This is a genomic window from Planotetraspora sp. GP83, assembly GCF_041262585.1.
Taxonomy (GTDB): Bacteria; Actinomycetota; Actinomycetes; order Streptosporangiales; family Streptosporangiaceae; genus JAOEGB01.
Genome location: NZ_JBGCBZ010000003.1, coordinates 114,531 through 345,216, shown reverse-complemented (window position 1 = coordinate 345,216; position 230,686 = coordinate 114,531). Strand labels below are relative to the sequence as shown.

213 protein-coding genes, 1 tRNA gene, 2 pseudogenes and 2 riboswitches (2 of these 218 only partly in view) are annotated in these 230,686 nt (G+C 71.0%); of the genes and pseudogenes, 153 read left to right on the top strand and 63 right to left on the bottom strand.

What is annotated here, in order from left to right; all coding sequences use genetic code 11:
• Positions 1-1,125: the 3' portion of an alkaline phosphatase PhoX gene (locus tag ABH927_RS06420; protein WP_370018937.1), read on the top strand. Its footprint begins 117 nt before the window's first position; 1,125 of the gene's 1,242 nt are visible here — the last part of the coding sequence; the start codon falls outside the window, past its left edge; its stop codon occupies positions 1,123-1,125.
• A gap of 99 nt (positions 1,126-1,224) precedes the next feature.
• On the opposite strand, the gene ABH927_RS06415 is transcribed toward ABH927_RS06420, so the two are convergent.
• Positions 1,225-2,307, bottom strand: a complete 1,083-nt coding sequence (locus ABH927_RS06415) for an LLM class flavin-dependent oxidoreductase (protein WP_370018935.1) — start codon at positions 2,305-2,307, stop codon at positions 1,225-1,227.
• Between the two features lie 555 nt (positions 2,308-2,862).
• The gene (locus ABH927_RS06410) at positions 2,863-3,771 is read right to left on the bottom strand and encodes a GNAT family N-acetyltransferase (RefSeq protein ID WP_370018933.1); all 909 of its coding nucleotides are present in this window, start codon (positions 3,769-3,771) and stop codon (positions 2,863-2,865) included.
• A gap of 113 nt (positions 3,772-3,884) precedes the next feature.
• Here ABH927_RS06410 and ABH927_RS06405 point away from each other — a divergent pair, with 113 nt between their 5' ends.
• From ABH927_RS06405 to thiI, 5 genes are all read left to right on the top strand, one after another.
• A complete protein-coding gene (locus ABH927_RS06405; protein ID WP_370018932.1) occupies positions 3,885-6,377 on the top strand; it encodes a DUF6185 family protein in 2,493 nt (830 codons plus the stop codon).
• A gap of 256 nt (positions 6,378-6,633) precedes the next feature.
• Positions 6,634-7,659 carry a 6-phosphofructokinase gene (locus ABH927_RS06400; RefSeq protein WP_370018930.1) on the top strand — a complete coding sequence of 342 codons (1,026 nt, stop codon included), beginning with the start codon at positions 6,634-6,636 and terminating at the stop codon, positions 7,657-7,659.
• A 129-nt stretch (positions 7,660-7,788) separates the two neighbouring features.
• Complete coding sequence (gene macS / locus ABH927_RS06395; protein ID WP_370018929.1) at positions 7,789-8,943, top strand: MacS family sensor histidine kinase; 1,155 nt, start codon at positions 7,789-7,791, stop codon at positions 8,941-8,943.
• A 56-nt stretch (positions 8,944-8,999) separates the two neighbouring features.
• Positions 9,000-9,638: a response regulator gene (locus ABH927_RS06390; RefSeq protein ID WP_370019055.1), complete on the top strand. Its 639-nt coding sequence runs from the start codon at positions 9,000-9,002 to the stop codon at positions 9,636-9,638.
• A 143-nt stretch (positions 9,639-9,781) separates the two neighbouring features.
• Positions 9,782-10,978, top strand: a complete 1,197-nt coding sequence (gene thiI / locus ABH927_RS06385) for a tRNA uracil 4-sulfurtransferase ThiI (RefSeq protein ID WP_370018927.1) — start codon at positions 9,782-9,784, stop codon at positions 10,976-10,978.
• A gap of 208 nt (positions 10,979-11,186) precedes the next feature.
• On the opposite strand, the gene aroF is transcribed toward thiI, so the two are convergent.
• A complete protein-coding gene (gene aroF / locus ABH927_RS06380) occupies positions 11,187-12,227 on the bottom strand; it encodes a 3-deoxy-7-phosphoheptulonate synthase (protein WP_370018925.1) in 1,041 nt (346 codons plus the stop codon).
• 227 nt (positions 12,228-12,454) lie between these two features.
• Between aroF and ABH927_RS06375 the strand changes: the two genes are divergently transcribed.
• The 3 genes from ABH927_RS06375 to ABH927_RS06365 all read left to right on the top strand — a co-directional run bounded on the left by ABH927_RS06375 (position 12,455) and on the right by ABH927_RS06365 (position 15,088).
• Positions 12,455-13,075, top strand: coding sequence for a sulfite oxidase-like oxidoreductase (locus tag ABH927_RS06375; RefSeq protein WP_370018924.1), 621 nt, complete (start codon positions 12,455-12,457; stop codon positions 13,073-13,075).
• A gap of 27 nt (positions 13,076-13,102) precedes the next feature.
• The gene (locus ABH927_RS06370) at positions 13,103-14,245 is read left to right on the top strand and encodes a sensor histidine kinase (RefSeq protein ID WP_370018922.1); all 1,143 of its coding nucleotides are present in this window, start codon (positions 13,103-13,105) and stop codon (positions 14,243-14,245) included.
• 90 nt (positions 14,246-14,335) lie between these two features.
• Positions 14,336-15,088 carry a LytR/AlgR family response regulator transcription factor gene (locus tag ABH927_RS06365; RefSeq protein ID WP_370018920.1) on the top strand — a complete coding sequence of 251 codons (753 nt, stop codon included), beginning with the start codon at positions 14,336-14,338 and terminating at the stop codon, positions 15,086-15,088.
• A gap of 445 nt (positions 15,089-15,533) precedes the next feature.
• On the opposite strand, the gene ABH927_RS06360 is transcribed toward ABH927_RS06365, so the two are convergent.
• Positions 15,534-16,373: a deoxyribonuclease IV gene (locus ABH927_RS06360; protein ID WP_370018918.1), complete on the bottom strand. Its 840-nt coding sequence runs from the start codon at positions 16,371-16,373 to the stop codon at positions 15,534-15,536.
• 158 nt (positions 16,374-16,531) lie between these two features.
• On the opposite strand from ABH927_RS06360, the gene uraD reads away from it, so the two are divergent.
• The 9 genes from uraD to alc all read left to right on the top strand — a co-directional run bounded on the left by uraD (position 16,532) and on the right by alc (position 24,574).
• Positions 16,532-17,005, top strand: coding sequence for a 2-oxo-4-hydroxy-4-carboxy-5-ureidoimidazoline decarboxylase (gene uraD, locus ABH927_RS06355; RefSeq protein ID WP_370018916.1), 474 nt, complete (start codon positions 16,532-16,534; stop codon positions 17,003-17,005).
• On the top strand, positions 17,002-17,349 hold the full coding sequence (gene uraH, locus ABH927_RS06350) for a hydroxyisourate hydrolase (protein WP_370018915.1): 348 nt from the start codon (positions 17,002-17,004) through the stop codon (positions 17,347-17,349). The genes uraD and uraH overlap by 4 nt, the downstream gene beginning before the upstream one ends.
• 1 nt (position 17,350) lies before the next feature.
• Positions 17,351-18,214, top strand: a complete 864-nt coding sequence (gene pucL / locus ABH927_RS06345) for a factor-independent urate hydroxylase (RefSeq protein ID WP_370018913.1) — start codon at positions 17,351-17,353, stop codon at positions 18,212-18,214.
• Positions 18,215-18,218: 4 nt separating this feature from the next.
• Complete coding sequence (locus ABH927_RS06340; protein WP_370018911.1) at positions 18,219-19,082, top strand: xanthine dehydrogenase family protein subunit M; 864 nt, start codon at positions 18,219-18,221, stop codon at positions 19,080-19,082.
• On the top strand, positions 19,079-19,555 hold the full coding sequence (locus ABH927_RS06335; protein ID WP_370018909.1) for a (2Fe-2S)-binding protein: 477 nt from the start codon (positions 19,079-19,081) through the stop codon (positions 19,553-19,555). The genes ABH927_RS06340 and ABH927_RS06335 overlap by 4 nt, the downstream gene beginning before the upstream one ends.
• Positions 19,556-19,669: 114 nt before the next feature.
• On the top strand, positions 19,670-21,058 hold the full coding sequence (locus ABH927_RS06330) for an 8-oxoguanine deaminase (protein WP_370018907.1): 1,389 nt from the start codon (positions 19,670-19,672) through the stop codon (positions 21,056-21,058).
• A gap of 4 nt (positions 21,059-21,062) precedes the next feature.
• A complete protein-coding gene (locus tag ABH927_RS06325; RefSeq protein WP_370018905.1) occupies positions 21,063-22,235 on the top strand; it encodes a glycerate kinase in 1,173 nt (390 codons plus the stop codon).
• A 45-nt stretch (positions 22,236-22,280) separates the two neighbouring features.
• Positions 22,281-23,612 carry an allantoinase AllB gene (gene allB, locus ABH927_RS06320; protein ID WP_370018903.1) on the top strand — a complete coding sequence of 444 codons (1,332 nt, stop codon included), beginning with the start codon at positions 22,281-22,283 and terminating at the stop codon, positions 23,610-23,612.
• On the top strand, positions 23,609-24,574 hold the full coding sequence (alc, locus tag ABH927_RS06315; protein ID WP_370018901.1) for an allantoicase: 966 nt from the start codon (positions 23,609-23,611) through the stop codon (positions 24,572-24,574). The genes allB and alc overlap by 4 nt, the downstream gene beginning before the upstream one ends.
• 192 nt (positions 24,575-24,766) lie before the next feature.
• Here alc and pknB read toward each other — a convergent pair whose 3' ends face one another.
• The 4 genes from pknB to thiO all read right to left on the bottom strand — a co-directional run bounded on the left by pknB (position 24,767) and on the right by thiO (position 29,086).
• Positions 24,767-26,770, bottom strand: coding sequence for a Stk1 family PASTA domain-containing Ser/Thr kinase (gene pknB / locus ABH927_RS06310; RefSeq protein ID WP_370018899.1), 2,004 nt, complete (start codon positions 26,768-26,770; stop codon positions 24,767-24,769).
• Positions 26,771-26,881: 111 nt separating this feature from the next.
• Positions 26,882-27,667: a thiazole synthase gene (locus ABH927_RS06305; protein ID WP_370018897.1), complete on the bottom strand. Its 786-nt coding sequence runs from the start codon at positions 27,665-27,667 to the stop codon at positions 26,882-26,884.
• A 2-nt stretch (positions 27,668-27,669) separates the two neighbouring features.
• On the bottom strand, positions 27,670-27,870 hold the full coding sequence (thiS, locus tag ABH927_RS06300) for a sulfur carrier protein ThiS (protein WP_370018895.1): 201 nt from the start codon (positions 27,868-27,870) through the stop codon (positions 27,670-27,672).
• A gap of 25 nt (positions 27,871-27,895) precedes the next feature.
• The gene (thiO, locus tag ABH927_RS06295; RefSeq protein WP_370018893.1) at positions 27,896-29,086 is read right to left on the bottom strand and encodes a glycine oxidase ThiO; all 1,191 of its coding nucleotides are present in this window, start codon (positions 29,084-29,086) and stop codon (positions 27,896-27,898) included.
• Positions 29,075-29,186, bottom strand: a riboswitch (TPP riboswitch). (Overlaps the previous gene by 12 nt.)
• A 129-nt stretch (positions 29,187-29,315) precedes the next feature.
• On the opposite strand from thiO, the gene ABH927_RS06290 reads away from it, so the two are divergent.
• From ABH927_RS06290 to thiE, 3 genes are read left to right on the top strand one after another with little or no spacing between them, the layout of a single operon-like run.
• Positions 29,316-30,494: an NAD(P)/FAD-dependent oxidoreductase gene (locus tag ABH927_RS06290; RefSeq protein WP_370018891.1), complete on the top strand. Its 1,179-nt coding sequence runs from the start codon at positions 29,316-29,318 to the stop codon at positions 30,492-30,494.
• Between the two features lie 43 nt (positions 30,495-30,537).
• Positions 30,538-30,912, top strand: a complete 375-nt coding sequence (locus ABH927_RS06285) for an Rv2175c family DNA-binding protein (protein ID WP_370018889.1) — start codon at positions 30,538-30,540, stop codon at positions 30,910-30,912.
• Positions 30,913-30,939: 27 nt separating this feature from the next.
• A complete protein-coding gene (thiE, locus tag ABH927_RS06280; RefSeq protein ID WP_370018887.1) occupies positions 30,940-31,593 on the top strand; it encodes a thiamine phosphate synthase in 654 nt (217 codons plus the stop codon).
• Positions 31,594-31,684: 91 nt separating this feature from the next.
• On the opposite strand, the gene ABH927_RS06275 is transcribed toward thiE, so the two are convergent.
• Positions 31,685-32,752: a polyprenyl synthetase family protein gene (locus ABH927_RS06275; protein WP_370018886.1), complete on the bottom strand. Its 1,068-nt coding sequence runs from the start codon at positions 32,750-32,752 to the stop codon at positions 31,685-31,687.
• A gap of 135 nt (positions 32,753-32,887) precedes the next feature.
• Between ABH927_RS06275 and metF the strand changes: the two genes are divergently transcribed.
• On the top strand, positions 32,888-33,811 hold the full coding sequence (gene metF, locus ABH927_RS06270; RefSeq protein ID WP_370018884.1) for a methylenetetrahydrofolate reductase [NAD(P)H]: 924 nt from the start codon (positions 32,888-32,890) through the stop codon (positions 33,809-33,811).
• A gap of 258 nt (positions 33,812-34,069) precedes the next feature.
• Here metF and ABH927_RS06265 read toward each other — a convergent pair whose 3' ends face one another.
• Together ABH927_RS06265 and ABH927_RS06260 are read right to left on the bottom strand one after the other, a co-directional pair.
• Positions 34,070-34,621 (bottom strand): GNAT family N-acetyltransferase, encoded by a 552-nt coding sequence (locus tag ABH927_RS06265; RefSeq protein WP_370018882.1) that lies wholly within the window; start codon positions 34,619-34,621, stop codon positions 34,070-34,072.
• Positions 34,622-34,706: 85 nt separating this feature from the next.
• Positions 34,707-35,183 carry a YbaK/EbsC family protein gene (locus ABH927_RS06260; RefSeq protein ID WP_370018880.1) on the bottom strand — a complete coding sequence of 159 codons (477 nt, stop codon included), beginning with the start codon at positions 35,181-35,183 and terminating at the stop codon, positions 34,707-34,709.
• Between the two features lie 128 nt (positions 35,184-35,311).
• On the opposite strand from ABH927_RS06260, the gene ABH927_RS06255 reads away from it, so the two are divergent.
• Positions 35,312-36,139 carry a L,D-transpeptidase family protein gene (locus tag ABH927_RS06255; protein ID WP_370018878.1) on the top strand — a complete coding sequence of 276 codons (828 nt, stop codon included), beginning with the start codon at positions 35,312-35,314 and terminating at the stop codon, positions 36,137-36,139.
• A 397-nt stretch (positions 36,140-36,536) separates the two neighbouring features.
• The gene (locus tag ABH927_RS06250) at positions 36,537-36,983 is read left to right on the top strand and encodes an SAV_6107 family HEPN domain-containing protein (protein WP_370018877.1); all 447 of its coding nucleotides are present in this window, start codon (positions 36,537-36,539) and stop codon (positions 36,981-36,983) included.
• 114 nt (positions 36,984-37,097) lie between these two features.
• Here ABH927_RS06250 and ABH927_RS06245 read toward each other — a convergent pair whose 3' ends face one another.
• On the bottom strand, positions 37,098-37,592 hold the full coding sequence (locus ABH927_RS06245; protein WP_203880615.1) for a transcriptional regulator: 495 nt from the start codon (positions 37,590-37,592) through the stop codon (positions 37,098-37,100).
• Between the two features lie 403 nt (positions 37,593-37,995).
• Here ABH927_RS06245 and pyrR point away from each other — a divergent pair, with 403 nt between their 5' ends.
• The 14 genes from pyrR to metK all read left to right on the top strand — a co-directional run bounded on the left by pyrR (position 37,996) and on the right by metK (position 52,401).
• Positions 37,996-38,553, top strand: coding sequence for a bifunctional pyr operon transcriptional regulator/uracil phosphoribosyltransferase PyrR (pyrR, locus tag ABH927_RS06240; protein ID WP_370018875.1), 558 nt, complete (start codon positions 37,996-37,998; stop codon positions 38,551-38,553).
• Complete coding sequence (locus tag ABH927_RS06235) at positions 38,550-39,485, top strand: aspartate carbamoyltransferase catalytic subunit (RefSeq protein ID WP_370018873.1); 936 nt, start codon at positions 38,550-38,552, stop codon at positions 39,483-39,485. Before pyrR ends, ABH927_RS06235 begins: the two co-directional genes overlap by 4 nt.
• Before the next feature lie 70 nt (positions 39,486-39,555).
• Positions 39,556-40,854, top strand: coding sequence for a dihydroorotase (locus tag ABH927_RS06230; protein ID WP_370018871.1), 1,299 nt, complete (start codon positions 39,556-39,558; stop codon positions 40,852-40,854).
• Positions 40,851-41,975, top strand: a complete 1,125-nt coding sequence (carA, locus tag ABH927_RS06225) for a glutamine-hydrolyzing carbamoyl-phosphate synthase small subunit (RefSeq protein ID WP_370018869.1) — start codon at positions 40,851-40,853, stop codon at positions 41,973-41,975. Before ABH927_RS06230 ends, carA begins: the two co-directional genes overlap by 4 nt.
• Complete coding sequence (gene carB, locus ABH927_RS06220; protein WP_370018867.1) at positions 41,968-45,252, top strand: carbamoyl-phosphate synthase large subunit; 3,285 nt, start codon at positions 41,968-41,970, stop codon at positions 45,250-45,252. The genes carA and carB overlap by 8 nt, the downstream gene beginning before the upstream one ends.
• 60 nt (positions 45,253-45,312) lie before the next feature.
• Positions 45,313-46,170, top strand: a complete 858-nt coding sequence (locus ABH927_RS06215; protein ID WP_370018865.1) for a dihydroorotate dehydrogenase electron transfer subunit — start codon at positions 45,313-45,315, stop codon at positions 46,168-46,170.
• A gap of 40 nt (positions 46,171-46,210) precedes the next feature.
• Positions 46,211-47,185, top strand: a complete 975-nt coding sequence (locus ABH927_RS06210; RefSeq protein WP_370019054.1) for a dihydroorotate dehydrogenase — start codon at positions 46,211-46,213, stop codon at positions 47,183-47,185.
• Positions 47,182-47,883 (top strand): orotidine-5'-phosphate decarboxylase, encoded by a 702-nt coding sequence (gene pyrF, locus ABH927_RS06205; RefSeq protein WP_370018863.1) that lies wholly within the window; start codon positions 47,182-47,184, stop codon positions 47,881-47,883. Before ABH927_RS06210 ends, pyrF begins: the two co-directional genes overlap by 4 nt.
• 216 nt (positions 47,884-48,099) lie before the next feature.
• Positions 48,100-48,423 (top strand): integration host factor, actinobacterial type, encoded by a 324-nt coding sequence (mihF, locus tag ABH927_RS06200; RefSeq protein WP_030450375.1) that lies wholly within the window; start codon positions 48,100-48,102, stop codon positions 48,421-48,423.
• A 122-nt stretch (positions 48,424-48,545) separates the two neighbouring features.
• Positions 48,546-49,109 carry a guanylate kinase gene (gmk, locus tag ABH927_RS06195; RefSeq protein WP_370018860.1) on the top strand — a complete coding sequence of 188 codons (564 nt, stop codon included), beginning with the start codon at positions 48,546-48,548 and terminating at the stop codon, positions 49,107-49,109.
• 12 nt (positions 49,110-49,121) lie between these two features.
• Complete coding sequence (gene rpoZ, locus ABH927_RS06190) at positions 49,122-49,385, top strand: DNA-directed RNA polymerase subunit omega (protein ID WP_315967813.1); 264 nt, start codon at positions 49,122-49,124, stop codon at positions 49,383-49,385.
• Between the two features lie 38 nt (positions 49,386-49,423).
• Entirely contained in the window at positions 49,424-50,623 is a 1,200-nt protein-coding gene (gene coaBC, locus ABH927_RS06185) for a bifunctional phosphopantothenoylcysteine decarboxylase/phosphopantothenate--cysteine ligase CoaBC (RefSeq protein ID WP_370018858.1), read from the top strand.
• A 36-nt stretch (positions 50,624-50,659) separates the two neighbouring features.
• Complete coding sequence (locus ABH927_RS06180; protein WP_370018856.1) at positions 50,660-51,028, top strand: hypothetical protein; 369 nt, start codon at positions 50,660-50,662, stop codon at positions 51,026-51,028.
• A gap of 185 nt (positions 51,029-51,213) precedes the next feature.
• A complete protein-coding gene (gene metK / locus ABH927_RS06175; protein WP_370018854.1) occupies positions 51,214-52,401 on the top strand; it encodes a methionine adenosyltransferase in 1,188 nt (395 codons plus the stop codon).
• Positions 52,402-52,449: 48 nt separating this feature from the next.
• On the opposite strand, the gene ABH927_RS06170 is transcribed toward metK, so the two are convergent.
• A complete protein-coding gene (locus ABH927_RS06170) occupies positions 52,450-53,121 on the bottom strand; it encodes a hypothetical protein (RefSeq protein ID WP_370018853.1) in 672 nt (223 codons plus the stop codon).
• A 60-nt stretch (positions 53,122-53,181) separates the two neighbouring features.
• Between ABH927_RS06170 and ABH927_RS06165 the strand changes: the two genes are divergently transcribed.
• Genes ABH927_RS06165 through rpe form a run of 7 tightly spaced genes read left to right on the top strand, consistent with a single transcriptional unit; the run spans position 53,182 to position 61,789 of the window.
• Positions 53,182-55,260: a primosomal protein N' gene (locus ABH927_RS06165; protein WP_370018852.1), complete on the top strand. Its 2,079-nt coding sequence runs from the start codon at positions 53,182-53,184 to the stop codon at positions 55,258-55,260.
• 40 nt (positions 55,261-55,300) lie between these two features.
• Positions 55,301-56,977, top strand: coding sequence for a hypothetical protein (locus tag ABH927_RS06160; RefSeq protein WP_370018851.1), 1,677 nt, complete (start codon positions 55,301-55,303; stop codon positions 56,975-56,977).
• Positions 56,978-57,000: 23 nt separating this feature from the next.
• Positions 57,001-58,215, top strand: a complete 1,215-nt coding sequence (locus ABH927_RS06155) for a hypothetical protein (protein WP_370018849.1) — start codon at positions 57,001-57,003, stop codon at positions 58,213-58,215.
• Positions 58,216-58,250: 35 nt separating this feature from the next.
• Complete coding sequence (def, locus tag ABH927_RS06150) at positions 58,251-58,799, top strand: peptide deformylase (protein ID WP_370018848.1); 549 nt, start codon at positions 58,251-58,253, stop codon at positions 58,797-58,799.
• Positions 58,799-59,728: a methionyl-tRNA formyltransferase gene (fmt, locus tag ABH927_RS06145; RefSeq protein ID WP_370018846.1), complete on the top strand. Its 930-nt coding sequence runs from the start codon at positions 58,799-58,801 to the stop codon at positions 59,726-59,728. The genes def and fmt overlap by 1 nt, the downstream gene beginning before the upstream one ends.
• The gene (locus ABH927_RS06140) at positions 59,729-61,117 is read left to right on the top strand and encodes an RsmB/NOP family class I SAM-dependent RNA methyltransferase (RefSeq protein ID WP_370018845.1); all 1,389 of its coding nucleotides are present in this window, start codon (positions 59,729-59,731) and stop codon (positions 61,115-61,117) included.
• Positions 61,118-61,129: 12 nt separating this feature from the next.
• On the top strand, positions 61,130-61,789 hold the full coding sequence (gene rpe, locus ABH927_RS06135) for a ribulose-phosphate 3-epimerase (RefSeq protein ID WP_370018843.1): 660 nt from the start codon (positions 61,130-61,132) through the stop codon (positions 61,787-61,789).
• Here rpe and ABH927_RS06130 read toward each other — a convergent pair.
• From ABH927_RS06130 to ABH927_RS06110, 5 genes are read right to left on the bottom strand one after another with little or no spacing between them, the layout of a single operon-like run.
• Complete coding sequence (locus ABH927_RS06130) at positions 61,786-62,817, bottom strand: ABC transporter ATP-binding protein (protein ID WP_370018841.1); 1,032 nt, start codon at positions 62,815-62,817, stop codon at positions 61,786-61,788. The genes rpe and ABH927_RS06130 overlap by 4 nt on opposite strands.
• Positions 62,814-63,872, bottom strand: a complete 1,059-nt coding sequence (locus ABH927_RS06125) for an ABC transporter ATP-binding protein (protein WP_370018839.1) — start codon at positions 63,870-63,872, stop codon at positions 62,814-62,816. Before ABH927_RS06125 ends, ABH927_RS06130 begins: the two co-directional genes overlap by 4 nt.
• Before the next feature lie 10 nt (positions 63,873-63,882).
• Entirely contained in the window at positions 63,883-64,863 is a 981-nt protein-coding gene (locus tag ABH927_RS06120; RefSeq protein ID WP_370018837.1) for an ABC transporter permease, read from the bottom strand.
• Positions 64,864-64,921: 58 nt separating this feature from the next.
• A complete protein-coding gene (locus ABH927_RS06115; protein ID WP_370018836.1) occupies positions 64,922-66,709 on the bottom strand; it encodes an ABC transporter substrate-binding protein in 1,788 nt (595 codons plus the stop codon).
• A 49-nt stretch (positions 66,710-66,758) separates the two neighbouring features.
• The gene (locus ABH927_RS06110) at positions 66,759-67,781 is read right to left on the bottom strand and encodes an ABC transporter permease (RefSeq protein WP_370018834.1); all 1,023 of its coding nucleotides are present in this window, start codon (positions 67,779-67,781) and stop codon (positions 66,759-66,761) included.
• Between the two features lie 545 nt (positions 67,782-68,326).
• A riboswitch (FMN riboswitch) is annotated at positions 68,327-68,473 on the top strand.
• Between the two features lie 118 nt (positions 68,474-68,591).
• On the opposite strand from ABH927_RS06110, the gene ribD reads away from it, so the two are divergent.
• The 6 genes from ribD (at position 68,592) to ABH927_RS06080 (ending at position 73,272) form a co-directional block, all read left to right on the top strand.
• A complete protein-coding gene (gene ribD / locus ABH927_RS06105; protein ID WP_370018833.1) occupies positions 68,592-69,701 on the top strand; it encodes a bifunctional diaminohydroxyphosphoribosylaminopyrimidine deaminase/5-amino-6-(5-phosphoribosylamino)uracil reductase RibD in 1,110 nt (369 codons plus the stop codon).
• A complete protein-coding gene (locus ABH927_RS06100) occupies positions 69,702-70,298 on the top strand; it encodes a riboflavin synthase (RefSeq protein WP_370018831.1) in 597 nt (198 codons plus the stop codon).
• A complete protein-coding gene (locus tag ABH927_RS06095; protein WP_370018829.1) occupies positions 70,295-70,927 on the top strand; it encodes a nicotinamide riboside transporter PnuC in 633 nt (210 codons plus the stop codon). The genes ABH927_RS06100 and ABH927_RS06095 overlap by 4 nt, the downstream gene beginning before the upstream one ends.
• Positions 70,928-70,932: 5 nt before the next feature.
• On the top strand, positions 70,933-72,207 hold the full coding sequence (locus tag ABH927_RS06090) for a bifunctional 3,4-dihydroxy-2-butanone-4-phosphate synthase/GTP cyclohydrolase II (RefSeq protein WP_370018828.1): 1,275 nt from the start codon (positions 70,933-70,935) through the stop codon (positions 72,205-72,207).
• Complete coding sequence (gene ribH, locus ABH927_RS06085) at positions 72,204-72,677, top strand: 6,7-dimethyl-8-ribityllumazine synthase (protein ID WP_370018826.1); 474 nt, start codon at positions 72,204-72,206, stop codon at positions 72,675-72,677. Before ABH927_RS06090 ends, ribH begins: the two co-directional genes overlap by 4 nt.
• 142 nt (positions 72,678-72,819) lie before the next feature.
• Entirely contained in the window at positions 72,820-73,272 is a 453-nt protein-coding gene (locus ABH927_RS06080; RefSeq protein WP_370018824.1) for a PH domain-containing protein, read from the top strand.
• Between the two features lie 24 nt (positions 73,273-73,296).
• Here the strand turns inward: ABH927_RS06080 and ABH927_RS06075 are convergent, their stop codons facing one another.
• The 5 genes from ABH927_RS06075 to ABH927_RS06055 form a co-directional block, all read right to left on the bottom strand.
• Positions 73,297-74,610, bottom strand: coding sequence for a S28 family serine protease (locus ABH927_RS06075; RefSeq protein ID WP_370018822.1), 1,314 nt, complete (start codon positions 74,608-74,610; stop codon positions 73,297-73,299).
• 69 nt (positions 74,611-74,679) lie between these two features.
• Entirely contained in the window at positions 74,680-75,792 is a 1,113-nt protein-coding gene (locus tag ABH927_RS06070; RefSeq protein WP_370018820.1) for an LLM class flavin-dependent oxidoreductase, read from the bottom strand.
• Positions 75,789-76,793, bottom strand: coding sequence for an ABC transporter substrate-binding protein (locus ABH927_RS06065; RefSeq protein ID WP_370018818.1), 1,005 nt, complete (start codon positions 76,791-76,793; stop codon positions 75,789-75,791). The genes ABH927_RS06070 and ABH927_RS06065 overlap by 4 nt, the downstream gene beginning before the upstream one ends.
• Positions 76,794-76,837: 44 nt before the next feature.
• On the bottom strand, positions 76,838-77,563 hold the full coding sequence (locus ABH927_RS06060) for an ABC transporter ATP-binding protein (RefSeq protein WP_370018816.1): 726 nt from the start codon (positions 77,561-77,563) through the stop codon (positions 76,838-76,840).
• Positions 77,536-78,381, bottom strand: a complete 846-nt coding sequence (locus ABH927_RS06055; RefSeq protein WP_370018815.1) for an ABC transporter permease — start codon at positions 78,379-78,381, stop codon at positions 77,536-77,538. The genes ABH927_RS06060 and ABH927_RS06055 overlap by 28 nt, the downstream gene beginning before the upstream one ends.
• Before the next feature lie 87 nt (positions 78,382-78,468).
• On the opposite strand from ABH927_RS06055, the gene ABH927_RS06050 reads away from it, so the two are divergent.
• On the top strand, positions 78,469-78,765 hold the full coding sequence (locus tag ABH927_RS06050; protein WP_370018814.1) for a DUF4031 domain-containing protein: 297 nt from the start codon (positions 78,469-78,471) through the stop codon (positions 78,763-78,765).
• Here ABH927_RS06050 and ABH927_RS06045 read toward each other — a convergent pair.
• Positions 78,755-79,366, bottom strand: a complete 612-nt coding sequence (locus tag ABH927_RS06045; protein WP_370018812.1) for a metal-dependent phosphohydrolase — start codon at positions 79,364-79,366, stop codon at positions 78,755-78,757. The two genes, ABH927_RS06050 and ABH927_RS06045, sit on opposite strands and share 11 nt — an antisense overlap.
• Before the next feature lie 139 nt (positions 79,367-79,505).
• Here ABH927_RS06045 and ABH927_RS06040 point away from each other — a divergent pair, with 139 nt between their 5' ends.
• From ABH927_RS06040 to ABH927_RS06020, 5 genes are read left to right on the top strand one after another with little or no spacing between them, the layout of a single operon-like run.
• Entirely contained in the window at positions 79,506-80,390 is an 885-nt protein-coding gene (locus ABH927_RS06040) for an AAA family ATPase (protein ID WP_370018810.1), read from the top strand.
• Entirely contained in the window at positions 80,387-81,520 is a 1,134-nt protein-coding gene (locus ABH927_RS06035) for a VWA domain-containing protein (protein ID WP_370018808.1), read from the top strand. The genes ABH927_RS06040 and ABH927_RS06035 overlap by 4 nt, the downstream gene beginning before the upstream one ends.
• Complete coding sequence (locus tag ABH927_RS06030) at positions 81,513-82,628, top strand: XdhC family protein (RefSeq protein ID WP_370018806.1); 1,116 nt, start codon at positions 81,513-81,515, stop codon at positions 82,626-82,628. The genes ABH927_RS06035 and ABH927_RS06030 overlap by 8 nt, the downstream gene beginning before the upstream one ends.
• A gap of 36 nt (positions 82,629-82,664) precedes the next feature.
• On the top strand, positions 82,665-83,261 hold the full coding sequence (locus tag ABH927_RS06025; RefSeq protein WP_370018804.1) for an NTP transferase domain-containing protein: 597 nt from the start codon (positions 82,665-82,667) through the stop codon (positions 83,259-83,261).
• Between the two features lie 45 nt (positions 83,262-83,306).
• Positions 83,307-84,341 carry an LLM class F420-dependent oxidoreductase gene (locus ABH927_RS06020; protein WP_370018803.1) on the top strand — a complete coding sequence of 345 codons (1,035 nt, stop codon included), beginning with the start codon at positions 83,307-83,309 and terminating at the stop codon, positions 84,339-84,341.
• A gap of 118 nt (positions 84,342-84,459) precedes the next feature.
• Here the strand turns inward: ABH927_RS06020 and ABH927_RS06015 are convergent, their stop codons facing one another.
• The gene (locus ABH927_RS06015) at positions 84,460-85,020 is read right to left on the bottom strand and encodes a TetR/AcrR family transcriptional regulator (RefSeq protein ID WP_370018801.1); all 561 of its coding nucleotides are present in this window, start codon (positions 85,018-85,020) and stop codon (positions 84,460-84,462) included.
• 77 nt (positions 85,021-85,097) lie between these two features.
• Between ABH927_RS06015 and ABH927_RS06010 the strand changes: the two genes are divergently transcribed.
• Positions 85,098-86,669, top strand: a complete 1,572-nt coding sequence (locus ABH927_RS06010; RefSeq protein ID WP_370018799.1) for an MDR family MFS transporter — start codon at positions 85,098-85,100, stop codon at positions 86,667-86,669.
• Here the strand turns inward: ABH927_RS06010 and ABH927_RS06005 are convergent.
• Positions 86,618-88,630 (bottom strand): NPCBM/NEW2 domain-containing protein, encoded by a 2,013-nt coding sequence (locus ABH927_RS06005; RefSeq protein ID WP_370018798.1) that lies wholly within the window; start codon positions 88,628-88,630, stop codon positions 86,618-86,620. The genes ABH927_RS06010 and ABH927_RS06005 overlap by 52 nt on opposite strands.
• A 121-nt stretch (positions 88,631-88,751) precedes the next feature.
• Entirely contained in the window at positions 88,752-90,596 is a 1,845-nt protein-coding gene (locus tag ABH927_RS06000) for a glycoside hydrolase family 9 protein (protein ID WP_370018796.1), read from the bottom strand.
• A gap of 62 nt (positions 90,597-90,658) precedes the next feature.
• Between ABH927_RS06000 and ABH927_RS05995 the strand changes: the two genes are divergently transcribed.
• The 6 genes from ABH927_RS05995 to ABH927_RS05970 all read left to right on the top strand — a co-directional run bounded on the left by ABH927_RS05995 (position 90,659) and on the right by ABH927_RS05970 (position 95,268).
• Entirely contained in the window at positions 90,659-91,708 is a 1,050-nt protein-coding gene (locus ABH927_RS05995; RefSeq protein ID WP_370018794.1) for an aminopeptidase P family protein, read from the top strand.
• 26 nt (positions 91,709-91,734) lie between these two features.
• Positions 91,735-92,295, top strand: coding sequence for an elongation factor P (efp, locus tag ABH927_RS05990; RefSeq protein ID WP_370018793.1), 561 nt, complete (start codon positions 91,735-91,737; stop codon positions 92,293-92,295).
• Position 92,296: 1 nt separating this feature from the next.
• Positions 92,297-92,707 (top strand): transcription antitermination factor NusB, encoded by a 411-nt coding sequence (nusB, locus tag ABH927_RS05985; RefSeq protein ID WP_370018791.1) that lies wholly within the window; start codon positions 92,297-92,299, stop codon positions 92,705-92,707.
• A 15-nt stretch (positions 92,708-92,722) separates the two neighbouring features.
• Positions 92,723-93,442: a methyltransferase domain-containing protein gene (locus ABH927_RS05980; protein WP_370018789.1), complete on the top strand. Its 720-nt coding sequence runs from the start codon at positions 92,723-92,725 to the stop codon at positions 93,440-93,442.
• A 53-nt stretch (positions 93,443-93,495) separates the two neighbouring features.
• Positions 93,496-94,737: a DNA polymerase IV gene (locus ABH927_RS05975; RefSeq protein WP_370018787.1), complete on the top strand. Its 1,242-nt coding sequence runs from the start codon at positions 93,496-93,498 to the stop codon at positions 94,735-94,737.
• Between the two features lie 147 nt (positions 94,738-94,884).
• The gene (locus ABH927_RS05970; RefSeq protein WP_370018785.1) at positions 94,885-95,268 is read left to right on the top strand and encodes a DUF3040 domain-containing protein; all 384 of its coding nucleotides are present in this window, start codon (positions 94,885-94,887) and stop codon (positions 95,266-95,268) included.
• Positions 95,269-95,278: 10 nt separating this feature from the next.
• Here the strand turns inward: ABH927_RS05970 and ABH927_RS05965 are convergent, their stop codons facing one another.
• From ABH927_RS05965 to ABH927_RS05955, 3 genes are read right to left on the bottom strand one after another with little or no spacing between them, the layout of a single operon-like run.
• A complete protein-coding gene (locus ABH927_RS05965) occupies positions 95,279-97,768 on the bottom strand; it encodes a DUF3488 and DUF4129 domain-containing transglutaminase family protein (protein ID WP_370018783.1) in 2,490 nt (829 codons plus the stop codon).
• Positions 97,765-99,027: a DUF58 domain-containing protein gene (locus ABH927_RS05960; RefSeq protein ID WP_370018782.1), complete on the bottom strand. Its 1,263-nt coding sequence runs from the start codon at positions 99,025-99,027 to the stop codon at positions 97,765-97,767. The genes ABH927_RS05965 and ABH927_RS05960 overlap by 4 nt, the downstream gene beginning before the upstream one ends.
• Positions 99,028-99,061: 34 nt before the next feature.
• Positions 99,062-100,042, bottom strand: coding sequence for an AAA family ATPase (locus ABH927_RS05955; RefSeq protein WP_370018780.1), 981 nt, complete (start codon positions 100,040-100,042; stop codon positions 99,062-99,064).
• 406 nt (positions 100,043-100,448) lie between these two features.
• On the opposite strand from ABH927_RS05955, the gene mraZ reads away from it, so the two are divergent.
• From mraZ to ABH927_RS05865, 18 genes are all read left to right on the top strand, one after another.
• Positions 100,449-100,880 (top strand): division/cell wall cluster transcriptional repressor MraZ, encoded by a 432-nt coding sequence (gene mraZ / locus ABH927_RS05950; RefSeq protein WP_203880566.1) that lies wholly within the window; start codon positions 100,449-100,451, stop codon positions 100,878-100,880.
• 267 nt (positions 100,881-101,147) lie between these two features.
• Entirely contained in the window at positions 101,148-102,071 is a 924-nt protein-coding gene (gene rsmH / locus ABH927_RS05945; RefSeq protein ID WP_370018777.1) for a 16S rRNA (cytosine(1402)-N(4))-methyltransferase RsmH, read from the top strand.
• On the top strand, positions 102,068-102,586 hold the full coding sequence (locus ABH927_RS05940) for a hypothetical protein (protein ID WP_370018775.1): 519 nt from the start codon (positions 102,068-102,070) through the stop codon (positions 102,584-102,586). The genes rsmH and ABH927_RS05940 overlap by 4 nt, the downstream gene beginning before the upstream one ends.
• A 284-nt stretch (positions 102,587-102,870) precedes the next feature.
• On the top strand, positions 102,871-104,643 hold the full coding sequence (locus ABH927_RS05935; RefSeq protein ID WP_370018773.1) for a peptidoglycan D,D-transpeptidase FtsI family protein: 1,773 nt from the start codon (positions 102,871-102,873) through the stop codon (positions 104,641-104,643).
• Positions 104,644-104,665: 22 nt separating this feature from the next.
• Positions 104,666-106,231: a UDP-N-acetylmuramoyl-L-alanyl-D-glutamate--2,6-diaminopimelate ligase gene (locus ABH927_RS05930; protein ID WP_370018771.1), complete on the top strand. Its 1,566-nt coding sequence runs from the start codon at positions 104,666-104,668 to the stop codon at positions 106,229-106,231.
• Entirely contained in the window at positions 106,228-107,595 is a 1,368-nt protein-coding gene (gene murF, locus ABH927_RS05925) for a UDP-N-acetylmuramoyl-tripeptide--D-alanyl-D-alanine ligase (RefSeq protein ID WP_370018769.1), read from the top strand. The genes ABH927_RS05930 and murF overlap by 4 nt, the downstream gene beginning before the upstream one ends.
• The gene (mraY, locus tag ABH927_RS05920) at positions 107,592-108,665 is read left to right on the top strand and encodes a phospho-N-acetylmuramoyl-pentapeptide-transferase (RefSeq protein ID WP_370018767.1); all 1,074 of its coding nucleotides are present in this window, start codon (positions 107,592-107,594) and stop codon (positions 108,663-108,665) included. Before murF ends, mraY begins: the two co-directional genes overlap by 4 nt.
• The gene (gene murD, locus ABH927_RS05915) at positions 108,647-110,038 is read left to right on the top strand and encodes a UDP-N-acetylmuramoyl-L-alanine--D-glutamate ligase (protein ID WP_370018766.1); all 1,392 of its coding nucleotides are present in this window, start codon (positions 108,647-108,649) and stop codon (positions 110,036-110,038) included. The genes mraY and murD overlap by 19 nt, the downstream gene beginning before the upstream one ends.
• On the top strand, positions 110,035-111,273 hold the full coding sequence (gene ftsW / locus ABH927_RS05910; RefSeq protein ID WP_370018764.1) for a putative lipid II flippase FtsW: 1,239 nt from the start codon (positions 110,035-110,037) through the stop codon (positions 111,271-111,273). The genes murD and ftsW overlap by 4 nt, the downstream gene beginning before the upstream one ends.
• Positions 111,274-111,291: 18 nt before the next feature.
• Positions 111,292-112,371, top strand: a complete 1,080-nt coding sequence (gene murG / locus ABH927_RS05905; RefSeq protein ID WP_370018762.1) for an undecaprenyldiphospho-muramoylpentapeptide beta-N-acetylglucosaminyltransferase — start codon at positions 111,292-111,294, stop codon at positions 112,369-112,371.
• Positions 112,368-113,765 (top strand): UDP-N-acetylmuramate--L-alanine ligase, encoded by a 1,398-nt coding sequence (murC, locus tag ABH927_RS05900; RefSeq protein ID WP_370018760.1) that lies wholly within the window; start codon positions 112,368-112,370, stop codon positions 113,763-113,765. Before murG ends, murC begins: the two co-directional genes overlap by 4 nt.
• Positions 113,762-114,436 (top strand): cell division protein FtsQ/DivIB, encoded by a 675-nt coding sequence (locus ABH927_RS05895; RefSeq protein WP_370018759.1) that lies wholly within the window; start codon positions 113,762-113,764, stop codon positions 114,434-114,436. Before murC ends, ABH927_RS05895 begins: the two co-directional genes overlap by 4 nt.
• A gap of 226 nt (positions 114,437-114,662) precedes the next feature.
• Positions 114,663-116,033 carry a cell division protein FtsZ gene (ftsZ, locus tag ABH927_RS05890; RefSeq protein WP_370018757.1) on the top strand — a complete coding sequence of 457 codons (1,371 nt, stop codon included), beginning with the start codon at positions 114,663-114,665 and terminating at the stop codon, positions 116,031-116,033.
• Complete coding sequence (locus tag ABH927_RS05885) at positions 116,030-116,734, top strand: YggS family pyridoxal phosphate-dependent enzyme (protein ID WP_370018755.1); 705 nt, start codon at positions 116,030-116,032, stop codon at positions 116,732-116,734. The genes ftsZ and ABH927_RS05885 overlap by 4 nt, the downstream gene beginning before the upstream one ends.
• A gap of 111 nt (positions 116,735-116,845) precedes the next feature.
• A complete protein-coding gene (locus tag ABH927_RS05880; RefSeq protein ID WP_370018753.1) occupies positions 116,846-117,394 on the top strand; it encodes a cell division protein SepF in 549 nt (182 codons plus the stop codon).
• An 83-nt stretch (positions 117,395-117,477) separates the two neighbouring features.
• The gene (locus ABH927_RS05875; protein ID WP_261583416.1) at positions 117,478-117,765 is read left to right on the top strand and encodes a YggT family protein; all 288 of its coding nucleotides are present in this window, start codon (positions 117,478-117,480) and stop codon (positions 117,763-117,765) included.
• Between the two features lie 49 nt (positions 117,766-117,814).
• Complete coding sequence (locus ABH927_RS05870) at positions 117,815-118,678, top strand: DivIVA domain-containing protein (protein ID WP_370018751.1); 864 nt, start codon at positions 117,815-117,817, stop codon at positions 118,676-118,678.
• Positions 118,679-118,718: 40 nt separating this feature from the next.
• A complete protein-coding gene (locus ABH927_RS05865) occupies positions 118,719-120,170 on the top strand; it encodes a hypothetical protein (RefSeq protein ID WP_370018749.1) in 1,452 nt (483 codons plus the stop codon).
• 64 nt (positions 120,171-120,234) lie between these two features.
• Here the strand turns inward: ABH927_RS05865 and ileS are convergent, their stop codons facing one another.
• The gene (gene ileS / locus ABH927_RS05860; RefSeq protein ID WP_370018747.1) at positions 120,235-123,399 is read right to left on the bottom strand and encodes an isoleucine--tRNA ligase; all 3,165 of its coding nucleotides are present in this window, start codon (positions 123,397-123,399) and stop codon (positions 120,235-120,237) included.
• 516 nt (positions 123,400-123,915) lie between these two features.
• Between ileS and ABH927_RS05855 the strand changes: the two genes are divergently transcribed.
• From ABH927_RS05855 to ABH927_RS05845, 3 genes are read left to right on the top strand one after another with little or no spacing between them, the layout of a single operon-like run.
• Positions 123,916-124,311 (top strand): TraR/DksA family transcriptional regulator, encoded by a 396-nt coding sequence (locus ABH927_RS05855; protein ID WP_370018745.1) that lies wholly within the window; start codon positions 123,916-123,918, stop codon positions 124,309-124,311.
• Positions 124,275-124,862, top strand: a complete 588-nt coding sequence (gene lspA / locus ABH927_RS05850; protein WP_370018743.1) for a signal peptidase II — start codon at positions 124,275-124,277, stop codon at positions 124,860-124,862. The genes ABH927_RS05855 and lspA overlap by 37 nt, the downstream gene beginning before the upstream one ends.
• Positions 124,855-125,784 (top strand): RluA family pseudouridine synthase, encoded by a 930-nt coding sequence (locus tag ABH927_RS05845; RefSeq protein ID WP_370018742.1) that lies wholly within the window; start codon positions 124,855-124,857, stop codon positions 125,782-125,784. The genes lspA and ABH927_RS05845 overlap by 8 nt, the downstream gene beginning before the upstream one ends.
• Here ABH927_RS05845 and ABH927_RS05840 read toward each other — a convergent pair.
• Together ABH927_RS05840 and ABH927_RS05835 are read right to left on the bottom strand one after the other, a co-directional pair.
• Positions 125,781-127,280: a protein kinase domain-containing protein gene (locus tag ABH927_RS05840; protein ID WP_370018740.1), complete on the bottom strand. Its 1,500-nt coding sequence runs from the start codon at positions 127,278-127,280 to the stop codon at positions 125,781-125,783. The two genes, ABH927_RS05845 and ABH927_RS05840, sit on opposite strands and share 4 nt — an antisense overlap.
• A gap of 93 nt (positions 127,281-127,373) precedes the next feature.
• A complete protein-coding gene (locus ABH927_RS05835; RefSeq protein WP_370018738.1) occupies positions 127,374-129,035 on the bottom strand; it encodes a serine/threonine-protein kinase in 1,662 nt (553 codons plus the stop codon).
• Positions 129,036-129,223: 188 nt separating this feature from the next.
• On the opposite strand from ABH927_RS05835, the gene ABH927_RS05830 reads away from it, so the two are divergent.
• Positions 129,224-129,688, top strand: a complete 465-nt coding sequence (locus ABH927_RS05830; protein ID WP_370018736.1) for a hypothetical protein — start codon at positions 129,224-129,226, stop codon at positions 129,686-129,688.
• Between the two features lie 139 nt (positions 129,689-129,827).
• Here the strand turns inward: ABH927_RS05830 and ABH927_RS05825 are convergent, their stop codons facing one another.
• Complete coding sequence (locus ABH927_RS05825) at positions 129,828-132,362, bottom strand: protein kinase domain-containing protein (RefSeq protein WP_370018734.1); 2,535 nt, start codon at positions 132,360-132,362, stop codon at positions 129,828-129,830.
• Positions 132,363-132,669: 307 nt separating this feature from the next.
• On the opposite strand from ABH927_RS05825, the gene ABH927_RS05820 reads away from it, so the two are divergent.
• Together ABH927_RS05820 and dnaE are read left to right on the top strand one after the other, a co-directional pair.
• Entirely contained in the window at positions 132,670-133,617 is a 948-nt protein-coding gene (locus tag ABH927_RS05820; protein WP_370018733.1) for a chorismate mutase, read from the top strand.
• A gap of 86 nt (positions 133,618-133,703) precedes the next feature.
• Positions 133,704-137,222 carry a DNA polymerase III subunit alpha gene (dnaE, locus tag ABH927_RS05815; protein ID WP_370018731.1) on the top strand — a complete coding sequence of 1,173 codons (3,519 nt, stop codon included), beginning with the start codon at positions 133,704-133,706 and terminating at the stop codon, positions 137,220-137,222.
• A 20-nt stretch (positions 137,223-137,242) separates the two neighbouring features.
• On the opposite strand, the gene ABH927_RS05810 is transcribed toward dnaE, so the two are convergent.
• Together ABH927_RS05810 and murA are read right to left on the bottom strand one after the other, a co-directional pair.
• On the bottom strand, positions 137,243-139,606 hold the full coding sequence (locus ABH927_RS05810; RefSeq protein ID WP_370018730.1) for a transglycosylase domain-containing protein: 2,364 nt from the start codon (positions 139,604-139,606) through the stop codon (positions 137,243-137,245).
• 52 nt (positions 139,607-139,658) lie between these two features.
• Positions 139,659-140,963, bottom strand: a complete 1,305-nt coding sequence (gene murA / locus ABH927_RS05805; RefSeq protein ID WP_261583402.1) for a UDP-N-acetylglucosamine 1-carboxyvinyltransferase — start codon at positions 140,961-140,963, stop codon at positions 139,659-139,661.
• Between the two features lie 54 nt (positions 140,964-141,017).
• Here murA and ABH927_RS05800 point away from each other — a divergent pair, with 54 nt between their 5' ends.
• On the top strand, positions 141,018-141,491 hold the full coding sequence (locus ABH927_RS05800; protein WP_370018728.1) for a hypothetical protein: 474 nt from the start codon (positions 141,018-141,020) through the stop codon (positions 141,489-141,491).
• On the opposite strand, the gene ABH927_RS05795 is transcribed toward ABH927_RS05800, so the two are convergent.
• On the bottom strand, positions 141,488-142,879 hold the full coding sequence (locus ABH927_RS05795) for an amidase (protein WP_370018726.1): 1,392 nt from the start codon (positions 142,877-142,879) through the stop codon (positions 141,488-141,490). The genes ABH927_RS05800 and ABH927_RS05795 overlap by 4 nt on opposite strands.
• A gap of 4 nt (positions 142,880-142,883) precedes the next feature.
• The gene (gene ybaK, locus ABH927_RS05790) at positions 142,884-143,381 is read right to left on the bottom strand and encodes a Cys-tRNA(Pro) deacylase (RefSeq protein WP_370018724.1); all 498 of its coding nucleotides are present in this window, start codon (positions 143,379-143,381) and stop codon (positions 142,884-142,886) included.
• Between the two features lie 85 nt (positions 143,382-143,466).
• Here ybaK and ABH927_RS05785 point away from each other — a divergent pair, with 85 nt between their 5' ends.
• From ABH927_RS05785 to hisF, 10 genes are all read left to right on the top strand, one after another.
• Complete coding sequence (locus tag ABH927_RS05785) at positions 143,467-144,774, top strand: RICIN domain-containing protein (protein WP_370018722.1); 1,308 nt, start codon at positions 143,467-143,469, stop codon at positions 144,772-144,774.
• Between the two features lie 68 nt (positions 144,775-144,842).
• Positions 144,843-146,150 carry a histidinol dehydrogenase gene (hisD, locus tag ABH927_RS05780; RefSeq protein ID WP_370018720.1) on the top strand — a complete coding sequence of 436 codons (1,308 nt, stop codon included), beginning with the start codon at positions 144,843-144,845 and terminating at the stop codon, positions 146,148-146,150.
• On the top strand, positions 146,147-147,220 hold the full coding sequence (locus tag ABH927_RS05775; protein ID WP_370018718.1) for a histidinol-phosphate transaminase: 1,074 nt from the start codon (positions 146,147-146,149) through the stop codon (positions 147,218-147,220). The genes hisD and ABH927_RS05775 overlap by 4 nt, the downstream gene beginning before the upstream one ends.
• A complete protein-coding gene (gene hisB, locus ABH927_RS05770; RefSeq protein ID WP_370018716.1) occupies positions 147,217-147,837 on the top strand; it encodes an imidazoleglycerol-phosphate dehydratase HisB in 621 nt (206 codons plus the stop codon). The genes ABH927_RS05775 and hisB overlap by 4 nt, the downstream gene beginning before the upstream one ends.
• Entirely contained in the window at positions 147,837-147,989 is a 153-nt protein-coding gene (locus ABH927_RS05765) for a hypothetical protein (protein WP_370018714.1), read from the top strand. The genes hisB and ABH927_RS05765 overlap by 1 nt, the downstream gene beginning before the upstream one ends.
• Entirely contained in the window at positions 147,980-148,618 is a 639-nt protein-coding gene (gene hisH / locus ABH927_RS05760) for an imidazole glycerol phosphate synthase subunit HisH (protein WP_370018713.1), read from the top strand. Before ABH927_RS05765 ends, hisH begins: the two co-directional genes overlap by 10 nt.
• 9 nt (positions 148,619-148,627) lie before the next feature.
• Positions 148,628-148,966 (top strand): hypothetical protein, encoded by a 339-nt coding sequence (locus ABH927_RS05755; RefSeq protein WP_370018711.1) that lies wholly within the window; start codon positions 148,628-148,630, stop codon positions 148,964-148,966.
• Positions 148,967-148,968: 2 nt separating this feature from the next.
• Positions 148,969-149,688: a bifunctional 1-(5-phosphoribosyl)-5-((5-phosphoribosylamino)methylideneamino)imidazole-4-carboxamide isomerase/phosphoribosylanthranilate isomerase PriA gene (gene priA, locus ABH927_RS05750; protein ID WP_370018710.1), complete on the top strand. Its 720-nt coding sequence runs from the start codon at positions 148,969-148,971 to the stop codon at positions 149,686-149,688.
• Complete coding sequence (locus ABH927_RS05745; RefSeq protein WP_370018709.1) at positions 149,685-150,092, top strand: RidA family protein; 408 nt, start codon at positions 149,685-149,687, stop codon at positions 150,090-150,092. The genes priA and ABH927_RS05745 overlap by 4 nt, the downstream gene beginning before the upstream one ends.
• Positions 150,089-150,859, top strand: coding sequence for an imidazole glycerol phosphate synthase subunit HisF (gene hisF / locus ABH927_RS05740; protein ID WP_370018707.1), 771 nt, complete (start codon positions 150,089-150,091; stop codon positions 150,857-150,859). The genes ABH927_RS05745 and hisF overlap by 4 nt, the downstream gene beginning before the upstream one ends.
• A gap of 115 nt (positions 150,860-150,974) precedes the next feature.
• Here the strand turns inward: hisF and ABH927_RS05735 are convergent, their stop codons facing one another.
• The 3 genes from ABH927_RS05735 to ABH927_RS05725 form a co-directional block, all read right to left on the bottom strand.
• The gene (locus ABH927_RS05735; RefSeq protein ID WP_370018705.1) at positions 150,975-151,130 is read right to left on the bottom strand and encodes a hypothetical protein; all 156 of its coding nucleotides are present in this window, start codon (positions 151,128-151,130) and stop codon (positions 150,975-150,977) included.
• A 278-nt stretch (positions 151,131-151,408) separates the two neighbouring features.
• Positions 151,409-151,753 (bottom strand): hypothetical protein, encoded by a 345-nt coding sequence (locus ABH927_RS05730; RefSeq protein WP_370018703.1) that lies wholly within the window; start codon positions 151,751-151,753, stop codon positions 151,409-151,411.
• Positions 151,754-152,192: 439 nt separating this feature from the next.
• Entirely contained in the window at positions 152,193-153,197 is a 1,005-nt protein-coding gene (locus tag ABH927_RS05725; RefSeq protein WP_370018702.1) for a LacI family DNA-binding transcriptional regulator, read from the bottom strand.
• Between the two features lie 109 nt (positions 153,198-153,306).
• Here ABH927_RS05725 and ABH927_RS05720 point away from each other — a divergent pair, with 109 nt between their 5' ends.
• Together ABH927_RS05720 and ABH927_RS05715 are read left to right on the top strand one after the other, a co-directional pair.
• Entirely contained in the window at positions 153,307-153,684 is a 378-nt protein-coding gene (locus ABH927_RS05720; RefSeq protein WP_370018700.1) for a DoxX family protein, read from the top strand.
• A gap of 1 nt (position 153,685) precedes the next feature.
• Positions 153,686-154,162: a MarR family winged helix-turn-helix transcriptional regulator gene (locus tag ABH927_RS05715; RefSeq protein WP_370018698.1), complete on the top strand. Its 477-nt coding sequence runs from the start codon at positions 153,686-153,688 to the stop codon at positions 154,160-154,162.
• Here the strand turns inward: ABH927_RS05715 and ABH927_RS05710 are convergent.
• The 4 genes from ABH927_RS05710 to ABH927_RS05695 form a co-directional block, all read right to left on the bottom strand.
• On the bottom strand, positions 154,159-155,556 hold the full coding sequence (locus ABH927_RS05710; protein WP_370018696.1) for a glutamine synthetase family protein: 1,398 nt from the start codon (positions 155,554-155,556) through the stop codon (positions 154,159-154,161). The two genes, ABH927_RS05715 and ABH927_RS05710, sit on opposite strands and share 4 nt — an antisense overlap.
• 122 nt (positions 155,557-155,678) lie before the next feature.
• Positions 155,679-155,840 carry a hypothetical protein gene (locus tag ABH927_RS05705; protein WP_370018695.1) on the bottom strand — a complete coding sequence of 54 codons (162 nt, stop codon included), beginning with the start codon at positions 155,838-155,840 and terminating at the stop codon, positions 155,679-155,681.
• A 93-nt stretch (positions 155,841-155,933) separates the two neighbouring features.
• Positions 155,934-156,098 carry a hypothetical protein gene (locus tag ABH927_RS05700; protein WP_370018694.1) on the bottom strand — a complete coding sequence of 55 codons (165 nt, stop codon included), beginning with the start codon at positions 156,096-156,098 and terminating at the stop codon, positions 155,934-155,936.
• Between the two features lie 88 nt (positions 156,099-156,186).
• Complete coding sequence (locus ABH927_RS05695) at positions 156,187-156,822, bottom strand: TIGR03085 family metal-binding protein (RefSeq protein WP_370018693.1); 636 nt, start codon at positions 156,820-156,822, stop codon at positions 156,187-156,189.
• Positions 156,823-157,047: 225 nt separating this feature from the next.
• On the opposite strand from ABH927_RS05695, the gene ABH927_RS05690 reads away from it, so the two are divergent.
• The 14 genes from ABH927_RS05690 to ABH927_RS05625 all read left to right on the top strand — a co-directional run bounded on the left by ABH927_RS05690 (position 157,048) and on the right by ABH927_RS05625 (position 169,875).
• A complete protein-coding gene (locus ABH927_RS05690) occupies positions 157,048-158,838 on the top strand; it encodes an ABC transporter ATP-binding protein (protein ID WP_370018692.1) in 1,791 nt (596 codons plus the stop codon).
• Positions 158,838-160,619, top strand: a complete 1,782-nt coding sequence (locus tag ABH927_RS05685; RefSeq protein ID WP_370019052.1) for an ABC transporter ATP-binding protein — start codon at positions 158,838-158,840, stop codon at positions 160,617-160,619. The genes ABH927_RS05690 and ABH927_RS05685 overlap by 1 nt, the downstream gene beginning before the upstream one ends.
• Positions 160,620-160,805: 186 nt before the next feature.
• Positions 160,806-161,156, top strand: a complete 351-nt coding sequence (gene hisI / locus ABH927_RS05680) for a phosphoribosyl-AMP cyclohydrolase (RefSeq protein ID WP_370018690.1) — start codon at positions 160,806-160,808, stop codon at positions 161,154-161,156.
• Positions 161,153-161,794, top strand: a complete 642-nt coding sequence (locus tag ABH927_RS05675) for a Trp biosynthesis-associated membrane protein (protein ID WP_370018689.1) — start codon at positions 161,153-161,155, stop codon at positions 161,792-161,794. Before hisI ends, ABH927_RS05675 begins: the two co-directional genes overlap by 4 nt.
• 109 nt (positions 161,795-161,903) lie before the next feature.
• On the top strand, positions 161,904-162,308 hold the full coding sequence (locus ABH927_RS05670) for a CD225/dispanin family protein (protein WP_370018687.1): 405 nt from the start codon (positions 161,904-161,906) through the stop codon (positions 162,306-162,308).
• A 4-nt stretch (positions 162,309-162,312) separates the two neighbouring features.
• On the top strand, positions 162,313-162,744 hold the full coding sequence (locus ABH927_RS05665; RefSeq protein ID WP_370018686.1) for a DUF2752 domain-containing protein: 432 nt from the start codon (positions 162,313-162,315) through the stop codon (positions 162,742-162,744).
• Between the two features lie 144 nt (positions 162,745-162,888).
• Complete coding sequence (gene trpC / locus ABH927_RS05660; RefSeq protein WP_370018684.1) at positions 162,889-163,713, top strand: indole-3-glycerol phosphate synthase TrpC; 825 nt, start codon at positions 162,889-162,891, stop codon at positions 163,711-163,713.
• 56 nt (positions 163,714-163,769) lie between these two features.
• A complete protein-coding gene (gene trpB, locus ABH927_RS05655) occupies positions 163,770-164,975 on the top strand; it encodes a tryptophan synthase subunit beta (RefSeq protein WP_370019050.1) in 1,206 nt (401 codons plus the stop codon).
• A 16-nt stretch (positions 164,976-164,991) separates the two neighbouring features.
• A complete protein-coding gene (gene trpA, locus ABH927_RS05650; protein ID WP_370018683.1) occupies positions 164,992-165,786 on the top strand; it encodes a tryptophan synthase subunit alpha in 795 nt (264 codons plus the stop codon).
• Positions 165,787-165,958: 172 nt separating this feature from the next.
• The gene (locus tag ABH927_RS05645; protein ID WP_370018681.1) at positions 165,959-166,450 is read left to right on the top strand and encodes a MauE/DoxX family redox-associated membrane protein; all 492 of its coding nucleotides are present in this window, start codon (positions 165,959-165,961) and stop codon (positions 166,448-166,450) included.
• Positions 166,451-166,472: 22 nt separating this feature from the next.
• Complete coding sequence (locus ABH927_RS05640) at positions 166,473-167,219, top strand: DsbA family protein (RefSeq protein WP_370018679.1); 747 nt, start codon at positions 166,473-166,475, stop codon at positions 167,217-167,219.
• 78 nt (positions 167,220-167,297) lie between these two features.
• Complete coding sequence (lgt, locus tag ABH927_RS05635) at positions 167,298-168,302, top strand: prolipoprotein diacylglyceryl transferase (RefSeq protein WP_370018678.1); 1,005 nt, start codon at positions 167,298-167,300, stop codon at positions 168,300-168,302.
• Positions 168,299-169,018: a VIT1/CCC1 transporter family protein gene (locus ABH927_RS05630; protein WP_370018676.1), complete on the top strand. Its 720-nt coding sequence runs from the start codon at positions 168,299-168,301 to the stop codon at positions 169,016-169,018. The genes lgt and ABH927_RS05630 overlap by 4 nt, the downstream gene beginning before the upstream one ends.
• The gene (locus ABH927_RS05625; RefSeq protein ID WP_370018675.1) at positions 169,015-169,875 is read left to right on the top strand and encodes a hypothetical protein; all 861 of its coding nucleotides are present in this window, start codon (positions 169,015-169,017) and stop codon (positions 169,873-169,875) included. Before ABH927_RS05630 ends, ABH927_RS05625 begins: the two co-directional genes overlap by 4 nt.
• A gap of 101 nt (positions 169,876-169,976) precedes the next feature.
• Here ABH927_RS05625 and ABH927_RS05620 read toward each other — a convergent pair whose 3' ends face one another.
• Together ABH927_RS05620 and ABH927_RS05615 are read right to left on the bottom strand one after the other, a co-directional pair.
• On the bottom strand, positions 169,977-170,825 hold the full coding sequence (locus tag ABH927_RS05620; protein ID WP_370018673.1) for an LLM class flavin-dependent oxidoreductase: 849 nt from the start codon (positions 170,823-170,825) through the stop codon (positions 169,977-169,979).
• A 129-nt stretch (positions 170,826-170,954) separates the two neighbouring features.
• Positions 170,955-172,484 carry a bis-aminopropyl spermidine synthase family protein gene (locus tag ABH927_RS05615; protein WP_370018671.1) on the bottom strand — a complete coding sequence of 510 codons (1,530 nt, stop codon included), beginning with the start codon at positions 172,482-172,484 and terminating at the stop codon, positions 170,955-170,957.
• Positions 172,485-172,642: 158 nt separating this feature from the next.
• Between ABH927_RS05615 and gltB the strand changes: the two genes are divergently transcribed.
• The 7 genes from gltB (at position 172,643) to ABH927_RS05580 (ending at position 186,466) form a co-directional block, all read left to right on the top strand.
• Positions 172,643-177,169, top strand: coding sequence for a glutamate synthase large subunit (gene gltB, locus ABH927_RS05610; protein WP_370018669.1), 4,527 nt, complete (start codon positions 172,643-172,645; stop codon positions 177,167-177,169).
• 87 nt (positions 177,170-177,256) lie between these two features.
• Positions 177,257-178,741, top strand: coding sequence for a glutamate synthase subunit beta (locus ABH927_RS05605; RefSeq protein WP_370018667.1), 1,485 nt, complete (start codon positions 177,257-177,259; stop codon positions 178,739-178,741).
• A gap of 115 nt (positions 178,742-178,856) precedes the next feature.
• Positions 178,857-180,509 (top strand): S8 family serine peptidase, encoded by a 1,653-nt coding sequence (locus ABH927_RS05600; RefSeq protein ID WP_370018665.1) that lies wholly within the window; start codon positions 178,857-178,859, stop codon positions 180,507-180,509.
• Positions 180,510-180,586: 77 nt separating this feature from the next.
• On the top strand, positions 180,587-180,994 hold the full coding sequence (locus ABH927_RS05595; protein WP_370018663.1) for a DUF2784 domain-containing protein: 408 nt from the start codon (positions 180,587-180,589) through the stop codon (positions 180,992-180,994).
• Between the two features lie 240 nt (positions 180,995-181,234).
• Entirely contained in the window at positions 181,235-182,665 is a 1,431-nt protein-coding gene (gene pyk, locus ABH927_RS05590) for a pyruvate kinase (protein ID WP_370018661.1), read from the top strand.
• A 124-nt stretch (positions 182,666-182,789) separates the two neighbouring features.
• Positions 182,790-184,595, top strand: a complete 1,806-nt coding sequence (locus tag ABH927_RS05585; RefSeq protein WP_370018659.1) for an ABC transporter ATP-binding protein — start codon at positions 182,790-182,792, stop codon at positions 184,593-184,595.
• A 5-nt stretch (positions 184,596-184,600) separates the two neighbouring features.
• Positions 184,601-186,466: an ABC transporter ATP-binding protein gene (locus ABH927_RS05580; protein ID WP_370018657.1), complete on the top strand. Its 1,866-nt coding sequence runs from the start codon at positions 184,601-184,603 to the stop codon at positions 186,464-186,466.
• A gap of 17 nt (positions 186,467-186,483) precedes the next feature.
• Here the strand turns inward: ABH927_RS05580 and ABH927_RS05575 are convergent, their stop codons facing one another.
• Positions 186,484-187,476 carry a hypothetical protein gene (locus ABH927_RS05575; RefSeq protein ID WP_370018655.1) on the bottom strand — a complete coding sequence of 331 codons (993 nt, stop codon included), beginning with the start codon at positions 187,474-187,476 and terminating at the stop codon, positions 186,484-186,486.
• 301 nt (positions 187,477-187,777) lie between these two features.
• Here ABH927_RS05575 and ABH927_RS05570 point away from each other — a divergent pair, with 301 nt between their 5' ends.
• The 3 genes from ABH927_RS05570 (at position 187,778) to ABH927_RS05560 (ending at position 189,090) form a co-directional block, all read left to right on the top strand.
• Positions 187,778-188,101, top strand: coding sequence for a hypothetical protein (locus tag ABH927_RS05570; RefSeq protein ID WP_370018653.1), 324 nt, complete (start codon positions 187,778-187,780; stop codon positions 188,099-188,101).
• A gap of 5 nt (positions 188,102-188,106) precedes the next feature.
• Positions 188,107-188,289, top strand: a complete 183-nt coding sequence (locus ABH927_RS05565; protein WP_370018652.1) for a hypothetical protein — start codon at positions 188,107-188,109, stop codon at positions 188,287-188,289.
• 120 nt (positions 188,290-188,409) lie between these two features.
• Positions 188,410-189,090: a class I SAM-dependent methyltransferase gene (locus tag ABH927_RS05560; protein ID WP_370019048.1), complete on the top strand. Its 681-nt coding sequence runs from the start codon at positions 188,410-188,412 to the stop codon at positions 189,088-189,090.
• A gap of 43 nt (positions 189,091-189,133) precedes the next feature.
• Here the strand turns inward: ABH927_RS05560 and ABH927_RS05555 are convergent, their stop codons facing one another.
• Complete coding sequence (locus tag ABH927_RS05555) at positions 189,134-189,904, bottom strand: helix-turn-helix domain-containing protein (RefSeq protein WP_370018650.1); 771 nt, start codon at positions 189,902-189,904, stop codon at positions 189,134-189,136.
• 57 nt (positions 189,905-189,961) lie between these two features.
• Positions 189,962-190,036 (bottom strand) — tRNA-Leu (locus ABH927_RS05550).
• Positions 190,037-190,155: 119 nt separating this feature from the next.
• Between ABH927_RS05550 and ABH927_RS05545 the strand changes: the two genes are divergently transcribed.
• Both ABH927_RS05545 and ABH927_RS05540 read left to right on the top strand, forming a co-directional pair.
• The gene (locus ABH927_RS05545) at positions 190,156-190,752 is read left to right on the top strand and encodes an ANTAR domain-containing response regulator (RefSeq protein ID WP_370018648.1); all 597 of its coding nucleotides are present in this window, start codon (positions 190,156-190,158) and stop codon (positions 190,750-190,752) included.
• 207 nt (positions 190,753-190,959) lie between these two features.
• A complete protein-coding gene (locus tag ABH927_RS05540) occupies positions 190,960-192,249 on the top strand; it encodes an ABC transporter substrate-binding protein (protein WP_370018646.1) in 1,290 nt (429 codons plus the stop codon).
• Between the two features lie 76 nt (positions 192,250-192,325).
• On the opposite strand, the gene ABH927_RS05535 is transcribed toward ABH927_RS05540, so the two are convergent.
• Positions 192,326-192,778: a hypothetical protein gene (locus ABH927_RS05535; protein WP_370018644.1), complete on the bottom strand. Its 453-nt coding sequence runs from the start codon at positions 192,776-192,778 to the stop codon at positions 192,326-192,328.
• 237 nt (positions 192,779-193,015) lie between these two features.
• Here ABH927_RS05535 and ABH927_RS05530 point away from each other — a divergent pair, with 237 nt between their 5' ends.
• From ABH927_RS05530 to ABH927_RS05510, 5 genes are read left to right on the top strand one after another with little or no spacing between them, the layout of a single operon-like run.
• The gene (locus ABH927_RS05530; protein ID WP_370019046.1) at positions 193,016-194,296 is read left to right on the top strand and encodes an ABC transporter permease subunit; all 1,281 of its coding nucleotides are present in this window, start codon (positions 193,016-193,018) and stop codon (positions 194,294-194,296) included.
• Positions 194,297-194,306: 10 nt separating this feature from the next.
• Complete coding sequence (locus ABH927_RS05525) at positions 194,307-195,293, top strand: branched-chain amino acid ABC transporter permease (RefSeq protein WP_370018642.1); 987 nt, start codon at positions 194,307-194,309, stop codon at positions 195,291-195,293.
• Positions 195,283-196,212, top strand: coding sequence for an ABC transporter ATP-binding protein (locus ABH927_RS05520; RefSeq protein WP_370018640.1), 930 nt, complete (start codon positions 195,283-195,285; stop codon positions 196,210-196,212). Before ABH927_RS05525 ends, ABH927_RS05520 begins: the two co-directional genes overlap by 11 nt.
• Complete coding sequence (locus ABH927_RS05515) at positions 196,209-197,039, top strand: ABC transporter ATP-binding protein (RefSeq protein ID WP_370018638.1); 831 nt, start codon at positions 196,209-196,211, stop codon at positions 197,037-197,039. The genes ABH927_RS05520 and ABH927_RS05515 overlap by 4 nt, the downstream gene beginning before the upstream one ends.
• Positions 197,040-197,053: 14 nt before the next feature.
• Complete coding sequence (locus ABH927_RS05510; protein WP_370018636.1) at positions 197,054-197,914, top strand: hypothetical protein; 861 nt, start codon at positions 197,054-197,056, stop codon at positions 197,912-197,914.
• Positions 197,915-198,097: 183 nt separating this feature from the next.
• Here ABH927_RS05510 and ABH927_RS05505 read toward each other — a convergent pair whose 3' ends face one another.
• The gene (locus ABH927_RS05505) at positions 198,098-198,502 is read right to left on the bottom strand and encodes a PaaI family thioesterase (RefSeq protein WP_370019044.1); all 405 of its coding nucleotides are present in this window, start codon (positions 198,500-198,502) and stop codon (positions 198,098-198,100) included.
• 98 nt (positions 198,503-198,600) lie between these two features.
• Here ABH927_RS05505 and polA point away from each other — a divergent pair, with 98 nt between their 5' ends.
• Positions 198,601-201,282 carry a DNA polymerase I gene (gene polA / locus ABH927_RS05500; protein WP_370018634.1) on the top strand — a complete coding sequence of 894 codons (2,682 nt, stop codon included), beginning with the start codon at positions 198,601-198,603 and terminating at the stop codon, positions 201,280-201,282.
• A 36-nt stretch (positions 201,283-201,318) separates the two neighbouring features.
• Here the strand turns inward: polA and ABH927_RS05495 are convergent, their stop codons facing one another.
• Complete coding sequence (locus tag ABH927_RS05495) at positions 201,319-202,074, bottom strand: DUF2127 domain-containing protein (protein WP_370018632.1); 756 nt, start codon at positions 202,072-202,074, stop codon at positions 201,319-201,321.
• Positions 202,075-202,127: 53 nt separating this feature from the next.
• On the opposite strand from ABH927_RS05495, the gene ABH927_RS05490 reads away from it, so the two are divergent.
• The 4 genes from ABH927_RS05490 (at position 202,128) to coaE (ending at position 206,044) form a co-directional block, all read left to right on the top strand.
• Positions 202,128-203,198 (top strand): polysaccharide deacetylase family protein, encoded by a 1,071-nt coding sequence (locus tag ABH927_RS05490; RefSeq protein ID WP_370018631.1) that lies wholly within the window; start codon positions 202,128-202,130, stop codon positions 203,196-203,198.
• 201 nt (positions 203,199-203,399) lie between these two features.
• Positions 203,400-204,869 (top strand): 30S ribosomal protein S1, encoded by a 1,470-nt coding sequence (gene rpsA, locus ABH927_RS05485; protein ID WP_370018629.1) that lies wholly within the window; start codon positions 203,400-203,402, stop codon positions 204,867-204,869.
• Positions 204,870-204,935: 66 nt separating this feature from the next.
• Positions 204,936-205,451 (top strand): GNAT family N-acetyltransferase, encoded by a 516-nt coding sequence (locus ABH927_RS05480; RefSeq protein ID WP_370019043.1) that lies wholly within the window; start codon positions 204,936-204,938, stop codon positions 205,449-205,451.
• Positions 205,445-206,044 carry a dephospho-CoA kinase gene (coaE, locus tag ABH927_RS05475; RefSeq protein WP_370018627.1) on the top strand — a complete coding sequence of 200 codons (600 nt, stop codon included), beginning with the start codon at positions 205,445-205,447 and terminating at the stop codon, positions 206,042-206,044. The genes ABH927_RS05480 and coaE overlap by 7 nt, the downstream gene beginning before the upstream one ends.
• On the opposite strand, the pseudogene ABH927_RS05470 reads toward coaE, so the two are convergent.
• Positions 206,045-206,596 (bottom strand): annotated as a pseudogene (locus ABH927_RS05470) (toll/interleukin-1 receptor domain-containing protein); the annotation flags it as partial.
• Positions 206,597-206,739: 143 nt separating this feature from the next.
• Here ABH927_RS05470 and ABH927_RS05465 point away from each other — a divergent pair.
• On the top strand, positions 206,740-207,930 hold the full coding sequence (locus ABH927_RS05465) for an SLC13 family permease (RefSeq protein ID WP_370018625.1): 1,191 nt from the start codon (positions 206,740-206,742) through the stop codon (positions 207,928-207,930).
• 257 nt (positions 207,931-208,187) lie between these two features.
• Here ABH927_RS05465 and ABH927_RS05460 read toward each other — a convergent pair whose 3' ends face one another.
• Genes ABH927_RS05460 through ABH927_RS05450 form a run of 3 tightly spaced genes read right to left on the bottom strand, consistent with a single transcriptional unit; the run spans position 208,188 to position 209,286 of the window.
• On the bottom strand, positions 208,188-208,439 hold the full coding sequence (locus tag ABH927_RS05460; RefSeq protein ID WP_370018623.1) for a hypothetical protein: 252 nt from the start codon (positions 208,437-208,439) through the stop codon (positions 208,188-208,190).
• The gene (locus ABH927_RS05455; protein ID WP_370018622.1) at positions 208,409-208,810 is read right to left on the bottom strand and encodes a hypothetical protein; all 402 of its coding nucleotides are present in this window, start codon (positions 208,808-208,810) and stop codon (positions 208,409-208,411) included. Before ABH927_RS05455 ends, ABH927_RS05460 begins: the two co-directional genes overlap by 31 nt.
• Positions 208,811-208,860: 50 nt before the next feature.
• Complete coding sequence (locus ABH927_RS05450; protein WP_370018620.1) at positions 208,861-209,286, bottom strand: hypothetical protein; 426 nt, start codon at positions 209,284-209,286, stop codon at positions 208,861-208,863.
• 184 nt (positions 209,287-209,470) lie between these two features.
• On the opposite strand from ABH927_RS05450, the gene uvrB reads away from it, so the two are divergent.
• A complete protein-coding gene (uvrB, locus tag ABH927_RS05445) occupies positions 209,471-211,582 on the top strand; it encodes an excinuclease ABC subunit UvrB (RefSeq protein ID WP_370018618.1) in 2,112 nt (703 codons plus the stop codon).
• A gap of 761 nt (positions 211,583-212,343) precedes the next feature.
• On the opposite strand, the gene ABH927_RS05440 is transcribed toward uvrB, so the two are convergent.
• From ABH927_RS05440 to ABH927_RS05415, 6 genes and pseudogenes are all read right to left on the bottom strand, one after another.
• Complete coding sequence (locus tag ABH927_RS05440; protein WP_370019041.1) at positions 212,344-212,796, bottom strand: Uma2 family endonuclease; 453 nt, start codon at positions 212,794-212,796, stop codon at positions 212,344-212,346.
• Positions 212,797-212,994: 198 nt separating this feature from the next.
• On the bottom strand, positions 212,995-213,600 hold the full coding sequence (locus ABH927_RS05435; RefSeq protein ID WP_370018616.1) for a DUF4126 domain-containing protein: 606 nt from the start codon (positions 213,598-213,600) through the stop codon (positions 212,995-212,997).
• 16 nt (positions 213,601-213,616) lie between these two features.
• The gene (locus ABH927_RS05430) at positions 213,617-214,720 is read right to left on the bottom strand and encodes a cellulose binding domain-containing protein (RefSeq protein ID WP_370018614.1); all 1,104 of its coding nucleotides are present in this window, start codon (positions 214,718-214,720) and stop codon (positions 213,617-213,619) included.
• Positions 214,721-214,728: 8 nt separating this feature from the next.
• Positions 214,729-214,932: a cellulose binding domain-containing protein gene (locus ABH927_RS05425; protein ID WP_370019039.1), complete on the bottom strand. Its 204-nt coding sequence runs from the start codon at positions 214,930-214,932 to the stop codon at positions 214,729-214,731.
• Between the two features lie 22 nt (positions 214,933-214,954).
• A pseudogene (locus tag ABH927_RS05420) lies at positions 214,955-215,071 on the bottom strand (cellulose-binding protein); the annotation flags it as partial.
• A 56-nt stretch (positions 215,072-215,127) separates the two neighbouring features.
• The gene (locus ABH927_RS05415; RefSeq protein WP_370018612.1) at positions 215,128-215,775 is read right to left on the bottom strand and encodes a DapH/DapD/GlmU-related protein; all 648 of its coding nucleotides are present in this window, start codon (positions 215,773-215,775) and stop codon (positions 215,128-215,130) included.
• A 154-nt stretch (positions 215,776-215,929) separates the two neighbouring features.
• Between ABH927_RS05415 and ABH927_RS05410 the strand changes: the two genes are divergently transcribed.
• The 14 genes from ABH927_RS05410 to ABH927_RS05345 all read left to right on the top strand — a co-directional run.
• The gene (locus tag ABH927_RS05410; RefSeq protein WP_370018611.1) at positions 215,930-217,615 is read left to right on the top strand and encodes a CTP synthase; all 1,686 of its coding nucleotides are present in this window, start codon (positions 215,930-215,932) and stop codon (positions 217,613-217,615) included.
• Positions 217,612-218,223 (top strand): NUDIX domain-containing protein, encoded by a 612-nt coding sequence (locus ABH927_RS05405; RefSeq protein WP_370018609.1) that lies wholly within the window; start codon positions 217,612-217,614, stop codon positions 218,221-218,223. Before ABH927_RS05410 ends, ABH927_RS05405 begins: the two co-directional genes overlap by 4 nt.
• Before the next feature lie 35 nt (positions 218,224-218,258).
• Positions 218,259-219,173 carry a site-specific tyrosine recombinase XerD gene (locus ABH927_RS05400; RefSeq protein WP_370018607.1) on the top strand — a complete coding sequence of 305 codons (915 nt, stop codon included), beginning with the start codon at positions 218,259-218,261 and terminating at the stop codon, positions 219,171-219,173.
• Positions 219,174-219,283: 110 nt separating this feature from the next.
• Positions 219,284-220,177: a ParA family protein gene (locus ABH927_RS05395; RefSeq protein WP_370018605.1), complete on the top strand. Its 894-nt coding sequence runs from the start codon at positions 219,284-219,286 to the stop codon at positions 220,175-220,177.
• A 43-nt stretch (positions 220,178-220,220) separates the two neighbouring features.
• The gene (locus ABH927_RS05390) at positions 220,221-221,144 is read left to right on the top strand and encodes a ScpA family protein (RefSeq protein ID WP_370018604.1); all 924 of its coding nucleotides are present in this window, start codon (positions 220,221-220,223) and stop codon (positions 221,142-221,144) included.
• Positions 221,145-221,198: 54 nt separating this feature from the next.
• Positions 221,199-221,834, top strand: coding sequence for an SMC-Scp complex subunit ScpB (scpB, locus tag ABH927_RS05385; protein WP_370018602.1), 636 nt, complete (start codon positions 221,199-221,201; stop codon positions 221,832-221,834).
• Entirely contained in the window at positions 221,831-223,789 is a 1,959-nt protein-coding gene (locus tag ABH927_RS05380) for a pseudouridine synthase (RefSeq protein ID WP_370018601.1), read from the top strand. Before scpB ends, ABH927_RS05380 begins: the two co-directional genes overlap by 4 nt.
• Before the next feature lie 110 nt (positions 223,790-223,899).
• Positions 223,900-224,259, top strand: a complete 360-nt coding sequence (gene aroH / locus ABH927_RS05375) for a chorismate mutase (protein ID WP_370018599.1) — start codon at positions 223,900-223,902, stop codon at positions 224,257-224,259.
• A 144-nt stretch (positions 224,260-224,403) separates the two neighbouring features.
• On the top strand, positions 224,404-225,498 hold the full coding sequence (locus tag ABH927_RS05370) for a prephenate dehydrogenase (RefSeq protein ID WP_370018597.1): 1,095 nt from the start codon (positions 224,404-224,406) through the stop codon (positions 225,496-225,498).
• A 204-nt stretch (positions 225,499-225,702) separates the two neighbouring features.
• Positions 225,703-226,779 carry a carbohydrate-binding protein gene (locus ABH927_RS05365; RefSeq protein ID WP_370018595.1) on the top strand — a complete coding sequence of 359 codons (1,077 nt, stop codon included), beginning with the start codon at positions 225,703-225,705 and terminating at the stop codon, positions 226,777-226,779.
• A gap of 324 nt (positions 226,780-227,103) precedes the next feature.
• Positions 227,104-227,751 (top strand): (d)CMP kinase, encoded by a 648-nt coding sequence (cmk, locus tag ABH927_RS05360; protein ID WP_370019037.1) that lies wholly within the window; start codon positions 227,104-227,106, stop codon positions 227,749-227,751.
• A 27-nt stretch (positions 227,752-227,778) separates the two neighbouring features.
• Positions 227,779-229,203 (top strand): ribosome biogenesis GTPase Der, encoded by a 1,425-nt coding sequence (gene der, locus ABH927_RS05355; protein WP_370018594.1) that lies wholly within the window; start codon positions 227,779-227,781, stop codon positions 229,201-229,203.
• 158 nt (positions 229,204-229,361) lie between these two features.
• The gene (locus ABH927_RS05350) at positions 229,362-230,609 is read left to right on the top strand and encodes a sensor histidine kinase (protein WP_370018592.1); all 1,248 of its coding nucleotides are present in this window, start codon (positions 229,362-229,364) and stop codon (positions 230,607-230,609) included.
• Positions 230,600-230,686 carry the start of a response regulator gene (locus tag ABH927_RS05345; RefSeq protein ID WP_370018591.1) on the top strand. It continues 561 nt past the right edge of the window, so only the first 87 of its 648 coding nucleotides appear in the window; its start codon is at positions 230,600-230,602; its stop codon lies beyond the right edge, outside the window. Before ABH927_RS05350 ends, ABH927_RS05345 begins: the two co-directional genes overlap by 10 nt.

Sequence of the window (230,686 nt, the reverse complement as noted above, 5' to 3'; positions counted from 1 at the left end):
CGACCGCCGGAACGCGGTCCCTTCGGCCCGTTGCGGGCGGCGGACGGCAACGGCGTCGCGCTCCCTGAGGGCTTCTCCTGCCGGATCGTCGGCCGGTCCGGTGAGCGGGTCGGCGGCGTGACCTGGCACGCCGCCCCCGGCGGGGGAGCGTGCTTCCCTGACGGCGACGGCTGGATCTACGTGTCCAACTCCGATGTCCCGTTGCTCGGAGGCGTGTCGGCCGTGCGGTTCGAGCCGGACGGGACGGTGGGCGGCGGATACCGGATCCTGTCCGGGACCGACCATAACCGCGCGGGCGCGGCGACCCCGTGGCACACCTGGCTGTCGTGCGAGGCCACCCCTCTCGGCCGGGTCTTCGAGTGCGATCCGTACGGCTACCGCGCCGGGCTGCCGCGCCTCCCGATGGGGCGGTTCAGGCACGGAGGGGTCGCGATCGACCCCGACAGGGGGGTCGTCTACCTCGTCGAGGACGAGCCGGACGGCTGTTTGTACCGGTTCCGTCCGGAAGACTGGGGCGACCTGACCACTGGCACTCTGGAAGCCCTGGCTGGAACGACCGGCGAGCAGGCCGCGATCTGGAAGCCGGTGAGGAACCCCAGCGCGATGTCCGTACCGGCCAGAGAGCAGGTCCAGGGCGCCCGGCGCTTCGACGGCGCTCAGGATTGCCACTACGCCGACGGGTTCTGCTACTTCACGACCAGGGGCGACGGCCGGGTGTACGCCTACGACGCGGTGAACGAGCGCGTCACGGTCCTCTATGACGGCGGAGCCCAGCCGTACGACCATGACGGCGAGGCCCGGCCGTACGAACCCGGCAACGGCGTCATGACCACCCGGGGAGGCCTGTTCGTCGCGGAGGACGACGGCGTCATGGAGATCAACGTCATCGCCCGCGACGGCGTGGTCTCCCCCTTCCTCCGCGTCGAAGGGCATGTCGAAGGGCATGAGGGGTCGCGAATCACGGGCCCGGCGTTCTCGCCCGACGGCGGCAGGCTCTACTTCTCGTCCCAGCGCGGTGCCCACCAAGCCGGCAGCGCGAACCCACGCGGCAGCGCGAACCCGGGCGGCGGAGGCTCAACCGGCGCGGGCATCACGTACGAGGTCAGCGGCCCCTTCAGAGGATGACCCGGCACGCGAGCCGGGCCGGACAAGCCGCAGCGACGCCGCCCGCCCCAGCCCGGCCCGCCAGGCCCCGCCCCGATCGGCCGGGGGTGGTGCCGGTGCTCATGCCGCGGCGGAGGCGCCCGCGAGGCGGGGGAGGACGAAGTCGCCCACGCGCAGGGCCTCTTCGAGATGCGGCCAGCCGGAGACGATGAACTCGTCGAGGCCGAGCGCGGCGTACTCCCTGATCCTCTCGGCCACCTCGTCGTAGCTGCCGACGAGCGCCGTCCCGGCCCCCTCGCGGACCAGCCCGACGCCCGCCCAGAGGTTCGGGGAGACCTCCAGGCTGCCGGCCGACCCGCCGTGCAGGCCGGCCATGCGGCGCTGGCCCACCGAGTCCATCCGGGCGAACCTGGCCTGGGCGGCGGCGATCCGCTCCGGGTCCATCCCGCTGAGCAGCCGTCTGGCGTGCGCCCACGCCTCCTCCGAGGTGTCGCGGGCGATGATGTGGAGGCGGATGCCGTACCGCAGGGCGCGCCCGGTCTCGGCGGTCGCCTCGCGCATCCGGCCGAGCCGCTCGGCGATCATCGCCGGGGGCTCTCCCCACATCAGATAGACGTCGGCGTGCTCGGCCGCGACCCGCTCGGCGGCGGGGGAGGCGCCGCCGAAGTAGATCTCCGGCGGGTTGGCGAGCGGCGTCGCCAGGCCGCCGCCCTCGATCCGGTGGTAGACGCCCTCGAAGTCGAACGGCTCGCCCTCCCACGTCTTACGCAGCACGTGGAGGTACTCGGCGGTCCGGGCGTAGCGCTCGTCGTGATCGAGGAAGTCGCCGTAGGCCCGCTGCTCCTGGGAGTCGCCGCCGGTCACCACGTTGAGCAGCATCCGGCCGCCGCTGATCTCCTGGAAGGTCCGGGCCTGCTGCGCCAGCAGCGTCGGGAGCGTGAACCCCGGCCGGAAGGCGACCAGGAGGCGCAGCCGCTCGGTCCTCGCGGCGACGGCTGTGCAGACGACAAGCGGGTCGGGGCAGCCGGAGCCCACCGGGGTGAGCGCCGCGTCGAACCCGGCGGACTCGGCCGCCCTGGCCACCTGTGTGAGGTAGTCGAGCGTGGGGATCCGGGGCGCCGTCGGCCCGGCCGCGACGGTGGTGGTCGCGGGGCGGACGTAGTGCCCGTCACCCGCCGTGGGGAGGAACCAGTGGAACCGCATGTCGCCTCGCTGGTGGGAGTGGCCGCACGCTCGCTGAACGGAGCATAACCCCTAATCCCTATCGGCTGAAGCGGAAATATCGCGCCAGACGCCTGAGCCCCACGCCCCGCGTGAGGACAACCCGCTGGTCCGCTTCCCCTCGGGGCGTACGGCCGGCGCCGCCGGATGGCCCGGCGGAGAAGGGACGTAACGGCATGGAGCCGGCCCGTCGTGACAGTGATCGCTGTCAGAAGGCCCGCCTGATCCTCGCGGCCGCCAGGTTCATCACCTGGGTGGTCTGGATCATCTGGCTTCGCGATCACTAAGGCGCCCGGTAGGGCGCCGGGCCTCCTACCGGCCACTGCTTGGACGCCCGGCAGGTAGGAGGCCCGTTCACGGCTCAGAGTACGGCGAAGGGCCCAACAGCGGAGACGAGAGGGAATCTTCCCTCGCCGGTTGGCCAACAGCCGCTGACGGCCCGCGACCGAAGAAGCGAATGCCTCGGTGCCGTGAGACTGCCTCAGGTCAAGGGGACAGGGCGAGGTGACGACTTCGTATGCCGTGCCTCAGGACCAGTCAGAGGTCGCGGGCCCAGATCTCCTCGGTGACGGGCTTGCCGGACTCCTCGCCCGGGTGCCGCTCGACGAGTTCGAAACCGGCCGCCTGGTAGATCCGGCGGGCGCTGACGAGGACGTCCCTGGTCCACAGCATGATCCGCCGGTAGCCCGCCCGCCGGGCGAACAGCAGGCACTCGTCGACGAGCCGCCCGCCGATCCCCATGCCGCGCGCCGACGGCTCCACCAGGAGCAGGCGGAGCTGGGCCGTCGTGTCGTCCTTCCGCACGCAGAACACGCACCCGGCGGCCTCGCCGGCGACCTCGGCGATCCAGCACGCCTCCTTCGCGGGGTCGTTCTCGCCCGCGTAGTCGGCGACGATCCGGGCGACGAGGCCCTCGAAGCCAACGCCCCAGCCGTATTCCTCGCCGTAGAGCGCGCCGTGCCGGTGCACCACCCAGCCGAGGTCCCCCGGCCGCGGAGGTCTGATGACGTACGGCTCCCGCGCCTCGGCGGGGTCCAGAAGGCCGCGGATCGCCGCCATGCTCGCGACCAGCTTGCGGCGCTCCTCCTGGGTCAGTCCGCCGAGGATCGTCTCCACCTCGGCGGCCGATCGCTCGTCGAGCATGCCGTACGCCTCCCGGCCCTTGCCGGTGAGCCGGACGATCTGTCGGCGGCCGTCCTCGGCCGACCTGTCGCGGGAGACGAGCCCGTCGCCTTCGAACCTCGCGAGAATCCGGCTCAGGTATCCGGCGTCGAGGCCGAGCAGCTCCCTGATGGCCGCCGCCTCGGCCGTCTCCCCGCCGCCGAGCTCGAAGAGCACTCTCGCCTCCGTCAGCGAGTAGGGCGTGTCATGCATCCCGGCCCCGAGGACTCCGATCACCTCGGTGTAGAAGCGGTTGAACGCACGGACCTCCGCCACCATGTCCATTGACCACCTCAAGTAATTCGTTGACTGCGTCAACCATAACGGAGGTGTAACCCCACGCGTAAGGGAAGCGACTTTTCTGAAGGATGTTCTTCGCGAAACGACGGAGGTGGCGGTTGCGAGCACTCGTGACGATCCTGACGATCCTGCTCGTTTCTCCGCTTCTTTCCCCGGCGCCCGCTTACGCCGCGACGGGGTGCGCCTACGGGCCTCCGGCGTACGCGTGGGTGGAGAGCTCGCTCAGGCTGGCCGAGCGCGGCCACGACTTCACCCAGGTGATCGTCAGGACGCAGGTGGGCGTGCCGCGCGACTGGCCGGGGGCCTCCGCCCTGTGGCGGGACGGGGAGGACGCGTCCGACCTCCAGGCCGTCAGCTGTCTCCTTCCCGCCGACCTCGGCGGCCGGGTGCCCAGCCGTACGGTGACCGAGTCGCCGGACCGCAAGGAGATCATCGTGACGGGCACCGAGGAGGCGGTCCTGGCCCCGTACGCCGGGAACGCCGGGCCGGCCGATCCTCTGGTGACCCTCGGCTACTGGAACGTCGGCGTTACGCGGACGCTCGACCGTGACCTCGCCTGGCGTCTCCGGTTCAACCCCGCGCCCGGCCTGCGGGCCTCGGGGCTCGTGGACGCCCAATGGCGGCGCGTGACGGTCCGGGTGCCCGAGTTCACCGTGCACGACGTCGGGCCGCTGCCGTCCGCCACCGGTCCGGGGCGCACCTTCGTCTGGACGGCCGAGGCGGATCCCCGGCGGTTCGCGCCGGTCGCCCTGGCGGTGGAGATGAGCCCGCGGTCGCGGTTCCAGCTCTGGATCACGTCGGCCGGCTGGGAAGCGGGCTTCCTCGCCGGGCTGGTCGCGTTCCTGCTGCCCTACCTCGTTCTCGTCGCCGTGCTCGTGCGGGCGCTGCGCGCTCCCGCGACCGGCGAGCCGGGGAAGGAGCGCCTCGTCGCCCGGCTGCTCATCGGCGTCGTGGCCCTCATTTCGGCGATCAAGGTGGCGGCTCTGCTGTCGGTCTACGACCCCGGCCCCTTCGCGCCGGCCCCAGTGGTTGCCACGGGGCTGCTGGGCGCGGCCCTCGCCGTCGTCGCGTGGCCGCTCCTGTCCGTTGGCCGGGCCGCGTACGCGCGCTGGGGCGTCGTCGCGCTCGCCGTGGCGGCGCCCCTCGCGGGCTGGGCCGCCGGGCGGACGTGGCCGGGCAGCGCCGGCGGCCTGGGGCCACCCGGCCCGGTGGAGCTGGCCGGATGGGCGGGGGCCACCGCTCTGGCGGGGCTGGTCGTCGTCGGGTTGCTGTGGGCGTTCGCCGTCCGCGCCGCCCGCGTGCCGGACGGCCGCGTGCCCCCCTCCGTGATGACGTTGCTCAGGTGGAGCGTCCCCGCCCTCGGCCTGCTCGTGATCCTGCTGATCGCCGAGCCGTACGCCGCCCGTGCGCTGCGGGGGGAGACGTTCGCGTTCTTCGACATGGGCCTGGTGGCGCTCTACCCGGTCGCGGACGCGATGTGGCCGCTCGTGGTGCTGCTGCTCCTCGTGCTGCTCCGGCTGCACCGCCGCTACCTCGACGACCTGACGCCCCGCACCCGCTGGCTGGTGGTGCTGCTGTTCGTGCTCGGGCTCATCCGGTGGCCCGGATGGTACGCGCTGATCCCCTTCCCGCTGGCCGCCCTCGTGGGCCTGGCGGTCCTCGCGCCGCTGCTCCGGGCCACCCGGCACCGGGCCGTCGCCGTGCCCGAGGCGTCGCGGCGCAGGCTGGCGGTGATCGTGGCCAGATGCCGGGACCTGGAGACGCGCGAGAAGCGGCTGCGCCAGCGCTGGGCCACCGGCGACCTGCGCGACGCCGAATACGAGGCGGAGAACGCCCCGGTGGTCGAGCAGATCCGGACCCTGCGCGCGGAGATCGGGCTCGACCCCGGCAGGGAGGACGGCCTCACCCCGCTCGACGTCGCGCTCACCCGCGGCCCGGGAGCCTCCTGGTGGGCGAACGCCCGGCTGGCCGCGACGTACGCCACAGTGGTCGGCGCCCCGGCGGCGGCCTTCCTCCTCTGGGCGACGTGGAGCACGGACAGCGAGGGCAACGACGGCTGGCTGCAACGGCTGGACGCCGCAGGAGGCGTGGGCACGCTGGCCGCCGACCTGATCGGCGGCCTGCTGCTCTGGCCGGTCGCCGGGTTCGTGCTCGGCGCGCTCTGGCGGGAGCTGCCGGGACGCCGCGGCTACCTCAAGCCGCTGATCCCGGTGCTGGCCTACGCCGCCGCGACCGGCGCGCACGGCATGCTCAACAACATGCTCGGCCAGGCGCCCGTGCGCGGGTCGCTGGTGCGGATCCTGCTGCTGTTCCTGGTGCTGACGGCCGTCGCCGTGCTCATGGACGCGCGTGCCCTCCAGACCAGGCCGGGATCGTGGGCGTTCCGGCTCGCGCCCGTCGTGGCGGTCTACCGGCTCGGCGCGGCGGGCAGCGGCGTGGCGCTCATCGTCGCCCAGGCGGCGGCCATCCTCGGCCTGTGGACGCAGCTCAGGCACGGCGTGGACATCACCTCCCAGGTGGAGCGGACGACACCGGTCTCCGTGAACGCCGACGACGCCGCGCAGATCGTGCGCGGACCCGTGCTCAGGTAGCGGCTCGCGGCCTCCGCCCGGCCTCCGCCCGGCCTCCGCCCGGCCTCCTCGTGGGAGACTGTGTTTCGCGTCACCGTTGTCCGGCGTGCCCGGGCCGGGAGTTGTCGTGGCAGGCCCGGTCACATAGCCTCACTCATGGTCTAGACCATTGTTGGCGGCTCGGGCAGAATGCGGTGCGTATCGTGCCGGCGTCCCGCATCATCAGCCCGCGCCGCGAACCCTCATATGCGCGTAATCTCACATGGAGGAATCCGCCATGCGTATTGGAGTCCTAACGGGGGGCGGCGACTGCCCCGGGCTGAACGCCGTGATCCGCGCCGTCGTGCGCAAGGGCATCGGTGTTCACGGGCACGAGTTCGTCGGTTTCCGCGACGGCTGGCGCGGCCCCCTGGAGGGCGACACCATGCCGCTGGACATCCAGGCCGTCCGGGGAATCCTGCCGCGTGGCGGCACCATTCTCGGCTCCTCCCGCACCAACCCCATCAAGATCGAGGGCGGTGTCGAGCGGATCAAGGAGAACCTGGCCGCGACCGGCGTCGACGCGCTCATCGCCATCGGCGGCGAGGACACCCTGGGCGTCGCCAAGCAGCTCTTCGACCGCGACGTCAAGGTCGTCGGCGTGCCGAAGACGATCGACAACGACCTCAACGCCACCGACTACACCTTCGGCTTCGACACCGCGGTCAACATCGCGATGGAGGCCATCGACCGCCTCCACACGACCGCCGAGTCCCACCACCGCGCGCTGATCTGCGAGGTCATGGGCCGTCACGCGGGCTGGATCGCGCTGCACGCCGGCATGGCCGCCGGGGCCAACGTCATCCTCATCCCGGAGAAGCCGTTCGACATCGACCGCGTCTGCTCCTACGTCGAGTCGCGGTTCAAGACCCGCTACGCGCCCATCATCGTGGTCGCCGAGGGCGCCCACCCGATCGAGGGCCAGATGGCCCTGCAGGCCGGCGAGCTCGACGCCTTCGGCCACGTCCGCCTCGGCGGCATCGGCGAGATGCTCGCCCAGGAGATCGAGAAGCGCACCGGCAAGGAGGCCCGCACCACGGTCCTCGGCCACATCCAGCGCGGCGGCACGCCGACGGCCTACGACCGCGTGCTCGCCACCCGGTTCGGCCTCGGCGCGATCGACGCCGTCCACGAGGGCGACTACGGCAAGATGGTCGGCCTCAAGGGCACCGACATCGTCCGCGTGAGCCTGAACGAGGCGACCGCCGAGCTGAAGACCGTCCCCGTCTCCCGTTACGAGGAGGCCGAGGTCTTCTTCGGCTAGAACGCCGAGGCCTTCGGCTGGAACAGCCCGCGTCCGTACGGCTCCCGCCATCGTGTGGCGGGAGCCGTACGCGTACTCGGCCGGACGAGGCCGGACGAGGCCGGACGAGGCGGGGAAGAGGTGGGGGAGATGGGGATCGAGGGGCCGTTCTGGCGGGCGATCGCGGTCTTCCGGATCGCCTCCCTGGCCTACGCGGCCGTCCTCCTGGTCAGAGCCGGGGGCTACAGTCACCCGGTCGCCGCCTGGGCGGTCATCGCCGTCATGGCCGTCTGGACGGCCGTCACGGTCGTGGCCTACCCGGTCGTCCATCCCGCCGCCCCGCCCGCGAGACACGGCTGGCCGCTGCTCGTCGCCGACCTCGCCGTGACGGCCGGGTGTCTGCTGGCGACGCCGCTCGCCCAGACCCGGGCCGACGCGCTCGCGGGGACGATCCCGGTCACGGCGACCTGGGTGGCCGGGCCGGTCCTGGCGTGGGGCGTGTCCCGTGGCCGCCGCGCCGGAGCGGTCGCGGCCGCAGTGATGTCCGGCGCGGACCTGTGGCTCAGGGGAGTGCCGGGCGCCGATGTCGCCTCCATCCCGGTGAACGGCGCGGTGCTGCTCTTCATGGCCGGAGTCGTCGTCGGGCACGTCGCCCAGCTCGCGAGGCGGGCGGAGGAGCGGATGCAGCGGGCCGTCGAGCTGGAGGCGATCGGCCGGGAGCGAGAGCGGCTGGCCCGGGGGATCCACGACTCCGTGCTCCAGGTGCTCGCGCTCGTGCAGAGACGAGGGGCCGAGATCGGCGGCGAGGCGGCCGAGCTGGGCAGGCTCGCGGGAGAGCAGGAGGCCGCGCTGCGGGCCCTCGTCCAGGCCCCCGCCGTGCGTGGCGAGGGATCACTCGACCTGCGCGAGCTGCTCAGGCCGTACGGCACGGCACGCGTGACGGTCTCCGCTCCCGCGACGCCGCTGGTCCTTCCCGCCGAGACCGCGCGGGAGGTGCGAGCGGCCGTGGGCGCGGCCCTCGACAACGTGTCGCGGCACTGCCCGGACGGCACAAGGGCCTGGGTGCTCGTCGAGGAGGACGGACAGACGGTGGTCGTGTCCGTGCGGGACGACGGCCAGGGGATCCCAGAGGGGCGGCTGGAGCAGGCCGAGGCCGACGGCCGCATGGGGGTCGCCCGCTCGATCCGGGGCCGGGTGGCCGACCTCGGAGGCACGGTGACGATCACGTCTTCGGAGACCGGGACCGAGATCGAGCTGACGATCCCCTTGGCGCGCCGGGCCCTCGATCGCCGCAAACGTGTATGAATGTCCAGATCAGGTCCTCGGGGTTACGGGGTGAAGGGCGGCCGGGCATGCGGGTCATGGTGGTGGACGACCATCCGATGTGGCGGGACGGGGTCGCCCGCGATCTGACCGAGGCGGGATACGAGGTGGTCGCCACGGCGGGCGAAGGCCGCCAGGCGCTCCGGATCGCGGCAGCCGTACGCCCGGATGTGGTCGTGCTGGACCTGCAGCTTCCCGACCTGCCGGGTGTGGAGGTCGCCAGGGGGCTCGGCGCGTCGGAGAACCCGCCCCGGGTCCTCGTCCTGTCGGCCAGCGCCGAGCACGCCGACGTGCTGGAGGCCGTCAAGGCCGGCGCGTCCGGATATCTTGTGAAATCGGCCAGCCGGGAGGACTTCCTGGACGCCGTCCGCCGCACCGCCGAGGGCGACGCGGTGTTCACGCCGGGCCTGGCCGGTCTGGTGCTGGGGGAGTACCGCAGGCTCGCCGCCCAGCCGCCGAGCGCGGCGGCCGACGGGCCACGGCTGACCGACCGGGAGACCGAGGTGCTGCGCCTGGTGGCCAAGGGCCTGTCCTACCGGCAGATCGCCGAACGGCTGGTGCTGTCTCACCGTACGGTCCAGAACCACGTCCAGAACACGCTCAGCAAGCTCCAGCTCCACAACCGGGTCGAGCTCGTCCGGTACGCCATCGAGAACGGCCTGGCCGAGCTGGACTGACCCCAACGGAACCGGCCTCACCGGCATGGGCCGCGCCGGAGGGGAATAAGCCCGCCTGATGCCGCACTAAAGTGGGGAGGTTCCCGCCGCGTCGCCGCGTTGTCCCGCGTGGCGCAGCCGTACGCCGTCCGGAGGTTCCACCCATGACGATGACCGCCCTCGGAGAGCCCTGTGTGCTGCTCAAGTTAGGAGAGGTCGTCCTCAAGGGCAGGAACCGCGAGGTCTTCGAGATGCGGCTGCGGGCCAACATCAAGGCCGCGCTGAAGGACCACACGGTCGATATCCGGCAGCGGCACGGCGTGATCGCGCTGTTCCTCCCCGAGGGGACCGGCGTCGAGGTCGCCGAGGCGGTGGCCCAGCGCGTCTCCGAGGTGCCCGGCCTGGTGCTCGTCCACCTCGCGTGGCGGATCCCCAAGGACCCGGAGGCCGTCACCAAGGCGGCCATCGAGCTCATCAAGGACACCGGCGAGGTGGCCCGCAAGGCCCGCTTCGCCGTACGGTCCCGGCGTCGTGACAAGCGGTTCCCGCTGCGTTCCAACGAGATCGACCACCTCGTCGGCGGCGCGATCAACGACACGTACGGCCTGCCGGTCGACCTCAAGAACCCCGAGCTGACCGTGCACATCGAGGTGGACAGGGACGAGGTGTTCCTGTTCACGGGCGGCCGTCCCGGCCAGGGGGGCCTCCCGGTCGGCTCCAGCGGCCGGGCCCTCGTGCTCATGTCCGGTGGCATCGACTCGCCGGTCGCGGCCTACCGGATGATGCGCCGCGGCCTCCGCGTGGACTTCCTGCACTTCTCCGGCATCCCGTTCACCACGTCGGAGTCGATCTACAAGGCGTACGCGCTGGTCCGGAGCCTGGACAGGTTCCAGGGCAAGTCACGGCTGTGGGTCGTGCCGTTCGGCAAGGCACAGCAGTCGATCAAGGCGTCCGGCCAGGAGCGGCTCAACATGATCGCGCAGCGCCGGCTGATGCTGAAGACCGCGGAGGAGGTGGCCCACCGCATCCACGCGGAGGCGCTGGTCACCGGCGACTCCCTCGGCCAGGTGTCGTCCCAGACCCTCACGAACATCACCGCGCAGGACAACGCCGTCGACCTGCCGATCTTCCGGCCGCTGATCGGCCTGGACAAGACCGAGATCATCGCCGAGGCCCGGCGCATCGGCACCCTGGAGATCTCCGAGCTTCCCGACGAGGACTGCTGCACGCTGCTCGCCCCCCGCTCGGCCGAGACCCGGGCAAAGATCGAGGACCTGAAGCAGATCGAGCGCCGCCTCGACGCCGAGGACCTCGCCGCCCAGCTCGCCGACTCCATCCAGGCCTACAAACTCGACGCCTGACCCCCACCTCGCCGTGATCCCCCCCACCTCGCCGTGATCATGCACAGATCGGTACGGCTGGCCGCTTGTGGCGCGAGCCGTACCGGGTGATGACTCGCATGATCACGAATCGGGTCGTCGCTGGTGGCGGGCCTTGCCGGGGAACCTGTGCATGATCACGGCGAGGTGGGGTGCAGGTCGCGGGGGGTGCGCGGGAACCTGTGCATGATCACGCCGGGGTTGGGGCGGCGGGCTTGGCCAGGGTGCGGGAGACCAACGGGGGGAACTCCCGCATGATCGTGGCCAGCTCGGAGAGGTCGCCGTCCACCAGGGCCTGAGGGCCGTCGCAGAGGGCCTGCTCGGGATGCGGGTGGACGTCGATGATCACACCGTCGGCGCCCACGGCGATCGCGGCCCGGGTCAGGGGGAGGACGAGGTCACGCCGGCCGCCCGAGTGGGACGGGTCCACGATGACCGGCAGGTGGGACAGCCGCTGCGCCACGGGCACCGCCGAGATGTCCAGGGTGTTGCGGGTGGCCGTCTCGTACGTCCGGATGCCGCGCTCGCACAGCACGATGTCCAGGTTGCCCCGCTGGGCGATGTACTCGGCGGCCATCAGCCACTCCTCGATCGTCGCCGTCATGCCGCGCTTGAGCATGACCGGCTTGCCGGCCGCCCCGACGGCCTGGAGCAGCGCGAAGTTCTGCGCGTTGCGGGTGCCGACCTGCAGCATGTCGGCGTAGGACGCGACGAGCGCCACATCGTGGGCGTCGACGACCTCGGTGACGATGGGCAGCCCGGTCTGCTCGCGGACGTCCGCGAGGATGCGCAACCCGGCCTCGCCCAGCCCCTGGAAGGCGTACGGCGAGGTGCGCGGCTTGTACGCCCCGCCGCGAAGGAGGGTCGCGCCGGCCGCCTTGGCCATCTCGGCCGCTTCGAGGGTCTGCCGCGGGGTCTCCACGGCGCAGGGCCCGGCGATGAGCGTGACGGTCTCCGGGCCGATCGGCACGCCGCGCACCGTGACCGTGGACCGCTCCGGATGATTCTCCCTGCTGACCAGCTTGTACGGCGTGGAGACCCGGACGACGTCGGCGACGCCCGGCATGGCGCGCAGGTTCAGCGCCGTGAACTGCTCCACGTCGCCGATCAGCCCGATGATCGTACGGCTCACGCCGCGGCTGGCGAAGGCGTCCCCGCCGGCGGAGCCGACGAGCTCGACGATCGACTCGATGTCGTCCTGCGTGGCCTCGGGCCCCATGACGATGACCATGTGATGCTCCCTTACAAACGCAGAAGGCCCCGGGTCCTTGTGGACCCGGGGCCTTCGTTCGCCTTGGCTGTCAGCGCAGCGCTTGAGGGCGAGCGGTCCTCACGGGTCCGTCGCCATACCAAAACGCGAAAGCGGTGCGCATGGCTCGAAATATAGCGCATCGTTCGCACCGCCGGATCCGTGACACGAGGGGTCCGGTGCCGGGTGATCTTCTCGCTGGTGGCAGTATGGCGTCCGTGCCGGAGAACGCTGAGGAGGAGAACCGTCTGCCCCCGGGGCAGTACATCCCCCGCGGACGGCCGGTCATCCACTACGGCAGGGTGCCGGCGTTCCGCCCCCAGACGTGGCGGTTCCAGGTGCTCGGCGCGACGGCCTCGGGCGAGCCGCACGACTTCACCTGGGAGGAGTTCTCCGGGCTGCCGCGCACGACGGTGGTGGCCGACTTCCACTGCGTCACCAAGTTCTCCCTCATGGGCAACGAGTGGGGCGGCCACCCGGCGTCGGCGCTGCTCGAAAGGGTTCCTCCCGCGCCCGGCGTGCGGCACGTCATGGTATGGGCCGAGTACGGCTACAGCGCCAACCTCCGGATGAGCGACTTCGCCAGGGACACCACGCTGTTCGCCACCGAGATCAACGAGAAGCCGCTCTCGCCCGAGCGTGGCTATCCCGTACGCATCGTCGTGCCGCACCTCTACGCCTGGAAGAGCGTCAAATGGGTGCGCGGCATCGAATACCTGACGGAGGACCGGCGGGGTTTCTGGGAGGAGCGCGGCTATCACAACGTCGCGGACCCCTGGAAGGAGCAGCGCTACTCATATCAGGAGGAGCCGGGCGACGGCCCGCCGTGAGCCTTCCGAGGGGCTACGGTTTCCGGCGTGTCTGTAGCCGGTTGGGTGGCGCTCTGCGCGGCGTCCGGAGCCCTGTCCGGAGCTCTGTCCGGAGCTCTCGGGTTCGTCCTGGCCCGCAGGTGGCCGCGCCGCCGCGAGCTGGCGGGCGAGGCGACGTTCCTCGCGCTGCACATCGCGGGCCTGGCCGCCCCCTCGCTGCGGGCGGGCCTGACCAGGGAGTCCGCGCGCAAGGCCGTACGGCACCTGCGGACCCTGCTGGGGACCTCCGCGCTCGCCGTCACCTCGGTGGAGCGCGTGCTCGCGAGGGACGGGGACGGCGTCCCCGAGGACGACAGGGTGCTCGGCGAGGTCCGAGCGGCGATGATGGGCGGCCGGGCACACCTGGCGCCCGGGGAGCCGAGCGGCGTGGTCGTGCCGCTCACCGTCGAGGGCCGGGTCGTGGGCACGCTGGCGGCCTACGACACGGCGGTCAGCGCCTCGCTGGTCCGCACGGTGACCGAGCTGGGCCGGTGGGTTTCCGGCCAGCTCGAGCTCGCCGAGCTCGACTCCTCCCGCAGGCGGGCGCTGGAGGCCGAGATGCGGGCGCTGCGGGCGCAGATCTCGCCGCACTTCGTCTACAACTCGCTGACCACGATCGCGTCGTTCGTCCGCACCGATCCCGAGCGGGCCCGCGAGCTCCTGCTGGATTTCGCCGACTTCACCCGCTACGCGCTGCGCAGGGCCCGCGACTTCACCACGCTCGCCGACGAGTTGAGCTGCGTGGACCGCTACCTGCTGCTGGAGCGGGCGAGATTCGGCGACCGCCTGCGGTTCACCGTGCAGGTCGCCCCCGAGGTGCTGCGCGTCCCGGTGCCGTTCCTGTGCCTGCAGCCGCTGGTCGAGAACGCCATCAAGCACGGCATGCCCGGAGAGGTCAGAGTGGTGATCAAGGACGCCGGGTCCGAGGCGCACATCTCGGTCGAGGACGACGGGATCGGCATGGACCCCGAGCACGCCAGGGCCATCCTCGGCGAGGAGCCGAAGGGCGGGATCGGGCTGAGCAACGTCGACCTCCGGATGCGCCACATCTACGGCCGTGACTACGGCCTGGTGGTCGAGACCTCGCCAGGGGAGGGGACGCGGATCCAGCTGCGGATCCCGAAATGCCGCCCGGAGCACAGCCCGGTGTAGGCCCGCGATGTGTGCGAACTGTAGTCGCAATGTCACACATTGTGGACGCTCGGCTTGCGAAGCGGGGGAGCGGCACGGCACGGTGTGGCCATGCTGCGCGTTCTTGCGGTCGACGACGAGGTCCCCGCGCTGTCCGAGCTCGCCTATCTCCTCCGGCAGGACGCCCGGGTGGAGCACGTCGCCACGGCGTCGGACGGCGGGGTGGCGCTCCAGGACATGGTCCAGATGATCGTGGCGGGCGAGCGCCTCGACGGAGTGTTCCTCGACATCCGGATGCCGGGGCTGGACGGCCTGGATCTCGCCCGGCTGATCGGCGGCTTCCCCACGCCGCCCCGGCTCGTCTTCGTCAGCGCCCACGACTGCGCGGTCCAGGCGTTCGAGCTGGAGGCGGTCGACTACTTACTCAAGCCCGTACGCCCCGAACGGCTCGCGGAGGCCGTACGGAGGCTCTGGGCGGCCCTGGCGCCCCCTTCTGGGGAGGAGGCCACGGATGTCATCCCGGTCGAGCTCGGCGGCCGCACGCGCTTTCTGGCGCAGCAGGATGTGCGGTACGCCGAGGCCCATGGCGACTACGTCCGCCTGCACACGGCCGATCAGGCGTACCTCGTGCGGATGTCCCTGGCGGCGCTGGAACGCCGCTGGGGCGGCTCCGGCTTCATCAGAGCCCATCGCAGCACGCTCGTGAACGCGCGGCACGTCAGCGAGCTGCGTTTCGACGCGGGCAGGGTGGTGCTCCAGGTAGGGGCGGAGACTCTTCCGGTGAGCAGGCGGCACACGAGGCAGGTCCGCGAGCAACTGGTCCGCCAGTTCCGCACGTCGCCCAATTCCACCGATTGTGCGTGATCACGGCGACGTTGTGCACACCCGTGGTTGTGTGCGCCTGGATCGACCGCTCGTCGTCCGGGAGGCTCCGCTCATCGTGGTACGGCGGGCCGTATGGCGCGAACTAGGGACCGCTCATCCGAAGGTCCATCCGCCCGCATGATTACCCCTCGTAGTGTTTCCCGCGTCGCAAGACACGCGGGGTAGCCGACGAGGTGAGCAGGTTCTCACCTTGGGGCTACCGGGCGGGGCCCTACCGGGGGGGAAGGGCCCGGCCCTGCGTGACGGGGGGCGTCAATGCGGGCGATCCGGCCATACGGGGGCGCCGGATCGCCCGAGGCCCCCCGGTCGGAGAACCGGCCGGCCTCGAGCGGCGTGCGGCCGGCGTGAGGACGCGTGCGGCCAGCGTCAGGACGGCCTGTGGGCGGGCGCTAAGACGGCCTGTGGGCGGTTGTGCCGGTGGATCTCAGTCGCCGCGGAGCTTCTTGAGCAGTTCGATGTCCTCGCGGTGCTTGTCGGCCTTGCCGGGCGTCTCGATGCAGATCGGGACCCCGGCGGCGACGGGGTGGCGCATGAGGTCACTGAACGCCTGCGCGCCGATGTGCCCCGCGCCGATGTTCTCGTGCCGGTCCCGCTTGGAGCCGCACGTGTCCTTGGAATCGTTGGCGTGGATCAGCTTCAGCCGTCCGGGGGCCACCTCGTGCAGCGCGTCGAGCGTGAGCCGCACCCCATCGGGAGCCGCCAGGTCGTGACCGGCGGAGAACGCGTGGCAGGTGTCCAGGCAGACCCCCACCTTGGGGTGGAAGTCGAGCGCGTCCAGGTAGGGACCGAGGTCCTGCACGGTGGCGCAGAGCATCTGGCCCTGCCCGGCCATCGGTTCGAGCAGCAGGTCCGGGCCGTCGCCGGGGATCTCGTCGAGCAGCGGCAGCAGGTGCTCGCGGATCTGCCGCATGGCGTCCTCGCGTGGCTGGCTGACGGCCGAGCCCGTGTGGACGACCACGCCGAGGGCGCCGGTCCGGGCGCCGCGGCGGAGCGTGTGCCGGATCACCGCGACCGAGTTCTCCAGCGTCGCCGGGGTCGGCGAGCCGAAGTTCACCAGATAGTTGGCGTGGACGAACACCGGCACGCCGGACTCGCCCAGCTTCGCGTCCTCGGCGGGGTTCCCCTCGCTGAGCGCCCAGCCGCGCGGGTTGGTGACGAAAACCTGGATCATCTCGGCGCCGATGTCGGCGGCGTACCGCAGGCCGCCCGTGGCGAGGCCGCCGGCGACGAACACGTGGCCGCCGATGAGGTTGGAAGCAGTCATGGTGACCTCCAGCGTAGTGACGGCTGCTGCGTGACCGGCCCCGTCTTCGCGTGACGCCCCCTTTGTGACAACGTACAAACCGTCCCTCGGCGGCGGACGGGCGGTTGGGCGTTCCCGTCGCTAGCCCGGGTCGCGGAGCGGGCTGTCTACTTGCTGGCATGCGAGAACTCAGCCAGGAGGAGCTCCGCTCCTGCTGCGCGTCCACGGAGTGGGTGTCGGCCGTCGCGGCGGGCCGGCCGTACCGGGACGCCGGTGAGCTGGTCACGGCGGGACAGGCGGCCGTCGCCGGCCTGAGCTGGGAGGGCGTGGAGGAGGCCCTGGCGGCGCACCCGAGGATCGGCGAGCGCCCGGCCGGGAACGACACGGAGGCCGCCTGGTCGCGGCGAGAACAGTCCGGCACGGCGGGCGCCGACCCGGCCATCCTCGACGCGATCGCGCAGGGGAACCTGGCCTACGAGAGGCGGTTCGGGCACGTCTACCTGATCTGCGCGACCGGCCGCCGGGCCGAGGAGATGCTCGACATCCTGCTCGCCCGGCTCGCCAACGACGAGGAGACCGAACGGAAGATCGTCAGGGACGAGCTCTCGAAGATCGTAAAACTGAGGCTGGCGAAGCTGTGGGAGGGCCGGTGAGCCTCTCGACGCACGTGCTGGACACCGCCCGGGGCCGTCCCGCCAAGGACCTGTTCGTACGGCTCTCGCGCCGCGCGGCGCACGGTTTCGTGCCGGTCGCCGAGGGCCGCACCGATGAGGACGGCCGGATCCGTGAGTGGTCGCCGCTGGGCCGGAAGTGGATCGCCGGCGCCGACCCGCGCCCCGGCACCTACCGGCTGGTCTTCGACACGGGGGCCTACCTGGGGGAGGACGCGTTCTTCCCCGAGGTCAGCGTCGTGTTCACCATCCGCGACGCCGGCGAGCACCACCACGTGCCGCTGCTGCTCAGCCCGTTCGCCTACTCGACCTACCGGGGAAGCTAGCATGATCATTTTGGGTCCCAACAGGTACGGCAAGGCCGAGACCAGGGTCGTGCGGGTCACCCGCCACGGGGACGCCCACAGCATCAAGGACCTCAACGTCAGCACCGCGCTCTCCGGCGACATGAGCGCCGTCCACCTGAGCGGCGACAACTCGGCCGTGCTGACCACGGACGCGCAGAAGAACACCGTCTACGCGTTCGCCGGGAAGCACGGCATCGGCGCGATCGAGGACTTCGCCCTGCTCCTGGCCCGGCATTTCGTGGACTCGCAGCCGACCATCCACCACGCGCGGGTCGCGGTCGAGGAGTACGCCTGGGAGCGCAACGCCGCCTCCGGGCACTCGTTCGTCCGGTCGGGCCGGGAGACCCGCACGTGCGTGGCGCACTACGACGGCTCGCGCGCCTGGGTCGTCTCCGGCCTGGCCGACCTGGTGCTCCTCAACACCACCAACTCGGAGTTCTGGGGCTACATAAAGGACGAGTACACAACGCTGCCGGAGACCCGCGACCGGATCCTGGCCACGGCCGTGAACGCCTCCTGGCGGCACGCCGAGCCGGATGAACGGGATTGGGACAAGTCATACGACAGGGCGCGGCAGGCCATGCTCGCCGCGTTCGCGGACACCTACAGCCTGTCCCTGCAGCAGACCCTCTACGCCATGGGCGCCCGCGTGCTGGCCGGCTGCCCCGAGATCTGCGAGGCGCGGCTCTCGCTGCCGAACAGGCACCACCTCCTCGTGGACCTGTCGCCCTTCGGACTGGGCAACGAGAACGAGGTGTTCTTCGCGGCCGACCGGCCGTACGGGCTGATCGAGGGCGCGGTGCTGCGCGACGACGCCCCCGCCGCCGGACCGGCCTGGGAGTGACGTGATGGACTTCCTGCGCCCGCTGACCTGGGACGAGGCCCTGGCGTACAAGGCCGGGCGGCCGGAGGCGACGCCGATCCAGGGAGGCACCGACGTCATGGTGGAGATCAACCTCGACAAGGGCCGCCCGGCCGCCCTGCTCGACCTGAATCCGATATCGGAGCTGGCCGGATGGTCCACGGAGGGGCGGACCATCCGCGTCGGCGCCGGGGTGACGTACTCACGGCTGATCGCCGAGCTCGGCTCCCTGCTCCCCGGGCTGGCCCAGGCCGCCCGGACGGTGGGGTCGCCGCAGATCCGCAACCGCGGCACGGTCGCGGGGAATCTCGGGGCGGCCTCGCCCGCCGGGGACTGCCATCCTCCGCTGCTGGCGTCCGGCGCGGTCGTGGAGGCCGAGTCGGCGCGGGGCACGCGGATGATCCCGATCGGCGAGTTCTACACGGGCGTGAAGCGCCACGCGCTCGCTCCCGACGAGCTGATCCGGGCGGTGCACGTCCCGGCGGCCACCGGCCCGCAGTACTTCTCCAAGATCGGCACGAGGAACGCCATGGTGATCGCGGTCTGCTCGTTCGCCATCGCGCTTCATCCGGGGGAGCGGCGGGCCGGGACGGGGATCGGCTCGGCCGCGCCGACCCCGCGCCGGGCCGTCGCGGCGGAGGAGTTCCTGGCCGGGGAGCTCGACTGGGACGGCCGGTCGGCGCTCGACCCGGGCGTCGCCAGGCGGTTCGGGGAGCTGGTCGCTGAGGCGGCCTCGCCCATCGACGACGTGCGGGGGCGGGCGGACTACCGTCTCCACTCCCTGGCCGTCATGGCCCGGCGCACGCTCGGCTGGGCCTGGAAAGACTATGCGGGGAGGGGATCGGCGTGAGGGTGCACCTCGACGTCAACGGGCAACGGATGGCCGCGGACGACATCTGGGAGGGTGAGAGCCTGCTCTACGTCCTCCGGGAGCGGCTGGGCCTGCCGGGCGCCAAGAACGCCTGCGAGCAGGGCGAGTGCGGCTCCTGCACGGTCTACCTGGACGGGGTCCCGGTCTGCGCCTGCCTCGTCGCGGCGGGCCAGGCCGAAGGCCGCGAGGTGATCACGGTCGAGGGCCTGGCCACGGGGGATCAACTCGATGAGGTGCAGCGGTCGTTCGTCGATGCGGGAGCCGTACAGTGCGGGTTCTGCACTCCCGGCCTGATCGTCCAGGCGCACTCGCTGATCGAGAGCACGCCGGAGGTCCCGGAGGACGCCGACATCAGGGAGGCGCTGGCCGGCAACCTCTGCCGCTGCACGGGCTACGAGAAGATCATCGACGCCGTCCGCCTCGCCGCGACCCGCAAGAAGGCCGCCCGTTGACCCCCCTCCAGCGTGATCATGCACAGGGTCCCGGAGCCGCCCCGCGACCTGCCGCTCCCCCCGCCGTGATCATGCACGGCTTCCCGCTCGCCCCCCGTGACCTGCGAGCCCTCTGTGCGTGATCATGCGACCCGGCGGGTCGTCATCGAGAACGCCTACATCGTCCCCGTGGTGGGCGAGGAGATCCCGTCCGGCCACATCGTCATCGAGGGCGACCGGATCACGGCGGTAGGTCCGGGAGGCGCGGCGGACGCGGGCGAGGCGGGAGCCGTTCCGGACAGGGCCGAGCGGATCGACGCCACCGGCTGCCTGGCCACCCCCGGGCTGGTCAACACCCACCACCACCTCTACCAGTGGGCCTCGCAGGGGGTGACGCCCGACGGCACGCTGTTCGAGTGGCTGGTCGCCAGCTATCCGCTGTGGGCGAGGATGGACGCCGAGGTCGTCGCGGGCGCGGCGACCGCCGGTCTGGCCTGGCTGGCGAGGTCCGGCTGCACCACCACGACCGACCACCATTACATCTTCCCCAAGGGACGCGGCGACCTCTTCGACGCGGAGATCGAGGCGGCCCGGCAGGTGGGCGTACGGTTCCACCCGTGCCGAGGCTCGATGGACCGCGGCCAGTCCCAGGGCGGCCTGCCGCCGGACGACGTCGTCGAGCGGGCGGACGAGATCCTCCAGGCCACCGAGGACGCGATCCGGAAATATCATGACCCGTCGTTCGGCTCGATGCTGCGGATCGCCGTCGCGCCCTGCTCGCCGTTCTCGGTCAGCGGCGAGCTCATGGTCCGCTCGGCGGAGCTGGCACGCGCGCACGGCGTCCGGCTGCACACGCACATCGCGGAGACCGCCGACGAGGACGAGCACTGCCGGGACCAGTTCGGCGTGCTCCCGGTCGAGTATCTCGACCAGCTCGGCTGGCTCGGTCCCGACGTATGGCTGGCCCACTGCGTCCACCTGACCGACAAGGACGTCCGCCGCTTCGCCGAGACCGGGACGGGGATCGCCCACTGCCCGTCGTCCAACGGCCGGCTCGGCGCCGGCATCGCCCGCGTCTCCGAACTGCTCCGCGCCGGGGCGCCCGTCGGCCTCGGCGCGGACGGCGCCGCGTCCAGCGAGATGACGCCGCTCGCGGGAGAGATCCGGATGGCCATGCTCATGCAGCGCGCCCGGTACGGCCCGCGCGCCCTGACCGCCCGCCAGGCTCTTGAGCTGGCCACCCTCGGCGGGGCCCGGTGCCTCGGGCGGCAGGCCGAGATCGGCTCGCTGGAGGCGGGCAAACTCGCCGACATCGCCCTGTGGAGGCTGGGCGGCTACCACGCCGCGATCGACGACCCGGTGGTCGCCTTCGCGTACGGCCAGACTCCGCCGCTGGCCCGCCTCCTGGTGGGCGGCCGGACGGTGGTCGAGGGGGGTGAGCTGCGGACGGTCTCCGACGCGGCGGCGGCCGAGGCGGGAGCGCGGGCCCACCGTCGCCTCCTGTCGGCCGATCTGCGAAGGTGAGCCCGTGAAAGGACATGTCGTAATCGCACCGGACAAGTTCAGGGGGTCGCTGACCTCGCCACAGGTGGCCGCGCACGTCGCGGCCGGGCTGCTGCTGGCCGGTCGGGGGGAGACGCCGTCCGTCCGGCTGCCGGTGGCCGACGGCGGCGACGGCACCATCGACGCCGTGGTGGCCTGCGGATTCACCCGCGTGGAGGTCGAGGCGACCGGCCCCACCGGCGAGCCTCTCCTCGCCTCCTACGCCGTCCGGGACACGGTCGCCGTGATCGAATTGGCGGAGGCGTCCGGCCTCCGGAGGCTCCCCGGGGACGCCGCGCCGCTGACCGCCACGAGCTACGGGACGGGCGAGCTCATCCTGCACGCCGTACGGCACGGCGCCACGCGGATCGTGCTGGGACTCGGGGGCAGCGCCTGCACCGACGGGGGAGCCGGCATGGCCCAGGCCCTCGGCGCGCGGCTGCTGGACGAGAACGGCGACGACCTGCCCTTCGGAGGGGCCGCGCTGCGGAGCCTGCACCGGATCGACGCCTCCGCGCTCGCGGAGCTCTCCGGCATCGAGTTCGTCGTCGCGAGCGACGTGGACAACCCGCTGCTCGGCCCGCACGGAGCCGCCGCCGTGTACGGCCCGCAGAAGGGGGCCACCCCCGGCGACGTGGCCGTCCTGGAGGCGGGCCTGGCCCGCCTGGCCGCGGTCGCCGCCCACACGCACAGCCTCGCCGGGGCGGTCGAGCACGACGGCACCGTGCGGAGCATGGGCGTGGCGGCCCAGCCGGGCGCCGGAGCCGCCGGGGGAGTGGGCTTCGCCGCGCTGGCCTTCCTGCACGCCGAGATCCGGGCCGGCATCGAGTATCTGCTCGAACTGGTGGACTTCGACCGCCACGCCGAGGGAGCGGCCCTGGTGATCACAGGCGAGGGCTCCCTCGACGAGCAGTCGCTGCGCGGCAAGGCCCCGGTCGGCGTCGCGTCCGCGGCGGCCAAGCACGGGGTGCCGGTCGTCGCGGTCTGCGGCCGGCGGACGATCGGCGACGAGGAGCTCCGGGCGGCTGGGATCGAGGCGGCCTACGCCCTGACCGAGATCGAGCCCGACGTCGAGCGCTGCATGACCGAGGCCGGGCCACTGGTCGAGCGCCTCGCCCGCACGATCGCCGAGACCCACCTGCAGGACAGCCCGTCGTGATCATGCACACCTCCCCGCCCACCCCGTCCCACCCGCGGAGCAGCCATGCGTGATCATGCGCCACAGCCGTACGACCTGGTGATCCGCTCCCGCCGCGTGGTGACGCCCGATGGCGAGCGGCCGCTCGCGGTAGCCGTACGAGACGGCAAGATCGCTGAGCTCCGCCCCTACGACGAGCCGTCGGCGGCTCGGGAGACGGTCGATCTCGGCGACCTCGCGCTCCTGCCGGGCCTGGTGGACACCCACGTTCACGTCAACGAGCCGGGCCGGACGCACTGGGAGGGCTTCGCGTCGGCCACCAGCGCGGCGGCCGCCGGAGGGGTGACGTCGATCGTCGACATGCCCCTCAACTCGCTGCCGCCCACGGTGAACGTGCCGGCCCTGGAGATCAAGCGCAAGGCCGCCGAGGGCCAGTGCCACGTCGACGTCGGCTTCTGGGGCGGCGCCGTTCCCGGCAACCTGGCGGACCTCGGGCCGCTGCACGAGGCCGGGGTCTTCGGCGTCAAGTGCTTCCTGTCCCCGTCGGGCGTGGACGAGTTCCCCGCGCTCGACCCCGCCGGGCTCCGCGACGCCCTGGCCGAGGTGGCGTCGTTCGGCGGGCTGCTCATCGCGCACGCGGAGGACCCTGGCTCCCTCACCGAACCGCTCGGCCCGACATATCCGGAATTCCTGCGATCTCGCACGCAGGACGCGGAGCGCAGGGCCGTCGAGCAGGTCATCGAGCTGGCGGCCCGGACCGGCGCCCGCGCCCACATCGTGCACGTCTCGGCCGCCGCCTGCGTCGAGCCGCTGCGCCGGGCACAGCGCGACGGCGTCCGGATCAGCGCCGAGACCTGCCCGCACTACCTCACGCTGGCCGCCGAGGAGGTCAGCGGGCCCGCGTACAAGTGCTGCCCCCCGATCAGGGAGGCCGCCAACCGCGACGCCCTCTGGCAGGCGCTGGCCGACGGCGTGCTCATGGGCGTCGTCTCGGACCACTCACCGTCGACGCCCGACCTCAAGGTGCCCGACTTCGCCCAGGCCTGGGGCGGCATCTCCTCGCTCCAGCTCGGCCTGCCGGTCATGTGGACCGCCGCCCTCTCCCGGGGGTACGGCCTGGCCGACGTGGTCCGCTGGATGGCCGAGGGCCCCGCCGGGCTGGTCGGCCTGCCGTACAAGGGGGCGATCAGCGTGGGGGCGGACGCCGACCTCGTGGCCTTCGACCCGGCCGCCGAGTTCACCGTGGACGTGGCCGAGCTGCGCCACAGGAACCCCGTCTCCCCCTATCACGGCAGGACGCTCACCGGCGTCGTGCGGACGACGTGGCTGCGCGGCACGCCGATCGACTTCACCACCCCGCGAGGGCGGTTCCTCAGCTCAAAGGACGGACAGAGATGACGGACTTCACCCGGTTGCCCGATCTGGCGCTCCGCACGTACGGCGGGGCGGTCGTCGCCGCCAACGACGAGTCGTTCGCCGAGCGGGAGGCGCTCATCAGGCCCGGGCCGCCCGCGTTCCGGGCGCACACGTTCGGCGCGAAGGGCCAGGTCTACGACGGCTGGGAGACGCGGCGGCGGCGCGAGCCCGGCCACGACTGGGCGGTCGTACGGCTCGGCCTCCCGGGCGTGATCAAGGGCATCGTGATCGACACAGCCTGGTTCAAGGGCAACTACCCGCCGCACGCGTCGGTCGAGGCGTGCGCGGCGGACGGCCACCCGGCGCCGGGCGAGCTGGACGGCTGGGTCGAGATCGTGCCGAAGAGCCCGCTGAGCGGCGACACGGCCCATGAGTTCACCGTCGACGACCCGCGCCGCTTCACGCATGTGCGGCTGAACGTCTTCCCCGACGGAGGCGTGGCCCGGCTGCGGGTGCACGGCGAGGTGGTGCCCGATCCCGAGTTCCTGAGGGACCTCACCGTGGACCTGGCCGCCCTGGAGAACGGGGCCCTCGTCACGGCCTGCTCCGACGAGTTCTACTCCTCGCCGAACAACGTCATCGCCCCCGGGCTCGCCCGGAACCAGGCCGAGGGGTGGGAGACCGCCAGGCGCAGGGACGGAGGCAACGACTGGCTGGTGGTCGCTCTCGCCGGGGCGGGCACGGTGGCCGTGGCCGAGCTGGACACCGCGAACCTGGTCTTCAACGCTCCCGGCTGGGCCTCGCTGAAGGGGATCGACGCGGAGAAGGCGGCGCTCGACGACGACGCGGCGTGGTTCCCCCTGCTGCCGAAGACCCGGCTGCAGCCGGACACGCGGCACCGCTTCCGCCTCGACAGCGACCGCCGGATCACCCACGCGCGGCTCGACATCTACCCGGATGGCGGCCTGGCGAGGCTGCGCCTACTCGGCCGGCTGGCCGAGTGAGCGGGGCTGGCCGAGCGAGCCGGGGCCGTACGCGCCAGGCGCGGGTGGCCGGCGAGCTGCATGATCACGTGAAGTGACTTCGCAGGTCACCGCGGCTCGCGGGGAACCTGTGCATGATCACGCCGGGTGGAGGGGCAGGTCATGGCGTGCCCCCGGGACTCCGTGCATGATCACGCCGGGGGTGAGGGGGGGTCAGTGCCAGATGGTGATTTTGGTTCCCATCGGCTGCTGGCCCAGCGGCTTCTCGCCGATGACGCGGCCGGTGCCGACGAGGTCACGGATCTTGACCTTGAACCCGGCCGCCCGCAGCTCCGCGCTGGCGTCGCGCAGATCCTTGAACCGGACGTCCGGCACGTTGACGAAGTCAGGCGTGGCGACCGAGTCGTCGTTCTCCCACGGCCAGTGCCAGCCGTCGTCCGGGCCCTTGGAGATGGTCAGGTGGACGACCGCCCCGGCCACGACCTCCGAGCCGCCGGACGGGTCCTGTGCGATCACCGTGCCAGGCGGGGTGTCGTCGGCCGTCTCGTAGATCTGGACGTTGAAGCCCTTGTCCCGGAGGAACTGCTCGGCCTGGTCGCGCATCATCTGCGTGACGTCCGGCATGAGCAGGCCCGCGCTCAGCACCAGGTTGACGCTGGAGTTCTTCCTGACCCGCTTGCCGACCACCGGGACCGTGCGGACGACCAGGCCGCGCGCCACGGTGTCGCTCGCGGTCTTGCTGACCCGCCCGACGCTGAGACCCGCCTCGGCGATCTTCGTCCGGGCGTCGGCCTCGCTGAGGCCCTCGACCTTCGGCACCGGGATCGTCTCCGGCCCGGCCGACGGGATCAGCGTGAGCAGCGACCCCTTGGCGACCTCCGCGCCGGGTCCCGGCTCGGTGTCCAGGACCCTGTCCTTGTCGAGGCGGTCGTCGAAGCGGGCCTTGCCGATCTTGACCTCGAAGCCCGCCTTCTCCGCCTGCTGCCTGGCCACGGTGATGTTCTGGCCGAGCATGTCGGGCACCTGCGTGTAGCGGCCCTGGGAGAACCACCAGCCGCTGAACGCGATCCCGGCGACCATCACGAGGGCCAGGCCGACGATGAACCAGTTGGGCCGCCACCCGCGCACCCGCCCCAGCAGGCCGTTCGCGGCGGGCGTGGGCGGCAGTTCGGACTTCGGCTGGATCATCGTGTGGCTGATCGGCCCCTGCGTGTGCTGGCCGGGCATCCCGTGCCCGGCCGACATGTACTGGCCCGTGCCGTACGGCGGGGCCGTGCCGGCCGCGGCGGCCGTCGGCGGGCGGGTGGCGTACTGACCGGTGTGCGAAGCGGTGTGAGAAGCGGTGTGCGGACCGGTGGGCTGGCCGGTCCGGGGGAGCGAGCGGTGCGTCTCGACGGCGGCGACCAGCATGGCGGTCGCGTCATCCGGGCGCTTCGCGGGGTCCCGGTCCGTGGCCGCGGCGACCAGCGCGTCCAGCGCGGGCGGCGTCTCGGGGACGATCGACGAGGGGGCCGGGACGCTGTCGTGCACGTGCCGGTAGGCGACCGACATCGGCGTCTCGCCGTCGTACGGCTGCCGCCCGGTGAGCAGCTCGAACAGCATGATCCCGGCGGCGTAGACGTCGCTGCGGGCGTCCGCCTGGCCGGAGGTCACCTGCTCGGGCGACATGTAGCCGATCGTGCCGATCATGATGCCGGTCTTGGTCTGGTTGGTGGCCTCGACCGCGCGGGCCAGGCCGAAGTCGACGACCTTCACCCGGCCGTCGTCGGCGAGCAGCACGTTCTCCGGCTTGACGTCCCGGTGGACCAGGCCCGCCTGGTGGGCCGCGCCGAGGGCGGCGAGCACCGGGATCATGATCTCCAGGGCCTCGCGCGCGGGCAGCCGCCCCCGCAGGCGGAGGACGTCACGCAGCGTCTTGCCCGGGACGTACTCCATCGAGAGGTAGACGTGGGCTCCGTCGGTGCCCTGGTCGAAGACCTGCACGATGTTCGGGTGCGACAGGCTGGCGACCGACTTGGCCTCGCCGATGAACCTCCGCACGAACTGGGGGTCCTCGGCGAGCGAGCGGTGCATCACCTTGACGGCGACCGTGCGGTCGAGCCGGACGTCCAGAGCCAGATAGACGGAGGCCATGCCGCCCCGGGCGATCCGGGACTCGACGCGGTAACGCCCGTCGAGCAGCTGCCCTACGAGCGGGTCGGTAAGCGTCGTGTCCACCCGCCCGAGTTTACGGGTGATTTGCCGCTCGCATGGCTTGCGAACCCCAAACCGAGACCTATTCGGCCGCCCATTTCCACGTCCGGAAACCGGCGACCATTCCCAAAACCGCTATAAACGACGCGGCGAGGACGCCTCAGCGTAGCGTTTCCTCGGGATCCGCCCGGCCAGCCGCGCCTGCCGTCCGGCGGTGACTGCGGATCGCATGGCGGCGGCCATCAGGCCCGGTCGCCGCGCCCGGGTCACCGCGCTAGCGAGCAGCACGGCGTCACAGCCCAGCTCCATCGCCAGCGCCGCGTCGCTGGCCGTGCCGATGCCCGCGTCGAGGATCACCGGGACGCCCGCGGACTCCACGATCAGCTCGATGTTGTGCGGGTTGCGGATGCCGAGCCCCGACCCGATCGGCGCGCCCAGCGGCATCACCGCCGCGCAGCCGGCCTGCTCCAGCCTGCGGGCCAGGGCCGGGTCGTCGCCGATGTAGGGGAGTACGACGAACCCGTCGGCCACCAGCCGTTCGGCGGCGTCGAAGGTCTCGATGGGGTCGGGCAGCAGGGTCCGCTCGTCGGCGATGACCTCCAGCTTCACCCAGTTGGTCTCCAGGGCCTCCCTGGCCAGGCGGGCGGTCAGCACGGCCTCCCCGGCGGTGAAGCAGCCGGCCGTGTTGGGCAGGACCCTGATGCCGCGGCGCCGCAGCACGTCGAGCACCGACCCGCGGGACGCCGGATCGAGCCTGCGCATCGCCACCGTGGTCAGCTCGGTGCCCGACGCCTCCAGCGCCTGGTCGAGCACCTCCAGCGAGGGCGCGCCGCCGGTGCCCATGATCAGCCGGGAGGCGAACTTCTCCCCGCCCAGGAGGAACACGTCTTCCGTCAGCGCGTCGTTGAGAACCTCGTCCATCGTCAGCCTCCCTGGACCGCGGTGAGCACCTCGACCAGGTCGCTCTCCGACAGCGCGGTCGTCTCCCATCCGCCCCGGCTCACGACCTCGCCGTTGACCGCCACCGCGACACCGGACGTCAGGGGCGTCAGGCGGCGTACGGCCTCGCCGACCGTCGCCCCGTCGGGCAGCTCGACGTCACCGCCGTTGATCGTCACTTTCATCTGATCGTCACTTTCATCGGCACTTTCAACGGCTGAATCTCCCTGGATCGCAGGACTTCACGACGTCCGGCACCTCGCCGCCGGTCAGGAAGGCCACGACGGCCTCCGCGGTGATGGGGGCGAGCAGGACGCCCGCCCGGTGGTGCCCGGTGGCGGCGAACACTCCCGGCGAACCGGCTGGGCCGATGAGCGGCAGGTTGTCGGGCGTCCCCGGGCGGAACCCCACCGCCGTCTCCGTGAGCGCCAGCTCGGTGATGCCCGGGACCAGCTCGCGGGCGTCGCGCAGCAGCTCGTAGACGCCGCCCGCGGTGACCCTGCCGTCGAACCCCAGCTCCTCCACGGTCGCGCCGACGGTGATCTCGCCGTCGCCCCGCGGGACCAGATAGGCGGGGGAGCCGTGCACCAGCCCCCGCACGCAGCGGGTGAGGAACCCCTCGGGGCCGCGCAGCCGGAGGATCTGCCCCTTGATGGGCCGTACGGGCAGCCCCGGCAGGAGTGACGGTGACCACGACCCGGCCGCGACGACCACGCTCGTGGCGCGGACGACCTCGCCGGAGGCCAGCCGTACACCGCCGGGACGGTCGCCGTCGGCGTCGCCGTCGCTGTCGGCGTCCAGCGCGGTCACGCGGCCGGGAAGGAGCGTGCCGCCCGCCTTCTCGAAGGAGGTGAGCAGGGCGCGCAGCACCCGGCGCGGGTTCACCCAGGCGTCGTCGCGGGCGAGCAGGCCGCCCCGGACCGACGGCGAGAGCATGGGCTCGAACGCCCGGCACTCGCGCCCCGTCAGCCGTTCCACCCGCAGGCCCAGGGTCTTCTCGAAGGCCGCCAGCTCGTCGAGGTAGGCCATGTCGTCCGCGCCGTAGGCGATGTCGAGGGTGCCGTCGGTGCGGTAGTCGAGGGCGGCGCCGCTCTCGTCCTCCAGCTCGGCGCGGAACGAGGGCCATCCGGCCAGGGACGCGAGGCCCAGGCGGAGCAGCGGCTCCTCCGTGTAGGTCACCTCGCTGACGGGCGCGAGCATCCCCGCCGACACGTGGGTGGCCCCGCCTCCTGGGGCGGGATCGACGACGGCCACCGAAAGGCCCCGCCGGGCCGTACGCCAGGCGACGGACAGGCCGACGACGCCGCCGCCCACGACGACGACGTCGTAACCGGAGCCATAACCGGTGCCGTGGCCGGTCTCGCGGCCGGTCTCCGCACGGACTCGCCGTGGATCGAGCACAGCGCTCCCTTCGCCGGCATTACCCGGATCAGGTCGTTTGCGGTCGAGAGCCGTACGCTCTCCTCTCAGCCCGGCCCGCCGGGCTCCCGCGCGTCTTACGTTCACAGCCTAGTGCTGATCGGTGGGCGTAACGCACAACACGGGCATCTCGCGCTGTGCGTACTACTTACCCAAGTCGTTATCGAATCTCCATTGGCGCGTGCCCGGGTTGACAATCTATGGTCAGGGCGTGGATCACGTTGTGGTGGTGGGTGCCGGCCTGGCCGGCGTGCGGAGTATCGAGGCGCTGCGGGCCCACGGGTTCGCGGGCCGGATCACGCTCATCGGCGAGGAACCCCATCGCCCCTATGATCGGCCACCGCTTTCCAAGGCGGTGCTGCTCGGCGAGACCGACTCCACTGTGGTCGACTCCGACCTGGACGCCCTCGACGTCCGGCTGTGCCTCGGGACCGCGGCCAAGGGCCTGCGCGACGGCGTGCTGGAGACCACCGAGGGCGAGCTGGAGTACGACGGCCTCGTCATCGCCACGGGAGCCGCCCCCATCCGTCTGCGCGGCGAGGGCCACCAGCACGTCCTGCGGACCATCGACGACGCGCTCGCGCTGCGCTCGATCCTCGTCCCCGGGGCCCGCGTCGCCGTCGTCGGCGCGGGCTGGATCGGCGCGGAGGTCGCCACGGCCGCGGCCAAGGCGGGCTGCGCGGTCACCGTGGTCGAGGCGGGCGAGACGCCGCTCTTCTCCGCGCTCGGCGGCGAGGTCGGCCGCCACACGAGCCTCTGGTACGGCGAGGCGGGCGTGGAGCTGCGGCTCGGCGCGGTGGTCGGCAGCGTCGACCCCGACGGGCTCACCCTCATGTCCGGTGACCGGATCGAGGCCGACGCGGTCGTCACGGGCATCGGCGTGCGGCCCGCGGTCGAGTGGCTGAAGGGCTCCGCCGTCGCCCTCGACAACGGCGTGCTGGCCGACGAGCACCTGCGGACGTCGCTGCCCAATGTGGTGGCCGTCGGCGACTGCGCGAACTGGTGGTCCCGCAGGTACGGCCGGCGGCTGCGGGTCGAGCACTGGGACACCGCCCTGGGCGCCCCCGACACCGCCGCCGTCACGCTCCTGGGCGAGGAGGCGGTCTACGACCCCGTCCCTTACTTCTGGTCCGAGCAGTTCGGCCGGATGGTCCAGTTCGCCGGGCATCAGGGCGCCGCGGCTCGGCTGCTGCTCCGCGGCGACCCCGGCGCGGACGCCAAGTGGGCGGCCTGCTGGCTCACGGCCGACGACCGGCTCGCGGCCATCCTCACCGTGGACCGGCCCCGCGACCTGGTGCAGGGCCGCCGCGCCGTGGAGAGCGGCCGGCGGCTGGACCCCGCGCGCCTCGCCGACCCCATGGTCACGCTCCGCGACTGCATTATGGCCTAATCGAGGTGTTTCCTGGCAGCTTCCCTGTGGTAATGGTGGATCCGTGACGCTTACTGTTGCGCAGATCGACCGGGAGACCGACGAACTCGTAGGGGAGTGGCTCCCCCTCTCGGACGCCGCCAAGAACCTCGGGCTCAGCATCGGCCGGGCCAAGCAGCTGCTCAAGGACAAGAAGCTCGTCGGCGCCCGCAGGGGCGGCGGGGAGCCGCACATCCCGAAGGTCTTCATCGCCGGAGGAGACGTGCTCAAGGGGCTTCCCGGGACCCTGACCGTGCTCGCCGACGCCGGGTACGGCGAGGTCGAGTCCATCCGGTGGCTGTTCACGCCGGACGACTCGCTGCCCGGCTCGCCGATCGACGCGATCGTCGCCGGACGCCACACCGAGGTCAAGCGCAGGGCCCAGGCGCTGGGATTCTGACCACCTGACCCGTGGCATTGTGGTCGGGTGACCGACACCCGGCGAGAGCGACTCGCGCAGGCCAGGCTCTACCTCTGCACCGACGCCAGGCGGGACCGCGGCGATCTCGAGGACTTCCTCGACGCGGTCCTCGCCGGCGGCGTGGACGTCGTCCAGCTGAGGGAGAAGGGCCTGGAGGCGCGCGAGGAGCTGGCACTGCTCGACGTCTTCCGCGCGGCCTGCGAGAGGCACGGAGCGCTCCTGGCGGTGAACGACCGGGCGGACGTGGCCTACGCCGCGCGCCCGGACATCCTCCACCTGGGGCAGGACGACCTGCCCGTGCCGGTCGCCCGGGAGATCCTCGGGCCGGACGTGCTGATCGGCAGGTCCACGCACTCCGCGGCCGAGGCGTCGGCGGCGGCCGCCGAGCCCGGCGTCGACTACTTCTGCTGCGGGCCGATCTGGCCGACGCCCACCAAGCCGGGGCGTCCCGCGCCCGGTCCCGCGCTGATCAAGCACGCCTCCGATCTCCGTACGGCACGGCCGTGGTTCGGCATCGGCGGCATCGACCTCGGCACGCTGGATGAGGTCATGTCCTACGGCGTGCGCCGGGTCGTGGTCGTCCGGGCGATCACGGAGGCCGCCGATCCCGGAGCGGCGGCCGCCGAGCTGCGGGCCAAGCTGGACGCGACGCCCCTCTGACCGGGCTTCGACCGGATCCGCCCGGTTCCGGCCCCGGCGTCCGTGACGGGCGTGTGTGCCCGGGCGCCTGTGACCGCGTGTTCGACCCGGCTCAGGTTCGCCGGGAGGTGGCGGCGACCGCCAGCGACGCGAGAGCCGTACGGGCCGTCTCGTCGATGGGGGCCTGCTCCAGCGCGCGCAGCGCGTCGTCGAGGTAACGCTTGATCATCCCCTCGCACGCCGCCCTGGCTCCGGAGTCCTCGATCGCGGCGCGGAGCCGTTCGACCCCCTCGGCGTCGAGCCGCGGATCGCCGAGCAGGCTCCGCACGGTCTCCGCCTGCGCGGGCGACGCCTCGGCGAGAGTCCGGGCGATGAGGATGGTCCGCTTGCCCTCACGCAGGTCGTCCCCGGCCGGCTTGCCGGTCTCGGCGGGGTCGCCGAAGACGCCCAGGATGTCGTCGCGGAGCTGGAAGGCGATGCCGACCTGCTGGCCGTACTGCACGCACAGCTTGTCGATCCAGGGGCGCTGGGCCCCCGCCGCCAGCACGAGCCCGAGCCGGAGCGGCTGCTCCACCGAATACTTCCCGCTCTTGAACAGGGCGACGCGAAGGGCGCTGTCGAACGTGCTCTGCCCCTGGGCCTGCTCCAGCAGGTCGAGATACTGCCCGCACATGAGCTCGGTCAGCATGTGGTCGTGCACCGGCTGGGCGGTGGCGAGCGCCTCGGGCGGCAGTCCGCTGGTCCGCCACATCTGGCCGGACCACACCAGCAGCAGGTTGCCCAGCAGCACGGCGGCTCCCTCGCCGAACTGCTCGGCCGAGCCGTGCCAGCCCGCCTCCGCGTGCATCCGCTCGAACCGCCGGTGCGCCGACGGCATCCCCCGGCGCACGTCGCTCGCGTCCATCACGTCGTCGTGGATCAGCGCGCTCGCCTGGAGGAGCTCCAGCGACGCGGCGGCGGCGTGCATCGCGGGCTCGTCACCCCCGCCCGCCGCGCGCCAGCCCCAGTAGCAGAAGGCCGGGCGGAGCCGTTTGCCGCCCGCCAGGAAGTCCTCGGCCGCCGACAGCAGGGAGGCCAGGTGCGGGTCGGTGAAGAAGGGGCGCTGCCGGTCGACGAACTCCCGGAGCGAACGGTCCACCCCCGGGCGGATGAGGTCGAGCGGGGCGGCGGAAGCGGTCATGCTTCGAGGGTAACGGGCGTTGATCCAGTGTCCCATCAGCAGATACCCCGTTCGCGAGTCCCTGGTAGTCACCCGTGACGTCCACATGCCGATCGTGGTCTGCGCCGGAGACGCCGGGGCCTGTAACCTTGGGCCATGGCTCTCGGTCTGCCCTCACGACTTCCCGGCCGTGTCCCGACGGTCCGCGAGTTGCTGGCCGCGGGCGAGCGGTCCTTCTCGTTCGAGTTCTTCCCCCCGAAGACCGACGAGGGCGAGCGCCAGCTCTGGCGGGCGATCCGCGAGCTGGAGGCGCTCCGGCCGACGTTCGTGTCGGTCACCTACGGCGCCGGGGGCTCCACGCGGGACCGCACGGTCGGCATCGTCGAGCGGCTGGCCCACGAGACCACCCTCACCCCGGTCGCCCACTTCACGGCGGTCGACCACTCGATCCGCGAGCTGCGCCACCTCGTCGGCCGCTTCGCCGACGCGGGCGTGCGCAACATCCTCGCCGTCCGCGGCGACCCGCGGGGCGGCGATCCGCTGGACGAGTGGGTCAGGCACCCGGAGGGCGTGGCGTACGCGGAGGACCTGGTCCGGCTGATCCGGCAGGTCGGCGACTTCTGCGTGGGCGTGGCGGCCTTCCCGTACAAGCATCCGCGGTCGGAGACGATCGAGTCGGACACCGAGTTCTTCGTGCGCAAGTGCCGGGCGGGCGCGGACTACGCGATCACCCAGATGTTCTTCCGGGCGGAGGACTATCTGCGGCTGCGCGACCGGGTGGCGGCCAGGGGTTGCGACACGCCGATCATCCCCGGTGTCATGCCGGTCACCCAGATGAGCACGATCGCCCGGTCCGAGCAGCTGTCGGGCGCGCCGTTCCCGCCGGAAGTGGCCGCCAGGTTCGAGGCGGTCGCCGACGACCCGGCGGCGGTACGGAGGCTCGGCATCGAGCACGCCGCGGAGATGTGCCAGACGCTCCTCGACGAGGGGGCGCCGGGCATCCACTTCATCACCTTCAACCGGTCGAGCGCGACGCGTGAGGTGTTCCAGGCGCTCACCCCCGCCGCCGCGGTCTCCTAGCGCCCCGGTCATGGAAGGGCAGCAGGTGTGGACCCTTCCAAGCCCCCCTTCGCGTGATCATGCACATGTTCCCGCACGTACCGTCCTGCCTGGCGCTTCGTGCGGCGTGATCATGCACGATGAGGGCGCGACCGCCGGATGGACACTGCATGATCACGAAGAGTGTCGGCGCTGATCAGACCGCGTGTGGCGGAATCCGTGCGTGATCACGATTCGGGAAACCGCACGTCCCCAAGCTTCCCGGGATACCCAGCATGATCACGGCAGGGGCAGCTTCGTCCCCGCGATGACGTAGTTCTCGTAGCCGCCGGGGAAGACGAACTCCGTCATCAGGTCGACGAAGCCGATGTCGCGGTAGAGGTGGCGGGCCGCCGTCGGCGCGTCGTGCGTGGACAGCACGGCGACGCGCTCCGGGCGGCCCTCGCAGATGGCGTGGATCATCCGGCGGCCGATGCCCTTGCCCTGGTGATCCGGGTGGACGTGGATCTCGGCGATCTCCAGGGCGTCGCCGAACCATTCCTCGGAGGCCCGGGGCCCGGCCCGGTCCTGCAGGGCGCCGCGGACCACGTCGTGCCACCACTGCCCCGGGGCGCCGTGGAAGCCGTAGGCGAACCCGACGATCTGGTTCTCCTGCTCCGAGGCCTCGGCGAGCATGCAGACGAAATGCGGATATGTCGCGTGGTTCCGCATTATGGCCATGCGACCGGCGAGCTGATCCGAGGGCGGCCGCATGGCGACCGTGTAGATGGCGAGCACTGTGTCGAGTGCCGCTTTGAACTGGTCAGGCCCGACCCGCCGCAGTTGGATCACTTTCCGCAGACTAGCAAAGCCTTCCCGGGCGCCGGATGCCTCACTCGGCCCGGCGGGACCCGGCTCCGGCTCGCTCCACGCCGGCTCACTCCACCTCGGCCGGGGTGCCGGACGTCATCGCGAGCAGTTCGTCGAAGGTCGTGGGGAAGACGGTGTGCGGATGTCCAGCCGCGGCCCACACGACCTCGTGCTTGGCCAGCCAGGTGTCCACCAGCGTCCGCACCGGGGCCGGGTGCCCCACCGGGGCCACCCCGCCGATCGGCTGCCCGGTGTGCTCCCGGACGAACTCCGGCGTGGCCCGCCGTACCTTCGCGGCGCCGACGAGACCGGCGATCAGATCGGTGTTCACGCGATGGGCGCCGCTGGTCAGCACGAGGAGCGGAGCGCCGTCCGCGTCGAAGATCAGGCTGTTCGCGATCGCCCCGACCTCGCAGCCGAGCTGGGCGGCGGCCGTCGCGGCGGTCGGCGCGGACTCCGGGAGGACCACGATCTCGCCCTCCGCGCCGTGCGAGCGGAGGGCCTCGGCCACGCGGGCGGCGTTCGGATGCAACTTTTCTGACACGCGGCCACTCTAAACACCACGTGGAACAGAAACGATTGATTACCGCTTCATGTCCCACATCGGGACCACCAGCCCCATGCGCTATGGTCCTTTGATCTAAACATGACCTGAATGAGAGGTTGGTCACGATGGGGGCACGACGGCAGCTGGCCGCCGCGGCGCTGGTCACGGTGGGGGCCGTGACGTTCGCAGTGGGCGGCGTGACAGGTGCTGCGCAGGCGCGCGTTCTTCCCGCGCACGCGAGTACGACGGCGGCGCGCACGGAAGTCGCCGCCTCGGCGGCGTCCGCCGCCGGGACCGCCGCCCGGTTCACCGCGCCGCACAAGACGCTGAAGATCGGCGCGAAGGGCGCCGCGGTCCTGGCGCTGCAGATCCGGCTGAAGGAGCTCGGCTACGTGCCGGGCAAGACCGACGGCAAGTACGGCGGGACCACCATGACCGCCGTTTGGGCCTTTCAGAAGGTCCAGGGCATCGCGCCGACCAGCACGGTCGCGAGCAAGACCTGGGCGGCCCTGGAGAACCCGAAGGCGCCCGCGATCCTGGTGCCGAACGGCAAGCCCGACCGCGCCGAGGTGAACCTCACCAAGCAGATCATGGTGCTCTACCTCGGCGGCGTCCCGAAGCTGATCACGCACATCTCCTCCGGCAGCGGGATTCCGTACACCGAGTGGGCGGTGTGGAACGGCAAGCGGCAGAAGTTCACCGGCGACGCCCGGACGCCGACGGGCGACTTCAAGACGACCTGGCGGAAGAGCGGGTGGCACAAGTCGTACCTGGGCCAGCTCTATAACCCGATCTTCTTCAACGGCGGCATCGCCTTCCACGGCGCGCTGTCGGTGCCGCTCTACCCGGCGTCGCACGGCTGCGTGCGGCTGCCGATGCACGTGGCGGACGTCCTGCCCGGCGTGCTCGGCACCGGGGTGCCGGTGCACGTCCGCGGCAGGTTCGTCCGCTGACGGGCCCTTCTCAGGGAGGCTCCGCGCTCTTCGGAGGCCCCGCGCGACATGGTCGCGCGGGGCTTTCGGCGTCTTCGGACCGGCTTTTCGGGTGTCTTCATCGAAAGCGTGTTCGTTGACACGCTTGACAGTGGACATGGTCGAATCTATGTTCGATGGAGTGGGCGTGAGGCTCGCGGCTCGCGCCCACCCCAGCGGTACCGTGCCTTCGTCGTCGGCGGAGACGAGCGCGGCACGGCCCGCGGCGTGGGCCGGACGGGGAGAGGGGAAGCTCCTCGTCCGGCCGCCCACGGATACGAGAGAAAGGCGCGACGGCTCGAACGAAATTGTCGGTGCGGTCTGCGACTGTGATCTCACCGGCGACCACCGCCGGCTGCCACGACTCAAGGAGGCGGGCATGACTGGACCGGGTATGACGGAACAGAACGAGCGCAGCGGGCCTCGGGTCTCGCAGACGGTTCTCGCGCACCTCGCGGACGCCAGGACCTGCCTGGCCGACGCCTCCGTGGGTCCCACCCCCGCGGACCGCTACGTGTCGGCGCATCTCGCGGCCCTCCGGGCGGCCGCCGCAGTCCTCGCGGCCAGGCCCAGGCCCATGGACGGGCGGAGGCGGCGGCTGCGCAGCGCGTGGGAGCTGCTCCCCGACGCGGAGCCGAGGCTCGCCGACTGGGCGGCCTACTTCGCGGTCAGCGCGACCAAGCGGGCGGCGGCCGAGGCGGGCATGGTCCGCGTCGTCACTCCCCGGGACGCCGAGGAGCTCATCGTCGAGGCGGAGAAGTTCGTGAGCCAGGTGGAGTCGATCCTGGGAGTGCCAGGCCAGTCCGCCCTCCCGATGGCCGGCTAGGACGCCCCGACGCCTGTGCTCCCCGTGAGGCGCCTCCGCCCGCGACTACGCCAAAGGGGCGGGTGAGTCCGGCGCTCCCGGAGAGCCTGACAGGCGACTTTCGGTCAGAAAGGGTCAGAAGGACTCGACGGCGCGGCGGGCCTCCGCGTCGAGCACGCCCCAGCTGATGAACTCCTCGGTCAGCTCGACCGGCGACTTGTCATAGATGACCGCGAGGGAGCGCAGGTCCTCCTGGCGGATGGACAGCACCTTGCCGTTGTAGTCCCCACGCTGGCTCTGGATAGTCGCCGCGTAACGGGCAAGCGGGCCGGCCTTTTCCTTGGGAAGCTGGGACAGCCGCTCCAGGTCGATCACAAGCTTGGGCGCGGGAGCAAGCGGGCTGGGGGCGGCACCGCCGGGAAGCAGCTCCGACACCGGCACTCCGTAGAAATCGGCGAGCTCAGCGAGCTTCTGCACGGTCACAGCACGGTCGCCACGCTCGTAGGAGCCCACGACGACGGCCTTCCATCGCCCGCGGGACTTCTCTTCGACACCGTGCAGGGACAACCCCTGCTGCGTGCGGATGGCGCGGAGTCGCGCGCCCAGCGACTTGGCGTAGTCAGACGGCATCGTGTGGCCCCCGGCTTTCTATGTCTGTTCTCACTTGATTGTGCGTCCTTGTCCTAAGCGTTCCGAACACCGGGGTTCGCACCTGAGACAGGCACCTTCGGTGACCGCTGCGTCGGGTTTTACCCAGGAAGGTCGCGTGTTGTGGTTACGGACAGTGACGGTAAAGCCGTGACTCTCAAAGGTCAAGCTGATTGGAAAAAAGAGCCCCAAACAGTGTTCTGACCGAAATCCTCCGACACCCGAGTCCGGCTCGGGTTTCGGACGCGCCGCCGCGGGCGGACGACCTGCGAGTCCGCGCGTCGTCGCTGGCGGGAGGGGGGTGCGGAGCCGTACTGATACGCTGGAGCGGCCAGACACCCTTTTAAGACCCGTCCCGTGAGGCGGGAAAGGTGGTGACTTTTTGATGCCTGATGCCCAAAATCCGGCCCGTGCAGTGCTGGAGGGGCCTGACATCCACCGGGCGTTGACCCGGATCGCGCACGAGATCCTCGAGCGCACCAAGGGCGCCGAAAGCGTGGTCCTGCTCGGGATCCCCACCCGCGGCGCCACGCTCGCCCGCCGGATCGCGGAGCGCATCGCCCAGTTCGAGGGAGTCAAGGTCCCCGTCGGATCCATCGACATCACGATGTACCGCGACGACCTCCGCCTGCGGCCCGCCCGGCCGCTGGGCCGCACCGAGCTGCCCCCGGACGGGGTCGACGGCCGGACCGTCGTCCTGGTGGACGACGTGCTCTTCTCCGGCCGGACCGTCCGCGCCGCGCTCGACGCGCTCAACGACGTGGGCCGCCCCCGTGCCGTCCAGCTCGCGACCCTCGTCGACCGGGGCCACCGCGAGCTGCCCATCCGCGCCGACTACGTGGGCAAGAACCTGCCGACCTCCAAGAGCGAGAAGGTCAAGGTCTTCCTGGAGGAGACCGACGGGCGCGACGCCGTACTGCTCATCAAGGAGGACGGCCGATGAAGCGGCACCTCATCTCGGCGGGGGACCTCACCCGCGACGACGCCCTGCTCATCCTCGACACGGCCGAAGAGCTGGCGAGGGTCTCGGAACGATCCATCAAGAAGCTGCCCACGCTGCGCGGCCGCACGGTGGTGAACCTCTTCTTCGAGGACTCCACCCGCACCCGCATCTCGTTCGAGGCCGCGGCCAAGCGCCTGTCGGCCGATGTGATCAACTTCTCGGCCAAGGGGTCGAGCGTGTCGAAGGGCGAGTCGCTCAAGGACACCGCGCTCACCCTTGAGGCCATGGGCGCCGACGCCGTCGTCATCAGGCACGCCGCCTCGGGCGCGCCGCACCGCCTGGCGACCTGGGTGCGCGGAAGCGTGGTCAACGCGGGAGACGGGACCCACGAGCACCCGACGCAGGCGCTGCTCGACGCTTTCAGCATGCGCCGCAGGCTCGGCAGGCTGGAGGGCCTCAAGGTCGCCGTGGTCGGGGACGTGCTGCACAGCCGGGTCGCCCGGTCCAACGTCCTGCTGCTGCACACCCTCGGTGCGGAGGTCACCCTGGTCGCGCCCCCCACACTGCTCCCGGTGTCGGTCGAGACGTGGCCCTGCCAGGTCTCCTACGACCTCGACGCGGTGCTCCCGAAGTCCGACGTCGTGATGATGCTGCGCGTGCAGTTGGAGCGGATGAACGCGGCCTACTTCCCGTCCGCGAGGGAGTACAGCCGCCGCTACGGCCTCGACCGCGACCGCTTCGCCCGGCTGCATGACGACGCCATCGTCATGCACCCCGGCCCCATGAACCGCGGCATGGAGATCTCAGCCGAGGTGGCCGACTCGCCGCGCTCGACCATCGTGGAGCAGGTCGCCAACGGCGTGACCGTCCGCATGGCCGTCCTCTACCTGCTGCTGGGCGGGTCGGTACCGGCCATCGGAGGTGCCGAGTGATCCCCGTGATGCCGCTGCCCGGGGACTGCGACCTGCGTCCCGAACCCGCCGTCGGAGGTGCCGAGTGACCATGACCATCCTCATCAAGGGCGCCGCGATCCTCGGCGGCGACCCCGCTGACATCCTCATCAGGGACGGCCTGATCGCCGAGGTCGGCGACCTCCGCGGCGCGACGGCCGATCAGACCGCCGACGCGGCCGGCCTGGTCGCCCTGCCCGGCCTGGTTGACCTGCACACCCACCTGCGGGAGCCGGGCCGGGAGGACGCCGAGACCGTCGAGACCGGCACCCGGGCGGCGGCCCGCGGCGGCTTCACCGCCGTCCACGCCATGGCCAACACCTCCCCGGTCGCCGACACGGCCGGGGTCGTCGAGCAGGTCTGGCGGCTCGGCCAGGAGTACGGCCACTGCGACGTCCAGCCGGTCGGCGCGGTCACCTCCGGCCTGGAGGGCAGGCAGCTCGCCGAGCTGGGCGCGATGGCCGACTCGGCCGCCCGCGTCCGCGTCTTCTCCGACGACGGCAAGTGCGTCTCCGACGCCGTGCTGATGCGGCGGGCGCTGGAGTACGTCAAGGCGTTCGACGGGGTCGTGGCCCAGCACGCCCAGGAGCCGCGCCTGACCGAGGGTGCCCAGCTCAACGAGGGCGAGGTGTCCGGCAGGCTCGGCCTGACCGGCTGGCCCGCCGTCGCCGAGGAGGCGATCATCGCCCGCGACTGCCTGCTCGCCGCGCACGTCGGCTCCCGGCTGCACGTCTGCCACGTCTCGACGGCGGGCTCGGTGGAGATCATCCGCTGGGCCAAGTCGAAGGGCTGGGACGTCACCGCCGAGGTGACCCCCCACCACCTGCTCCTCACCGACTCCTGCGCCGAGAGCTCGCCGGTCGGGCCGTACAACCCGATCTACAAGGTGAACCCGCCGCTGCGGACGCGGGAGGACGTGCGGGCGCTGCGGGAGGCGCTCGCCGACGGCACGATCGACTGCGTGGCGACCGACCACGCCCCCCACCCGGTCGAGGACAAGGAGACCGAGTGGGGCGCGGCGGCCATGGGCATGATCGGCCTGGAGACGGCGCTGTCCGTCGTCCAGGAGGCCATGGTCGAGACCGGCCTGCTCGACTGGGCCGGAGTCGCCGACCGCATGTCGCTGCGCCCGGCGCGGATCGGCCGCCTGGCCGGCCACGGCCGGCCCATCGAGCCGGGGGCCCCGGCCAACATCACGCTCTACGACCCGGCGGTCCGGTCGCTCGTGGACCCCACGGCCATGGCCTCCCGGAGCCGCAACACGCCGTACGAGGGGATGACGCTCCCGGGGCGCGTCGTCGCCACGTTCCTCCGCGGCCGTCCGACCGTTCTTGAAGGGAAGCTCGTATGACAGCGCTGCTCGTGCTCGAGGACGGTCGCGTCTTCGAGGGGACGCCCTATGGCGCCGAGGGGGAGACCTTCGGGGAGATGGTCTTCAACACCGGCATGACGGGCTACCAGGAGACCCTCACCGACCCGTCGTACCACCGGCAGATCGTGGCGATGACCGCGCCGCACATCGGGAACACCGGCGTCAACGAGGAGGACCCCGAGTCCGGCCGGGTCTGGGTGTCGGGCTACGTGGTGCGGGAGCCGTCCCGGATCCCCTCCAACTGGCGGTCCACCACGACCCTGGACGACTACCTGCGCGACCAGGGCGTCGTGGGCATCGCGATGCGGGGGACGCGGGCGCTGACGCGGCACCTGCGCGAGCGGGGGGCGATGCGTGCCGGGATCTTCTCCGGTGCGGCTCAGGCACCCGTGGAGGAGCTGATCGAGCGGGTACGGCTCTCGCCCGGCATGGAGGGCGCCGACCTCGCCAAGGAGGTCTCGACGGCCGAGCCGTACGTCGTGGCGGCGCGGGGGACCAAGCGGTTCACGGTGGCGGCCGTGGACCTGGGCATCAAGGCGATGACGCCCCAGCGACTGGCCGAGCGGGGCTGTGAGGTGCACGTGCTGCCGGCGAGTGTGACGGCGGACGACGTCCTCGCCCTCCGCCCGGACGGCGTCTTCTTCTCCAACGGCCCCGGCGACCCCGCCACCGCCGACTACGCCGTCGAGGCCCTGCGCGGGGTCCTGGGCTCCGGCACGCCGTTCTTCGGCATCTGCTTCGGCAACCAGATCCTCGGCCGCGCGCTCGGGCTGGGGACGTACAAGCTGCGGTACGGCCACCGGGGTGTGAACCAGCCGGTGCAGGACCGCAGGACCGGCAAGGTGGAGATCTCCGCGCACAACCACGGCTTCGCCGTCCGGGCCCCGCTCGACGGGCCCTTCGAGACGCCGTACGGCCGGGCCGAGGTGAGCCACGTGAACCTCAACGACGGCTGCGTGGAGGGACTGCGGCTGCTCGACCGTCCGGCGTTCAGCGTGCAGTACCACCCCGAGGCGGCGGCCGGCCCGCACGACGCGGCGTACCTGTTCGACGAGTTCTGTGAGCTGATGGACCGCACGAAGGGGGAGAAGGGTGCCTAAGCGCACGGACATCGAGTCGATCATGGTGATCGGTTCCGGGCCGATCGTGATCGGGCAGGCGTGCGAGTTCGACTACTCGGGCACGCAGGCCTGCCGGGTGCTGCGGGCCGAGGGGTTCCGGGTGGTCCTGGTGAACAGCAACCCGGCGACGATCATGACGGATCCGGAGTTCGCCGACGCGACCTATGTGGAGCCGATCACCCCGGAGATGGTCGAGAAGATCATCGCGAAGGAGCGGCCGGACGCGTTGCTGCCCACGCTGGGCGGGCAGACCGCGCTGAACGCGGCGGTCGCGCTGCACGAGGCGGGGGTGCTGGACAAGTACGGCGTCGAGCTGATCGGGGCGAACTTCGACGCGATCCAGGCGGGGGAGAACCGGGAGCGGTTCAAGGAGATCGTCGCGAAGGTCGCCGCGGAGCGGGGGCTGAACGCCGAGTCGGCGCGCAGCGTGATCTGCCACAGCATGGACGAGTGCCTGGCCGCCGCGCGGGAGCTGGGCTATCCGGTGGTGGTGCGGCCGTCGTTCACGATGGGCGGCGCGGGCTCGGGGTTCGCCCACGACGAGGCCGAGCTGCGCCGGATCGCCGGGGCGGGCCTGGACGCCTCTCCGACCACCGAGGTCCTCCTGGAGGAGTCGATCCTCGGCTGGAAGGAGTACGAGCTGGAGGTGATGCGCGACCAGGCCGACAACGTCGTCATCGTCTGCTCGATCGAGAACATCGACCCGATGGGCGTGCACACCGGGGACAGTGTGACGGTCGCGCCGGCGTTGACGCTGACCGACCGCGAGTACCAGAACATGCGGGACGTGGCGATCGCGGTGATCCGCGAGGTCGGGGTGGACACCGGGGGCTGCAACATCCAGTTCGCGGTGGACCCGGCCAGCGGGCGGATGATCGTGATTGAGATGAACCCGCGGGTGTCGCGGTCGTCGGCGCTGGCCTCCAAGGCGACGGGGTTCCCGATCGCGAAGATCGCGGCGAAGCTGGCGATCGGGTACACCCTGGATGAGGTGCCCAACGACATCACCAAGGAGACGCCGGCGTCGTTCGAGCCGTCGCTCGACTACATCGTGGTGAAGGTGCCCAGGTTCGCGTTCGAGAAGTTCGCGGGGGCGGATCAGACGCTGACGACGCATATGAAGTCGGTCGGCGAGGCGATGGCGATCGGGCGGTCGTTCCCCGAGGCGTTGCAGAAGGCGCTGCGCTCGATGGAGAAGAAGGGCTCCTGGTTCTCCTGGACGGGCGAGCCCGGTGCTCTGGAGGACTTGCTGGAGGCGTGCCGGACGCCGCATGACGGGCGGTTGCGCACGATGCAGCAGGCGATCCGGGCCGGTGCGACCCCGGAGCAGCTTCACGAGGCGACGTGGATCGATCCGTGGTTCGTGGACCAGTTGTTCGCGATCGACGAGGTCGCCCACTCCATCAAGGTGCTCGACGCCCCGACGCTGACCAGGGCGAAGACGTATGGGTTCAGCGACGCGCAGATCGCGGAGATCCTCGGGCTGGCCGAAGCGCACGTGCGGCGGGTCCGGCACGATCTGGGGGTGCGGCCGGTTTACAACACGGTGGACACGTGCGCGGCGGAGTTCGCCGCGGCCACGCCGTACCTGTATTCGACGTATGACGAGGAGTCGGAGGTCCCGCCGGGGGACCGCCCCAAGGTGATCATTTTGGGGAGTGGGCCGAACCGGATCGGGCAGGGCATCGAGTTCGACTACGCGTGTGTGCACGCCTCGTTCGAGCTGTCCAAGGCCGGGTTCGAGACGGTGATGGTCAACTGCAACCCCGAGACGGTCTCGACCGACTATGACACCTCCGACCGGCTGTATTTCGAGCCGCTCACGTTGGAGGACGTGCTGGAGGTCGTGCACGCCGAGCAGGCCGCGGGCCCGGTGGTCGGGGTGATCGTGCAGCTCGGCGGGCAGACGCCGCTGGGGTTGGCGCAGGCGCTGAAGGACGCGGGGGTGCCGGTGGTCGGCACCTCACCCGAGTCGATTCATCTGGCCGAGGAGCGGGGGGCGTTCGGGCGGGTGCTGGCCGAGGCGAACCTGCCCGCCCCCAGGCACGGCACCGCGACCACCGTCGCCGGGGCGCGGGAGATCGCGGCCGAGATCGGCTACCCGGTGCTGGTCCGGCCGTCGTACGTGCTGGGCGGGGCGGGGATGGCGATCGTCTACGACGACGACACCCTGAGCACCTACATGGCCAAGGCGGTTCGCGCGTCGGACAACCCGGTGCTGATCGACAAGTTCCTCGACGACGCGATCGAGATCGACGTGGACGCCCTGTTCGACGGGTCCGAGCTGTATCTCGGCGGGGTGATGGAGCACATCGAGGAGGCCGGCATCCATTCGGGTGACTCGGCGTGCGCGCTGCCTCCGATCACCTTGGGGAGTTCCGATATCAAGCGGATCCGCGCGGCGACCGAGGCGATCGCCCGGGGGGTCGGGGTGCGGGGGTTGCTGAACGTGCAGTACGCGATGGCCGCCGGGGTGCTCTACGTTCTGGAGGCCAATCCGCGGGCGAGCCGTACGGTGCCCTTCGTGTCCAAGGCGACGGCGGTGCCGCTGGCCAAGGCGGCGGCGCGGGTGATGCTCGGCGCGAGCGTCGCCGAACTGCGGGCGGAGGGGATGCTCCCGGCGACCGGGGATGGCGGCACGCTGCCGTTGGACGCGCCGATCGCGGTGAAGGAGGCGGTGCTGCCGTTCAACCGGTTCCGCGGGGTGGACACCGTGCTCGGCCCCGAGATGCGCTCCACCGGTGAGGTGATGGGCATCGATGAGTTCTTCGGCACCGCGTACGCGAAGTCGCAGGCGGGGGCATATGGGCCGTTGCCGACCAAGGGGCGGGCGTTCGTGTCGGTGGCCAACAAGGACAAGCGGGCGGCGATCTTCCCGGTGAAGGCGCTGGCGGATCTGGGGTTTGAGATTCTCGCGACCGAAGGGACGGCGGAGGTGCTGCGCCGTAACGGTGTCCATGCCAAGATCGTGCGCAAGCACAGCGACGGGAGTGGTCCCGGCGGTGAGCCCACGATCGTGCGGCGGATCCTGGACGGGGAGGTGGACCTCATCGTGAACACCCCGTTCGGCAGCCCCGGCCAGTCCGGGCCCCGCCTGGACGGGTACGAGATCCGCACCGCCGCCGTCCTGCGCGGCATCCCCTGCATCACCACGGTGCAGGGCCTCGCCGCGGCCGTTCAGGGCATCCAGCACATCGTCCGGGGCGACGTGGGCGTACGGTCGCTCCAGGAGCACGCGCGGAGGCTGAGGGACTAGCCGGCTGGGGACCGAGCTTGGGGGGACCGAGCGGGGACGACCAGCTGAGGGAGTAGGGGAGTGGCCGGGAGTCCGGTGCAGGTGACGGGCACGGTGCTGACGACGCGCCGGGTTGACGCCTACCATGCGCTGACGGTGGTGGCGCCGGGCATCGCCGACCGGTACCGCCCCGGCCACTTCGTCACGGTCGCCGTCGGCGGTCCGACCACCTCGATGCTGACCCGGCGGGCCTTCGCCATCCACGACGTCAAGCCGGACTACGGTGGCACGGTGGAGCTGGTCTTCACCGTGCGCGGCGCGGGAACGGCCTGGCTGGCGGACCTGCGGGCGCGCGACACGCTCGACCTGGTCGGCCCGCTCGGCCGGCCGTTCCCGCTGCCCCGCGACCCCTGCACCTGCGTGCTCGTCGGCGGCGAGTACGGCTCGGCGTCGCTTTTCGCGCTGGGCGACGCCCTCCAGCAGCGCGGCTGCCGGATCGACTTCGTCCTCGGCGCGCCCAGCGCCGACCGGGTGTTCGGCGCGCTCCGGGCCCGCCGCATGGGCGAGACCACCACGCTCACCACCGAGGACGGCTCGCTCGGCATGCGCGGCCGGGTGACCGACGTGCTGCCCGGCGTGATCGCCGACGCGAGGGCCGACGTGGTCTACGCGTGCGGGCCCATGGACATGCTGAGCGGGGTGACGGCCGTGACCGCCGAGTTCGACATCCCGGTCCAGGTCGCCGTGGAGGAGCACATGGCCTGCGGCATCGGCGTGTGCATGACATGCGTCGTCCCGGTGATCGGCGAGGACGGCGTGACCCGGATGGTCCGGGCGTGCACGGACGGCCCGGTCTTCCGGGGCGAGCGGGTCCGGTTCGACGACGTCGGAACAATCCCGTTCGACGCGCTCGGCGCTCCCGGAGGACGGCATGCCTGAGCGGGCCTCCGGCGGACAGGGCGGGGCGAGGTGAGCGGCCATAGCGGTTGACCTGCGGAGCTACCTCGCCCATGTCGAGCTGCCCAACCCGGTCATGACGGCCTCCGGATGCGGGGGCACCGGCCGCGAGCTGGCGCAGTTCTACGACGTCATGCGGCTCGGCGCGTTCGTCACCCGGTCGATCACCATGGCTCCCCGGGCCGGGCGGCCGACGCCCCGGATGGCCGAGACGCCGTCGGGACTGCTGAACGCCGTGGGCCTCCAGGGCCCCGGCGTCGACGCGTTCCTGGAGCAGGAGCTGCCCTGGCTGGCCGAGCGGGGCGCGCGGACCGTGGTCTCCATCGGCGGCGGCACGGTCGCCGAGTACACCGCGCTCGCACGGCGGCTCGCCGACGCCCCGGGGGTGGCCGCCGTCGAGATCAACCTGTCCTGCCCGAACGTCGAGGACCGCGGCAGGGTCTTCGCCCGGGACGGGTCCGCGGCCGCCGAGGTCGTCGCGTCGGTGCGCGCGGCGACGCGGTACGACGTCCCGGTGATCGCCAAGCTCGCCCCCGACGTCGCCGACATCGTCGCGGTCGCGCGCTCGTGCGTCGACGGCGGGGCCGACGCGCTCGCGATGATCAACACGCCGGTCGGCATGAGCATCGACGTGGACACCATGCGGCCCTCGCTCGCGGCCGGGACCGGCGGCCTGTCCGGCCCCGCAGTACGGCCCCTGGCGGTCCGCTGCGTCTGGCAGGTCCACGCGGCCCTACCGGGGGTCCCGATCGTCGGCATGGGCGGCGTGACGACCGGCAGGGACGCGCTGGAGCTCATCCTGGCCGGCGCCTGCGCCGTCGCCGTGGGCACCGCCCTGTTCCAGGACCCGTACGCCTGCCCGCGCATCCTCAGGGAGCTCGAGGAGCTTCTCCAGGAGCGCGGCTTCGACCGCCTGGCCGACGCCGTGGGGCTGGCCCACCGTCCCCCGGGGTCCGCACCCCGCAACAGAACCGATCTGGAGGAGAGTTCCCTGTGACGACGCCCGCTCCCATCGCCGTGGCCTTGGACGCGCCCGACCTGGAGACCGCGGCCCGCTGGGCGAGCCTGGTGACGCCCCACGTCTCCACCGTGAAGGTGGGGCTGGAGCTCTACCTCCGCTACGGGCCCGACGTCATCGCGTCGGTGCGCGGCGCGAGCGGCGTGCATGTCTTCCTGGACCTGAAGCTCCATGACATCCCCAACACCGTGGCGGCGGCCGCCCGTGCCGTCTCCCGGCTGAAGCCCGCCATCCTGACCGTCCACGCGGCCGGTGGACCCGCGATGATCCAGGCGGCCGTGGAGGCGGCCCCCAACACCCAGATCGCGGCCGTGACGCTTCTCACGTCGCTCTCAGAGGCCGATCTGGCCGCCATCGGCATCCAGGGCCCCCCGGACGACGCCGTGCGCCGGATGGCCGCCGTCGCCGTGGGCGCCGGAGCCCAGGCGCTGGTCTGCTCACCGCGCGAGGTCGCCGCGGTGCGGGCAGAGGTCGGCCCCGGCATCACGCTCATCACCCCGGGCGTGCGGCCCGCCGGCGCCGACACTCAGGATCAAGCAAGAGTAGCGACTCCCGAGGACGCCCTGAGCCACGGGGCCGATCTTCTCGTCATCGGCCGGCCGATCACGGGGTCCGCCGACCCCGGCGCGGCCGCCGCCGGGATAGCCGCCGCTCTCCGCCGGGTGAGCCTCACCTGAGCGCGAATCGGGGACGAATGGGGGATTCCGAGTGCCGCTCGGTTAGATGGCTGATGGAGCGGTTTTCGTAGACAAAGCGTGACTTTTCCATTACCGGAAGTAGTAGAATCAATTTTGTAGGCACAGAAACAGGCCTTGACGTTGCCTGATGGGGCATAGACCAGCTAGTTTCCCCTCCCGTCCGAGTACATCGACAGAAATTCGAGGTGACCCGGCGTGGCTCTTCCTCCCCTAACCCCCGAGCAGCGCGCCGCAGCTCTTGAGAAGGCTGCCAAGGCACGCAAGGAGCGTGCCGAGGTCAAGAACCGGCTCAAGCACGGCGCGGTTTCTCTGGCTGAGGTGCTGAAGGATGGGCAGACCGACGACGTCATCGGCAAGATGAAGGTCTCGGCTCTGCTGGAGTCGCTCCCTGGCGTCGGCAAGGTCCGCGCCAAGCAGCTCATGGAGCGCCTTGGTATCGCCGAGTCCCGCCGTGTGCGGGGTCTCGGCGCCAACCAGCGCGCGTCCTTGGAGCGTGAGTTCGGCGGCGCCGAGAGCTGATCTCGGCTTCGCACGAGCAAGTATCACGGGGGTACGGAGTGACCGACATGTCCTGGTCCGCTGCGGATCGGGCCCACCAGGCAGCCGCTTCCAGCGGGTCCGGGACACGTGGCGGTGACTCCATGCCTCAGAACCGGCGCCTGACGGTCCTCTCCGGCCCGTCGGGTGTCGGGAAGTCCACGGTCGTCGCCGAGCTCCGGCGGTCACACCCCGAGGTGTGGCTGTCGGTCTCGGTGACAACCCGGAAACCACGTCCGGGTGAGACGCACGGCGTGGAGTACTACTTCACCGACGACGCCGAGTTCGACCGGCTGGCCGCCTCAGGGGAGCTCCTGGAGTGGGCCGAGTTCGCCGGCAACCGGTACGGGACGCCCCGCGCCCCCGTGCTGGAACGGCTCACGGCCGGTGTGCCGACGCTGCTGGAGATCGACCTCCAGGGCGCGCGGCAGGTCCGTGGCAGCATGCCCGAGGCCCTGCTCGTCTTCCTGGCCCCGCCGAGCTGGGAGGAACTGGAGCGGCGGCTGCGCGGCCGGGGCACCGAGCCCCCCGACGTCATCGCCCGCCGGCTGGAGGCCGGGCGGGTCGAGCTGGCCGCCGAGAAGGAATTCGACCTCACACTGGTCAACACATCCGTCAAGGACGTGTGCCATCGGCTGATAACCTTGATGGGACGTTCACCTAGCTAGGGGAAATCACACGTGGCAAGCAGCGCCGCCTACGCCGAAGGCATCACCAACCCGTCCATCGACTCACTGCTCGACATCGTCGACAGCAAGTACAGCCTGGTGATCATGGGCGCGAAGCGCGCGCGCCAGATCAACGCCTACTACTCCCAGCTCGGCGAGGGCCTGCTGGAGTACGTCGGCCCGCTCGTGGAGACCCACGCCCAGGAGAAGCCGCTGTCCATCGCCCTGCGCGAGGTCAGCGAGGGCCTTCTCACCTCCGAGCCCATCGAGGGCTGAGCTGATGGCGCTCGCGCGCCGCGCGGCATGGCGCTGACATGAGCGCGGTGGTCCTGGGGGTCAGCGCGGGCATCGCGGTCTACAAGTCGTGCGAGCTGCTTCGGCTGTTCACCGAGTCCGGCCATGACGTCCGCGTCGTCCCGACCAGGGACGCGCTGCGGTTCGTCGGCGAGCCCACCTGGGCCGCGCTGTCCGGCAACCCCGTCACCACCGAGGTGTGGGAGTCGGTCCACGAGGTCCCGCACGTCCGCATCGGGCAGAACGCGGACCTCGTGGTGGTCGCGCCCGCGACGGCCGACGTGCTCGCCAGGGCCGCCCACGGCCTCGCCAACGACCTGCTGACGAACACGCTGCTGACGGCGCGCTGCCCGGTGGTGTTCGCCCCGGCGATGCACACGGAGATGTGGGAGCACCCCGCGACCCGCGCCAACGTCGCGACGCTCCGCGAGCGCGGCGCGATCGTGATCGACCCCGCAGTCGGGAGGCTCACGGGCGCCGACACCGGCCCCGGACGGCTGCCCGACCCGCCGGAGATCTTCGAGGTCTGCCGCAGGGTGCTGTCGGCCCGCGCCCTCGACCTCGCCGGGCGGCACGTGGTCGTCTCCGCCGGCGGGACCCGCGAGGCCATCGACCCGGTCCGCTTCATCGGCAACAGATCGTCGGGACTGCAGGGCTACGCGCTCGCGCGCACGGCCGTCGCCCGCGGCGCGGAGGTCACGCTCGTGTCGGCCAATGTCGCGCTGCCGGACCCGGCCGGCGCGAAGGTCGTCCGGGTCGAGTCCGCCCGGCAGCTCCGCGAGGCCGTCCTCGCCGCCGCCGACCACGCCGACGCCGTCGTGATGGCCGCCGCCGTCGCCGACTTCCGGCCCGTACGGCAGAGCGACACGAAGATCAAGAAGTCCTCGGCCGAGCCCGACCCGATCCATCTGGTGAAAAATCCGGACGTGCTGGGCGAGCTTGGCGAGAATCGCCGAGCCGGGCGAGAGCCGTACCCGAGGGTGATCGTGGGCTTCGCCGCCGAAACCGACGACGTTCTGAACAACGGGCGGGCCAAGCTGGAGCGCAAGGGCTGCGACCTCCTCGTGGTGAACGAGGTGGGGGACAACCTCGCGTTCGGGACGCCGGACAACGCCGCCGTCGTCCTCGTGGCGGACGGCGAGCCCGTCGAGATTCCCAGGGGTCCCAAAGAGGATCTCGCCGACGTAGTCTGGGACCTGGTGGCGGCGCGCCTCGCCTGACCGTGTCGCTGACCGTGCCGCGAGGGAGCGATGGTCATGCCGGTGTCCGCCGCGATCAGGGAGCGCTGCCGGGCGTTGCTCCGTCCCGGGGAGGACATCCGCTATGTCTTCCCCGCGCTGTCGCTGGGACCTCCGCACACGGCCCCCTTTCTCGTCGTGGTCACCGACCGGTCGATCACCCTCTTCTCCACCAAGATGTTCACCCGCAACGAGCCGTCCGGCGTGTGGGCCACCTACCCGCGCCGCACCCGCCTGGGGCCGGTCGAGCACCGCGGCTCGCCGACGATCGAACTCGGGGGGACGGTGTACGAAGTGGACGACGAATACATCGCGGTCGTCGCGGCGGCCGACGCGGAGGCGTTCTCGCCGGGTGATCTGCCACGCGACCCCCTGCCGGATCTGTGATGCCATGTCCGGAACCCGAATCGATCCACCCCGCGAAGGGCTCACCGGCCGCCCGGAATTCGGACGGTTTCGCGACGCCACACCGGGTGAGGTTAGACTCGCCTCAGCATTGGAGTGGCCGCCGGTAGAGCGCTATCGCCGGCCATTCTCTAACGTCAGCAGCCGCTGCATGAGGAGCCACTGAGTTGTCCCGTCGCCTGTTCACCTCCGAGTCGGTTACCGAGGGCCACCCGGACAAGATCGCCGACCAGATCAGTGACGCGATTCTCGACGCCATGCTCAAGGACGACCCCAAGAGCCGGGTCGCCGTCGAGACGCTGATCACTACTGGCCAGGTCCACGTCGCCGGCGAGGTGACGACGGAGACCTACATCGACATCCCCGCCCTGATCCGGGAGAAGATCCTGGAGATCGGCTACGACGCGTCCCACAAGGGCTTCGACGGCGCCTCCTGCGGCGTCTCGGTGTCCATCGGCGCCCAGTCGCCCGACATCGCCCAGGGCGTCGACGACGCCTACGAGCACCGCGAGGGCGAGGGCGTCGACGACTTCGACCGCCAGGGCGCCGGAGACCAGGGCCTGATGTTCGGGTACGCGTGCCGCGAGACCCCCGAGCTCATGCCGCTGCCGATCACGCTCGCCCACCGGATGGCCCGGCGGCTGTCCGAGGTCCGCAAGAACGGCACCGTGCCCTACCTGCGTCCCGACGGCAAGACCCAGGTCACCATCGAGTACGACGGCGACCGGCCGGTCCGCCTCGACACCGTGGTGGTCTCCACCCAGCACGCCCCGGAGATCGACCTCCAGGAGATGCTGACGCCGGACATCCGCGAGCACGTGGTCGAGCCGGTCCTCGCCGACCTGGAGATCGAGACCGAGGGCTACCGTCTCCTGGTCAACCCGACCGGCCGCTTCGAGATCGGCGGCCCGATGGGCGACGCCGGGCTCACCGGCCGTAAGATCATCATCGACACCTACGGCGGCATGGCCCGGCACGGCGGCGGCGCGTTCTCGGGCAAGGACCCGTCGAAGGTGGACCGCTCGGCCGCTTACGCCATGCGCTGGGTCGCCAAGAACGTCGTGGCGGCGGGGCTCGCCGACCGCTGCGAGGTGCAGGTGGCCTACGCCATCGGCAAGGCACAGCCGGTGGGCCTGTTCGTCGAGACGTTCGGCACCGAGAAGGTCCCGGTCGCCACGATCCAGGACGCCGTGCTCCAGACGTTCGACCTGCGCCCGGCCGCCATCATCCGCGACCTCGACCTGCTCCGCCCGATCTACTCGGAGACCGCCGCCTACGGCCACTTCGGCCGCGACGGGGTCTCCTGGGAGTCCACGGACCGCGCCGAGGCGCTCCGCGCCGCCGCGGGTCTCTGACGGCCTCCGGAACGTCCGAACGGCGCCCGCCTCCCGGCGGGCGCCGTTTCATTGGAGGACGTTGATGGCCCTGGCGACGACCAGGGCCACGATGACCAGGGATATCGATGACTGGAGCATCATCAGGATCTTGGCCCACCGGCTGAGCGGCATCACGTCCGTGGGGCTGAAGGCGGTCGAGTTCGTGAAGCCCAGGTAGAGGTAGTCGGCGAACGTGGGCCGCCAGTTCGGCGGCGTGACGTCATGCTCGGTCATCTGCGGGAACAGGAAGTCCGGGTACGGCTCGCGGGCCTTCGACCGGGCGACCGGCCCGGCCCGGTCGAGCTCCCAGTACCAGAGCGAGAACATCAGGACGTTGATCACCCAGACGCCCACCCCGGTGGCGAGCAACCGGACCGCGTCGTGCTCCTTGCCGGTGACCAGCCTGCCGACCTCGCGGATGGTGAGCCAGGCGTTGGCCGCGCTGATGACGCCGATCAGGCCGAGGCTCGCGACGCGGATCAGGCGGCTCTCGCGGGTGAAGGTCACCGGGTTGGCCACGATCAGCCCGACGAGCAGAACGGACTCCAGCACGGGCATCACCCAGAACGGCTCGATGTTCAGAGTGTCGTGCAGCAGCAGATGGATGGCGATCACCACGAGGACCGCGGCGCCGGCCGTCCACCGCCCCTCCGCCTCGGTCTCCCGCAGCCAGACGGGGACCCTGTTCTCGCTCTTCATCCCCTCCGCCACCCCTCCAGCCGTGCACGTCTTTACTGCCGCGTCTGGTAGGACGTAGACGTGACCGAGCCGACCAGCGCACCTTACCCTCAGGAGGAACTCCTGCCGGTGCCCGAGGGGGCCGCGCGGGCGACCTCCTCCGCCGCGAAGGGGGCGCGGACGGCGGCGGAGAACCTGCCGGTGGCGAGGGTCGTGGTGGACACCCCGCTGCCTCACCTGGACCGGCCGTTCGACTACCTCGTCCCGGCGTCGATGGACGCCGACGCCGCGCCGGGCTGCCGCGTGCGCGTGCGCTTCGCCGGCCAGCTCGCCGACGGCTTCCTCCTCGAACGGCTGGCGGACAGCGAGCACCAGGGGCGGCTGGCCTTCCTGGAGCGGGTCGTCTCGCCCGAGCCGGTCCTCACGGCGGAGATCGCCGGGCTCGCGAGGGCCGTGGCGGACCGCTACGCCGGGACGCTGTCCGACGTCCTCCGGCTGGCCGTCCCGCCCCGCCACGCGAGGGTCGAGGCCGAGGCCAGGCCCGACGCCGGGCAGGGCTCCGCCCCCGAGGCCGGTTCCGTGAGTCCCGTCACGTGGTCCGGTGACGCCTGGGCGGCGTACCCGGCGGGGGAGCGGTTCCTGACCGCGCTCGCCGAGGGACTGTCACCCAGAGCGGTCTGGCCGGCCCTTCCCGGCACCGGCGAGGGCGGCCCGTCGTGGCCCCGGGCCATCGCGGCGGCCGTCCGGGCGGCCCTGGCGAGCGGGCGCGGCGCGGTGGCCGTCGTCCCCGACGGCAAGGACGTGGCGCTCGTCGCCCGGGCGCTCGGGGACACCCCCCATGTCGCGATCACCGCCGAGCTGGGACCGGCCGAGCGCTACCGCCGCTGGCTCAGGATCCTGCGCGGCGAGGTCAGGGCGGTGGTCGGCACCCGCGCCGCCGCCTTCGCCCCGGTCGCGGACCTGGGCCTGGCCGTCATCTGGGACGACGGGGACGACGTCCACTCCGACAGGCACGCGCCGTACCCGCATGCCCGCGAGGTGCTGGCGCTGCGCGCCCACCGGGCCGAGGCGGGCATGCTGATCGGCGGCTACGCGGTCACCGCCGAGGCGGCCCAGCTCGTCGCGTCGGGATGGGCCGGGCCGCTCGTCCCGCCGCGCGAGGAGGTGAGGGCCAAGGCGCCACGCGTCCGTCCCGCGGGCGACGACGCCGAGCTGGCCCGTGACGAGGCGGCCCGCGCGGCCCGCCTGCCGAGCCTCGCCTGGCGGGCGCTCAGGCACGGGCTGGAGACCGGTCCGGTGCTCGTCCAGGTGCCGCGCAGGGGCTACCTGCCCGCGCTCGCCTGCCAGCACTGCCGCGCCCCCGCCCGATGCGGCGCCCAACGCCTCCCGGGGCCGGTGTGCTCGGGGCCGCTCGCGCTGCGCAACGGCCACGCCGCGCCGTACTGCCGGTGGTGCGGCCGGATCGCCGGCGACTGGCGCTGCCCGTCGTGCGGCGGCACGCGGGTGCGCGCCGTCGTGGTCGGCGCCCGCCGCACCGCCGAGGAACTGGGCCGCGCCTTCCCCTCGGTCACCGTGAAGACCTCCGGCCGGGACGGCGTCCTCGCCACGGTCGGTACGGCTCCCGCGCTGGTCGTGGCGACGCCGGGGGCCGAGCCGGTGCCGGAGGACGGCTATTCGGCGGCCGTGCTGCTGGACGGGTGGGCCCTCCTCGGCCGCCCCGACCTGCGCGCGGCCGAGGAGGCGCTGCGGCGCTGGATGAACGCCGCCGCGCTGGCCCGCCCCGGAGCCGAGGTGGTGGTGCTGGCGGACTCGGCGGTCTCCGTCGTGCAGGCGCTCCTGCGCTGGGACCCGGTCACCTTCGCCGAGCGCGAGCTGGCCGACCGGGCGGAGCTCGGCTTCCCGCCCGCGGTCCGGATGGCCACGCTCACCGGCCCCCCGGCGGCCGTCAGGGAGATGCTGGCGGACACACGGCTGCCCGACGGCGCCCAGGTCCTCGGCCCCGTGCCGGTCGACGGAGGGCTGGAGCGCGCGATGGTCCGGGTGCCCCGCGACCGGGGACCGGTCCTGGCCAAGGTGCTGAAGGGGGCGAGCGGCGTGCGGTCCGCCCGCAAGGCGGCTGACGTGGTGCGTGTGAACATTGATCCCCTGGACCTCATCTGACCGATTCGCGATGCTGTTAGTAACCCGTTAGCGTCTCCCTGTGTCGATCGAATGGGTGAACCGGGCCGTCGACGGAATCCGCGCGTGGGGGCGTGAGAAGGGCGTCGAGGTCGACGTCGACGAGGTACGCCTGCTGTGCGACTACGCCAGCGACTACCTGGAGGTCGACGAGCTCGGCGATTTCAGGCCGGGCACGTTCGAGGAGCTCCTGCTGGAGATCTACCCGCGCAAGGTCATCGCGCCGCCGGAGAGCGCGCCGGAGACGGTCGCCGCGGCCCGCACGCTGGTCGAGTTCCTGCTCGACACGGGGGAGATCGGCAGCAAGACGGCCGCCCGGATGCGGGCGACCATCGACGAGATCGAGCCGGAGATGCCGGGCGCGCTCGCCGACACCACGAAGTTCGGCATGGCCAAGAGCATCTTCAGCGCGATCAGCGCCGACTCGCTCGACCTGGCCGACCCCGCGGCCGTCCAGCGCGCGGTGGACGAGGCGGGCGGCGACGGGGACGCCTGCGACTGCCCCGGCTGCGCGCCCCTGCCGCCCGTACGGCTGGCCGCGCCGGCCGAGCTGGCGAGAGCCGTACGGGACGTGCCGCTGCTCCGCGAGGCGCACGGGCTGGTGGCCTGGATGGCCGGCGGCGGCCGGACGACGACGGTCAGGAAGGCGCTGCGGGTCAAGGACGCCCGGCAGGTCACGGAGGAGCTGGGCGTCGAGCGGCCCGCACTGGCCTGGCGGCTGGCGGTCGACCTCGGGCTCGCCCGGGTGGACGGCACGGCGGTGCTGCCCGGCGAGGGCTTCCGCCCGCTCGGCTCCCGCCCGGACGAGGAGGTCCTCGACCTGTGGGCGGGGACCGTGCAGTTCCTCATCGAGGCGCCGATGGACATAACGGGCGAGGACGTCGTCGACGAGGAGCTCTACTCGATCCACGACCTGCTCTACCGGGTGCAGGCGCCGGTCCCGGTGGAGGCGATCGGAGACTATCTCCGGGAGGCCGCGGCCGGGAGGCCGCCAGGGCGGCTGGAGGCGGCGCTGGAGGACCTCGCCCGCGCGGGAACGGTCCAGCGCACCGCGGACGGCCTGACGCTCACCCCGCACGGTCTGTGGGGGCTGCGGCTCATGTACGAGGAGATGGGCATGGAGGCGCCCATCGCGGCGGACCTCGCCGAGGGCGACGCGAGCGGGCTGATCGGCGGGCTGATCAGCGACGGCCTCCCCGAGGAGGTGGCCGAGCGGGACATCGTCGCGTGGCTGTCCCGGCGGACTCCCGAGGAGGCGGCGTCCGAGCTGCTGGCGGCCGTCGTGGGCGCGCCGGCCGAGGTGCGGGGGATCGCGGTCACGATCGTCGACCGGCTCGGTGAGGAGGCGGCCCCGGTCGTCCGTACGTACCTCGGCGACGCGGAGCTCCGCTCGCACGCCATCCACTGGCTCTCCGCCCGGGGGCTCGACGCTCCCTCGCTCACCCAGGACGAGCTGCTGTGGCTCAGCGTCGACATGCTGGCGCTCGCGCTGCCCGCCGCGGAGGCCGACCCCGAGGGCTTCGCGGAGAACATCGCCGCGTCCGGACCGGCCCCGCACCTGATCGAGCACATGTGGCGGGTCGACCACCCCGACGTCGTCGAGGTCCTGGAGCTTCTCGGCAACACGCTGCCGGACCGGGCGGCCGCGAAGGCCGCCCGGAAGGCCGCCTTCAAGGCACGTTCTAGGGGCATCCGGTGACGGGTGTGGAGTAAGTTGCTGGAATGGCCGACAGCGACGTGCTCACATTCCCGCCGGTCGATCTCGCCCCCGATGAGGAGCTGGTTCAGGCGGTGCGGGAGATCCCTCTGGTGCGGGACGCCGCCCGCCTGGCCGAGTGGACCGGCGTCCGGGAGGTCACCGAGCACGGGCTGCCGACGGTCGGCGACGCCCGCGCGGCGGTCACCGAGCTGGGGCTGAACGCCAAGCGGCTGCACCTGCTGTGGGTCGTCGCCGTCAACGGCCGGCTGATCGAGATCACCCGTGAGGGGGCCCGCCCCGGCCCCGGCGTCCCCGACCCCATGGAGTTCTGGGACGGCGTCGTCATGGACGTGCTGGACCGCACGGACGAGGGCCTCACCGGGTCGGCCGTCGTGGACGAGCACCTCACCGAGATCCTCGCGACCATCTACTCGGTCCGGGACGGCATGCCGCTCGGCGCGCTCGCCACGGGCATCCTCCATGCGCACGAGGTCGGGTGCGAGGCCCGCCAGGCGGAGCTCAAGCGGCTGCGGATGACGCTGCCCGGCGAGCTGGCCGAGGCCATGGACCTGCTGGTCTACTGCGGGCTCATCGAGCTGCCGGGCGATCTCGTACGGCTGACGCAGCCCGGCGTGTGGGCCGTCCGCCGCGACCTGCTCCGCGAGGGCCACGACGCGCCCTCCCTGCGGGAGGTCGCCGGGTTCGCCGAGCTGACCGCCGCCGAGCTGATCGACTCGATGCTCGTGGGCAAGGCGTCGGCCAGCGCGGCCACGCTGTGGCTGGAGCACCGGATGCCCGAGGACGCCGCCCGGGAGCTGATCAAGATCGCCGCGTCCGGCAACGCCGCGCAGCGCGGCACGGCCGGGACGATCCTGGAGGAGCTCGGCCCGGAGGCGGAGCACGCCGTCAGGGAGGCGCTCGTCGAGCCGATGATGTGGCGATACGCCGCGGCCTGGCTGGGCGTCCGCGACCTCGACGCCCCCGCGCTGGGCGAGGGCGACGGCGCGTGGGTGGCCGTGGACACGCTGGCGGCCCTGCTCTACATCGGCGCCCCGGCCGACTCGGCGGCCCATTTCGACATCCTGGGGGAGGACCTGCTTACGCTGGTGCCGGAGATGGGGCGGGTCGACCACCCGGACGCCCTGGCCGTCCTGGAGATGCTCGGCAGGCACCACCCCGACGTGGTCGTGGCCAAGATCGCTAGAAAGACGGCGATGAAGGTCCGTTCACGCCCGTAAACTGTGGTGATCCCATAGTGAACGGAGAGCCGCTGTTGGCCATTCAGCCGATCCGCCTGTTCGGCGACCCGGTGTTGCGCACCCCGGCGGAGCCGGTGGTCGACTTCGACAAGGAGCTGCGCAAGCTCGTCAAGGACCTCACCGACACGATGATGGACGCGCCGGGGGCGGGGCTCGCCGCGCCGCAGATCGGCGTGGGTCTCCGGGTGTTCACCTACTACGTCGACGAGCAGCTCGGGCATCTGATCAACCCCGACCTCGACCTGTCGGACGAGCTCGACGAGGAGGGCGAGGAGGGCTGCCTGTCCTTCCCCGGCCTGTCCTATCCCACGCCACGGGCGATCCGGGCCGTGGCCAAGGGCTACAACATGCACGGAGAGCCGATCACGCTGGAGGGCACCGACCTCATGGCGCGCTGCTTCCAGCACGAGACCGACCATCTCGACGGCGTGCTGTTCATCGACCGGATGGACGTCAAGCAGCGCAAGCTCGCGATGAAGGCCATCCGGGAGGCCGAGTGGAGCGGGCTGTCGGCGCCCGCCGTGAAGCTCTCGCCGCACGCCACGCACGGGAGGGCCCTCTAGTGCGCCTGGTCTTCGCCGGCACTCCGGACGCGGCGCTCCCGTCGCTGCGGGCCCTGCTGGACTCGCCCCGCCATGAGGTGGCGGCCGTCGTCACCCGCCCGGACGCGCAGTCCGGCCGGGGGCGGAAGGTCCACCCCAGCCCGGTGGCCCAGCTCGCCGAGGAGTCGGGCATCGAGGTGCTCAAGCCGTCGAAGGCCGGGGATCCCGAATTTCTCGACCGCATTAGAGCGATAAATCCGGATTGTTGCCCGGTTGTCGCTTACGGGGCATTGCTGCCGCAGGCGGCGCTCGATATTCCACCTCATGGGTGGATAAATCTGCATTTCTCATTGCTGCCGGCTTGGCGTGGAGCGGCGCCGGTCCAGCATGCCGTGCTGCACGGCGACGAGATCACCGGCGCCTCCACCTTCCGGATCGTCAAGGAACTCGACGCCGGGCCCGTCTTCGGCGTGGTGACCGAGGAGATCCGCCCCGAGGACACCAGCGGCGACCTGCTGGCCCGGCTCGCCGAGTCGGGCGCGGGGCTGCTCCTGGCGACGCTGGACGGCGTCGAGGACGGCGCGCTGGAGGCCCGGCCCCAGCCGTCCGACGGGGTGAGCTTCGCGCCCAAGATCGGCGTCGAGGACGCCCGGGTGGACTGGACGGCCCCCGCGATGCGGGTCGACCGGCTGGTCCGCGCCTGCACCCCGGCCCCCGGCGCGTGGACCGAGTTCCGCGGTCAGCGCGTCAAGCTCGGCCCCGTACGGCTCGCGCCGGAGGCGGACAAGCTCGCCCCCGGCGAGATCGCCGCCTCCAAGAACGGCGTGCTGGCCGGCACCGGCAGCCACCCCGTCGAGATCGGCGAGGTGCAGCCGCAGGGCAAGCGGCTCATGAGCGCCGGCGAGTGGGCCCGCGGCGTCCGGATCACCGCCCAGGATCGGCTGGACTGAGTGACCGTGAACGGCCAGGAAGGCCGCCCCAAGGGCCGCCGCCGCCCGCCCCGCCCCACCAGGGACGAGGCCCGCAACGCCGCCTACGACCTGATGAGGGCCGTCGACGAGCGGGACGCCTACGCCAACCTGCTGATGCCGACGCTGCTCCGTCAGCGGCGCGTCAGTGGCCGCGACGCCGCCCTCGCCACCGAGCTGGCCTACGGCACGCTGCGCGGGCTCGGCACCTACGACGAGATCATCGCCGCGTGCAGCGACCGCGCCCCGGAGAACGTGGACCCGCCGCTGCTCGACGCGATCCGGCTCGGCGTCCACCAGCTGCTCAAGACCCGCATCCCGCCCCACGCGGCGGTCAGCGCGACCATCGACCTCGTACGGCTCCGCGTCGGCGCGGGCCCGTCCCGCTACGCCAACGCCGTGCTGCGCAAGGTCGCGGGCCGGACGCTGGAGGAGTGGCTGACCATCGTCGCCCCGCCGCGCGAGCAGGACCCGGTCGGGAACCTCTCGGTCACCTACAGCCATCCGCGCTGGATCGTCACGGCCCTGCGCGACGCGATCGGCGGCGACGTGGACGAGACCGCCGCCCTGCTGGACGCCGACAACGAGCGGCCGCGCGTCGCCCTGGTGGCCCGGCCGGGCCGCTGCTCGGTCGGCGAGCTGGTCGCGGCGGGAGCCGAGCCGGCCGCCTACTCGTCGTACGGCGCCTACCTGACCGAGGGCGACCCCGGCGCGATCCCGGCCATCGGGGAGGCCCGCGCCGCCGTGCAGGACGAGGCGAGCCAGCTCGTCGCCCTCGCCCTCACCCGCGTGCCGCTCGCCGGGGACGGCCAGGCCGGGGAGCGCTGGCTCGACATGTGCGCCGGCCCCGGCGGGAAGGCCGGGCTGCTCGACGCGGTAGCCGTACAGAACGGGGCGCGCCTGCTCGCCTCCGATGTGCAGTATCACCGCGCCCGGCTGGTCTGGGGGACGACCAAGGAGGCCAAGGTGGTCGTCGCGGACGGCACTGAGCCGCCCTGGCGGTCCTCCGCGTTCGACCGGGTGATGCTCGACGCGCCCTGCACGGGGCTGGGCGCCCTCCGCAGGCGGCCGGAAGCCCGGTGGCGGCGGGACCCGCGCAGCATCCCCGAGCTGACCCAGTTGCAGCGCCGGTTGCTCGACTCGGCGCTCGACGCCGTACGGCCGGGCGGCGTGGTGGCGTACGTCACGTGCTCGCCGCATCTCGCGGAGACCCGCGCGGTGGTGGACGACGTGGCAGGGCGGGCCGAGGTGCTGGACGCGCGGGAGTTCCTGCCCGAGGTGCCGGACCTCGGCGACGGCCCCCACGCCCAGTTCTGGCCCCACCGGCACGGCACCGACGCCATGTTCCTGGCTCTGCTCCGCCGTACGTAGACTGCTGCCACTATGGCCGTACAGATCTCGCCCAGCATCCTGTCCGCCGACTTCGCCCGTCTCGCCGACGAGGCCGCCCGGGTGGAGGGCGTCGCCGACTGGCTGCACGTGGACGTCATGGACAACCACTTCGTGCCGAACCTCACGATCGGCCTGCCCGTCGTCGAGGCGCTTCTCAAGGCGACCTCGACGCCGATCGACTGCCACCTCATGATCGAGGACCCGGACCGGTGGGCGCCGGGCTACGCCGAGGCCGGCGCGGGCAGCGTCACGATCCACGCCGAGGCGGCGAAGGCGGCCGTGCGGACGCTCCGGGCGATCCGCGCCGCGGGGGCCCGGGCGGGCTTCGCGGTGAACCCCGCCACGGCGGTCGAGCAGTACGAGGACCTGCTGCCCGAGATCGACATGCTGCTGGTCATGACCGTCGAGCCCGGCTTCGGCGGCCAGCGGTTCCTGGACGTCGTGCTGCCGAAGGTGTCCCGGGCCCGGGCGCTGATCGACAAGCACGGCGGCGAGGTGTGGCTCCAGGTGGACGGCGGCGTGTCCGCCGAGACCATCGAGCGCTGCGCCGAGGCTGGAGCCGACGTCTTCGTCGCCGGGAACGCCGTCTACGGGGCCGACGACCCGGCCCAGGCCGTACGGAACCTCCGCGCGCTGGCCGAGAAAGTCTAGGCCAGGGCGGGGTCCAGGACCACGTCCTCGCCGTGGGTCGTCGGGGCCTCGGGGAAGTGGCAGGCGGTGAGGTGGCCCTCGCGGTTGCCGCTGAGCTGGACCAGCGGCGGCGCCTCCTGGGCGCACCTGTCCTGCGCCTTCCAGCAGCGGGTGCGGAAGCGGCAGCCCGACGGCGGGTCGATGGGGGACGGCACGTCGCCGGCGAGGCGGATCCGCTCGCGTGGCTCGCCCGACACGTCCGGGTCGGGCACGGCCGACAGCAGGGCGTGCGTGTAGGGGTGCCTCGGCCGCTCGTAGATGGACTCGCGGTCGCCCACCTCCACGATCTTGCCGAGGTACATGACCGCGACCCGCTGGGAGAAGTGCCTGACCACGGCGAGGTCGTGGGCGATGAACAGGAACGCGATGCCGAGGTCGCGCTGCAGCTCCCGCAGCAGGTTGACCACCTGGGCCTGGATGGACACGTCGAGCGCCGACACCGGCTCGTCGGCGATGATCAGCTTCGGGCTGAGCGCGAGCGCCCTGGCCACGCCGATGCGCTGGCGCTGTCCGCCGGAGAACTCGTGCGGGAACCGGTTGTAGTGCTCCGGGTTGAGGCCGACGATCTCCAGCAGCTCCTGGGCGCGTTTCTTCCGCCCGCCCTCCGGGTCGATGCCGTTGATCTCCATCGGGCCCCGGATGATCGCGCCCACGGTCTGCCGGGGGTTGAGCGAGCTGTAGGGGTCCTGGAAGATCATCTGGATCTCGGGCCTGATCGGCTTCAGCTCCCGCCGCGAGCTGTGGGCGATGTCCTCGCCCCGATAGAGGATCTTGCCGCCGGTCGGCTCCAGCAGCCGCGCGGCCAGCCGTCCGGTGGTGGACTTGCCGCAGCCCGACTCGCCGACGAGGCCGACGGCCTCACCCGTCCCCACGGTCAGGTCGATCCCGTCCACGGCGTGCACGTCGCCGATCTGGCGCTTCAGGATGAAGCCACCCATGACCGGGAAGTACTTGGTCAGGCCCTGGAGTTCCAGCAGCGGCGTGGTCACGGCTTTTCCTTGATCTGCGTGAGGATTTCCTGCTTCTGCGCGAGCGTGAGGTAGCACGCGTCGCCGTGCCCGGTCTCGGGGGACAGGCCCGGCCGCTGGTGGAGGCAGAGCTCCGGCCCGGCCAGCTCGGGGTAGTCGCAGCGGGGATGGAACGGGCAGCCCGCCGGCGGGCTCAGCAGGCTCGGCGGGGTGCCCCTGATCGGGGTCAGCGGGACGTCCACCGGCCCGCCCAGCTTGGGCACCGAGGAGAGCAGGCCCCAGGTGTACGGGTGCCGGGGCGAGCCGAGGACCTCGCGCACGGTCCCCCGCTCGGCGGCCCTCCCGGCGTACATGACCAGGACGTTGTGCGCGGTCTGAGCGACGACGCCGAGATCGTGGGTGATCAGGATGATGGCGGTGCCCGTCTGCTGCTGCAGGTCCTTCAGCAGGTCGAGGATCTGCGCCTGCACGGTCACGTCGAGAGCCGTGGTCGGCTCGTCCGCGATCAGGAGCGCCGGGTCGCAGACGAGGGCCATGGCGATCATGACGCGCTGCCGCATGCCGCCGGAGAAGTGGTGCGGGTAGTCGTCCACGCGGGTCTTGGCGTTCGGGATGCCGACGCGCTCCAGCATCTCGACCGCGCGGTCGCGCGCCTCGCGCTTGCTCGCGCCCCTGTGCCTGCGGTAGACCTCGCCGATCTGGCGGCCCACCGTGTGGAACGGTGACAGCGCGGTCAGCGGGTCCTGGAAGATCATGGCGATCCGGTTGCCCCGCAGCTTCTCGAGGTCCGTACGGCTCGCCCCGATCAGCTCCCGGTCCTCGAACCAGATCTCGCCGTCGATGTCGGTGTGCTCGGGGTTGTGCAGGCCGAGGACGGCCAGGTTGGTCACCGACTTGCCCGAGCCGGACTCGCCGACGATGCCGAGCGTCGTGCCCTTCTCCACTTCGAAGGAGAGCCCGTCCACGGCCTTGACCACGCCGTCCTCCGTCCGGAAGGAGACGTGCAGATCCTGGACGGAAAGGAAGGAGTCGCCCCGGCGGCCGGAGCTGCTCTCGGAGAGTGTGACGGCGGTCAAACGGTGACTCCTAGCTGAGGCGGACGCGCGGGTCGATGACCGCGTAGAGCGCGTCCACGATGACGTTGAAGACGACGATCGCGGCGGCGGCGAGGAGCACCGTCGCCATCAGCATGGGCAGGTCGGAGTTCACCACCGCCTGGATCGAGAGGCGGCCGATGCCCTGCAGGCTGAACGTGGTCTCCGTGATGATCGCTCCACCGATGAGGCTGGCGAGATCGATGCCGAAGATCGTGGCGATCGGGATCAGGGTGCCCCGCAGCGCGAAGCGGAAGACGACCGTCCGCGCGGGCATCCCCTTCGCCCGTGCCGTACGGACATAGTCCTCACCGAGCTGCTCGACCATGGTCGACCTGGTCATGCGGGTGTAGTTGGCGGTGAAGATGATCGCCAGCACGATCCAGGGGAGCAGCAGGCCGTAGGCCCAGCCGACGGGGTCCTCGGTGAGCGGCACGTACCGCGGGCGCTCGATGACCTGCCACTGGAAGACCAGGAAGTACATCGCCAGCGTGCCGACGAAGTAGATCTGCACGGAGGCGCCGATCAGCGACGAGATGCTGGCGATCTTGTCCAGTGGCCTGCCCTGCCGCAGGGCCGCGATGATCCCGGTGCCCACGCCGAAGACCAGGAAGAGGATGGCCGATCCGAACGTCAGCGAGAGCGTCACCGGCATCCGGTCGACGATCGTGCCGAAGACCGGCTCCTGGTTGACGAAGGAGTAGCCGAGGCAGGGCGCCGGGCAGTGCCCGAGCCCCTCGTAGTCGCGCCCCACGAAGATCCCGGCGAGCCACTGCACGAACTGGACGAAGATCGGCTGGTCCAGCCCGAGGTTGTGCCGCGCCTGCGCGAGGGTCGCCGGCGGGCAGACCTTCCCGCAGGCCAGCCGCGCCGGGTCGCCCGGCACGGCGAAGAAGAGGAAGAACGTCACCGCTGCGACGATCAGCAGGATGAACGCCGCGCCGAGGGTCCGGCGGGTCAGGAATCGAAGCACGAGAGCTCCTGTGCGGTGCTCCGGGGCGCCCCGGCGAGAGGCGCCCCGGAGACGGGTTTCACTGCTTCACGAAGATGGTGTTCGGCGAGACGACCCAGCTGATCGGGTCGACCTCGGCCCCGCCAACCAGCGAGCCGTGGAGGGAGTTGGCGATGTCGTTGAGGTCGGGCACCAGCGGCGTGACCGTCTCCATGATCTTCTTGTCCAGCGCGCCCCAGGCCGTGTTGGCCTCGTTGGCGTCGGCCAGACCCTGGATCCGCTTGATCTCCGCCTCGATGGCCGGGTCCTTGAGGTGGGACAGGTTCTGCCCGCCGTCGTAGATCGGGCCGAAGATGACCGGGAAGACCGTGGCCGCGGTGGGCCAGTCGGCGCCCCAGCCGCCCCAGTAGATGTCGAAGTCGTTCTTCACCTTGCTGACCGAGTCGTACCAGGTCTTGGTGTTCATCGGCTTGGCGACGACCTTGATGCCGGCCTTCTCCAGCGCGTTCTTGATCGCGACGGTGACCCGCTCCTCGGTCGGGGTCTGGTTGTACCCGTACACGAGCGTGGGAGTGGGGTTGCTCGTCTGGGCGAGCAGTTCCTTCGCCTTCGCGATGTCACCCTCCGGCTTGGCCTTCTTCCCGAACAGGTCGTAGTCCTGGAAGCCGGCCACGGTCGGGTTGAGGATCGTGGTGGAGACGACCGAGGCGGCCGGGCCGCCCTTGATCTGCTGGATCTGCCTGGTCGGCCAGGCGTAGTTGACGGCCTGGCGGACCTTGATGTCCGTCACGCGGTCGAGGTTGAAGTAGTAGTAGTCCGCGTAGGGCGACGGCTGCCGCATCAGGCGGGGCTTGAAGCTCGGGTCGCTCAGCACCTGCTGCAGCCGCTCGGGCGCGATGGCGGTGTAGAAGCTGAACGTCTTCTTGTCGTCACCCGCGTCCGCGATGAACCGGTCGGTGACCTGGAGCGACTGGAAGCCGAACTCCAGGTGCCACTTGTCCGGGTACGCGCCGCGGATCGGGTCGCTCGCCGCGTCCCAGTTCGGGTTGCGCTCCAGGTCCATCGACTTGTCCTGGACGTGCTTGGCGATGATGTACGGCCCGCTGGAGACGGGGTCCTTGTCGTACTTCTCCTTGGTGTCCTTCGCCTTCGGCACGATCCCGTAGGTCGTCATCGCGAGGGCGAAGTTGGCGTCGGCGTGCGGCTCGTTGAACTTGAAGACGACGGTCTTGTCGTCCGGAGTCTCGATGTTGTCGAGCTCCTTGCCGTCGTAGGGGCCGGCGTACGCCTTCTTGTAGTCCTCCTGGGTCAGCCACTGCTGGACGTACGGCGCGCCCTCGGTGCTGTAGGAGGCGAACAACCGCTCGACGGACCACTTGACGTCGGCCGAGGTGATCGGGCTGCCGTCCTGCCACTTCACGCCGTCCTTGAGGGTGAAGGTCCAGGTCTTGCCCCCGTCGGACACCTTCCCGGGGTCGGTCGCGAGGTCGCCGACGAGCTTGTAGTCGTTCTGGCCGACCCTCTTGTAGCCGGTGAGCTGGCGGCTGATCAGCAGGGAGAAGTTCGACTCGACGTTGGCGTAGATGCGGCCCGGGTCGAGGTGGGCGTAGTCGTCGCGGTCGATCATGTTGACGGTCCCGCCCTTCACGACGCCCTCGGGCGGGATGGCGGGCCCGGTGGAGTCGGCTGCGGTGCCGATGGCGATCTTCGGCGCGGTGCCGGCGGAGGCTCCGCCCGAGGCGACGGCCCCGCTCGACGCGGTGGTGCCGCTGACGGGGCCACCGCCTCCGCCCTTGGCGCACGCGCCGCTGAGGGCGACGACGCCGATGGCGACAACGGCCAACGTGGACCGCTTCCGGATGGACATAGTGCTCCTATCTGGGGGGACTCTCGGGCAAAGGGTGGCCGGCGGCGCGTCAGCGTCTGATCTTGGGGTCGAAGGCGTCCCGCACCGAGTCGCCCAGCAGGTTGAAGGCGACCACGAAGATCAGCAAGGCGATGCCGGGGAACATCAGGTAGGTGATGTCGGAGGTGTAGACCTCGGTCCCTCTCAGGAACATCCGCCCCCAGTCCGGGGTGGGTTCCAGGATGCCGACTCCCAGGAAGGACAGCGCCGCCTCGGCCGTCACGAAGGCGGGCAGCGCGAGGGTCGACTGGATGAGGATCGGCGTCCAGAGGTTGGGCAGCAGCTCCTTGAAGACGATCCGCGCGGGTGAGGCCCCGCTGACCCGCGCCGCTTCCACGAACTCCCGCTCGCGCAGGGAGAGCACGTTGCCGCGGAGCAGCCGGGAGAGCCCGGCCCAGCCGAAGACGGTGAGCAGGATGATCAGCGACGTGGCCCGCAGCGACGTCGGCGTCTCCTCGTCGGGCTTCACCAGGAGGTTCTCCAGCACCGGGATGAACGCGATGATGAAGAGCGTCTGGGGGAACGACAGCAGCACGTCGATCACGCGGCCGACCACGTAGTCGGTCCTGCCTCCCACGTAGCCCGCGACGATGCCGACCACGACGCCGATCGCCGTCGTCGCCAGCGTCGCCACCAGGGAGATCAGCAGCGAGGTGCGGATGCCGTACACGAGCTGGGTGAAGACGTCACGGCCGAGGCCCGGCTCGATGCCGAACCAGAAGTCGGAGCTCATGCCGCCGTTGGGCAGAATCGGGAAGCCGAAGTCGTTGAGCAGCCCGGGGCTGTCCTGACCGTAGGTCGTGTAGGGGTCCTTGCCGTACAGCGCGGAGATGAGCGGCGCGGCGAGGGCGACCAGGATGAAGAACAGGACGATGAGGGCCGAGATCATTCCGGTCTTGTCCCGGCGAAAGCGCCGCCACATCAGCTGGCCGGGCGAGCGGCCGACGATGGCGGGGGCCGGCTCGGGCGTGCCGGTCACGGAGTCGGCGGCGTCCGTGGCGCTGGCGGTCGTGGCCGGGGAGGGGAACGTCATGGTGCGGTGCTCCCAGATGGACCTTTAACGATCGGAGAAATCCGACTTGAAGGGAACCTTGGCAACTAATTTTCCGAGGGTCAATCGCTCCGCCGCGGCATTCGGGTTTTTGCCCGCTTCGTTGTCCAAAGTAAATCAGCTTGTGTCCGGAAGCCCGTTGACCTCGGCGGATGTCCAGAGTGACACTGCATATTACATGGTGGCTCCTGTGTCTCGATTTCGTGACACAATTCGGACGCCCCAGAGACAGTCCTCACCCGCCCGCGAAATGCCGTCAAGCCCGGAAGGCCTCGCCGGAAGCGTTCAGACGGGGGCCGCGACGCGCCGGTCCCCGGTCCCCCGTCCCCGGTGCCAGGGCCGTGGGGCGTAGGGAGCTCTCACCGTGCGGTAGCTCTCACCGTGCGGTAGCTCTCACCGTGCCCCGCGGTCGCCGGAGCCCTGCTGTGGTGTACGGCACTGCGGCCCGGTAGAGCGGGATTTGCCGGAATCGTGCACAATGGTGACCGTGCCATGCGTGGCACACTGAGACAGAGCAGAGACAGAGCAAGCGTGCTCCGGGGTCGGTGTAATTCCGAACCGGCGGTGACACCCCACAGGGGTGGCAGTCCGCGACCCGGCCGAAGCCATCGGCCGGTGGACCTGGTGAGATTCCGGGACCGACGGTGAAAGTCCGGATGGGAGGAAGCGCGCGAACGGACGACCGTGCCGTCAGGCACCGTGCGTCCGTTGACGTGGTGCGGTGGTCCTATCCGCCGCACCCGTCCACCCCCGGGGCCCGCCGTGGCGACACAGGCGAGAGGAAGACCCGGGGTGAGCGAACAGATCCCGCCCGGCGGCGAGCCGTCCGACGACCGTCACATGCGGCGCGCGGTGGCGCTGGCCGCCCGTGGCCTGGGCGGCACCAGTCCCAATCCCGTCGTCGGGTGCGTGATCCTCGACGCCTCCGGCGAGGTCGCGGGGGAGGGCTTCCACGCCTTCGCCGGCGGGCCGCACGCCGAGGTCGTGGCCCTGCGGGACGCGGGGGACCGGGCACGGGGCGGCACCGCCTACGTCACGCTTGAGCCCTGCAACCACACCGGCAGGACCGGGCCCTGCGCCGGCGCGCTGCTCGACGCCGGCGTGGCGAGGGTCGTCGTCGCCGTCTCCGACCCCAACCCCGTGGCCGCCGGAGGGGCCGGGACGCTCCGCGCGCACGGGGTCCGGGTGGACACCGGCGTCCTGACCGAGGAGGCCGAGCGGGGCAACGCCGCCTGGCTGACCTCCGTCCGGAGGCGCCGGCCGTACGTGACGTGGAAGTTCGCGGCGACCCTCGACGGGCGGTCCGCCGCGGAGGACGGCACCAGCCAGTGGATCACCTCTCCCGAGGCGCGGGAGGACGTGCAGCGGTTGCGCGCCGAGAGTGACGCCATCGTCGCCGGGATCGGCACCGTCCTCGCCGACGACCCCCGCCTCACGATCAGGACCGCGCCCCGCGAGAGGCCGCCGCTGCTGCGCGTGGTCGTGGACCCCGGCGCCCGGACCCCCGCGTCCGCCCGCGTCCTGGACGGCGAGGCCCCAACGCTGGTGGCCGTCGCGGCCGGCGTCGACGTCCCCCCGCACCTCGGCGACGCCGTACGGCTGCCGCGCGCCGAGGGCGGAATAGATCTCCACGCGCTCATGGCTGAGCTGCGCGGGAGGCAGATCGTGAGCGTGCTGCTCGAAGGCGGGCCGAGGCTCGCCGGCTCGTTCATCAAGGAGGGCCTGGTCGACCGGGTCGTCGGCTACCTCGCGCCCGCCCTGCTCGGCGCCGGAGCCGCGGCGCTCGGGCCCGCCGGAGCGGCCACCATCGGAGAGATCCACCGCCTCGGCTTCGAAGAAGTCACCCCCATCGGGCCGGACCTCAGGGTCATCCTCCGGCCGGCACCAGCTAAGGAGCGCTGAATGTTCACCGGAATCGTCGAGGAGCTCGGCGAGGTCGTCGGGGTCGAGCCGCAGAGCGACGCGGCCCGCCTGTCGGTCCGCGGGGCGGTCGTCACGGGCGACGCCCGGCACGGCGACTCGATCGCGGTCAACGGAGTCTGCCTCACGGTGGCGGACGTCGAGGGCGACGTCTTCACCGCCGACGTCATGAAGGAGACCCTGGACCGGTCGTCCCTGGGCGTGCTGCGGCCGGGCTCCCGGGTCAACCTGGAGCGCGCCGTGCGCGCCGACCAGCGTCTCGGCGGCCACATCGTGCAGGGCCACGTGGACGGCACCGGCGTGGTGCTGTCCCGCGAGCCCGGCGAGCACTGGGAGGTCGTACGGCTCTCGCTGCCCGAGGCCCTGAACCGCTACGTCGTGCAGAAGGGGTCGATCGCGGTGGACGGCGTCAGCCTGACCGTGGTCGGGGTGGACACCGACGCCTTCGCGGTGAGCCTGATCCCCACCACGCTCGACCTGACCACGCTCGGCCGCAAGCAGCCCGGCGACCCGGTCAACCTGGAGGTCGACATCATCGCCAAGTACGTCGAGAAGCTCACCGCCGGGGCCCGCGCATGAACTGGGCGACGGCGGGGTTCGACGTCTTCGGGCAGCACGTCTTCTGGACCGACCTGATCGGCAACGTCTGCGCGCTCGTGACGGTCTGGCTGGCGATCAGGAAGACGATCTGGACGTGGCCGGTGCAGCTCGCCGGGTCCGCGCTGCTGTTCGTGGCGTCCGTCAACGCGCACATCACCGGCAACGCGCTCAAGCAGGTGCTGTTCGGCGTGCTCGCGGTCTACGGCTGGTTCCGCTGGTCGCGGGGCACCCGCGACGGCGGCACGCTGGTCATCCGGTCGGCGTCCCCCCGCGAGAGGGCGCTGCTCGCCGCCGCGATGGCCGCCGGGACGGTCGCGGTGGCGCTGCTGTTCACCTTCCTCAACTCCCGCGGCCTGAACATCTCCTGGGCGCCCTGGCCGGACGCCTACATCTTCGTCGGAAGCGCCGTCGCGACCTGGGCGCAGGGCCGCGCCCTCGTCGACTTCTGGGTGATCTGGGTGGCGGTCGACCTCGTCGGGGTGCCGCTGGCCTTCACCTCGCACCTGGTGGTCTCCGGCGCCGTGTACGGCCTGTTCTTCGTGATGGTTGTTTTCGGGTTCCGTGACTGGTTGCGCCAGTCCCGCAGGCTGGAGGCCGTGACCGTATGACCGACATGACACCAGAGATGACACCGGACATGACGCCGGAGATCCGGCTTGATCCCGTCGAGCGGGCGATCGCGGACATCCGCGAGGGCAGGCCCGTGGTCGTCGTCGACAACGAGAACCGCGAGAACGAGGGCGACATCATCTTCGCGGCCGCGAAGGCGACTCCCGAGCTGCTCGCCTTCACGATCCGCTACACCAGCGGCGTGATCTGCGTGGCGATGGAGGGCACGGAGCTCGACCGGCTCGGCCTGCCGCTCATGGTAAACCAGAACCGCGAGCGCCTCAGGACGGCGTACACGATCAGCGTGGACGCCCGCGACGGGGTGACGACGGGCATCTCGGCCGCCGACCGGGCCAAGACGATCCGCACGCTGTGCGACTCCGCCACGGAGCCCTACGAGCTGGTCCGCCCCGGCCACATCTTCCCCCTCCGCTACCGCGAGGGCGGCGTCCTCGTACGGCAGGGCCACACCGAGGCGGCGGTCGACCTCGCCCGGCTGGCCGGGCTGTCGGCCGCTGGAGCCCTCGCCGAGGTCGTCAACGACGACGGCACGATGGCCAGGCTGCCGAGGCTGCGCGAGTTCGCCGACAAGCACGACATCGCGCTGATCTCGATCGAGCAGCTCGTCGAGTACCGCCGCAGGTCCGAGCGGATGGTCACCCGGGTCGCCGAGACCCGCATCCCCAATCGGTACGGCATCTGGCGGGCCTACGGCTACGCCAGCGCCCTGGACGGCGGAGAGCACCTGGCCCTCGTCTACGGCGACCTCTCCGACGGGGAGAACGTCCTCGTCCGCGCGCATTCGGAGTGCCTGACCGGCGACGTGCTCGGCTCGTTACGGTGCGACTGCGGGGTCCAGCTCGACCACGCCATGCGGGTGATCTCCGAGGAGGGCCGGGGCGTGGTCGTCTACCTGCGTGGCCACGAGGGGAGGGGCATCGGCCTGCTGGCCAAGCTCAAGGCCTACGGCCTCCAGGACAACGGCAGCGACACCGTCGACGCCAACGTGGAGCTCGGCCTGCCCGTGGACGCCCGGGAGTTCTCCAACGCCGGGCAGATGCTCGCCGATCTCGGCGTGAAGTCGGTGCGGCTGCTGACCAACAACCCCGCCAAGGTGCGGGGCATGGACGGCTACGGCATCAAGGTCCTCGGCCGCGAGCCCATGCCGGTGGCCATGAACCCGTACAACGAGAAATACCTCAGGGCCAAGCGCGAGCGCCTCGGCCACGACATTCCCGAACAGCACGACATTCCCGAACCGGAAGGGGACAACTCATGAGTGGCGACGGGCGTCCGGACGCGCAGAGGGTGGACGCGGGAGGGCTGACCGTCGGCATCGTCGCGGCGCGCTGGCACGAGAAGATCACCGACCAGTTGCTGGCGAGAGCCGTACAGGCTGCCGAGGACAGCGGCGCCGCCACGGTGACGGTGCGCGTGGCGGGTTCGCTGGAGATCCCGGTGGTGGCGCAGGCCCTGGCGAGGCGGTGCGACGCGGTGGTGGCGCTCGGCGCCGTCATCAGAGGCGAGACGGCCCACTTCGACTACGTCTGCGACTCGGTGACGTCGGGCCTGACCAGGGTGTCCCTCGACGAGTCCACACCGGTCGGCAACGGGGTGCTCACGTGTGACACGCTCGACCAGGCCGTCGACCGGTCGGGCCTGCCGGGGAGCAAGGAGGACAAGGGCTACGAGGCCACCGTCGCCGCCCTCGAAACCGCCCTCATCCTCCGCACCCTCCCCTCGCCGTGATCATGCACAGATTCCCGGGCGTCCGCCGTGACCCGCCCCAATCCCGGTCGTGATCATGCGTGGGTTCGCATTCCTCCGATCCAAGCTGGGAAAACTGTATTGGTGATCATGCATGAGTGCGCAGCCCTCCGAGGGAGCCGTCATGGCTGACCGCACGCCGCCGCCGCTGCCCGTGACCTGGCGTCCCCGGCGCGCCCGGATCATCGCGTACGGCCTGGCGGTCGTGATGGTGGTGGGCTCCGTGGTCCTCGCGGTCATGCTGCCGCCGCAGTTCAAGCTGCCGGACCGGCTCGGCATGGCCGTGTTCGGCTGCCTCGTGGCGGGCGTGCTGCACCTGCTCGGCCGGCTCCGGGTCACGGCCGACGAGCGGGGGATCACCGTGGTGAACGCGCTCAAGGTCCACCGCTACGAGTGGCCGGAGGTGATCGACGTCACCATGGTCGAGGGCGACCCGTGGCCGAAGCTGGACCTGGCCAACGGGCTCACCCTCGGCGCGATGGGGATCCAGAGCACCGAGCGGGAGCGGTCCCGCAAGGCCGTCGCGGAGCTGAGCGCCCTTATCCGGGACCGCGGAGAGGCGCCCGACCGGGTGTAACGCGCCCAGGATGCGGATGCGGAGTCAGCTCACCCCGGCCCATCGGCTGAGGACCGCGGTGGCCTTCTCCTCGTCGGCGGCGGACAGCGTGGCGATGCTCGCTCCGTGGTTCCCCTTGGGGGCGACGAACACGTGGCAGTCGCCGCCCCGGGGGGTGAACCGCTCGGCGCTCCACGGGTCGTACTCCCCGTAGACGAACATCATCTCGCTGGACCGCCCGGTCACCCAGGCGTCGACGTCCTTCATCGCCGCGCCGTCGTACCGGGACCGCAGAGACTTCGGCAGGCTCGAATTGGCCTGGTAGAGCCCGGGATGGCGGAGCAGGCCCTTCAGGTGGCCGAAGCTCAGCGTGGCCCAGCCGAGCTGGGTGGCCGCCTGGTAGTAGTAGCCGAGATAGGGGGCGATGCCCTGGTCGGTGTACACGTACCACTGCTGGATCTTGCCGACCCACCGGAAGATCGCGGTGTCCGACGCGCTGCTGCCCGGGATGCCGCCGCAGTAGCGCGTGCCGAAGTACTGCCAGAAGGTCCAGACGGAGTCGAGCACGCTGAGCTCGAAGGAGCGGTCGGCGCTGCCCACCGTCTTCGTGAAGGTGAGGCCGTCCCGCTTCGCGAGGGCCTTGAGCTTCGGCACGAGCCTGGCCCGCCGCTTCAGCGCCTCCCGCTGCACGTTCCGCAGCGCCGTACGGCACGCGGGGGTGCCCACCTGGGTGAAGAACTCCTCGTAGCGCCGGTCGTCGGAGTTGACGGCGTCGTTGGGAGCCACGTACGCGACGACGCCGCTGACGTCGCCGGGGTAGAAGCGGCGGTGGTAGACGGCCGTCATGCCGCCCTTGCTGCCCCCGGCGGCGATCCAGTTGCCCGTGTAGATCGGCTTGAGCGCCTGGACGATCGCGTGCTCGTCGCTCGCCTCCTGCCAGATGTCGAGCTTCGTCCAGTCCTTCGGTTTGGGCGTGGAGGCGCCGAAGAACCGGTGCTCGACCGCGATCTCGTTGCCGCCCAGGATCCTTGACGGCTCGCTGAGACGGCTCCCGCCGTACAGGGAGTATCCGCTGGTGAAGAGCACGGTCGGCAGGGAGGCCGACCGGTGCATGACGCTCAGCCGCTGCTTGAAGGTCCCCGCGCCCGGGTGCCGGTGGTCGACCGGCTGGGTGAAGGTCAGCGTGAAGAGGGTGTACTTCGCGGACACCCGCTTCTTCGACACGACCTTCAGGCCGTGGACGGCCTTGAGCTTCGCCAGGATGCCGTCATCGCGCTCCCCGGCCGGGGCGGCGGCGGCCGTCCCCGGCACGAGGAGAGAGAGCAGCAGGCAGATCAGCAGGATCGGGCCACGCGGCACGCTGGGGGTCCTCCCGGTCGATGGTGAGCGGGACGACTCTGCCGTATGGCGGTATATCAGGACAACGGGTTATCGGGGCAAGAGCACGCCGCGGCGGCGGAGCTCGGGCAGCACGCCCTCGCCGAACCAGTAGGCCTCCTCCAGATGGGGATAGCCGGACAGGACGAACTCCTCGATCCCCAGCGAGGCGTACTCCTCCACCAGGTCGGCGACCTCCCCGTGGCTGCCGACCAGGGCCGTTCCCGCCCCGCCGCGGACGAGGCCGACCCCCGCCCAGAGGTTCGGGTAGATCTCCAGGTCGCGGGCCTTTCCACCGCGGAATCCGTCATGGAGCGCGAGCATGCGCTGCTGGCCGACGGAGTCGCTGCGGCTGAGGATCTTCCGCGCCGACTCGATGTCCTGGGGGTCGATCCGCTCCAGCAGCCGCTGGGCCTCGGCCCAGGCCTCGTCGGCGGTGTCCCGGGTGATCACGTGCAGGCGGATGCCGAACCGCAGCGTGCGGTTCTCGGCCGCGGCCAGCTCGCGGATCCAGTCGAGCTTCGTCGCGACCTGCGACGGCGGCTCGCCCCACGTCAGGTAGACGTTCACGTGCTTGGCCGCGACCGGCCCGGCGGCCGCCGAGGAGCCGCCGAAGTACAGCTCGGGGACGGGGGAGGGCCGCTCGGCCACCATCGCGCCCTCGACGTCGTAGTGCTCGCCGGTGAAGTCGAACGGCCCGTCCCACGCGCCCCGGACGATGGACAGGAACTCGTCGGTCCTGGCATACCGCTCGTCCTTGGACAGGTGGTCGCCGAACCGCTTCTGCTCGGTGGTCTCGCCGCCCGTGACCACGTTGAGCAGCAGCCGCCCGCCGGAGATCCGCTGGTAGGTGGCGGCCATCTGGGCGGCCAGCGTCGGCGACAGGAACCCGGGCCGGAACGCGACGAGGAACTTCAGCCGCTTCGTGACCTGGGTCAGGGCGGCCGTGACCAGCCAGGCGTCCTCGCAGAAGGTGCCCGTCGGGGTCAGCACGGCCTCGAAGCCGAGCTGCTCGGCCGAGCGGGCGATCTGGCCGAGGTAGTCGATCGACGGCGGGCGGTACACGCTGGCCGTGGGATGGCCGTGGCCCCGGTGGAGCCCGTGGCCGCCGCCGACGATCGCCCGGCTGTCGCCCGTCGTGGGCAGGAACCAGTGGAACCTCACTGCTGTGCCTTCCCCACGACGTCGTTGAACCGGTTGTCGACGAAGCCGGAGAACTTCACGCTGCCCGGGATCAGGCCCTCGGCCGTGAACGCGTCGGTGATCTCCTGCTGGGATGTGACGACGGAGTCGTCGATCGCGATCGGGGTGGCGACGGAGTTGACCACCGCGGCGTTCGCGACATCCGCCGGGAGGCCGGTCTCCTGCGCCCACACCTTGGCCCACTCGGCCTGGTGGGACGCGGCCCAGGTCCGCGCCTTGGCGAGCCGGGTGAGGAAGTCGCGGATGGCCGTCTCCTTCCCGGTGACCGCCGCGGGGGAGGCGACCTCGAAGCTCAGCCCGCTGACATAGCCGTTGCCGTCGACGACCGGCTTCGCCTTGTTCTGGATCTTCACCTGGGCGGCGAACGGGTCCCAGATGGCCCACGCGTCGACCGTGCCGGACGTGAAGGCCGCGAGCGCGTCGGCGGGCTGGAGATACTGCGGCTGGATGTCCTTGAACGACAGGCCCTCCTTCTTCAGGACGGCCAGCAGGTGGTAGTGCGACGCGCTGCCCTTGGCCACCGCGATCTTCTTGCCCTTGAACTGGGCGGGAGAGGTGATCGCGGATCCCTCCGGCACCACGATCGAGAGCGCCGTGGGGTTCTGCTGGTAGGCGGCGACCACCGTGATCTTGGAGCCGGCGGCGGCGGCGAAGACCGGCGGGGTGTTGCCGACGCCGCCGATGTCGATCGCTCCCGCGTTCACCGCCTCCAGCAGCGGCGGGCCGGACGTGAACTGGGACCACGTGATCGCGTAAGGCGTCCCGTCGAGCAGCCCGGCGGCCTTGAGCACCGCCTGCACCCCGGCCTTCTGGTCGCCCACGCGCAGAGTCACGCCCGAGCCGGAGCCACCGGCCGGCTTTCCGGCGGCCGAGTCGTCGGTGGAGCCGGTGTTGGCACAGGCCGTACCGAGGGAGCCGAGGGAGACGGTGAGGAGGAGCGCGGCGAGCAGTTTCCTGGTCATATTCCGGGTCATATTCCGGGTCATATTCGTGGTCATGTTCCTGGTCATGAGCTTCCTTCGGGGGACACGCCGAGAGCGGAGAGGAGGGTGGCGCGGAGCGACAGCAGATCGGGGTGGTCGCGGTGGCGGGGACGCGGTGTGGAGACGGCGGAGTCGTGGGCGATGCGGCCCTCGTCGAGGACGAGGACGCGGTCGGCCAGCAGCAGCGCCTCGTCCACGTCGTGGGTGACCAGCAGCACGGCCGGCCGGTGAACCGACCAGAGCTGGAGGACGAGCTGGTGGATGGTGATCCGGGTCAGCGCGTCGAGGGCGCTGAACGGCTCGTCGAGCAGCAGCAGCTCGGGCTCGCGGACGAGGGCGCGCGCCAGGCTGGCCCGCTGCGCCTCGCCGCCGGAGAGCGTGAGCGGCCACGCGTCGGCCCGCTCGGACAGCCCGACCTCCGCCAGCGCGGCGTCCGCCCGCTCCTTCGGGCCGGGTGCCGGGCCCTTTCCCGGCAGGCCGAGCGCGATGTTGGCGTGGACCCGCTTCCAGGGGATCAGGCGCGGCTCCTGGAAGGCCACCGCGACCGAGTCGGTCACCGTCAGGCCGCCCTCGACCTCGCCGTCCAGCCCGGCGAGCGCGCGCAGCAGGGTGGACTTGCCGGATCCGCTGCGGCCCAGCAGGGCGATGAACTCGCCCCTCCCGATTTCCAGGTCGAGCCGGTCCAGCACCGTCCGCTCGCCGAACCTGCGGGTGAGGCCCCTCACCTCGACAGGAACTCGCGTCGCCATGTCAGCGCCCTCCTCTCCAGCAGGCGGACCAGGGCGTCGGTCAGCAGGCCGAGGGCGCTGTAGACGAGGAGCCCCACGACGATCACGTCGGTCCGGAGGAACTCCCGGGCGTCGTTGATCATGTAGCCGAGACCGGCGTTGGCGTTGACCTGCTCGGCGACGATGAGCGCGAGCCACGCGACGCCGAGGCTCTGCCGCAGGCCGACGAGCGTCTGGGGGAGCGCGCCCGGCAGCACGATGTGCCGGATCAGCTGGGTATTGCTGAGCCTGACCGTGCGCGCGACCTCGGCCAGCTTGCCGTCCACTCCGCGGATGCCCGCGAAGGTGTTCAGGTAGAGGGGGAACGACACCGCGAGCGCCACGAGCAGGATCTTGGGCGTCTCGCCGATGCCGAACCAGAGGATGAACAGCGGGATCAGTCCGAAGAACGGCAGCGCGCGGAGCATCTGCATGATCGGGTCGACCGCGTTCTCCCCTTTGTGGCTGAGTCCGGCGACCAGCGCCAGACCGACGCCGGCGAGCCCGCCGGCGGCGAACCCGATCAGCACCCGCTGGAGCGACACGGCGATGGCCGTGGGCAGCGTGCCGGACTGGACGAGGTCGACCGCCGTCGTGGCGATCGTGGAGGGCGCCGCGAGCAGGCGCGTGGGCAGCACACCGGTGCTGCTCGCGATCTGCCAGACGACGACGAGGACGAGCGGGCTGATCCACCGCTGCCAGGCCTTTCCGCGTGGGCGCCGGTTCTGAGCTGCTGGGGAGGGCCGCGGGCCGGGACTGATCTCCGTACGGACGGGCGTCCCCAGTTCAAGGACGGACATGGGACCTCGCAAGGAAGGCGGGCGTGCGATTCCCCTGAAGCATTGCCGGTATTTCCTACCAAGTCAATGGGTAATCTATACTGAGCTGTGAGCGTGCTGATCGATCGGCCGAACTGGCCCGGCCCCCGGGGGCTGCTCTGGTCCCATCTGGTCAGCGACGAGTCGCACGAGGAACTGCACGCGTTCGCCCGGCTCCTGGGGGTGCCCGAGCGGGCCTTCGACCGGGACCACTACGACGTGCCGGAGACCGTCTACGAGCGGGCGGTCCTGCTGGGCGCCGAGCCGGTGTCCAGCCGCGAGCTGGTCCTCCGCCTCCGCGCCTCCGGCCTCCGCCGCCCGAAGACGCCCAAGGCACCCGAGACGCGGCCGGTCGCTAACCGCTGAGGGCGGCGAGCTCCCGGGTCATGTTCTCCCTGGCCCGCCGCTCCCACAGATCGCGTCCGGCGGCCGTGCCGTAGAGGGGGTCCTCGCCGAGGAGCGCCCGCAGGACGGCCGACCTGCCGGTCCGGAACAGCTCGTCCGGCACATGGCGGTACTCCTCCCGTACGGCTCTCGCGTACGCCTCGTACTCCTGGAGGGAACCGCCGAGGACGGACAGGTCGGCGTCGCACAGCACGGCCGCGTTGGCGTCGCCGGGGTCATAGGCGTGCCCGGCCGTCACCCGGACGATGCGGGCCACCTCCCGGACGCGCGCCGGGGCCACTCCGCACGCCGGAAGCCTCGCCTCGGCGAGCTGTGCGCTCCTCTCCTCGTCCCATCCCGGGCGGCCCTCGTAGACGGCGTCGTGGAACCAGGCGGCCAGCCGTACGGCGCCGGCGTCCTCGGCCAGGGCGGCGAGCGGCTCGATCGCGGCGAGGACCGCCCGCAGGTGGGTGGTCGTGTGATAGCGCCGGTGCGGCTCCGCCCACCGCGCGCTCAGCTCCGCCGCCAGCGCGCTCACCGCGGGAGAGCCGTGAAGCCCGAGAACAGGCCCGAGGGTCGTCACCGGAACAAATCTAGACTCCACCCTCCCGGTGACGCATGGGGGGCACTGTGTGATCGTGGCAATGGTGGGCACGGGCACCCGCCTTTGTTGGCGGAATCGGCCAGAGCGGGGCGGAACCGGCTGCACGTAGCCTGAGGGTGTGCTGCGGCGGACAATCACGGCGTCCGACATCGACTCGCCCGCCGATGTCGCGGAGCTGCTCGACCAATGGGACTACCTGGCGGACGAGGGGCTCGCGACGGCGGTGTTCCTCGCCCTGAGGATGGGCCGCCCGCTCTTCCTCGAAGGGGAGGCGGGCGTCGGCAAGACGGAGCTGGCCAAGACTCTGTCGGCGATCCTCGGGGCGCCGATGATCAGGCTGCAGTGCTACGAGGGCCTGGACGCGGCGCAGGCGCTCTACGACTGGGACTTCGCCCGCCAGCTCCTGCACCTGAAGGCCGCAGAGGCGGCGGGCGCGACCGATGTGAGGGCCCTCGAAGGCGAGATCTACGACAGGCGGTTCCTGATCGCCCGTCCGCTGCTCCAGGCCCTGGAGACCACGCCGAGCGTGCTGCTCGTCGACGAGATCGACCGGGCGGACGACGAGTTCGAGGCGTTCCTCCTCGAGGTCCTGTCCGACTACACCATCTCCATCCCCGAGCTGGGCACGATCAGCGCGGCGGCCCCTCCGGTCGTGGTCGTCACCTCCAACCGGACCCGCGAGGTGCACGACGCGCTCAAGCGGCGCTGCCTCTACCACTGGCTGGAGCACCCGGGCTTCGACCGGGAGGTGGCGATCCTGCGCAGGCGCCTCCCGGAGTGCGCCGAGCGGCTCGCGACGGACGTCGCGCGGGCCGCCGGGCGCCTGCGCGGAGCGGACCTGGTCAAGCCGCCCGGCATCGCCGAGACGCTCGACTGGACCGAGGCCCTGCTGACGCTCGGCGCCACCGCTCTCGACCCCGGCCTGGCGGCGGCGACGCTCGGGGCGGTGCTGAAGCACCGCGAGGACCAGGAACTCGTCCGGGGGAGCGGGCTGCTCGCATGAACCACGAGGCCGTCCGCCGACCGCCGCCCGGGGATGACGCCCTGGTCGCCACCATGACCGGGTTCGCCCGGACGCTCCGGGCCGCCGGGGCCGGGGCCGACCACCAGCGCACCCAGAGCTTCCTCACCGCCCTCGGACACCTCGACGTCAGGGACGCTCACGAGGTCTACTGGGCCGGCCGGCTCACCCTCTGCGCCGGACCGGAGGACCTCCCCAAGTACGACCGGTGCTTCGCGGCCTACTTCGCCGGAGCCCGGCCACCCGCCCGCCGCGCCGGGACGACCGTGTCCGTGACCCGCCCCGTGGCCGTGCCGTACGGCTCCCGCGAGCGTGAGGAGAGCGGTGAGCCCAGCGGGGTGCCCGCCACGGCGAGCGAGGCCGAGGTGCTGCGCCACCGGGACGTGGCGCGGATGAGCGAGGCGGAGCGGCGCGAGGTGCACCGGCTGCTCGCCCTGCTCCGCGGCACGCGGGAGCGGCGCGTGTCCCGGCGGTTCACCCCGTCCCACAGGGGCGTGCTGGATCCCCGGCGCACGGTCAGGGAGGCCCTGCGCGACGGCGGGGAGCCGGCCCGGCTGCGGCGGCGCGCGCGCCGGGACCGGCCGCGGCGGGTCGTCATGCTGGTGGACGTGAGCGGGTCGATGGCGGCCTACGCCGACACGATGCTGCGCTTCGCGCACGCGCTGGTGCGGGCCGAGCCCCGGGCGACCGAGGTGTTCAGCGCCGGGACCCGCCTCACCAGGATCACCGCCGAGCTCCGCCACCGCGATCCGGGCGTCGCCATGGACGCCGTCTCCGCCGCAGTGCCCGACTGGAGCGGCGGCACCCGGCTCGGCGAGGAGCTCAAGGCGCTGCTCAGACTCTCGGACCCGCGCGGCGCGGTCGTCGTGATCGCCTCGGACGGGTGGGAGAGGGGCTCCGCGGAGCCACTCGGCGCGCAGATGGCCCGGCTGTCGCGGCTCGCCCACCGGGTGATATGGGTGAACCCGCACAAGGGCGACCCCGCCTACCAGCCGCTGACCGCCGGGATCCGGGCCGCCCTGCCGTACGTCACGGACTTCGTGGCCGGTCACAGCCTAGCGGCGTTCGAGGACCTGGCGGTTCTGCTGGGGGGAGGGCGTGCTCATGCGTGACGTGCTGGGGCAGATTTCGCGGTGGTGGGAGGCCGGTGAGCGGTTCGCGCTGGCCACGGTCGTCGGGACCTTCCGCAGCGCGCCCCGGCCGCCGGGGGCCTCCATGGCCGTCCTCGGCGCCGAGGCCGTCGGCAGCGTGTCGGGGGGATGCGTCGAGGGAGCCGTCTACGAGCTGGCCCACGAGGTCGTGGCCGGGGGTACGCCCGTGCTCCAGCGGTACGGCGTGAGCGAAGACGAGGCGTTCTCGGTCGGCCTGACCTGCGGCGGGATCATCGACGTGTTCGTGGAGCCGGTGTCGCGCGAGACCTTCCCCGAGCTGGGGGAGATCGCCGCGTCGATCGAGAAGCACCAGCCGGTGGCCGTGGCGACGATCCTGGCCGGGCCCGGGACGGCCGGGGCGCGCCGGGTCGTCTGGCCCGATCACGCCTCGGGGTCGCTGGGCTCGGCGCGGCTCGACGACGCGGTGGACGACGACGTCCGCGGCATGCTCGCCCAGGGGCTCACCGGCATCCGGCGCTACGGAGCGCAGGGAGAGCGGCGGCTGGACGACCTCCAGGTGTTCGTCCAGTCCTTCGCGCCGCCCCCGCGCATGCTGGTGTTCGGCGCGATCGACTTCGCGGCGGCCGTCGCGCGGATCGGCAAGTTCCTCGGCTACCACGTGGTGGTCTGCGACGCCCGGCCGGTGTTCGCGACGGCCAAGCGGTTCCCCGAGGCGGACGAGGTCGTCGTCAAGTGGCCGCACGACTACCTGTCCACGGTGCCGGTCGACGAGCGGACGGTCATCTGCGTCCTCACCCACGACCCCAAGTTCGACGTCCCGCTCCTGGAGGTCGCCCTGCGGACGCCGGCGGCGTACGTCGGCGCCATGGGGTCGCGCCGGACGCACGAGGACCGGCTGGCCCGGCTCCGCGAGGCGGGTCTGTCGGAGAGCGAGCTGGCCCGGCTCAGATCGCCGATCGGCCTCGATCTCGGGGCGCGTACGCCGGAGGAGACAGCCGTCTCGATCGCGGCCGAGCTGATCCGGCTGCGCTGGGGCGGCACGGGCAGGCCGCTCACCGAGACCACCGGCCGGATCCACGGGGATGTCCTGCATGATCACGAACGGTGAACCCGCAGGTGGGCGCGGGTGTGAGGGAACCCGCGCATGATCACGAGCGGTGAGGTGGCGGGGGTGGTGCTGGCCGCCGGGAGCGGGAGCCGGTTCGGACGGCCGAAGGCGCTGGTCGAGTTCGAGGGGGAGCGGCTCGTCGACCGGGCCGTGCGGCTGCTGGAGGACGGCGGCTGCCGTCCCGTCATCGTCGTCCTCGGCGCGGCGGCGGCCGACGTTCCGGGCGCGGTGGTCGTCCGCAATCCCGGCTGGGCCACGGGCATGGGCTCCTCCCTCCGGGTGGGGCTGGATTCGGTGCCCGCGTCCGCGCGGGCCGCCGTGATCGCCCTGGTGGACCAGCCGCTGATCAGGGCCGGCGCCGTACGCCGCCTGATCGGGGCCTTCGAGGCCGGGGCGGCGGTCGCGGTGGCGACGTACGGGGGCGCGCCCAGGAACCCGGTCCTCATCGCGCGGGACCACTTCCCGGAGGTCGCCGGGCTGGCCGTGGGCGACGTGGGGGCGCGGCCGTTCCTGCGGGCCCACCCCGAGCTGGTGACCCGTGTGCCCTGCGACGACGTGGGGGATCCGGCGGACATCGACGTCCCGGCCGATCTCGACCGGCCCGCCGTACCGCCGCGCCGGGCTGAGCGGTAACCTCTGCACTGCCAGAACAACGTTCGGTCTGGGAAGGACTGCGGAATGCGCATCGGGATGGCACTCAACTACAGCGGCGGTTTCAAGGAGACCGTGGCCGAGTTGGGCGACTACGAGAAGGCCGGGCTCGACATCGTGTTCGTCGCCGAGGTGTACACCTTCGACGCGGTCAGCCAGATGGGCTACATCGCCGCGCGCACCGAGCGCCTCCAGATCGCGTCCGGCATCCTGCCGATCTACTCCCGCACGCCCGCGCTGCTCGCCATGACCGCCGCCGGGCTCGACTACGTCTCCGACGGGCGGTTCACGCTCGGCATCGGCGCGTCGGGTCCCCAGGTGATCGAGGGCTTCCACGGCGTGCCGTACACCGCGCCGCTGGGCCGCACCCGCGAGATCATCGAGATCTGCCGCAAGGTGTGGCGGCGTGAGCGGCTGGAGCACTCCGGCAAGCACTACACGATGCCGCTCCAAGGGGGGACCGGCCTCGGCAAGCCGCTCAAGCTGATCAACCACCCGGTCCGCGAGCGGATCCCCATCGTGATCGCCGCCATCGGCCCGCAGAACGTCGAGCTCACCGCCGAGCTGGCGGAGGGCTGGGAGCCGATCTTCTTCATGCCGGAGAAGTCCGGCGACGTGTGGGGCGCGTCCCTCGCCGCCGGCAAGTCCCGCCGCGACCCCGCGCTCGGCGAGCTGGACATCATCGCCCAGGCCGTGCTGGCGATCGGCGACGACGTCGACGACGTCCTGGAGCTGGGCCGCCCGATGGCCGCCCTCTACATCGGCGGCATGGGGGCCAAGGGCAAGAACTTCTACAACGACCTCGCCCGCCGCTACGGCTACGAGAAGGAGGCCGAGCAGATCCAGGACCTCTACCTGGAGGGCAAGAAGGACGAGGCGGCCGCCCTGGTCCCGCGCGAGCTGCTGGAGAAGATGTCGCTGGTCGGCTCGGAGGGCCACGTGCGGGAGCGGCTCGCGGCGATGCGGGAGGCCGGAGTGACCACGCTCAACGTCACCCCCTTCGCCCGCACCCACGAGGAGCGCCTCGCGCTCATCGAGAAGATCAAGGATCTCGCCGCCTAAACCCCGGCGTGATCATGCACGGCTTCCCGGCAAGGCCTCGCGACCTGCCCTCACAGTGATCGTGATCATGCACGGATTCCCGCGCCCCCCTTCCCGCCTGCGCGGCCACCGGTGGTGATCATGCGGGTGGCGAGGAAACAAGGCAGGCGCGGAACGCCGCCTCCAGCCGCGTCTCCAGCGCGGCCGGATCGGCGTCCCGGAGGCTCTCGGGGCCGAGGAGCCGTCGCAGCGACCCCACACCGAGGAGGATCACCGTGGCGAGCAGGGCCCGCTCTCTCGCCCGGGGCCCCTCCAGCCGCGCGCTGATCGCGTCCACGAGGCCCTCCTCGACCCGCGCCCTCAGCACCGCCCGGATCTCGGGGCTCATCCCCGCCCGGTCGATCATCCGTACCAGCGACTCCGGCGCCCCCGTGCGGAGCCGCTGGGCGACGCGCCCCGCCAGCCGCGCGGGGAGCCCGGCGGGGTCGCCCTCGATCACCGACTCGATCGTCGAGCCGGTGACGAGGACCTTCGCGAACAGGCCGGCTTTCGACCCGAAATAGCGGTTGACCAGAGCGACGTTGGCATCGGCCGCCGAAGCGATCATCCGCATCGTCACCTGGTCGTAGCCGTGCTCGGCGAACAGCTCGCGGGCGGCCCCGAGGATCCGCTCGCAGGTCGCCTCCCGGTCTCGTGTCACGTTGCGCACACTACGACATGTAAACAAGCGTCTACTATGAAAGGGACAGGACGGACGTAACGGCGAGGGGGATCCCCGTGACGCAGGAGCTCGTCCGGGAGGACGCGCCGCGCACGTACACGCACCGCGAGATCATGGAGATCCTCTCCGGGCTCCTGCTCGCCCTGCTCACCTCGATGATCTCGACCTCCGTGGTCGGTACGGCACTGCCGACGATCGTGGGGGAACTGGGCGGCCAGGAGCAGCTGTCATGGGTCGCCAGCGCGACGCTGCTGACGATGACCGTCTCCACCCCGCTGTGGGGCAAGCTCTCCGACATCTTCGGCCGCAAGCTGATGTTCCAGGTCGCGCTCGGGCTGTTCGTGGCCGCCTCGATGGTCGCCGGGCTGTCGCAGAACATCGGCATGCTCATCGCCGCGAGAGCCGTACAGGGGCTGGGAACCGGCGGCCTGTCCGCGCTCGTCCAGGTCATCCTGGGCGACGTCGTGCAGCCGCGCGAGCGGGGCCGCTACTCGGGCTACGTGGGCGCGGTCTTCGGCGTCTCCACCGTCGCCGGGCCCCTGATCGGCGGCTTCATCGTCGACACCGACTGGCTCGGCTGGCGGTGGTGCTTCTACGTCTGCGTCCCGCTCGCGGTGGCGGCCTCCGTCGTCATCCAGAAGGTCCTGCGGCTGCGGCACGTCAAGCGGGACGTCCGGCTCGACGTCTGGGGCGCCACCACCATCACCGGCGGGGCGACGGCGCTGATGCTGCTGCTCTCGCTCGGCGGCCACGAGTTCGGCTGGGGCTCCCCCTGGGCGTACGGCCTGGGCGCGCTGAGCGTGGTGCTGTTCGGGCTGGCGGTTGACGCCGAGCGGAGGGCGAGCGAGCCGATCCTGCCGCCGCGGCTGTTCCGCAGCCGGACGTTCGTCCTGGCGAGCACGGCCTCGCTGCTCGTGGGAATCTCGCTGTTCGGCGTGATGATCTACCTGCCGCAGTTCCTGCAGATCGTCAAGGGGCTGAGCCCGGCCCTGTCGGGCGTCATGACCCTGCCCATGGTCCTCAGCCTTTTCCTGGCCTCCATCATCTCCGGGCGCGTCGTCACCCGGACGGGCCGGTGGAAGATCTTCCCCATCGCCGGCATGATCCTCGTGGCCGCGGGGCTCTGGCTGCTCTCACTGCTGAAGGCGGACTCCGGCTACGTCGTGATCGGCGTGGACATCGCGGTCCTGGGCGCGGGGCTGGGCATGTCCATGCAGATGCTGATCCTCGCCGCGCAGAACGCGGCGGAGGGCCGGGACATGGCGGTGAGCACCTCCGGCGTGGCCTTCTTCCGCAGTCTCGGCGGCGCGGTGGGCGTGGCCGCCTTCGGCGCGATCCTGACCAACCGGGTCAAGGACGAGATGGCCGCCATGCTGGGAGCGGCCCACGTCAAAGCCACGAGCGTGGCGCTGGGCACCCCGGAGGCCATCCACCACCTCCCCGCCGCCGCGCGCCGGATCGTGATCCAGGCGTTCGCGTCGGCGATGAGCACGGTGTTCCTTCTCGGGGTGCCCGCCGCCGTCCTCGGCCTCGTCGCCGTGGTCTTCCTCAGGGAGGTGCCCCTCCGCTCCTCCCGTCAGGCGGCCTTACAGGTGAGCACCGGGCCGGCCCAGTCGATCCGGTCGTAGCTGTTGGTGTCGCCGCCGACCGTTCCGACCAGGCGCAGGAAGGTCGCTCCGGTGAGGTCCGCCGTGAGCGTCGTGGCCGGGTCCTGCCAGGTGCGCAGGCCGCTGTCGGCCCGCTTGGCGTCGTCGGCCCAGACCTCCGCGGTGATCGTGCTCTGCCCCGGCACCGTGCGCGGGTCGCGTTCGTCGTCCACGCCCACGTCCGTCGTGAGCCCGGTGCACCGGCCGGCGAGGTAGAAGACGATCTGCACGGGCGCGTGGGTGCCGAGGCCCTTGGGATAGGCCACGCCGTTGATCTTCATGGGTTTGCCGTCGCCGGGTTTGGGACCGCCGTTCGACATGTCGTGCTCGACCGGCCCGTATCCGTTGCTCGCCCAGGCCCAGGCGACGGCGCCGAGATCGGAGGTCCCGGCGGGCGGGGCGGCCGGCACCGTCAGTGCCTCGGTGACGTTCCTCGAAGGCCCGTTCTGGGAGGTCAGCGTCGCCGTGAGCCCGGCCGTGCCCGGGGGCGCGGACGCGGGGGGCGTGACCCGCCATTCGGCCGACAGCGACTGGCCGGTGCCGAGCGTCGCCCGGCGAGCGGGCCGGTCCGGCTGGATCGACCACCCCGTGGGGGCGCTGAGCCTCAGGCTGGGGAGGATGAGGGGGATCCGGCCGAGGTTGGTGGTGGTGACCTTCGCGGTGAAGGCGCGGCCGGGCGGGGTGATCGTCCCCGGGATCCCGGCCACCGTGGGGGAGACGACCAGGCCCAGGTCTGCGGCGGGCGGGGTGCGCCACCAGTCGGCCCGCGGCCTGACCCGGTACATCACGGTGGCGTGGCCCGGCACCGTCGCGCTGATCGCGCCCGCCGTCTCGGCCTCCTTGTGCCGCCACAGGTCGCGCAGCACGTAGGCGGGCCGCCGGGGAAGGCCGAGCTCCTGCGCCGTCGTGCCGAACGTCGCGGTCGTGTCGGTCTCGTTGAACAGCGCCACGGCGACGTCGCCGTCCTTGAGGGGCTTGACCATGATCCAGTGCCCGTCGTCGTTGCGGAGCACACGGCCCTGCACGCCGAGCGGATCCTGGTCCACGCCGATGACGTCCTTGTTGAGCAGGATCTCCATCGTCTGCGGCGTCGCCTTGCGCAGGTCGGTCCCGATGAGCAGGGGGGCCGCCATGATGGACCACAGGCTCATGTGCGAGCGGTATTCGGCGTCCGTCATGCCGCCGTTGCCCACTTCGAGCATGTCCGGGTCGTTCCAGTGCCCCGGCCCCGCGTACGGCGCGAGCGGCGCGTTCAGCTTGAAGATGTTCAGCATGGAGACGTAGCCGTCGCTGATGTCGCCGGTGGTGCGCCACAGGTGACCGACGTCCTTGCCCCACTCCCAGGGCTTGTTCTGGCCCCACTCGCAGATGCTGAAGACGATGGGGCGGCCCGTCTTCTTCAGCGCGTCCCGCATCTTCGTGTAGCGCTCGAGCGCGGGCCTGCCCTCGTTGTTGCAGTTGTCGTACTTCAGGTAGTCGACTCCCCAGTCGGCGAACGTCTGCGCGTCGACCTCCTCGTGGTCGAGGGCTCCCGGCATCGTCTTCGCGCAGGTCTGCGTGCCCGCGCTGGTGTAGATGCCGAACTTCAGCCCCTTGGAGTGGACGTAGTCGGCGAGCGCCTTGATCCCGCTGGGGAAGCGCTCGGGATGCGCCCGAAGCCGCCCTGTCCCGGGGTCGCGTTCGGGCGCCGCCCAGCAGTCGTCGACGTTGACGTGGTCGTATCCGGCCTGCTTCAGTCCCGACGTGACGAAGAAGTCCGCCATGTCGCGGATCATCTTCTCGTCGATGGCGCAGCCCGTGGAGTTCCAGTTGTTGAAGCCCATGGGCGGGGTGAGCGCCTGCCCGTCGTCCAGGGCGATGGCCGCCTCGGGCGTGACGGCGGCCACCGTACTGAAGGCGCAGACCGTCGCCGCAATGACGATCGCGCTCAGTGCTCTTCGCACGTGCATCCTCCTCATCTGGGCGCGACCGCGCCGCAGATCGGATCTTTACACACGTGTTAACAGAAGAAAAGCACTTTTGTGGCGATAAATCCCCAGATAGGTCGGATGAATGAGGGGTCGGTCAGTCCATCAAGGTCAGGGCGTAGAGGGCGATGGCGGCGAAGTCGTCGGCGGGCTCGGAGGCCTGCCAGGACCGGACGTCGTCCACGAAGCGCGCGCCCCGGCCGGTGAACCGCTCGTACTTGTCCCCGCCGTCCGGGCAGCGCCGCATCCCGTCCTCGAAGTCGCCGAGGCCCTCCTTGAACAGGCCCTCGCCGTTCGGGCCGTTGACGACCGCGCCGACGAGGATCGGGTGACGGCCGTCCTGGCGGCCGTTGATGTTGGCCACCTGGTGGTGCGGGCAGCGGATGAAGCTCTTCCCGGCCCCGACCATGAAGGACACGCCCCACGGGTTGGCGCCGAACACCCAGTTGCGCTGCTGGGTGCCGAAGGCGTCGTACGACGTGTCGTCCGTGACCGAGCGGTAGAGGCGCGAGGTGGCGGCCAGCCCGAAGGCGTGCGGCACCGAGTCGAACTCGGCGTGGTTCGCCCCGGCCCGGAAGGGGTCCTTCGCGGCCCGCTTGGCGCCGATCTCCAGCTGCGCCTTCAGGTCGCCGACCAGGTCGTCCTCCGACACGGCCAGACCCTTGGCCCCCGCGTCCCGCAGCGCGACCACCAGATCCCGGTGGGCGAGCGCGCTCACGTCGTACAGGTTGAGCGTGTCCCCGCCCGCCTCGTGGGCGAGATACTCCGAGGCCCAGTGCGCGGCCTGCTCCAGCCACCCGGACGCCCTGGGGTCGCCCAGCTTCGCCGCCGCGAGCGCGAGCTGCGCGCCGCCGAGCTCCATGTCGTCACGCCAGGCGGTCTCGGGGTAGAACGCGAACGGCAGCGACGTCACGAGCTGCTTGACGTTCTCCGTCTTGGCCATGCCGTACACACCGGCGGCCTTGTTCAGGAGGGCGTGGGCCTTCCGCTTGTCCGGTTCGAGCTGCGCCGCCAGCGCGAACGCGGCGGCCGTACGGCCGGCCAGGTTGGGGCTGATCTTCTCGCCGGGGGCGGCGGCCCGGAAGACGGGCCGCTTCCGCAGGTAGGGGTGCTTCTTGTCGTGGTCGTCGGCCTCGGGTAGCCGCCACACGTCGTGGTCGCCCGTGATCTTGTCGTTGCCCGACCCGAGGCCCACCTGGATGTAGAGGGTCTTGTTCTTCTCGTCCCACATCTTGTCGAGGTACTTGAGGCCGTGCCGCGCCTCGGCGGCGAGCGCCCTGCCCGAGCCCCCGTCCCGCTCCGCCGCGAAGATCAGGGTGTCCACGTAGGCCAGGATGTGGGTGAACTTCAGGTAGTCGCCGGCGTCGAACCAGCCGCCCTCGGCGTCCACCTTTCCGCCGATCTTCTTCAGGTCGCCCTTGATCTCGTCGGTGTCGGGGCCGGCGAAGGTGGGCCACTCATAGACGGTGGCCTTCCGGTCGTTCAGGTGGCTCGTCGCGCGCTTCAGGTCGCCCGGGATGACGTCCGCGCCGTCGCGCTGGCTCTGGAAGAAGGTCACGGCCTTGCGCGCGGTCTTCCCGAAGCGCGCGCCGATCCGGAAGGGCGGAGACGTGCGCCCCTCGGACTTGATCCGATAGCGGCCCGGCTCGCGCAGCGCGGTGAGGTCGAGGTCGTAGACGTGGGGGTAGCGGCTGTTCCACTTGCCGAGATCGGCGCCCGCGTGACCCTTCAGCACGGCCCGGCCGCGCTCGTCCACCACCGTGAACGCCGCGCCCGTCGCGGCGCCGGCCGACATGAGGTAGGCGTGCTTCGCCTCGCCCGCCGAGAACCCGACCTGGTCCACCCGGATGAACCCGGCGTTCTTCCCGGCTGCCGCCATGGCGGGGCTCCCAACCGTCAGGACGAGGGCCGCGAGGGCGCCGGCCGCGCGTAATCTCTTCATAGTTAAGGAACCTACCTAAACCCTGGCAAGAGGCACGGTCAAGCCCGGCGTAGAGTCCATTCGTGACTTACGCCTCCCGCCGCGTACGGCTGGCCGCGGCCCTCCCGGAGCACGACGTGACCGCGCTGCTCGTCACGCGGCCCGTCAACGTGCGCTACCTGACCGGCCTGGCGAGCTCCAACGCGGCGGTGCTCGTGACCGTCGCGGGCGACGCCGTGCTCGCCACCGACTCCCGCTACATCGAGACCGCCCGGCGTCTGTGTCCCGACGTCGAGCTGGCCGAGGCCAGGGACGTGGCCGGAACGCTGGCCGGGCGGCCGGGCCGGATCGCCATCGAGGCCGACCACATGGCGGTCGCCGAGTTCGAGCGGCTCCGCGCCGAGCGGCCCCTGACCCCGGTCAGCGGCCTCGTCCAGGGCGTCAGGACGGTCAAGGACGAAGGGGAGATCGAGTCGCTCCGCCGGGCCTGCGCGATCACCGATGAGGCGTTCTCGCTGGTCATCGGCCGCATCGCCCCCGGCGTGACCGAGCGTGAGATCGCCCGGTGGCTGGAGTTCCGGATGATGGAGCTCGGGGCGGAGAAGCCCGCCTTCGACTCGATCGTCGCGAGCGGCCCCAACGGCTCCATCCCGCACCACGCGCCGTCGGACCGTCCCGTCGAGCGGGGCGACCTGGTCACCATGGACTTCGGCGCGCTCTTCGACGGCTACCACGCCGACATGACCCGCACGGTGGCCGTCGGCGAGCCCGCCGGGTGGCAGCGCGAGATCTACGAGCTCGTACGGCAGGCCCAGCGCGCGGGGCGGCATGCCGTACGGCCCGGCGCGACGGCGCACGACGTGGACGCGGCCGCGCGGGGCGTCATCGCCGAGGCGGGCCACGCGGCGCATTTCGAGCACGGCCTCGGCCACGGGGTGGGACTGGAGATCCACGAGCTTCCGTTCCTGGGCCCTGACAGGACCGGTAGACTAGAGGATCGAGTTCCGATCACCGTCGAGCCCGGGGTCTACTTGCCGGGCAGGGGCGGTGTGCGCATCGAGGACACGCTGGTGACGCGTGACGACGGGCCGGAGCTCCTCACACTGACGACCAAGGAGCTGCTCGTCCTCTAGGGGCAGCCACACGCAGGAGATCTCACGTGGCCACGACGAACGACCTGAAGAACGGACTGGTGCTCAAGCTCGACGGCGGTGAGCTCTGGACCGTCGTCGAGTTCCAGCACGTCAAGCCCGGCAAGGGCGGCGCGTTCGTCCGCACCAAGCTGAAGAACATCCTGTCCGGCAAGGTCGTGGACAAGACCTTCAACGCGGGCGTCAAGGTCGACGTGGCCAACGTCGACAAGCGCGAGATGCAGTACTCGTACCTCGACGGCGAAGACTACGTCTTCATGGACACCGAGACCTACGACATGCTGAACGTCTCCCGTCCGGCGGTCGGCGACGCCGCGAACTACCTGCTGGAGAACATGCTCGCCACGGTCGCGATCAACGAGGGCAACGTGCTCTACGTCGAGCTTCCGGCCGCGGTCGAGCTCACCATCGCGGAGACCGAGCCGGGCCTGCAGGGCGACCGCTCGACCGGCGGCACCAAGCCCGCGAAGCTGGAGACCGGCGCCGAGATCAAGGTGCCGCTGTTCATCACGACCGGCGAGAGGGTCAAGGTCGACACTCGCAACGGCGAGTACCTCGGCCGGGCCTGACGTGTCAGCTCGGGGGAAAGCCCGACGCCGCGCGCTGGACATCCTCTTCGAGGCCGAGGCCCGGGACGAGAACCCGCTGAGCGTGCTCGCCGAGCGGGTCGAGCGGGCCGAGCCGCCCGTGAACGAGTACACCTCGGCGCTCGTCGAGGGAGTGGCCCGGCACCTCGACCGGATCGACGAGCTCATCTCGACCTACGCCGAGGGCTGGACGCTGGAGCGGATGCCGGCCGTCGACCGGAACATCCTGCGCGGCGGCACCTACGAGATGCTCTGGTCGGACGAGGTGCCCGAGGGCGTGGTCATCAGCGAGTGGGTGCATCTCGCGGCGGAGCTGTCGACCGACGAGTCGCCGCAGTTCGTCAACGGCCTGCTGGCCCGGTTCAAGCAGCTCAAGCCGTCGCTGTCGCTCTAACCTGGAGGGCCGGAAGTGCGTGACGCCACGCGGCAGACCGTCGTCTGGGAGGCGCTCCGCGCCGTCCTGGGGGACCGGGTCGCCGCCACCGGACGCCAGTCGCTCGACATCGTCGACGCCGGAGGCGGCACGGGCGGCTTCGCCGTACCACTCGCGAAGCTCGGCCACGCCGTGACGGTGGTCGACCCCAGCCCGGACTCGCTGGCCGCGCTGGAGCGCCGCGCCGCCGAGACCGGCGTGGGCGTCAAGGGCCTGCAGGGGGAGGCGGCCGACCTCGGGGAGCTGCTGCGGCCGGACAGCGCCGACCTGGTGCTCTGCCACAGCGTCCTGGAGTACGTCGAGGACCCGGCGGGCGCGCTCGGCGCCGTCCGGGGCATCCTCCGCGCCGGGGGAGCGGTCAGCGTGCTGGCGGCCAACCCCGTCGCGACAGCCATCCACCGCTCCCTCGCGGGGCACTTCGACGAGGCCCGGCAGGTGCTCTCCGACGCGGCCGGGCGCTGGGGCGACCGCGACCCGGCTCCGCGCCGGTTCGGCCGCGACGCCCTGGCCGCGCTGGTCACCAGGGCCGGGTTCACCGTGGGCGACGTGCACGGCGTGCGGATCTTCGCCGACCTGGTGCCCGGCATGCTGACGGAGGGCGACCCCGACGGGCTGATCGCCCTGGAACGGGCGGCGGCGGCCCACCCGGTGCTGCGCGACATCGCCACCCAGCTCCACGTCATCGCGTACAGGTAGAAGCCGCTTTGTAGAAGAAGCTTATAGAAACCGTGTTCGGGTAGGCTGGCGGCGTGTCCCGCAACCAGCTGCTGCCACGGGAGCCGTCGCCGCCGGGTGGCCCCGGCGACGACAGCGGCTGCCCCATCCTGCACGTGGACATGGACGCGTTCTTCGCGAGCGTGGAGCTGCTCGACCGTCCCGAGCTGAGGGGCACCCCCGTCATCGTCGGGGCGCCGGGAGCCCGTGGCGTGGTGCTCAGCGCCACCTACGAGGCCAGGCGGTTCGGCGTCCACTCCGCGATGCCGATGACGCGGGCCCGCCGGATCTGCCCCCAGGCGACGGTCATCCCGCCCAGCCACGGCAAATACTCCGAGGTCTCCCGAGGAGTCATGGAGATCTTCCAGGCCATCACTCCCGAGGTGGAGCCGATCGCCTCCGACGAGGCGTTCCTGGACGTCGGCGGCGCCCGCCGCCGGCTCGGGCCGCCCGCGGCCATCGCCCGGATGATCCGCGAGCAGGTGGCGGAGCGCTACGGCATCACCTGCTCGGTGGGCGTGGCGAGCAGCAAGTTCGTCGCCAAGCTGGCGTCCCGGCAGTGCAAGCCGGACGGGCTGCTCGTCGTCCCGGCGGACAAGGTGGTCGAGTTCCTCCACCCGCTGCCCGTCGCCGCGCTGTGGGGCGTGGGAGAGCGCACGGAGCAGGCGCTGGTACGGCTCGGCATCAAGACGGTGGGCGACCTGGCCCACGTGCCGGTCGCCACGCTGCAGCGCGAGTTCGGGGCCGTCGGCGCTCACCTGGCCGCGCTCGCCTGGGGCCGCGACGAGCGCGCGGTCGTGCCGCACGTCCCCGACAAGAGCATCGGCAACGAGGAGACGTTCCCCCATGACGTGGACGACCCCGAGGCGATCAGGCGGGAGTTGCTGCGGCTGTCGGAGCGGGTCGCCGCCCGGCTGCGAGTGGCCGGGCACGTCGGCCGCACGGTGAGCGTGAAGCTGCGCCGCTCCGACTTCACCACGATCACCAGATCGCGCACGTTGAGAGAACCGACCGACGTCGCGAAGGAGATTTACACCACATCTTGCGAGCTCTACGAGGCCGCCGGGCTGGAGCGGGTGCGCCTCAGGCTCGTCGGGGTCCGCGTCGAGAACCTCCGCCCGGCCGCCGCGGCGACCCGTCAGCTCAGCCTCGGCGAGCGCGAGACCGGCTGGCGGGAGGCCGAACAGGCGATGGACAAGGCGGTCCGGCGCTTCGGCCCGGACGCGGTACGCCCGGCCTCGCTCGTTCGCCGTCCGTTTGATCCAATGGATCCATGACTTCGCCTCCGGTTTGGACCGCGTTGGACGTTTTCTTTCGCCTACGTCTACAGCCTCGTATTCTGGGGATAACCGACCGCGAGGTTCGGACACCGCGTGTCGTTCGTTGCCGTCTTCCCCTGAATGGGGCCGTCCTTGGGAGGCGCCGTGCCGCTGTCTGAGCACGAGCAGCGCTTGCTCGACCAGATCGAGCAGGCCCTCTACGCCGAGGACCCGAAGTGGGCCAATACCGTCCGCATCAGTGATCCCCGAAACCACTACAAGCGCCGCCTGGTGAAGGCCTCGATCGGCTTCGTGCTCGGCGTCGTGATGCTGATGGTTGGCGTCGTCACCAGTTGGATCGTCGGCGTCGCCGGGTTCGTGGTCATGCTGGCCACCTGCCTGTGGGGCCTGTCCAGCTGGAAGCGCATGAACGGGTTCGGCGGTGAGAGCTCGGCGGCGCCGGGCCGGCCGCGCGGCCGCCGTCCCCAGCGCCAGGGCTTCATGGAGCGGATGGAGGAGCGCTGGCGCCGTCGTCACGACGAGCGCTGAGCGCCCCCCACTACCTGCTCGTCAGTTCCCTCACGTGATCGTCTCGCCGTGCCGTCCTGATCCGGATGTTCTCCAGCCGGTCGAAACCGTCCAACGCCTTCTCACCCAGCGCTCGTAGGCGCAGCAGCGTCGACCTGGGCGCCAGAGCCGCCCCCACCCGCCGCCTTCTCGACACCGTGGCCGCCAGCGCCCGCCTCACTCGCCTGACGTCCGAGGCCGCGGGACCCGCGTCGAGCGGCGTGGGGGCGTACCGCAGCCGCTCCTCCGCCGAGGCGATCGTGCCGATCGAAGCGGCGGTCTCCGCGTCGAACTCGTACTGCTCCGTCAGCCTCCGGGCCAGCGCACGGGGGCTCTCGCTCGGCTTCCGCGGCATCCCGAAGTCGGTGAGCGTGTCGCACAACTCGGCCCAGGCCGCCTCGACGGCGGGAGCCGCGTACGCCGAGGGATCCCTGGGGATCGCCCGCACCGTCACCTCGCGGGGGAGCTCCCCGGAGGTGTTCGGCGCCCGCGGGGCCGGAACGCGCACCGTCGCGGGCCGGGCCGCCGCCACCCGGGCGAGAACCCGGCGCCGGCCGTACCAGAAGAGCAGCCGGAGGAGCGCGGGGATGAGGGCGAGCAGGAGGAGCGCGCCCGCGCCGATGCCGCCCTTGGCCGCCACGGGCAGGCCGGGGTCCGGGATCACCGGCACGCCGCCGAAGTCGCGGTCGAACTGGCGGGGGTTCCGCCTGGCCGGGCCGCCCGGCTGGTCACTCGTGTCACCCGCGCCGGACGACGGCCCGGCGGACGAGCCCGTCGTGGGGTTCGCCGTCGGGGTCACGGGGACGGTGTACGGCGGCACCTGGGCCGTTCCCTGGCCGGCGCCTCCTGTGGGAGTGGGCTCGAACCGCAGCCACCCGACACCCGCGAAGTAAAGCTCGGGCCACGCGTGGGCGTCGTGGGTCCGCACGACCCACGACTTGCCGATCTTCGTGCCGCCGGTGTAGCCGATGGACACCCGGGCCGGGATGCCGAGCATCCGTGCCATGACCGCCATCGCGCTCGCGAACTGCTCGCAGTAGCCCGAGCGGCCGGTCAGGACGAACCGCGACAGCGCGTCGCCGCCCGACCCGGTCGTCCGCAGGCTGTAGGTGAACTTGCCGCTGTGGGTGAACCACTCCTGGAGCTTCACGGCCTTCTGGTACGGCGTGGCCGCCCCTCTCGTGACCCGGACCGCCATCTCACGGACCTGGCCGTCGAGGCCGGGAGGAAGGTCCAGGAAACGGCTGCCGCCCGGCAGGGAGACGGCCGCGTCGAGCTGCGCCGCGGTGGGCTGCGGCTCGCCGGTGGCCACGCGATACTCCAGCCCCGCCGCCTCGTCGCGGGTCGAGAAGACCATCAGGGTGGCCCGGTCGGCCCGCCAGTCGCCGTCGGCCTCCACCTGCGTCGCCGGATAGGGCAGCGGCAGGAACCTGAGCTGCTCGATGTCCTCGCTGATCGTGATCCGGGTCTCGGCCCGCTTCACCGTGACCCCGGGGCCGAGGCCCGGCGCCGGGGGCAGCGGCCCCGCGGACACCCGGTCCTCGGGGCGGCCCCGCAGCGCGCTGGGTGTCCACTTCCTGCCGTCGAACAGATCGAGCGAGTAGATCCGCAGGTAGCGGGGCTGGTCGTCGCTGCTCGTATAGGTCAGGACCGTCGCGTTGCCCTGCTGGTTGAGCTGCCCGCCGAGCTTGGCGATCGCATCCGGGATGCCGATGTTGTTGCCGCCCGGGCCGAGGCCGTTGCCGACCCCGAACCCGAACAGGGGGTCCGGCGCCAGCGTCGGGAGCAGCGCGGGCAGCAGGATGGCGAGCGCGATCGCGGTCACGCCGATCCTCTTGCCCGACAGCGCCAGCCGCCCCGTGTCGGGCGCCGCGCCCGTGCCGCCGATCCTGGACCGCCGCACCAGCACGGCCCGGCCCCAGTGGCTGAGCCGCTCCCGCCCGTCGGCCACCAGCAGCCCGACGTATCCCAGCGCCCCGATCACGAACGCGGGCCACCCGATCGGGTCGGTGATCACAGCGGCGGGCACGGTGAACAGAGCCAGCAGCGGCAGCCCGGCCAGCGCCGCGCGGCGGAGCCGTACCGCGAAGAGGTCGACCAGGACGGCGATCAGGCCGACGCCGCCTCCGGTCAGCAGGGAGATGCCGGGAGTGGACGGCACAGGGGCCGCGAAGCGCTGGATGTCGTCGTAGCCGGAGGCGATCAGCTCGCCCAGACGCAGGACCGAGTCCTTCGTCGGGATCACCGCCACCCACGCCTCCTGCCGGGCGAAGGCGGCCGTCAGGTAGACGCCCAGGGCGACGAGCATCGCGGGGGGCGCCAGCCATCGGGGAGCGGCCAGCCGGGAGGCCGCGACGCCGGCCACCGTCGTCACCAGGACCGCGCCCATGCTCGCCCAGAACCAGGCGCCCCCGTTGAACAGCGGGTAGAGCGTGATCGAGACCGCCGCCGTGGCCAGTCCCGCCGCCACGGGCAGTTTCATGCCGCACTCCTCTTATAGGCGGCCTGCGGCCAGACGGTCGCGAGCGAGGCGCCCGCCGGGAGCGTCAGCACGCGCCAGCCCGCTCCCGCCAGCACCGCCCGCGCCGCCTCCGCGCCCTCGTCGGGGAACTCGTCCCACGTCGCCACGTCGAGCACGACCGCGACCCCGGTGACGCCCGGATGCCGCAGCTTGGCCAGCGCCCGCGCCTCCTCGCCGTCGATCGCCCCGAGCACGGCGACGATCAGGCCGTCGCCGCCGCCCTGGCGGAGCGCCGCGATCCCGTGCTCCAGCGACCGCGCCGTGCTCGGCCGTACGACGGAGAGCGTGTCGAGCAGCGACCAGGACTGGCCCATGCTGTAGTCCGCAATCTCATGCCGACTTCTGAGATCGCCGGGCAGCTGCCGCGCGCCCTGGTCCGTGACCAGGCGCAGGCCGAGCCCCTCGCGGGACAGGTGCACCCCGATCGACGCCGCCGCGGAGACCGCGACCTCGAAGGACGACCGCGGGCCCTCTCCCCGGTGGGCGTGCCTGCGGTTGTCGAGCAGGAGCGCGCCCCTGCTCTGCCACTGCTGCTCCTCCCGCCTGACCATCAGCTCGCCGTGCCGCGCAGTGGACCGCCAGTGGACCCGCCGCAGGTCGTCGCCCTGGCGGTACTCGCGTGGAGCCACGTCGTCGTCGCCCGCCGCCGCCACCGATCTCGTACGGCTGTCGCCCCCGCCGGTCCACTCGCCCGACAGCCGTACGGCCGGCAGCGGCACGACCTCGGGGGTCACCACCAGCGTGTCGGTGATCGTGAACGACCTGGCCAGCTCGACCAGCCCGAACGGGTCGGTGATCCGGACCGAGAGCGGCCCGATCGGGAAGCGTCCCCTCAGGTCGGAGCGGACCTTGTAGTCGATCTCCCGGATGCCCCGCGACTCCACCCTGTCGAGGACGAAGCGCGGCCGGGTCCCCAGGGCGTACTGCAGGGTGTCCTCGACCAGCAGCAGGCCGGTCGGGAGGCGGGTCAGGTTCTCCAGCCGCAGGGTGACGGTGCTGTCGGCGCCGGCCTCGACCCGCGCGGGGTCGAGTCGCCGGGCGCAGGTCAGCCGGTAGCGGGTCCGCGCCACGACCATCGACGCGAGCAGCGGCATGGCGATGATCAGAACCGCCACCCGCAGCAGGTCGTGCTCCCCCAGGAACAAGGCGCATAACAGCGCCGCGACGCCCGACGCGAGGAACGAGCGCCCCCGCGAGGTGAGGGCCTTCAACCCCGTCATCGGACCTCCCTCATCTGGCGCGTCCTTCGGCGCGTCACTTGGCGTCCGGCACCGGGATGCGGCGGACGAGCTCGGCGATCACCTGCTCGGGGTGGCGGCGCTGGCCCTGGGCCTCCATGCTCGGCAGCAGCCGGTGCGCGAGGACCGGGACGGCCAGGTCCTGCAGGTCGTCCGGGATGACGTAGTCGCGGCCCGAGAGCGCGGCGTGCGCCCGGGCGCTCCTCACCAGGTGCAGGGTGGCGCGCGGGGACGCGCCGAGCCGCAGGTCGGAGGAGTGCCGCGTCGCGGCGACCAGGTCGATCGCGTACCTCTTCACCGGCTGGGAGACGTAGACCGCGCGGACGGCCTGGATCAGCGCGTGAACCTCGGCCGTGGTGGCCACCGGCTCCAGCTTGTCCAGCGGCTGCGAGGCGCCGTGCACGTCGAGCATCTCCAGCTCGGCGGCCGGCTCGGGGTAGCCCATCGCGATCTTCGCGGTGAACCGGTCGCGCTGCGCCTCCGGCAGGGGATAGGTCCCCTCCATCTCGATCGGGTTCTGGGTCGCGATCACCATGAAGGGCGACTCCAGCCGGTAGGTCACGCCGTCGACGGTGACCTGGTGCTCCTCCATGCACTCCAGGAGGGCGGACTGCGTCTTGGGCGAGGCCCGGTTGATCTCGTCGCCGACGACGATGTTCGCGAAGACCGGCCCCGGCTTGAACTCGAACTCCCTGGTCTGCTGGTTGTACGCGCTGACTCCGGTGATGTCGCTCGGCAGCAGGTCGGGGGTGAACTGCACGCGCCTGACCGGGCAGTCGATGGAGCGCGCCAACGCCTTGGCCAGCATCGTCTTGCCGACCCCGGGCACGTCCTCGATGAGGAGGTGGCCTTCCGCCAGAAGAACGGTGATCGTGAGGCGGACCACGTCGCTCTTGCCCTCGATCACGGACTCGATCGCGTGGCGGATCCGGTGGGCGGTTTCCACCAGCTCTTCGAGCCGGCTTCCAGCATCGGTGACGTCGGGGGTTGCTGCCACCAGGCCTCCATGAGGTGCGTCCCCGAGAATGGGGCGTTAAACGGTGCTTTTTCCATTCTGTGTACCGACCCTATGACTCCCGGGGTTTCCCGGGCGACTATGTCCGTAATCAGGCAGGCCGAACTGCCCACAGTGTTGTAAGGCGTGTTCGCAGTCAGGTAGCGCGTTCGTGCGAATCCCGTGACAAACTCCCCGCGCTTTTCTCCGACACGCCCAAGGGCGAGGGAGGGGCCGCCAGGGCGCTCCACTTTGCTCCACCATCACTGACCTGCGGAAACGCCGCCGAAAATCGATGCCGACACGGCTTGGATCAGTTGACGGTGGGGAGAAGTGGAGTATGGTGGTGCGCAGTGGAGGGCAGGGGCTACAGCGCTGAGCGCTCCGCAAGGCACGGGAGGTGGGTCCGGTGTTCCTCGGCACCCACCAGCCGCGCCTTGATGACAAAGGACGGCTGTTCCTGCCGGCGAAGTATCGCGAGGAGCTGGCGGAGGGTCTTGTGATCACCAAAGGCCAGGAGCGCTGCCTCTACGTCTTCCCCGTAGAGGAGTTCCAGCGCATAACCGAGGCCCTGCGCACGGCGCCGGTGACCGCCAAGGCGGTCCGCGATTACAGCCGCGTCTTCTTCGCCAGCGCGTCCGACGAGACGCCGGACAAGCAGGGGCGCATCACGATTCCCCCGAGCCTCAGGCAGTACGCGGGGCTGGAACGTGACTGCGTGGTCATCGGGGCCAACACCCGGCTGGAGATCTGGGACGCCCAGGCATGGGACACCTACCTGGCCGCCCAGGAGCAGGCGTTCTCCGATCTGTCGGAGGAGGTGCTGCCAGGAATCCTGTGATCGATAGACCCGTCGGTGACGTTCGGCGAGGTCTCCACCCGCTCCCATGCGGCAACTGATGCACCTTCCCCGGTGTCAGATGCCGCGGCAGCGGCGCGGATGGGGACCTGGCCGGACGGGTCGGCCTCCCGAAGAGGCCGGCATGGGTGGGGATCCATAGGGTAATCACCGGCGGCAGCCGCGCATCCGCGAGCTTCGAAGCGGCCAGTTGGGGGTTGGAAAGCGTTGTCGCAAGACTTGGGGCAACCGGGCGGTCACGTTCCGGTCATGCTCGATCGCGTGCTGGAGTTGCTCGGTCCCGCGCTGGCCGGGCCGGATCCGGTCGTCGTCGACGCCAACCTCGGCCTCGGCGGGCACGCCGAGGCGCTTCTCGCCGCCCACCCGCCGCTGCATCTCGTCGGCATCGACCGCGACCCCACCGCCATCGAGCGGTCCACCGAACGGCTCGCCCCCTACGCGGAGCGGGTGACGATCGTGCGGGCCGTCTCCGACGAGCTTCCCGATGTCCTGGCGGACATCGGGCGTCCGCGCGTCAACGGCGCGCTCTTCGACCTCGGCGTCTCCTCCCCTCAGCTCGACGAGGCGGAGCGCGGCTTCGCGTACTCCTACGACGCCCCTCTCGACATGCGGATGGACCGCGAGCAGGAGCTCACCGCCGAGCGCGTGGTGAACACATATTCCGTCGCGGAGCTGACCCGCATCCTGCGAGACTACGGCGAAGAGCGGTTCGCGGGACGTGTGGCGAACCTCATCGCCAAAGAACGCGTCAAAGACCCCATCACCAGCACCAAACGGCTTGCCGATCTCGTGCGGGCGGCCATCCCCGCCGCGACGAGGCGAACCGGGGGCAACCCCGCCAAGAGAACGTTCCAAGCGTTGCGCATCGAGGTGAACGAGGAGCTGACCGCGCTTGAGCGCGCGCTGCCCGCGGCCCTCGACGCGCTGACGCTCGGGGGGCGAGTGGTCGTGCTCGCCTACCACTCTTTGGAGGACCGGCTCACCAAGCAGGTCCTCGCGGCGCGAACCAGGGACACCGGCCCCCCCGGCCTCCCCGTCCCGCTGGAGGCTCATCAGCCCCGGTTCCGCCTACTGACGAGGGGAGCCGAGCTCCCGGACGAAGACGAGGTGGCCCGCAACCCGCGGGCGGCCTCGGCCCGTTTGCGGGCGGCAGAGAGGATCCGCCAGGGATGAGGACGACAGAGCAGGAGACCAGGACGACGACCCGGCGGGCTCCCGCCGCGCCCGGCCGTCCGCCCGGCCGCGCGCCGCGGGGCCGCGTCCCGGGCACAGTGACCGCGCCCGCACGAGCCGGCGAGACCGTCACTCCGGATGCCTCCGTACGGCCGAGGCCGCGCGGCGGGTCGGTGCGGCAGGCCCTCCGGCGGCCGCCGAGGGCCCCGTTCGTGTTGCTCGTCGTCGGGCTGATGTCCGGCGGCCTGGTGACCCTGCTCCTTCTGAACACGGTGCTCGCCCAGGACTCCTTCAAGGTCAGCGACCTCCGGTCGAGCACCGACCAGCTCCGCGAGCAGGCCGCGGACCTGGAGGGCCGGCTCCGCGTGTGGGACCAGCCGAACGCGGTCGATGAGTCGGCCAGGAGGTACGGCCTCCGGGAGGATCCGTCGTCGCCGGAGTTCGTCAACCCCCACCCGTCCGCCGCCACCGCCGCGAGCGCGGGTGAGCCTCAGGAGGAGGGCACGGACCGGTGAGAGACAGCGGCCGGAGCCCGGGCCCCGGCCGCGGCGGTCCCAGCGGGCGAGGCGGCCAGGGGCCGGGCGGCGGCAGGAGAGCACCGGGATCCCCCGGATCCCCCGGATCCCCCGGATCCCCGGGATCCCCCGGGTCGCAGGGAAGGCCCACCCGCCCCGCCGGCCCGCCACGTCCGGAGCGGCCATCGGCGGCGGATGAGCCACGCCGCCGGCCGCGCCCCGACTCCGTCCCGCCCGGCCGTACGCCTCCGCCTGGCAGGCCGCGTGGGCGCGGGCCCGCGGCCGTGCGCCCTCCGGGTCCGCCGCCGCCCCCGCGCCCGCCGGCCGTGCTGCGGCTGGGCAACCCGGCGCGGCGGCTGAACGCGGGGCTCGCCGTGATGGCGTTCGTGCTGTCGCTGTTCGCCGGGCGCCTCGTCCAGCTCCAGGGGCTGGACTCGAAGGTGCTCCAGGCCAAGGCGGCCCAGCAGCGCGTGCAGCCGGAGACGCTGCCCGCGCGGCGCGGGTCGATCAGGGACGTGGCCGGGCACGAGCTGGCCGTCACCGCCGACGCCCGGGAGATCTACCTGGACCCGGCGGACGTCACCCCCGCCCAGCGGGACCTGATCGCCTCCACCCTGGCCGTGGAGCTGAACCGCCCCAAGGAGGAGATCGCGGCCAAGCTGGCCAAGACCACCCAGCGGTACATCGTGGCCGCGCGGGACATCGAGCCGCTGCGCGCCAAGAAGATCATGAGCTTCCGGTTCAAGGGAGTGGGCTCCAGGCCGACCTACCGCCGGGAGTACCCCGGTGACACGCTCGCGGGCGGCCTCATCGGCTTCGTCGGCTTCGAGGGGCACGGCCTGACGGGGATCGAGCGGGCCTACGACAAGGTGCTCGCCGGGCAGGACGGCAAGCAGAGCATCGAGATCGGCAGGGACGGCCAGCGCATCCCCATGACGAGCAGCAGCCGCCAGGCCCCGGTGTCCGGCCGCGACGTGCGGCTGACGATCGACCGGGACATCCAGTGGGCCGCGCAGGAGGCGATCGAGCGGCAGGTGCGGGCGGCCAGGGCGCGCAGCGGCAGCGTCATCGTGATGGACATCAGGACCGGGCAGATCGTCGCCATGGCCAACTCGCCCGAGGTCGACCTCAACGACTGGGAGACCACGCCGGAGGAGGACTGGGGCAACCGGGCCGTGTCGGAGATCTTCGAGCCGGGCAGCACCAACAAGGTCATCACGGCCGCCGCGGCCATCGAGTCGGGCGCGGTCACCCCGGACACCGTCTTCCGGGTGCCCGACCACACCCAGTGCGCCGACCGGGAGCTCAAGGACGCCCACCCGCACGGGCCCGAGAACCTCACGTTCACCGGTGTCATCGCCGAGTCCAGCAACGTCGGCACGATCATGGCGGCGGAGAAGGTCAGCAGCCAGCGGCTGTACGACATGTTCCGTTCCTTCGGCTTCGGCGTGAAGAGCGGCGCGAGCCTGCCCGGCGAGGAGGCCGGGCTGCTGCCGCGCTGGGAGAACTGGTCCGGCAGCCAGCGCTGCACCATCGCGTACGGCCAGGGCATCTCGGTGACCGCGCTCCAGATGGCCAGCGTCTACCAGACGATCGCCAACGGGGGAGTGCGGGTGACCCCCTCGATCGTCGCGGGCACCACGGACGAGCACGGCCGGTTCGTCCCGGCCGCGGCGCCCAAGCAGACCAGGGTCATCAGCCAGCGCACCGCGCAGCAGATCGCCGGCATGCTGGAGGCCGCGGTCGGGCACGACGGCACCGGCGCCGCCGCGGCGATCCCCGGCTACCGGGTCGCGGGCAAGACCGGCACCGCCATGCGGTACGACGAGAAATGCAAGGGATACTGCGGCTACACGGCGACGTTCGTGGGGTTCACCCCGGCGGACGCGCCCCGGCTCATGGCGCTGGCCGTCATCCAGGATCCCAAGAACGGCCATTTCGGCGGCATGGTGTCCGCCCCCGTGTTCAAGGACGTCATGACGTTCGCGTTGAAGAGCAGGAAGATCCCGCCGACCGGGACGAAGGCGCCGGATGTCGTCCTTCGCACCGATGAGTGACGAGGGACGGTACGCTCTCGCCGTGCGTCCTTCTGCCGCTCCCACCCGTCCGCTGTCCGGCCTCGCGGCGCTTCTCGGCACGTCCTCCGCACCCGGGGCCAGGGCGGCCCGCGGCGCCGTGACGGGCCTCAGCATCGACTCGCGCCGGATCCGGCGCGGCGACCTCTACGTGGCGCTGCCCGGCAAGGCCGCCCACGGCGCGGAGTTCTCCGGGGACGCGCTGGCGGCGGGGGCGGTGGCGATCCTCACCGACGAGGAGGGGCGCGAGCGCGCGACGGCCACGGGGCTGCCCGTGCTAGTCGTGCCCGACCCGCGGGCCCTGCTCGGGCAGGTCGCCGCCTGGGTGTACGGCAGGCCCGCGGACGGCATCACGGTCATCGGCGTGACGGGGACCAGTGGAAAGTCCACCTCGACGTTCCTCCTGGAGGCGGGGCTGCGGGCGGCGGGCCACCGCACCGGCCTGGTCGGCGGCGTGGAGATCCGGGCGGGCGACGTGCGGTTCGTCCCCGAGCTGACCACCCCGGAGGCGAACGACCTTCAGGGCCTGTTCGCGCTGATGCGGGAGCAGGGCGTCACGGCCGCCGCGATGGAGGTCTCCAGCCACGCCCTGGCCCTCGGCCGCGTGGACGGGATCTTCTACGATGTCGCGATATTCACGAATCTGTCGCAGGACCATCTGGACTTCCACCGCGACCTCGACGACTACTTCGCCGCCAAGGCCAGGCTGTTCACCCCCGAGTTCTCGCGGCTCGGCGTCGTCAACATCGACGACCCCCATGGCCGTGAGCTGACCGGCATCGCCAAGATCCCAATCACGACGTTCTCCGCCGCCGGGTCTCCGGAGGCCGAGTGGCGGGCGGAGGACGTGCGGCTCGGCGCCGGCGGCAGCGCCTTCCGCGTCGTCGGTCCCGGCGGGGTCGAGGCCGACGCCGCGGTCGCCCTTCCCGGCCCGTTCAACGTGGCCAACACCCTCGGCGCGCTCGTCGCGCTGGTGGAGACCGGGATCCCCCTCCAGACCGCGGTGAACGGCATCGCCACGTTCACCGGGGTGCCCGGCCGAATGGAGCGCGTGCCGGGGACCGACGGCTACCAGGTGATCGTGGACTACGCCCACAAGCCCGGCGCCGTCGAGTCGGTCCTGACCTCGCTGCGGGCCGTGCTCGACGACGGTGACGCGCCGGCGGGGCGACGGGGACGGCTGACGATCGTGCTCGGCTGCGGTGGCGACCGTGACCGGGGCAAGCGGCCCATGATGGGCGCGGCGGCCGCCCGGCTCGCCGACGTGGCGATTCTCACCAGCGACAACCCCCGCACCGAGGATCCGCTCGCCATCCTGGCCGCCATGCTTGAAGGCGCGCTGACGGTTCCCCAGAGCGAGCGGGCCCACGTCGTCGTGGAGCCCGACCGCGCCGCCGCCATCGATCTGGCGATCTCCGGTGCCGCGCCCGGAGATGTGGTAGTTGTGGCCGGCAAGGGACACGAGCAGGGCCAGTACGTCGGGGGCGCGGTCATCCCGTTCGACGACCGCCAGGTCGCCGGGGACGCCGTTTCGAGAAGACGAACGGAAGAGAGCAGGAAAGACGCATGATCCCGTTGCCGCTGGCGCGGCTCGCCGAGATCACCTCCGGTGCCCTGACCGGTATGGCCGACCCCCGGGCCGTGGTCCGCGGCCCCGTCGTGATCGACTCGCGGGCCGCCGAGCCGGGATCGCTGTTCGTGGCGATCAAGGGCGAGCGCGCCGACGGGCACGACTTCGCCGGGCAGGCCTGCGCGGCGGGGGCGACCGCCGTCCTCGCCTCCCGCCCGGTCGAGGCGCCCGCGGTCATCGTGGGCGACGTGCTGGCCGCCCTGGCCGGTCTCGCCACGGCCGTCGTGTCCGAGCTGCCCGCCGTGACCGTCGTGGGGGTGACCGGCTCCGCCGGCAAGACCACGACCAAGGACCTGCTGGCGAGGCTCGCCGCGCGGATCGGCCCCACGGTCGCGCCGGTCGGGTCGTACAACAACGAGATCGGCCATCCGCTGACCGTCCTCAAGGCCGACGAGGCCACCCGGTTCATGGTCCTGGAGCTCAGCGCGAGGAACGTCGGCCACATCGCCTACCTGGCCCGGATCGCCCCGCCGCGCATCGGGGTGGTGCTCAACGTGGGCACCGCGCACCTCGGCGTCTTCGGCGGCAAGGAGGCGATCGCCCAGGCCAAGGGCGAGCTGGTCGAGGCGCTGCCGGAGGACGGCGTGGCCGTGCTCAACATCGACGACCCTCTCGTCAAGGCGATGGCCGGCCGCACCGGCGCGAGGGTGACCTACTTCGGGCGGTCGCCCGGGGCGCACGTCCGGGCTTCGGACGAGACGCTCGACGAGCGCGGCCGGGCGTCGTTCACGCTGCGCACGCCTTCCGGCGCGGCCCCCGTGCGGCTCCGCCTCCACGGCGCGCACGCGGTCGAGAACGCGCTCGCCGCGGCGGCCGCGGCCTACGAGCTGGGCCTGCCGGTCGCGACGATCGCCCAGGAGCTGTCGGAGGCCGAGCCGCGCAGCCGCTGGCGCATGGAGGTCACCGACCGGGCCGACGGCGTCACCGTGATCAACGACGCGTACAACGCCAACCCCGACTCGATGCGGGCCGCCTTGGCGAGCCTCGCGAGGATCGGCGAGGGCAGGCGGCGCTTCGCCGTGATCGCGGCGCTGCGCGAGCTGGGCGACCGCAGCGCCGAGCTCAACGAGGGCGTCGGGCGGCTCGCCGCGGGCGCCGGGCTGGAGACGCTGATCGTCGTGGGCGAGGACGCCGGGCCGGTCCTGGCCGGCGCCCCCGGCGCGCTGCACGTCCCCGACGTGGCCGCCGCCACGGCGGAGCTGTCCGCCCGGCTGACGCCCGGCGACGTGGTGCTGGTGAAGGGGCCGCGCGCGGCCGGACTCGAGCGGGTCGCCGAGGCGATCCTCGGAGGTGACGCCCGGTGAGGAACATCCTCATCGCGGCCGCGGTGTCGCTGCTGCTCTCGATGGTCGGCACGCCGCTCGCGATCCGCCTGTTCGCGCGCCGCGGATACGGCCAGAACATCCGCGAGGAGGGCCCGTCCGGGCACTACGACAAGAAGGGCACGCCCACGATGGGCGGCACCGTGATCGTGATCGCGGCGCTCATCGGATACTTCACGGCCCACCTGACGAGCATGCTGTCGTCGTCCGGGGACACGCCCACGGCGTCCGGGCTGCTGGTGCTGTTCCTCATGACCGGGCTCGGCCTGGTCGGCTTCCTCGACGACTTCATCAAGATCTACAAGCAGCGCAGCCTCGGCCTGCGCAGCGGCGCCAAGGCGGGCGGCCAGCTCGTCGTCGGAGCGATCTTCGCGGTGCTGGCCGTCCAGTTCCCGAACGGCTACGACCTCACGCCGGCCGAGAAGAGCCTGTCCTTCCTGCGCGACTTCGGGCCGCCCATCGGCCTGTTGGGCTTCACGATCTGGGTGCTGTTCATCATCGTCGGCTTCTCCAACGCGGTGAACCTGACCGACGGCCTCGACGGCCTGGCGTCGGGGGCGACCTGCCTCGTCCTCGCGGCGTACGTGCTGATCGGCAACTGGCAGCTCCGCAACAGCTGCACGGCCGCGCTCGGGCCCAACTGCTACTCGGTGCGCGACCCGCTCGACCTGGCCGTGGTCGCCGCGGCGGTGCTCGGGGCGACCCTCGGCTTCCTGTGGTGGAACGCCCCGCCCGCCAAGATCTTCATGGGTGACACGGGCTCGCTCGCGCTCGGCGGCGTCATCGCGGGCCTGGCGATCACCACCCGCACTCAGCTCCTGCTGGTCATCCTGGGCGGCCTGTTCACCATCATCACGATGTCGGTGATCATCCAGGTCGGCTTCTTCAAGATGACCAGGAAACGGGTCTTCCGGATGGCCCCGCTGCAGCACCACTTCGAGCTGTCGGGCTGGGCCGAGACCACCATCGTCGTCCGCTTCTGGCTGATCGCCGCGCTCTGCGTCGCCGCCGGTCTCGGCCTGTTCTACCTGGAATGGATGCCCAAGCAGTGAGCGTCGTCGTCGCCGGGCTCGGGGTCTCCGGCACGGCCGCCGCCCGTGGGCTCGCCGGAAGCGGCGAGCGGGTCATCGTCCTTGAGTCGGGCGGCGGCGAGCGGCAGCGCGCCGTCGCCGCCGAACTGGCCGCGTCCGGGATCGAGGTGCGCTTCGGCGAGCCGGTCCTCCCCGAGGGGACCTCGCTCGTCATCACTTCGCCGGGGTGGCGGCCCGACCATCCGCTGCTGGTCGCCGCAGCCCGCGCGGGCATCCCGGTGATCGGCGAGGTCGAGCTGGCCTGGCACCTCCGCGCGTCGGACGGCTCCGCCGCCCCATGGCTCACCCTCACCGGCACGAACGGCAAGACCACCGCCGTGCGGATGCTGACCTCCATCCTCACGGCGGCCGGGAAACGGGCCATCGCCGTGGGCAACGTCGGCGTCCCGATCGTCGAGGCGGTCCGCGAGCCGTACGACGTGCTGGCCGTGGAGCTGTCGAGCTTCCAGCTCCACTGGTCGTCCAGCCTCGCCCCCCTCGCGGCGGCGGTGCTGAACGTCGCGCCCGACCACATCGACTGGCACGGCTCGTTCGAGGACTACGCCGCGGCCAAGGCCCGGATCTTCGAGAACGCCGGCGTGGTCGTCTACAACGCCGACGACGAGTGGTCCACCAGGCTGGCCGAGCCGTACGCGGACGGAGGCCGCAGGGTCGGCTTCACGCTGGGCTCGCCGCGCCCGGGACAGCTCGGCCTCGTCGAGGACCTCCTGGTGGACCGGGCCTTCGTGCCCGACCCGGCCAACGAGGCGGAGGAGCTGGCCTGCCTGGCCGACGTCCGGCCGTTCGCGCCGCACAACGTGGCCAACGCGCTCGCCGCCGCGGCGCTCGCCCGCGCCTACGGCGTGCCCGCGGACGCGGTACGGCGCGGCCTCGCGGAGTTCGTCCCCGACCCGCACCGGATCGCCCACGTGGCGACGGTCGGCGGCGTCGACTACGTGGACGACTCCAAGGCGACCAACCCGCACGCCGCCGCGGCCTCCCTCGCCGCCTACCCGTCGATCGTGTGGGTCGCGGGCGGTCAGCTCAAGGGCGCCGACGTCGGCGACCTCGTACGGCAGGCCGCGCCGCGCCTGCGGGGAGCGGTGGTTCTGGGGGCCGACCGCGAGCGAATCCGCGAGGCTCTGGCGCGACACGCCCCGGATGTCCCGGTGGTGGACCTCCCGGGGCAAGACACTGGGGTAATGGACCGTGTCGTCACCGAAGCCGCCCGGCTGGCCTCCCCGGGGGACACCGTGCTGCTGGCCCCCGCCGGAGCGTCGCTGGACATGTTCGCCAGTTATGGAGCGCGTGGGGAGGCCTTCGCGCGAGCCGTACACCGCCTGGCGGAGCGGTGACCACGCTGCAGGCGGAGGAGCGCGCGCCCACTCGCCTCGGGGCGCTCCGCGAGCTGCTGGGCCGCCCGCTGACGTCGTACTACCTGGTGCTCGGGTGCAGCGCCCTGCTGCTGACCCTCGGCCTGATGATGGTGCTGTCCGCCTCCAGCATCGAGGCGCTGCAGAAGACCGGCAACCCGTTCTACTGGTTCCTCAAGCAGTCGATGTCGGTCGCCATCGGCCTCCCACTGATGTGGGTCTGCTCCCGGATGCCGCAGCGGTTCTTCCGGCTCGCCGGATATCCCCTGATGGGGATCTCGATCCTCGGCCTGCTGATGGTCATCTTCATCGGCCAGGAGCTGCTGGGCGCCCAGCGGTGGATCGCGATCGGGCCGTTCTCCTTCCAGCCCTCGGAGCCGGCCAAGCTCGGCCTGGTCCTGTGGGGCGCCGACCTCCTCGCCAGAAGGGCGCGCAACGGCCGGATCGAGTGGCGGCACCTGCTGATCCCGCTGATGCCGGGCACGGCGCTCATCGCCGTCCTGGTCATGCTGGGCCGTGACCTCGGCACCACCATCGTGCTCATGCTGATCTTCCTGGCGCTCCTGTGGGTGGTCGGCGCGCCGGTGCGGCTGTTCGGGGGGATCCTCCTGGTGCTCCTGCTGGCCACGGTCATCATGATCATGGTTGAGCCGTACCGGCTGGCCCGCCTGGCGGACTACTGGGATCCCTGGAAGAACGCGCAGACCTCCGGCTTCCAGGCGGCGCAGGGGCAGATCGCGATGGGCTCGGGCGGCTGGTTCGGCCTGGGCCTGGGCAGCAGCCGCCAGAAGTGGAACTGGGTGCCCCACGCGGAGAGCGACTTCATCTTCTCGATCCTGGGCGAGGAGCTGGGCCTGATGGGCACCCTCGTCGTCGTGGCGCTGTTCGGCCTGTTCGGGTACGCCGGGCTGCGTATCGCCTCCCGGGTCAACGACCCGTTCATCCGGCTGTCGTCCGCCGCCGCGGTCGCGTGGATCGCCGGGCAGGCGATCGTCAACATCGGCGCCGTCATCGGCGTCTTCCCGATCACCGGCATCCCGCTGCCCCTGGTGTCGTACGGAGGATCGGCGCTGTTGCCGACCCTCGCGGCGCTTGGCATGTTGTTGTCGTTCGCCAAACGGGAGCCCGGCGCGGCCGAGGCCCTGGCCGCCCGTGGACCCGGACCGGCCGCCAGGGCTCTAAGCTGGCTTGGCCTGGGTGGCCGCCCGAGGCGATGACACGGAACAGGGAGTGACATGAGGGTGGTCCTCGCCGGCGGCGGGACGGCCGGCCATATTGAGCCGGCGCTCGCGCTGGCCGACGCGCTTCGCCAGCAGGACCCCGCGATCGGGATCACCTGCCTCGGGACCGAGCGGGGCCTGGAGACCCGGCTCGTGCCCGCCCGCGGTTACGAGCTGGCCCTGGTGCCCGCGGTGCCGCTGCCCCGTGCCCTCACCCCCCAGTTGCTCGCCGTGCCGGGGAGGCTCGCCGGGGCGATCAACGCGGCGGCCGGGATCATCGACCAGGTGCGGGCCGACGTCCTCGTCGGGTTCGGCGGCTATGTCGCGACGCCGGCCTACCTGGCGGCGCGGCGGCGCGGGGTGCCGATCGTGGTCCACGAGGCCAACCCGCGGCCCGGCCTGGCCAACCGGCTCGGCGCCCGGCTCACCGACCACGTCTTCACCGGCCACCCGGACACGTCGCTGCCCAACGCGCAGTACGTCGGGATCCCGCTGCGCCGGGAGGTCGCGATGATGGACCGCCTGTCCCTCGGGGACAAGGCGAGGTCCTACTTCGGGCTGGAGTCCGACCGGCCGACACTGCTCGTCTTCGGCGGCTCGCAGGGGGCCCGCTCCATCAACAACGCGGCCCTCCAGGCCGCGCCCCATCTGCGGGCGGCCGGCATCCAGGTGCTCCACGTGATCGGGCCGAAGAACACGGTCGAGGAGGAGCCGCCGCCCGGCGACCCGCAGTACGTGATCCTTCCGTACGTCGACCGCATGGACCTCGCCTACGCCTCGGCCGACCTCGTGCTGTGCCGCAGCGGCGCGATGACCTGCGCGGAGCTCACCGCCGTCGGCCTGCCGGCGGCGTACGTGCCGCTCCCGCACGGCAACGGCGAGCAGCGGCTCAACGCCCAGCCCATCGTGCAGGCCGGCGGCGGCCTGATGGTCGACGACGCTGACCTGTCCGCGGCCTGGATCGTCGAGGTGCTGCTGCCGATCCTGAACGACCCCGAGCGGGTGGTCGGGATGTCCGAGGCCGCCTCCCGGCTGGGCCGCAAGGACGCCGACGTGACGCTCGCCCGCAAGGTTTTGGAGATCGCCTCGCGATGAGTCTTGTGAAGCTCGTGGAGCCCATCCCGGCGGGGGAACTGGGCCGGGTGCACTTCATCGGCATCGGCGGCGCCGGCATGTCCGGAATCGCCCGGATCCTCCTGAAGCGCGGCGTGCCCGTGTCGGGCAGCGACGCGCGCACCTCCGAGATGCTGAGCGAGCTGCGTGACCTCGGCGCCACCGTGCACGTGGGCCACGCCGCCTCCCACATCAAGGACGTCAACACGGTCGTCGTCTCCACCGCGATCCGCGACTCCAACCCGGAGCTGGGGGAGGCCCTGCGGCAGAACCTCCGGGTCATCCCGCGAGCCGCCGCCCTCGCCGCCGTGATGGCCGGCCGGAACGGCATAGCGGTCGCGGGCACCCACGGCAAGACCACGACCACCTCGATGCTCACCGTCACGCTGCAGAAGTGCGGCGCCGACCCGTCGTACTGCGTCGGCGGCCAACTCGTCACGACGGGTCTCGGCGCGGACGAGGGCGCGGGCGACGTCTTCGTGGCCGAGGCGGACGAGAGCGACGGGTCGTTCCTCATGCTGGCGCCGCGCATCGCGGTCGTCACCAACGTCGAGGCCGACCACCTGGACAACTACGGCGACCCGCAGGCCGTCCACGACAGCTTCGCCCGCTTCGTCGAGCGGATCGGCTCGGTGCTCGTGCTCTGCGCCGACGATCCGGGCTCGGCGGCCCTCGGGCCCATCGCGCGGGCCCGCGGCCTCAAGGTCGTCACGTACGGCGAGGCCGCCGGCGCCGACTTCCGTACCGCCGACGTCGTTCCGCGCGGGTTCGGCGTCGAGTTCACCGTGGCCGGGCACGGCAGCGTCCGGCTGGTCGTCCCGGGGCGGCACAACGCGCTGAACGCCACCGCGGTGGTGGCCGTCGCGCTGGAGCTCGGCCTGCCGTTCGAGGAGGTCAGGGAGGGCCTGGCCGCGTTCACCGGGGCCAAGCGGCGGTTCGAGGCCAAGGGTGAGGCGGGCGGCGTGTCGGTGTTCGACAGCTATGCCCACCACCCGACGGAGCTGGCGGCCGACCTGCGCGCCGCCCGTGACGTGGTCTCCGGCGGCGGGCGGGTGATCGCGGTGTTCCAGCCGCATCTCTACTCGCGCACCCGGTTCTTCGCCGCGGAGTTCGGCGCGGCGCTCGGCCTGGCCGACGAGGCGATCGTCCTCGACGTGTACGGCGCGAGGGAGGATCCGGAGCCCGGAGTCTCGGGCGCGCTCGTCGCGGGGAAGGTGCCGCTGCCGTCTGAGCGCGTCGCCTACGTGCCCGACGGCGCTTCGGTCCCTCCGCTGGTCGCAGACCGGGCCCGGCCCGGAGACATCGTCCTCACCATGGGCGCGGGAGACATCACCGAGCTGGGCCCCCGCATCGTCGCGGAGCTGGCCGCCCGGTGAGGCCCGCCGTCCGGCGTGCGGCCGTCGCCACCCTGCTGTCGGGCGGGGTGGTGGGCGCCGCCACCTGGGTGGTGTTCTTCTCGCCGGTCCTGGGCGTGCGGGTGGTCGAGATCACGGGGAACACCGTGGTGCCGGCCGAGCAGCTCCGCCAAGCGGCCGGAGTGCGGGCCGGCACGCCGCTGGCCACCGTCGACATGGGCGCGGTGGAGCAGCGGGTGGAAGCCGTCCGGGAGGTCGAGTCGGCCCGCGTGGAGCGGAGCTGGCCGGGCACGCTGCGGGTGACCGTGGTGGAGCGCACGCCGGTCGCCGCCGTGCCGCTGGGCCGCGGGAGGTCGGTGGTCGTGGACCGCTTCGGTGTGGCCCTGCGGGAGGTGGCCGTGGTCCCGCCCCGGCTGCCCGTGCTGCGGGTCCAGCGTTTCGCGGCGGACGACCCGGCCACCGGGTCGGCGCTCACCGTGCTGAGCCGCCTTCCGGAGGACGTGCTGCGCCGCGTCCGCGAGGTCCGGGCCCCGTCCCCGAAGTCGGTGACCCTCACGCTCACCGACGGCCGCACGGTCGTCTGGGGCGACTCCCGGCGCGCCGCGGAGAAGGGCCGGCTCCTCCTGGCCGTCCTCGGCAAGCCCGCGACCAGCTACGACGTCAGCGCCCCTGACGTGGTGACGGTCAAGTGAGATTTCTCACCGGCCGCACGGAGGGGGAGCGTGCGAATGGGACAGCGCGCGACACGCCGGACGGCCTTGCGGCGCGGTTAGTTGACCCTGGGGGAGGCACAACCCTACTGTCCGTATCAATCCTCAGGTTGACATAACTCTAAATCTCAACTTGAGGGTGAGAGTTAGCAGAGACAGCGCGGGCACCGCCCGCACGAAACGCAAACGAGCGGAAAGGCCCCTCGTCGTGGCAGCACCGCAGAACTACCTCGCGGTCATCAAGGTCGTCGGCATCGGCGGCGGCGGAGTGAACGCCGTCAACCGGATGATCGAGGAGGGACTCAAGGGCGTCGAGTTCATCGCCATCAACACCGACGCCCAGGCGCTGCTGATGAGTGACGCCGATGTGAAACTCGACGTCGGGCGCGAGCTGACCCGAGGTCTCGGCGCGGGCGCCAACCCGGAGGTGGGCCGCAAGGCCGCCGAGGACCACCGCGAGGAGATCGAAGAGGTCATCAAGGGCGCCGACATGGTGTTCGTCACCGCCGGCGAGGGCGGCGGCACCGGCACCGGCGGCGCGCCCGTCGTGGCCAGCATCGCCCGATCGCTGGGCGCCCTGACCATCGGCGTCGTCACCCGGCCCTTCAGCTTCGAAGGCAAGCGCCGGGCCATGCAGGCCGAGGCCGGCATCGAGACCCTGCGGGAGGAGGTGGACACGCTGATCGTCATTCCGAACGACCGGCTGCTGTCCATCTCGGACCGCCAGGTCAGCGTGCTGGACGCCTTCAAGGCCGCCGACCAGGTGCTCCTGTCCGGTGTCCAGGGCATCACCGACCTGATCACCACTCCGGGTCTGATCAACCTCGACTTCGCCGACGTGAAGTCCGTCATGTCCGGCGCGGGCTCGGCCCTCATGGGCATCGGCCACGCCAGAGGCGACGACCGCTCGGTGGCGGCCGCCGAGATGGCGGTGTCCAGCCCGCTGCTGGAGGCCAGCATCGACGGCGCCCACGGCGTCCTGCTGTCCATCGCGGGCGGCTCCGACCTCGGCCTCTTCGAGATCAACGAGGCGGCCCAGCTCGTCTCCAACGCGGCGGCGTCCGACGCCAACATCATCTTCGGCACGGTCATCGACGACGCGCTCGGCGACGAGGTCCGCGTGACGGTCATCGCCGCCGGGTTCGACGAGCCGGTCGCCACCAAGCCGGTGGCCGCCCCGCTGTCGCGGTCGCAGCCGTCCCGCCCGACGGTGGCGGCGCCGCCGTCCCGCCCGGTCGCGGCAGCCCCGGCTCCGGCGCCGGTCCCCGCGCCCGCTCCGGCACCGCCTCCGGCCCCCGCGCCGGCTCCCAAGCCTGAGCCGCGCGCCGAGCAGCCCGCGCCGCGTCCGTTCGTGAGCCCGGCGCCTGCCGTGTCCGCCGTGCCGCCGCCTCCTGCGGCGACGCCGGAGCCGCCGCGTCCCGAGCCGGGTGTGGGGAACACCGGACCGCTGTCGATCCCGCGTCCCACGCCCGAGCCGCCGACTCCCATCACCTCGCGCGTCACCCAGCCGGCTCCCCGCCGCCCGGTGGTGTTCGAGGAGCAGGAGGAGGAGCTGGACGTGCCCGATTTCCTGAAGTGATCGCCAGACGCGAGGAGATCGCGGCGAGCCTGGCGGAGGTGGAGCGGCGCGTCGAGGATGCCTGCCGCGTCGCCGGCCGGGTCCGGTCGGAGATCACCCTCATCGCGGTGACCAAGACCTATCCCGCCTCCGACGTGCGGCTGCTCGCGGAGCTCGGGGTGTCCGACATCGGGGAGAACCGGGACCAGGAGGCGGCGCGGAAGGCCGCCGACTGTGCCGATCTCCCGCTCACCTGGCACTTCATCGGGCAATTACAGACCAACAAGGTCCGATCCGTCGTGTCCTACGCCGATCTCGTCCACTCGGTCGACCGGCTCAGGCTGGCCGAGGCGCTCAGCCGCGAGGCCGTACGGTCCGGGCGTGAGGTGGGGTGCCTCATCCAGGTCACGCTGGACCCGGCGGCCCCCAGTGGCCGGGGCGGCGTCCGGCCCGAGGACGTTCCCGAGCTGGCCGGCGCCATCGCCTCGGCGGAGTGCCTGCGGCTGGGCGGCGTCATGGCGGTCGCGCCCCTCGGCGAGGATCCGGGGGAGGCATTCGCCCGGCTGCGGGGGGTGGCGGAAGCCGTACAGAAGGAACATCCCTCCGCGAATGTGATTTCGGCGGGCATGAGTGGGGATCTTGCCCAAGCGATAGCCAACGGCGCGACACACCTGCGTGTCGGTACGGCGTTGCTCGGTCGCCGGAAGCTCTTCGTCAGGTAATGTCCCCCAAGTGGACCTTGGTGTCCGCGCTCAGGTAGGGGTCGATCAGCGGTGAGCTCCACGCGGGGTACGGCTACCGCCCATATCAGAAAACGCGGAGGACGACGAGCGATGGCCGGCGCGATGCGCAAGATGGCGGTCTACCTCGGTCTCGTGGAGGACGACCGCTACGACGACAGGTACGGGACCGAGTACGGCGGCGACGAGGACTACGCCGACGACGACTACGAGTCGCCGAGGCGCGGATTCGTCGTCGGGCCGTCCGGGCCCCAGGGGGCTCCGGGCGCGCATGCGGCGGCCCACGAGCGCGACGAGGACGGCGAAACGGCCGTCCCGGCACCTCGGCCCCCGACGACGGTGCTGGAGCGCCGTACGACCGATCTGGCGCGGATCACGACCCTTCACCCCCGCACGTACAACGAGGCGCGCACGATCGGGGAGCACTTCCGCGAGGGGACTCCGGTCATCATGAATCTGACTGAGATGGTTGACAGCGACGCGAAACGGCTTGTCGATTTCGCGGCAGGTCTCGTCTTTGGCCTACACGGCAGCATCGAACGTGTTACCAACAAGGTATTCCTGTTGTCCCCTGCCAACGTTGAGGTGACCGCCGAGGACAAGGCCCGAATCGCGGAACGAGGCTTCTTCAACCAGAGCTAGAGTTCCATCTATGAACAGTGACCGGCCGAGCGGTGCCCAAGGGGACCGGAGGCAGTGGACCCAGATGGAGGCGGGGCTGGACCGTGGGGATCGTTAGCGAGATCTTGGTCGTCGCCCTGACTCTGTACCTGGTTCTGTTGATCGGCAGAATGATCTTTGAGACGGTGCAGGCTTTCGCCCGTTCCTGGCGGCCCTCGGGGGTCGTCCTGGTGCTGGCGGAGGTCACCTACACGGCGACCGATCCTCCTCTCAAATTCCTCCGCCGTTTCATTCCGCCCCTCAGGTTGGGTACGGTGGCCTTTGACCTGAGCTTCACAGTGCTGTTCATTGTGGTTTTGGTCTTGATCCAAGTCGTGAACGCGCTTCGTTGATCGGGTACCGTCCCGCCGGACAGACTCCAAGCGCGCCAAGGAGACCCAAATGCCGTTGACGCCCGCTGATGTGCGGAACAAGCAGTTCAGTACCACCCGGCTCAGGCCGGGGTACGACGAGGAGGAGGTTGACGCGTTCCTCGACGAGGTCGAGGCCGAGCTCGACCGACTCATTCAGGAGAACGAGGAGCTCCGTGCGAAGCTGGCCGAGTGCCTGAGGGGCAAGGTCCCCGGAGGCATGGGCATGGCCGGTTCCATGCAGATGGCGCCCGCCCCGGTCGCCGAGCCCAAGCCCGAGATGATGGCCCCCCAGCCTGAGCCGATCAAGCCCCCGGAGCCGGCCCGTCCCGAGCCCGTCCCCGTCGGCATGGGCCTCCCGCCCGCCGAGGACAACATGGACACCGCGGCCCGCGTGCTCGCCCTCGCGCAGCAGACCGCCGACCAGGCCATCGCCGACGCCCGCCGCGAGGCGGACGAGACCGTGACCCGCGCCCGGCGCGAGGCCGACGACATCCTGGGCAAGGCCCGCCGCCAGGCCGAGCAGATCATCGGCGACGCCCGCGCCCGGGCGGAGACGCTGGAGCGCGACGCGCAGGACCGGCATCGCCAGGCCATGGGTTCGCTCGTGCAGACCCGTGACGAGCTCGAGCGCAAGGTCGAGGAGCTGCGCAGCTTCGAGCGGGAGTACCGCAGCCGCCTGAAGCTGTACCTGGAGAACCAGCTCGCCGAGCTGAACGTCTCCGCCGAGGGCAGCGGCGCCTTCCCGATCGTGGGCGGTGGCCCGGCGATGGCGCACGCCGTCGCTCCCGGCGGCCAGCAGATCACCGCGGGCCCCAACCCGTTCGGCCAGGAGCCCCCGCAGCACTCCGGCGCGTTCCAGGGTCCTGACGGCCCGCACAACGACCGCCGGTAGGCAGCGGGCCCCCCGGCCCCCCACCCCGGAGAAACCCCCAGTGATCCTCATCAGCGCCGCACTGGTGCTCGCCGCCATCGTCCTGCTCATCGCGGGCGTTGTCCTGGCGAAGGCCTTTCTCGTGATGTGGTCGATCGTGATCAGCGTGCTGTCCGCGGTCTGCCTGCTGATCGGGGCTCTACTGAGGCGCCACGAGCTGTTCCCCGCCGGCGGACGCGCCGCCGACGGGCCGGTTCTCACCCCCCAGGGTGCCCCCGTCCCGCAGCTGGCACACACTGGTGCCGCTGTGTACGGCGGGGCGCCGGCCCACCCGGTGGCCTCGCCCATGGTGGCGGTGCCGCCGGTCACGCATCACGGGGGGCTGCCGCCGCACACGTTCCCGCCGCCGCGGGTCCCGGCGACGGCGCCGATCACCCGCCCACCGGCCACCGCCGGTCGCGGTCTCGGCCCAGAGACCATCGTGCTGGTCATCCCCGGCCGCAAGCGCTTCCACCTGCCGAACTGCCGGCAGCTCGTGGGGCGCGAGGTCGAGGAGCTGACCCACGAGGAGGCCCGCGAGGAGGGCTTCACCCCCTGCACCACCTGCCTGCCGGAGGCGTCCGCCCGTCCAGCGGGAGACGCCGAGGACCTGGCGGGGGTCTTGGCGGAGAGCAACGAGAGTCCCTCCAGCACACCGGCCGCGGTCGTCCCTCAGCCGGAACCCGTCGCCTCCGAACCCCTCACCTCCGAACCCGTCACCGTGGAACCGGACACCACCGAGTCCGGCGCCCAGGAACCCGACACCGGGGAAATCCCGGTGGTCGAGTCCGCGGCGGCCCCGCTCGACTGGTTCAAGCGCGACGCGTCCCCCTCGCCGGAGCCGACGCCTGAGACGGAGACGGCCCGGTCCCCGTGGGCGACGTCCGGCTTGGGCATATCCGGGTGGGCCGGCAAATCAGAGGCCGCCCGTCCAGAACCCGGCGCGACCGCGTCCGAGGACACCGCGTCCGAGGACACGGAATCGGCGCCGCCCCAGTCCGACTGGTTCAAGGTGGACAAGGCGGACAAGGCGGACAAGGCCACGGCCGAGCCCGAGCCGGCCGCCGCCGCCGACGCTGACGACGCTGACCACACCGACGACGCTGACCACACCCATGATGAGGCCGAGGACCGGACGGCGGACACGAAGCCGGTGGAGCCGGCCGAGACCGAGGAACCCGGGCGCGCCGGGTTCACGGTCCCTTCCGGCTCCACCTCCGTGTCCAGTCCCGTACAGCAGGCCGACGGCGAGGACGCGTCCGAAGACGACGGCGAGGGCGACCACACGATCGAGGCCCGCAGGCCCGGTGCCGCGCCGCCGGGATCGGTGAAGGTCATGGTCGGCACCCGCCGCTACCACAGCTCGGAGTGCCCCCTGATCGCCGGCATGGACGACGCCGGCATCGAGGTCATGACCCGGGAGGACGCCGAAGAGGCGGGCCTCACCCACTGCTCGGTCTGCCAAGCGCGATAAGCCCCCCCGCAGGCATGAAAGACCCCGCCAAGCCGTATGCGCTTGACGGGGTCTTTCCGTTCGGTCAGGCCTTGCGGAGGTGGAACGTCAGGCCGAGGTCGGCGTCCTCGTGCCGGGACAGGTCCTCACCGGGGGAGCCCTCGCCCTCGGTGAGGCTCGCCGCCAGCACCTCGTCGGCGACGGTCTGGCCGCCGCCGCGCAGGGCGTCCGCCAGATCGCCGTCGGCCGACCACCACAGGTCGATCCGGTCGGTGATGGACAGGCCGGTCGACTTCCTGGCGTCCTGGACGAGGCGGATGACCTCGCGGACGAGGCCCGCCCGGCGCAGTTCGTCGGTGATCGCCAGGTCGAGCGCGACGGTCTCGCCTGTCCCGGTGTCGATCGCGCCGGTCTCGACGGCCCAGCCCGTCCTCGGCTGCTCGGTGACGATCACGTCATCCGGGCCGAGCTCGACCACGCCCAGCTCCCCGGCGTCGACGGCGGCGGCCGTACCGGACCGGAGGGCCTGCGCGAGGGCGGCGGGGTCGGCGGCGCTGACGGCGCCGGCCACCAGCTTGGTCTGCGACCCGAACCGCTTGCCGAGGGCCCGGAAGTTCGGCTTGACGGTGAAGGTCACCAGGTCGGCCGAGAATCCGGACATGTCCTCGAGCCTCTGGACGTTCAGCTCGTCGGCGATCAGCTCGCGCAGCTCGCCCGGAAGGGTCGCCCAGCCCGGTGCGCCGATCAGGGCCCGGCCAAGCGGCTGGCGGGTCTTGACCGACGACGAGGCGCGGGCGGAGCGGCCCAGCTCGACGAGGCGGCGGACCAGCGCCATCCGCTCCGACAGCACCGAGTCGAGCAGCGCGCCGTTCACCTCCGGCCAGGTGGCCAGATGGACCGACGGCGGGGCGCCGGCTCCGCGGAGCACGTCCCACACGTAGTCGGTGAGGAACGGCACCAGCGGCGCCATCAGCCGGGTGACGGTCTCCAGGCACTCGTACAGCGTGGCGAACGCCGATGCCTCGCCCGACCAGAACCGGCGGCGGGACCGCCGGACGTACCAGTTCGACAGGTCGTCCAGGAAGTCCGCCAGGCGGCGGCCGGCCCGGGTGGTGTCGAACTCCTCCAGCGACGCCGTGACCTCGGCGACCGTCCGGTGCAGCTCGGCCAGGGCCCACCGGTCGATCAGCGGGCGCTCGCCGTACGCCGGGGCCTCGGAGAGCCGGTCCGGCGACCACGACTCGGCGTTGGCGTAGAGCGTGAAGAACGACGCGGTGTTCCAGTAGGTCAGCAGGACCTTCCTGACGATCTCCTCCAGGGCGGCGTGGCCGATCCGCCGGGGCGCCCAGGGCGAGCCGGAGGTGGCCATGTACCAGCGGAGGGAGTCCGCGCCGTGCTGCTCCATCAGCGGCATGGGCCGCAGCACGTTGCCGAGGTGCTTGCTCATCTTCCGGCCGTCCTCGGCGAGGATCAGGCCGAGGCAGAGCACGTTCTCGTACGACGACCTGCCGAAGACCAGCGTGCCGACGGCCATCAGCGAGTAGAACCAGCCACGGGTCTGGTCGATGGCCTCGCAGATGAACTGGGCGGGATAGGACCTCTCGAAGACGTCCTCGTTGCGATGCGGCGCACCCCACTGGGCGAACGGCATGGCACCGGAGTCGTACCAGACGTCGATCACGTCGGGGACGCGCCTGGCCTCCCCGCCGCAGGTGGGGCAGGGGAAGGTCACGTCGTCGACGTACGGCCGGTGCGGGTCGAGCGCGGACAAATCCATGCCGGCGTGCCTGCCGAGCTCCTTCAGGGAGCCGACGCAGGTGACGTGTGACTCGTCCACCGAGCAGATCCACAGCGGCAGCGGCGTGCCCCAGTATCGCGAGCGGGACAGCGCCCAGTCGACGTTGCCCCGGAGCCACTCGCCGTAACGGCCGTTCTTGATCGTCTCGGGGAACCAGTTGGTCCGCTCGTTCTCGGCGAGGAGCTGGTCCTTGATCGCGGTGGTCCTGATGTACCAGGACGGCAGGGCGTAGTAGAGCAGCGGCGTGTGGCAGCGCCAGCAGTGGGGGTAGCTGTGCTCGAAGTGGCCGCCGCGGAAGAGCAGGCCGCGCTCGCGCAGGTCCTCGGTCAGCGGCTCGTCGGCGTCCTTGAAGAACATGCCGCCCACGAGCGGAACGTCCGGGAGGAACCGGCCGTCCGGCCCGACCGGGTTGACGACCGGCAGGCCGTACCGCTTGCAGACGGTCATGTCGTCGGCGCCGAACGCGGGAGCCTGGTGGACCAGGCCGGTGCCGTCCTCGATCGTGACGTAGTCGCCGAGGACGACATAGTGCGCCCCCGGGATGTCGACCAGGTCGAACGGCCGCGAGTAGGTCGTGTGCTCCAGGTCCGCGCCGACGAAGGAGGCCACCACCTCGGCGTCGTCGCCGAGGACCCGCTCCAGCAGCGGCTCGGCCACCACGAGCACCTCGTCGCCGTGGCGCGCCGCCACGTATGTGACCTCGGGGTGCACGGCCACCGCCGTGTTGGAGACCAGTGTCCACGGGGTGGTCGTCCACACCAGAAGAGACGCGCCCAGCTCGGCGAGCGGCCCGGACGTGGCGGGCATCCGCACGTAGACCGACGGGCTGGAGACGGTCTCGTAGCCGCCCGGCTGGCCCAGCTCGTGGTCGGACAGGCCGGTGCCGCAGCGCGGGCAGTAGGGCGTGATCCGGAAGTCGCGGAACAGCAGGTCCTTGTCCCAGATGGTCTTGAGCGACCACCAGACGGCCTCGACGTACGACGGGTCCATCGTGCGGTAGGCCTGGGACATGTCGACCCAGTAGCCCATCCGCTCGGTCATCTCCTCGAACGCGTCGACGTGCCGCAGGACCGACTCGCGGCAGCGGGCGTTGAACTCGGCGATGCCGTACGCCTCGATCTCGGGCTTGCCGGAGAGGCCGAGCTCCTTCTCGACGGCGACCTCGACGGGCAGGCCGTGGCAGTCCCAGCCGGCCTTGCGGGGGACGTGGTAGCCGCGCATGGACTTGTAGCGGGGGAAGACGTCCTTGAACACGCGGGCCTCGACGTGGTGGACGCCCGGCATGCCGTTCGCTGTGGGCGGGCCCTCGTAGAACACCCAGGAGGGGCCGTCCGCGTTCTGCTCCAGGGAGCGCTCGAACACCTTCCCGTCCCGCCAGCGTTCGAGCACCTCGCGTTCGAGGGCCGGCAGGTCGACCTGCGCGGGAAGAGAGCGGAAGTAATGGGAAGACATCGTCGGGCGGGACCTCCACGCGTGGCTGACATGGCGCGAAGGGACGAAGCCGGGACGGCTCCGCGGTACCACCCTCCTTGACGCCCAGTAGTGATGGACGCCCTCTCATTTGATCGCTGCCGGTTCTACTCGGCCGATGGCCTTTCTTCCGGCGGCTCCGGGGTGATCTTCCCTCCGCGGCTCGCCCCGGGCTCGCACCGTCCCCGGGTCGCTCACGCGAGTGGGTGCGGAGGTACTCGTCCCCATCAACGCCTTGCAGACTAAGACGATAACGCAGATGGGCCGCCGAGGCTTCCCTCGAAGGAACATACGGTGATGCCCCGATTGTTGTCAGGGTAAGTGCCCCCGCGTTCGCCGGTTCCCGGCGTACGGCGGGGCGCTGCGCATTGTGTGTGCCACCCGGCTCTGGGAGGGGTAAAACCGTCGGCGAGTCGTTTGCCGATCCGTTATCAGCGACCTATGCTGCCCGAACTGCTCATCTGCTTGATCACCACTGTTGAATAATGGGAGGCCCTCATGGCCACGCGTGCGGCGAGAACCGCCACCAGCGAAGATACTTGGTCCGACGCAGAGCTCGCCGAGGTCCGCAAGCGGCTCCTCCACGAGATCGAGGAGTTGAACGCCGACATCACCCGCGCCGAGGCGGAGCTGGCCGCCGGGGACGCCAGCGAGGGGGCGGGGGACGATCCGGCGGATGCCGGGGCGAAGACCTATGAGCGCGAGCGTGAGATCGCCCTTACCCTGAATGCGCGCGACCTGCTCGCGCAGAACGAGCGGGCGATCGCCCGCGTCGACGCAGGGACTTACGGAGAGTGCGAATCGTGCCACAAGCCGATCGGCAAGGAGCGTCTGCAGGCGTTCCCGAGGGCGACGCTGTGCGTAGCGTGCAAGCAGCGGGAGGAGCGCCGCTGAGCGGAGAGACGGACACGCGGCCCGATCGCGCGCGGAGGGTCGCCCTCCTCGTCGCCGTCGCGGCGGTGGTGTACGCGCTCGACGTGGTGAGCAAGTTCCTGGTGGTGGAGTTCCTGGAGCACAAGGAGCCCGTCACCGTCATCCCCGGCGTGCTGGTGCTGAACGTCATCCGCAATCCCGGTGCCGCGTTCAGCATCGGCACCGGGATGACGATCATCTTCACGGTGATCGCCGTCGGTGTGGTCGTCGCCATCCTCCGTACGGCGCGGCAGCTCCGGAGCCTGCCCTGGGCGATCACGCTGGGCCTGCTGCTCGGCGGGGCCCTCGGCAACCTCACCGACCGGATCTTCCGGTCGCCCGCGCCGCTGCAGGGACATGTGGTCGACTTCCTCCAGGCTTTCCCCGTCACCGGGTTCCCGGTGTTCAACCTCGCCGACTCGGCCATCGTCTGCGGCGGCGTCCTTGCCGTGTTCCTCGCCTGGCGCGGCTACCAGATCGACGGCACCCGCCAGACGGGGGAGACCCAGACGGGGGAGGCTTCGGATGGCTGACCAGCGGAGCCTGCCCGTCCCCGACGGCCTGGAGGGCGAGCGCCTCGACGCCGCCCTGGCCCGGCTGTTCGGATTCTCCCGCACTCGCGCCGCCGAGCTGATCGCCTCGGGCGACGTGCTGGTCGACGGCTCCCTCCCGGCGAAGTCCGACCGGGTCCACGCGGGAGCGTGGCTCGACGTGACCATCCCCCCGCCTCCGGCCGCCCCGATGCCCGTGGCCGAGCCCGTGCCCGGCATGGCGATCATCTACGAGGACGACGACATCGTCGTGGTGAACAAGCCGATCGGCGTGGCCGCGCACCCGACCGTCGGGTGGACCGGACCGACCGTGCTCGGCGGCCTTCTGGGCACCGGCCACCGGGTCTCCACCAGCGGCGCGGCCGAGCGGCAGGGCATCGTCCACCGGCTCGACGCGAACACCACGGGAGCCATGGTGGTGGCCAAGAGCGAGCGGGCGTACTCGCACCTCAAGAGGGCCTTCAAGGAGCGCACGGTCGACAAGCGCTACCACGCGCTCGTGCAGGGCCACATGGACCCGCTGCGCGGAACCGTGGACGCCCCGATCGACCGCCACCCGTCAGGGGACGGCCGCTTCGCCGTCGTCGCCGGCGGCAAGGACTCCGTCACCCACTACGACACCATCGAGGCGTTCCGGGCGGCGTCGCTGCTGGACATCAAGCTGGAGACCGGCCGGACCCACCAGATCCGGGTGCACATGTCGGCCCTGCGGCATCCCTGCGTGGGCGACCTCATGTACGGCGCGGACCCCACGCTGGCCGCCCGGCTCGGACTTTCCCGGCAGTGGCTGCACGCCGTCTCCCTGGCCTTCGAGCATCCGGCGACGGGGGAGTGGGTCTCCTTCACCAGCGACTATCCCGATGATCTGGCGCGCGCGCTCAAGATCGTCAGTGACGAGAGCTAGCTCTCCGCCCAGCCGCTGTCGCCGAAGTCGCCGTCCTGGCCGGTGAGGCCGTTGTCCTGCTCGCCGGCCGCTTCGTCCGACGCTTTACTTTTCTTCCCCTTTTTGTCTTTGTGCTTGTCCTTGCCGCCGGCTTTTCCCTTGGAGGGCTCCACGGTTCCGCCGTCGGCGCTCTTCGTGGGTGACGCCTTGGGCGTGGGACTGTCCTTGGGACTGGACTTGGGGGAGGGCTTGGTCGTCGGTTCCTGGCTCCGCCGGTGGCCGGTCGGGCCGGTGGAGCCCGCCGTACGGTATACCGGGCCGGTCCTTCCTCGGGACGTCGGCTCAGTCCGATGCTCGGTCGGCGCCGCCTCGGCCGTCCGCGTGGCGAAGACCGTCACGGTCGGAGTGCTGATCGGGTGCGTCCCCGGGTCCGGCGTGCGGGCCGTCATATAGGCCACCCCGCCCACGGAGACGCCCACCAGGGCGACCAGGGCTGTCGCGCCGGCGGCGAGTCCCCACCGTACGCGTCGAGGCTGGGGCGGCGGAGCGGTGGAGAAGGCCGGGGAGGTCCCCGGGTACGGGAGGGGGGTCGGAGTCGAAACGCCGGTGGCGGCAGGGCTCGCGGCACGCGCGGGCGAGAGACGCGCGAAACGGGGGTTCCTCGGCGCCGGGACGATCGGGTCCGTCACCTGGCCGGCGGACACCGCCATCAGTTGTGCCGCCGCCTCCTCCGCCGTTATCCGGCGGGACGGGTCCTTGATCAGCAGGCCGGTGATGACCGGAGCCAGGGAGCCGGCCCGGTGCAGCGGCCCCGGCTCCTCGTACATGACCGCCGCCAGCGTCGCCAGCGCGTGGCCGCGATGGAACGGCGACCGGCCCTCGACCGCGAGGAACAGCGTCACGCCGAGAGACCACAGGTCCGAGGCACGCTGTGCCTGCGCGCCGGCGGCCCGCTCGGGCGCGATGAACGCGGGCGTGCCGATCAACATGCCGGTCCTGGTGACGGGGGAGTCGTCCTCCATGGCGGCGATGCCGAAGTCCGTCAGGACGGCCCGGCCGTCGTGGGCCATCAGCACGTTGTCGGGCTTGACGTCCCGGTGCAGCACTCCTGCCGCATGGGCGGCCCTGAGTGCCCCGAGCACCTGGAGGCCGATCTCCGCCACCCGCTGGGGCGGCAGCGGGCCCTCGTCGCGGACGATCGAGCCGAGAGTCCGCGACGGGACCAACTCCAGAACGATCCAGGGATGGCCGTTCTCCTCGAAGACGTCATAGACAGCCGCCACGCCCGGATGGCTGAGCCGTCCGGCGGCTCTCGCCTCGCGGAAGGTCCGTACGGTGAAGATCTCGCGTTCGGGCCCGGTCAGCTCGGCGGACGCGAGGAGCTCCTTGACGGCCACCTCACGCTGCAGAACCTCGTCCATGGCCCGCCACACCGTCCCCATGCCGCCACGCCCGAGCGGCTCTATCAGGCGGTACCGTCCAGCGACGACTCGATCGGAGATCTGCGCATCAGCCATGAACTTCGCGCTACCCGAGTTGGCCCATGCCATTCCAGAGCGTGACTATTCGTTGTCAGTATCCGCTCGGACCTGGGCAACTCCACCAAATCGTTATTCAAGCCGGAAGGTGCTCGCGAAGACCTGGAAGTAGGACATACCGGTTGTCCAGCGGTTGTCGGGCGTCTGCCAGAGAATCGCGACCTGCTGGCCGTCCATCTCGAAAGCCCGATCGAGCACCCTGACCTTGCCGGTCTTGAGGACGTGGCTGAACTCCCAGTCCGCGGACGGGAGCCCCCGGAAGCGCCGTGGGCGGAGATCGATCCGCTGGTAGCCGAGCAGCAGCCCCTGCTTCGTCGACGTCGCCTCGACCGTCGTGAGGGCGGAGACGGGGTCGTCGTCCGTCCAGGAGGTGAGGTCCACCTGGAGGTAGCTCCCCGGCATGCCGGGCCCGTGGAACCATACGCGCGTGGCTGTCCGCTTGTAGGGCGTCCAGCCCGGCGGGAGGGCGATCGAGAAGCCCAGATCGTCCGTGTGTGTCTCCCAGCCCCGCGGGAGGGCACCGGTCCGGGAGGGGGACGGTGAAGGCGACGCCGCGGGTTCCGACGGGGACGCCGATCCCTTGTCCGTCGCGGTGGGCGACGCCGGGCCGGGTGACGGATCCCCCGGCGCGATCACCGTGTGGTAGCCGTACCAGCCACCGATGCCCACCCCTGCCAGCAGCACAGGAAGCAGGATGAGCAGGATCACCCGGACCCGAGACGGGCGCCGCGCCGGCCCACCGGCGGTTCCTCCGACGTTGCCCACGGTCCCGCTGTGGCCGAGGCCGCTGTGCGTGTTCCCCTGGTCCGATAAGTAGTAGCCCCCGGCCGGACCCGGGACATCGCCGGCCGTCCGATGCCCGCCGTGCGTGCCTTCGAAAGGGTTCACGCCGGAATCCCGGCCCGGCTGGAGACGGCTCGCTCCGCCCGACGCGGCGGCCTGGAGCAGCTCGGCGGTCTCCACGGCGTCGATCCGCTGGGCCGGGTCCTTCCGCAGCAGCCCCTCGAGCACCGGCGTCAGAGCACCCGCGCGGCGGGGCGGCTCGGGCTCCTCGTGCAGTACGGCCGCCATGGTGGCGATGGGCGAGTTCCGGTCGAAGGGAGGCCTGCCCTCGACGGCGGCGTAGAGGGTCGCCCCGAGGGACCACAGATCGGACTGGGGCGTGGCGGGATCGCCGTTGAGCCGCTCGGGCGGAAGGAACGCCGGGGTGCCTGTGACGACGCCCGTCATGGTCAGCCCGGTCTCCTCCGGCATGGTGGCGATGCCGAAGTCGGTCAACACAACCCGGTTGTCGCCACTGAGCAGGACGTTCTCCGGCTTGACGTCACGATGGAGCACACCGGCGGCGTGTGCCGTACAGAGAGCGTCGAGCACCTGGAGGCCGATGGACGCGACGCGCTCGGGGATGAGCGGCCCATGCTCACGCAGCACCTCGCCGAGCGACCGGGCCTGGACGAGCTGCATCACGATCCAGGGACGGCCCTCCTCCTCGATGACGTCGTGGACGACCACGACGTTCGGGTGGGAGATGCGGCCGGCGGCGCGGGCCTCGCGGATCGTCCGGCGGTTGAAGGCCTCCTGGTCCTCCTCTCCCATCGGGTGGTAGAGGACCTCTTTGACGGCCACGGCACGGTCGAGCAGCTCGTCATGGGCGCGCCAGACGATCCCCATGCCGCCGCGTCCGATGGGTTCGAGCAGGTGGTACCTGCCCGCCACACGACGCCCTTCCGCCACCTCGCCCCCTTCCAAAACCCCTGAATAGTCCCACAGATTCAAGGTCGGCGAAGGTGGGGTGGACGGCTGTGCGGCCGACGGGGCGCCGGGCCGCGGAGGGTGAGCGATCCCGTCCCGTTCCCTTCCCACGGCCAGCACATCACCGAGACGGGGGCACATGGTGCTCCGCGCCTTGTCCCTCGACCAGCGTGGTGGCCTTCCGAAAACCCACCGCGCGATGTCTTCAATGGTCCTTTCAATCAGCCCTGAAGAAAGGCCTGAATCTTCTTGACTTCCGTCTTCTGGTTACAGAAGAAAATGGTATGGGTTTTCGCAGATTGCTTCTCGCGGCCGGCGTCGCATGCGGAATTCTTTCCATCTCCGCGCCCGCGCACGCCACAACCTACTTCCAGCAGTGGGACGACTGGGGGTATGTATCCGACAACGGTACGACCACGTCCATCAAGGTATGTGATGTGGCCAAGGACGGCCATGGGGTGTACATCCAGTACACCCCATTCGGCCTGCCCGACGCTCCGAAAGTGTGGGACGCGAACGGCAGCGCTCCTGGATGCAGCACCTATTCGGGACTGGGGCACATCAGCAGCGCGAGACTCTGCGTCAACGGTGTTGTCTGCACGCCGTGGGTCGCGGAACCGCCAGGCGGCTGGTAAGACGGCTGTAGCGCGGTAGGATCCGGCGGCGTCGGCCGTGGTGCCGATGCCGCCGGAGTTCCTCACCCGCTGAGCATGAGATAACGCGAATCAGTTGCTCGGACTGAGGGGCGTATCGCCGGTCGCTTTTTCCGGTCGCTCATTTGGCGGGCGTGAAGGTCGCGGCGAAGGTCTCGAAATAGTAGAAGTCTTTCTTCCACCGGTTGTCGAGCGTGTGCCAGTAGATGGCGTATCCGTGGTGCTTGTCCGTGACAAAACCACGATTCAGCACATGCGCTTTTCCGCTGCTCATCCGCCAGGTGAACTCCCAGTCGGCCGCCTCTTCGTAATAGTCGACCGACTCGATGCGTACTCGGTTATAGCCGGGGAAACCGGCGGACTTCTCCTGGCTCTTCCAGTCCTTCACCGCATCGGATTTGGGCTTGTCCGTCATTCCGATCAACAGGTAGCGGCTGCGATCCGGCCCTCTGAACCAGACTCCGGTGCTGTCGCGTCTGTCCACCTTCCAGCCGTCGGGAAGGGCGACGGAGAAACCGGTCTTGTCCTTGTACCGGTGCCAGCCGTCCGGAACGTCAGCGGGCTTCGATGTCGTGGGGGTCGGCGACGGCTTGTCAGAGGGGGTCGGCGTGGAACTCGCCTGGCTGGGCTTCTCGGAGGCTGACGCTGATGGCGAGGACGGCTTGCGGGACGGCGGTGCGGAAGACGACGCCTTGCCGTCCGTTGCGCCGTTCCCCGAGTCGGTTTTGCCTTCGCGAAGACCGAGGTATCCCGCGACGCCCGCGATGACCGCCAGCGCCGGGACGATCACGAGGGCCGCCTTGAGCATGGGCCTCGGTCGCCGCTCGACCGGCCCGGTCTCCGCGCCCTCGCGCCAGATCTCGCTCCGCTGGGTGGGTGCGGCCGGAGTGCCCCCTTGGTCGGCGGTCGGTTCGGCTGCCACCCCGCCCCAACCCGGTCCCGCGTCGTCGGCTCGCCGGCCGGAGGGCGCGCTGTCGCGCTTGGTCGGTACGGCTTGCGCGCCCGTCTCCGGCATCGGCTGCTGGCGGGCAGGGGGAGGCGTCGTGGGGGACGGCGAGGCCGGGCCGGGAGGTACGGCGGGCTTGGACGCAGGCGCAGGGGCAGGCGAAGACGGCGAGGGGGTGGGGGCAGCCGCGGACGGGGTCGCGGGCCGGCCGCTCTCACGCACGACCGGGATGGGTGAGGTGATCTCACCCGGCGCCGCCTCCTGGCCGCTCCGGTAGCCGTCGCTGTCAGCGGGATAGTGATCGCCCTGGTGCTGGGGGTCCCGGGGCTGGGGGTCTAGGTGCTGGCTCCCCGGAGGCTGGGTCCCTCGGTTCTGATCGCTCCAGTCGTCGTCCGCCAGGTCGGAGCCGGCTGGTGCGGGGCCCTGCATGTCAGGTGAGTCTTCGCCGCGGCCGCGCCCGTCGCGAGAGGCCGCCGGTCCTCTCCGGTCGCCCGATCCGGGGGAGCCGCCGTGGTCGCCCGACGTCGTGGCGCTCTGCGCGCCCGGTGAGGTGGAGCCCTGTCGAGACCCTGCGGCTGCTGCGCCGCGATCGTCGCCAGCAGGGTGCTCGGCCCCACGGTCGGAGGCCGGCTCTGGATCTGGAACGTTTTTCGCCTGGCTGGAAGACCTCTCTCCGGCCGATGCCGGCGGCGGGCCGCCTGCCGGGGACCCGGCAGGGCTTGCCGTACCGCTCCGGGCTGCGGACGCCGGGGGCTTCGCCGGAGCGGGCGAAGGAGCCTTCCCGGCGCGGGACGGCGTCGGCTTTGCCACACCCGCACCCGGGGCTGGTGCGCTCGATGTGGGGGGCTCGGTCGACGGATGTACGGCCGGCATGAGGGCGGTACCGGTGGGAGACGTGGGGCGGGCCGCCTGCTTCAGCAGCCTGGCCGTCTCGTCGTAGCCCGGGCGGTCGGCCGGTTCCTTGGCGAGCAGGCGCAAGAGCACCGGACCCAGCCGTCCCGCCCTGCCCGGAAGAGTGGGCTCGTCGTTCAGCACGGCGTGCATGGTGGCCATGGCCATGCCGCGGTCGTGCGGGGGCTTGCCCTCCACCGCGGAGTACAGCGTGGCCCCCAGTGACCACAGGTCCGACTCGCGCTGCGCGGGGCCGCCGCGGAGCCGTTCGGGCGCGATGAACGCCGGGGTGCCGACGAGCCCGGTGCGGGTCATCGTCGAGTCGGCCTCGAGACGGGCGATGCCGAAGTCGGTCAGGACCACCCGCCCGTCGTCGGTGAGCAGCACGTTCTCCGGCTTGACGTCCCGGTGCAGCACGCCCTGCAGGTGGGCGGCGCGCAGGGCGTCGAGGATCTGCAGCCCGATCTCGACCGTCCGGTCAGGGGAGAGCGGGCCGTCCTCGCGGATCACCTGGCCGAGCGAGCGCGACCTGACGAGCTGCATGATGATCCATGGGCGGCCGTCCTCCTCGATCACGTCGTGGACGACGACCACGTTGGGGTGGGTGAGGCGGCCCGCGGCCCGCGCCTCCCGCATGGTGCGCCGGTTGAGATCGCTGAGCTCGTCGCCCATCGCGCTGTCGTAACGGACCTCCTTGACCGCGACCTCGCGGTCAAGCAGTTCGTCGTGCGCCCGCCACACGACGCCCATGCCGCCCCGGCCGATCGGCTCCACAAGGTGGTACCGGCCTCCGACGAGCCGGCCTTCCGTCTGTGACATCTAATCCCCTCCCGGACCCATAAATCGTCCCATGGATGGCAAAGGGATCAACCTGCCTGAAGTCCGGCCACTACCCGCATTCCGGTATGTGAGACATGCTGTTCCAGCTGATGGGGGTGGCTGCTAGGGTCGGATTCGTGGCTAGGTATTTCACGTTTACGCAGCCGGCTCCGGGAGGGCCGGTCGCCCGATCGTGATCTAGCGACCATCCGGAGCCGGCTGAAGGCAGAGACATCGCGTCTCTGCCTTTTTCGTTGTCAACGAGCCGGTTCGATGGGCCGGCCCACTAGGCCTACTAGGAGCCGAAATGTCCCACATGGTCCAGCTCGATCGCGGTGCCGTGCGAATCGGGGATCTCGCCATCGGGGACGGCATGCCCGTCGCCGTGATCGGCGGGGAGCACGCCCGATGGGTGAGAGGCCGCGTCCCGGCGGAGGAGACGCGCGCCGCGTGGCCGGGCCCGCTGCTCGTGGAGCCTTCTGGGGAGCCCTCTGGGGCCGACGACCTGGCCGCGGTCGCGGAACTGGCCGACGCCGTGGTGGTCGGCGCGGCGTGGACGCACGACCTGGACCTCGTCCGGGCGGTGGCGCGGGTCGGCCTGCCGGTCGTCGTCCAGCGCGGCCACACGGCCACGCTGGAGGAGTGGCTGGCCGTCGCGGACATCTGCGCCGCCGAGGGGAACGACCAGGTGGTGCTCTGCGAGAGCGGCAGCCGTACCCATCTGGCCGGCCGTACCCATCTGGGAGGCGTCACGCTGGACCTCGCGCTGATGGGGGCCGCGCGGCGGCGCTCGGGCCGTCCCGTGCTCGCCGACCTGGGCGACGACCCGGCGCTCGCGGGCGCGGCGGTCGCCGCCGGCGCGGACGGGTTGCTGCTCGCCCCCTCCGCCTCACAGGCGACCGCCGAGGCGGCGCACGAGGCGGCCACGGTCCTGGCCGCTCTCGTACGGCCAGAGGCGCACGGAAGGGTCGGCGACGCGAGGGACGCGATTGACCGGGTCGACGCGGCCCTGGCGATCCTCCTGGAGCGCCGGGCCGGGCTGGCCGGGACGATCCAGCGGCTGAAGCCCGTCGGGGGCTTCCGCGGCCGCGACATGGACCGGGAACGCCGCCTGGTCGCGGCCATGGCGCGCCGCGCTCCCCGGCTCGGCGAGGCGCGCCTCGCACCGGTCATGAACGCCGTCATCGAGGCCGGCCTCCATCTGGCAGAGGAGGAGCGCCGGGGGTCTGACCTGGCAACTCCCGAAGCCGGATAGGATCTGATTCACCTGAGTCCCACGGGTTCGCGATCACGCGTAGGCTCTGATCCGCACCCGGTAGCGGCGGCGATGTTGGGGGTCTCATGGGTGATTCGTTTGTGCATCTGCACGTCCACACCGAGTATTCGATGCTCGACGGGGCCGCTCGGCTGAAGCAGATGTTCAAACTCGTGGGCGATCTCGGCATGCCCGCGATCGCGATCACCGACCACGGCAACATGCACGGTGCCTACGACTTCTACAAGCAGGCCACCGACGCCGGGGTGAAGCCGATCCTCGGCATCGAGGCGTACGTCGCGCCGGAGTCGCGGCTGCAGAAGAAGCCGGTCCTGTGGGGCGAGCCGCACCAGAAGAGCGACGACGTCTCGGCGGGCGGCTACTACACCCACATGACCATCTGGGCGAGAAACCGGACCGGTCTCGGCAACCTGATGCGGCTGAGCTCCCGCGCCTACACCGAGGGCTTCGTCCGCAAGTGGGCCCGGATGGACGCCGACCTGCTCGCCGAGCACTCCGACGGCCTGATGGCGACCACCGGCTGCCCGTCGGGCGAGGTGCAGACGCGCCTGCGCCTTGGGCAGTACGACGAGGCGCTGAAGGCCGCCGCGAAGTTCCAGGAGATCTTCGGGAAGGAACACTACTTCCTGGAGATCATGGATCACGGGCTCGACATCGAGCGGCGGGTCAGGGACGGGCTGACCAGGATCAGCCGGGAGCTCGACATCCCGCCGCTGGTCACCAACGACTCGCACTACACCTACGAGGCCGACGCGGCGAGCCACGACGCGCTTCTGTGCATCCAGACCGGCAAGCAGCTCTCCGACCCGGACCGCTTCCGGTTCGACGGCAGCGGCTACTACGTCAAGTCGGCCGACGAGATGCGGGCCGTCGACTCGTCCGACCTCTGGCAGGAGGGCTGCCGCAACACGCTGCTGGTCGCCGAGAAGGTCGACCCGGCCGGCATGTTCGGCTACAAGAACCTGATGCCGAGCTTCCCGGTGCCGGAGGGGGAGACCGAGGAGAGCTGGTTCCGCAAGCAGGTCTGGGAGGGCATGGAGCGCCGCTTCCCGGACGGCTTCGACGACGAGCACCGGCGGTGGGCGGAGAAGGAGATCGATGTCATCCTTCAGATGGGCTTCCCGTCCTACTTCCTCGTGGTCGCCGACTTCATCATGTGGGCCAAGAACAACGGCATCCGGGTCGGCCCTGGCCGTGGCTCGGCGGCGGGCTCCCTCGCGGCCTACGCGCTGGGCATCACCGACCTCGATCCCATCCCGCACGGCCTGATCTTCGAGCGGTTCCTCAACCCCGAGCGCGTGTCCATGCCCGACGTCGACATCGACTTCGACGAGCGCAGGCGCGCCGACGTCATCCGGTACGTCACGGAGCGGTGGGGCGCCGACAAGGTCGCCATGATCGCGACGTTCGGCACGATTAAGGCGAAGGCCGCCATCAAGGACGCCGCCCGCGTCCTCGGTTATCCGTACGCCCTGGGCGACAAGGTCTCCAAGGCGTTCCCGCCCGCCGTGATGGGCAAGGACATCCCGCTGAGCGGCATCTTCGACTCCGGTCACCCGCGCTACAACGAGGCCGGCGAGCTGCGGAAGCTGTACGAGGAGGACGTCGACGTCAAGGCGACGATGGACCTCGCCAAGGGCCTGGAGGGCCTGATCCGGCAGACCGGCGTGCACGCCGCGGGCGTCATCATGTCCGCGGAGCCGCTCGTCGACAACGTCCCGATCATGCGGCGCGACTCCGACGGCGCGATCATCACGCAGTTCGACTACCCGACCTGCGAGACGCTCGGCCTGCTGAAGATGGACTTCCTCGGCCTGCGCAACCTCACGATCATCGACGACTGCCTGAAGATGATCGAGATCAACGGCGGCGAGCCGATCGACCTGCTGAAGCTGCCGCTCGACGACCGGATCACCTACGAGCTGCTGAGCCGCGGCGACACGCTCGGCATCTTCCAGCTCGACGGCGGCGGCATGCGCTCGCTGCTGCGCATCATGCGCCCCGACAACTTCGAGGACATCTCCGCCGCCCTCGCGCTCTACCGGCCCGGCCCGATGGGCGCCAACTCGCACACCAACTACGCGCTCCGCAAGAACAGCCAGCAGGAGATCACCCCGATCCACCCTGAGCTGGAGGAGCCGCTCAAGGAGATCCTCGACACGACCTACGGCCTGATCGTCTACCAGGAGCAGGTCATGGCCATCGCGCAGAAGGTCGCGGGCTACTCCCTGGGCGGCGCCGACCTGCTCCGCCGCGCGATGGGCAAGAAGAAGAAGTCCGAGCTGGACAAGCAGTTCGAGTTCTTCGAGAAGGGCATGCAGGACAACGGCTTCTCGGCCGCCGCGATCAAGGCGCTGTGGGACATCCTCCTGCCCTTCTCCGACTACGCGTTCAACAAGGCCCACACCGCCGGATACGGCCTGGTCTCCTACTGGACGGCCTACCTCAAGGCCAACTACCCGGCCGAATACATGGCCGCCCTGCTCACGTCCGTCAAGGACGACAAGGACAAGTCGGCGCTCTACCTGAACGAGTGCCGCCGCATGGGCATCAAGGTGCTGCCGCCGGACGTCAACGACTCCGACTTCGACTTCACCCCGCGCGGGACCGACGTCCGCTTCGGCCTGTCGGCCATCCGCAACGTCGGCGGCAACGTGGTCGACGGGATCATCGCCGCCCGCAAGGAGAAGGGCAGGTTCGCCGACTTCAAGGACTTCCTGCGCAAGGTGCCGGCGATCGTCTGCAACAAGCGCGTCATCGAGTCCCTGATCAAGGCGGGCGCCTTCGACTCGTTCGACCACGTCCGCAAGGGCCTGCTGATGGTCCACGAGCAGGCGGTCGACGCGATCATCGACATCAAGAAGAACGAGGCCATCGGGCAGGACTCGCTGTTCGGCGCGGTCGACGGCGCGGAGGACCAGACGTTCGACGTGCAGATCCCGCCGGGGGAGTGGGACAAGACCACGCTGCTGCAGTTCGAGCGGGAGATGCTCGGGCTGTACGTCTCCGACCACCCGCTGCTCGGCGTGGAGCACATCCTGGCGTCCGGCGCGGACTGCTCGGTGGCCGCCCTGCAGTCGGAGGACCGTCCCGACGGCCAGATCGTCACGGTCGGCGGCCTGCTGAGCGGCCTCCAGCGGAAGGTCACCAAGAAGGGCGACACCTGGGTTCTCACCATGCTGGAGGACCTGGAGGGCGCCATCGAGGTGATGATCTTCCCCTCGGCGTACCAGCTCTGCGCGACCATCCTCGCGGAGGACGCGATCGTCTTCGTCAAGGGCCGGATCGACAAGCGCGAGGACGTGGCGAAGATCATCGCCATGGAGGTGACGGCTCCCGACCTGACGGCCGAGTCAGGCGGCCCGCTCGTTGTCAGCCTGCCGATGGCCCGCTGCACCCCGCCCGTCGTGGGCCGGCTCAAGGAGGTCCTGATCACGCATCCGGGCACGACCGAGGTGCACCTCCAGGTGCACAACGGCCCGCGCACCACCGTCATGCGCCTCGACGACCGGCTCCGCGTCACCCCCTCGCCCTCCCTCATGGGCGACCTCAAACAGCTCCTCGGCCCCGCCTGCCTCGCCTGAGCCGTACGGCCCGCGCGGTCTCAGCGGTGCTCGTGCACCCGGCCCGGCCTGTGGCGATGGGCCGGGTGGCGCGGCCGGTGGTTCTTGTGGCGCCTGCCGTGGCGGGCCGGGGGACGGGCATGAGACCGGCCGACGGGCTGGGCGTGGGTGGGCTTCTGGTAGGCGAACCGGCCGGTGTCGTGGCCCGGGTCGTGGCCCCCGTCCTGGCTCGTGTCGTGGTCTCTGCCGTGGTCGGCGTCGCGCCGGCCGCCGTGGCCTGAGCCCTCCCGGTCTCTGTGCTTCTTCTCCCTTTCGAGGAACTCCTTGAGGCCGGGCGTGAAGCCGCCGCCGAAGCGCCGCATGTCGGGTGACACGAAGTCCGACGGCGGGACGTCCCGCAGCGCGGACCGCATGGAGTCCACCCAGATCGGGCCGGGGAGCGAGGCGCCCTGCACGGCGCCGTAGTACTGGCCTCCGATGGTGACGCCCGTGAGGGGGTAGCGGTAGGAGCCGCGGATGTCGCCGACGCTGACGGCGGACGCGAGGTGGGGTGTGTACCCGGCGAACCAGGCGGAGGTGTACCCGTTGTTCGTGCCCGTCTTACCCGCCGCCGGCCGCCCGATGGACTGCCCGTGCATCGTCCCCTTCGTGAAGACCCCGGACAGCACGTGGTTGACCGCGTCGGCGACCTCCGGGTCGAGGACCTCCCCGCAACTCGGCGGCACCGAGGTCCGCGTGCCGTCCCGCTCGACGATGTCGGTGATCGCCATGGGCCGGCAGTAGCGCCCGCGCGCCGCGAAGGCCGCGAACGCCGCGGCGACGGTCGTCGGGTCCATCTCGTTGACGCCCAGCGTGAACGTGGGCACCTCGCGCAGCGGCGTGCCGTCCGCCCTCGAGATGCCGAGCGCCCTGGCCGTCCTGACGACGTTGCACAGGCCGACCTCCCGCTCCAGCTTCATGTAGAAGATGTTGACCGACTTCCAGGTGCCCAGCTCCAGGCTGTACGGCCCGCCGGTGCCCTCTCCGCTGGCGTTGTAGATCGTGGCCGAGGGGGCGTTGACCGGCTTCCCCGCGCAGTCGCGGTAGCCGCTCGACGGCACGTACGAGCCGGGTGTGTCGAAGCCGTCCCCGAACCGCCAGCCCTGGGCCAGGGCCGTGGCCAGCGTGAACGCCTTGAACGTCGACCCGGCCTGGAAGCCGTCGCCCCCGCCGTGCGCCCTGTCGGCGGCCAGGTTGTAGGTCGTCCGCGGCCCTGTCTTGCGGTCGCGCGGGTTGCGCCCGTAGCGCTTGCTCGCCGCCATGGCCCGGATGAGGCCGGTGCCGGGCTCCACCATGGTCTCGGCCGCTACCTGGGTGTCCCGCGGGGCCACGCGCGCCGCGATCGCCTTCTCGGCGGCCTTCTGCGCGGCCGGATCGATGGAGGTCCACAAGGTGAGCCCGCCCCGCTGGAGGCGGCGCTCCCGGTCGGCCCTCGTGTATCCGAAGGCGGGGTTGGTGAGCACCTCCTGCTCCACGTAGACGCAGAAGTAGGGGTAGGCGCTGCCCTCGCACCCGCCCGGCTCCCCGCGCATGCGCAGCCCCAGCGGGTCGCGGGCCGCCGCGCGGGCCTGCTCCACCGTGATCATTTTCAGCTCGGCCATCCGGTCGAGCACGATGTCGCGCCGCTCCAATAGCCGCGCCTGCTGGGCCCTGCCCAGCGACGGGTCGGTGTCGTACGGCGTGCGCACGGCGCCGGCGAGCGTGGCCGACTGGAGCAGCGTCAGGTCGGCGGCGTCGACGCCGAAGAACCGCCGTGCCGCGGCCTGGATCCCGAACGCGCCCGCCCCGAAGTAGGCGATGTTGAGGTAGCGCTCCAGGATCTGCTGCTTGGAGTACTTCTTCTCCAGCGCGAGCGCGTACCGCGCCTCGTCGATCTTCCGCTGGATGCTGCGCATCCGGGCGAGGGCGCGCTCGTGGGCCGACTCGGCCCGGTTGACCATGATGTTCTTCACGAGCTGCTGGGTGATCGACGAGCCGCCCTGCCGGATGCCGCCCGCCTGCGTGTTGGCGATGAGCGCCCGGAGCGTCCCCTTGATGTCGACGCCGCCGTGCTCGTAGAACCGGGAGTCCTCGATGGCCACGATGGCCTGCCGCATGGCCGGGGCCACCTTGTCGATCGGCACGGACTCCCGGTTCTGGTAGTAGAACTGGGCGATCTGCCTGCCGTACCGGTCGAGCAGGCGGGTCATCTCCGGAAGCGGGTCCTCGCGCGGCGGCGGGGGCAGCTCCGTGAAGGTGGACGCGGCTCCCTTCGCGGCGAACCCGGCCCCGCTCACCAGCGGCATGGCCAGCGCGGCGACCAGGACACCTCCCAGCGCGCCGGAAAGGCCCAGCGCGGCGGCGGCGCTGAGGAGACGAGAGGTCACGGAATATCAGTGCGACCCGATGGACGTCCCCAAACGCCGGACGCCGAAAGCTTTACGTTCCCCGGCTGATCTTCAGCCCCAGAGAGGTGAACTGCTCGAAGGGGCGGTGGTAGCCGCGCTCGATGTGGTTGACACCGCGCAGGGTCGAGGTGCCCTCGGCGACCGCGGCCGCCAGCACCGCGGAGAACCCGGCGCGGATGTCGGGCAGCGTGACGTCGGCGCCGCGCAGCTTGGACACTCCGCGCACGACGGCCGAGTGCTTGGCGTTGGTGTCGTGGTAGCGGCAGGCGGGCCCGCCCAGGCACTGCGCGAAGACCTCGATCTCGCAGCCCATCTTCTGCAGGGCCGGCACGTAGACCAGCCGGTTCTCGAAGACGGTCTCGTGCAGGACGGACATGCCCTCGGCGCGGGTGAACAGCACCATCAGCGGCGTCTGCCAGTCGGTCATGAACCCCGGATGCGTGTCGGTCTGCACGGCCGCGGCTCGCAGGCCGTCCGGCGCGGAGGCGGTCAGCCAGTCGTCGGTGATGTCGAACCTGGCGCCCATCCGGGCGAGCGTGGTGATGGCGGTGACGAGCCGGTCCTGCGGGCAGCCGTGGACCCGCACCTCGCCACCGGTGACGAGCCCGGCCACCAGGTAGGAGAACGCCTCGATGCGGTCACCGGCGAGCCACGTCGAGGCGCCGCGCAGGCGCTCGACCCCCTCGATGACGATGCGCCGGTCGGGGCTGAGCTCGATCATCGCGCCCATCCGCTGGAGGAACAGCGCGAGCTCCACCACCTCGGGCTCCATCGCGGCGCCCTTGATGACCGTCTTGCCCTCGGCGAGCACGGCCGTCATGAGGATGGTCTCGGTCGCGCCGACGCTGGGATAGGGGAGCGTGATACGGCTTCCGCGCAGGCGGGTGGCCTTGGCCGTGATGCCGGTGTCGCCGACCTCGATCTCGGCGCCCATCGAGCGCAGCGCCTCGACGTGGAAGTTGACCGGCCGCCGCCCGATCGGGTCGCCGCCCACGAGCGGGACGAACGCCTCCCCGGCCAGGTGCAGCAGCGGGCCGAGCATGAGGATCGGGATGCGGTTGAGCCCGGTGTACTCCTCGGGGACGCGGGGCCGGATCTCGGCGCTCTGCTCGATTGTGATCTCACCCGGCGTTATCTCCACGTGGATGCCGAGCGCCTCCAGCATCGCCGCGGTCAGCCCGACCTCGCCGACCTCCGGGGCGTTGTGCAGCGTGCTCGGGCCTGTGCCCAGCATCGCCGCGACCATGTGCTTGGAAACCGCGTTCTTGGATCCCCGCACCTCGACGTCCCCGCGTAGCGGGCCTGACGGGTCGATCTGCCACACCTCTTCACTCACGCCCTAAAGAGTAACGGCGCTTCGCCCCATCGCCATGTAGGTAGCATCTGGACGGTGCGGCATCATTTGGCGACGCTGGTCATGACCGTGCTCGTGCTGGCCCTGCTGGGAGTGGCCGCCGGGTTCGCGTGGTCGGGGCTCGCGCCCTCCTCGCTCTACGTGCTGACCGACGTGGGGCCGCAGCTCGCCGACCCCGAGTCGCAGTCGCTCATCGACGCCGACGGCTGGTTCGCCGTCGTCACCGGCGGGTTCGGCCTGGTCTGCGGCGTGGCGGCGTACGTCGTGGCGCGCCGGCGGCCGGTCGCGGTCCTGCTGGGGCTGGCGGGCGGCGGCCTGCTCGCCGGATATATCGCGTTCCTGGTCGGCAGCTCGGCGAAGGGAACGGTCCAGGCCGCGGGCCCCGGCGGGGTCACCGGCACCGCGTCGCTCGGCCTGACCGCGCGCGGCGTGCTGTTCGTCTGGCCGGTCCTGGCTACCGCGATCTTCTGGGCCGTCGAGTTCGTGGTGACCTACCGCCACCGGGATTAGGGCCGCCTCTTCCCGTGCCCGGTCGCCCGCTCGAACGCGTGCCCGAGCCGCAGGACGTCGAGGTCCGCCCACGGCCTGCCGATGATCTGCACGCCCACGGGCAGGCCGCCCGGCGTGAACCCGGCGGGAATCGACATCGCGGGCGCGTGCAGGACGCTGACCCAGTAGCAGGACCGCATCCAGGCGAGATAGTCCGGCATCCGCCGGCCGTTGATCTCCAGGACGTACGGATCGTCCACCGGGAACGGCGGCACCTGGCTGACCGGGGCGACCAGGAACTCGTAGTCGCCGAAGAAGGCGTTCATCCGGTGGAACAGCCCGGTGCGGAGCCGCTCGGCGCGCGCGAGGTCCTCCCCGGTGACCTTCCTGCCCTGTTCCACGTTCCACGCGACGTTGGGGCCGACCTCCGTCAGGTCGCCGTAGTTCAGCGCGTAGTACCACGATCGGTAGATCCGGAACGCGTCCTCGGCGTCGGAGAGGTCGAGCTCGACCCGCTCCACCTCGGCTCCCAGCCCGGCGAGCGCGGTCACCGCGCCGGCCGTGACCCGCGCCGTCTCCGGGTCGACAGGCAGCCCGCCCAGGTCGGGGCTGAACGCGATCCGCGCCCCGGTGAAGTCCCGCTCCAGCAAGCCACGGTCCAGCGGCCCGCCGAACGCCTCCCTGACGGCGTACGGCGAGCACGGGTCGAACCCGGCGATCGCGGTCATGAACAGCGCGAGGTCGGCCGCCGTGCGGGCCATGGGCCCCGGCACGGCCAGCGTGAACCAGGCCGCGTTAGCCGACTTCGACGGCACCCGGCCGGGAGTCGGCCGCAGCCCGGCCACGTTGCAGAACGACGCGGGATTGCGCAGAGAGCCGCCCATGTCCGAGCCGTCGGCCAGCGGCACCATGCCGGTCGCCAGCGCCGCCGCCGCCCCGCCGCTGCTCCCGCCCGCGCTCCTCGACAGGTCGTACGGGTTGCGGGTGGCCCCGAACACCTCGTTGACCGTGTGGGAGCCCGTGCCGAACTCGGGCGTGTTGGTCTTGCCGACCGCGATGCCGCCCGCCTCCCTGATCCTCCGTACGATCAGGTCGTCGGTCTCCGGGACGTGATCGGCGAACAGACGCGAGCCGTACGTCGTCCTGATCCCGGCCGTGTCGACGAGGTCCTTGTGCGCGACGGGGAGCCCGTGCAGCGGGCCGCGCCAGTGGCCGCGGGCGAGGTCGGCGTCGGCCTGCGCCGCCTGATCGAGGGCGCGCTCGGGCACCAGCGTGACGATGGCGTTGACCTGGCCGTTCACCTCGCCGATCCGCCGCAGGCACGCCTCCGTGAGCTCCACCGCGCTCACCTGCCGCGTGCGGAGCAGGCCGGACATCTCGGTCGCGGTGAGGTCGGGCAGCTCGGTCATGGGCTCAACTCTTCGCGATGGCGGCGGTGACGGCCTGCGTGAGCCGGACCAGGTTGGCCGGGGCCGTCTCGATCTGCAGGCCGCGGCGGCCGGCGGAGAAGTAGACGGTCTCGAACCCGAGCGCCGACTCGTCGATCACGGTGGGCAGCTTCTTGCGCTGCCCGAGCGGGCTGATGCCCCCGACGACGTAGCCGGTGACCCGCTCCACCTTGACCGCGTCGGCCATCGCCGCACGCTTGCCCTTCAGCGCGGCGGCGAACGCCTTGAGGTCGAGCTTCCCGGCGACGGGCACCACGGCCACCGCGAGGCCCGCCTCCGTCTCGGCGACGAGGGTCTTGAAGATCCGCTCGTACGGCACGCCAAGCGCGTCGGCCGCCTCCTCGCCGTACGCCTGGGCGTTCGGGTCGTGATCGTAGGGATGGAGGGTGAACTCCGCCTTGGCCTGGGTCAGGGCGACCGTCGCCGGGGTTCCCTGCCCGCCCTTGCTCCTGGTCTTGCTCACACGAAGCAGCCTACAGAGATCCTTGACATCTGCTATTTGCATTACTTGAATTAAGTAAACAAAGAACCCCCCAAGGAGGACCCGCATGAAATGGGCCCGCTGGTTAGCCCTGGTCGCCGCCGTGATCGGCGCGGCAGTCCTGCACGGCGGCACGGCGTTCGCCGCCCCGAAGTTCAAGGTCCTCGCGTTCTACAGCGGCACCTACGACACGGCGCACATCAGCTTCGTCAAAGAGGCCAACCAGTGGTTCCCCCAGGCCGCCGCGCAGAACGACTTCTCCTACACCCCGACCAACAACTGGGACCAGCTGAACGCCGCCACGCTCTCTCAGTACCAGGTGGTGCTGTTCCTCGACGACCTGCCGCAGACCGCCGCCCAGCGGTCGGCGTTCGAGCAGTACATGCGGGGCGGCGGAGCCTGGATGGGCTTCCACGTGTCGGCCTTCAACACCGACCCGCAGAGCTGGTCCTGGTACCACAACACGTTTCTCGGCACCGGGGCGTTCAGGAACAACACCTGGGGCCCCACATCGGTCACCATCCGGAACGAGGGCGGAAACCACCCCTCGACGGCCCGGCTTCCCGCGACCTTCACCTCGTCGGTAAGCGAGTGGTACAGCTGGACCAACGACCTGCGAAACAACCCGGACATCAGGATTCTGGGGTCGATCGCCCCGTCGAGTTTCCCGGTCGGAACCGACCCCAACCAGACGTGGTACAGCGGCTATTACCCCATCATGTGGACGAACAAGAACTACAAGATGCTGTACGCGAATTTCGGCCACAACGCGATGAACTACAACACGAACACCGCGCTGTCCTCGACATTCGCCAGTGACACGCAGAACCGGTTCGTCATCGACGGCCTGCTCTGGCTCGGCGGCGCCACGGCGAACCCCACCCCGAGCCCCACGCCGACCCCGACGCCGACCCCGACGCCCACCCCGACGCCGACCACCGGCCCGGACCCGGCGGCGTGGTACAGCGTCGTCAACAAGGGCAACGGCAAGTGCGTGGACGCCCGCGCGGCCGCCACCGCCAACGGGACCGCGGTCCAGCAGTACGCCTGCAACGGCACAACCGCCCAGAAGTGGCAGTTCCAGCCGACCGGCAGCGGCTTCGCGCGGATCAACAACCGCAACAACGGCGCCCAGGCGATCGACGTGACCAACATGTCCTCGGCGGACGGCGCCCTCCTCCAGCTGTGGGCGTACAGCGGCGGGAACAACCAGCAATGGCAGGCGGTCTCCGAAGGCGGCGGGTACTACCACTTCGTGAGCCGCCTCAGCGGGAAATGTCTCGACGTGCCCGGGGCCTCGGCCGCCGACTCCGTCCAGCTCCAGCAGTACACCTGCAACGGCACGGCCGCGCAGTCTTTCCGGCTGTCCCCTTGAGATCACCCAGCCCGTCTTAAGGACTGGACGGGAGAAGATTCCTCCCTGGTCATCCGTAGACTAGGACGGTGATTTCCCGTATCGACCTGCGTGGCTCGCTGCCCGGCGACCTGCGCGACGTGCTGCCCCGCGCCGATCTCGACGTCGAGGCCGCCCTGGAGAAGGTGCGGCCCATCTGCGAGGAGGTGCGCCATCGCGGTGTGGCGGCCGTGCGGGAGCTGACGGCGAGATTCGACGGGGTCGAGCTGGAGTCCACCCGGGTGCCCGTGGAGGCCATCGGGCGGGCCCTCGACGAGCTTCCCGCGGCCGTGCGCGCGGCCCTGGAGGAGTCGATCCGCAGGGCCCGCCTCGTCCACCGGGACCAGCGGCGCACGGACACCACGACCCGGGTCGTGCCCGGCGGGTCGGTGACCGAGCGCTGGGTGCCGGTCGGCCGCGTGGGGCTGTACGTCCCGGGAGGCCGGGCCGTCTACCCGTCCAGCGTGGTCATGAACGTCGTGCCCGCCCAGGAGGCCGGGGTCGGCTCGCTCGCCGTCACCTCGCCCGCGCAGCGCGAGTTCGGCGGGCTGCCGCACCCCGCGATCCTCGCGGCCTGCGCTCTGCTCGGGGTGGACGAGGTCTACTCCGTGGGCGGAGCCCAGGCCGTCGCGATGTTCGCCTACGGCACCGAGGAGTGCCCCCCGGTCAACATGGTCACCGGGCCGGGCAACATCTGGGTCGCCGCGGCCAAGCGGCTGCTCAAGGGCCGCATCGGCATCGACTCCGAGGCCGGCCCGACCGAGATCGCGATCCTGGCGGACGAGACGGCCGACCCCGTCCACGTCGCCTCCGACCTGATCAGCCAGGCCGAGCACGACGTGATCGCGGCGGCCGTGCTGGTCACGACGAGCCCGGAGCTCGCCGACGCGGTCGAGAAGGAGCTGCCCGGCCAGGTCGCCGCGACCCGCCACTCAGAGCGGATCACCGAGGCCCTGAGCGGTCGCCAGTCCGGCATCGTGCTCGTGTCGAGCGTCGACGACGGGCTGAAGGTGGTGGACGCCTACGCGGCCGAGCATCTGGAGATCCAGACGGCGGACGCCCACGAGGTGGCCGCCCGGGTCCGCAACGCCGGGGCGATCTTCGTCGGCCCCTACGCGCCGGTGTCGCTCGGCGACTACATGGCCGGGTCCAACCACGTGCTGCCGACCGGCGGCTGCGCCTGCCACTCGTCCGGCCTGTCCGTCCAGACCTTCCTCCGCGGCATCCACGTCGTCGACTACACCCGCGAGGCGCTCGCCGAGGCCGCGCCGTACGTCTGCGCGCTGGCCGACGCCGAGGACCTGCCCGCGCACGGCGCCGCCATCCGTGCCCGGTTCGACTGGGAAGTGCCCTCATGACCCTTGACGACCTGCCGATCCGTGACGACCTGCGCGGCAAGCAGCCCTACGGCGCGCCGCAGCTCGACGTGCCGGTCCAGCTCAACACCAACGAGAACCCCTACTCGCCCTCGGCCGCGCTGATCGGCGACCTCGCCGAGGCGGTACGGCACGGCGCGGCCACGCTCAACCGCTACCCCGACAGGGACGCCGTCGAGCTGCGCAAGGACCTCGCCGACTACCTCGGCCACGGCCTCACGGCACGCCAGCTCTGGGCGGCCAACGGGTCCAACGAGATCATCCAGCAGATCCTCCAGGCGTTCGGCGGCCCGGGGCGGTCGGCCATCGGCTTCGAGCCGTCCTACTCCATGCACCCGATCATCGCGGGCGGCACCAACACCCGCTGGATCGAGGGCGCCCGCGAGGAGGACTTCTCGATCGACGTGGCCGCGGCCGTCGCCGCGATCGAGCGGCACCGCCCCGACGTGGTGTTCCTGACCTCTCCCAACAACCCGACCGGTACGGCGCTGCCGCTCGGCGTGATCGAGCGGATCCTCGAGGCCGCGCCGGGGATGGTCGTGGTCGACGAGGCCTACGCCGAGTTCGCCCGGACCGGCACGCCGTCCGCGCTGACCCTGCTGCCCGGCAACCCCCGGCTGATCGTCACCCGGACCATGTCGAAGGCGTTCGCCATGGCGGGGGCCCGGCTCGGATATCTCGCCGCCGACCCGGCCGTCGTCGACGCCATGCTGCTCGTCCGCCTGCCGTACCATCTGTCCACCCTGACCCAGGCGGCCGCCCGGGTGGCCCTGGCACACCGGGCCGAGCTGCTCGGCACGGTGGACGCGCTGCGGGCCGAGCGGGACGCCACGGTGGACTGGCTACGGCACCGTGGCCTGGCGGTCGCTGACTCCGACGCCAACTTCGTGCTATTCGGTAGTTTTCCGGATCGGCGCGTCGTGTGGGAGGGGCTGCTTGAGCACGGTGTGCTGATCAGGGAGACCGGTCCCGCGGGATGGCTCCGTGTGTCGATCGGGACAAGTGAAGAGATGGCGGCGTTCCGCGCCGCCCTGGAAGGGGTCCTCGGATGAGTGACGCGAGCCCTGCCGCGGGCGACGAGCGCCGCGGCCGCGTCGAGCGCAGCACGAAGGAGACGTCGGTCCTGGTCGAGGTCAACCTCGACGGCACCGGCATCGTGGACGTCGCGACCGGTGTCGGCTTCTACGACCACATGCTGGCGCAGCTCGGCAAGCACGGGCTGTTCGACCTGACCGTGAAGACCGAGGGCGACCTGCACATCGACTCCCACCACACGATCGAGGACACGTCGATCGCGCTGGGAGCCGCGTTCCGCGAGGCGCTCGGCGACAAGTCGGGCATCCGCCGCTTCGGCAGCGCGTCGTGCCCGCTCGACGAGGCGCTGGCCCAGGTCACGGTGGACCTGTCCGGCCGGCCGTACCTCGTGCACACCGAGCCCGAGGGCATGGCGCCCATGATCGGGCCGGAGTACGACACGACCATGACCAGGCACATCCTGGAGTCGTTCGTCGCCCAGGCCGCCGTGTGCCTCCACGTGCACGTGCCGTACGGGCGCAACGCCCACCACATCGTCGAGGCGCAGTTCAAGGCCCTCGCGCGGGCGCTGCGGGAGGCGTCCGAGCGGGACCCGCGCGCGACCGGTGTGCCGAGCACCAAGGGCGTCCTCTGATGACCTTCGCGTCAGGCGGCATGATCTTCATCGGCCTCTTCCTCGTCGGCGGGGTCATCTCCGCCGTGCGGCAGGGCCTCAAGGTGCTCGCGGTGCTGGCCGGCGCGGGAGCCGCGCTGGCGATCACAGCTGGGGTGATGTGGTGGCAGTAGGCAAGCGTGTCGTGGTGCTCGACTACGGCTCGGGCAACCTGCGCTCCGCCGAGCGGGCGCTGGCCCGGGCCGGAGCCGACGTGACGGTGACCGCCGACTGGGACGCGGCCCTGGAGGCGGACGGCCTGGTCGTCCCGGGCGTCGGCGCGTTCGCCGCCTGCATGGAGGGGCTCAAGAGCGTCCGCGGCGACCAGATCGTCGGCCGCCGCCTGTCGGGCGGGCGTCCGGTTCTCGGGATCTGCGTCGGGATGCAGATCCTGTTCGACAAGGGCGTGGAGCACGGTGTCCACACCCAGGGGTGCGGCGAGTGGCCGGGCACGGTCGAGCGCCTCGACGCGCCCGTGCTGCCGCACATGGGCTGGAACACCGTCACCGCGCCCGCCGGCAGCGTCCTGTTCGAGGGGCTCGACGCCGGCACCCGCTTCTACTTCGTCCACTCCTACGGCGTGCGCGACTGGAAGCTGGAGGCCGGTCCCGGCTTCACCCCGCCCCTCGTGACCTGGGCCGAGCACGGCGTGCCGTTCGTCGCGGCCGTTGAGAACGGCCCGCTCATGGCCACCCAGTTCCACCCCGAGAAGTCCGGCGACGCCGGCGCCGCGCTGCTGGCCAACTGGCTCCACACGCTCTGAGGAGGCCCCATGAGCAAGGAGCGCGCCCGGCGCCGGGCGGAGCGCGAGGCCGAGCGGGAGCGCCTCACGGCGGTCCGGGCCGCGCGCGAAGCCAGGGCGGCCCGGCGGCGCGAGCTGCGGGGCCGGGTCACCGCGGTGCTGCCGCGCCCGGTGCGGGTGGCCCGCCAGAGCGGCTACCTGGCGCGCCGGCGCCGCACCGAGAACGCCGTCGTGGCGGCGCTGTGGTTCCTCGTCCAGGTGATCGCCTGGATCCTGTTCGACGGCTGGATGGCCCGGCTCGGCGTCTTCGCCGGGTCGATCCTGCTGATCCCCGTGCTCGTCACCATTGTCTTTGACCGGAGGTCGTGACCATGTCACTCGTATTGCTCCCCGCCGTGGATGTCGCGGACGGCCAGGCCGTCCGTCTGGTGCAGGGTCAGGCGGGTACGGAGACCTCGTACGGGGACCCGCTCGCCGCCGCGCTGGCCTGGCAGGAGGCCGGCGCCGAGTGGATCCATCTGGTCGATCTCGACGCGGCCTTCGGCCGGGGGGACAACCGCGAGCTGATCGCCTCCGTCGTCGGCGCCCTCGACGTCCAGGTCGAGCTGTCGGGCGGCATCCGTGACGACGCCTCGCTCGACGCGGCGCTGGCCACGGGCTGCCGCCGCGTGAACATCGGCACCGCGGCCCTGGAGGACCCGGCGTGGTGCGCCAAGGCGATCGCCGAGCACGGCGACAAGATCGCGGTTGGGCTCGACGTCCGCGGCACCACCCTGGCCGCCCGTGGCTGGACCAAGGAGGGCGGCGACCTGTGGGAGGTCCTCGACCGGCTCGAGTCGGAGGGCTGCCCGCGTTACGTCGTCACAGACGTGACCAAGGACGGCACGCTCCGCGGCCCCAACATCGACCTGCTCAGCGAGGTCTGCGCCAGGACCGACCGGCCCGTGATCGCCAGCGGCGGCGTGTCCTCGCTCGACGACCTCCGCGCCCTGGCGACGCAGGTCCCTGTTGAGGGCGCCATCGTCGGCAAGGCGCTGTACGCCCAGGCGTTCACGCTCGAAGAGGCGCTCGCGGCGGTGAGCGCCAGATGACCGATGGCATGTCTTTCACCCGGATCTCGTCCGGCGGCCCGTGGGAGGACCGTTACGGCTACGCCCGCGCCGTCGTCGCCGGGCCCCACGTCCTGGTGTCCGGCTGCACCGCCACCGTGGGCGGGGAGATCCAGCATGTCGGCGACGCCTATAACCAGACCCTCACAGCGATCTCCATCGCCCTCGACGCTGTAGAGAAGGCGGGGATCTCCATCTCCGAGATCGTCCGCACGAGGCTCTACGTGGTGAACGCCGACGACTTCGAGGCGGTCGGCCGCGCGCACGGCGAGGTCTTCGGGACCGTACGGCCCGCCTGCACGAGCGTCCAGGTCGCCGGCCTCGTCGACTCGCGCATGCTGGTAGAGGTGGAGGTAGAGGCATACCGGGGGGAGGAGACGGGATGACGGTCGCGGTCAGGGTCATCCCCTGCCTCGACGTCGACGCCGGCCGCGTGGTCAAGGGCGTCAACTTCGAGAACCTCCGGGACGCCGGAGACCCCGTCGAGCTGGCTCGCCGGTACGACGCCGAAGGCGCCGATGAGCTGACATTTCTGGACATCACCGCGTCGTCGGGCGAGCGGGAGACCATGCTCGACGTGGTACGCCGTACGGCCGAGCAGGTCTTCATCCCGTTGACGGTCGGCGGGGGAGTGCGCGCGGTCGAGGACGTGGACCGGCTCCTGCGGGCCGGGGCCGACAAGGTCGGCGTCAACACCGCCGCCATCGCCCGGCCGGAGCTGCTGACCGAGTTGTCGCGGCGGTTCGGCTCGCAGTGCATCGTGCTGTCCGTGGATGCCCGTCGCGTCGTCGACGGCCCGCCCACGCCGTCGGGATTCGAGGTGACCACCCACGGCGGCCGCCGCGGCACCGGCATCGACGCGGTCGAGTGGGCCAGGCGCGGAGAGGAGCTCGGGGTGGGCGAGATCCTCCTCAACTCCATGGACGGAGACGGCACCAAGTCGGGTTACGACCTGGAGATGCTGAGAGCCGTCCGCAAGGCGGTGACCGTGCCCGTGATCGCCTCCGGGGGCGCGGGCAAGCTGGAGGACTTCCCGCCCGCCATCGACGCGGGCGCCGACGCCGTGCTCGCGGCGTCTGTCTTCCACTTCGGCCAGCTCAAGATCCACGAGGTCAAGGACACCCTCCGCGCCGCCGGGCACCCCGTCCGCTGAACCGTACGGCTCGCGTCTCCGGTGGAGGCGCGAGCCGTACGCCGTCGTCAGTTGGGGGGCGGCAGTCGCTCCGCGATGCTCTGCACCGTCTTCGACAGCGCCTGAACGGTGTCCGTCAGGCTCTGCGTCGTTTCCAGCAGGTGGACCATTCCCTGCTGGTCGCCTTGTCGCTGGAACGGCTGCCCGCGGCGATCTGGCCGGCCGGTGCCGCCGTGTCGTACTGCCGTAGTAGCCGGGTGATCCGCTCCTTCAGGACCTCGAACTCATTCATTGGATGCCTCCGGGGGGTCGGACAGCATGCCCGCATGGCATAGGGGTATCAGGCGCGGCCGACAATTGTGCGGTGGAGGCGGCTTGGGATCAGATGAGGTTTTTACCACTCGGGGAGAATTACCTGCATAGCCGCAGTGGTTCGTGCTTCGTCGATTCAGCCTATATCTCGAAACGTACATATGAACGCGGCCCCCGATAGCCGGAGGCCGCGTTCTTTCTCATGTGGCGGATTCATCGGCGAAGGCTGGTTTTACCGGGCCCTCGCCGGTGGAGCGATCATCCGCCCCAGTTGTATCCGCGGGAGTGTTCGCTGGTCCGGTCCGACCAGCCCTCGCCCTGCCGGTCGATCTCTTCGCTCCGGTGGGCGAGGCCCGTGGGCTGGCCTGCCTCTTCGGACTCCTCGGACTCCTCGGATCGCTGTTCCGGCATTCTGGATCGCTCGGACAGCCCGGCCTCCTCGGATTCCTCGGACTCGTCGATCACGGGATCGTGCTGTCCGGTGGCCAGGGACACCTTCCCGGAGGTCGGAATGGACGAGGCCTGCGCCGTCTGCGCCGGCCCGAAGGCCAGGGCGGGAAGGAAGGCGAGGCCGAGCAGCATCGAAAGTCGTTTTCCGTGCATGGGTTCTCCTGTCCGATCAGGGCCGCATCGCGGCGATCGGGAATGTCACTCCATCGTTGACCCCGGCTGTGGAGCGCGTCTAGGTGAATCACCCGGAATAAGGGCAATCCAACCATAATTCCATTCCGGCGGATGGAAGTGCCTTTTCTCCCTGGACGGCCAGGCGGGCATTGGATTCCCGCCATACGACCGGGCCGATACAACCGGGACGCCGCCCAAAGAGTCCGCCTCTCCTGGACGATTTAGCGAAATATGGAGCATTTTCTCTAGAAAAGAGGGAAAGGTGGCGCCTACGGCGGCCTGCTCGTAATAGCGAAGCGCGCGGGCGTGGTGCCCGCCGCCTCCGCCACCTCGCCGATGCGATGGCCGCGCCGAGCTGTTCGCCGCCCACGTTGTCGAAGTAGACGTCGACGCCCTCGGGCGCGACCTCGCGCAGCCGCTAGGAACCGGTCGACTCCCTGACGACCAGCTCGGGCTGGAACATGATCTGCTGGTGGGCGTGGCCCCCGGGGTTGTCGCACTCGTCGAGCAGCAACTGGGTGGCGATGCGCCCGAGCCGGTGGGTGGCCTGGCGGACCGAGCTGAGCGACACCGCCGAGGCGGCGGCGAACTCGATGTCGTTGTAGCCGACCAGTGCCACGTCGCCGGGAACGCGGACACCTGCCTGGAGCAGGGCGCGCAGCAGGCCCAGCGCCAGGAGGTCGTTTGCGCAGAACACCGCGTCCGGCAGGGACGCGAGCAGCTTCTCGGCGGCCTGCTGGCCGGATCGGGCGTGCATGGCGGGCATGGTGAGCTCGCTGAGCGCGGTCGCCGGGTTTAGGCCCGCCTGCCGTACGGCACGGCGGGCTCCCTCCAGCCGGTCCTGGCACTGGGGGATCGTCAGCGGCCCGCACACGTAGGCGATCCGGCGGGCTCCACGTTCCAGCAGGTGGGTGACGGCGAGGGAGCCCCCGGTGACGTCGTTGACCGTGACGGAGCACTGGTCGGGCCGGAGGGCCGGTCGGCCGATCAGGACGACGTTGATGCCGCGTTCGCGGATGCGGTCGAGCGCGGCCGTGTCCTCGCCGGAGGGGGTGATCAGCACGCCCCGCACCCGCTGCTCGGCGAGGACCAGCAGGTTGCGCTCCTCCTTCGACCGGTCGCCCGCGGAGCAGCTGAGGATCACCGCGTAGCCGAGCTCGCTCGCCGTCTCCTCGACCCCGGCGGCGATGTCCGTGAAGAAGGGGTTGCCGATGTCGATGACGGACAGCCCGATCGTCCTGCTGTGCCCGGCCCGCAGCGACGACGCGGAGCCGTGCCGGACGAACCCGAGCTCGCGCACCGCCCGCTCGACGCGTTCGCGGGTCGAGGCGGCGACCTTATCGGGACGGTTGAGCACGTTCGAGACCGTGCCCGGGGAGACGCCGGCGAGCGCCGCGACCTCCCTGATGCTGACCGACTCCATTGGTTGAAACGTACCAATGTCCGGTTCCGGCAGGACCGCCGACCGTGGAACTTGATGCTTCAAGTATGTTGCCTCTAGCATTCTTGAAGCATCAACAAAGGAGTCACACATGAACGTCGTCCTATGGATCCTCCAGGGACTGCTCGCCCTTGTCTTTCTCGCCGCGGGCGCCGGCAAGCTGGCCCAGCCGAAGGAGAAGCTGGCCGCCAACCCCAACATGGCCTGGACGGAGGACTTCTCCCAGCCAACGATCAAGACCATCGGGGCGCTGGAGGTGCTCGCCGCGATCGGCCTGATCCTCCCCGGCCTGACCGGCATCGCGCCGGTGCTCACGCCTCTCGCCGCGGTCGGCGCCGTCCTGCTGATGCTCGGCGCGGCAATCACGCACGGCCGGCGCAAGGAGACGAAGCCGATCGTGATCAACGTCGTGCTGCTGATCCTCGCCGTCGTCGTCGCGTGGGGAAGGTTCGGCCCGTACGCTTTCTGATGTGGCGAGGCAACCTGACGGCGGATGGCTGGACGAGACGGAGTCGCGAGCATGGCAGGGCCTCCTCGCCTTAGCGATGCTGGTCCTGCCTGAGATCGAGCGGGGGCACCGCCGCTACGGGCTCGTGGGCGTGGAGTACGCCGTGCTCGTGGCCCTGAGCGAGAAGGTGTTCCGGCTGAGCGACCTCGCGGCGGCGCTCAAGATGTCACAGAGCCGGCTCAGCCACCGGATGAGCAAGCTCATCAGCCGGGGCCTCGTGATCGTACGGCCCTGCCCGGGGGACGGCAGGGCCTCGCTCGCGGAGATCACCCCCTGCGGCCGGGCGCTGCTGGAGGAGCTCGCGCCCCGGCACGTCGAGGACGTCCGCCGGCTGATCTTCAACCATCTGGACCACGCCCAAGTCGCGGCGCTGGCCGACGCGCTCGGCAGCGTCGTCTCGGGCCTGGTCGCCTGCCCCGACGGGAACGCGCCCTGCTAGTACACCCGCAGGTGGTGGAAGGTCTCGTAGGCGACGTCCTGGGCGGCGAAGTCCGCGACCTCCGAGCGCTTGACGGCCAGGTAGGCGGCGCGGCGCAGCGGCCCGAGGGCCTCCATCAGCAGCTCGTCGGCCTCCAGCGCGTCGAGCGCCTCGCCGAGTGAGGCGGGGAGCCGGGCGCAGCCCAGGCGGGCCCGCTCCTCGTCGGTCAGCGTCGTGGGATCGACGTTCACGGCCTCCGCCGGGTCGAGCTCCCGCCGGATGCCGTCGAGCCCGGCGTGGATGACGGCCCCGAGCGAGAGATAGGGGTTCGCCGAGGAGTCCGAGGGCTTGATCTCCAGATTGGTCGTTGCCTCGATATTTCCGGACATGGGGGAACAGATCCGCACGGCGGCTTCCCGGTTATCCATGCCGTAGCAGGTGTACGCACTGGACCACGAGCGGGGCTGGAGCCGCCGGTAGCTGTTGACGCTCCCGCAGGTCAGGGCCACGAGACCGGGCAGGTGGCGGAGCAGCCCCCCGATGAAGTGGCGGCCCAGCGCGGACAGGCCGCCGTGACCGTCGGCGAAGAGGTTGTGCTCCAGCGCGGGATCCCAGAGGGAGACGTGGAGGTGGGCGCCGTTTCCCGCCTGGTTGGCTATGGGCTTGGGCGCGAGCGAGGCCCACATCGCCATCCGGAACGCCACGCCGCGCACGGTCTCCCGGTAGATCACGTGGTTGTCGGCCGCCTTCAGCGCCGTGGCGGGCCGGATCGACAGCTCCTGCTGGCCCGCGCCCAGCTCCGGGTAGTAGTGCTCGATCGGTATTCCCTGGGACTCCAGGGCGCGGACGAGCTGCATCGTGTAGTCGTGCGCGAGGTCGAAGCCCGACGTGGCGTAGCACGGGCTGTCGTCGAGCGGGACCAGGCGGTCCGGGCCGCCGGCCGGGTCGGGAAGCCGCCGTCCGAGCGTGAACTCCGGCTCGAACGCCGCGATCAGCGCGTAGCCCTCGGCCTCCAGGGCGGCGACGGCGTCCTTGAGGAACGTCCTCGGGCAGGCGGCCCACGGGCCTCCGTCGAGGTCGCGCAGGTCCGACACCATGGCCGCCGCCCCCGGCGCGTAGGGAAGGGCGACGAACGTCCGCGGGTCGGGGACGATGCGGACCTCGCCCACCGGGCCCATGCCCTCGACCGGCTGGAGGTGGTCGAGGATCGACATGGCCATCATCGCCACCGTGTGGCCGATGCCCGTGCCGAGACGCTCCGCCAGGCGTGACCGCCCGGCGGCCTTGCCGCGGATCACCCCGCCGTGGTCGGCGTAGAGGAAGCGGACGAGCTCGACGCCGTCCACCTCGACGCGTTCGAGGACCCGCCGGGCCGCGGGATCGAGTTGGTGGGCGACGCTCTGGCGCTCTCTCACCCTGTCTGCGTAACACATAAGACGGAGTGCCGCCACGTCACCGCGCCAGATGGCGCGGTGAGCGGGTGGTGGGAGAGAGGCCGATGGAACGGCGGGACCGCCGTCGCACCGGCCGGTTCACATCACCGCAGAACCGTCGTGAAGAAGGTCGCCAATCGGCTTGCGCCCGTGTTGACCGTGGCGAACACGCTGTTCACGGCACCGGCGGCGGCCTGCGGCTGGTTGTAGAGGTAGAAGACCACGAACGCGATGGCCGCGTACGTAAGAACCTTCTTGACCTGCATTGGGGGGCCTCCTGCAGTCAGTTTCCCGGCTGTTTGTACCCGGCAACAGGAATGATCATAACTAGCCGGGAGGTCATGAGGCCCTACCGCTTCTCAGTGTGAGATGAGTGACGTGAAGAACTGCGACAGGCGCTCGGCTCCGGTGCTGACGCTTCCGAACAGCCCCTTGACGGCGGCGGCAGCCCCCGCTGGCTGGGTGAACAGGTAGAAGATCACGAATGCGACCGCCACATAGGTGACGACTTTCTTGACGTTCATCGGGGCTCCAACCGTGATGCGCTGCCCTCATGCTGCCCCATGCCGCCATGACAAGGTGTGGATTTCGTCTAGATCGTTTTGCGTGGGGTCAGACCCCCAGATCGGCCTCGCGGAGCCGGGCGACCGCCTCGGCGTCTCCCTCATAGGTCACCCGGGCATGCGCCTGGCGGCCGAAGGCGAACAGCACCAGCTCCGGCGCGTCGCCGCTGACGATCACCGCGGGCTCGGCCTTCCTGCCCGCGGCCTTCTCCCCGCCGGTGCGGCGGAGCACGACCCCGGCAGGCGCCTTGCGCAGGAACAGCCGGGCGCCGCTCTTGAGCCGTTTCCACAGCGCGTCGTCGTAGTCCTGGGGGAGCGTGCGGGGCTCCCAGCCGGGCTGGGCCCGGCGGGCGTCCTCGTGGTGGACGAACAGCTCCACCATGTTCACGAGATCGTCCATGCCAGGGATCAGCCGGAACGGCGACCACTTCGGGGGGCCCTGCCGTACGAGATCGACGAGCTCGGGGTAGGGGTTCCGGGCCTTGAGCCCCTCCTGCACGGAGCTCGTGTAGCCCGCCAGGGGCGCGAGGGCGATCCCCGGAGCGGCGTCGAGGCGGCGCTCGCGGAGCACGAGATGTGCGGCCAGGTCGGCGGTCGCCCAGCCCTCGCACAGCGTGGGGGCGCTGGGACCGAGCCGGTCCAGCAGGTCGCACAGCGCGGCGCGTTCCTCCCTGGCATTGCTCATGGTGATCAGCCTACTCGACGGAATAATCCGGTTGATCGGGATGATAGGGAGTAACTAGGACTAAAGGCTTGGTGTTGCGTCGGTCGGTCGGCCGATCCGGAAAGCGCACCCGGGTATGTAACGTCCGATCCGATGGGCGCTCGGCAGAGCGGCCCCCACCCCCCGATCGAGAGGAACCCCCGCGTGCCGACGAAGGAGTCCCCGCCGCGGCCGAGCAGGTCAGTCATGGTCCAAGGTCTCCGGGTGATCGGCGTCGCCATCAGGGCCGAGCCCCGCGTGTTCACCGCCGCGGTGCTGTCGAGCGCCCTCTACGGCGTGACGACGGTCGGGTCCTCGTGGGCGCTCGGCTGGGCGACCGACCACGTGGTGCTCCCGTCGTTCCGCCAGGGCAGGGCCGGGACCGGCACGCTGGTCGTCGCGGCGCTGCTCATCGTCGGCGTGGCCGTGCTCAAGGCCGCCGGGGTCATGGGGAGGCGGATCCTCGCCGGAGTCATGCAGTATCGGATGCAGGCCCGGTCGCGGCGTGCGGTGACCCGGCAGTATCTGCGGCTCCCGCTCGCCTGGCACCACCGGCACCCGACCGGGCAGCTGCTCTCCAACGCCAACTCCGACGCGGAGGCCGCCTGGGCGCCGCTCGCCCCGCTGCCGATGGCCGTGGGAGTGATCGTGATGCTCGTGACGGCCGCCGGGGCGATCCTGCTCGTGGATCCGGTTCTCGCCCTCGTCGGTTTCCTGATTTTTCCGGCGATAGCCGTACTGAACCTGATTTATCAGCGCAAGTTGTCACCTCTGGCGATGCGGGCGCAGCAGCTCAGGGCCGAGGTGAGCGAGGTCGCGCACGAGAGCTTCGACGGCGCGCTCGTCGTCAAGACCCTCGGCAGGGAGGACGCGGAGGCCGCGCGGTTCCAGGCGCGCGCCGACGAGCTGCGTGACGCCAACGTCGCGGTCGGCCGGGTGCGCGGGCTGTTCGACCCGCTGCTGGAGGCGCTCCCGACCATGGGCGTCCTCGCCGTGCTGCTCGTCGGGTCGCTCCGGCTTGAGGCGCACGACGTCGCGGCCGGCGACCTCATCCAGGTGGCGTATCTGTTCACGCTGCTCGCCTTCCCGATCCGCGCGCTCGGCTGGGTCCTCGCCGAGCTGCCGCGCAGCGTCGTCGGCTGGACCCGCGTCCAGCAGGTCCTCGACGCGACCGGGTCCATGGAGTACGGCACGGCGGCCCTGGACGGGGACGGGGACGGGCCTGCGAAACTCGAGGTGGACGACGTCGCCTACGGCTACGCTCCCGAGGCCCCGGTCCTCAGAGACGTGAGCTTCACCGTCGCCCCCGGGCGGACGGTCGCCGTCGTGGGCCCCACCGGGGCGGGCAAGTCCACGCTCACCCAGCTCCTCGCCCGCCTGATCGACCCCGACCGCGGCGCCGTGCGGATCGACGGGACCGACCTGCGCGAGGTCGCCAAGGGCGGTGTGAGCGCCTCCGTGGCGCTGGTGCCCCAGCAGACGTTCCTGTTCGACGACACCGTGCGCGGCAACATCACGCTGGGCCTCGCCGTACCGGACGAGACGGTCTGGGCGGCGCTCCGCCTCGCGCAGGCCGACGGTTTCGTCAGCGCGCTGCCGTCCGGCCTGGACACGCGGGTCGGCGAGCGCGGCGCGACGCTGTCCGGCGGTCAGCGGCAGCGGATCGCGCTCGCCCGCGCGCTCGTGCGCAGGCCCCGGCTGCTCATCCTCGACGACGCCACCTCCAGCGTGGACCCCCAGGTGGAGAAGCGGATCCTGTACGGCCTGCGGGACGGGTCGGCGGACTCCACGGTGATCGTCGTCGCCTACCGGATGGCGACGATCGCCCTGGCCGACGAGGTCGTCTACGTGGAGTACGGCGTGGTGGCCGACCACGGCCCCCACGAGCGGCTCCTGGCCCGCTGCGAGGGATACCGCAACCTGGTCACCGCGTACGAGCGCGCAGAGGCCGAACGAGCGGCGCTGGACACCGACGCCGATGAGGAGGTAGTGGCGTGATGGCGGTGGCGACCGGCCTGCGGGCGGCGGAGCGGACGGCCTTCGAGACGTTACGGCACGGCATGCGGCTGTCGCCGGAGTTCCGGCGCGGCCTCGGCGGGACACTGGCGCTGGCCGTGCTCGCGACCCTTGGCAAGATCATCGTGCCGATCGCGGTGCAGCAGGTGATCGACCGCGGCCTGCGCGGCGGCACCCCGGACGTGCCGTTCATCAGGAACGCCATCGGCCTGTGCGCGCTCGCCGTGGTGCTGACCGCGCTGTGCGGCTACCTCATGAACGTCAGGCTCTACCGGTCCACCGAGTCCGGCCTGGCCACCCTCCGCGGCAAGGGCTTCCGGCACGTGCACGACCTGTCGGTGCTCACCCAGAACACCGAGCGGCGCGGCGCGCTGGTCTCGCGGGTGACCGGCGACGTGGACCAGATCAGCACGTTCATGCAGTGGGGCGGGCTGATGCTGATCATCGCCTTCGGCCAGCTGCTGGTCGCGACCGTGCTCATGGCGATCTACTCCTGGCAGCTCACGCTGCTGGTCTGGGCCTGTTTCCTGCCGCTCGTGGTGGCCCTGCCCCGATTTCAGCGGCTGGTGGCCGGGGCGTACACCCGTGTCCGCGAGCGGGCGGGCGACGTCCTCGCCGCCGTGAGCGAGTCGGTCGTCGGCAGCGCGGTCATCCGGGCCTACGGTTCCGAGGACCGTACGGCGGCGCGGATCGACACCGCGGTGAACGCCCAGCGCAAGGCCCAGATCAGGGCCCAGCGGATCGTCGGGTTCACCTTCCCGATCACCGAGCTGGTCGCCTCGGTCGCCGTCGCCGGAGTGGTGCTGCTGGGCGTCGAGCTCGGCATGGCCGGGTCGATCACGGCCGGCCGCCTCATCGCCTTCCTCTTCCTGATCACGCTGTTCATCAGCCCGCTGCAGACCGCGACCGAGGTGCTCAACGAGGCGCAGAACGCGATCGCCGGGTGGCGCCGCATCCTCGGCGTGCTCGACACCCCGGCCGACGTGGCCGACCCCGCCGACGGCGCGACGCTGCCGCGTGGGCCGATCTCCGTCGAGTTCGAGGGCGTCGGCTTCGCCTATCCCGGCGGCGCCCCGGTGCTGCACGACGTGTCGGTGGGCATCCCGCCGCGCACGCGGGTGGCGGTCGTGGGGGAGACCGGGTCGGGCAAGACGACGTTCGCCAAGCTGCTCACCCGGCTCATGGACCCCACGTCGGGCCGGATCCTGGTCGACGGCGTCGACCTGCGGAGCGTGCGGTTCGCCTCGTTGCGGGAGCGGATCGTGATGGTGCCGCAGGACGGCTTCCTGTTCGACTCGTCACTGGCCGAGAACATCCGGTTCGGGCTGCCCTCGGCGACCGACGACCACATCCGGCTGGCCCTGACCGAGCTGGGGCTGGCCGACTGGCTCGACGGCCTGCCTGCGGGCCTGGAGACCCCCGTGGGCCAGCGCGGCGAGTCGCTGTCGGCGGGGGAGCGGCAGCTCGTCGCCCTCGCCCGCGCCTACCTCGCCGACCCCGATCTGCTGCTGCTCGACGAGGCCACCTCCGCCGTGGACCCGGCCACCGAGGTGCGGCTGGCACGGGCCCTCGACGGGGTGACCCGTGGCCGGACGGCCGTCTCGATCGCCCATCGCCTCTCGACGGCCCAGGCGGCCGACGAGGTGCTGGTGTTCCAGCATGGGCGGATCGTCCAGCGCGGCCCGCACGCCGTCCTCGTGGAGGAGCCGGGCGTCTACGCCGACCTCTACGCCTCCTGGACGGCCGGCACGCACTCGTCCTGACACACCTGGCGTGATCATGCGCGGATTCCCGGTTGTGCTGGTTGAGCTGGGATGGCGTCCGCCGTGATCATGCGATCGGCGGGCATCGCATGATCACGAGCGGTGTTGGGGGACCTTCCGCTGTCCCTGGTCACGGCCGGGTAGCCCGTGGCGGGCGCCGCCCGCCCGTTGCGGCAGAATTGGCGCATGGCCCTCGACCTGAAGATCGCCGGACGGCTGAAGCGCGCCCCCGACGGGCTGGTGCCCGCGATCGTCCAGCAGCACGACACCGGAGAGGTGCTGATGCTCGCCTGGATGGACGACGAGGCGCTGCACCGCACGCTGACCACCGGCCGGGCGACGTACTGGTCCCGCAGTCGCGGGGAGTACTGGGTGAAGGGCGACACCTCCGGCCACGTCCAGTGGGTGAGGCACGTGGCCCTCGACTGCGACGGCGACACGATCCTGCTCAAGGTCGACCAGGTGGGGGCCGCCTGCCACACCGGCGACCGCACCTGCTTCGACGCGGACGTGCTCGAGGTGAGCGGAGCCTCATGACGGCGCCGGATCCCGCCCGTACGGCCCGGCGCGAGCTGGTGACGTGGCTGATCACGTGCGCCGCCGGGGCGGGGCTCGCGCTCCTCGCCTCCGGGCGCACCTGGGCCACGCTGGTCCTCAACCCGGCCGAGGGCGCGCCCGGGTCGGCCAGGGTGGCCCTTTCCGGGAGCGAGCTCGTCCCCTTCCTGACGCCGGCCGCGCTGGCCGGGCTCGCGGCCACGGCGGCCGTGCTGGCGACACGCGGCCTTCCCCGCCGGCTGATCGCCGCCGTGATCGCCCTCTGCGGGGTCGCGGTCGTGGCGGGGAGCTGGACCGGCACGCGGGCGGAGACGATCGCGAAGGTCGCGCCGGAACACGTCACGGTGGCGATGACGGCGAGCGGCGGGGCCGTCGCCCCGTCCCTGGCCTGGCTGTGGCCCCTCGCGGCCATGGCGGGCGGTGTCGTGCTGGTGGCCGCCGGAGCGGTCGCCGTCGTGAGAGGCGGGCGCTGGCCCGGCATGTCCGGCCGGTACGATCGCCGGAGCCGAGGCCGCACGCGCCGCCAGGTGAGCGGGGAGCGGGCCCTGTGGGACGCCATCGACGAGGGCGCCGATCCCACAACCGACGGCACCGCGGATCGGCGTTCCGGCGAGTTCTGAGCAAATTCGCTTAGATCACAACTTGTCCACAAACTGGACTTTTCCCCGGCTATGGAACCTCGGCGTCGCTAAGCTTCCGCCGCAACTTGATCTCACAGGAGCCATCAAAATGAGCTACGGAAATCAGCCGGGCGACACGGGGGGCTACGGAGCCCAGCCGCCCGGAGGGGGTTATGGCCCTCCCGGCGGAGGCTACCCGCCGCCCGGCGGTTACGGCCCTCCCGGAGGGTACGGCGGTGGCGCCACGCCTCCGAACAACCACCTCGTCATGGCGATCATCACCACGATCCTCTGCTGCCTTCCCCTGGGCATCGTGTCGATCGTCTACGCCAGCCAGGTCAACTCCAAGTGGACCGCCGGTGACTACCAGGGCGCCGTCGCCGCGTCGGAGTCGGCCAAGAAGTGGTGGATCGCGTCGCTGGCCACCGGCCTCGTCTTGTTCGTGCTGTACATCGTGCTGGTCGTGGTGGCCGGGGTGTTCAGCTTCAACACCACCTCCACCTCGACATACTGAGGACATGACCGAGATCGTCCCCGGGCGGCGAGGCAGGGACCGGCTGCGGTCCGTGCTCGCGCCGCTCGGCGTGGCGGCGGTCACCGCCGCGGCGTTCGCGTACGTGGGCGCCGTGGACCCCAACCAGGCCGGGCACTACCCGACCTGCCCGTTTCTCTACCTCACCGGGCTCTACTGCCCCGGATGCGGCACGCTCCGCGCCATGCACGCGCTGGGACACGCCGACGTCGTCTCGGCTCTCGGGCTGAACCCGCTCGCCGTCGGCACGGTGCCGTTCCTCGTCTTCTGGTGGGGCCGCTGGGCGTTACGATCATGGCAGGGACGGCCCGCGCGCACGAGCCTGGCCCATCCCGCCTACATCTGGGGACTCTTTGGTGTCGTGATCGCCTTTTGGGTGATGCGAAATACGACTTTTGGTCATTTCCTCGCACCGTGACGAGACCCAGTGGCGGGGCGGCGCGCGTTGGGCCGATACCATCGCAGGGCAAGACAGGGAGTGCAGCCGACCGGAGGGACCCTTACGCGTGAGCGAGCGGACAGGTAAATCGCGCGAGCTCCTAGCCGAAGGAGAGGAGGGCGCGTGAGTGTTCTCGAGGACATCATCCTGGGCGTGCGAGAGGATCTCGAAGACCGGCAGAAGACCGTGTCGATCGAGGAGCTCAAGCGGCGGGCCGCCCACGCGCCCGAGCCCAAGGACGCCTACGCCGCGCTCGGGGGCGACAAGGTCTCGGTGATCGCCGAGGTGAAGCGCTCGAGCCCGTCGAAGGGCGCGCTCGCCGCCATCGCGGATCCCGCCGCCCTCGCCGCCGACTACGAGGCGGGCGGCGCCCACGTCATCAGCGTGCTGACCGAGCGGCGCAGGTTCGGCGGCACCCTCGACGACCTCGCCGCCGTTCGCGCGGCCGTCGACATCCCCATCCTGCGCAAGGACTTCATCGTCACCTCCTACCAGCTCTGGGAGGCCAGGGCGTACGGCGCGGACCTCGCCCTGCTGATCGTGGCCGCGCTCGACCAGAACGCGCTGGTCTCGCTCATCGAGCGGGCGGAGTCGATCGGCCTCACCCCGCTGGTCGAGGTGCACACCGACGAGGAGCTCGGCCGGGCCCTCGACGCCGGCGCCAGGATCATCGGCGTGAACGCGCGGAACCTCAAGACCCTGGAAGTCGACCGCGACGTTTTCGCGAAGCTCGCGCCCAAGTTCCCCGAGGGCGTCATCAAGATCGCCGAGTCCGGCGTGCGCGGCCCGCACGACCTGCTCGCCTACGCCCGGGCCGGCGCCGACGCCGTGCTCGTCGGCGAGAGCCTGGTCACGGGTAAGGATCCGAAGGCCGCGGTCAACGATCTGGTGACCGCGGGCGCCCATCCGGCGTCCCGCCAGGACACCGGACCCGAGAAGCAGTCGTGAACGACAGAGGAGGCCATGTGACAGCGACGGAAGGGACTCCGCTCACCTCCGCCGACCTGGCCGGCAACGGCGTCTACGGCGACGACCCGGACGTCCACGGCAAGTTCGGGATCTTCGGCGGCCGTTACGTGCCGGAGGCGCTCATCCCGGCGCTCGACGAGGTGGCCGCCGAGTACGACAAGGCCAGGAACGACCTCGAGTTCCTCCGCGAGTTCGACCACCTGCTGCGCACCTACGCGGGCCGCCCGACCACGCTGACCGAGGTGCCGCGCTTCGCCGAGCACGCGGGCGGCGCGCGCCTCCTGCTCAAGCGCGAGGACCTCACCCACACCGGCGCCCACAAGATCAATAACGTGCTCGGCCAGGCGTTGCTGACCAAGCGGCTCGGCAAGACCCGGGTGATCGCCGAGACCGGCGCGGGCCAGCACGGCGTCGCCACGGCGACCGCCGCGGCGCTCATGGGCCTGGAGTGCGTCATCTACATGGGCGCCGTCGACTGCGAGCGCCAGGCGCTCAACGTCGCCAGGATGAAGCTGCTCGGCGCGACCGTCATCCCGGTCACCAACGGAAGCCAGACGCTGAAGGACGCCATCAACGAGGCCTTCCGCGACTGGGTGACCAACGTCGACCACACCCACTACCTGTTCGGCACGGTCGCGGGCCCGCACCCGTTCCCCGAGATCGTCCGCGACTTCGCCCGCATCATCGGCGTCGAGGCCCGCCGCCAGGTCCTGGAGCTCACCGGCAGGCTGCCCGACGCGGTCGCGGCGGCCGTCGGCGGGGGTTCCAACGCGATCGGCATCTTCCACGCCTTCATCAACGACAAGAGCGTCCAGCTCCACGGCTACGAGGCCGGTGGGCGGGGCGTGGAGACCGGTGAGCACGCCCTCACGCTCACCGAGGGCAGCGTCGGCGTGCTGCACGGCTCCCGCACCTACGTCCTCCAGGACGAGGAGGGCCAGACGATCGAGTCGCACTCGATCTCCGCGGGCCTCGACTACCCGGGCGTCGGGCCGGAGCACGCCTGGCTCAAGGACTCCGGCCGCGCCACCTACCACGGCATCACCGACGCCGAGGCGATGGACGCCTTCTCCCTGCTCGCCCGCACCGAGGGCATCATCCCGGCCATCGAGTCGTCGCACGCCCTCGCCGGCGCGCTCAAGCTCGGCCGGGAGCTCGGCCCCGAGGCCACCATCCTGGTGAACCTCTCCGGCCGCGGCGACAAGGACATGGGCACCGCGATGAAGTACTTCAACCTCTGACCCGCTAAGGCAACCGATGACGACTCTCCAGACGGTCTTCGAGAAGGCGCGCGCCGAGAACAGGGCCGCGCTGGTCGGCTACCTGCCGGCGGGCTTTCCCACCAAGGACGGGGCCGTGGCCGCCGCGACCGCCATGGTCGAGGCCGGCTGCGACGTGATCGAGATCGGCCTGCCGTACTCCGATCCGCTCATGGACGGCCCCACCATCCAGGACGCCGTGCACCGGTCGCTCACCAACGGCACGCGCATCGCCGACGTGATGCGCACCGTCGAGGGCGTGGCCAAGTCGGGCGCGGCGACGCTGGTCATGACGTACTGGAACCCGGTCGACCGCTACGGCGCGGAGCGCTTCGCGCGTGACCTCGCCTCTGCGGGCGGCGTGGGGACGATCACGCCCGACCTCACGCCGGAGGAGTCGGAGCCGTGGCTCGCGGCGAGCAAGGAGGCCGGGCTCGGCACCGTCTTCCTGGTCGCGCCCAGCTCGCCGGACGAGCGGATCGCCCGGGTCGCCGCCTGCTGCACCGGCTTCGTCTACGCGGCCTCGCTGATGGGCGTGACCGGCGCCAGGGAGTCGGTGAGCGTCGCGGCCGAAGGCCTGGTCGAGCGGACCCGCCCGCACACCTCGCTGCCCGTCTGCGTCGGCCTCGGGGTCGGCAACGGCAGGCAGGCCGCCGAGGTGGCGGCCTACGCCGACGGCGTCATCGTCGGCTCGGCCTTCATCCGGCGCCTGCTCGACGCCCCGGACGAGGCGTCGGGCCTCACTGCGGTTCGCGAGCTGGCCCACGAGCTCGCCGAAGGCGTCCGGCGCTGAGCCGTCCCGCTGAAACTCCTGCTTACCATGCTCTTATCGAGGACATGGTGAGCTTGGATCCCAGTAATGTTCACTTCGGGATTGCCAAGCGGGCGAGGAGACGATGGTTCAATTGGCATCGGGCAGGCATGTGTCTGACCGGTTACGTTCGGTGAGGCCCGCGCGGTCGTGGGTGACGACCGTCGCGCGGCTCGTGCTCGGCGGCGTGCTCATCGTCGCCGGCGCGCTGAAGATCGGCGCGCCCGCCCTGTCGGTGGAGGCGGTCCGGGCCTACCAGCTCCTGCCGGACCCTGTCGTCAAGATCGTGGGGTACGGCCTGCCGGCGCTGGAGATCATCGTCGGGGTGTTGCTGGTCATCGGGCTGCTCACCCGCCCCGCCGCGGTGATCGCCGGAGTGCTGATGATCGCGTTCGTCGTCGGCATCTCCTCGGTGTGGGCCCGCGGCCTGCGGATCGACTGCGGTTGCTTCGGCGGCGCCGGAACGCTCGGCCAGGGCGAGGACCCTCACTACTTCCGGGAACTCCTGCGTGACTTCGGGCTGGTGCTCTGCGCCTCCTGGATCGTGATGAGGCCTCCCGGCCGGTTCGCGATGGACTCCGCGCTCGGGCTGGCGGGGACGCGGGAGCCGTACCTCCCGGGCGAGGAAGAAGGCGATGAAAGGTGACGCAGCCATTGGGGGAGGCAGCGTGAGCAAGCGGACAAGAGAGGCCTCGGCGAAGGCCCGCATCGCGGCTCAGCGCGAGGCCCTGCGCAAGCAGGAGCAGCGCAGGCGCGCGACCATGGTCGTGACGGTCGCCGTGATCGCGGTGGTGGCGATAGCCGTCGGCTGGTGGTCCATCGCGCAGAGCGCGTCGGAGAAGGTCACCGGAAACCTCGCACCGATCTCGATCCAGGAGGACGGCTCGGTCGTGATGGCACAGCGGGGCGTCACCGCGCCCGTGGTGGACGTCTACGAGGATTTCCAGTGCCCCGCCTGCAAGCAGTTCGAGGAGACCAGCGGCTCGACCCTGAAGAACCTGGCGGCCGAGGGCAAGGCCAAGGTCGTCTACCACGTCCTCACGATCTTCCCGGACGAGCCGACGAAGTCCAACTCGCTGCGCGCGGCGTCGGCGGCGCGCTGTCTCACCGAAGGCTCGCAGTGGATGGCCTTTCACGACAAGCTCTACCAGGGGCAGCCCAGTGAGACCGCGGTCGGCTTCACGGCCGACCAACTGGTGAAGTGGGGCCACGAGGCCGGCGCGAGCGCTCCGGGCTTCGACTCGTGCGTGCGCGGCGAGAAGAACGTGGCCGCCCACCAGGAGTACTCCAGCAAGATCATGAGCGCGCTCAAGCTGCCCGGGACGCCCACCGTCATGCTCGACGGTCAGAGCCTGGAGGACACCGCGTTCGTGCCGAGCGCCCTGCGGGAGGCCGTTCTCAATGCCGCGAAATAGCCGGCCGAACAGGTGTGGCGACCTGTTCTCCAGCGCTGGGCACCGGGGCCGGGCGCTCTTACGGTAACGTCACCTGACATGCCCCTCCTCGCCTCGATTCCCAGCCCGTCACAGGGTGTCTGGGATCTCGGACCCCTACCGATCCGGGCCTACGCGCTGTGCATCGTGCTCGGCGTCATCGTCGCCGTCTGGATCGGTGAGCGCCGCTGGCGTGCCCGCGGCGGCGCGGCTGGAACGATCACCGATCTCGCCGTCTGGGCCGTGCCGTTCGGCCTGGTCGGCGGACGTCTCTATCACGTCATCACCGACTGGCAGCTCTACTTCGGGTCGGGCGCGCCGAACCGGCCGATCGACGCCCTGTTCATCTGGAAGGGCGGCCTCGGCATCTGGGGCGCCATCGCGCTCGGCGCCCTCGGCGTGTGGATCGCCTGCCGCCGCCGCGGCATCTCCTTCTCGGCGGTGGCCGACACCCTCGCCCCGGCCATCGCGGTGGCCCAGGCCATCGGCCGGTGGGGGAACTACTTCAACCAGGAACTGTTCGGCGGTCCCACCGATCTTCCGTGGGGTCTGGAGATCGACCCGGGCCGTCCCGGCACGGTGCCCGGCGTGAGCACCTACCACCCGGCGTTCCTCTACGAGTCGCTGTGGGACCTCGGGCTCGCGGGCCTGCTCCTGGTGCTCGGCAGGCGCCTCAACCTGCGCCACGGCCGCCTCTTCGCGCTGTACGTCGCGGGGTACACGCTGGGGCGGTTCTGGATCGAGGGGCTGCGGGTCGACCCCGCGCACCACATCCTGGGACTCCGGCTCAACCAGTGGACCTCCGTGGTCGTCTTCCTGGGGGCGCTGGCGTACTTTTGGCTGAGCCGGAACAAGACGGGCGAGGAGCCGCTGGGCGTGACCTCCGAGCCCGGGGAGCCGGGCGAGCCGGGCGACGGCGGCGAGGCCGAGAACCCGGATCCCGCCCACGCGAGCGACCAGGCCGACGAGCAGGCCGAGGAACAGGCCGAGGAGCAGGCCGGCGAGCCTGATGAGCGGGACGAGCCCCGGCACGCCGTGCACAACGGGGAGGCCGGACAGCGATGATCGACGGCGGCGCGGGGGCGCGAGCCGAGATCCACCACGAGCACCGGGACGTGAACGGCGGCTGGCTCCGGCCCGCGGTGTTCGGCGCGATGGACGGCCTGGTCTCCAACTTCGCCCTGATCGCGGGCGTGGCGGGAGGCACGGCCACCACCAAGATCGTCGCTCTGGCGGGCGTCGCCGGTCTCGCGGCCGGGGCCTTCTCCATGGCGGGCGGCGAGTACGTCTCGGTCGCCAGCCAGCGGGAGCTGGCCCAGGCGGAGATCGACGTCGAGCGGCGGGAGCTGGAGCGACACCCGCAGGCCGAGGAGGAGGAGCTCGCCCAGCTCTACATCAAGCGCGGCGTGGACCCCGAAACGGCGAGGGAGGTGGCCCGGCAGATCTCCCTCAACCCGGAGCAGGCGCTGGCGGTCCACACGCGGGCGGAGTTAGGCGTGGACCCGCACGATCTCCCCTCGCCGGTCCTCGCGGCGATCTCCTCGTTCCTGTCGTTCAGCCTGGGCGCGCTGATCCCGCTCCTGCCGTACCTGTTCGGCGTGAAGGGGCTGTGGCTTTCGGCGATCGTGTCGATGGCGGCGCTGTTCGCCGCCGGCGTCCTGGTGTCGCGCGTGACCGCGCGGAGCTGGTGGTTCAGCGGCCTCCGCCAGTTGTTCGTGGGCGCCGTCGCGGCGGCCCTGACGTGGGGCCTCGGCACGCTCATCGGAGCCGGCGGTCTATGACCAAACGCAAGCGCCGGTCGTCCGAGGAAAGGTGGACCAGCCCCACTCTCGCCGAATGGGGGCTGACCGGCGGCCAGCAGCGGCTCCTGGTCGGGGTCGGGTCCGTCGCCGCCGTCCTCGCGGCCGCGCTGTTTCTGACGTTCCTGGTAAACGCCATCGCGGGCGGGGAATCCGCGCCCACCGAGGCTCCGCCGGACACTCTCGGAAAGGCCCGGCCAGACCTCTACCAGGCGTGGCCGTCCCTCAAGGAGTTCGCCCCGATCGCCGATCGCAAGGCCGACGGCGCGCCGCTCACCGCGCAGGAGGTCTTCGGCGCGAGGACCCTCACGGTGGGCAAGGTCAGCCTCAAACGGATCGGCGGCCGCCTGGACCCGAGCTGCGCCAATGCCGTCTGGGGCGCCGAACTGGCCGGCCTGCTGGCCCGTGCGGGCTGCACTCAGGCACTGCGCGGCCTCTACTCGACCGCGGACGGCGCCTACGTCGCCCAGTACACGATGCTCAACCTCGCCGACGTGCAGGGGGCGAACGGCCTCGTCGAGAGCCTCAAGACGCTGCACACCGGCGGCTGGGTGCTGCCGCTCGACCCGGCGAAGGCGGGCTTCGGGGGATACAGCGAGTCCAGCGGCCAGGCGATGGGGCACTACGCCGGCCTTGTCTGGGTCGCCCGCGCCGACGGCGCCGAGCCGGGGGAGAAGGACGACTTCGTCATGCTCGGGCTCGCCGCCAGGGAGGCCGAGAAGGCGATCTACCGCCGGGTCGTCGCCGTCGCCGGGCTGCCCGCCGTTCCGGCGCAGCCGGGGGCCGACACCGCCCAGCCGTCCGAGCCCGCCCCCAGCGAGCCCGCAATCTCGCCGTGATCATGCACGGGTTCCCCCGTGGCCGCGCTGACCTGCGTCGATAGTGGCGGTGATCATGCACGGGTGCCGGGTGGCCCGTGGGGCCACCCGGCCGGAATCTGTCAGGCGACGACGTCGGCGAGGCGGTCGATCTGGCCGGGGTCCCGGGCCCAGCAGTAGCAGATCACCTCATCCGCGCCGAGGTCGGCGAACGCGGCGATGGCGTCGCTGACCCGTGACCGCGTGGTGAGCAGGTTCTCCGTGACCCAGGTGGTGTCGCCGAGGAACCCGTAGTAGCCGTTGATCGCCTCGTAGGCGTCCTTGACCGTGTCGTCGGGCCCGAGGGCGACGTTGACCTGCGCCACCATGCGGGGCCGTCCGGCCCGTCCCGCGGTGGTCCACGCCGTTTCGACGGTCTGGAAGAGGTGCCGGGCGTAGCCGGGAGGCGCGGCGCACAGGTAGCCGTCCCCCCAGCGGGCGACGCGCTGGAGCGCGGCGGGTTTGAACGCGCCGATCAGCACCTCCGGCCCGCCGGGGCGGGTAGGCGCCGGCCCGATCGGGCCGACTTCGGCGCTGTACGGCTCACCTGACCAGACGCGGCGCAGGGTGGCCAGGCGCTCGTCGAGGAGGCGTCCGCGGCTGCGGATGTCGGTTCCGGCCGCGAGGTAGTCGTCCTCGCGTCCCCCGACTCCGATGCCGAGCGTGAAGCGGCCGCCCGACATCCGGTCGAGGGTCGCGGTCTGCTTGGCCAGCAGCGCCGGTTCGCGCAGGGGCCCGAGGAGGACCTCCGTCTGGACGCGGATCCGCGTGGTGACGGCTGCGACGGCCGCCAGGGTGATCAGGGGTTCGGGGTTGGCGTAGACGAGACGGTCCAGCAGGCCGAGCGTGGTGAACGGGCCGGCGTCGGCGCGGCGGGCCCAGTCCAGCAGCGCGGGCGGGTCGCTGATGGGCAGGCCGAGACCAACGTTCATGGGATCTACCTCCGAAAGGGCATGCGAACGGAATGCCGCCCGCTCCATCGCCCTCGCGCGGTCAGCGCGTGCGGTGTGCTCCCGTTCTGCGACGTGTTTCTGGGGAGCGCGATCCTCGGAGTCCGATCATTATAGGGTCCGCGACACCGCGGCGGGGAGCTCGGCGAGGCGGTGAAGGGGCAGATCGAGGGCCGTCACGTCGGCGGCCCAGGGAGCGGCCTCCTCGACCGCGGCCCTGGCCTGCTTCTTCGTGAGCCCGGCCGCCTCGGTCAGCCCCTCTCGCCAGAGGTTGGCGACCTTGCCGTGGGCGCCGTCCAGGACGCGCCGGACGATCCGGGCCGCCCCGCCGTCCGGGAGCGGGAGCCGTACGGCGTCGAGGACCGGGCCGCCGGCGGTGAGCTCGTACACAGGCGACAGCGCCGACGCCAGCGCGGGGAGGTCGCCGGGCGGACCGGCGAGGAGCACGCGCACGTGCCGGGCGCGGGTCGCGAGCAGCAGCCGGGGGACCGCGGCCTCCAGCCCGGCCGGTACGGCTATCGCGACCCGATCCGGGGCGGCCGCGTAGGGCTTGGCGAGCAGCGTGGCGAGCCTCGCCCGGGGGACCTTCGGCAGCAGCTCGCGCGGCCAGTCCCCGGCGAGCAGGCCGGGGGCGAACGTCTCCACGGCCTCCACGCCGGGGAGGCCGGACGCCGAGGCCTCGACGGCCTGGGGACCCTGGGTGTAGATCGCGGTCGTGAGCCGGTCGAGACGGGCGGCGATGGCGGGCCACGTCTTGGTGGTGGGCCGCAGGACGTAGAGGTCGGCCGCGCTGCCGATGGCCTCGGCCCCGTGATAGCGATTGAAGTTCGGAAATATCGCTTCATTGAGCAGATTGAGGTCGGAGAGCGCCCGCTGCACCTTGAGGGCAAGCATGGGGGTCCGCTCCGACGCGCCGTACGCCAGCAGGATCCGGCCCTGGTCCCGGTCGCGCAGGCCCTCCGCCGCCCGGGCCGCGAACAGCCCGATGCCCTCCGGCGTGTAGGGCGGATCGGTGATCGCCAGGTCGGCCCAGCCGCGCGCCGAGGGCGGCAGGCCCAGGCGGAGGTCGGCCCAGCGGGTGTGGACGCCGAGGTCCTGGTCGTCGATGTAGCCGAGGATCCGCTCGTCGATGTCGGCCACCATGACCTCGACCTCCGGATGGACCATCCGTACGGCCAGAGAGGTCAGGTCGTGGTCGCCGACGCCGAGCAGGCGGGCGCCCGGCAGCCAGAAGCGGGTCCCGAGCAGGATCGCGCGCCGCAGGACCGTCTCGGCGGTGGCGGCGACGTGGTCGAGCGTGTGCCGCCCGCGCGGCGCCTTGGCGATCAGGGTCTCCAGCCGGTCGAGCACGTCCGGCACTTCGCGTGGATCCGAAATAACGGCGAGCTGCCCGTTGTTATAGCGTCCAGTCTGATCTGCCGGGATTCGGACGCGGTCGCCGCTGTTGTGCTCAAGGGGGAGCTCACGCAGCAGCGCCTCGATCGTCCGCCTCGACGTCGCGGTTTCCCGGACCAGGTCGGCCAGGGTCCACCAGCGGCCGTCGCCGAGCAGTGCAACGGCTGTGCGGAGGCGCCGGCTGTCCACGCCCAACGAGACGCCCGCCTGCGCCAGCAACTGGTCTATCGCGTCCTGATCGGCCATGCGGCAACTGTATCCATCGCGTTAACCAGTGAAGGTTCGCGAAGGGGACCGGGGGGGCACTATTCCGGCAGGGTGCGGTAATCTACACAGACCTACACCCGCAGCAGGGCCAACGTCGTCCCTCTGTTTCAACAGACGATGACGACGGGAGGGATTACATGCCTGCTGCCCGCCTTGGCCTGCCCGGAGGCTTCCCCAAGCCTCAGGGCCTTTACGACCCCTCAAACGAGCACGACGCCTGCGGTGTGGCCATGGTCGCCGACGTCGCCGGCCGCCGCAGCTACGACATCGTCGCCAAGGCGCTGACGGCGCTCCGCAATCTCGACCACCGCGGAGCAAGCGGAAGCGAGCCCGACACCGGCGACGGCGCGGGCATCCTCACACAGATCCCCGACGCGTTCTTCCGCGCGGTCGTGAACTTCGATCTTCCGGCCGAGGGCGCCTACGCCGCCGGCACCGCGTTCCTGCCGCTCGACGAGCAGGCGAGGGACATCGCGATCCGCCTCATCGAGGAGATCGCCGCCGAGGAGGGCGTCACCGTCCTCGGCTGGCGTGACCTGCCCGTCGACGCCGCCCTTCCCGGGGCGAGCGCCCGCGCGGTCATGCCGTACTTCAAGCAGCTCTTCGTCGCGTCTCCCGGCGGCGAGACCGGGCTCGACCTCGACCGGCGCGCGTTCGCCTTCCGCAAGCGGGCCGAGCACGAGGCCGACGTCTACTTCGCGTCGCTGTCCAGCCGTACGATCGTCTACAAGGGCATGCTGACCTCCCTGCAGGTCGAGCCGTTCTTCGCCGACCTGGCCGACGAGCGCTACGTCACCGCGATCGCGCTGGTCCACTCGCGGTTCTCCACCAACACGTTCCCGTCGTGGCCGCTGGCCCACCCGTACCGGTACATCGCGCACAACGGCGAGATCAACACCGTCAAGGGCAACCGGAACTGGATGCGCGCCCGCGAGGCCATGCTCGCCACGGACCTCGTCCCCGGCGACCTGAAGCGGCTCTTCCCGATCTGCGACCCCGACGGCTCCGACACCGCGTCCTTCGACGAGACGCTGGAGCTGCTCCACCTGGGCGGCCGGTCGCTCCCGCACGCCGTGCTCATGATGATCCCCGAGGCGTGGGAGAACCACACGGAGATGGACCCCGCCCGGCGGGCGTTCTACGAGTTCCACTCGACGCTGATGGAGGCCTGGGACGGCCCCGCGTCGATCACCTTCTCCGACGGCACCCTCGTCGGCGCCGTGCTCGACCGGAACGGCCTGCGTCCCGGGCGCTTCTGGGTCACCGACGACGGCCTGGTCGTCCTCGCCTCCGAGGCGGGCGTGCTCTCGGACATCGCGCCGGAGAACGTCGTCCGCAAGGGCCGCCTCCAGCCCGGCAAGATGTTCCTCGTCGACACCGGCCGCGGCACGATCGTCGAGGACGACGAGATCAAGGCCGAGCTCGCGGCGGCCGAGCCGTACGGCGAGTGGCTGCACGCGGGCCTGGTCCGCTTCGAGGAGCTGCCCGGGCGCGAGCACGAGCACCCGACCCACGAGGCCCTCGTCAAGCGGCAGCAGACCTTCGGCTACACCGAGGAGGAGCTGCGGATCATCCTCGCGCCGATGGCCAGGGCGGCGTACGAGCCGATCGGCTCGATGGGCACCGACACGCCCGTGGCCGTGCTGAGTGAGAAGCCGCGGCTGCTGTTCGACTACTTCAGCCAGCTCTTCGCGCAGGTCACCAACCCGCCGCTGGACGCCATCCGCGAGGAGCTCGTCACCTCGCTGCAGTCGACCATCGGCCCCGAGGGCAACCTGCTCGACCCCGGCCCGGCCTCGTGCCGCCGGCTCGTGCTGCCCTACCCGGTGATCGACAACGACGAGCTCGCCAAGATCGTCCACATCAACGACGAGGGCGCGCTGCCCGGCTTCCAGCCGCACGTCGTCTCCGGCCTGTTCGACGTCGCCGGTGGCGGCGACGCCCTGGTGCGGCGGCTGGAGGAGATCCGCCAGGAGGTCTCCGCGGCGATCCGGGACGGGGCACGGATCATCGTGCTCTCCGACCGCGGGTCCTCGCGGGAGAAGGCGCCGATCCCGTCGCTGCTGCTCACCGGCGCGGTCCACCACCACCTCATCCGGGAGAAGTCGCGCACCCGCGTCGGGCTCGTCCTGGAGACCGGCGAGGCCCGCGAGTGCCACCACATGGCGCTGCTCATCGGGTACGGCGCCAGCGCCATCAACCCCTACCTCGCGCTGGAGACGGCCGAGGACATGATCGCGACGGGCATGCTCGACCTCGAGCCGCGTAAGGCCGTCCGCAACCTCATCAAGGCGTACGGCAAGGGCGTCCTGAAGGTCATGTCGAAGATGGGCGTGTCCACGGTCGCGTCCTACACCGGCGCGCAGATCTTCGAGGCGCTCGGCCTGGGCGCCGACGTCATCGACCAGTGCTTCACCGGCACCACCTCCCGGCTCGGCGGCGTGGGCTTCGACGTCCTCGCCCGCGAGGCGCTGGAGCGGCACCAGCGGGCCTACCCCCGCGCCGAGAACCCGCACCGGCGGCTTGACGTCGGGGGCGAGTACCAGTGGCGCCGCGAGGGCGAGCCGCACCTGTTCAACCCCACGACGGTCTTCAAGCTGCAGCACGCCACCCGGTCGCGGCGCTACGAGATCTTCAAGGAGTACACCTCGCTCGTCGACGGGCAGTCCGAGCAGCTCATGACGCTGCGCGGCCTGTTCAAGCTGCGCCCCGGCGCGCAGCCCGTCCCGATCGAGGAGGTCGAGCCGGTCGAGTCGATCGTCAAGCGGTTCTCCACCGGCGCCATGTCTTACGGCTCCATCTCGATGGAGGCGCACGAGACCCTGGCCATCGCCATGAACCGGCTCGGCGCCAAGTCGAACACCGGTGAGGGCGGCGAGGACCCCGAGCGGCTGTACGACCCGGCCCGCCGGTCGGCGATCAAGCAGGTGGCCTCCGGCCGCTTCGGCGTGACCAGCGAATACCTCGTCAACGCCGACGACCTGCAGATCAAGATGGCCCAGGGCGCCAAGCCCGGCGAGGGCGGCCAGCTCCCCGGCCACAAGGTGTACCCGTGGATCGCCAGGACCCGGCACTCCACGCCCGGCGTCGGCCTCATCTCGCCGCCGCCGCACCACGACATCTACTCGATCGAGGACCTGGCCCAGCTCATCCACGACCTCAAGAACGCCAACCCGCGGGCCCGCGTCCACGTGAAGCTGGTCTCCGAGGTCGGCGTCGGTACCGTGGCCGCCGGTGTCAGCAAGGCCCACGCCGACGTCGTGCTGATCTCCGGCCACGACGGCGGCACCGGCGCCTCGCCGCTGACGTCGCTCAAGCACGCGGGCGCGCCCTGGGAGCTCGGCCTCGCCGAGACCCAGCAGACCCTGCTGCTCAACGGCCTGCGCGACCGCATCGTCGTCCAGGCCGACGGCCAGCTCAAGACCGGCCGCGACGTCATCGTCGCCGCGCTGCTCGGCGCCGAGGAGTACGGCTTCGCGACCGCTCCGCTGGTCGTCTCGGGCTGCGTCATGATGCGGGTCTGCCACCTGGACACCTGCCCGGTCGGCGTCGCCACGCAGAACCCGGAGCTGCGCAAGCGGTTCACCGGCAAGCCCGAGTTCGTGGTGAACTTCTTCGAGTTCATCGCCCAGGAGGTCCGCGAGTACCTCGCGCAGCTCGGCTTCCGCTCGCTCGACGAGGTCATCGGCCACGCCGAGCTGCTCGACACCGCCGAGGCGGTCGACCACTGGAAGGCCGCCGGGCTCGACCTGTCGCCGATCCTGCACCAGCCGGAGCTGCCCGAGGGCACCCCGCTGCACCAGGTCGTCGAGCAGGACCACGGACTCGGCAAGGCCCTCGACAACACGCTCATCCAGCTCGCCGAGGGCGCTCTGGAGTTCGGCGACCGGGTCACGCTGGAGCTGCCCATCCGCAACGTCAACCGTACGGTCGGGACCATGCTCGGCCACGAGGTGACCAAGCGGTACGGCGGAGCCGGCCTGCCCGACAACACGATCGACGTGTCCTTCACCGGCTCGGCGGGCAACTCGTTCGGCGCGTTCGTGCCCCGCGGCGTCACGCTGCGGCTCACCGGCGACGCCAACGACTACCTCGGCAAGGGCCTGTCGGGCGGCCGCCTGGTCGTCCGCCCGCACCCCGACGCGCCGTTCGCCGCCGAGACACAGGTCGTCTCCGGCAACGTCGGCCTGTACGGCGCGACCTCCGGCGAGGTCTTCGTCCGGGGCGTCGTCGGCGAGCGGTTCTGCGTCCGCAACTCGGGCGCCACCGCCATCGTCGAGGGCGTCGGCGACCACGGCTGCGAGTACATGACCGGCGGCCGGGCCATCGTCCTCGGCCCGACCGGGCGCAACTTCGCGGCCGGCATGTCGGGCGGCATCGCCTACGCGATCGACCTCAAGCCCGAGCGGGTCAACCGCGAGATGGTCGAGATCGAACCGCTGGACGACGAGGACGCCGAGTTCCTCAGGGAGATCGTCGACAAGCACTTCGCGGAGACGGGTTCCACGGTCGCCAAGGACCTGCTGGCCGACTGGGACATCGCCCTCACCAGGTTCAGCAAGGTCATGCCGTCGGACTACAAGCGGGTCCTCCAGGCGCGGGCCGCCGCCGAGGCCGAGGGCCGGGACATCGACGAGGCCGTAATGGCCGCAGCGCACGGGTGATGCCGATGTCCGCGCAAACGGCCATCGACGGCCAGGCCGTAATGGGCTGTGACACAACCACCGCACACGGATAAGGGGGGAACACCGATGGCTGACCCGAAGGGGTTCATGACGTACGGCCGCGAGCTGCCGGCGCGCCGCCCGATCGACGTGCGAATCCGCGACTGGCGGGAGGTCTACGAGGACTTCCCCAAGCCCGCGCTGACCAAGCAGGCGGCCCGCTGCATGGACTGCGGCATCCCGTTCTGCCACAACGGCTGCCCGCTGGGGAACCTCATCCCCGAGTGGAACGACCTCGTCTACCGCGACGACTGGCGCGAGGCGATCGAGCGGCTGCACGCCACCAACAACTTCCCGGAGTTCACCGGCCGCCTGTGCCCGGCTCCGTGTGAGGCGGCGTGCGTCCTCGGCATCAACTCCGACCCGGTCGCGATCAAGCGGGTCGAGGTCGAGATCATCGACCGGGCCTTCGCCGAGGGCTGGGTCACCCCCCAGCCCCCGCTCGCGAAGACCGGCAGGCGCGTGGCCGTCGTGGGCTCCGGCCCCGCCGGTCTCGCCGCCGCCCAGCAGCTCACCCGGGCCGGGCACGACGTGGTCGTGTTCGAACGGGCCGACCGGATCGGCGGGCTGCTCCGCTACGGCATCCCCGAGTTCAAGATGGAGAAGCGGCACATCGACCGCCGTCTCGCCCAGATGGAGGCCGAGGGCACCGAGTTCCGCACGTCGGTCGACGTCGGCGCCGACGTGACCGCCGCCCAGCTCCGCGAGGAGTTCGACGCGATCGTGCTCGCGGGCGGCGCCACGGCCTGGCGTGACCTGCCGGTGCCCGGCCGCGGGCTCAAGGGCGTCCACCAGGCGATGGAGTATCTCCCGCTGGCCAACAAGGTCCAGCAGGGAGACCTCCCCGGCTCTCCGATCTCCGCCGAGGGCAAGCACGTCGTCGTGATCGGCGGCGGCGACACCGGGGCGGACTGCATCGGCACGGCCGTCCGCCAGGGGGCGCTGTCCGTCACCCAGCTGGAGATCATGCCGAAGCCGCCGGTCGGCCGTCCCGGCTCGCAGCCGTGGCCGACCTACCCGATGCTGTTCAAGATGGAGAGCGCGCACGAGGAGCTGGAGGCCGGCGGGGGCGACCGGGTCTACGCGGTCTCCACGGTCGAGTTCGCCGGCGACGCCGAGGGCAACGTCCGGGCGCTGCGCGTGGTCGACGTCGAGGGCCCGGAGGCGGGGTTCAAGCCGATCCCCGGCACCGAGCGGGAGATCCCGGCCGAGCTCGTCACGCTGGCGATGGGCTTCCTCGGCCCGGAGAAGGGCCCGCTGCTGAACGATCTCGCCGGGCTGGCGGACGACCCCCAGTCGTTCTTCGACCCGCGGGGCAACGTGGCCCGCGGCAAGGCGTACGAGACGGCCGTGGAGGGCGTCTTCGCGGCCGGCGACATGGGCCGCGGGCAGTCGCTCATCGTGTGGGCCATCGCGGAGGGCCGCTCGGCGGCGGCGGCCGTGGACCGGTACCTCACGGGCCAGACTGCCCTTCCGGTGCCCATCCCTCCGACGGCGCGGCCACTCGTTTGATACAGGGGCGATAGCCGTACAAAACGGGAAGTATCTCAGGCAGCCGGTTGCGTTCGTCTCCGGCTGCCTGAAGGATGCTGAGCCCGGACTGGGGCCCGGACTGGGGGAGGAATTCTTGAAAGCACGGGGGCGTCTCGCCGGAGCACTCGTCTCGCTCGCGCTGTTGGGGGCCGTCGGCGCCACCGCGGCCGGCACTCCGTCGCCGGCACCGGCCGGCCCGGCCGGGGTCTATCTGGTCTTCTACGCCGACGGCGACCGCGCGGTGGCGCTCAAGGCCGTCGCCGACGCCGGGGGCACGGTCGACGGGCGGGACGACAGGCTCGGCTACCTGATCGCGCGGACCGGGTCGCCCGAGCGGATCGGGGCCAGCCCCGCCGTGGTCGGCGTCACGCCCGACCGCCGCATCGGCGCCGTCGCCCGCGCGGGGGAGCGGCCCGCGTCCTCTTCTCCGTCCGCGTCCTCTTCTCCGTCCTCGTCCGGTTCACGGTCGGGGAGCGGCGCCTCCGGGGGCGACCCGCTGTCGGGCCGCCAGTGGGACATGGCGATGATCGGCGCCACCCCCACCGGGTCGTACGCCAAGGTCAGGGGCAGCCACAAGGTGCTGGTGGGCATCATCGACACCGGCGTCGACGGCGACCACCCCGACATCGCGCCCAACTTCAACCGGGCGCTCAGCCGCAACTTCGTCACCGACCAGCCCAAGGACTCCAACGGCAAGAAGTTCGACGGCGCCTGCGAGTACAAGAGCTGCAAGGACCCGGCCGACGTGGACGACGACGGGCACGGCACCCACGTCGCCAGCACCATCGGCTCACCGCTCAACGGCATCGGCGTCGCCGGGGTCGCCCCCGGCGTGTCCCTGGTCAACCTGCGCGCCGGCACCGACTCCGGCTACTTCTTCCTCAAGCCGACCATGGACGCCCTGACCTACGCCGGCGACGTGGGCATCGACGTGGTGAACATGAGCTTCTACGTCGACCCCTGGACCTTCAACTGCACCGCCAACCCGCAGGACACCCGGGCCCAGCAGCTCGAACAGCGGGGCATCATCACGGGCATGCGGCGGGCGCTCGACTACGCCCGCAAGCGCGGCGTCACGCTGATCACCGCCATCGGCAACAGCGGCACCGACCTGGGCAGGCCCGCGCGGGACACCGCCAGCCCCGACTACCCCCTTGGCGCGGAGCGGGACCGCAAGGTCGACAACTCCTGCGTCAACGTCCCGGCCGAGCTCGACGGCGTCATCTCGGTCTCCGCCGTCGGCCCGAGCGGGCGGAAGGCCGTCTACTCGGACTACGGCATCGAGCAGACCGACATCGCCGCGCCCGGCGGCGACATGTTCGACGGCGGCACGCCGCTCAAGGGCGCGCGCCGGGAGATCCTGGCCGCCGCGCCGTACCGCGCGCTGCGCGCCGGGGGCCTCGTCGACGCTCACGGAAAGCCGGACGACTCGGCGGTCGTGCGCGAGTGCCACGGCGGCAGGTGCGCCTACTACCAGTACCTCGAGGGCACCTCGATGGCCGCGCCCCACGTCACCGGGGTCGCCGCGCTCATCATCAGCCGGTACGGCAGGCCAGGCAAGGGCGGCCTGTACATGGACCCGGCCAAGGTCGAGAAGCTGCTCTACGCCTCCGCCGTCGAGAAGTCCTGTCCCTCGCCCCGGGCGGCGAAGTACGGCGCGGGCGAAACGCAGCTGTGCGAGGGCGGCAAGGCCAAGAACGGATTCTACGGCCACGGCATCGTCAACGCCTTCCGCGCCGTAGGTTAAGTAGCGGAGGCATCTGAGTACGCGGACGGATGCCGCCGGACGGGGCCGGATCTACCTTCGGTATCGGAGGGCAGATCATGATTTATCGCATTCTCGGGGAAGCCACCATGGTGGTGCACTTCCTGGTCATCGCGTACATCGGCCTGGGCGGCTTCCTCGCCTGGCCGCGGCCCCGGCTGTTCTGGCCGCACCTCGCCATCTCCGCCTGGGGCCTCGTCCAGATCGCCGGGCTGGCCGAGTGTCCCCTCACGGCGATCGAGAACTGGGCACGCGCCCATGCCGGGGAGCGGGGCCTCGCCCCCGGCGGCTTCATCGACACCTACATCCAGGGCGCCGTCTACCCCGCTGAGTACGCCGTGCTCGTGCGGTGGATCGTGGTCGGCGTCGTGCTCGTCTCCTGGGGCGGGGTGCTCTACCTTCAGGTCAGCCGCCGACGCCGCACGTCGTCTCCGCGTACGACAGGAAGGTCGCCCGCGTCCGCTTAGACGGCCAGATCTCCACGTGGTTCATACGGCGATGGAAACGCCCGCTGGCGGTCGCTCTATTGGGTACTCTGGGCTCGCGGGCGGCCACGCTGAGCAGCGCCGCCGTCGCGGCCCATGTCCGGGTACGTCCCATGGGGCGCAACGCTGGAACACGTGGGTGACCGCGTGAAGTCTGAACTTTTGGCGACAGCTCTGGGCGTCGTCTCAACCAAGTGGTCTGTACCAATTAGGGTGGGTCCTGTGAGTCGTCGAGCAAAGATCGTCTGTACCCTTGGCCCCGCCACCTCCTCGCCGGAGCGCCTCCGCGAGCTCATCGCCGCAGGCATGAACGTGGCCCGGTTCAACCTCTCCCACGGCAGCCACGAGCTCCACAAGGAGGTGCTGGATCGGGTCAGGGCCGCCGCCGACGAGCTGGGCCAGGCCGTCGGAGTCCTCGCCGACCTGCAGGGTCCCAAGATCCGCGTCGGCCGCTTCGCCTCAGGTCCCGTACGGCTCGGCTTCGGTGACGTCTTCACCGTCACCACCGAGGACGTGCCGGGAGACCGGGACATCGTCTCCACCACGTACGCGGGCCTCCCCGGTGACGTCAAGCCGGGCGACACCATCCTCGTCGACGACGGCCGCCTCAGCCTCGAGGTGACGGCCGTGGAGGGTCCCCGCGTCGTGACCCGCGTTGTCATCGGCGGGATGATCTCCGACAACAAGGGGCTGAACCTCCCCGGCGTCGCCGTCAGCGCCCCCGCGCTCACCGAGAAGGACGAGGAGGACCTGCGCTGGGCCCTCCGCACGGGCTTCGACATGATCGCCCTGTCGTTCGTCCGGTCGCCCGAGGACGCGGACATCGTCCGCGGGATCATGGAGGAGGAGGGCGTTCACCTGCCGCTCCTCGCCAAGATCGAGAAGCCGCAGGCCGTCGAGAGCCTCGAGGAGATCGTCGACGCGTTCGACGGCGTCATGGTGGCCCGGGGCGACCTCGGCGTCGAGCTGCCCCTGGAGCAGGTCCCGATCGTGCAGCGCCGCATCATCGAGCTGTGCCGCGAGAAGGCGCACCCCGTCATCGTGGCCACCCAGATGCTCGACTCGATGATGAGCGCCCCCCGCCCGACCCGCGCGGAGGCCTCCGACGTCGCCTACGCCGTCATGGACGGCGCCGACGCGGTCATGCTGTCCGGCGAGACCTCGGTCGGCAACTACCCGATCGAGTCGGTCTCCACGATGGCCCGCATCGCCATCGCCGCCGAGGGCACCGCGCTGCGCGCCACGCACACCCTGGAGCGCCTCCCCGAGACCACCGGCGGCGCCATCGCCCGCGCGGCGGCCGAGGTCGGCGCGATCGTGGGCGCCAAGGCGCTCGTGGCGTTCACCATGTCCGGCGAGACCGCCCGCCGCCTGGCCCGGTATCGCTCGCCGATCCCGTTGCTGGCCTTCACCTCCAACCCGCAGGTGCGCGGCCAGCTCGCGCTGACGTGGGGCGTCGAGACCTTCGAGGTGCCGTTCGTCCACCACACCGACGACATGGTGCGCCAGGTGGAGGCCTCGCTGCTGTCCCTCGGCCAGTTCGAGAAGGGCGACAAGATCGTCATCGTCGCCGGCTCCCCGCCCGGAAACCCCGGGTCCACCAACGCGCTCCGGGTGCACACGATCGGCTCCGCGGTGGCCCACGCCCGCTGACGGCGTGGGGCCCCCGGTGGCGGGCCAAAACCGGTTGATCGAAGCAACCTTTCTGGTGAAGCATGAACAGGTGCGAGTCGTCCGATCCTGTCCCATGCACCGGTGAGGAGAGCTGCGCCCGACCATGGCTTCAGACCCCGATCAAGATCCTTATGACGATCCCGATGCGAGGCCGGGCGCCCGGCGGCTCTCCTGGCGCTCGCTGTGGCGGCTGCGGTCCTACCTGCGGCCCTACGTCCGGGTTCTCATCGTCTCCTGGGTGGCCGCGTTCCTCGGCATCGCCGCGGGCACGGTCATCCCGCTCGTCGGCAAGGAGATCATCGACGGCCCGGTGAGGCACGGCGACCTTGGAGCGCTCCTGCCGCTCGGGCTGCTCGCGCTCGGTCTGGGGATCGCGGAGGCGGTCCTCACGTTCGTCCGGAGGTGGTCCCAGATCGGGGCTGTCCTCGGCCTGGAGACCGCCCTCCGCGACGACCTCTACCGCCAGCTCCAGCGCCTCCCGATGAGCTTCCACGGCGAGTGGCAGTCCGGCCAGCTCCTGTCCCGCGCGACGACCGACCTGTCGACCATCCGCCGCTTCCTCGGCTTCGGCGTGCTGTTCCTCGTCATGAACGTCATCCAGCTCACCGTCGTGATCATCGTGCTCCTGCGGATGTACTGGCCGCTCGGCCTGCTCGTCACCGCGTCGGCGGTGCCCATCGTGGCGATCTCGCTCCGGTTCGAGAAGCGGTACATCGGCATCTCCCGCCAGGTCCAGGACCAGCAGGGCGACCTCGCCACCCTCGTCGAGGAGTCGGCGGTGGGCATCCGCACCATCAAGGCGTTCGGCCGTCGGCGCCACCTCTACGAGAACTTCGACGACACCGCTCGCAAGATCCACAGGACGTCGCTCGCCAAGGTGCGCCTTGCCTCCCGCTTCTTCACGTTCCTCGAAGTTGTCCCCAACGTCACCCTCGCCATGGTGCTGCTGCTGGGCGCGCTCGCCGTCGCCCACGGCTCGCTGACGATCGGCACGCTGGTCGCCTTCACCACCCTCGTGCTCCAGCTCGTCTGGCCGGTCGCCTCGCTGGGCTACATCCTCGCCATGGGGCAGGAGGCGATGACCTCCGCCGACCGCGTGATCGAGGTGCTCGACACCGTCCCCGACATCACCGGCGGCACCGGCGTCATCGAGGAGCCGCGAGGACACCTCCGGTTCGAGGGCGTGGACTTCCGATTCCCCGGCGCCGAGCGGCCCGTGCTGCGCGACGTCTGGCTCGACGTGCGCCCGGGGGAGACGGTCGCCATCGTCGGCGCCACCGGGTCCGGCAAGACCACGCTGACCGCCCTCGTCCCCCGGCTCTGCGACGTCACCGGCGGCCGGGTCACCATCGACGGGCACGACGTGCGCGACCTGTCCCTGCCGGCGCTGCGCTCGGTCGTCGCCACCGCGTTCGAGGAGTCGACGCTGTTCTCGATGAGCGTCCGGGAGAACCTCACGCTCGGCCACCGCCACGCCACCGACGACGACATCCGCGAAGCCCTGGAGATCGCCCAGGCCACCTTCGCCTACGACCTGCCCTGGGGCCTCGACACCCGGATCGGCGAGCAGGGGATGTCCCTGTCCGGCGGCCAGCGGCAGCGCCTCGCCCTGGCCCGCGCCGTCCTCGGCAAACCAAGGATCCTGGTCCTCGACGACACCCTCTCCGCCCTCGACGTCGAGACCGAGGCCCTCGTCGAGGAGGCGCTGCGCCGGGTCCTCGCCGACGCGACCGGCCTCGTCGTCGCCCACCGGGCCTCCACCGTGCTGCTGGCCGACCGGGTCGCCCTCCTCCGCGAAGGCACCATCACCCACATCGGCCGGCATCCCGACCTGCTGTCCGAAGTCCCGGAGTACCGCGCTCTGCTCGCCCAGGACGCCGACCTCGACCCGGAGCAGGCGGTGCGATGACCGACATGACGGCTGACACGACCGCTGATACGACCTCCGGCGCGAAGGCTGACGAAGCGACCGACAGATGGCGCGGCGTGGCCGCCGAGGACAAGGAACACATCCCCGAGACCGTCTCCCTCCTGCTGCGGACCCGCTCGCGCCGGCTGCTCGGCGACCTGCTGCGGCCCCACCGGAAGGCGATCGGCGTGCTCACCGCGGTCATCGTGGTGTCCAACGCCGCCGGCCTCGCCCTGCCGTACCTCGTGAAGACCGGCATCGACAGCGGCATCCCGCCGATGACGGACGGCGGCGGAGCGGGGACGCTCCTCACGATCGTCGCGGCCATCGTCGCGGCCGCGCTGACCCAGGCGGTCACCCGGCAGGCGTTCCTCCAGCTCTCCGGCCGGATCGGGCAGGACATCCTGCTCGAACTGCGCCGCCGCGTGTTCAACCACTTCCAGAGGCTGTCCCTCTCCTTCCACGAGAAGTACACCTCCGGCCGGGTCATCGCCCGGCTCACCTCGGACGTCGAGGCCATCGCGGAGCTGCTCGACTCGGGCTTCGACGGGCTCGTCACGGCCGTGCTCACCCTCTTCGGCACGGCCGTCATGCTGCTCGTGCTCGACGTCCACCTCGGCCTGGTGGCCCTGCTGCCGCTGCCCGTCCTGCTGCTGTTCACCCGGTGGTTCCGCCGCCAGTCGAGCGACGCCTACCGCAGGACCCGCGAGACCGTCGCGCTCGTCATCGTGCACTTCGTCGAGTCCATGACCGGAATCCGCGCCGTGCAGGCCTTCCGCAGGGAGCCCCGCAACCAGGAGATCTTCGAGAAGCTCAACGCCGACTACCGCGACGCCAACACGCGCGGCTCCCGCCTCGTGGCGATCTTCATGCCCGGCATCAAGCTCATCGGCAACGTCACCGTGGCCGTCGTCCTGCTGTACGGCGGGTGGCTCGCCGTGCGCGGTACGGTGACGGTCGGGGTGCTGGCAGCCTTCCTGCTCTACCTCCGCCAGTTCTACGAGCCGATGCAGGAGATCAGCCAGTTCTACAACGCCCTCCAGTCGGCCGGGGCCGCCCTGGAGAAGCTCTCGGGCGTGCTGGAGGAGCAGCCGGACGTCGCGGAGCCCCGGCGCCCCGCGCCGCTCGCCCGCCCCCGCGGCGCGCTGCGGTTCGACGCCGTGGAGTTCGCCTACGCCGGCGGCCCGCCCGTCCTGCCCCGCCTCGACCTGGAGATCCCCGCGGGCCAGACCGTCGCCGTGGTCGGGACTACGGGGGCGGGCAAGACCACCCTCGCCAAGCTGATCTCGCGCTTCTACGACCCGGTGGCCGGCCGGGTCCTCCTCGACGGCGTCGACCTGCGCGACCTCGACGAGGCCACGCTGCGCCGCCACGTCGTCATGGTCACCCAGGAGAACTTCCTGTTCACCGGGACGATCGCCGACAACATCCGGTTCGGGCGCCCCGAGGCGTCCATGGCCACCGTCGTCGAGGCGGCCGAAGCCATCGGCGCGCACGAGTTCGTCGCCACACTGCCCGACGGCTACCAGACCCAGGTGGGCAAGCGCGGCGGCCGCATGTCGGCCGGACAGCGGCAGCTCGTGGCCTTCGCCCGGGCCTTCCTCGCCGACCCCGCCGTGCTGATCCTCGACGAGGCCACCTCCAGCCTCGACGTGCCGAGCGAGCGGCTCGTCCAGCGGGCCCTCCGCACGATCCTCGCCGACCGCACCGCGATCATCATCGCCCACCGCCTGTCCACCGTGGAGATCGCCGAGCGGGTGCTCGTCATGGAGGGCGGCCGCGTCGTCGAGGACGGCCCGCCCGAGCACCTCATCGCCCGATCCGGCCGGTTCGCCCGCCTCCACCAGGCCTGGCTCGACAGCCTCGCCTGACCTTCGATCTCGTACGGCTACGCCGGAGGCGGATGCCACATCAGGTCGACCTGCACCGCCCAGTCGCCGTTCCAGGACGCGTTGCTGAGCCGTTCGGAGATGGCGTTGAACTCCGCGGCGGCGTGCGGATGATGATGGTTGGCCGCGCGGCTGAACCACGTGGCGGCAGACCACTGGTCGCCCTTCCGGGCGTGGAGCTGGCCGAGCTCGTACGCGGCGTCGGCATGGCCGTGCGAGGCGGCCATCCGGAAGAAGAGCATCGCGATGCTCGTCTTGTCGGCCACGGCCGTGACGTACTCGCGGCCGTATCGGTAGGACAGCTCGGCGGCCATGTCCCGGGCGTCCGGATGGCGGTCGAGCGCCATCGCGTCACGATCCCCCTCGACCTGGGCGCGGCGCAACCACTCACGTGACTCGCTCGGCCACCCCTGCAGCAGCGTGAGAACCGCCAGCCGCATGCAGGCGTGCGCGTCCCCCGCCTCGGCCTGCCGTACCAGCCGCGTGCCGGTCCGGTTGAAGGCCTCCCTATAACGCCGCATCTGTGCGGAGATCGGTGGCGGTGACGGATCGGCCTTCGGGACAGCCACGTCGGAGCTCCGCGCCGGCGCGGGCGCCTCGTCCTGCCCGCCGGAAGGCGGCGTGGTCGGGGTGGTCGGCGTGGTCGGCGCGACCGGTGTGGCGGCCGGTTGTGAGGTGCGGGCCGCCCGCCATCGGGCGAGCCAGTCCTGGATGGTGCCCAGAGGGACGAGGTCCAGGCCGGTCTCGGCCGCCGCGGCCTGGCAGGCGGCGACGAAGGAGGCGATCCACGGCCAGTCGGGCAGCCGCGACCGCTTGCCGGTCAGGATGTCGTGGGTGGTGCTCTCCGCCAGCACCCGTCGACGGGAGCCGTCGGCGCCCGTCCGCTCCGACAGCTTGCGCAGCTCGGACAGCGTGGGACAGCCGGCCAGCTCCCGCAATTCGTTGAGCTCGTCCACGAAGGCGCTGCACGCAACGCCATGGTGTTCAGTCATCGGCCCAGTCGCTGTGAGGAATAGATGATCTACACGATGTAGCGGGGCCATGTTCCCACCAAAAGAGCGGCAAGCCGGGGCGAATTCCCGGATCCGGTGTCATCCGGGGCGACGGCCCCGGACCGCCGCCGTTACGACTCGGCCGGCTCGGGAGACGGCCGGATGGGACCGGACGAATCCGGATAGGGCCGGATTAGCCCGGATGGGCCGGGCGCGAGCCGGAGCTCCCAGCCGTCCATCCAGCCTCATCAGTCCCACGTACGGCCATCTGCTCCGCCGTCGTCCGGAGATGTTTGGAGTGGTGGCAGCCGGTGACGCGGAGCCCACATCGTTGATCCCGCACACCGACGTCCCAAGGAAGGCCGGCCCGATGCTGTGCTTCGCTCCCACGCCGCGAACCCTCCCGATGGCCCACGGCCATCCGCCGAGCATCCTCGCCGCGTGCTGGATGCCCAGCGACGACGAACTCCTCGCGTTGCTGCTGACGACCTGGGCGCTGAGCACGGGGCGCATCCCGCCCGCGCGCTCGCTCGACCAGCTCACCGACGACGAGCTCATCGACTTCTGGGCCGACGAGCAGACCGCCACCGGCAGCGGCCGCCCGTCAGGGTCCTGGGGACGGTGACGGCGATGTTCTCCCTGCCCGCGCTCCTCATCCTCACCGTCACCGCGCTGGTCGCGACCATCGCCTGCGCCCTGGTCCTGGCGGCGGGCGCCCCCTGGCCCACCGCGCTGCTCAGCGGCGGCGCCGCGGGCGGCGCGGCCCTCGGCCTGCTTCCCCACCTGCTCGACGACCGCCGCGACCCCGACTGACCGCCGTGACCCCGACTGACCACCGTGACCCCGACTGACCACCGTGACCCGACTGAACGCCGGACCCCGGCTGATCGGCGTCGTGCCGCAACGGGCGGCTCGTAGGCTGGGGCGGTGCGGATGCCCCCGAGCAGCGGCAGCGGGCCCGGGCCGATCGCGCCCGACGGCTGTGCCGTGGAGTTCTACGTGCTGCTGCCTCCCGGAGAGGACCCCGCGATCATCCAGGCCGCCGCCGGCGACGGGCGGACGATCCTCGACCTGGGCTCCGGCCCGGGACGGATCGCTCATGCCCTTGCCGCGCTCGGGTTCTCCGTGGTCGCGGTCGACGAGTCCCCGGACATGCTGGCCCGTGTCGTCGGCGTCGAGACCGTCTGCGCCCGAATTCAGGATCTACGTCTGGACCGGCGGTTCGACACCGTTCTCCTGGCCTCGTATCTCGTCAACACCCCCGACGACCATGAACGGCGGCGGCTGCTGGACACCTGCCGCCATCACCTCGCCGAGGACGGTGGCGCGCTGATCCAGTGGCAGCCCGCCGAGATTCAGGACGCCTGGGTACGAGGACAGGGCGGCACCAAGGACGGTATGACCTTCACCATGACCGAGCTCAGCCGGCCGGCGCCCGACCTGGTGTCCGCCACCATGCGCTACGAGGTGGGCCCCCGGACCTGGACCCATTCCTTCACCACGCGGAGACTGACACAGGACGCGTTGAAGGCGGAGTTGCGGGCCGCCGGTCTGGTCGTCGACGTCTACCTGACCCCCGACCGAACCTGGCTCCGCGCCGTTCCGGCTGCTTAGCCGTACGGGGTCAGTGTTGGGGCTGAGTGCTTGAGCATGGGACTCAGTACTTGGGGCCGACGAACAGGTCGAGCCTCGCCACGGCTTCGCGCTTGGCGACCGATATCTCGTTGTGCTTGTTGTGCCGCCACTCGACTCCGAGGCGGTCGAGCGCCTCGCCGCACAGCCGGAGGATGTCCTTCGACTCGTTCTTGAAGAGGTAGCGGGGATACTCGTACCACTTGTCCTGCCCGGCGACCGTATGGCGCACGCGGTTCATGCCCCGGTAGCCATCCGAGTGGATCAGCCCCCGGACGAACTGCCCCGTGTGCGCCTCGACGATCTCCTGCTGCCACTCAGCCAGGACGATCTCGCGGTCGTGCTTCTTACCGGGCGCGTGTTGCGGGAAGAGATGCGGCCAGTGCTTGGAGAAGGAGTTCACCTCGGTGCACCCTTCTTTCTGGAGGGTGCGGACCTTGTTCATCGGGCGGATAGAAAGCATCGCCCGAATGCATTCGTCCCGAAGGCCAGGCCACGCGTCCGCGCACATGATCCGGAGGGACCACACATCCTTCGCCGGATCGCCGATGACGCTGATGCAGCCGTCCCCAAGGTAGAGGCCGAGGAGGTAGGCGTACATCTCCGGCGGCCTGGGAGGGACGGGGACCTCTTCGCAGCGGGGGCAGGTGACGATCATTGGGGAGACGCGGCCGGGATTGTCGCGCCACTCCTTGATCGCGGCCCGTGAGACGTCGAGACGGCGGCTCACATCACTGATGGTGAGACCGGACGACAGAAGCTGAAGGGCGCGGCGGCGGATTGCTGAGTCGTACACGACCCCGATGATGGCAGTCGCCACTGACAGTTTCGATGCCGCTACAAGCGGTGTAAGTGCCCCGGGTGGGACTCGAACCCACACTGTACGGGTTTTGAATCCGCTCCCTCATGCCAATTGGGGTACCGGGGCTTCAATCCGGACTTATATGAATATGTCCGAACCCGTCGCTTAGAGCTTAGCGGACATGTGATCGGCCGCAGGGCCCCTGGCGTGGTCCTAATGTAGCGGACGTCGGTAACCTCTTGTGCGTGAGTACGCAGCGACGAGTGGTGATCGCGGAAGATGAGGCACTGATCCGCCTCGACCTCAAGGAGATGCTCGAAGAGGACGGCTACGCCGTGGTCGGAGAGGCCGGCGACGGGGAGAGCGCGGTCAAACTGGCCATGGAGCTCCGGCCTGATCTGGTGATTCTCGATGTCAAGATGCCGGTTCTCGACGGGATCTCGGCGGCGGAGCGGATCGTGTCGGAGCGGATCGCGCCGTGCCTCATCCTGACCGCGTTCTCGCAGCGCGACCTCGTCGAGCGGGCCCGGGACGCGGGGGCGATGGCCTACCTGGTCAAGCCGTTCACCAAGGGTGACCTGGTCCCGGCGATCGAGATGGCGGTCAGCCGCCACGAGGAGATCGCGGCGCTGGAGAAGGAGGTCACCACCCTCTCCGACCGGCTGGAGACCAGGAAGCTGGTGGAGCGGGCGAAGGGCCTCCTCATGGCCCAGCACGGCTGGACCGAGCCGCAGGCGTTCCGGTGGATCCAGAAGGCGTCCATGGACCGGCGTTTGAGCATGCGCCAGGTGGCGCAGATCGTCGTGAACGAGGGCGCGGGATCGTCCGAGCCGTCGGCCTGAGGCCCCCGGCGGCGGGTGAACAGGCGGCGCTCCTGGTCAGACGGGTCGCGCCGCTAAGTTGAGGAGTTATTACGACTCCGCATCCAAGTGTGGACAGTTCTGACGCTTTCCTGGTCAGGGGCACCTTGAGGTATGTACCTTTCCAGCATTCGATCGGGACAGGTCGGCAGCGCTGACGTTTCCCGGCCTGGGTGAAGGAGATACTTCATGATCCGCATTGCCCCCATTGGGCGCGCGCTGGCCGTCGCCGCGGCTGCCGGCCTCGCCTTGACGGCCTGTGGAGGTGGCACGGAGAGCGCCGCGCCGGCGTCCTCGGCGCCCGCCGCCTCCGCTTCCTCCGCGCCCGCCGGTGCGAAGGGCGACGGCGTTCTCACGATTGGTGCCCTGCTCCCGCAGACCGGTGACCTCGCCTTCCTCGGCCCGCCGGAGTTCGCCGGGGTCAAGCTGGCGGTTCAGGAGATCAACGCCGCCGGTGGCGTCCTCGGCAAGCCGGTCGTCGAGATCGACACCGACTCGGGAGACACCAAGACCGACATCGCGTCGCAGTCCGTCGACAAGCTGCTGCAGCAGAAGTCGGACGTCATCGTGGGCGCGGCGTCCTCTGGCGTCTCCAAGACGGTCATCGACAAGATCACGAGTGCCGGTGTGGTGCAGTTCTCTCCCGCCAACACCTCGCCGGAGTTCACGACCTTCAACGACAAGGGCCTGTACTTCCGCACGGCTCCGTCGGACGTCCTCCAGGGTCGTGTGCTCGGTGACCTGATCGTTCAGGACGGCAGCGACACCGTCGCGATCCTGAACCGCCAGGACTCGTACGGCAACGGCCTGGCGGCCGAGGTGGAGAAGTCGGTCAGCGGCGGCGGCGCGGAGGTCGTCGTGAAGACGGCCTACGACCCGGCGGCCGCGGACTTCTCGGCCGACGTGGCCAAGATCAAGGCGAAGAACCCGAAGGCCATCGCGCTCATCGCCTTCAACGAGACCACGAAGATCATCCCTGAGCTCAAGAAGCAGGGGCTCGGCCCGGACAAGGTCAAGATCTACTTCGTGGACGGCAACCTCGCCGACTACGCGAAGGACTTCCCCAAGGGCACCCTGACCGGTGTCAAGGGAACCCTGCCCGGCGCCGCGTCGTCGGCGGACTTCAAGCAGAAGCTGCTCGGCGTCGACCCGTCACTGAAGGACTTCAGCTACGGCCCCGAGTCCTATGACGCCACGACCCTCACCGCGCTGGCAGCCGAGGCGGCCAAGGACGACTCCGGCACGGCGATCGCGTCCAAGCTCATCGACGTCAGCAAGGGCGGCGAGAAGTGCAAGGACTTCAAGTCCTGCCTCGATCTGCTGAAGGCCGGCAAGGACATCGACTACGACGGGGTCAGCGGCCCGGTCGAGTTCAGCGACGCCGGTGACCCGTCCGAGGCCACCATCGGCATCTACCAGTACGGCGACGACAACAAGTACAAGAACGTCACGTACCTGGCGGGCAAGGTCTCCGGCTGACCCTCCCCCGGATCACGGACACGAGGGCCTCGGCCGTTTGGCCGGGGCCCTCGGGCTGTTCAGGCATTCGGGCTGTTCAGGCCTTCGCGCAGCCCTTCTTCACCGAGTCCGCCGCGGCCCGATACTCCTTCAGGAGGCGGACCTGGTCCTCGGGCCGGGTGGCGGCGGGCACGAGCCCGTGTGTCGTCTCTCGTAACCGGGCCTCGTATTCGAGCAGTTGCCCGGGGAGGCGGGGGCCGTACTCGAGGACGACGCCCTCGACGTACGCGATCCTGCCGCGTACCCCCTCGTCGAATTCCTGGCGGTCCTCCTCGCCTGGTGGCCGCAGGAGGGCGTCCGCGAATCCGATGGCGGAGACGATGCGGGCGCAGGGGTCGTCGCCGGGATCCGCGCCGACGACGTACCGTGCGGCCGGAGACGCGGATTTCGCGACCGGCGGTGGGACGGAGGAGCCGCACGCGGCCAGTGCCAGGAGCGTGAATCCGGCCGGGAGGAGTCTGGCGGCGGTTCTGATCGTCGTTCGTCCCATGGCGTCAACTCTCTGCGACCACGCGGAAATTGAAGGTCCCTAGTCTAGAATCCGGCGACCAGGAAGTTTGCTCACGCAGGTGACACGCCCTGGTCACCAATTGGTGACGAACGGTCCGAATCCGGGCGTCGCGCATTATGCTCCGGCCACAGCGTTCGCAGGGTCGTTGACGCTGCTCGCACGAGTCGGGGCACAACCCCAGATGATCTATTAGAGGGAGCACCATTGCGCAGTGCCGTGATCGCGTTCACGGCCTTCCTGGGTGGACTCGTCTTCTTGCTCTGCGCCCCCACAGCATGGGCGGAGGGCGAGGGCCTGAGGGGAACACTCCAAAATCAAGGCCAGCCGGTGAACGGCGTGAAGATCAGTGTGGTCACCGAATCCAACGCTCCCGTGGGGGAGGCGACGACGGACGCCACCGGCAAGTGGGAGATTCCCGTGCCGAAGGCCGGGACGTACAAGGTCACCCTCGATCAGAAGACGCTCCCTCCGAAGGTCGCGCTCAAGTTCAAGGAGCGAGGCTCGCTGACCCTCCAGGTGTTCGAGGGCAACATGCGCAACGTGCTGTTCCCCCTGGTGCCCGCGGGTACGGCGAACCAGCCGGCGGGGCAGGGCGACACCTCCGGCGACGGCAGCACCTTCTGGGACGAGCTCGCGCAGCTCGCGTTCGAGGGGCTCAGCCTCGGTCTCATCATCGCGCTCGGCGCGATGGGCATCTCGCTGATCTTCGGTACGACCGGTCTCACCAATTTCGCCCACGGTGAGCTGCTCACCATTGGCGCTTTCATCGCCTACGTCTTCAACACCCTCGGACTGCACCTTCTCGTGGCGACGCCGTTGGCCGTCATCGTGGCCGCCGCCATCGGATACGGGCAGGAACGATTCTTCTGGGGACCGCTTCGCAGGCGCAAGACCGGGCTGGTGTCCATGATGATCATCTCCATCGGCCTGGCGATGTTCCTGCGCTATCTCCTCCTGTTCCTCTTCGGCGGGGAGAACGTTCCGTACCGGCAATATGTCGCGCAGGACGGAATCCAGATCGGGCCGATCTCGACGACCCCCAAGAGCCTGGTCGCCATGGCCATCGAAATCGCGGTTCTGGTCATCGTCGGTCTGGCGTTGCTTTTCACGCGGCTCGGCAAGGCGACCCGCGCGGTGGCGGACAATCCCTCCCTGGCCGCCTCTTCCGGCATCAACGTGGACCGGGTCATCCGCATCGTGTGGGCCGTCGGCACGGCGGTCGCGGCGCTCGCTGGCATCATGCTCGGCACCACGCAGATCCTCAACTACCAGATGGGTCAGCAGGTGCTGCTCCTGATGTTCGCCGGGGTGACGCTCGGCGGGCTCGGGACGGCGTTCGGCGCGCTGGTGGGCTCGCTCGTGGTCGGAATGTTCGTTCAGGTCTCGACTCTGTGGATCCCGCCGGAGTTGAAGACGGTCGGCGCCCTCGCCGTGCTCATCGTCGTCCTTCTCGTCCGGCCGCAGGGCATTCTCGGCCGCCGCGAGCGGATCGGCTAGGGAGGAAACCATGGACTGGAATCTCATCTTCACCCGGGCGGTTGAGGCCGGGATCGGCACCGAGGCCGTCATCTACGCCCTCGCCGCGATCGGGCTGAACGTCCACTTCGGCTACACGGGACTGCTCAACTTCGGGCAGGCGGGCTTCCTCGCGGTCGGCGCGTACGGCCTGGCGACGACCATCGCCACCTTCGGCCTCCCCTTCTGGCTCGGCGTGGCGGTCGGGCTGGTCGGCGCGGTCGTCTTCGCCCTGCTCCTCGGCATCCCCACCCTGCGTCTGAGGGCCGACTATCTCGCGATCGTCACCATCGCGGCGGCGGAGATCGTCCGGCTGGTCGTGAGGTCCGTCGCGCTGGAGAAGACCTTCGGCGGCACCGACGGCCTGGAGGCGTTCTCCGACGGCTTCTACGCCTTGAACCCGTACTCTCCCCGTGAGTACGGCATCGGGCCCATCGGCTTCGACCACCGCACGATGTGGGTGCTCACGGTCGGGTGGGTGCTCGTGGCGGTGTCCTGCGCGGTCGTCTACCTCGCCATGCAGAGCCCGTGGGGCCGCGTCCTCAAGGCGATCCGCGAGGACGAGGACGCCGTGCGGAGCCTGGGCAAGAACGTCTTCTCCTACAAGATGCAGGCGCTCGTGTTCGGCGGCGTGGTCGGAGCCCTGGCCGGGTTCATCTTCGCGCTGAGCCGGGCGGCCACCCAGCCGGACCTCTTCAGCACGGAGCTGACGTTCTTCGCCTACACCGTGCTCATTCTGGGCGGCGCCGCGAGAGTGCTGGGGCCGGTGGTGGGAGCCGCGATCTTCTGGTTGCTGCTCATCCTGGTGAAGACCGGCATGGAGGAAGCGGTCAACAACCACGTGATCACGTTCATCAGCGTGAACCAGGTGGGCCCGATCAACTTCATGCTCGTCGGCCTCGGCCTGATGCTCCTGCTCATCTTCCGGCCCCAGGGCATCTTCGGTGACAAGAGGGAGATCGCGCTCGATGCACGCTGACACCACCAGCTCGAAGAAGGCCGAGGCACTGGCCGCCTTCGCGGATCTCGAGACCGAGCCGGGGGTCGCCAAGCCCGATCCGATCCTCGTCGTCGACAAGGTGGTCCGCCGCTTCGGCGGCCTCACCGCGGTCGACGTGGACCACATGGAGGTCCAGCGCGGGTCCATCACCGCCCTCATCGGGCCCAACGGGGCGGGCAAGACCACGTTCTTCAACCAGCTCACGGGCTTCGACACCGCCGACGCCGGGGACTGGACCTTCAACGGCAAGTCGCTGAAGGGCGTCCCCGCCCACCGGGTGGCGAGGCACGGCATGGTCCGGACCTTCCAGCTCACCAAGGCACTCTCGAAGCTGACCGTCATGGAGAACATGCGGCTCGGCGCGCAGAACCAGCGCGGCGAGAACTTCTTCCGCGCGCTGATCCCCGGCAGCTGGCGGGGCCAGGAGGACGAGATCACCGAACGGGCGGAGGAGCTCCTCGAGCGCTTCAAGCTCGCCGCCAAGCGCGACGACTTCGCCGGCTCTCTCTCGGGCGGCCAGCGCAAGCTCCTGGAGATGGCCCGCGCCCTCATGGTCAAGCCCGAGCTGGTCATGCTCGACGAGCCGATGGCCGGGGTGAACCCCGCCCTCACTCAGTCGCTCCTGGGGCACGTCAAGGCCCTCCGCGAGGAGGGGATGACGGTGCTGTTCGTCGAGCACGACATGGACATGGTCCGCGACATCAGCGACTGGGTGATCGTCATGGCCCAGGGCGCCGTCATCGCGGAGGGCCCTCCTGACACGATCATGTCGGACCACCGGGTCATCGACGCGTACCTCGGCGCCCACCACGACGCGCCGATGTCGGTCGAGGAGGCCGAGGAGCAGCTGCATGAGGCCGAGGCCGAGCTCGAAGCCGAGATCGAGGAGAAGGCATGAGTGAGCCGAACGGCGAGGCCCCTGTAGAGAACGAAGCTGTGGAGACCGAGGGTGCGGAGTCCGCGGCCGCCGTCGTGGACCGCGCCGACCACCTCGCCGGGGCCGAGAACGCCGTCCTGCGGGCCGACGAGCTGTACGCCGGGTACGTCCCCGGGGTCAACATCCTCAACGGCGCCGACCTGTACGTGAAGCAGGGGGAGCTGATCGGCATCATCGGCCCGAACGGCGCCGGCAAGTCGACCCTGCTCAAGTCGCTGTTCGGGCTGGTCAACGTGCGCAGCGGCACGGTGACCCTGAACGGCGAGGACATCACCAACCTGAAGGCGCACGCGCTCGTCGCCCGGGGGGTCGGATACGTCCCGCAGACCAACAACGTCTTCCCCAGCCTCACCATCGAGGAGAACCTCGAGATGGGCGCGTTCCAGGTGCCCAAGAAGTTCAAGGAGCGGTTCGAGTTCGTCTGTGAGATCTTCCCCGCCCTCAAGGAGCGCCGCAGGCAGCGGGCCGGGTCCTTGTCGGGCGGCGAGCGGCAGATGGTCGCGATGGGCCGGGCTCTGATGACCGAGCCGTCGGTCCTGCTCCTCGACGAGCCCTCGGCCGGCCTGTCGCCCAAGCTGCAGGACCTGGTCTTCATCCAGGCCCAGCAGATCAACAGGGCCGGCGTGACGGTGATCATGGTGGAGCAGAACGCGCGGCGCTGCCTCCAGATCTGTCATCGGGGCTATGTGCTCGACCAGGGCCGCAACGCGTACATGGCGAGCGGCCGGGATCTCATCAACGACCCCAAGGTCATCGAGCTCTACCTGGGAACGCTGGCGCGGGTGTAGGCCGAGGAGGGGCCGTGGGTTGGCGGAACGCGATCGTCAGGATCGGAGCGGCGATCGCGACGGTCCTGACCGTGTGCTGCTGTGGGACGGATCCCGCCCCCTCCGCGGCTCCTCCTCCCGGTCTCTCCGTTTCGCTGCAGCAGTGGCGGTCGGACGTCCCGGTCCACCGGCTGCAGGTCGCCGTCCGCAACGACACGGCCACGCCGGTGTTCTTCCAGGACGTGCGGCTGGTCAGCGGCTCCTTCCAGGAGATGCCCGCGCAGCCGGTGAACAGCACCCTGGGCAGGACCCCGCGCACGGACCTGCCCATCCCGTACGGCGCGGCACGCTGCGACCCCCGGCGGATCCCCCCGGTGAAGCCGGCGGTGGTGCTGGCTCGTCTCCGTGTCGCCGGGGGCCCGCTCCACGAGGTGATGTTCGCCATCCCGCACCCCGATCCGCTGCTCGGCCAGTTGCTGCGCACCGAGTGCGGGGAGTTCATGCTCCGGCAGTCGATCCAGGTCGCCTTCGGCGACACCTGGACCCGGACCGGAGGGCGGCTGACCGGAGGGATCCGGATCCTGCGGAAGGGGGGAACGGCGCCCGTCACGGTCGAGGACATCGGGGGGACCACCCACTACGACCTGAAACCCGCCTCCGGTGAGCGCCGCCCGGTGGCGGTGATCCCCGGGCCGTCGACGACGTGGGAGATACCGGTCGTCGTGACCCCCAGCCGGTGCGACCCGCATGCCATGGGTGAGGCCAAGCAGGCGTTCCTGTTCCCGGTGTGGGCCTCGGTGGGAGGGGCGCAGACGTACCGCGTGATCGTGGTGCCGGACGAGCCGTCCCAGCGGCTCTTCCAGTCCTTCGCGACCGCGGCGTGCGGCCTCACCTGAGGAAAGGGCTGTGATGAGCCCGCGGTGGACCTTTGGGTCCGTGCACAGCTTCCCCGGCTCCGCACGTTGTCTACTCGGTCTCCCACGGGCTCTGGGGCCACAACGGTAGCGACCTGAGGGGCCACCGTGCAAAGAGAGTCGCAAGCCGTTCCGTTATAGGAGTAAATATGGCGAGTGCCGGGTTTAGGCCGCTCCGCCGTTCGCGGACCCGGTCTCGCGCAGCATGCACGTCAGCCGCGCGGTGCACACGCGCCGCCCCCGGTCGTCGCTGATCTCGATGTCGTAGGTCGCGAGCGTCCGGCCGCCGTGGAGGCGGGTCGCGACGCCGGTGACGTGTCCCGACGAGGCGGAGCGGTGATGCGTGGCGTTGATCTCGATGCCGACGGCGCCCCTTCCGTGCCCGGCGTGCAGGGCGGCTCCCATCGACCCGAGGGTCTCGGCCAGCACGCAGGAGGCGCCCCCGTGGAGCAGGCCGTACGGCTGGGTGTTGCCCTCGACGGGCATGCGGCCGACGACCCTTTCGGCGCTCGCCTCCAGGATCTCGATTCCCATGCGCGCGGGCAGGTGGCCCTCGCCGGACTTGTTCATCAACTCCAGGAACTCCTCGGGATCGGTCAAGGTCAAGGGGACGCCTCCTGTGGGAAGAGCCTGGGGTTTCTGTCGTAGAGGGAGACTAGGCTGCGGGTGTGCCGAAGAGTGAACCGACCCCCACCCGTCCGTGCCTGCTGCTCCTGGACGGGCATTCTCTTGCGTACCGCGCCTTCTACGCCCTGAAGGACGCGAACCTCATGACGACGGACGGGCAGCACACCGAGGCGGTCTACGGCTTCACCTCGATGCTCGCCAACATCCTGCGCGACGAGCAGCCGAGCCACGTGGTGGTCTGCTTCGACCGGAGCGAGCCGACCTTCCGGCATGAGGCGTTCGAGGGCTACAAGGCCAACCGGTCGGAGACCCCTGAGGACTTCCGCGGCCAGATGCAGCTCATCTACGAGCTGCTCGACGCGCTGCGGATCCCGCGCCTGTGGCTGGCCGGGTTCGAGGCCGACGACCTGATCGCGACGCTGGCCACGCGGGCCGCCGCCAGTGACATGAACGTCCTGATCGTCACCGGCGACCGCGACGCCCTGCAGCTCGTGAACGAGAACGTCACGGTGCTGATGACCCGGCGCGGCATCAGCGACATGACCCGGTTCACGCCCGAGGCCGTGATCGAGAAGTACGGCCTGACCCCGGCGCAGTATCCCGACTTCGCGGCGCTGCGCGGCGACCCGAGCGACAACCTGCCCAGCATCCCCAGCGTGGGCGAGAAGACCGCGACCAAGTGGATCGCCGAGTACGGCTCGCTGGACGAGCTGGTCAGGCGGGCCGACGAGGTCAAGGGCAAGGTCGGCGACAAGCTCCGCGAGCACCTCGGCCAGGTGATCCACAACCGGATGCTGACCGAGCTGAAGCGCGACGTCACGCTCGACGCCGACGTGGCCGGCCTCACGATGGGCCAGTGGGACCGCGAGGAGGTCAACAAGCTCCTCGACTCGCTGCAGATCCGCGGCGAGCTGCGCGAGCGGCTCTTCAAGACGCTCGGCACGACGGAGCCGGAGGCCGAGGCGGGCTTCGAGCTCGAGGTGACGGTGCTGGAGCCCGGCCAGGTGGCCGGCTGGCTCCAGGCCCTCCCCGAGGGCCGGGCCGGGCTGGAGTTCAAGGGGGTGTACGGCAGCGGCACCGGCCGGCTGGACGGCATCGCCATCGCCTCCGCCACGGGCGCGGCCTACATCGATCCCACCCAGCTCACTCCCGAGGACGAGGCCGCCCTGGCGGCGTGGCTGGCCGACGAGTCGAGGGCGAAAGCCGTACACGACTCCAAGGGGCCGCTGCTGGCGCTGTGGGCGCTCGGGCTGGACCTGCGCGGGCTCACCTGTGACACGGCCCTGGCGGCCTACCTGGCCATGCCTGGGCAGCGCTCGTTCCCGCTCGACGACCTCGTTCTGCGCTACCTGCATCGGGAGCTGCGGGCGGAGTCGGCGCCGAACGGGCAGGGCTCGCTGTTCGACGACGCCGACGCCGGAGCCGCGCGGGACCTGGCGCTGCGCGCCCAGGCCGTGCGCGACCTGGCCGAGGCCCTGGAGGGGCACCTGTCCCAGCGCGGCGGGACGCGCCTGGTCACCGACGTGGAGCTGCCGCTGGTGCGGGTGCTGGCCGAGATCGAAAGGACCGGCATCGCCGCCGACCGGCAGTATTTCGCGGCGCTGGAGGCCGAGTTCGGCGCGGCCGTGAAGCAGGCCGTCGAGGCCGCCCACGAGGTCGTGGGGGAGCAGTTCAACCTGGGCTCGCCCAAGCAGCTCCAGGAGATCCTTTTCGTCAAGCTGGGCCTGCCGAAGACGAAGAAGATCAAGACCGGCTACACGACCGACGCGGACGCCCTGGCCTCCCTCGCGCTGCAGACCGACAACGAGCTGCCGACGATCCTGCTGAGGCACCGCGACCAGACCAAGCTCCGCACCACGGTCGAGGGCCTGATCAAGGAGATCGGCGACGACGGGCGGATCCACACGACGTTCAACCAGATCATCGCGGCGACCGGGCGGCTGTCCAGCGAGAAGCCCAACCTGCAGAACATCCCGATCCGGACCGCCGAGGGCCGCCGGATCCGGAAGGGCTTCGTGGTGGGGGAGGGCTACGACACGCTGCTGACGGCCGACTACAGCCAGATCGAGCTGCGGATCATGGCGCACCTGTCGCAGGACGAGTCGCTGATCGCGGCGTTCGAATCGGGCCACGACTTCCACCAGGCGACCGCGGCCCGGGTCTTCGACCTGCCGCCGGAGCAGGTGGACGGCGAGTTGCGGGCCCGGATCAAGGCGATGAACTACGGCCTGGCCTACGGCCTGTCCGATTTCGGGCTCTCGGGGCAGCTCAACATCCCGGTCGCGGAGGCCAGAGCGCTCAAGGACGAGTATTTCGAGGAGTTCGGCGGGGTCCGCGACTACCTCGACGCGATCGTGGCGCAGGCCCGCAAGGACGGCTACACCGAGACGATCCTCGGCCGCCGCCGCTACCTGCCCGACCTGACCAGCGACAACCGGCAGCGCAGGGAGATGGCCGAGCGGATGGCGCTCAACGCGCCCATCCAGGGCTCGGCGGCCGACATCATCAAGGTCGCGATGCTCAATGTGCAGCGGGCCATCGAGGGCATGCGCTCCCGGATGCTCCTCCAGGTCCACGACGAGCTGGTGTTCGAGGTCGCCCCGGGCGAGCTGGACGAGCTGACCGAGATGGTGCGGGAGCAGATGTGCGCCGCCTACGAGCTGCGCGTCCCGCTCGGCGTCTCCGTCGGGGTCGGCTCGACCTGGGAGGACGCCGGTCACTGAACCGCCCCGGGCGGTTCCCGGGCGGTCACTGAACCGTCACTGGGCCAGGGCTGAGGCCTCCACCTCCAGGAGGCTCGCCTCGTGCCGTTCGGCCTCGTAGGCGGCCTGCCCGCCGCGCAGGCCGAACAGCCTCTTGCTGAGCAGGATGTAGAGGACGGCCGCGATGTTGATCAGCAGGATGACGATCCGGAGCCAGGTCACCTTCTCGACGATCTCGTAGATCTCCACGGGGATGAACAGCGAGGTGGCGACCACCGCGAAGTACTCGCCCCAGCGCTTCAGCAGCCACAGGCCGACGCCCTCGGTCATGAGCAGCGCGCCGAAGACGAGCAGGCCGAGCCCGATCCAGGTCAGCGTCCGCGTCTCCGCCGCGAGCACGGTCCGCAGCGTGTGGAGCACGCCCGAGTCCTCCAGGTGCCAGCCCAGCTTGTCGGCCAGCGGCTGGAGGAGGGGCAGGTCCTCGTGGAAGGCCCGGTTGACGGCGTCGTGGTGGGCGCGGAACCGCCACACGCCGTATGCCGCGCCGAGCACGAGCAGGCCCTTGGCCCACCGGAAGACGGCGAGCAGCCGCAGGATGGTCGCGTCCCTGAGGGCGTGGCCGCGCAGCACGATCGGCGCGTCCTCCGCCGGGCCGGAGCCGTGCGGCTCCCCGAGGGTGAAGTCGCCGCAGCGCAGGCATCGCCAGGCCTCGCCCAGCGCGGTTTCGGCGCGCAGGCGGTCGCGCAACGGCTGCTCGATTGGCGCGTAGGTGACGTGACCGTGCCGCCCGCAGGCCCTCAGACTCCAATTCACAAGGGAATTTCAGCACACATGAACGTCCGTGTGTGGCGGGGTAATAGGGTCGGATGACTGTGCGCAATCTTGCTCGGGTGACGGTGGTCGCCAACATGGTCGTGGTCGTCATCGGCCTCGTCGTGCTGGCGCTCCTTCCGTCGGCGAGCCGCCCGGAGGCGCGGGTCAGGGTGAAGCCGGCAGGCGCGCTGCCCGGCGCCCGGCTGCCCCCACCGGTGAGCGCGACCGCCGAGTCGGCGAGAAAGGCGCAGGCCAACGAGGTGGGGCTGATACCGGTGATCATGTATCACCGGCTGCTGCCCAAGCGGATCGCGTCCATCGACCGGACCCCGGCCCAGGTCCGGAGCGAGTTGGAGCGGCTCGCCAAAGACAACTACGTGCCCGTCACCGCCGCCGAGTTCGTGTCCGGAAACTTCAACATTCCGGCGGGGACGCACCCTGTCGTGCTGACGTTCGACGACGGGAACCGGAGCCACTTCGCGGTTGACGGCAGCGGCATGCCGAAGAACGACACGGCGGTGGGCCTCATCTACGAGGTCGCCGCCAGGCACCCGAACTTCCGGCCTGTCGCGACGTTCTGGATCAACCGGAACCCCTTCGGGCTGAAGGACCCCGCCCAGCAGGCGCAGGCCGTGAAGTGGCTGCTCGGTCACGGCTTCGAGGTCGCCAACCACACCTCCTCCCACCCCGATCTCCACCGCCTCACCACCAAGCAGGTCAAGGAGCAGATCGTCAGGCAGGAGCGGCTGCTCAAGAAGCTCGGCGTCCCGGCGTCCACGACGTTCGCCCTGCCGTACGGCTCCCGCCCGAAGAAGCTGACCGCGGCGCACGACGGGAAATGGGACGGGACCGCGTATCACTTCGACGGCGTCTTCCTCGCCGGAGCGGAGCCGTCGGTTTCGCCGTACGCGAAATCGTTCAGCCGATATGCGATCCCGAGGATCCAGTCCAACGGAAAACACGGCGAATGCCGCCGCTGGTGCACGACGTACTGGCTGGATTGGCTGGACAAACACCCGCAGGAGCGGTACACGTCGGATGGAGACCCGACCCATGTGTCGGTCCCGAAGAGACTTGAGGGCAAAATCGCTTCAAGCAAGGCAAAAGAGATCATCGCGTACTAGTGGTTGCCTGCTCGGCCCGGATTGACCGCGCCCGCCATGTCTCATATGCTGATCGCTGCGCTGTGGGCTCGCGCGCGTCTCGGACGGAGCGGGCTCGCGCTCGGTCATCCGTAGCTTTCACGAGCAGCCACCGGTGAACGAAAACAGGCCCGCCGCGCTTCTGTCACAACGACATCTGTCCGGTTCGGAGCAATTCCACACATGACGAGCAGCACTGAGGCCACCTCGAGCACCCCGCAGGTAGCGGTCAACGACATCGGTTCCGAGGAGGCCTTCCTCGCCGCGATCGACGAGACCATCAAGTACTTCAACGACGGCGACATCGTTGAAGGCACCGTTGTCAAGGTCGATCGAGACGAGGTCTTGCTCGACATCGGCTACAAGACCGAGGGTGTCATCCCCTCGCGTGAGCTCTCCATCAAGCACGACGTCGACCCGGCTGAGGTCGTCGAGGTCGGGGAGCACGTCGAGGCCCTGGTCCTCCAGAAGGAGGACAAGGAAGGCCGCCTGATCCTCTCCAAGAAGCGCGCTCAGTACGAGCGGGCCTGGGGCACGATCGAGAAGATCAAGGACGAGGACGGCATCGTCACCGGCACGGTCATCGAGGTCGTCAAGGGTGGTCTCATCCTCGACATCGGCCTCCGCGGCTTCCTCCCGGCCTCCCTGGTCGAGATGCGCCGCGTCCGCGACCTCCAGCCGTACGTCGGGCGCGAGCTCGAGGCGAAGATCATAGAGCTGGACAAGAACCGCAACAACGTGGTCCTGTCCCGCCGCGCCTGGCTGGAGCAGACGCAGTCCGAGGTGCGCCAGACGTTCCTCAACACCCTGCAGAAGGGCCAGGTCCGCAAGGGCGTCGTGTCCTCGATCGTCAACTTCGGCGCCTTCGTGGACCTCGGCGGCGTCGACGGTCTGGTGCACGTCTCCGAGCTGTCCTGGAAGCACATCGACCACCCCTCCGAGGTCGTCGAGGTCGGCCAGGAGGTCACGGTCGAGGTGCTCGACGTCGACATGGAGCGCGAGCGGGTCTCGCTGTCGCTCAAGGCGACGCAGGAGGACCCGTGGCAGCAGTTCGCCCGGACCCACCAGATCGGCCAGGTCGTCCCCGGCCGCGTCACCAAGCTGGTGCCGTTCGGCGCGTTCGTCCGCGTCGAGGAGGGCATCGAGGGCCTGGTCCACATCTCCGAGCTGGCCGAGCGCCACGTGGAGATCCCCGAGCAGGTCGTGCAGGTCGGCGACGAGATCTTCGTCAAGATCATCGACATCGACCTGGACCGCCGCCGCATCTCCCTCTCGCTGAAGCAGGCGAACGAGGGCGCGATCGGCGCCGACGTCGAGTTCGACCCCACGCTGTACGGCATGGCGGCGACCTACGACGACGCTGGCAACTACATCTACCCCGAGGGCTTCGACGCCGAGACCGGCGAGTGGCTCGAGGGCTTCGACAAGCAGCGCGAGGAGTGGGAGCGGCAGTACGCCGAGGCCCAGGCCCGCTTCGAGGCGCACAAGTCGCAGGTCGAGAAGGCTCGCCAGGAGGAGGCGGAGGCCAGCGAGGCCGCCCCGTCGACCTACACCGGCGAGACCCCGGCCGCGGCCCAGTCCACCGGCGGAGCCCTCGCCTCGGACGAGGCCCTGGCGGCCCTGCGCGAGAAGCTGGCCGGAGGCCAGAGCTGATCACTCAGATCACGACGGAAGGCCCCGCTTCGGCGGGGCCTTTTCGTGTCATAGGGTGACCGCGTGATGGAGAGCGTGGGGGATGTCGTGGTGGACGTCGTGGTGGACGTGGTGGGCATCGAGCGGGCGCTGCCCGGCGACGCGGGGGAGATCCTCACCCTTCAGCGGGCGGCGTACGTGACCGAGGCCCAGCTGTACGGCGACCCCTTCATCGGGCCGCTCGTCGAATCCCTCGACCAGGTCCGCGACGTCGTCGAGACCGGCGTCGTGCTGAAGGCGATGGCGGGGCCCCGGATCGTCGGCTCCGTCCGCGGGCGGCTGTCCGGCTCCACCTGCCTCGTCGGCCGCCTCGTCGTCGCCCCCGACCGGCAGGGCCAGGGGATCGGCGGCGCCCTGCTGGCCGCCCTCCATGAGGCGGTGCCGGAGGCGACGGCGTTCGACCTGTTCACCGGCCACCTGTCCGGCGGCAATCTGCGGCTCTACCGCCGCCTCGGCTACCGCGAGACGAGCAGGGAGCGCCTGCAGGACCATCTCACGCTGGTCCATCTCCGCCGCGACGCGGATAGGCTTCGGGCGTGCTGAAGGTTGGCCTCACAGGCGGCATAGGGTCGGGGAAGAGCGAGGTCTCCAAGAGGCTCGCGGAGCGCGGCGCGGTCGTCATCGACGCCGACAAGATCGCCCGCGAGGTGGTGGAGCCCGGCACGCCGGGGCTCGCGGAGATCGTCGAGGCCTTCGGTGAAGGCGTGCTCCGCCCGGACGGGACGCTCGACCGCGAGAGGCTCGGGTCCATCGTCTTCGCCGACCCGGACAAGCTCAAGATCCTCAACGGCATCGTCCATCCGAAGGTGGGCGCGCGGGTGGGGGAGCTCCAGCGGGCCGCCCCCGACGGGGCGATCGTCGTCTACGATGTCCCGCTCCTGGCGGAGAACAACCTCGCGCCGCTGTACGACGTGGTGATCGTCGTGGACGCCTCCGACGAGATCCGCCTGGAACGTCTCCGTAAATATCGGGACATGTCGGATGAAGACGCTCGGGCGCGGATCGCCGCCCAGGCCTCCCGGGAGGACCGCCTCAAGGTCGCCGACATCGTGATCGACAACGAGGGGTCCCTGGACGTCCTGGACGCCCAGGTGTCCAAGATCTGGTCCGACCTCCGCGCCCAACCTCGGGGGTGATCATGCACGTGTTCCCGCATGCACCCTCCCACCTGGTGTTTTGCGCGCCTGGGCCTCGCCGATGTACCCGTGGTTGTCCTCCTCGCGGTGGCTCATCGCGATCGTCGAGTTCAGCCCCGCGACGGCCACCCTCAGCTCGGGCAGGTCGAACAGCGTCCACGGCTGGGCGCTGTCGAACGCCGGGCCGTCCAGCCCCTGGAAGAGCTCCTTGAACAGGTTGGAGAAGTGACGCCACTTCGGCCAGTACGGCGGCTGCGGGCGGACGTCGTCGGCCTCGCAGGTGGCGAAGCCCTTCGAGCGGGCAGTCCTCCAGCCGGACCGTGACGAGTTTGTTGGACGGTTGTCCGGGTCGGCGCGCAGCGCGGCCTGCCATTCCAGCCTGCCGTACCGCGACTGGAGGTAGTTGCGGCTCAGCACCGCGACGACGAGATCCGCCTCGCTGACGCCCCGGTCCATGAAGTCGATGAAGTTGGTTCCCGGCACGAAGTCCCACGCCTGGAGCATCGTGCGGTAGCCCGCGGACTCCAGTTGCCAGGCGATCCACGTGGCCCAGCGCTCGTCGGCGCATCCGCGCGTCCGCTCATGCGACCGGCCACGTCGCCGAGGTCGCCGAGGTCGGTTGAGTCATGAGGCCAGTATTGCCGCTGTGGCCGAGGGTTTGGAGTGCTTCGATCACCTCTGTGTAGGGTGTGCTCGTGGCGGGTGGGCTGCGGCGGCTGAGCGTTCTCGACTGGATCCGGATCGGCCTGCTGGCCGCCGGCCTGGTGTTCGTGGCCACCGGGCTGCTGCCCGCGGCGACCGCCAGGGAGAGCGTCGACCGCATCGCGCCCCTGCTGCTGTTCCTCGGCGCGGTGATCGTCCTCGCGGAGCTGACCAAGGAAGCCCAGGTCTTCGACGTCATCGCGACCCGGATCGCCATCGTCGGCCGCGGCAGCTATCCAGCCCTTTTCTTGCTGTGTACGGCTTTCGCGTCGCTGGTCACGATATTTCTGAACCTGGACACGACGGCTGTGCTGCTCACCCCTGTCATGCTGGCCCTCGCCCCCCGGGCCAAGATCGCGCCGCTGCCGCTGGCGATGACCACGGTGTGGCTGGCGAACACTGCCAGCCTGCTCCTGCCGGTCTCCAACCTCACCAACCTCCTCGCGATGAACCGGGTGGCGCTCGGCGCACGGCAGTTCGCCGCCCGGATGTGGGCGCCCGAGCTGGTCGCCGTCGCGGTCACGATGGCCTTCCTGTGGGTCTTCTTCTGGCGGCGCGGGGAGCGGGGCGAGGACCGCTACGTGCCGCCGCCCGCTCCGGCGGTGGACGACCCGCTGCTTTTCACGGTCGCCGGCACGGCCTGCGTGCTCTTCATCGGCGCGATCCTGGCCGGGCTGCGGATCGAGGTGGCGGCCCTGGTCGCGGCGGTCGCCGTGGTCGCCGCGTTCGCCTGGCGGGACCGCTCGAAGCTCGTCTGGAGCCTCATCCCCTGGCGGCTCCTGGTCTTCGTCACGGGCCTGTTCCTCGTGGTGCCGACGCTCAGCAGGTTCGGCCTGGCCGACGTGATGAGCGCGATCATCGGGACCGACGGCGACGGCGACGGGCCCTACCGGGCGGCCGCCGCCGGGGCGGGGCTGTCCAACCTGGTGAACAACCTGCCCGCCTACGTCGCGGGAGAGCAGGTCATTCCGGTGGCCAACCACACCCAGCTGCTGTCGCTGCTCATCGGCACCAATCTGGGCCCGGTTGTCACCCCGTGGGGCTCGCTCGCCACCCTGCTGTGGTTTGAGTGGTGCCGCCGCCGCGACGTCCCGGTCCCGCTCGGGAAGTTCATGGCCACCGGCGCGGGGCTCGCCGCGGTCGGCCTCACCGCCACGGTCGGCGCCCTGCTGCTAACGAGCTGACCCCGCGCCCCAGGCGCCGTACGAGTGGAACGCCTCCTTTGGGCCGCCACGACCCGTCCGGCAGGCATCGGACGACGCCGTGGGCGGCCAGATCGAGGTGGTACGGCGGGTCCGGCGAGTACGGGTAGCTGTAGCTCGCGAAGGCTAACAGGAAGGCGGCCTCCACCGAAGGGGCTGGAACGGGTCCTCGACGGCATCGCGGCCGGAGGCCAGGCGCCGGGCCTCGGCGGGTGATCAGCGGGGGGTTCGGGAGCCGGTCAGCAGAGCGGCAGGGCGGGGGCCAGGCGGCGGGCCTCGGCGACCAGGTCGATCAGGCCGCCGATCAGGGCGGGCGGCGCGGCGACGAAGCTGCGGTCCTCTGGCGGGCCGTCGCCGGACGCCTCGAAAAGACCGCCGTCGAGCCGGCGGATCTCCACGCCGGCCTCCCGCGCGATCAGGGCCCCGGCGGGCAGGTCGAGCCCCTCCGCGCGGTAGCCGATCATCCCGTCGATGTCGCCGCGCGCGAGCATCGCCCAGCACAGCAGCGGCGCCCGCAGCTCTCGTAGTAGAACGTCCCGCTTAGGGCCGTCAGGGCGCGGTTGGGGTCCTCCACCGTGATGATCACCGCGTGACTGGACAGGTCCCACCGGAACGTCGTCATCGTGGCCGACAGGCCCACCCCGATGTCCAGCAGGCCGTACCGCTGCCGGTACCAGAACGTGGCAAGGACGGTCGCGAACGACTCCTTGCGGGCGCGCTCGGTCGTCCACAGCTCGCCCCTGCCGTCGGGGCGGTCGGACAGCGACCGGCGATAGTGGGCGTACGCCTCGCGTAGGACGGGTCGATGATCTCCAGTCGCATCGTGAGGTGCCGCTTCTCCCGCCTGGCCGCCGCGACGCACTCCGGGAGGGTCACCGCCCGGATGTAGGTGCCCGTGCCGCCCTTGAAGATTTACCGGTCGGTGCCGCGCCGCGTGTCGGCGTGAGCCTGGGTGATCTCATGCCGGCTGCCCAGGACCCGGACGATAGACATGTCCTCCAGGGCCCTCCTGGTGCCGGCCACCAGGCTCTCCAGCTCGTCGAGGCGGCGCAGCCGCCCGGGCAGCTCCGCGAGGAGTCCCGAGGTCGCGTTGATCGCGTCCTCGACGGGCTCCTGCCGGACCCGGTCGCGCAGGAGCGCGGTGGCGACGAGCGCCAGAATGACCAGGGTCGTGCCGCTGACAAGCTGGGACTTCCAGTTCCCCTTGTCGGGGATCACGGAATCGGGCAGGACACCGAGCCCGCCCACGACGACGGCCAGGACGAGCGCGATCGCCCCGTCGACGTTCTTGGCCGCCCACGTCAGGGAACGCCCGACGGCCTGCTTGAACCCCGCCATAGGTCGGCCCCGCATCCGTCCGTGTCGCCCCCTCGCATGGTAACGAGAGCGTCATGACCGGGCCAAGACCGCTGATGTCGTCCGGCTTCCGCGCGGGACGGCCCTCTCGCGTGCGACGGTCGCACCGGAATTGTCGGTGGGCGCGCGTAGGTTATGCAGAGGAACGAGGAGTGGTGAGCGACCGATGAGACCGGTAACGGACCTGCAGCGCAAGGTGGCGCCCTTCGAGGTCGTCACCGAGATGACCCCTTCCGGCGACCAGCCCGCGGCGATCGAGGAGCTGGAGCGCCGCGTCAGGGCGGGGGAGAAGGACAACGTCCTGCTGGGCGCGACGGGCACCGGCAAGACGGCGACCGTGGCGTGGCTGATCGAGCGGCTTCAGCGGCCCACGCTGGTCATGCAGCCGAACAAGACGCTCGCCGCCCAGTTCGCCAACGAGTTGCGCGAGATGCTTCCCAACAACGCGGTCGAGTATTTCGTGTCGTACTACGACTACTACCAGCCCGAGGCGTACGTCCCGCAGAGCGACACCTACATCGAGAAGGACTCCTCGATCAACGAGGAGGTCGAGCGGCTGCGCCACTCGGCCACGTGGTCGCTGGTGTCCCGGCGCGACGTGGTCGTGGTCGCCTCCGTCTCGTGCATCTACGGCCTGGGCACCCCGCAGGAGTACGTGGACCGGATGGTCGGCCTCAAGGTCGGCCAGGAGGTCGAGCGCGACCAGCTCCTGCGCAGGCTCGTCGACATGCAGTACGCCCGCAACGATCTGGCCTTCACCCGCGGCACGTTCCGGGTGCGGGGGGACACGATCGAGGTCATCCCGGTGTACCAGGAGCTCGCCGTCCGGATCGAGATGTTCGGCGACGAGATCGAGAAGCTCGCCACCCTCCACCCGCTGACCGGCGAGGTCATCAGCGAGGACGAGGAGCTCCACATCTTCCCGGCCTCCCACTACGTCGCGGGACCGGAGCGGATGGAGCGGGCGATCACCGGCATCGAGGCCGAGCTGGTGGACCGCCTCGCCGGCCTGGAGCGGCAGGGCAAGCTGCTGGAGGCGCAGCGGCTGCGCATGCGCACCACCTACGACATCGAGATGATGCGCCAGATCGGCACCTGTGCCGGCATCGAGAACTACTCGCGCCACATCGACGGCCGCGATCCCGGCACCGCGCCGCACACGCTGCTCGACTTCTTCCCCGAGGACTTCCTGCTCGTGCTTGACGAGTCGCACCAGACGGTGCCGCAGATCGGCGCCATGTACGAGGGCGACGCCTCGCGTAAGCGGACGCTGGTCGAGCACGGCTTCCGCCTGCCGTCCGCGATGGACAACCGCCCGCTGAAGTGGGAGGAGTTCCTGGAGCGGATCGGGCAGACCGTCTACCTGTCGGCCACCCCCGGGCCGTACGAGCTGGGCCGCGGCAAGGGCGAGGTGGTCGAGCAGGTCATCCGCCCGACCGGCCTGATCGACCCGGAGGTCGTCGTCAAGCCCACCAAGGGGCAGATCGACGACCTCATGGAGGAGATCAGGGCCCGCACGGAGAGGGACGAGCGGGTCCTGGTCACGACGCTGACCAAGAAGATGTCGGAGGACCTGACCGACTACCTGCTGGAGAACGGCATCCGGGTCCGCTACCTGCACAGCGAGGTCGACACCCTCCGCCGGATCGAGCTGCTGCGCGAGCTGCGGATGGGCGAGTTCGACGTGCTCGTCGGCATCAACCTGCTCCGTGAGGGCCTCGACCTGCCCGAGGTGTCGCTGGTGTCGATCCTCGACGCCGACAAGGAGGGCTTCCTCCGGTCGGAGACGTCGCTGATCCAGACCATCGGCCGCGCCGCGCGAAACGTCTCCGGCCAGGTGCACATGTACGCCGACAAGATCACCCCCAGCATGGAGCGGGCGATCGACGAGACGAACCGGCGCCGCGCCAAGCAGGTCGCCTACAACCAGGCCAACGGCATCGACCCGCAGCCGCTCCGCAAGAAGATCGCCGACATCCTCGACAGCCTCGCCCGGGAGGACGAGGACACCGCCCAGCTCATCGGCGGCGGAGGGCGTCAGCAGTCGCGCGGCAAGGCGCCCGTCCCCGGCCTCGCCTCCCGGACGGTGGGGCAGCACGCCAAGTCCATCGCCGGGGAGATGCCCCGGGCCCAGCTGGAGTCACTGGTTGAGTCGCTCACCGAGCAGATGCACGCGGCGGCCGCCGACCTCCAGTTCGAGGTGGCCGCCCGGCTGCGCGACGAGATCAAGGAGCTCAAGCGCGAGGTCCGCGACATGCGCGAGGCGGGCGTCAAGTGACCCGTTCCGTACGGCCCGGCCCGCCGGGAAACCGGTGGCCCGCGTCGCGGAACGCGGGTTAGCCTGCGGCTGTCCGTCCGGCGGGCGGTTCCGGCGGGGATCTGGTGCCGGGCGCTCCATGACGGCCGTTCGGGCGGGATCCGCGGGTCTACGGAGGTGCCATGCGACCGGTGGTGGGCGGGAGGCTGAGGCGGTGTCCCGCCTGCGGCGCCTGGGAGTATGGCGGGGCCCCTGACTGCGCCCGTTGCCGGGACCTCGTGGACGACATCGTCGAGGAGGGCTGGCGGGAGCTCGTCGCCGGCGAGTTCGGCGCTGTAGAACCTGACGATGAACGTGGCATCGCCGCGATGATCGCCGAGGAGCCCGACAGGCACGACTGGCGCGTGGTGGACGCCGCGCTGGACAGGCTCACCTGCGAGGGCTGCGGAAACCGGCTCGGTAGGGGGCCTGCCGGCTGCGCGCGGTGCGACCTCGCCCACGGCTTCCGCTTCTCCGCCGTCGAGACCGACCGCCCGGGCGTCCCTCCGGGCAACGAACACGCGATCCGCGTCAACGTGGCCGTCGTCCGCCGGCCGTACGGCATATCGGCGCCCGAGTTGCTCGCCCGCCGGATGCTGCTGCCCGCCTTGCTCGTCGGGTTCCTCCCGACGACGGAGGAGGCCCAGCGGATGGGAGCGCACGCGAAGAAGGGCGCCACTGAGGAGGACTGGATCTCGCTCGTCGGCGCCCTCGTGGGTGACACCGACCCCGCTAACGAACGGTCAACCTGTGAATTGCCCCAGGTCCAGGTCGATGTCCACCTCGAACCCGACGTCGGTCTGAAGCCGCTTCCGGTGGATTCCCGTCGGGACGTAGGCCTTCACACTCGGCTCCAACTCGAAGGTGTAGACGACAGCGCTCTCGTCCTCCTGCTCGATGCGCCAGAGGTGCCTGATTCCGGCGTCGGAGTATTTGATGGGCTTGGTGACTCGGTCGCGGTCCAGAGATTCTGGAGATGTGACCTCGACGACGAGGTGCACGTCGTCGGGTTTGAACGACGTCGTTTTGAGACTCCTCAGCGCAGCGCTCTTCACCACGAGGATGTCAGGCTCAGGACGCTGCCGTAGTCCCAAGGTCACGGTCATCTCGCGGACGACCAGCAAATCCGGAGGTGGCGCGAGCTCGCGTTCGAGGCGTCGCAGCATGAGCATATGGAAGGCGGTCTGCGGGGACATCATGATGAGGGACCCATCGATCAATTCGACGTGCCGGGGCGCGTCGGGGGGAAGATGATCGAGCATGTCGGCGGTCCACCCACCTGGCGGTCCGGGATAGAACCACTCGGGGAGCGCTGTGGTCATCCGTGTCCTCCTCACCCTGCGGGTCACTCGACATCACCATATTGCCACGCACCGTAGTTGGCCGCGACGGCTTCAGACGGGCGGGGTGGTCGTGCGGGCGCGGCGGGCGGCGCGGAAGCGGCGGGCCCGGCGGGTGAGGCGCCAGAGGATGTACGCCAGCAGGGCCACGGCGACGACGACCAGGAGCGGAAGGAAGATCGCGACCAGGGAGAGGCCGAGGGAGCCGGCGTCTTCGATGGTGCTGACGACGGGGGCGCCCGTGCCGGCCGTCGTGGCGTTGACGACCGGCCGGGCGCCCGCTTTGAGCAGGTGGACGACCAGGGCGCTGACGATGCCGAGGATCCAGCCCACCGCCGGGTGCTCGGCCATCCAGGTGGAGTGGTCCAGCTGTGCCGCCGCCGCGGTGGCGCTGAAGACCACGCCGCCCGACGCGGGCCGTACAGCCGTCTGGATGATGTCGTTGACGTGGTCGACCACGGGGACCTTGTCCAGCACGAACTCCGCCACCAGCAGCACCCCGACGATCGCCAGGACCCAGCCGTTGGACAGCCACTCGTAGCCGTGCGGGAGCCGTACGGCGTCGGTGAAGTTGGCGAGCAGGCCGACGACCATCAGCGGGATGTAGGCGTTGAGCCCGGCCGCCGTCGACAGACCCAGTCCTGTCAGCGCAGCGAACATGGGCTCAACCTACCCATTAGGCGACCGCGCAGGCGGCTCCGTTCAGAGTGAACGCGGCCGGCTTGGCGGCCGATCCGGTGTGGGTGCCGCTGAAGCCGATCTGCGTGGACTGCCCCGGGCTGAGGGTCTGGTTCCAGCCGATGTTGGTCGCGGTCACCGTCGAGCCGGTCTGCGTCCAGACGGCCGACCAGCCGGGCGGGGTCAGGCGTTCGCCGGCGTTGGGGAAGGTGAAGGCGAGCTTCCAGCCGTTGATCGGCTTTGTGTCCGTGTTCGTGATGGTCACGGTCACCGACATGCCGGTCTCCCAGACCGACTGCGTGTACGCGACCTTGCACGACGGGGTCGGGATGGGCAGGCCCTCACGGGCCAGCACGGAGACCAGATCGGAGGCCGGGCTGAGGTTGCCCGCGGCGTCCACGGCCACCACGAAGTACAAGTAGCGCTGCCCGGTGACCAGACCGCCCTCCATGAAGCCGGGGTGGCTCGACGTGCCCGCCTTGACATAGCCGGTCGCGGTCTGGCGGAACACGAGGTAGCCGGTCACGCCGACGTTGTCGGTGGAGGGGGTCCAGCAGAAGGCCGTCCCCGGGAAGTCGGCGACGCAGTTGTCCCGCAGGCCCGTCGGGGTGCTCGGGGGTGTCGTGTCACCCGTCGGGGTGGGCGTCGGCGTCGGCGCCACGCCCGACACCGCGATGACGTTGCGCGGCAGGGAGGGGCGGCTGAGGTTTCCGGACGCGTCCTTGGCGATCACGTAGAACGTGTAGGTCCGGCCGAAGGTGAAGCCGCCGAGTATGGCCGAGGTGTACGTAGTGGACGCGACCTTGGTGAAACCGGCCGCTTGGAGCACGTAGACGTCGTAGCCCGTCGCGGGGAAGCCGGACGGGGCGAACCAGCACAGCGGTGCGTAGCCCTGGCCTCCGGCCGGAAGCGGAGGGGGAGGGCAGTTCGGGTTCCAGACCGGCTGGAGGGGCTGCGGGCCGGGGGAGCCCGACGGGGACGGCGACGGGGCCGGGGTCGCGAGCGCGGCCCCCATGGCGGGGGCGGTCACGGCTCCCACCACGAGCGCGGCCAGTAAGGCCGCGACGAGGCCCAGCCAGGCGAGGGGGGTGATTCGGCGCACGAGATACCTCATCTCTGAGATTGGCGGTCAGGCGCACGTGCGGAGCTCAACGTGAACGACGACGGCGGGGCGTCGACGCCGCCGAAGGTGGTGATGGAGCCGGCCTGCGTCGACTGTCCCGGGTTGATGGCCTGGTTCCAGCTCAGGTTGGCGGTGCCCACCTGGACCCCCGCCTGGGTCCAGGTCGCCGGCCAGTCCGGCTGGATGACCATTCGGGTCACCCGTGAAGGCGAACCGCAGGGTCCACCCGCTGATGGCGGTCGTGCCCGTGTTAGCGATCGTCACGTTTGCCGTGAATGTACCACCGCCACCCCCGCTGCCGGCATACCCGACCTTGTGCCGGGCTCCCATGGGGGAGGGGGGTCCGCATCACCCCAGGTCGTCGGGGCGAAATGGGGAATTTCAGCTCACGCGGACGAGAGCCGGACCACGCCTGGAGCGTGCCAGCCGAGCTCGGCCGAGTGCCGGCGGACCACCTTGGCCGGGATGCCCGCGATCACCGAGTGGTCGGGGAACTCGCCGCGCACGACGGCGCCGCCCGCGACCACGGACTGCCGGCCGATGCGCGTGCCGGGCAGGATGATCGCCCCGGTGCCGAGCCACGATCCCGAGCCGATCACGACGGGGTTGTTGCGCGGCCACTGGCGCCCGATGGGCGTCTCGGGGTCGTCGTAGACGTGGTTCTGGTCGGTGACGTAGACGTACGGCCCGGTGAACACGTCGTCGCCGATGTCGATCGACTGGTGCCCGACGATGTGGCTGCCCCTGCCGATCGAGCAGCCCTTGCCGATCCGGACGATGGAGTCGGGTCCGAGGTCCACGCCGGGGCCCATCCCGGCCGAGATCGAGACGCGCTCCCCGATGAGCGTGTGGTCGCCGATCTCGATCCAGGCCTCGCCGAAGATCGCGCCGACGGGGAAGGAGACGCAGGCCCCTTCGCCGAGGCGGCGGAACCGATACCCGCCGGTGGAGCCGGGGCTGAGGGTGGCCGCCTCCCGCAGGTAGGCCCATCCGCGGTGGACCATCCGGCCGACGGCACGCTTCACAATCGACATAGCGGGACAAGTTACCGGTTGGTCGCATACGTCGCCATGGCGGGTTCATGCACGTAGCGAGCCCATTCATGCAAAGCGTTTGATATTCTGAGAGCCCGTGGGCATTGGGGGTCGCCAACTTGGGCGGCCGAGGATCGAACCACGGGAGCCTTTCTTGCGCAGCGCCACCCAGAGCAAGCAAACACTGACCAAGCATCTGTTCGTCACCGGTGGCGTCGCCTCCAGTCTGGGCAAGGGGCTCACCGCCTCCAGCCTCGGGCGCCTCCTGAAGCTGCGTGGCCTGCGGGTCACGATGCAGAAGCTCGACCCCTACCTCAACGTGGACCCCGGGACGATGAACCCGTTCCAGCACGGCGAGGTGTTCGTCACCGACGACGGGGCCGAGACCGACCTGGACGTGGGCCACTACGAGCGGTTCCTGGACACCGAGCTGCACGGCTCGGCCAACGTCACGACCGGCCAGGTCTACTCGAACGTGATCGCCAAGGAGCGCCGGGGCGAGTACCTGGGCGACACCGTGCAGGTGATCCCGCACATCACCAACGAGATCAAGGACCGCATCCGGGGGATGGCCGGCCCCGACGTCGACGTGGTGATCACCGAGGTGGGCGGCACCGTGGGCGACATCGAGTCGCTGCCGTTCCTCGAGGCCGTACGGCAGGTCCGCCACGAGGTGGGCCGCGACAACGTCTTCTTCCTCCATGTCTCGCTCCTGCCGTACATCGGCCCGAGCGGGGAGCTGAAGACCAAGCCGACCCAGCACTCCGTGGCCGCCCTGCGCAGCATCGGCATCCAGCCCGACGCCATCGTCTGCCGGTCCGACCGGCCCATCACCACCTCACTCAAGCGCAAGATCAGCCTGATGTGCGACGTGGACGAGGACGCCGTCGTGTCCGCGGTCGACGCGGCCTCGATCTACGACATCCCCAAGGTCCTGCACTCCGAAGGGCTCGACGCGTACGTCGTCAGAAGGCTCGGCCTGCCGTTCCGCGACGTGGACTGGAAGGAGTGGGACGAGGTCCTGCGGCGCGTGCACCGGCCGGCCAAGGAGGTCACGATCGCGCTGGTCGGCAAGTACATCGACCTGCCCGACGCGTACCTGTCGGTCACCGAGGCGCTCCGCGCCGGCGGCTTCGCCAACGACACCCGGGTCAACATCCGCTGGGTCAAGAGCGACGACTGCGAGACCCCCGAGGGCGCCGCCCGCGAGCTGGACGGCGCCGACGGCGTGCTCATCCCCGGCGGCTTCGGCGTCCGCGGCATCGAGGGCAAGGTCGGCGCGGTACGGCACGCCCGCGAGGAGAAGGTGCCGCTGCTGGGCATCTGCCTGGGTATGCAGTGCATGGTCATCGAGGCCGCCCGCAACCTCGCCGGGATCGCGGACGCGGACAGCACCGAGTTCGACCCCGGCACCGCCGACCCGGTGATCTCCACGATGGCCGACCAGGAGGACGTCGTCTCCGGCGACCGTGACATGGGCGGCACCATGCGCCTCGGGCTGTACCCGGCCAAGCTCGCCGACGGTACCCTCGCCCGTCAGCTGTACGGCAAGGCCAAGGTGGAGGAGCGGCACCGCCACCGCTACGAGGTGAACAACTCCTTCCGCGAGCGGCTGGAGAAGATCGGTATGGTGTTCTCCGGGCTGTCGCCCGACGGCCGGCTGGTGGAGTACGCCGAGCTGGCCGCCGAGCAGCATCCCTTCTTCATCGGCACCCAGGCGCACCCCGAGTTCCGGTCCCGCCCCACCCGGGCGCACCCGCTGTTCAAGGGGCTCGTGCAGGCCGCCCTGGTGTTCGCCGACACCCGTGAGAACGTCGCGAAGGCAGGCCGTACCAAGTGAACATCGAAGACCTGGCGGAGTCCTGGGAGGTCACCGGCTCGGCGGAGCGGTTCGCCGGGCGGGTGATCTCCGTGCGGACCGACACGGTGAAGATGCCGGGCGGCGTGGTGGCCGACCGCGACTACGTCGTCCATCCCGGCTCGGTGGCGGTCCTGGCCCTCGACGACGACGACCGCGTGCTGCTGATCCGCCAGTACCGGCATCCCGTGCGGCGCCTGCTCTGGGAGCTCCCGGCCGGCATCCGCGACGTGCCGGGCGAGCCCCTGGTGGACTGCGCGGCCAGGGAACTGGCGGAGGAGGCCGCGTACCGGGCGCACACCTGGCACACGCTGGCTGACATCTACACCTCGCCCGGCATGAGCGATGAGCGCATCCGGATCTTCCTCGCGCGGGACCTCGAACCGATCCCCGACGAGGAGAACGTGTTCGTCCGCCAGCACGAGGAGATCGACATGCCGGTGATGTGGATCCCCCTGGCGGCGGCGGTCGACAAGGCGCTGTCGGGAATGATCCACAATTCTCCGGCCGTCGCCGGTATTCTCGCCGCATACGCCGCTTCCGCCGACGGTTTCAAGGGCCTCCGACCCGCCGACGCGCCGGAGGCATGAGACCGTAGGGAGACATCCTGACCGAGCCCGAGGCGGTGCTGTCCAGCTACCTCGCCCATCTGGCGGTGGAGCGGGGGCTGGCTGCCAACACGCTCGCGTCCTACCGCCGTGACCTGCGCCGATATATCGACCACCTCGCGGCGCGCGGGCTCGACACCTTCGCCCAGATCGCGGAATCCGACGTCGTCGCCTTCCTGACCTCGCTCCGGGAGGGCGACGACGAGCATCCGGCGCTGGTGGCCAGCTCGGCGGCCCGGGCGGTCTCCGCCGTGCGCGGCCTGCACCGGTTCGCCCTCCGCGAGGGCGTCTCCGGGCATGACCCCGCCCACGAGGTCCGCCCGCCGCGCCAGCTCCGCAGGCTCCCCAAGGCGATCGCCGTGGCCGAGGTCGAGCGCCTCATCGCCGCGTCCGGCCCCGAGGACGCGCCGCTGACCCTCCGCAACCGCGCGCTCCTCGAGGTCCTGTACGGCACGGGCGCCCGGATCTCCGAGGCCGTGGGGCTGGCCGTGGACGACGTGCCGTCCGGGGACGACGAGGATCACGACCAGGTGCGGCTGCGGGGCAAGGGCGGCAGGTCGAGGATCGTCCCGCTCGGCCGGTTCGCCCGGCAGGCCCTCGACGCGTACATGGTGCGGGCGAGGCCCCAGATCGCCGCTCACGGCCGGGGGACTCCCGCGCTGTTCCTCAACGCGAGGGGCGGCAGGCTGACCCGTCAGGGCGCCTGGGAGGTGCTCCAGGCGGCGGCGGAACGGGCGGGCCTTTCCGGTGTTTCTCCGCATATGTTGCGGCATTCGTTCGCAACGCACCTCCTGGACGGTGGCGCCGACGTTAGGGTTGTGCAGGAGTTGCTCGGCCACGCCTCGGTGACCACGACCCAGGTTTACACCCTGGTGACGGTCGACAAGCTCCGCGAGGTCTACGCGGCCGCCCATCCGCGGGCCCTGCGCTGAAGGCACTTCCAGGGGGCGCCGATATCGCGGCCTTGGGCGCGGCGCCTTGCCGCATACGTGCCAACCCTTTAAATTCGATCAGGTTCGGGGCCGTCAGGGAGGTTCAACAGGTGACTGCGACCACAGATGCGACGTGGACCGCGGGGACCCCCGGCGGTGCGATCGGGCCGACCGGCCGTCCCCGCCCGGTGTTCCCGGAGCCCACGCCGCCGGAGAAGCACGGACCGGCGCGGATCGTCGCGATGGTCAATCAGAAGGGCGGCGTCGGCAAGACGACCACCACGATCAACCTGGGCGCCGCGCTGGCCGAGGTGGGGCAGCGGGTGCTGCTGGTGGACTTCGACCCGCAGGGCGCGCTGTCCGTCGGGCTCGGCATCGACCCCCGGCCGCTCGAGTCGACCGTCTACGACCTCCTCATGGAGGAGCCGGACGTCACCGTTGAGGACGTGCTGCTCAACACCACCGTCGAGGGCATGGACCTGCTCCCGAGCAACATCTTCCTGTCCGGCGCGGAGATCAGGCTCGTCAACGAGGTCGCGCGGGAGTACGCGCTGCAGCGGGTGCTGGAGCCCCTACTGCCCCATTACGACATCTGCCTGATCGACTGCCAGCCCTCGCTGGGGCTGCTCACCGTCAACGCGCTGACCTGCGCGCACAGCGTGATGATCCCACTGGAGTGCGAGTTCTTCGCCCTGCGCGGCGTGGCGCTGCTGATGGAGTCGATCGGCAAGGTCCAGGAGCGCCTGAACAAGAACCTGGAGATCGACGGCCTGCTCGCGACCATGTACGACCCACGGACGCTGCACGCCCGCGAGGTCCTCCAGACGATCATGCAGGGCTTCGGCGACAAGGTCTTCCACACCGTCATCAACCGGACGGTACGGTTCCCCGACGCCACCCTCGCCGGCGAGCCGATCACCCAGTTCGACCCCGGCTCGATGGGCGCCACCGCCTACCGCGAGCTCGCCCGGGAGCTCCTCGTCAGGTGGCCCTCGCGAATTTGATCGCTTGCTGTCGCCTGCTCTCGCCGGCCGGGAGTGAGGGACAATGGGAGGCGTGACCCAGCAGGAGACCGGCAAGGAGACTGGGCAGGACAGCAGGCCCACGGGTGGCTTCCAGGTGCACCTGGACAACTTCGAGGGACCGTTCGACCTGCTGCTCGGCTTGATCTCCAAGCACAAGCTGGACATCACCGAGGTCTCCCTGCACAAGGTCACCGACGAGTTCATCGCGTACATCCGCTCCCGGGGCCCCGAATGGGACCTCGACCAGACGAGCCACTTCCTGCTGGTCGCGGCGACCCTCCTCGATCTCAAGGCGGCCAGGCTGCTGCCCACCGGAGAGGTCGAGGACGAGGAGGACCTCGCGCTGCTCGAAGCCCGCGACCTGCTCTTCGCGCGGCTCCTGCAGTACCGCGCCTACAAGGAGGCCGCCAAGGTCTTCTCCGGCCGGATAGCGGAGGAGGCGCTGCGCTTCCCCAGGTCCGTGCCGATGGAGAAGCGGTTCGCCGACCTGCTGCCCGAACTGGTGCTCGGCATCGGCCCCGAGCAGCTCGCGAAGATCGCCGCCAGGGCCTTCACGCCGAAGGTCCCGCCGTCCGTCTCCGTGACCCACATCTACCAACCGCTCGCCAGTGTGCGCGAACAGGCCGCTATCCTTGTCCAACGGCTGAGGCGGCTCCAGAAGGCCACCTTCCGGACGCTCACCGCCGACTGCGCGGGCACCTTCGAGATCGTCGCCCGCTTCCTGGCCGTCCTGGAGCTGTTCAGGGAGGCCGCCGTCTCGTTCGAGCAGCTGGAGCCACTCGGGGACCTGTACGTGACGTGGACGGGCGCCGTGGACGGTGACGTAGCCGTCGGCGACGACTACGACGAGAGCGTCAGGGACGCGGGCGGGGACGAGGCCCGGAACGGGGGCCGCGGCGCGGGGGAGAAGGCCGCCGGAGCGCCCGCCGACCAGCCCGGCGGGTGACCCGGGCGGTGACCGAGCGGCGGCTCCGCCGTTCAGCACGACCGACGAGGAGTTATGGAACACAGCGAGGGCTCCGGCTTCCAGCCGGCCCCTGAGGACGCCTCCGAGACGTCCGCGGGGTTGAACGGCTCCGGGGAGACGCCCGAGGCGGGACCGAGCCTCAGCGCGGCTCTGGAGGCCATCCTGATGGTGGTGGACGAGCCGGTCGCCGAGATCACGCTGGCCCAGGTCCTGGAGCGCCCCACCAACGAGGTCGCCACGGCCATTCGTGATCTCTCCGCGGAATACACCGCCGCCGGACGGGGTTTCGACCTTCGGGAGGTCGCCGGCGGCTGGCGCTTCTACACCCGGGCGGAATGCGCCCAGTTGGTGGAGCGGTTCGTCAGGGACGGCCAGCAGGCCCGGCTCACGCAGGCGGCGCTGGAGACCCTGGCCGTGGTCGCCTACCGGCAACCGGTCAGCCGGGCCCGCGTGGCGGCGGTGCGCGGCGTGAACAGCGACGGCGTCATGCGGACGCTGGTCGCCCGAGGCCTCGTGGAAGAGGCCGGAACCGACCCGGAGAGCCAGGCTGTGCTCTACCGGACGACGAGTTACTTCCTGGAAAGGCTGGGGCTGCGGGATCTCGATGAGCTTCCCGAGCTGGCCCCCTTCCTTCCGGACGACGTGGAAACCCTAGAGGAGCAGAAGTGAACAGCAGGCGTGGCACCCCGTCCGGTGATGGACGCGGTCGAAGCCGGAGCACCGGTCAGCAGGGCGGCGGCCCACGAGGCGGATCCGGCGGCGGATCTGGCGGCGGATCTCGCGGCGGGTTCCGTGGCACATCCGGCGGCGGGTCTGGCGGCCCGTTCCGCGGCGGGTCCCGGGACGACCGGCGCGGGGGTTCCCGGGGTTCGGACTCAGGTGACCGGGCCAGGCCCGACTACCGGTCTCAGTACGGCCCGGACGACCGCGCCCCAGAGCGTGACCGGGACCGGGACAGGGACAGGGACCGCTTCAACGGCCGCGGCGGCGACGACCGCGGCTCCTCTCGCGACGGCGGTTCACGTGGTTCCTTCGGCGACCGTGGCGCCTCCCGCGACGGCGGCTCGTTCCGTGACGGTGGTTCGCGCGGTTCCTTCGGCGACCGTGGCGCCTCCCGCGACGGCGGCTCGTTCCGTGACGGTGGTTCGCGCGGTTCCTTCGGCGACCGCGGCGCCTCCCGCGACGGCGGCTCCTTCCGTGACGGCGGCCGTGGCGCTGCCCGTGGCGGGGGCGGGTTCCGTGACGGTGACCGTGCTCCCATCCGTGACGGCCGCGCCGGCGATTCACGCACCCGGTACGGCAGGCCCGGCGGCCCTCGCGACCGCGACAGTGCTCCGTACCGTGACCGCGAGGGTGCCCCGTACCGCGACCGGGACTCCTCCCGCGCGGATGGCGGCGGCTCGCGTGGCGGGTACGGCAGGCCGGGTGGCGAGCGTTCCCGTGGGGCCGACCGTGGTTACGACCGGTCCGAGCGCGGGTTCGACCGTGACGATCGGCCGAGTGGCGACCGCCGTACCTCGACGGGCGACCGGCCCGGGTTCCGCGCCGAGCGCGGGGGAGCGCGCGCCAGGAGTGACCGGCGCGATGAGGTGCAGACGATCGGCCGGATCGGCGGCGGCAACGACCGGGGCGGTTCCCGCGGCCGGTTCGGCAAGGACAGCTCGCGGCGCGAGCTGCGCGGCGGCGCCGGCGCGTCCCGTGGCGGCGACCAGGCCCGCACGTCGTCCGGCGGCCGTGGCGGCGGCAACCCCGCAGCCGGCCGCAATCCCGTCGGCAACCGTAATCCCGTCGCCAACCGCAATCCCGGTGGGAACCCGTTCAAGAGCTCACGGCAGCCGCTGCGCGACCCGGACTTCTACGACGCGGACTACACCGACGAGCGCGACACCACCGAGGTGCCGGGCGGCGAGCGGCTGCAGAAGGTCCTCGCTCAGGCGGGAGTGGCCAGCCGCCGGGCCTGCGAGGAGCTGATCGGCGACGGCCGGGTGACGGTCGACGGCCAGGTGGTCCGCCGGTTCGGTGCGCGCGTGGATCCGGCCAAGCAGGTCATCCACGTCGACGGCAAGCGCATCCCGACGTCGTCGGAGCTGGTCTACTACGCGCTCAACAAGCCGATCGGCGTCGTCAGCACGATGGACGACCCGGACGGCCGCCCGTGCCTCCAGGACTTCGTCCAGGATCTCGCGCCCCGGCTCTTCCACGTCGGCCGTCTGGACACCGAGACCGAGGGCCTGCTGCTGTTCACCAACGACGGCGAACTGGCGCACCGGCTGACCCACCCGAGCTACGGCGTGCGGAAGAAGTACTGGGCCAAGGTGCCCGGTCCCGTGCCGCGTGACCTGCACCGGGTGCTCCGCAAGGGCATCGAGCTGGAGGACGGCCTGGCCAAGGTCGACGAGTTCCACATCGTGCAGGAGCACGGCCAGCAGGCGCTGGTGGAGATCGTCCTGCACGAGGGGCGCAAGCACATCGTCAGGCGGCTGCTGGAGACGTCCGGCCACCGGGTGATCGATTTGGCCCGCATCGAGTTCGGCCCGGTCAAGCTGGGCCGGCTGAAGCCGGGCACGGTGCGGACGCTGTCGCTTCAGGAAGTCGGCGATCTCTACGCGGCCGTCGGCCTGTAGCCTTGCCGCTCCGGTAAGGAAACTGCGCAAGCCGGGCACAATGACTGAGAGGCCACAACGATGGGCGGCGGAGCATGCCCATCCCTCCCATCGGGTGAGAGGGGAACGACATGGTGCGGGCCATCCGTGGAGCCATCCAGGTCGACGGCAACGATCGGGACTCGATCGTCACCGGGACGACCGAGCTGGTGACCGAGGTGATGGAGCGCAACAAGATCACGACAGACGACGTGATCAGCGTGATTTTCACGGCCACGCCGGACCTGACCGCGGAGTTTCCCGCGCTGGCGGCGCGCAAGCTGGGGTTTCACGATGTTCCGCTGCTGTGCGCCAGCGAGATCGACGTGCCCGGCGCGCTGCCGCGCGTGGTGCGCCTGATGGCTCACGTGGACATCGACCGGCCGCGTCATGAGATCCAGCACGTGTACCTGCGGGGCGCGGTTGCGCTCCGCGTGGACATCGCCCAGTGACAGCCCGGTGACAGCTCCAGTGACAGCCCGGTAGAGAGCCCGCACAGGCCCGGCGGCGGGTCAGGGGCAGCACAGTCGCACGGACAAGCGGGAACGGCGGGCGCGCGCCCGCCGTTCCCGGAAGATACGGCATAGGACGAGACGATGACTCCCATCGAGGGCGTGACGATCGGCAGTGTTGTCGTTGTCGGAACGGGTCTGATCGGCACCTCGATCGCGCTCGCCCTACGCCAGCGCGGCGTGCGGGTCTACCTGGCCGACCGGGACGCGGCGGCCGTGCGGTTAGCGAGGGAGCTGGGCGCGGGGGAGGAGTGGCCGTCCGACCGGACCGTGGACGTGGCGGTCATCGCGATTCCTCCGCAGTTCGTCGCCCAGCAGTTGCTCGATCTGCAGAAGAACGACGTCGCCCGGTTCTACACCGACGTCGCCAGCGTCAAGGTGCTTCCGCTGGCCCAGGCCGTACAGCTCGGGTGTGATCTGTCGACCTACGTCGCGGGTCATCCGCTCGCCGGGCGGGAGCGGTCGGGACCGGCGGCGGCGAGGGCCGATCTGTTCCTCGGGCGTCCATGGGCGCTGTGCCCAACGGCGGAGGCGTCCGGCGAGGCCGTCGAGGCGGTTCTGGAGCTGATCGGGCTGTGCGGCGGAAACGCCGTCAGGGTCGACGCGGGGGAGCACGACAGCGCCGTGGCGGTCATCTCGCACGCGCCGCACGTGACCGCGGCCGCGGTGGCGGCACGGCTGGCGGAGGCGTCGGACACGGCCCTGGGACTCTCCGGCCAGGGCGTGCGCGACGTGACCCGCATCGCGGCGGGAGATCCGGCGCTGTGGACCGGGATCCTGTCGGGCAACGCCGCTCCCGTGGCCGAGGTGCTGGAGGCCGTCGTGGCCGACCTGGCGGCGGCGGCCCGCGCCCTGCGCGCGTTCGCGGGTGACGGCACGGCGGTCTCGGGCGTCACCGAGCTGCTCGAACGCGGTGTCCGGGGGACCCACCGCATCCCCGGCAAGCACGGCGGCCCGGCCCGCACCTACGCGGTGGTCCAGGTCGTCATCGGCGACCGTCCGGGCGAGCTGGCCCGGCTCGTTCAGGCCGCCGGCGAGACCGGCGTCAACATCGAGGACATCCGTCTGGAACACGCTCCTGGGCTGCCTCTCGGCGCGGCCGAGCTGTACGTCCAGCCGGACGCCGCGACGGTCCTGGTGGACGGCCTGCGCGAACGCGGGTGGCACGTCCCGAGCTGAGTCCTGACGCTTCCTGGTCGCACCTCCCGCGCGGGCCGGTGACACCGCCGGCCCGCCCCGGGAGGTTGCGCGGGCGAGTCACCCCGGCGGCCGGGGCGAGAACGGGCTCTTAACATTAATTAATTGTTAAGAACCTTTCCTAACATTCGGCGATGCAGCAAGATAAGCGTCACTCGAAACACTCGCCCCCCGAGGTGACCGCAAGTGATACGTCCACGCACCGCCCTCCTTTCCGTCGCAGCCGTCGCCCTGACGACCCTCGCAATCCCGCAGCCCGCGGCTCAGGCCGTCATGGGCTGGCAGCTCCGCTGGGCGCCGGAGGCGTCCACCACTGGCCTGAACGCCTTCGAGACCGTCGAGGACGACCGGGCTGACTCCCACCCCGCAGGCGCCCCGCACATCAAGGTGTCGGGCAACGACTACCGGTTCGACATGCACATGGTCGACCGGGACAGCATGACCGACCGTCAGCGTCACGAGGTCACCGGCATGCGCACCAGCTCGTCGTCGTATCTCCAGTGGAACCTCGGCGAGACCTGGCGGGTCACCTACTCGATGTACATCCCGAGCACGCTGAAGGCCACCACGAGCTTCACCCACATCATGCAGATGAAGGAGCCCGGCACCGGGAGCTCCCCCATCGCGGTCACGTCGCTCCGCCGGGTCAACGGCGTGCAGACCATCGAGAACAAGGTCGTCGAGGGCGACGTCCTGGTCGGGCGGACCGACCTCGTGCCGCTGCAGAACAAGTGGATCGACGTCGAATACGAGATCAAGATCGGCGACGGCACCGCCGGATCGGTCCGCTGGGTGATCCGCAGCGGCGGCGTCACGATCGTCGACGCCAAGAAGACCGGTGTCGACACCTTCCTCGCCGACCGGGTCCGGCCGAAGTGGGGCATCTACCGCTCCCTCGGCGACACCTCGGGGTCGCTGCAGGACACCTACCTGCTGCTCCGCAACATGCGCGGCTACGAGTGGGCCGACGGCCCCGCCCCGAGCCCCTCCCCGACGCCGACGAAGACGCCCACCCCCACCCCGACTCCCACCAAGACCCCGACGCCCACCCCGACTCCCACCAAGACCCCGACGCCCTCCCCGACTCCGACCAGGACGCCGACCCCGACCCCGACGGGGGCCACGTCGTGGAAGGCCGGCATGAGCTACGCCGTCGGCGCCCTCGTCACCTACAACGGCGTGACGTACAAGTGCCTGCAGGCGCACACTGCCCAGGCCGGCTGGGAGCCGCCGAACGTGCCCGCCCTCTGGCAGCGCGTCTGATCGTCCGCGTGTGATCCTCCGCGTCTGGTCCTCCGGCCCGTCACCGGCTCTGACCCGCCTCGCCGTACGGCGATCGGCGACGTCTCGGTGACGGGCCGTCGGCTCGCGAGCGGGCGGCTCCGCCTCGGCAGGCCGGGGCGGAGGGGGCTGGGCATGCTCGGGCAGCCCCATTGAGGCGGAGTCGGCCCGGCTTTCGGTGACGCCTGAGGCGTTTCCCGGCCAGGGGTCATGATCCGATGCGCGGTTCCGCCCCGACTCCCGGTAGCCTCATGGGCGACAGCTCGATAGCGAAAGGGAGAGACCGTGCCGGGTCTGGTCGTCGCCATGGATGGTCCTTCGGGGTCGGGCAAGTCGAGCGCCTCGCGCGGCGTCGCGCGGGCGCTGAGCCTGCGCTATCTCGACACGGGCGCGATGTATCGCGCGGTGACCTGGTGGATGCTCCAGCGGGACGTCGATCTGGCCGATCCCTCGGCCATCGCGGCCCTCGCGGACGAGCCGGCGCTGGCCATGAGCACCGACCCGGACGCGCCCGGCGTGACCGTGGACGGCACCGACGTCACCGGCCCGATCCGCGGCCAGGACGTGACGGGCGCCGTGTCGGCCGTGAGCGCCGTTCCCGAGGTGCGCCGCCGCCTGGTGGCACTGCAGCGGGAGATCATCGCGGAGTCCCTGCCCGGCGGAGGGATCGTCGTGGAGGGCCGGGACATCGGCACGGTCGTCGCCCCGGACGCCGCCGTCAAGATCTACCTGACCGCGAGCGCCGAAGCCCGCGCCCAGCGCCGTACGGCCGAGCTGGACGGCACCACCGTGGAGGCGCAGAAGGCCGACATGGCGCGCCGCGACAGGCTGGACTCCACGCGCAAGGCCGACCCGCTGACACCGGCGGCGGACGCGATCGAGCTGGACACCACGCCGCTGACCCTGGACGACGTTATCGCCGAGGTTCTGCGGCTCGTCAAGGAGCGAGCCTGATCCTCTCCAGGATCGGGAGAGGAAGCGATGGGCAGGGACGTGACGGGGGAAGAATACGACGACGAGAGCGGCTGGATCGAGGCCGAGCTCGCCGAGCTTTCCGGTGACGAGGCCAAGGAGGAGCCCGACGCGGGCCCGCTCCCGGTCGTCGCCGTGGTGGGCCGCCCCAATGTGGGCAAGTCCACGCTGGTCAACCGCATCATCGGCCGCCGCGAGGCCGTCGTGGAGGACGTTCCGGGCGTGACCCGTGACCGCGTCACCTACGAGGCGACCTGGCGGGGCCGCCGCTTCACGCTGGTGGACACCGGCGGCTGGGACCCCGACGCCACCGGCATGGCGCTGCGCATCGCGGAGCAGGCCCAGATCGCGGCTGAGCTGGCCGACGTGATCCTGTTCGTGGTGGACGCCAGCGTGGGCGTGACTGATTCGGACGAGGCCGTCGGGAGCGTCCTGCGCCGCTCGGGCAAGCCCGTCGTGCTGGCGGCCAACAAGGTCGACAACCAGCAGATGGAGCTTGAGGCGACCGGTCTCTGGTCGCTGGGCCTCGGCGAGCCGCAGGCCGTCTCCGCCCTGCACGGCCGGTCCAGCGGCGACCTGCTCGACGTGGTGCTCGACGCGCTGCCCGAGACGCCGCCGCAGACCTTCGGCGTTCAGCGGGGCCCGCGCCGGGTCGCCCTGCTGGGCAAGCCCAACGTGGGCAAGTCGTCGCTGCTGAACAAGGTGGCGGGGGAGGAGCGGGTGCTCGTCGACCCCATGGCCGGCACGACCCGCGACCCGGTCGACGAGCTGGTGGAGCTCGGCGGCAGGACCTACCGCTTCATCGACACGGCCGGCATCCGCCGCCGCGACAGGGAGCTGAAGGGCGCCGACTTCTACGCGGCGATGCGCACGCGGGCCGCCCTGGAGCGCTCGGAGGTCGCCGTCGTCCTGATCGACGCCTCCGACGTGCTCACCGAGCAGGACCTGCGGATCATCAGCCTCGTCATCGAGTCGGGCCGCGCCATGGTCGTGGCGTTCAACAAGTGGGACCTGGTCGACGAGGACCGGCGTTACTACCTGGAGAAGGAGATCGACCGTCAGCTCGTCCGCACCCCGTGGGCGCTCCGGGTCAACATCTCCGCGAAGACCGGCCGCCACCTCGAGAAGCTGACCCCGGCGATCGAGCGGGCGCTGGAGTCCTGGGGCACGCGGGTGCCGACGGCCCGGCTCAACCAGTTCCTCACCGAGCTGGTGCAGGCCACGCCGCCGCCGGTCCGCGGGGGGAAGCAGCCCAAGATCCTGTTCGCCACGCAGGCGTCGACCGAGCCGCCCAAGTTCGTGCTGTTCACCTCGGGATTCCTGGAGGAGACCTACCGGCGTTTCATCGAGCGGCGCATCCGCGAGGAGTTCGGCTTCGCCGGCTCCCCGATCGAGGTCACGATGAAGATCCGCGAGAAGCGCAAGAAGAAGTAGCCCCCCGCCGCCGTGCCGTACGGCGCCGGGCCATGGCGGCGATAAGAAAATGCTTTCCATCGCCCGATGACCGGACAAGAGCAGTAGGGCCTGCACTACCAGGGAGACTCCCGGCCACGGGATCGATCGGGCGGACCCGGGGAAATAGCGTTGGGACCATGCGAAGACTCCTGCCCCGCCTGGCGGGCGACACCGCCTACCTGCTGCTCGGCCTGCCCCTCGCGACCCTCGCGTTCTGCCTCGTCATCGCCGGGATGTCGGCGGGCGCGGGGCTCGTGGTGGTCTGGGTGGGAGTGCCGGTCCTCGCCCTCACGATGCTCGTGGCGCGAGGGCTCGGCGACGTCGAGCGGCTGCGGCTGCGCGCGGTGCTCGGCAGGGACGTGGCCCGCCCCCGCTACCCGGTCGCGCCCCCGGGCGCCGGCCTGGTCCGCCGGATGGTCGCGCCGCTGACGGGCGGGCAGCCGTGGCTGGACGTGCTCCACGCCGTGGTGGCGTTCCCGGTCGCCATCGCGACATTCTGCGTGACGGTGATGTGGTGGGCGGTGACGGTCTTCGGGCTGACATATCCCCTCTTCGGGTGGATCACCTCGAACATCCCCGGCAACCATCAGCTTCCCGAGCTGCTCGGCCTCGGCAGGGGCTATGTCGTGGACAGCGTGTTCTACGTCGTGCTCGGTCTGCTGTCCGGGCTCACGCTTTATCCGGTCGTCCGCGGCTGTGCCGTACTGCAGGCGTCCCTGGGGAAGGCGCTGCTGACGGGCGTGGCCGAGCTGCGCGAGCGCATCGACGACCTGACCGAGGGGCGCAACGCCGCCGCCCACGCGGAGGCGGACGCGCTGCGCAGGCTGGAGCGGGACATCCACGACGGCCCGCAGCAGCGCCTCGTCCACCTGGCCATGGAGCTGTCCCGGGCGCAGCGCGAGCTGGAGCGGGACGCCTCGGCGGCCCATGCGACCATCGGGCAGGCCATCACCGCGACCCGCGAGACGCTCGACGAGCTCCGCGCCCTGTCACGCGGCATCGCCCCGCCCATCCTGGCCGACCGCGGGCTCGCCCCGGCGCTGGCCGCCCTGGCGAGCCGCTGCACGGTCCCGGTGGAGCTCGACGTCCAGGTCGCGGAGCGGTTCCCCGCGCTGGTGGAGAACACGGTCTACTTCGTCACCGCGGAGGCGCTCGCCAACGTGGCCAAGCACAGCCGGGCCACGTCGTGCTCGGTCACCCTCGCGAGGATCGGCGACTCGCTGCTGCTGACGATCGGCGATGATGGAGTGGGCGGCGCGCATGTCGCCAAGGGGCACGGCCTGTCCGGCCTGGCCGACCGGCTGCGGGCGGTGGAGGGCGAGCTGGCCGTGCGGTCTCCGGCCGGCGGGCCGACGATGATCGTGGCGGAGGTTCCGTGCGGGTAGTGGTGGCCGATGACGCCGTCCTGATCAGGGAGGGCCTGGTCCGGCTCCTGGAGGAGTTCGGCTGCGAGGTCGTTGCG

Bases quoted from the DNA above. Each gene is read 5' to 3' on its own strand.
- ABH927_RS06275 (WP_370018886.1), bottom strand. From the start codon at position 32,752: ATGACCGCTTCCGCCGCCCCGCTCGACCTCATCCGCCCGGGGGTGGAC.
- ABH927_RS05855 (WP_370018745.1), top strand. From the start codon at position 123,916: ATGGCCACGCGTGCGGCGAGAACCGCCACCAGCGAAGATACTTGGTCC.
- thiS (WP_370018895.1), bottom strand. From the start codon at position 27,870: ATGAAAGTGACGATCAACGGCGGTGACGTCGAGCTGCCCGACGGGGCG.
- ABH927_RS05735 (WP_370018705.1), bottom strand. From the start codon at position 151,130: ATGAATGAGTTCGAGGTCCTGAAGGAGCGGATCACCCGGCTACTACGG.
- ABH927_RS06065 (WP_370018818.1), bottom strand. From the start codon at position 76,793: ATGACCAGGAAACTGCTCGCCGCGCTCCTCCTCACCGTCTCCCTCGGC.
- ABH927_RS05755 (WP_370018711.1), top strand. From the start codon at position 148,628: ATGAGCAAGGAGCGCGCCCGGCGCCGGGCGGAGCGCGAGGCCGAGCGG.
- hisB (WP_370018716.1), top strand. From the start codon at position 147,217: ATGAGTGACGCGAGCCCTGCCGCGGGCGACGAGCGCCGCGGCCGCGTC.
- ABH927_RS06245 (WP_203880615.1), bottom strand. From the start codon at position 37,592: ATGCCGTCTGACTACGCCAAGTCGCTGGGCGCGCGACTCCGCGCCATC.
- ABH927_RS06090 (WP_370018828.1), top strand. From the start codon at position 70,933: ATGACACCAGAGATGACACCGGACATGACGCCGGAGATCCGGCTTGAT.
- ABH927_RS06400 (WP_370018930.1), top strand. From the start codon at position 6,634: ATGCGTATTGGAGTCCTAACGGGGGGCGGCGACTGCCCCGGGCTGAAC.
- ABH927_RS06340 (WP_370018911.1), top strand. From the start codon at position 18,219: ATGGACTTCCTGCGCCCGCTGACCTGGGACGAGGCCCTGGCGTACAAG.
- ABH927_RS05565 (WP_370018652.1), top strand. From the start codon at position 188,107: ATGTTCTCCCTGCCCGCGCTCCTCATCCTCACCGTCACCGCGCTGGTC.
- macS (WP_370018929.1), top strand. From the start codon at position 7,789: ATGGGGATCGAGGGGCCGTTCTGGCGGGCGATCGCGGTCTTCCGGATC.
- ABH927_RS06390 (WP_370019055.1), top strand. From the start codon at position 9,000: ATGGTGGTGGACGACCATCCGATGTGGCGGGACGGGGTCGCCCGCGAT.
- aroF (WP_370018925.1), bottom strand. From the start codon at position 12,227: ATGGTCATCGTCATGGGGCCCGAGGCCACGCAGGACGACATCGAGTCG.
- murG (WP_370018762.1), top strand. From the start codon at position 111,292: ATGAGGGTGGTCCTCGCCGGCGGCGGGACGGCCGGCCATATTGAGCCG.
- pyrR (WP_370018875.1), top strand. From the start codon at position 37,996: ATGCCTGATGCCCAAAATCCGGCCCGTGCAGTGCTGGAGGGGCCTGAC.
- ABH927_RS05620 (WP_370018673.1), bottom strand. From the start codon at position 170,825: ATGAACGTTGGTCTCGGCCTGCCCATCAGCGACCCGCCCGCGCTGCTG.
- ABH927_RS05480 (WP_370019043.1), top strand. From the start codon at position 204,936: ATGGAGAGCGTGGGGGATGTCGTGGTGGACGTCGTGGTGGACGTGGTG.
- ABH927_RS05960 (WP_370018782.1), bottom strand. From the start codon at position 99,027: ATGACGGGGTTGAAGGCCCTCACCTCGCGGGGGCGCTCGTTCCTCGCG.
- ABH927_RS06305 (WP_370018897.1), bottom strand. From the start codon at position 27,667: ATGGACGAGGTTCTCAACGACGCGCTGACGGAAGACGTGTTCCTCCTG.
- ABH927_RS05940 (WP_370018775.1), top strand. From the start codon at position 102,068: ATGAGGACGACAGAGCAGGAGACCAGGACGACGACCCGGCGGGCTCCC.
- ABH927_RS05425 (WP_370019039.1), bottom strand. From the start codon at position 214,932: ATGGTCATCCAGCCGGACTGGCCGGCGACCTGGACCCAGGCGGGGGTC.
- ABH927_RS06100 (WP_370018831.1), top strand. From the start codon at position 69,702: ATGTTCACCGGAATCGTCGAGGAGCTCGGCGAGGTCGTCGGGGTCGAG.
- gltB (WP_370018669.1), top strand. From the start codon at position 172,643: ATGCCTGCTGCCCGCCTTGGCCTGCCCGGAGGCTTCCCCAAGCCTCAG.
- ABH927_RS05525 (WP_370018642.1), top strand. From the start codon at position 194,307: ATGGACTGGAATCTCATCTTCACCCGGGCGGTTGAGGCCGGGATCGGC.
- ABH927_RS05625 (WP_370018675.1), top strand. From the start codon at position 169,015: ATGACCAAACGCAAGCGCCGGTCGTCCGAGGAAAGGTGGACCAGCCCC.
- ABH927_RS05840 (WP_370018740.1), bottom strand. From the start codon at position 127,280: ATGGCTGATGCGCAGATCTCCGATCGAGTCGTCGCTGGACGGTACCGC.
- ABH927_RS06060 (WP_370018816.1), bottom strand. From the start codon at position 77,563: ATGGCGACGCGAGTTCCTGTCGAGGTGAGGGGCCTCACCCGCAGGTTC.
- uvrB (WP_370018618.1), top strand. From the start codon at position 209,471: ATGAGACCGGTAACGGACCTGCAGCGCAAGGTGGCGCCCTTCGAGGTC.
- ABH927_RS05695 (WP_370018693.1), bottom strand. From the start codon at position 156,822: ATGAGCAATGCCAGGGAGGAACGCGCCGCGCTGTGCGACCTGCTGGAC.
- murC (WP_370018760.1), top strand. From the start codon at position 112,368: ATGAGTCTTGTGAAGCTCGTGGAGCCCATCCCGGCGGGGGAACTGGGC.
- carA (WP_370018869.1), top strand. From the start codon at position 40,851: ATGACAGCGCTGCTCGTGCTCGAGGACGGTCGCGTCTTCGAGGGGACG.
- ABH927_RS06110 (WP_370018834.1), bottom strand. From the start codon at position 67,781: ATGACGTTCCCCTCCCCGGCCACGACCGCCAGCGCCACGGACGCCGCC.
- ABH927_RS05435 (WP_370018616.1), bottom strand. From the start codon at position 213,600: ATGTTCGCTGCGCTGACAGGACTGGGTCTGTCGACGGCGGCCGGGCTC.
- ABH927_RS05775 (WP_370018718.1), top strand. From the start codon at position 146,147: ATGACCCTTGACGACCTGCCGATCCGTGACGACCTGCGCGGCAAGCAG.
- ABH927_RS05540 (WP_370018646.1), top strand. From the start codon at position 190,960: ATGATCCGCATTGCCCCCATTGGGCGCGCGCTGGCCGTCGCCGCGGCT.
- ABH927_RS05460 (WP_370018623.1), bottom strand. From the start codon at position 208,439: ATGCTCGCGCGCGGCGACATCGACGGGATGATCGGCTACCGCGCGGAG.
- thiI (WP_370018927.1), top strand. From the start codon at position 9,782: ATGACGATGACCGCCCTCGGAGAGCCCTGTGTGCTGCTCAAGTTAGGA.
- ABH927_RS06095 (WP_370018829.1), top strand. From the start codon at position 70,295: ATGAACTGGGCGACGGCGGGGTTCGACGTCTTCGGGCAGCACGTCTTC.
- ABH927_RS06035 (WP_370018808.1), top strand. From the start codon at position 80,387: ATGAACCACGAGGCCGTCCGCCGACCGCCGCCCGGGGATGACGCCCTG.
- ileS (WP_370018747.1), bottom strand. From the start codon at position 123,399: ATGTCTTCCCATTACTTCCGCTCTCTTCCCGCGCAGGTCGACCTGCCG.
- ABH927_RS06030 (WP_370018806.1), top strand. From the start codon at position 81,513: ATGCGTGACGTGCTGGGGCAGATTTCGCGGTGGTGGGAGGCCGGTGAG.
- scpB (WP_370018602.1), top strand. From the start codon at position 221,199: ATGGAACACAGCGAGGGCTCCGGCTTCCAGCCGGCCCCTGAGGACGCC.
- ABH927_RS06180 (WP_370018856.1), top strand. From the start codon at position 50,660: ATGCCGGTGTCCGCCGCGATCAGGGAGCGCTGCCGGGCGTTGCTCCGT.
- ABH927_RS05720 (WP_370018700.1), top strand. From the start codon at position 153,307: ATGAACGTCGTCCTATGGATCCTCCAGGGACTGCTCGCCCTTGTCTTT.
- hisF (WP_370018707.1), top strand. From the start codon at position 150,089: ATGACGGTCGCGGTCAGGGTCATCCCCTGCCTCGACGTCGACGCCGGC.
- ABH927_RS05615 (WP_370018671.1), bottom strand. From the start codon at position 172,484: ATGGCCGATCAGGACGCGATAGACCAGTTGCTGGCGCAGGCGGGCGTC.
- rpe (WP_370018843.1), top strand. From the start codon at position 61,130: ATGGCCGTACAGATCTCGCCCAGCATCCTGTCCGCCGACTTCGCCCGT.
- cmk (WP_370019037.1), top strand. From the start codon at position 227,104: ATGGATGGTCCTTCGGGGTCGGGCAAGTCGAGCGCCTCGCGCGGCGTC.
- ABH927_RS06375 (WP_370018924.1), top strand. From the start codon at position 12,455: ATGGCGTCCGTGCCGGAGAACGCTGAGGAGGAGAACCGTCTGCCCCCG.
- gmk (WP_370018860.1), top strand. From the start codon at position 48,546: ATGCCTCAGAACCGGCGCCTGACGGTCCTCTCCGGCCCGTCGGGTGTC.
- ABH927_RS05490 (WP_370018631.1), top strand. From the start codon at position 202,128: ATGACTGTGCGCAATCTTGCTCGGGTGACGGTGGTCGCCAACATGGTC.
- hisI (WP_370018690.1), top strand. From the start codon at position 160,806: ATGGCCCTCGACCTGAAGATCGCCGGACGGCTGAAGCGCGCCCCCGAC.
- ABH927_RS06230 (WP_370018871.1), top strand. From the start codon at position 39,556: ATGACCATCCTCATCAAGGGCGCCGCGATCCTCGGCGGCGACCCCGCT.
- ABH927_RS05725 (WP_370018702.1), bottom strand. From the start codon at position 153,197: ATGGAGTCGGTCAGCATCAGGGAGGTCGCGGCGCTCGCCGGCGTCTCC.
- ribH (WP_370018826.1), top strand. From the start codon at position 72,204: ATGAGTGGCGACGGGCGTCCGGACGCGCAGAGGGTGGACGCGGGAGGG.
- ABH927_RS05370 (WP_370018597.1), top strand. From the start codon at position 224,404: ATGACTCCCATCGAGGGCGTGACGATCGGCAGTGTTGTCGTTGTCGGA.
- ABH927_RS05580 (WP_370018657.1), top strand. From the start codon at position 184,601: ATGACGGCTGACACGACCGCTGATACGACCTCCGGCGCGAAGGCTGAC.
- ABH927_RS05515 (WP_370018638.1), top strand. From the start codon at position 196,209: ATGAGTGAGCCGAACGGCGAGGCCCCTGTAGAGAACGAAGCTGTGGAG.
- ABH927_RS05390 (WP_370018604.1), top strand. From the start codon at position 220,221: ATGGGAGGCGTGACCCAGCAGGAGACCGGCAAGGAGACTGGGCAGGAC.
- metF (WP_370018884.1), top strand. From the start codon at position 32,888: ATGGCTCTCGGTCTGCCCTCACGACTTCCCGGCCGTGTCCCGACGGTC.
- ABH927_RS06155 (WP_370018849.1), top strand. From the start codon at position 57,001: ATGGCCGACAGCGACGTGCTCACATTCCCGCCGGTCGATCTCGCCCCC.
- ABH927_RS05605 (WP_370018667.1), top strand. From the start codon at position 177,257: ATGGCTGACCCGAAGGGGTTCATGACGTACGGCCGCGAGCTGCCGGCG.
- ABH927_RS05685 (WP_370019052.1), top strand. From the start codon at position 158,838: ATGGCGGTGGCGACCGGCCTGCGGGCGGCGGAGCGGACGGCCTTCGAG.
- ABH927_RS05880 (WP_370018753.1), top strand. From the start codon at position 116,846: ATGGCCGGCGCGATGCGCAAGATGGCGGTCTACCTCGGTCTCGTGGAG.
- ABH927_RS05535 (WP_370018644.1), bottom strand. From the start codon at position 192,778: ATGGGACGAACGACGATCAGAACCGCCGCCAGACTCCTCCCGGCCGGA.
- ABH927_RS05845 (WP_370018742.1), top strand. From the start codon at position 124,855: ATGGCTGACCAGCGGAGCCTGCCCGTCCCCGACGGCCTGGAGGGCGAG.
- ABH927_RS06170 (WP_370018853.1), bottom strand. From the start codon at position 53,121: ATGAAGAGCGAGAACAGGGTCCCCGTCTGGCTGCGGGAGACCGAGGCG.
- ABH927_RS06000 (WP_370018796.1), bottom strand. From the start codon at position 90,596: ATGAAGAGATTACGCGCGGCCGGCGCCCTCGCGGCCCTCGTCCTGACG.
- rpsA (WP_370018629.1), top strand. From the start codon at position 203,400: ATGACGAGCAGCACTGAGGCCACCTCGAGCACCCCGCAGGTAGCGGTC.
- priA (WP_370018710.1), top strand. From the start codon at position 148,969: ATGTCACTCGTATTGCTCCCCGCCGTGGATGTCGCGGACGGCCAGGCC.
- allB (WP_370018903.1), top strand. From the start codon at position 22,281: ATGCGTGATCATGCGCCACAGCCGTACGACCTGGTGATCCGCTCCCGC.
- murD (WP_370018766.1), top strand. From the start codon at position 108,647: ATGGATGCCCAAGCAGTGAGCGTCGTCGTCGCCGGGCTCGGGGTCTCC.
- ABH927_RS05520 (WP_370018640.1), top strand. From the start codon at position 195,283: ATGCACGCTGACACCACCAGCTCGAAGAAGGCCGAGGCACTGGCCGCC.
- ABH927_RS06055 (WP_370018815.1), bottom strand. From the start codon at position 78,381: ATGTCCGTCCTTGAACTGGGGACGCCCGTCCGTACGGAGATCAGTCCC.
- ABH927_RS05820 (WP_370018733.1), top strand. From the start codon at position 132,670: ATGTCCCACATGGTCCAGCTCGATCGCGGTGCCGTGCGAATCGGGGAT.
- ABH927_RS05505 (WP_370019044.1), bottom strand. From the start codon at position 198,502: ATGAACAAGTCCGGCGAGGGCCACCTGCCCGCGCGCATGGGAATCGAG.
- alc (WP_370018901.1), top strand. From the start codon at position 23,609: ATGACGGACTTCACCCGGTTGCCCGATCTGGCGCTCCGCACGTACGGC.
- lgt (WP_370018678.1), top strand. From the start codon at position 167,298: ATGCCCCTCCTCGCCTCGATTCCCAGCCCGTCACAGGGTGTCTGGGAT.
- ABH927_RS06255 (WP_370018878.1), top strand. From the start codon at position 35,312: ATGGGGGCACGACGGCAGCTGGCCGCCGCGGCGCTGGTCACGGTGGGG.
- pucL (WP_370018913.1), top strand. From the start codon at position 17,351: ATGATCATTTTGGGTCCCAACAGGTACGGCAAGGCCGAGACCAGGGTC.
- ABH927_RS05825 (WP_370018734.1), bottom strand. From the start codon at position 132,362: ATGTCACAGACGGAAGGCCGGCTCGTCGGAGGCCGGTACCACCTTGTG.
- ABH927_RS05705 (WP_370018695.1), bottom strand. From the start codon at position 155,840: ATGCAGGTCAAGAAGGTTCTTACGTACGCGGCCATCGCGTTCGTGGTC.
- uraD (WP_370018916.1), top strand. From the start codon at position 16,532: ATGCGAGAACTCAGCCAGGAGGAGCTCCGCTCCTGCTGCGCGTCCACG.
- coaBC (WP_370018858.1), top strand. From the start codon at position 49,424: ATGAGCGCGGTGGTCCTGGGGGTCAGCGCGGGCATCGCGGTCTACAAG.
- dnaE (WP_370018731.1), top strand. From the start codon at position 133,704: ATGGGTGATTCGTTTGTGCATCTGCACGTCCACACCGAGTATTCGATG.
- ABH927_RS05670 (WP_370018687.1), top strand. From the start codon at position 161,904: ATGAGCTACGGAAATCAGCCGGGCGACACGGGGGGCTACGGAGCCCAG.
- ABH927_RS05795 (WP_370018726.1), bottom strand. From the start codon at position 142,879: ATGACCGAGCTGCCCGACCTCACCGCGACCGAGATGTCCGGCCTGCTC.
- aroH (WP_370018599.1), top strand. From the start codon at position 223,900: ATGGTGCGGGCCATCCGTGGAGCCATCCAGGTCGACGGCAACGATCGG.
- ABH927_RS05585 (WP_370018659.1), top strand. From the start codon at position 182,790: ATGGCTTCAGACCCCGATCAAGATCCTTATGACGATCCCGATGCGAGG.
- ABH927_RS05785 (WP_370018722.1), top strand. From the start codon at position 143,467: ATGAAATGGGCCCGCTGGTTAGCCCTGGTCGCCGCCGTGATCGGCGCG.
- ABH927_RS06250 (WP_370018877.1), top strand. From the start codon at position 36,537: ATGACTGGACCGGGTATGACGGAACAGAACGAGCGCAGCGGGCCTCGG.
- ABH927_RS05665 (WP_370018686.1), top strand. From the start codon at position 162,313: ATGACCGAGATCGTCCCCGGGCGGCGAGGCAGGGACCGGCTGCGGTCC.
- ABH927_RS05350 (WP_370018592.1), top strand. From the start codon at position 229,362: ATGCGAAGACTCCTGCCCCGCCTGGCGGGCGACACCGCCTACCTGCTG.
- ABH927_RS05575 (WP_370018655.1), bottom strand. From the start codon at position 187,476: ATGACTGAACACCATGGCGTTGCGTGCAGCGCCTTCGTGGACGAGCTC.
- ABH927_RS05675 (WP_370018689.1), top strand. From the start codon at position 161,153: ATGACGGCGCCGGATCCCGCCCGTACGGCCCGGCGCGAGCTGGTGACG.
- ABH927_RS05965 (WP_370018783.1), bottom strand. From the start codon at position 97,768: ATGAAACTGCCCGTGGCGGCGGGACTGGCCACGGCGGCGGTCTCGATC.
- trpA (WP_370018683.1), top strand. From the start codon at position 164,992: ATGACGACTCTCCAGACGGTCTTCGAGAAGGCGCGCGCCGAGAACAGG.
- der (WP_370018594.1), top strand. From the start codon at position 227,779: ATGGGCAGGGACGTGACGGGGGAAGAATACGACGACGAGAGCGGCTGG.
- ABH927_RS06410 (WP_370018933.1), bottom strand. From the start codon at position 3,771: ATGGACATGGTGGCGGAGGTCCGTGCGTTCAACCGCTTCTACACCGAG.
- ABH927_RS06415 (WP_370018935.1), bottom strand. From the start codon at position 2,307: ATGCGGTTCCACTGGTTCCTCCCCACGGCGGGTGACGGGCACTACGTC.
- ABH927_RS05630 (WP_370018676.1), top strand. From the start codon at position 168,299: ATGATCGACGGCGGCGCGGGGGCGCGAGCCGAGATCCACCACGAGCAC.
- ABH927_RS06235 (WP_370018873.1), top strand. From the start codon at position 38,550: ATGAAGCGGCACCTCATCTCGGCGGGGGACCTCACCCGCGACGACGCC.
- ABH927_RS06025 (WP_370018804.1), top strand. From the start codon at position 82,665: ATGATCACGAGCGGTGAGGTGGCGGGGGTGGTGCTGGCCGCCGGGAGC.
- ABH927_RS05415 (WP_370018612.1), bottom strand. From the start codon at position 215,775: ATGTCGATTGTGAAGCGTGCCGTCGGCCGGATGGTCCACCGCGGATGG.
- ABH927_RS06360 (WP_370018918.1), bottom strand. From the start codon at position 16,373: ATGACTGCTTCCAACCTCATCGGCGGCCACGTGTTCGTCGCCGGCGGC.
- ABH927_RS06020 (WP_370018803.1), top strand. From the start codon at position 83,307: ATGCGCATCGGGATGGCACTCAACTACAGCGGCGGTTTCAAGGAGACC.
- rsmH (WP_370018777.1), top strand. From the start codon at position 101,148: ATGCTCGATCGCGTGCTGGAGTTGCTCGGTCCCGCGCTGGCCGGGCCG.
- ABH927_RS05595 (WP_370018663.1), top strand. From the start codon at position 180,587: ATGATTTATCGCATTCTCGGGGAAGCCACCATGGTGGTGCACTTCCTG.
- ABH927_RS05745 (WP_370018709.1), top strand. From the start codon at position 149,685: ATGACCGATGGCATGTCTTTCACCCGGATCTCGTCCGGCGGCCCGTGG.
- ABH927_RS05560 (WP_370019048.1), top strand. From the start codon at position 188,410: ATGCCCCCGAGCAGCGGCAGCGGGCCCGGGCCGATCGCGCCCGACGGC.
- ABH927_RS06115 (WP_370018836.1), bottom strand. From the start codon at position 66,709: ATGTCCATCCGGAAGCGGTCCACGTTGGCCGTTGTCGCCATCGGCGTC.
- ABH927_RS05765 (WP_370018714.1), top strand. From the start codon at position 147,837: ATGACCTTCGCGTCAGGCGGCATGATCTTCATCGGCCTCTTCCTCGTC.
- ABH927_RS06080 (WP_370018824.1), top strand. From the start codon at position 72,820: ATGGCTGACCGCACGCCGCCGCCGCTGCCCGTGACCTGGCGTCCCCGG.
- ABH927_RS05730 (WP_370018703.1), bottom strand. From the start codon at position 151,753: ATGCACGGAAAACGACTTTCGATGCTGCTCGGCCTCGCCTTCCTTCCC.
- murF (WP_370018769.1), top strand. From the start codon at position 106,228: ATGATCCCGTTGCCGCTGGCGCGGCTCGCCGAGATCACCTCCGGTGCC.
- ABH927_RS05690 (WP_370018692.1), top strand. From the start codon at position 157,048: ATGGTCCAAGGTCTCCGGGTGATCGGCGTCGCCATCAGGGCCGAGCCC.
- ABH927_RS05440 (WP_370019041.1), bottom strand. From the start codon at position 212,796: ATGTCCCCGCAGACCGCCTTCCATATGCTCATGCTGCGACGCCTCGAA.
- ABH927_RS05870 (WP_370018751.1), top strand. From the start codon at position 117,815: ATGCCGTTGACGCCCGCTGATGTGCGGAACAAGCAGTTCAGTACCACC.
- ABH927_RS05450 (WP_370018620.1), bottom strand. From the start codon at position 209,286: ATGGCGGGGTTCAAGCAGGCCGTCGGGCGTTCCCTGACGTGGGCGGCC.
- ABH927_RS06365 (WP_370018920.1), top strand. From the start codon at position 14,336: ATGCTGCGCGTTCTTGCGGTCGACGACGAGGTCCCCGCGCTGTCCGAG.
- ABH927_RS05700 (WP_370018694.1), bottom strand. From the start codon at position 156,098: ATGAACGTCAAGAAAGTCGTCACCTATGTGGCGGTCGCATTCGTGATC.